The following is a 230,686-nucleotide window of genomic DNA, read 5'->3' as shown; positions in this document are numbered from 1 at the left end:
TATGGTTGAGTAATGTCGTTTTACCAGCACCTAAAAAGCCACTTAATACAGTTACGGGCAATCTTTTTTCTATTTTCATATTCGTTTGAGCCATTTTATAATATTTTCCAAATGTTGTTCCCCATAAAGAGCAATGAACTTTTGAGTTTCAGTATTTTTTCTATCTAAGTAGACGGATAGTCGTTTTGCTGCAAATTCTTTGGTTAAATGAATTTTGCAGTCGTTTTCAATACAGTATTTCCACTGTTCAAAAGATTGAGCGATCATGTTAGAAATTTTGAAGCGTTGTTTATAGGAATACTTCGTTGCTTCTTCAACGGAGTGATGTCATATCAATTCTTAGTAAAAGCCTTTTTTGTTTCTTTTTCTCAATACTTGGGCTTTTGTGTAAGATAGCTTGTGCATTAGGATACAAAGTTCCCTTTAGTACGAGCACATCCCCTGTGTTGGCTTGTTGAATAAGTTCAGGATTTGAAACGATTTGTTCGTTGTCTTTTCCAGAATAATATTCATGTCTATTTTCGGCTTCTATAGGCAACCAAAGCGTGGCGGGACCATGATAAGTGCAGAGTAATCTTAATTTATTCGCATCTGCATGAAATCTACTGCACAAGTCCGTTGTTATCGTAGAAAAGAGCACGCTAAAATGTTTTGTTTTACTCGTTGTTTCAAAAGAATTAAGCAAATTTGAAAAATCATTAAGTAAATGATGCTGAGGCAAACCGTTACTAGCAAAATAATCTCTACATTCTTCAAGTATCTTTTTTGAGTTTCCTTGTGCTTTTAAATGAATACCTTGATTTAAAAAGTGCTGTATTTCTGCTTCAAGGTGCTGTATTTTTCTTTGGTAGATTGCAATATTGACTTCTTGAAAATGAATGTTATTAAGTACCGTCATATCTTCTCCTAATGACGCATTCTTAAAAGAGCTGATTTCTGAGTTTGTGTTCATATAGCTTATATCTGTTTTTTTGAAAACGGTAGGTTTAATATAGGTATAACCAAAAACTGCTTAATGCAACAGTGTTGCAAATATAGAACAAACTTTTTAATAATGCAACAGTGTTGCGTTAGTAAAAAAAGAATAGAGTATCTATAATTATCTTTTGAGAGGAGTTTTACAGAGAATAGGATTACTTTGGAGTTTCATTTTTAATCTAGAAAATAACTCTAGGAGAGAGGCTCTTTGAGTCGAATCTATATTTTAGATCAAATTCTCTTTCATTTAACAATAGTTCGTTGAAAAACTTTAATTATCAGGCTAATATAAATGTTCTTTTTTATCTTTTTGGCAACTAAGCTTGCGATCTCACGAGCGTAGCGAGCTAAAAAAGTAAAAAATCAACGAACTACTAATTTAAATTAATAGCAAACTATAGAACTCGGGACGAGAATCCTATAGCTGCTATGTGCACGAATGGGGCTTGTTGTAATTATCTAGAAATAAGATGGGCGTATTATACTGTTTCGAAGCATTGTACTCTAAGAACTATTGGTTGTTGATTTTTTGCAAATCTTTATCAAATGGAATTTGCGCGGCTAAACTTCCATCATCATGATATTCAAATTTTAAAGCAGCAAACTGACCATTCGGATGGAGCGTAATGTTACCATTCGAATCATAAAACTTTAGCCATTCTACACGCCTTCCATCGGCACTAAATTCTCGTTTAGCATGCAAGAGCAAGTTGCCTTCCAAATCATAATTCTTTACCTCTATTTGGTTGTTAAATTGGTCGTAGGCATTGATTGTACGAGCAACGCCATTGGGCATCGCTTTATTTTTGCCAGCAACATCAAATCCTCGAAGTTCTACTTTATTTCCTCTACAATCGTATAAGTGTTCGCCTATTGCAAATTCAGGCGCATTACCTTCTACTGGCTGTAAGTTTTTATCAAAAACCATCCATCTCGAAAAATTCTCTTCTTGATCATAAACAATTCGATCCATTCCTGCTTTCATCGTATTATTAATAATCTTTCCTTCATCATTTAAGTGGTACATAAAGTCTAGTAAATCATCCGTACCAAATTCTAATCTTACGGTATAAAAAGTAAAATTAGGTCGTATCGTTTTGGGAGCTCCTTTTAGGTCAAACCGTTTCTCAATGACTGTTCCATCCTTCAAATGTTCCCATTGATAAGTATGAATTCCCCAAGCATTTTCGGAAGGTTGATTGTCTTTATTATAGAACTTAACTTCAGTTCGTTTGCCTTTCTTATTGATAAGAAAGACAGCTTTATACATTGCACCGTGTGCCTCAATAGGTTTATTCAGATGATCGTAATAGTGTCGAATTTCTTGATTGGCTTGATATTCTATGGTCATTTTTGGTGAAAACCAAATAAAACTATCCCAGTTTCCATTGTCGGCAATAAGGGCATCTCCCAGTCGATGCGATACTTCAATCAGCCTATCTTGCTCATCATACACAAATAAATAGTGGGCTTCTTTTTGGGCGGTGGCATTATCAATAGGATGGTTTCCTCTAGTGTCAGAATAAGGGGTTTCTCGAAATATCAAGTGGCGGTAGTATTCTTTTTTGATGTTATTTCCTTGTGCATAGGATGTTGTAACAAATGCAAGAACTATCTTTATTAAAATGAAATTTGTCTTATTCATATACATTTTTTTAGATTAAATAAATGTTGAATGGGTAAAGAGAGATGACTTAATGATGCATACACATTATTTTACTTTGTTTTTTATAACATTAGAATGCTTTTTCATCCACGCTATACTTTTGGTTGCAATTTCTGTGTTGAAGTGGGTAACAAATGTATTGATATAGGTGCCGTTCTGCATTACTGTTTGTAGTTGTTCTCTCGAATCAAATTTCAAAAATGCATGTTCGGTTTTAGGAATTAACTGAAATGTAGCGTTTCCATTGTGTTTATTGACATTAGTAGAAATCATTTCACCATACTTAGGATGGATAGCTTGTATGTCATATTCACCATGCAAAACCAATACGGGAGATTTTACGCTAGCCCATGCTTGTGGGACTTGTATATTAGCTAGAGATTGCCAGTAGGTATAATGACGCTGAATATAGTAACCTTCTCTCAAAGTCTCTGAGACACCATCTGCTTTTAATCGATCCGAATAGATAGGATTTTTTAAGAGCTCAGTATTGGTCTGTTGGTGCACCAACATATCTTTTATGAAAGGCAAATAATACTTTTTGTTCTCCTCTATTTCTTGATTGGTTCCGCCCATTATTAGAGGTTGTTCGGTGTATATGTCGATCATATAATCGTACCAATTTTTTCCGACAATGCCATAAACCATAATTCCAGAAGGAGTATGTTTTTTAGCTAACAAAGGAGCAATAATTCCTCCCATAGAGTGACCAAATAAAAAGATATTATTGGCGTCAATAGCTTGATTTTTTTGCAAAGCTTCATACGCTTTGGTAAACGCCATTAGTTCTTGATCAAAATCAATATCCATGCAAGGAATTTTGCTCTTACTGTCTCCCATACCTGGCTTTTCTACAAGAAATACGGCATATCCTTCTTTTATCCAGTAATCTATGAGTTGTTTGGCTGGATTGCTATTTTGCATTTCAATGCTTTGGCAAGTATAACCTTGGATAAAGAAGACAACAGGAGGCTGCTTTTTGTCATTGGGGAGATACAGGATTGACCTCAAAAGGTTGTCTGTATAGTGGACGACCCCATACTGTACAGTTGCATGAGGATGTTCCTCTTTTACTTTGCCAATAGCTGTCCCTTGATAAATTTTTTGCTGACCATTCTCAAAGACAGTAATCTTTAAATCATCTCCTTCTTTAATGCCTAGAAGTGCTGGTCTTAAATCTACTAGAGAAGAGATGGTATTATGGTTTATTTTTTGAAGTATCGTTCCTTTTGGGACTCCCATCTGTCCCAAACTGGCATTAGGAAGAATTTCTGAAAGATAAATGCCCGAATTGGTACCAAGGTCTTCCTCAATTGCAGATAAATCGACTAGCCTAGCGCCTAAGAAAACATTTCTCTTTAGCGTTTTGTTCGTTTGAGTTTGGCAACTTCCCACCATGTAGATAAGGCAGGTAAAACTAAATAAGATTATTTTTTTTAATACGTTTGATTGCATGATATTCTATGGTTATGAATTAATAGAATACAAATCAATCTATTTAAAGGATGAAAAGTGGGGTAAAAATTGCTAATTCTTGTTGGGAGAATATTTTAGGAGTGCTTTTCGTAAATTTCGTTCATCTGAAAAGCCAATCATGTTGCTGATGGCTCTATAAGAATAGTTTTGTGCAATTAACTCTTTTGCTTTTTGAAGTCTAAGCTGCAATAAGTATTGATAAGGAGATAGCTGAAAAAGATCTTTAAAGGTTCTTATTAAATGATATTTAGATAAAAATACCTGTGCGGCTAAATCATCCAAACTGATTTTTTCTGTGTAGTTGTCTGTTAAGTAATTTTTAGCCATAGCAGCTCTTCGATATAACTCTTCTTTGGTGGCTTTTTTGACAGAAGCAAGTTGTTGCAATTGACCTTTTAAGATCAATTGGTCTTCAATAATACATTCCGAAAGCGTTAGGTAAAAATCATCAAAGTTAATGGCTTCTTTATTTTCATGCAATTGAAGAATAGAAGAAACATGTTGGGTCAGGAATTTTCCAGTTCGATTTTCTCCAAAATGAAACAAGTTATGAACAAGCCTTATGGCTTTCTTCTCAAAAGGATTATCTATCATAAACTGCAGAGAGGCCATTTTGTAATTGGCTACCTCATTCAGTAATTCTTTTTCAGGAAAAATGCATATTCCTTTGACATTTTTCTTAGAGTCTATGGAAGTCTTAATCCACTCATTATCATCAACCAAAAGATATTGATTGGCAGCTAAAGAATAATTTCTTCCATTGACACTATATTGCTCTTCTCCAGACAATACCATTTTGATTGACGGAGTTTCTGAATGCATTTCACGCTCAAATTTTTTTAAGCTAGAAATAATGAAATTTCCATGAGGATTATTTTGAGATATGTTTTTTAGTTGACTCAACGGAATGACTCGTTTTGTAGAATGTATTTTTAAATCTAGTTTTTCTTATTAAAAATAGCTAAAAAGCCGCAAAGAAGTAACAGAAATAGCTTGCTTTTCTAAAAATAGGCATATGGGCATTGAGTGTTTGGTATCATTTAAAATGCATTTTCATTCCTTCATGTGATGGCTCAAAGCCTAATTCTTTATAAAACTTAAGAGCTTGAGGTCTTTTTTTATCTGTTGTCAGTTGTAGTAAATGAGTCTTTCGTTTTTTAGCCCGATTAATTGCCCATTCAAACATTATTTTGCCTATTCCAAGTCCTCTTTTATCTTTTCTAATTCTTACGGCTTCTATTTGTGCTCTTATCCCTCCTCGATAAGTAAGATATTGGATGAATGACAATTGTAATGTACCGATAATTTCAGAATTTTCAGCCTCGACTACAATTAGTTCTTGATTGTGATCAGCGGTGATGTTTTCAAAGGCATTAAGATACTCTGTTGGCAAAGGTATTTGAAAATTCTCTCTAGTTTTTCCAAGTTTGTCATCAGCAATCATTGCTACAATTTGGGAGAGATCATTTTTTGTTGCTTGTCTAAATTTCATCTTTAAGTTGCACTTATTTACTAACAATTGTCGTTACGATTTATGTTTTTTGCTACGGCGTAATACTTGTTATTTTTTTTATGATTACTTAAGTGTTTAATAGGGGAACCTGCCCCTTATGCTCACCATACAATATGAGCATCAAATGTATACTTATTGGGCTGCCAAGCATTTTCTTCAATAATTTTGTTTTGTAGAGCTTGAATTTTTTTTGCTGTGCCTTGTACTAAGTATTCCTGATGCTCTTGAGTATAACCCAAGAGTTGAATTTTTAAGGATTGTAAATTAGCTTCGAATGCCACTAAGCCCTTGAAGTCATAGCCGAATTCTAGTAAATCCAAAATTTTATTTTTTGTATCTAGAATCTTTTCATCGACAAACCCATGGGAAGGATGCCTTGTATCGCCAAGTAGTATTCCTGTCAATTCTGCATCAGGGGGAAATAACACGAGAAAATTTTTTAAGGAAGATGCAATAATATGAATGGTGCTTTTGTTCATTTTTATTCTTGTTTGGAGCAATTTTTAGAAGCATAGCTATCTGTCGTTAGCCTACTTGTTAGCCTCTGCATCAGATATATAGCGTAAAAGGTTTAAAATGTGACCCTTAGTATGAGCTTTAAAAATAAACTTAAAGAACCACAAAGCATTTGTTTCACTATTGTTGTGAAACCTGCTTTTTATTTCTAGCAAATCTATGATGATGTCGGACAAGTCATCAATAGCATCACCAAGAGCACTGCTTGGTTTTTCAGATACCCCAAGGGGATTTAGATGAATATGATAATACCCAAATTGAGGGAAATTCATGGATACATGTTCTCGAATTTTATGGTAATTAGCCCTTTGCAAAGTAGGGTATTCTTTTTTGTCAAAGACATCATCTGTTTTTGCAAATTTATTCCATAAAAAGATAAGCGCATTTTCAAGCTTCTTTTCCTTGTTGTTTACATTTTTGATGGGAGAGCAGCCCCATACAGTAATTGAGTCAATTATTTCTATTAGTTCTTTCAAGGCTTGGGTATTGATGGTTTATTAATCGCTAGGAGTATCTAAATATTTATTGATGTCAATGTATTGTACTTTGAGACTATTTTTATAAAACTCTTTTAGTAAAGAACTATGTCCTGCTCCAATTATAACTAAAACTCTATCTGTCTCAGAGATTAAATCATCAATATTCTTCTTAATATAAATATTTCGTTTCCACCAATTCGCTACATAATCAGAAGCTGGAGAATTCCCTAATTCTGTTATATTAAGGATGTTGTCTAAATAAAGAGCTTTATTGAATATCTCTGAATCTTTGTTGTTTAAGAGTATAAGAGTTTCACCAATTGTATGTTTTTTTAGATATTCTGAATGAGTATTTGCCCAACTTTGAGCACTGTTTATTATAGACTGAAATTGATCGATAAGCTGTTCTCTTGACAAATAGTCAACAAGTTCTTCGTCTCCTAGATCTAATTTGTAATCGATTCCATAAATATGAGAGTGATCAAGTTGTCGAGCAATTCTAAAACCTATTTGATACAATTCATTGCTGGGTAAGGTATATTTTTCAGCCTTAAAGGCTGCCAATCTTTGATTAAGCGTATCCGCATAAGTAGGCTCTCTTTCTACCAAAACTTTTGTAGGTTTAAATTTAATCAAACGCGACACGATATCTTCTATTTCTTGTTGCCTTTTTCTAGAATCAAGGCTATCAATTATAATTGCAGAATAATCCGTTGTATTCGAAAAATGAAAGGTTCCCAAAATACTGATTTGAGGTAAATTTGATTGATCCTGATAATCCAAATTGACTTTTGGTTGCTTATCGATAGGGTGCGAACAACCGATTAAGAAGATGAGTACAATTAATTTTGATAATTTCATTATTCGATGATTATTAATAGTTTGACTTAGAGAAGTCTGTGTGTAGTTGCGTTTTTATGAAGCTTGAGGAACTTCATATATTAACTTTTTGTATTTATAATAATACAAAAAACTATCTAAAAAAACGCTTTATTTTCTTCCACAAATTATCCGTTGCTTTAAACTCCTTGGGGTTGGTAATAGCTCCTAAAAATAATATAGCATTGCTATTGTTTTCCCTTATTAAAAAAAGGAAAGGTCTATTTGCAATAAACTCTACTTCAAATATTGGTAGATTTCCTATGTCCATAAGGTGAGTAATCGCGGCAGCTTCTGTTCCTTTCTCATTAACTTTTGCAACAATTTCTTGCTTTATTATGCTTTTTCTATCGAAATACGATTCCCTCTTAAACTCAAATAAATCACTGAGACCATTTTTTTCTAAAATTGGATTCAAATCTATTGTTGAGGATACTTCAAATTTAGGGATTGATAGTAAGTAGTTCGATATTTTTTTAAATTTAGAATTTACTCGTATTAAATTTAGGTTGCCTAACTTTGAGATAAAGTGCTCAAAGCTAACTTCTTTATTAGGTAAATACACTTCCAATTGAATATTGTTTTCTTTATATGGTAAAGCGATAGCTTGAAAGCTTTTTTCTTGAAAAAAAGAAATAGGTTCTTTGCTCTGTTTGGAGAGATAACCTACGTTAATTTTTTGACCATTGGCTAAGTAGAATACCTCTGGATAGCTAGGGGAATCAAATTTATTAATCCAAAGGCTTTTAAAATAAAGAGTAGAGAGAAAAATAGAGTTTATCTGAGTAATAGAATCGGGGGGAGGAATATTTTTTATTAGTTTGTTTGTTTTTTGTTTTATCCAAGAATTAACAAGTTGAAGACTTTTTTTTGATGTAAAATCAACTTCAAATATCTCAAAGTAGGGGAATTTTATATTTTGAGGATTAAAAATCTCATTATGCCAAAAAGAGGCAGCGTAATTTAGCTTAGTTTCAGTACTTTTTAAATTTTGTATAACTTCTAGAAATACTTCTCTTGAATAGTCAAAATCTTTGAGAATAGCATTAATTTTTTCTTCTAAATCGGAATTACAATAACAAGCAATAATATCTAAAAATATTAAAAAGGATAAAGGGGAGCAAGCTTTATTTGACAAAATGCTGTCATCGCTATCAAGCAACAAAAGGTCTTCTAAAATTTCATCTCTAATTTTCATCTCATCATTTTAAATTGCCATTGATTTATCTGGCTTTTTTTAACTCTATTTGATTGGGGGATAATTTGCGCAGTTTTTCGCCATTTGAATTTAATACACACGCTTCATAAAAAACAACTGTCGATGCTTTTTCCCTTTTCGGATTCCTGAAATTTCTGCAACTAGAGAATCTGAATGGATTTTTGTATAGGAAATAAGTTGAGGAAAGTCATGTTTCAAATTTTCGAAAACCAGTTGATTTTTAGAAACTTTTTTAGCTTTAAAACGAATCGGTAAGCCCTCATTTTGATTTTTGACAGTAGGAATGTAATAAAATGCATTCGATTTTTGAAGCAACTGTATGTGTTCAAAAAATGAAGTATCCTTTTCTTGAATAAGATAGCTTTTGCCAGCGAATTCATGCTCATTGATAGCACTCCAAGTTTCATAAATATTCCCTTGAGGCATTTCGTTTTTCCAAGTCCCGAGCAACCATTTTGCTTTTTGTATAGGATTGTCTTTGGTTGAGGTGCAGGCAAAAAAAAGCGTTGAACCAATACCAATAATTGCAGCAAACAGTTTTATTTTTATTTTCATAATGCTAATTGTTAGCAGGAATAGTTGAACGGTTATTTATTTCCTTTTTCAAGATAGCGTTTTATGGATTATTTTACGAGTTGACTAGTTAAAACTGTCTAATGTGTGGTACTTTTATAGTGAATTACTAGCTAAGGTCTGCTTTTGGGATCAGTGTTTTATAACCCAATTAATTTCAGTTTCCAGAAATTTGGTGTTAAGGTTCTCTTTAATGCCAATAAAGCCTGAAATAAATTCCATTTCAAAGCATTGATTTAGATATTTCCAAGTAAATGGAACAATGGATTTCCCAGAAGGAAAAGCATTTAGTGGAATGGGGTTATTTTCTGTATTGGTGATGTTTGGATTTTTGACCCAAGCTTGGTCAGCATTTTTTATAAAAGGAAAAAATTTGCATATCCAACCAGAGACATTAGATGGAGCACCAGATTTGGATTCAAAACTATAAATAGACCTCCAAAATGTTAAGTCAATATCTCCATTCAATGCATCAATAATTTTTGATAAAACTTGATTCACTTCTTCTAGCCACCATTCTAAACCAAACCGACTAAGATACTTTGATTTTTCTTGTATAAGTTGATAATCTTTGATGGTTCCTTTTAGTTCTATCTTAGGAATCCCACAAAGAGTCAATAATTCAAACTCAAAATAAGTTGACATTGAATCCATAAAAGCTATTTCAAAAGCTGTTCTTTCTTTTAAAGAAGTCGTACTAAAGTCTAAAACTAGATTAGAGTATAAATCGTGTTTTAAATAAGTTTGAATACCTTTAGAAAATTCAGGGAAAATTTCTTCCCAAGGGTTCTTTCCTCCTTTAACAAAATCATTTCTTTGAACAGTGATCTTTTTTTGAGTATTAAAGTTTACGAATTGCTCTCTAAAATATTCCGCATTTCTTTTGATATGCTTAGAGAATCCTTGACAAATAAGAAGCCATAGCGCATCAGGTGTTAATGAGATAGTTTTGTGGTCGATAAATGCTCTTTCAAGCATAATTAGAAAATGATTATGAGTGACTTGTTGGTCGTACATCTTTAGGTAGGAAGTTTCGTTTTGTATTGACGATCCCTCTATACCAGTTTTATCTATTGATGCCAAAAGGGCTTGCCCAGAGTATTGATGAAAAGGGCGTTGGCTCTCTGGTAGATCAATAATGTTAATGATAGTATTCTTCATAATTATTCCTTTGAACGATTGCTAATAATTGGGGCAGCAATCTTATTTTGTTTAATAGGAAGCAGTTTTTTATACGTTAAACACCTCCATATCCATTCTAATGGACCAAATTGAAAATAAATAAACCAAAGCCTGCTCCATATTACTTGAATTACAAAAACCAGAATAGCTGTCATCAACGTTTGAAATGGGCTCAAAGTCTCGTAAAGTTGCCATCCAATGGATGAAAATAACACAAGCCCAATAAAACTTTGGAGTAGGTAATTGGTCAATGCCATTCTGCCTACATACTGTAAGGGAGATAAAACTTTTCTCCATGTTGTATGATGCCAAACCCAGCCAAGTAGCCACAAATAAAATAGCCCCATTACTACATCTGATATAACCATTAACTTGACAAAAAACGTTCTTAATAGTTCAATCTGATAGACTTCAAGTTTTGTTAAGATAAATAAAAATAAGATTCTATAGATATTGGTAAGAACTGTTATTAAGAGTATGGGTTTCTTTATTTGTTCTATGAAAGCATCCAACGATTCATAGATCTTGTTTTTACCCAGATAAACCCCAAGTAAGAACATGGATAATGCGATTGGTGCCAAAAAGCCAAACAACATTGGAATGTTAGAAAGATATTCCAATAGTCTTAATTCTACCCCTTGTAGATACGTTCCATTTGTAATTATTTGATGAACACTTGCTCCTGTATAATTACTCAAATATATTTCAGGATGAAAGTTTAAAAGTGTAAAGATCCATTGAAAAAGGTAATCGTAAAAAGGAAAGAAGAGAAAAAAGGCAGATAACGTCAGTATAGACCTGTTGGATTTTCTTATTACTAATGTTGTCAACAGTCCAAGGACAGCATAGAGGTTTAGAACGTCTCCAGACCATAGTAGTAGGATGTGTGCAACCCCAAAAAGGAATAAAATGAACATTCTTCTAGCAAAAAAAGAAAATGAGCGGTTATTTTTTTGAGATAGCTTCAAGGCTTGCATTGAAATTCCCAAACCAAAGAGCAATGAAAAAATAGGAAAGAATTTTGTGTAGAAAAAAAGTTGTAAAATCCTTTCCGATATTTGATCAATATTAGAAGTCCATTGCTTCGCAAATTCGTCTTGATTAAGAAAAGTCGAATTCATTATGACAATATTAACAACAAAAATACCAAGAATCGCAAAACCTCGGTAAACATCCAATAACTCAATGCGCTTTTTGTTTTTGGTTGGTTGTTTATCTAATTTAAACTCTATATTGCTCATGGTGTCTAATATTCCGTATGCAGGTTTGAATAATTGCTGCAATAAGCACTAAAGATAAATTTTCCTGCAAGCAAAGCGAAGTTTTGAGACGATTTTTCTCAAGAGAACCCTTCTATTTCTATACATTATAGATAGATTAAGAGCTAGCCTTTTCTCCCAACAAATCTTGTCACAGAGCCTTTCCCATTATGATAAATCCCTTCGCACAATTCAACTTCTTTTTCTACCAATTCCAGAATTTCATAATTATTAAAATCCGCCCTTAATTCGTCGGTTGAAAATAATGAGTCTATATTAGATGGTCCTCCAACCTTGGGATTTTTGTGTTGGTAGCTGAGGTGATTTTTACCAAAGGCTTCCAATATCAAGATTCCACCAGACTTCAATTTTTGACTGAGTAGTTTGTGATACTCTGATTTAATAGATGGAGGAAAATGAGCATAAATTAGTGCGACAACGTCAAAGTCATTTTTTTGAAAATTTAAATTGGGGAGTTGCCCAATTTGATAATCAATTGAGACATTCTTTTTATTTGCAAGTTCGATGGCTTTATTTTTTCCTTCTATGCTTATGTCAAATGCAAAAACCTCCCAACCAAGTGTTGCGGCATAAACAGCATTTCTGCCTTCGCCTTCTGCTCCAAAAAGGATTTTCCCAGGCTTTAATTTTAAAATCTGTTCTTTAAAATAGCTATTGGGTTCAATGCCATAAGCAAAGGCATCATTTTTAAACCGTTTGTTCCATTTGTTCAACCAAGTATCTGTCATTTTTTCGTTTTATTAAGATTCTGTATGAATTGTTTTTAAAATCAATCAAAAATAAAACATAAGGGATAGAAACAGATAGGACAAAAATGCAGTTGAGAAGTACTTACTTAAAGTTTTTCCTAAATACTTCAGGTGAGATTCCAGTATGCTTTTTGAAAAAACGAATAAAATAAGAACTGTCTTCGTAGCCTAATTCATAGGCAATTTGATTTATTTGATTAAGTGTTCCTAACAAATTCCTCTTTGCTTCAAGCAAAATCTGTTCATTGAGGATTTGAGAGCTTGTTTTGCCAAGAGTTTCCTTGGTTATTTTATTGAGCTGAAAGGTAGAAAGATGCATCATCTCAGCATATTCTGCTATTGATTTGTGAGAAGAAAGATGGGTTTCCACTAATTCCAAAAATTCTTCTAATCTTTCTTGGGAATACAGAGTCTTTTTTGAAACAGTTGACGTATGATGACTTTGCCTGACTATTTCAATAAAGAGAATTTTAAGATTTGCTTTGATAACTTCTTCGTAATGAGCTTGCTTTTGAGAATGCTCCTCATTTATATTGGATAAAATTAAGAGTAGCTTTTGAAATTTTTCAGCGTGGAGTGAGTAATAATTTTTGTGACTTACTTTCTTGAATATAGATTTTGAACTTGCTAGTTGTGGGGAGTAAAAATTTTGATCAAACTGCATAAGATATCCAGCACTCCCTTTTTTGAGTTGAAGCTGATGCACTTGTCCTGGTCGCATAAAGAAAATAGAGTTCTTTTTGACAGGGTATGGTGTGAAGTCAATGATGTGTTCTCCATTGCCATCTTTTAGGAATAAGACAAAGAAAAAAGCATGCCTGTGAAGCTCTTGAATCATATCATTTTCAGAAAGCAAGCTTTCGAGTTTTGTAATATTAAATCTATTTTCTAAAGGACGTTCTTTGATACCTCTTATTGGGATTTTTTGCATTAGCGATTTATCAAGTTTTTGAATATATATTTTAAAGAATCTAGGTTCAAATGCTACGGTTTTATTTTTCTAGCAATTTGCTCAACTGCTCTTTGGCATTCATATTCTCAGGATTTATCTCTAGGCTTTTGGTATAGTTTTTTATTGCCTTACTTACTTGCCCGTCTTTCATATAGGCTTCCCCTAGAGAATCGTAAGCATCATAAGAGTTTGAAAAAAATAAAACTTCGAGCCTAAATAAATCAATCGCTTTTTTATAAAAACCTCTTTTTATCATCTCATAACCTTTTGTATTTAAGCTTCTTTCGGAGAGTTCCAATTTTTTTGATGTTTGTATTGTCGCTTTTGCTTGCTCAATGCCGTTATTTAGACAGATATTGATCACTTTTTGGGTAAAAAAGTAATTGTTTAATCTAGGAGTATCACCCGAAATAGTTTTCTCAATAAAAAAACGAGCATTATAAAAACCTTGATCTAAGTCTTTATTGGTTAAGAGCGCAACAATATAACCTTGTTGTTCAAAAATGCGCCATTCTGCACCTGTGCCAAAATGTCCGCCGCTATGCCCATAAATTCCAGAGCCTTTGGCTCCTGCAAATTGCATTCCGTAGCCATACCAGTGATCGGGCTCTGTTTTCATAAGATTTGTATAACTTTCATTTAGGAGCTTATTATGTTTAAACGCAGTGGCAAATTTATACAAGTCCTCGGCAGTAGAATACCCACCACCAGCAGGTGTACCTTTGATCCCGCTCATGAAAATTGTTTTTTGGAATTGATTCAAGTGAACATCTGATAAGGTATAGTTTTCAGCAACATTGTCAGTGATGTGATCAATGTCAAAATTGCCTGTATTTTGCATATCAGCTATGGAGAAAATATGTTTTTGTATATAGTTATCATAAGGCATTTGGGTAATGGCTTCTATGATTCTGCCAAGTACAATATAGTTGGTGTTGCGATACGCAAATTCTTGACCAGGGGAAAATTCTAAGGGTCTATTTTCGTATAAGTTGGTAAGATCATCTAGTGTTCTGAATTGTTCTTTGGAGGCTTGAGTATATTTTTCATAATGAAAATAATTAGGGAGACCGCTTTTATGCCTTAACAGCAACTCTATGGTAACAGAATCTCGCGCCTTTTGGTTTTGATAGTCAGGAAGGTACTTGCCAATATTATCTTGCAAAGACAATTTACCTTGCTGAATTAAATGAAATATAGCGACAGCAGTGAAGGATTTACCAATAGAAGCATAAGAAAACTTAGTCGCAACATTATTTTTGATTTTGTGTCCCAAATGGGCAAATCCATAAGCTCTTTTGAACAAAATATGATCATCTTTAGCAATTAGAACAACCCCACTAAAGCCTTCTAAAGAGTCTAAATAATTAGCAATTTGTTCGACTTTAGAGTCGGTAGGTTTTGGTGTTTTTTTGCGATTACACGCGCAGCATATTATGACCAATAAAAAAATCAGATGCTTCATTTTTTGGACTGGCAATTTTGGGTTATTTTATGGAGTATTCCATACAGTTGTTTTAGCTCCTCATCTGAAACATTATTTAGTGCGGTATCTCTGTTGTTTTGTATCATTGGTTGCAGCTTTTTTATTGTATTTCTCCCTTTAGCGGTAATTTCTAATTTCGATTTTCGTTTGTCTTGAGCATCTATCGTTTTGACCAAATAGTCTTTTTGAGTCATTAGTTTTACGATTCGTGTCATAGAGGCATAGTCTTTAAAAATCAAATCTGCAATTTCAGTTTGCGTCTTATCATTACCATCTAACATTAATAAAATCAAAGCTTGATCTACCGTAATATCAGGAACAACTTGTGATATATTATGCTGACTTAAGCGGCGATATGCTTTTATGGCTTTCTCTATAGAATAGAGGACGGTGCCAGTAGGAGAGTCAAAATTCATAGTTATTTATTGTGTTAATCAAAGGTGTGAAATTTATTTGATATATCAAATAAATTAACAAAAAAATAAATTTTTAATATTTTTTTCTTCTCTTCTAATAGCACTAGCCATCTGACCGAGCGTATAGCTACAAAGTAGCAGAATAGCGAACTATCGAATCGTATTAGTTAAGATTTGATAAAGCATTTTGGATCTCTTAATAGTAACTTTTCGATAATTTAACTCTTTTCAAAATCAATATTAGCATAAAGTTTAATTTTTGAATATTATATTTATTCTACTCAATTACAATTATTAACCCAATACAATATTTTTAATGTGAATGAATTATCAAAAAAAGAGCTAGCCAAATTGGTGGCTGCTGGAAAGTTATGGGAAATCCACGGCAAGTATTATGATTTTATTCCTTTTATCAAAGAACATCCAGGTGGAAAGCGTTTTTTGTTACAGTGTAGAGGGATGGATGCAACAACCCTTTTGGAAACAACACACCTTTTTGAGTCAATTCCGAGAGGGTATTTAAAGATGTATGAAGTAGGGAAGAAGGAGGATTATCAACCTGATTTTGATTGGGATGGAGATGGTTTTTATCCCACCTTAAAAAAGAGAGTACAGGCGTATTTGCTTGATTCCGCCGAAAAAAGAGGCATAAAAGGGAAGGAGAAGCGGCTAGCACATCATGGAACCTCTAATTTTCTATTTCGACTGGTCGCTTTGTATGTAATTTTTATAATCGTTTCGATTGGGGCAATAGGATATGGCAATATTTTTTGTGCCTTGATCTGGGGACCCTTAGCATTTGCGATTGGGGGATACGGGCATGAAGCGATGCACGGAGGCGTCTTTGCTTCTTCAAAGGCAAATCGAGTATTAGCATTATTTACACTGGATATTATAACTATTTCGTCTTATGTATTTACGGCGGTGCACGTCCCTTTACATCATATTGTTACAAATGTTCCAGATAAAGATCCTGATATTGAAGTGCATTTTCCAATGTTAAGACTAAGACAAGAGCACGAGTATTTTTTTTACCATAAATTTCAACATTTTTATGTTATCTTTTTATACATGATCACTCTCCCTATCCTGTCCTATACTGATGTATCTTCTGTCGTTCGTGGAAACTGGATGGGACCCTATGGAAAAATGTCAAAAATTTACCCTTCAGAATTTTTTTTATTGATCCTGTTTAAAGTTATTTCAACAGGATTGTGGTACGTACTGCCGTTTATTTTTTTGGATGTTTTTACAGCTCTACTTGTTATTGGGTGTATGTTAGGAGGGGCAGGGATTATTGTTCAAGCTACTTTTGGTGCTAGTCATCAGTGTGAATTAGCTATGAATGGAGAGAAAAAACCGAGAAAATACCCACGAGATTGGGGGAGCCTACAAGTTGAATCTACTGTAAACTTTGAACATGGTAACTGGTTTCTGACAATGATGACAGGAGGTTTGGGCTACCAGATCGAACACCACCTATTTCCAACAATTTCTTATAGTAGATTGCACGAAATCGCTCCAATAGTAAAAGAGACTTGCAAAGAGTTTGATTTGCCCTATCATTACTATCCAACATTATTTTCTGTTTACAGAGCCCATTTTAGTTATATCAAGAGTATGAGCAAAAAAGTTGCCACTGTCTAAAATAGATATTTTCGAATAGTCTGCCAATAAATAGAGCACACCCCATTCTCTAGCGGACTATTCGAAAATCAAAAATATAAATTTTATGAAAGCGCAAACTACTTTTGATATTTTGTTACGACTTGATTGATTTTTCCGAAAATAGAATGGCCATTTTTATCTTTCATTTCTATTTCGATTCTATCTCCAAAACTCATAAAAGGGGTAGAGGCTTTTCCGTCTTTAATTACTTCCAAACATCGAACTTCTGCCAAACAACTAGAACCGTTAGGGCTTCCTTGATTGGCAACGGTTCCTGATCCAATGACTGTTCCTGCCATTAGCGAACGAGTTTTCGCAGCATGGGCAACCAATTGTCCAAAATCAAATGTCATATCAACCCCAGCATTGGGAGAACCGATAAGTTGGCCATTTAATGTAGAATATAATGGTAAGTGGAGTTTTCCGTTGTCCCATTCTTCTTTCAATTCATCTAGAGTAACTACTACTGGAGCAAATGTTGTCCAAGGTTTGGATTGGTAAAATCCAAATTGTTTAGATAACTCATTCGGAATAAGATTTCTTAACGAAACATCGTTTATAATAGTCACCAATTTAATGTGTGTCAAAGCTTCTTGGGGGCTAACACCAGCTGGAACATCATCTGTAATAACAGCTACTTCTGATTCAAAATCAATGCCCCAATCTTCGGTTTCAATTTCGATAGCATCGTTTGCCCCAATAAATGCATCAGAAGCTCCCATGTACATTAGAGGATCTGTCCAGAAGGATTCAGGTAGTTGAGCATTTCTAGCTTTTCGAACAAGTTCCACATGTGTCACATAAGCACTTCCATCTGCCCAATGATATGCTCTCGGTATTGGAGCCATTACTTTTACAGTTGAAAAATCAAAAGCAGATTCTAGTTTATTGACATTTAACTGAGCATAAACTTCTTGCAATTGACTTTCTGTTGCTGACCAGTTGTCTATTGCAGCTTGCATAGTTGCAGCAATTTGGGGAACTTTTACAGCTTTAGTTAGTTCTTTGTTGACAACAACCAATTGACCATCTCTTGTTTGGTTGTCGATAGATGCTAATTTCATTGGTGATTTCTATTTTTGTTAATATTATAGTTATTTAGTATTTAGTTGTGCTGCTACTGCGTGGTTTTGACGAAGTAATGATTATTGCAAACGCTAGCGTATATATTATTCAGAATTGCGCAAAGCTATTTAAAATCTACCAGTATGCAGATTTATTGTTCTATTAATTCACCTGTAGGACTTATTTTGTAATAATCGATCCACGATTGGTTGATCTCTTTGTCCTGTTCAAAATAGATACTGTTCCCTTTTTTAAAAATAGTTATTTTATCCCAGTCAACTAGTATCGAAGCACTACGACTGTGTTCTGCTTCAATGCCCATGTCCGAATCATTGCAGTTGCAGCCAAGATTTTTAGAACTTTTTAAATTTCCTTTATAATCGAAAATATGCACTAATAACAATTGATCGTCAATACCAAAGGCACCAGGGGAGTAGTATTCTATGGTGAATAAGTAAATATGATGCTCTGTAAAAAAAGCATCTCCATATAAATAACCCGCTTGATCATCATCGAAATTTTCATAGCCACTTTTTTTTAAGTATTGGGCTGCAATTTTTCGATCTATTTTTTGTGTACGCTCCTCATCTGAATCGGAAATTGCAGCAAAATTAGGGATGATAGAAGTTTTATATCCTTTTACAAAAGTTTTGAAATTCTTATTTTGAATGTCCTCCAGTCGATTGGAGTAGTATTGTTGGACGTAAGCGCGCAACTCACAAAGCTCTATTTCAATGGTGTAGGAGCTCCCTTGATTATTAGTCCATTCTCCAGTGCTGTTTTCCATGTCAAAAATTAGAGTTCCTGTATGCTTGCCTTTTACAAACTCCTTGAGATAAACTTTTGAGCCTTTTAGAATGCCTTCTAATTGTATAGGGGTATTGTATTTAGTGTACAGGTATTCTCCCCATATCTTAGTTTCCTTAGGGTTATAAATATAGGTATTTAGCAAAAAGAATACTCGTTTGTCTTTTCCTAACTTTCCTTCAAAAGCTTTCCACTGTTCGTACTTGTCTTTTTGCCCTTTCATTACATCGCTTTTTAGTTTTGCAATGAATTCTGAATCATACGAGTTTTGAGAAAAACTAAGATGATTAAAGCATATAAAAAATAATAGAACTAATTTAATTTTCATAGTACTCAATTTTATATTGGAGCAGCGATTTTTTTATACCTACATAAAAAACATTAGGATTTCTATCGATTACGAAATCTTCATCTTCAATAGGGGAATATACATTAATCGTTTGCGTTTGGATTAAATTATGGTGTTGGTCATACGAGTAGAGGATAGTTTTATTCTCCATGCCTTTTTTGGTGAATTTGATCAAGTCTTGGTCTTGGTTATATTTAAAATAGTAGTGTGCGTCGTCTCCTAGGAAATAGGATAATAATCCTTCTTCATTGTATCGGTAGAATGTAGCTGTAAATCTATTTTTGGAAAGGGGCTTTTTATAATGTTGATGCTTGACAAGTTGTCCTTCATTGTTATAGTCCAGAATATGACGATGGATGGAGATGCGGGTATGTATTATGCCTTAACCGCTATTTAAACAATTCATACACATCAACGATCGTAAATAATAACCCCAGCCTACCAAAGAAACTAATATTGTTCCCATCTTAATCATAGCCATATAGTCAACCTTAAGCCCCCGATTGTTGAAAATAAATAACAACAACCAAAAGATAGCTATAACATAATAAATGATTCCTATAAACCTCCCATCATAATAATGGCTATTAGCAGATGCTTGAGAGTATAACGCAAGTCCAAAGGATGTTAAATGTAGGATAATAAGGGATGGAATAAATCTTTGAAACATTGTTTTTAGAGATTTTGGATTGGCGAAGTTTGACGAATGGTCGTATTCATTGATAGTAAAATCATTTTTCAAAAGTATTAGATATTATATAAGGTTGCACTAACATATGTTAGTTAATTTTAAACAACTATAAAAGTAAAATACAGCCATACTTGCTTATATATATAAATCAGCAATCTGCTCTAGTTCTTCCTTGTATTCAATTCTTTGAACCCATTCTTGGGAAATAGCTTTAATTCCACAGTAAGCACCACTAAATGCCCCAGTTAAACAAGCTATGGAGTCAGAATCACCAGAAGTAACGACAGCTCTTTTTAGTGCCTTAGCAGGATCGGTAGGATACAATAAAAAACAGAGCAAAGCTGTAGCAAAAGCTTCTTCAGCAACCCATCCTTCGCCACTAATTAAACAAGGATCGACAGTAACGTCATTTTTCTCAACGCCTAATTTTACGTTTAACAGAACGGCAATAATTTGTTCCCAACCAAGTGTCATAAATTCTTTGGGATTTCTGAAAGGAGGTCTATTCCAAATTTCCTTCAAGTAACTTTTATGATAAACTGTTTTTTGGCGCTCGGCATAGACTAATAATTCTTCTAACAACTGACTGTGAGAAACTCCATAGAATAATTTATAAACTGTAATAGCAGTGATTTCAGAAGCAGCTAATGCGGTAGGATGGGCGTGGGTAAGAGCGGATTGAAATTGAGCAATTGCTCCAACCTCTTTTTCAGATAGCCCCTTTACAGCTAGCAAGCCAACAGGAATAACTCTCATATTGGCGCCGCAACCTTTGGAATTTAGGTCGGTTGCTTTTTGCCAATGAATTCCCTTCTCGAGCCTTTCGCAAGATCTGATGCACGTCATTCCTGGTGCTCGGTTATTTAGTGGGTCATTCAGCCATTCAACATAGAACTTCGTGAGGCTCTTTTCTAGAGATTCGGGAGAATAAGCTTCTTTTTCGGCTTCGATAAGTGCTTTAGCCACTGCAATAGCCATTTGAGTGTCGTCTGTGACTAAAATAGGATTACCTTCTGGTTCTTTTGGTCCATTGGGCGGCCATCTTGCTGTAATTTCTTCTATGGTAAGAAATTCTGTAGGGTAGCCATAGCCATCTCCGATAGCCATACCGAATAAGCTACCTCTGATTGAACTAGATTTTTGCATGGGATGTTGGTTTTTTTTAATAAATAGATGGAGGAATGATTTAATCTACTTTGAAAGCGTATTTATTGACTTCGTCAAAGTCAGAACCTATTATTTTATAATAAATTCCTTTTTTATCTTTTATGATGTAATAATAAGTATAAGAAGTTTTGTCAACCACAATCCTATCAATGACTAGGTATTCACTAAATAGAGTAACTGTTTCTTTGGTTATAATATTTGTCAAGTCTATTTTATGAGCAAAAAATGATTGACCAATTTTAGATTTTTCTTTCTCATAAAAACCTAAGGTTAAAAAAGGAAAAGGATTTGGTGCTGTTGGGTTAAATTTAAAATAAACAGTTGCACCTCGTTTTTTGTCCAACAATTTAAAGAAATAAGAAGACTGCCTTTTCACAACATCTTGAACATAGAAATAATGCCCTAACAAGCTATCTTTATTAGAGGAATTGCTAAACTCATAAGGATGAGGAAAGTAGGTTTCTGTAGTTTGTGTTTTGTTCTTTTTTGCTGTTTTTTTAGTTGGCGGATTGATGTTGTTAGAAGGCAATCGTGTTCTTAAATGAATACTAAAATATGTGGGTTGAACTTTGGCCACGAGAAGTGTTTGTCCTTTAAATGACCGAATATTTTTTAAAGTAGGATAGTTGTTGGTCGAATCATAAGGATAGAATGTTGTGTCCTTTACATTGTCTATATTTTCAAAGGCTACTTGGGCTAATACTTGTGCATTTATAAAAAGAAGTAAAACTATACTAGAATAGTATTTCATATGTAATTAGGTTATGAAACTAATGGTTGATTTTGGATTAAATAGAAGAATAGGAGGCATTTTATTTCTTGAAAATCTCTTTTCGATGATGTATTCCCCAGTCAATAATTTCTACTATTAAATTATTTAAGGTCTTTCCATGTTCTGTAATGGCATATTCAACCGTAATAGGTTTGGTATCTTTTACAGTGCGAGAAATTAGTTTGTTCATTTCAAGCTCCTGTAGGTCATTGGATAATTTTTTAGGAGCAATCCCATCCAAAATTCTTTTCAACTGCATAAATCTCAGTGTACCACTGCGTATCAATGCTCCTATGATTTGTATTTTCCATTTGCCTGAAAGTAATTCCATGGTATCCTTAATAGCTTTTAAATCTCGGACACACTCCTGTGATAGATCATCGTGTTGCTTAATTCTCATTATAATATTGATTATTAGTTTCCTAAAGGAAACTAGTAGTTTTTTTTAAGTTAGTATCAAAAGTAAACTATTTGATCTACATTTGAACTATAAATTAAAAAAAAGAATCATGAGCAACAAAACATTTTTGACCATTCATGGAATGGTTTACGCAATTTTTGGATTGGGTTTATTTTGTATTCCTAATTTATTATGGCCTTACTATGGCCTTCAACTGAATGATGAGTATAGCGTTTTCCTATCTCAGCATACAACCATTTTCTTAATGGGAATTGCAGCAATCTCTTTTTTATTTAGGGATGTAGAAGAAAAAAGCGTTTATGCAAAGAAGATCTTAACAGGATTGTTATGGACAAATATTTTAGGAGTCGTAATAACGCTTTATGCTGTGTACATAGGCGTTTTTTATGGACTTGGATGGTCGGACCCTGCATTTTTTAGTTTTTTCTCTATTCTGTGTTTTATCAATCTGAGACGAAATCAACAACCAAACAATTAAAAATTAATACAATGAGTAAACAGAAAATTTGGGATTTACATTTGAAATATAATGGTCCAATAACGGAAGAATTCATAGAAGGCAACAAGCAGTTGGCAGAGAGTATAGCAAAAGAAGAAGGTATTATTTGGAAAATATGGACGCATGAAGAAGGGACAAGTCATTATGGGTCAACTTATTTGTTCAAAAATTTAGATTATTTAACTAAGTACAAAGAGATGCATATCAAAAGATTAAATGCCATTGGTATAACTGATATTACAGAATATACCTTTGATATTTTGGAAGATTTGAGTAAGATCAATCATGCACCGATAGAATGAACAGACCGATAATTACAGTACTTAGTCGCAAATAGCTTTGTAGTAAAAAAGGACTGTATTATGGTTAGAATTAAAACGGTGTTGGGAGTTAGGCTCCTAGCACCTTGTTGTTTTATTTTCGGGTTTTATTTTCTTTTTCTAGATTGAATATGAAGCAAGTATTTCTAGAGTCTAGGGAACATTGCTGAAACAACTGTTAAAAAAAAAGTGGCTCAAGAACAACCTTGAACCACTTTCAATCAATTGATAATTGCCAATTTCTATTCTTTTTCTTTGTTCAAACCGCTAAGTTTGACTTTTGTCGAGTACTTGATTTCTTCTAAAACAATTTGGCTATCAATGTCGCTGATGTTTCGAATAGCTGCAACTTCATTGACTAAAAAATCTCTATACTCTTTAATATTTGCAAACCTCACTTTAGCCAAAAAGTCAAAACTTCCCGATGTGTGATAAAACTCAGATACTTCATCTAGAGATTCCATACTTTTTACGAACTTATCTCGTACTTCTTTATAATGGTCTTTGATAGTGATGTTCATAAAAACAATAATGTTTTTATGAAGCAAATCTGTATTCAGCAAAGCAACATATTGTTTAATATATCCTGCTTTTTCTAATTTCTTGATGCGTTCGTAAACGGGAGTAGTGGTTAAAGACAATTCTGTTGCCATTTCTTTGGCTGTTCTACCAGAATTGCTTTGAAGCATATCAAGAATTTTTAAATCAATCTGATTCATTAATAGTAAAATATTTTCTTTAGATGAACAATCCGTAAAACTTGTCTGAGTTTCAGTAGAAAATCACTATTTAAACTGCAAACGACTATTAAAGGTAATCAAAAAGAAAAAAAATTAGGCAAGTGAGTAGAGAATGTTTTGCAATCTAAAGACAAAATATTTGTTTAAGAAACTAACATACTCGTGTTCTTTTCTTGATGGGTATGGTAAGACATTTTTTTTGTTTCAAAGCAACCTTTTTGTGTATTAAATACTTCGCAAACATCAATCGGGGATACATAGATGTGAAGTGTCATTGCTCGTTGGTTGGCAATGTTTTCTAGAGCATGATATCCCATGCTGTCATTCATATAGGTTAGTTTTTGAGCAGATAATGTCATCTGATGGGTTTCTTTTAATCGTAAATTGAATGCTTGGTATCGAGTTTCTTGTATTGTTCCTTGTATTTGATAGACCCAACAATCTTTCCCACCGTGGTCGTGTATTGGTGTTTTGGCTCCAATATCCCAACACAATAGAATTAACTCATATTTTTTATTTCTAGCCAAACAATTTCGGGTGTAAGATTGATCAGACCATGTTGCACAATGTTCCAATTCAGAGGTATCTATCCTGATTCTTTTCATGATTTTTGAACATTCAGCAGGAGAAGCTTGATCTAAAATTTGGGTTAGTTGTGCAATAGTAGTGATATGATTCATATTAAATTAGTTGTAATTTTTTTGTAGCTGACTAAAAGTTGCATTTCGCCAAAAATAGCAAAAAAAACAGATATTTTTTCTAAATTTGCCAATCTAAAATAATAGTTAAATTGATTTTCACTAAAAAAACTTAATTTTTTAGTGATTTAAACTTTTTTCTGATGAAAAATACACTTGATTTATTTCAAAGAATAACAAATGACCTCTTGAAGGACGAAAAGGAAAATCCTGTCACTCAATATATCCCATCTTCTGAACTATTTAAGACACTTGATTTATCGCTTAAGGATACTCCTTTGGATGAAGATGAATTTGAAAAAATAGTAAAGGAGTTGGTTTTTGCTTCGCCAAGAACGGCAACGAATGGCTTTTTTAATCAATTGTTTGGTGGTAGAAATGACAAAGCTATTTTAGGAGAATTGCTATCTGTGATTTTGAATAACAGCATGTATACTTATAAAGCGGCTGGTCCACAGATTGGGGTAGAAAAGGTTATCTTAAGAGAAGTGTGCGATATGATAGGTTGGGACAAAAATGCAGACGGCACTCTAGTGCCAGGAGGGTCTATGACTAATTTTATGTCTATGTTGATGGCTAGAGATGCAGCCATTGCTACTGTGAAATATCAAGGTGTTCAACAAAAAATGATGGTTTATACCTCAAAAGAATCGCATTATAGCATTCCTAAAAACGCAGCTTTCTGTGGGATAGGTCGAGACAATGTTCGCTATATTCCTACCAACGAAAAAGGAGAACTAGATGTTACTAGCTTGAAAGAACAAATAGAGCAAGATGTGCAAAATGGAGGCATCCCAATTATGGTAAACCTAACTGCTGGTACTACTGTGTTGGGAGCTTTTGACCCAATTCGCCCTGTGAGCGAAATTTGCAAAAAATATAATATGTGGCTTCACGTTGATGGAGCGTACTGCGGCTCTACCTTGTTTAGCAAAAAGTATAGGCATTTGATCGATGGAATCGAATTGGTTGATTCGTTTAGTTTTAATGCACATAAAATGATAGGCACTCCATTGTCTTGCTCCATTATAGTTGCAAAAGATAAAAAGCACCTATACAATTCTTTCTCTAATGATGCTAGTTATTTGTATCAAACAGATCACGATGAATTTAATTTAGGAAAAACGTCTTTACAATGCGGACGAAGAAACGATGCTCTAAAATTCTGGACGCTTTGGAAAAGCGTAGGAACATCAGGTTTAGAGAAAATTGTAGATCATCAGTTTGCCTTGGCAGATACCGCTCGTGAATATGTTCGTAATCATAAAGATTACGAAATGTATAGTTATGACAATTCGATTGCTATTTGTTTTAACTATAAGGGAATTCCTGCGCGTGATATTTGTACGTTATTGTACGAACACTCAGAGTTACTAGTAGGTTATGGTACTTTTCAAGGAGATGAGTTTATACGATTAGTAACAATTAATGCTCAAAATGACCATCAAGATATTTTAAATTTCTTTGAGAAACTAGAGCAATTTGTAGCCGTCAATCACAATTTATTCAGTTTGGAGGCAACAACTTAATTTTAGTGAAATCCTATTAAGCAATTGTTGGAGTATTTAGACAAAAAATAAAATATTTTCAACAATTGCTTTCACCAATAAATAACTCAACTTATGGAAATTTCTAAATTGATAGCCTTAGGGCTTTATGTCATTATTTTATTTCTTATTGGATACTTTGCCTCTCGCAGAGTGAAAAGTATGAGTGATTTTTATGTAGGTGGAAAAAATATGGGATTTTGGGCGGTTGCTTTTTCAGCTAGAGCAACAGGCGAGTCAGGGTGGCTATTGATAGGTTTGACAGGAATGGGAGCTATTTCTGGTTTATCGACTTATTGGGTCGTTGTTGGAGAAGTTTTGGGTGTAGCAATATCTTGGGGTTTGATGGCCAAACGATTTAAAAGGAAAACAGATGCCTATCACGCAATTACAATTCCTGATTATTTGGAGGAACATTTTAAAGCAAAAACAAAAACACTTCGAGTTTTAGCCTCAACAATTCTTTCAATTTTTGTTATCATCTACGTGAGCTCTCAAATAGATGTCACAGGGAAAGCGTTTGAGTCGATGCTCGGTATGAACTATTACACAGGAGCAATTCTTGGTTTCTTTATTGTATTGACTTATATCTTTATTGGAGGATTTGTAGCAGCAGTATGGTCGGATTTATTTCAAGGGCTTTTGATGTTTTTTGGATTGTTATTACTACCGGTAGTCGTTTATTTTTCGATGGATGGGAGCGCAGGAATTATCAATAGCCTAAATAGTATAGATCCTGCTTTGACCAATATATGGGGGACAAGCGATGATGTTTGGATGAACGTTGCTACTATGCTGGGCTTTGCTATGATTGGCTTAGGTTTTTTGGGATCTCCTCAAGTATACGTTCGTTTTATGTCAATTAAGGACGAAGCGGAGATAGATAAGGGAAAATGGGTAGCAATAATTTTCACCTTATTAACAGATGCTGCGGCTGTAACAATTGGAATTTTAGCAAGAATACTATTCACGGAGAGTGGTCAAGATCCTGAACTTGTATTAGGAAATGCAGGGGAAGATGTATTGTCTATTATGACAGAAAACTTTTTGCCTTATGTATTGGTTGCAATTTATGTTGCTGTGGTTCTTTCTGCGATAATGTCCACGATTGATTCTCTGCTAATTATTGCTTCTAGTGCAATTACTAGAGATTTCTACCAAAAAATATTTAATCCTGAAATCCCTGATGAAGCATTGACAAAAATATCAAGGAGAGTAACTTTCTTAATGGCTATTCTTGCTTTGATAATAGCTTTAGTTATTGCTGTTAATTCTCCTAATCGAACTGTTTTTTGGATGGTTATATTTGGATGGTCGGGGATAGCGGCTTCTTTTTGTCCTGTTATTATTTTGTCTCTGTTTTGGAAAGGGTACTCAGAGGCAGGGGCTATTGCTTCAATGATAACGGGCTTCCTCTGTGTACCATTTTTTAAGTTTGTAGTTGCGAATATAGCTGGCATTGGGCCTTATTTTGAGAAACTCGATGTTTTGGCACCTTCATTTTTAATAGCAATGATTGTAGGCTGGTTCTTTTCAAAATTATACCCTAAAAAAGAATTACAAGAGGGGTAATTGTAGTGATAATATTAGGGACGAACCTTGTTGTGTTACTTCGATTTTTTTACCAAGAAGAGCCCAGCAGCCAACAGTAAACCTAGAAGTCCAGTACCCCAATAAAAAGTAAAGTTGTTTTTCTTTTTGATGGATAAAGGGGCGGTATTTCCAATCATAATAAAAGGAGACCAAAAGGAAGGATGGGCTAAAGAACCTTCAACCGAATCCATGTATTGCAATTTAGCTTGTCGAAGTGCTTGGTCTTTGGGTATACCGTTTGCCAAATTTTTATATAAGTTCTTCATAATTTCAGATGTAATGTAATCGTTGACTTGCCAAAGAGAAACAATCAAAGCAGAAGCACCTGCGTACATAAACGCTCTGGCTAGAGAAGCTACACCATTTCCTTTTTCAAACTTTCCATAACCTGTTTGACAAGCAGAAAGTACTACAAGATTGGCATTGAGCTGCATTTTTGATATTTCGTGTGCTTGCCAAAAATTAGACTCTATGCTGTCATTATCTTCTGTAAATGCTAATGAAGAAAGAACAGGTCTTTTGTTATCTAAAATTCCATGAACCGCAAAATGTAGAATGGCATACTCACTTGCTTTTTCCTTGACTATTTTTTCAGAAGCAATGCTATCAAAAGCAAAAAAGCCTCGATATTGTTTTTGTAGTGTTTCTACTTCCTTACGGGCGGAAGGAAGTGGAGGTAGTCCTTTTCTAAGTAATTGATTTGAAGGGAGTCTTGTGTTTGCTGTTTTAGAAGATAGCCGAATGTTATAATTGGCAGCAACAGCTAAAATTTGACCATTATTCATAGGAGTAGGGGCTTCCTTGTTCTCTCTCCAAAGAGCAGCAGAATGGTTGTACGAAATGTTATAATGATTCACCAAATAATCAAGGTTATGATAATCTATAAACGTTTTTGAAGCGGAAGTTTTTAGAAAAACTTCGAATGGTAGATGCCCTAATTCTCCATCACTAACAACGATTAAGTTGCAAATGTTAGGCTTATTTTGTAATACAGGAGCGATAAGGTGTTGATAAAACCAATGTGCGGTTTGGGTGTAGTTTTGGTAAGCATGTTCTTCTTGAGTCATTGGGGTATACGTACTCAAGGAGTTGTGCAAAATGCTGATCTGTTCTTTTAATTTGGAGCGACTAATCAATGATTTTTCCCAACGTACTTCTTGTTTATCTACTAAAAAAATGTGTACCAAAGAGTCGCTAATCACATACTGTAATAAAGCCGTATGTTTATCTAAAAGCGATTGGATGTCGGAGACTTTGGCATCGTTTGGCTGATACTTTAATTTGTGATATTTAGGAAACTTTTCTTCAAGCATTTTTTCAAAATCACTAATTTCTTGGTTAATCTGATTTAATTCGTTTAAAAGGCTATCTTTTTCTTTTGCAGAACGTTTTTCCATTAACTTAGCTTGAAGTTCGCTTTGTTTTCGGAGTATTTCTTTGGATATTCTGATAAGAGATTTGGGTAGTTCACCCAAGTGATAAGCATTTTCTGACCTAGTGGCTTGCAAAAGTAGCACCGATTTGTTTTGGTCGCTAAGATGAAATGCCCTTTCATTATCTTTTGAAGGGGATAGCAAATGCAGGCTTCTTTGTAACCAATCGTCACTTTTTGCGAGCATTCGCAATTTGTCTTTTTCGTTGAAAACTCGATTTCTGGCTTTTGATAATAGAGTAAAAGCTAAATCTGCCACTATAATTTGTTTGGATGTACGATGCTCAATTCTAGTATCTTTTTCCAAGAACCAATAGGCATGCTCTAAAGAAGTAATCATGTTATCAATGTGTTCATTGGAATGAAAAGATGTTGCAATCACATTTTCTGACCACTCTTGACTGAAGGTATGCTTTAGGGAAGTGCCCAAACTAGAATTCATAGCTTGTTGTAGCACCTTCCAAGCCAAATCAAAATTTTCCATTTGGAGATACAAATCCACCAAATTATTAAGAGACATACTAAATCGAGTATGTTTTTTCCCAAGCGTTTTTTGAAAAATATTTTTAGATTGAATAAGGAGTGGTAGTGCCAAATCAAAATTTCCCATACTAGAGTGCAAATTAGCCAGATTATCAAGGGAAAGTGCAAATTTTGAGTGTTCTTTTCCAAGCGTTTTTTGAAAGATATTTGTAGCTTGAACTAAACTAGGCAATGCCAAGTCAAAAATACCTATTTCTGAATATAGATTAGCCAAGTTGTTTAAAAATACAGCAAATTCAGGGTGTTCTTCTCCTAAAGTTTTTTTGAAAATACTTTTAGCTTGAAGCAAAAGAGGCAGAGCTGAATCGACATCTCCTATATTTTGATATAAAAAAGCAAGACCATTGAGGGACATAGCGTACTGAGAGTGTTCTTCTCCTAGGGCTTTTTTGAAAATATCTTTGGCTTGAATTAAGAGCGGTAGCGCTAAGTCAAAATTCCCCATATCAGAATGAAAGAGGGCCAAATTATTGAGTGCATAGGCAAAATCTGGATGATCTGTTCCTCGTGCTTTTGCCCAAATATTCTTAGCTTGAATTAAAAGAGGTAGTGCTAAATCAACGTTTCCCATTTCTGAATATAAAGCAGCTAAATTGTTGAGCGATAAAGCGAACTTAAAATGTTCTTTTCCAAAAATTTTTTCATGAATATTTTTAGCTTGAATGCTAAGCATGAGAGCAGTATCTAGTTGACCGATTTTTGTATAAAGAAGCCCTCCCCATTGAATGTAATTGGCAAACACAGAATCTTGCCGACCAAAATCTTTTTCCGCTTTCTTGATGGCTATTTGTACAATAGGAATTGCTTTTTTGTAAGTGCCTTTGTTGTAATAAGTAGGCAAAAGACTATCCAATTCTATATAGCTCAGTTGCAAAGGTTGCTGAATGGTTTGCGCATGACTAGCATTGACGTGCAGAAATAATGCCACTATAGCGGTGAAAAAATAGTTGAAGGAGTTCATAAATTAAATATTGAGGATTAAAACAATGCTTTCTATTTTTCTTTTTGAGAAACTTAACTGGGGAGTTAAAAGAAGCTAAAAAGCACACTCATTCTAAAAAATAAGTAGCCACTTTCCATTTTTTCATCTCTTGTTCTGTCATCCAGTGAACACCATCAAAAGGAGCTGCTTCAAGGGTATGGAAATAAAAAGCGGGACCATTTCTAGAGCCCATGCACATCGTGAAGTACTCAATTTGATGTTGATGTGCAGGATGTTCTTTGGGAATTTCAATAGCCGTCAAATCGCCTATACAACACCAAGAATGAATGCCTAACTGGGCACCTTTTTCTACAATACGTTCTACGCCAGCGCAAAATAAATCGACAGCTCCAGATGCAATTTTGCTATCGCTCAGCACTTTAGTGTTTAAACCTGCTTCTCGGAGTATCCTTCCCGTGTGCATATTAACGGCATCGTTTACTGAGCCAGAAATATTGCCTAATACAACTGTTTTTAGGTTAGGATGTTCTTGCAGTATACTCTTAAGTTGGTAATAACTACGTGTGCCGAGATCGCCATTGATGTATACTTCGTTGCCTTTAACTTCCATCTTGCTGTTTCCCATCGAACCAAAGTCCTCTGTAGCAGTATAATTTAGTGATTTAATTGCGCTAGACCCTATTTCAGTATAGTTGCCGAATACTTTTATTTTCTCAAAGTCAGCTCCTTGGAATTGAATATTTAAATCTCCTTGCCCAATGCTTATTGCTTTGATTCTTTCTTCTGTTAAGTCTTCATCTGACAACTCTAGCAAATTCCCTCTGATGAAAAGAGCATTAGATACAGCTTTCCCTTTGCGATCTAATTCTTTTTTATTGACAGTTTGGTAGATAGTTATAGTGCCTTTCTCATCTTCAAACATCGTAAGAAAGATATAACTTTTTCCTTGAGGCACAGATTAGATTGATTGCTTACCCCCAATTTCTTCTTCAGCGTTGAGGTAAGAATCTTAAAGCTAATATAATTATTTTTTATCTGATAAAGAACCCCTTAATCACTTTTGCTGAAAAAGGTCATTACTTTTGGGGTAATTAGTAACATATAAATAGCATCAAAAGCATTAGGCTAAATATCAAATGCGAAATCACAAATTGGAGCGGCAATCAGTTAATGTCAGCGTCGGTAATTGTGATTCTACATTCGCAACTTCCAGATTCGCCAGGTTGAACAACTCTGTATTGCCAATTGGGGTGAGTAGGTTCCAAAACAAAATTTAAACTCAAAGAGTCGTGATTACTAATACTCGTACCAGCTGTATCTATACAAATAGAGGGGCAATCTCTAAAATTATTAACAGAACCATTTCGCTCAATAGTACCTTCTAGTATACGATGTGTATTGCTTGGAATTAGAATACTGTCTTGAAAGCAGTTGTTGGGGGGATTTACCCATATGTCATAACTCGAATTGTTTTCAATGATTCGGTCATAAGTAACACTTGGTGGGGTACAATTGAACAACAAGAAGAAAAGGACAAAGAAGCATATAATTTTCATAAAAAGCAGTTTTTTATACTATAAAATTTTCTAAATAGAATAGTCTAATGTGTTTTATTAATAATAGAACTTTTAGTAATTGGTCAATACTTATTATTTTCTTGACACTTACTTAGACATTAAACCGAATGAAAAATAACTTTCCCTACTTTTTGATTGTTTTTTTTACGTTAATTAGATTTTTATGATTGGCACTCATTGAATTTATATTTTTGCTGTAGATGGTATCTTACTTGTTTGTTTTTTATTTTTACTCAGTTAGTAAAATATCCCTATTATTCTATGCTAGAATTAGTAATAATTAACCGACACTCACAACTTCCTTTTTCTCCTTCCTGAAAAACAGTATAAACCCAGTTAGAATCACTAGGATAGAGGTTTATATTTAATCTCAAAGAATCTCTGTTATGAATTCTCGTTTCTAAAGTATCTAAACAAATGAAAGGGCAGTCTGCATGAAAGTCAACGGATCTATTGGTATTGACAACCTCCAAGACATAACTAGTTTTTCTTGCTACAGCAATGCTGTCCAAAACAATTTCTCGACATTCAGTAAAAGTATTAGTACTATCTAATGCTCTGTAATAAGGGTTGATAATCCAAATATCATAATCAGAATCGTTTTGGATGATTCTTTTATAATCTGTCGTTTTTTCACAACTTATAAAGGATGTAATAATCAAAAAAAATATCAATCTATTCATAGAAAAATTTTACTCATTTAATAAAATACTCACACTTTGTTTTTCTGTCAAAAAAGTGCTTTTTATAGGCTTAATTCCTGTTTTTTTTCATTGAAGACGGATTCGTTTAAATTAACGTATGAATTTCCAAACATATGGCTATATTTGCATGAAATTGCGATTCCGTGCAAGAAAACTAGCTTAAAAGAAAGCAAATTACTTGTTTGATAAAATTTAAGGGATTGTTTATGAGTTAATTAAAGTTCTTTAAAAGGAGTCCAGAAATACAAGATGTATTTCTGAGTAAGTTACAAAATATTAAATACAGTATACAAATTAATTAAACAAGCAAACTACTAAAGCAAATCAAAGTGAAAAAAATAGCTATTCTAGGAGGGGGGCAATTAGGGCGCATGCTTATTCGATCTGCCATTGATTTTAATATAGAAGTTGCAATATTGGATCCAAATCCAGAAGCTCCTTGCAAAGAAAATGCAGCGGAATTTGAAGTTGGCGACTTAAATGATTTTGACACAGTTTATAATTTTGGTGCCAAACATGATTTGATTACCATTGAGATTGAGCAGGTGAATACAAAAGCATTGCAAAAATTGAGTGATGAAGGCAAAAAAGTATTTCCTCAGCCTCATATCATTGAAATGATTCAAGACAAGCGCATTCAAAAGCAGTTTTACAAGGACAATGGTATTCCAACAGCAGAGTTCATTTTGACAGAAAACTTGGAAGAAATTGAGGCGAACGCAGATTTTTTGCCTGCGGTTAATAAAATAGGAAAAGGTGGTTACGATGGAAGAGGAGTGCAAGTAATGCGTACCAAAGAAGATATATCTAAAGGATTTGATGCGCCAGGATTATTAGAAAAGCTGATTGATTTTGAAAAAGAAATCTCGGTTATTGTTGCTAGAAATGAAGATGGTGCTATAAAAGCATTTCCGCCTGTAGAGTTGGTTTTTCATCCAGAAGCAAATTTGGTAGAGTATCTCTTGGCGCCAGCTCAAATCAGAGAAGATATAACTGATAAGGCTGTTGAAATTGCTACGAACTTAGCTAAAAAGTTGGAAATCGTAGGTTTGTTGGCTGTTGAAATGTTTGTGACTAAAAATGGAGAGGTTTTGGTTAATGAAATTGCACCAAGAACACATAACAGTGGGCATCAATCTATAGAAAGTAACATGACGTCTCAGTTTGAACAACAATTAAGAGCAATACTCAATTGGCCATTAGGTGATACTTCATTGTTTATATCATCTGCAATGATTAATCTACTAGGAGAGGAGGGACACACTGGAGTTGCTGTTTGTAAAGGTTTTAAAGAAGTCTTGGATATTCCTGGTTGTCACTTGCATTTATACGGAAAAAAAATGACGAGACCTTTCCGAAAAATGGGGCATGTCACGGTTAGAGATAAAGACATGGAACAATTAATTAAAAAAATTGATTTTGTCAAAAAAACTATAAAATTTGTATCCGATGAGCAATAAACCTTTAGTTGGAATTATCATGGGAAGTCAGTCTGATTTGCCTGTTATGAGGGCAGCAGCTGAATTTTTAGAAGAAGCCCAAATACCTTTTGAGTTAACCATTGTTTCTGCGCACCGCACACCACAGCGGATGATCGATTACGCTACTTCGGCAAGAGAACGTGGCCTTAAAGTAATTGTTGCAGGGGCAGGAGGTGCCGCTCATTTGCCAGGAATGGTTGCCTCTTTAACCACACTTCCTGTTATTGGTGTTCCTGTAAAATCAAGTAACTCTATTGATGGATGGGATTCTATTTTATCTATTCTGCAAATGCCAGGTGGAATCCCTGTCGCTACAGTTGCATTAGATGGAGGAAAAAATGCAGGTATTTTAGCTGCTTCAATTGTTAGTACTTTCGATGATAAAGTAGCTCAATTTATGTTAGAATACAAAAAACAATTGACGAATAAAGTACTGAAATCTGTAGATGATGTTGCTGAAAATGGGTGGAAATAGTGCTCTCATTAATTCGTGATTGAGCTAAAAAATCATAGCTCAAAAAAATGCGTTGAGTTGATCTAATGACTTCACGCATTTTTTTGAAATAGATACTTTTTTAGAGTTTAATTTTACTCATACGTTAAAATACCGGAAGTTTTTTTTAAAAATATGTGGTGTTTTTTTTAATATGTTGTGTCTGTAAAAATAACTTTGCCGATAGAGTAGAGGCTTTACAAAAAAAGAGCCTTTTCGAAAATCGAAAAGGCTCTTGTGATAACTGTATAGAACAATATACTGTGCTTTTTTATACAGCAGCTTTAGGCATTTTTAGTTTTGGCAAAGAAATGAACTTTGCTTTAATTTTATATTTACTCATAATATTTTGAGTAAAGCTCTTATTACCATGGGGGGCAAATAGATATAATTTACCGCCTTTTCGTTCTGCTAAAAGGCTTAATAATTTCCATTTTGAAATTAGGTTTTGTTTTATTTTATTTTGAGTGGGTTTCGTTACGATTTCAAAATAATACTTTGAACCAAAACTAGTTGCTGTAATATCAGGAATTATTTCTTCTTCTTCAGAATCTTTTTTTGTAAAGCTACGAGGAGTTTCAAATCCTTCTGTATTAGCCTTAATATTTCTAAAACCTTTATTATTTGCCCAGTTGGTTATTTTTTTATAAAAATCTACTTTTTTCTTTTTCATTTTTTTTCTTTTTGTCTAGGTTGGGAGATAACCTGTTTATAAGGAAGTAATTGATAGTTACCAATTACCATATTGAATGGTGTGCAAGAAGGTCCAAATTTAGATCAAGTGAAGTTTGTTTTGCACATCACTAATTCTACTAGCTAATTGTGCCTGTATTTGTTGTGCTAATTGAGCCGTTGCCAATTGTTTGTTCTTTTCGGCTTGATTTTCTAAATTTCTTGCACTAGATCGAATCGTTTTACTATCATCAATAACCCCTTGCAAGATAGTTCGGAAATCCCTATTAGGAATTTTAAACTTAATATCAGAAGCTCGTTGCCATTTAGCCCAAGATCCTAGAGGCATCCCTCCAAGACTAATAATTTGGTCGATAATAGATTCAATTTGCCGCTCGGCTTCTTCACAATAAATATCTAACTCTTCATTTAGTTCAGGATGTTTAGAGGATTGAATGAGCCATTGATAATTTAAAAGCTTGTGCGCATATATTTTATAAGTTGCTAATAGAACGTTTAGTTTCTTTGTCATAGGGCTTGTTGATATTGTTGCACTACTGATCATTTTAATATTTTTTTAGTTATCAAAAAAGTGATGAGAAGAGGGTAAGGTTTAGGGACTAAAGTGCAAAAACTGGAATGCTTGTATGCAGTTTTGGATTACTAAAAATAGAACTTGTCAAAAATTCCTTTTCAGAAGGGAAAGCCAATGCACAGATGTCTTTTTCCTCTTTTATTTTTTGTATTTCAGTACAGGGATGAGCTGTATTTTCAAAAAATGAAAACTTAATCTTTGAATAATTACTCATTGATTTGATTTCCTGCTGAATTGCTTGAAATGCCTCTTGATCTACTTCATTTTTATCAGAAAAATAAACCACTAAAATACTTGATTCTAATAATCGGGCAATCTTACCCACTAATTTCAAGTGTTGAGGCAAATGATCAATGTGAACTAAAACATAAAGTAAAGTTTTAGTTGGGAAAAAAGGTTTTTCTGATACACGAGCAGCAGAACATGCTTTTTGATTAGAGGTATTCAAAGGTGGTCCTGCATTAAAATTGGTAGGGGGAGAACCGTCCTTGGTCTGTATTTTGCTAAAAGTAGAAGTAACTCACGTATTCAAATATGCTGCACATATTTGATTTTCATCTTTCTTAAAAAGAGGTGGTGTGTGTGTGTTATCTTTCTTTTTTTCTAGCAAATCGTGAATGTTGAGACAATTATTAGATGTGTTTTAAGGACTACTTTAGATAAGGCAGTCTTTTATATAAACAGGAAGAAATAGAAAAAAGTTCACTGGAAGCTATTTTTTTTTAGAAATAGCAAAAAAGTAAGAGCTAAAAAGGTGAGAGAAAACTATTGATGAGTTAGTTGTAATTCAGGTTGTTGTAATTTCAATTGAAACTTCCCATTTAGTTTTTTTATTATAAATGTAAATACCGTATTATAGTTTTTATCAGATAACTTCTTATCTTTTCCTGCTCTCAAAATTGGATCTAAAACAATTGTCGCCTGTTGCAAATCACGAACAGTAGGCGTTAGAGAAGCATTATCAACAAAGACAGCTGCTTTTTTTGCTTTCTCATAGGTGCGATACCATTTACTATCAAATCTAGGAAAACCAATACGCTCAGTAGAAGATTCTCGTTTACTCATAATGTGGATAGATGGAAATTGCCCACTATAATCTGTTTGGACTCGTCCAATTGCATAACCATATTCAAAACCTTGAGTGATTAGCAACCCCAAAGCAAATTGTTTGTTCTCTTTATTTTTAAATCGCTCTTTTACAGCTTCTAATTTCCAAAAAGAAGCATAGACTTGTGTAATACTAGGTGAGAGATCTTCAAGAGAGGTCGAAATAGAAAATGTTTTGATAGAGCTATAATAGTTTGGAGAACTACTAATCCTAATTTTTTTTCCTTTATAAAATTCTTGAATAGCATTTTTTAGTTGATTGCTCAGCCCTTTAGGAATGTCGGCAACTAGTATCGTTTCTCTTATTTTTTGAAGCCGTTTTGCCAATTCCTTTTCTTCCAATACATTGTATTCTTTTTCTAATTTTTGAATTAGTAAATCCGCACCACAATCTTCTATGGTCTTTTGATAAAAATAAACAGGAATGCCAAGTCCTTGATCTGTCCACTTAGGCAAAGCCTGCTGCATGAGCGCATAATTAGCCGCGTTGTGTCCTATAATAGCAGATTTTTGAACAGATGCTGAACCGATTCCAAAATAAGAAATGTATTGAACAGCAAAATCGGGTTTAGCATAACCTGACTGAGCTTGCAATCTTGCTAAAAAGAAGTATACTAAGATGATAGAAAAAAATAAGCGCATAATTAGGATACTTTTAGTTTAAGGAATTAAGCAATAAAAATATACTCTATTGATAACGAACTGTGAATCGCTCAAAAAGCAATGTTAATTTGAGCCTTATAATTTAATCCAATTCCTTGAATGCTCTATATAAATCAGACCATTCTTTTCTTTCTTTGACAACTGTTTCAAGGTATTCTTTCCAAATTTCGCTGTCTTGTGCAGGATCTTTTACTACTGCTCCAATAATACTTGCCGCTAAATCCCTAGCTTTTATCGTTCCGTCACCAAAATGTGCGGCTAGAGCTTGACCACTATTAATAACAGAAATAGCTTCAGCAGTACTAAGGGTAGAGGTAGGCATCTTTAATTTTGTTTTGCCATCAATTGTCTTCCCATCTCTTAATTCCTTAAACATCGTAACCAAGCGTTCAATTTCTTTGATTGGAGCTAATTCAGCAGGTATATCTAGGTTTTTACCCAATTGATCTACACGTGTTTTAACAATGTTAACCTCTTCCTCCAAAGAAGAAGGTAAGGGGAGAACAACTGTATTGAAACGACGTTTTAAAGCGCTAGAAAGTTCATTGACTCCTTTGTCTCTATCATTTGCGGTTGCAATAACATTAAACCCTTTTTGAGCTTGAACCTCTATGTTTAACTCAGGGATAGGAAGTGTTTTTTCAGAGAGTATGGTAATCAAAGTATCTTGAACATCAGAGGGAATTCTAGTTAACTCCTCAACTCTTGCTAACTTTCCTTGTTGCATTGCTAACATAATAGGTGAAGGAACTAAAGCTTCTTCAGAAGGTCCTTTAGCCAAAAGGCTAGCATAATTCCAACTATAGCGAAGGGTGTCTTCATTAATCCCCGCAGTTCCTTGAACTAACAATGTGGAAGTTCCTGAAATAGCTGCTGAAAGATGTTCTGCAACCCAAGTTTTAGCAGTTCCAGGAACTCCCATAAGCAATAACGCACGATCTGTTACCAAGGTAGCGACAGCAATTTCTATAACACGCCTTTTACCAAAATATTTAGGATTGATGATAGTCCCATCTTCTAATTCTCCACCTATAATATACGTAACAACTGCCCATGGAGATAGTTTCCAATTCGCTGGTTTAGGAAACTTATCGTGTTTAGCTAATGCTTCTAATTCTTTTGCGTATTCCTGTTCTGCGTGATATTTTAACAGCGTTTCTGACATTCTTGTATAATTGTGTTTTGTTATTTGTAGAGCAATTTTTTGTGAAAATTAAGCAATACCAAAATTTTTCATACTAAAAAAGACTAGTGTCACAGCTTGATTTTTGGGATCACTTGCTTAATTACTTGGACTGCAAAATAATAATTTTTGATGGATCGAAATACTTTGATCTAAAGTTATCTTTTAATAAAACAAAAAAAGGTGCCAACAAGTTGATGAAACCTTGCTGACACCTAAATAATATTTAAATTACAATTGCTTTTTTCTTATTCTTGATTAATAATGACTTTACGTTGCGAAAAGACATGTTCATTATAAACTATAAATACATAAACTCCAGAAGGAAAATCGTAATTACTAATTTGAATGTCCTTATCCCCAGCATAAACCATCCCTGTCTGATGTTCTACACCATTAATTCCAACTAGTTTCCAGTTGTAATCTTGTTTTAAAGCCTTATCAAAAGAAACATTAAAGTAATCTTTCGCAGGATTTGGATATAGATTCATAGAGTTGATTTCATTTAGTTCTGGTTCAGCAGCAATTTGATCAACACCAACCCAATATCCACTAACATCTCTCGAGGTTGCAGCTTGGAATACTTCTCTGCTAAGTTCTGCTTGGATGAATACAACAGCTTGAAAATGCTCAGGACGATAAACAATTGAAGTTGCGCCATGATTCCAAGTTAAGGTTACTTTTTGTGTATCTCCAACTGCCCAAGAACGAGTTCGTATATTGGCTGCTTCATCATCTTTTCTAACAACAGCATGTACCATGCTATTACTTGCGCCACCATACGTTAGCGAATCTTCGGTAATGACTGTATTAATTCTGTAACGAACAGGATTCGGTAAATCTACCAGAGCTTTTACAGTAGCTTCTATCGTAAAGATGCCTGCATTGTTATGGTGGAAAGTATCAATTTCAATATCAAACTTCGGACTAGCTAACATTTCTTTCTCAAAATCTATATCCTGTAAATACCTAGATCTTGGAACGCCAGTAGTTTTTCCATCAATATAGGCTCGCCCTGCTTCAGGAATTCCATAAAAATAAGTTCTAGCATCTGCTACGATTTCGTTATCCAAATAGAATCGATCATTGGCAACAGGTTCTGCACAATGATATTGTAGCATGATTAAATCCTTATTAATAGGACTGTTATAAATTAATTGATAAACGTGATCATTAATAATATCCATGTTTGGTTCATTGACGTTAGATGTTGTCTCTAACAACACGTTTCTAGTTCTACTGCCTACCCAGAAATTATCAAAGCCAAAACCATCGTAGAAGTTGCCTCCCAAGTTTACAGATGGCGAACCAAAAGCAACACGCAAACGCAAATTGTCGCGATTTCCTAAATGGTCTAATTTGTAACGAGCATCTTTCCAGCCATTGCTTCTCCCTGACCAACCTATAGGCGCTAAATTTTGGTCTCCTGGTTGTCCTATAATAATTGAAGAGTTAAACCAATTAATACCTCTATTCGTTTCCCCTAACGGAACCCAACTACCGTCTTCTTTCTGATATTCCAATACCGCACCATCTGCGGATCTTGTATCAGACCAATAGTCTAATTTAACCATCGGACGGGTAAGACTATCAATGTCAAAACAAGGACTATAAACCCATGCATCTTCACTTTCTGAATACGTACCATTTAGTTGCGTAGACCAGAATCGATTATTTCGATTGCTCGCAATTCCTTGATTGGTACTATCAATTCCCCATTCCCAAAGCAATGGATGGCTAGAATCTCTACTTTCTGCATACCAATTTCCATTAGATGCTTCAAATGACTCGTCATAAGGAAAATGAGAAACTCTAGGCGAGATAACTAAGCGGACAACTTGTGTGTCTGTACAGTAGGTTTGGTTGGTCACTAAGAGCTTTGTATTATAGACACCAGGGTTACTATAAACGTAGCTAATTGTATCAATAGCATTATTTTGATGGTCTCCAAGTATAGCTACATTAGGTTCAAATTCCCAAGTAATGTTTGTAATCGAGTCAATTATTCTATTGTTAAAAATATTATTCAACCCCAAAATAACGTTATCGGGGCAGAAAGTAATACTATCTAATTGACATCCTCCAATTGCCTTAAAATTAATGTTAGGCATTCCGAAAACAGAAAATGTATCAATATATTGGTTTTTACACCCTGTAATAGGATGTTCGTAGTCATAATAAATAGGATGATAGCCTGGACCTGCGATGTCGGGTATAAAAGAAGAGGTTCCAAACAATACTCCATTTCCTGTAAATACCCCTCCATTGATATTGGGAGCTAAGGGAACACTATCCATTCCTAAACAATAAGTATTGTGAGGTGTGTTTCCTGTAAAGTAAATTTGTGGAACAGGATTAATCAAAACGTACTGTGTATCGGTACCATAACAAGCTCCATCCTGAACAGTGTAAACAATTGTATCTAAAACAGGATTAGCGTAATTGTTAACTCCATAATCTGGATTGGGAACAAAATACGGTGGTGCACCACGCAAAGTATCATTATCTCTCAAAAAGATTCCTCCGCTTGGTACTCCGAACAAAATAACAGAGTCTGCCGATTCACAATAAACAGAATCTAAGGCAAAGAAAGGACTTGTATAATCATCAACAATATAAGTGTACTGAATACTATCTTGACAACCAGTGAGGCTATCCATTGCAATATATGTCACAAAATGAGTTCCTTCTACAACCAAAGAAGGGTCAAAATAATAGGTCGTATCTGGATAGTAACGAATAGTTAGCGGGTTATGACTCAAAGTATCCTCGGCTGTGGTTATTGTGTATTGAACACCTCCCGTGTTGCTTTTAAATGTGTTCCAAGTAAAGGGAGTTCCACTAACTAAAATGGTGCTGGTATCTGCACTGCAAAATCTGTAGTTGTTTCCAGGACTAAGAATCGTAGGAACAGGAAGCGGGCTAACTCGCACATTGGTAATTGTATCTACTTGACAAACTAGGGTGTCTGCATTATATAGTAGCGTGTCATTCACAGAGTAAGAAATTGTATGTAAACCTCCACCCGCTTTTGCTGGACTAAAGCCGTTTCCAATAATTCCTTGACCACTGAAAACCCCTCCAATTGGAATACCTGTAATGGGGAACGTGTCCCTAGTTTCACAATAAAAGTTATCTAAACCAATGTAACTAGGTGTCTGAGGTTTATAAACTAAAGTCCTAGATGTAAGGGTATCGGCACAAGTGGTGTTAGGATCGGTATAAATATAAGTGAATACTTTTATCCCCGCCGTATCTTGGTCAGGGTCAAAGAAGATGCTATTTCCACTACTTGTAAATCCAGGTGAACTCGATCCTACCAAAACACCTGAAGGGAAGACGGATATGTTGTCTTCAGGCGCATTAAAGCAATAAGCAGAATCTAAGCCATCAACTACAATTTCAGGGGATGGGTGGATATATATATTAACACTATCTGTATTCGAACAGCCTACCGAATCTATGAATGTATAATAGATTGTTTTTAGACCGGAACTATCCCTGTTAGGAGAAATAATCCCCAAAGCAGTATCTGAAATAATACTTCCTCCGAAATAATAATAAGAACTTCCCACAAGTGGCAGGTTAAAACTTTCTAAAGTATCCTCGGCGGCTGCCGTACAGTATTGAGTTTGGTAACCTCCAAAAAGGGGAGTTGGCAAACCATACACTATTGTAGTGTCATATGCTGTGCTTTGACAAGAATTTCTATCTTCAAAGGTATAAAACACTACTTTTTTGCCAGTACCCGCTTGAGAAGGTGTGAAAACGCCTGTATTAGGGTTAACTCCTGGACCACCGTAGAAAGTACCACTGGTTTGAAAGTTACTATCAGGTAACCCTACAAATTGATCTATAGGATCATCAATACAGTATTTTAGATTTAGCCCCGTTAGAGAAACTTCGGGAACGGAATCTATTCTTACTACTTCAGAAATAGTATTGGTGCAACCATACACATCTGAAAATGTATATTGAACTGTATCAAGATGAAGACTATCGACTAAAATAGTACTAGGATCATAATAGTAAACACCATTGATCAAAACAACTCCATCACCTCTAATCGAACCATTTTCTGCTTGGAAGTTACCAGAAGTATCTCGTACAAAACCTTCAATAGTAAAAGCAGGGTCATTGCCACAGTATCTCTGACCAATTATAGAACTATCTAATCTAAGAACTGGAATTGGTCGAATGGTAAGCGTTACATCATCTCTTCCTTGACAACCAAAACTATCTGTATAAATAACAGAAATAGGTGAGGTTCCTCCATTACTTCCTGGAAAAATAGCACTAGGGTCTAAAGTATTGCCTGTTACCCCTGCACCTAAATAAACAACGGTGTCTGCTGGATTTCCTGATAACAAAATAGTACTCAGAGGTACATTTATTTCATTAGAACAAAAACCTGTTCTATGGGGATTGTCTGCTTGCAACTTGATTTGCGGAGGTACCCTAACAAATAGAGTGTCCGTAAATTCGCTCCGGCAACCAAAATTATCAATCATTTGCAATGTTGCTAAATGATTTCCAGGGCCAGGAACACTTGGGTCAAAAAGTTGTGTTACAGTATCTAATCCTGGCCTAGACAAGAACGTAGCTACGACTGAAAATGGCGTAAAGCTACCAGGAGCAAATGTGGGCAATAATGGGGTTGGGAAATCACTTGTACAATAAGCAGGTTGCGGATAAAAAATAGGTTGAACAGGCGCCACTATTCTTGTATAAGCAGTGTCTTTATCAACACAACCATATCGATCTACAACATAAATTAATTGAACATTTAGATGCCTATCTTTTAACGGAACATGTTTATCATAATGGTAACTAGGATCGAATAAGGTATCTTGTTGCAAGGTGTCTAGTAAGTTATATCCAAAGGCATCATCTCCTCTAAATTCAAAATAGGTTCGTGCATTATATTCAAAGTCAGGCGTAGTTTGTATGGCTACGGTACTCGCATTAGGGCAATAAGTACTGTCTAGGTTTAGAATTTGAGGTACGGGTCTATCTTGCATGTGTATTGTATCAAAAGCTATAAAACTGTAGCTTCTTGTCGTAGGGCTACCAGGTGGGTTTCCTGATCTTGTAACGATAGTTGTTATTGTTGTTGTGTACTCCATTTGCATGGCAACAGTATCTGCACTCAAAGGGATATTGATAGGCGTAAAACGATATCGCTCATTATTAGGAGCTGTCGTAATAGTATCAATGGCATTTTGATAAGCACTTATATCTGTGGTAACTCTAGTAATTTTATTATACTCATAAAACTGTAGTACTGTAATATTAGAAAAACTGTACAAAACTGTATCTCTCCTATAAGCATAATCTGATAAGGTATCTCTTGTAAACTCAAAAGGAGCAGCTTCTGAGCAGACTGTATCGAGTAAACCTATTATTTGCAAAGGAGGATAAACATCTATTGTCCCTGTTGCTTCTCCTATACAACCATTGTTGTTGTAGCGTATCGTTACAGGGTTATTACTGTTGGCTTGGTCTGTAAGAAATTCATATCTATTTGCTGCACTGTCAAAAGTTACATAGGTTCCTGAAAAGGAGACCGGATAATTAAAGTTAGAGTTGGGGTCTAATAAATTGGGGCTGATATTACTAATTGTATTTGAATCTAGCTCTAATACTTTGTTGGGGCTAGGAGGATTCGCAATGATATAATTAAAGACAACTTCGTCTAATCTATTATCTCTGATATTGATCCATTTCTTTTTATTTACGGATTGGAGGCAAGGTGTACCGTTAATGTAAGTAGGTGTATAAGAATAATTAATTAGAATATCTTTAAAATTATCGTTCACATTACTCCACTTTGCAGAATCTCCAATAATAGTATTGTTTACTATTAAATTGGGATAAGACGCAACATTATATAAAGTATCAACAGAAAAAATACCTCCACTGGGAAAACCAATTAAAGGCACTGTGTCGGTAGCACAGATGGGGCTAGTTTGTGGTAAAAAATCCAGTTTAGGATTATGAACCACTAAGTTTCCGTTAAAATTATAAACAACCGTATTGTTAAATAAGAGTCGCACATTACCAGTTCCTGCATTCGTAGGAATTGTTAGGTTAATAGTACCGTTTCGGGTATTTCCAGAACCACTTGTATTTGTTGGGCTCACATTTAAGATCAAAGCAGCACCAGTTGTATCTCTAAATTCAATTCTGTCTGGATGGTCACTCAAGTTAGCATAATTAAATTGAACGTCAGAACCTGGGCAAGCTTCGAAAGTAGTAGGGGCACCAGGGTCCAAATTAATGTATCCTACATTTTCAGAAAAACCTAAAGCAAAATACCTGTCATCAGATAATGAAACATTGGAAAATGTAATTTCATTATTATTAACGGAACCAGTGTATTGGCTTATATTTCCAGCGTTAAAATTTTGATTATCACTCACAATTAATCGAACATCAGACAAACTTTGACCAATCAAAGATGGTGGCACAGGTAAAGTTACCGTTACCAAACCAATTCTGTTATTATAGTTTTGAACTTTCCATCGCTTTTGAGATAATTTATACCCGGATGGTGCACCAGATGAAGTAATATTATCATAAGTTCCGTTATTAGCCCCCCAGATCAAATGACACATATCGTTAGGAAATATCCCCGTGTGTTCAATCACTACTTCCGAAGTTGAACCATTTTGGCTTTTAGATTTCCTCTGATCTAAGTTAAAAGCGTCATCCCGACCTATTCCTCCTATATTTCTGTGATATGTATTGTTTGAGCTTTGATCCCAAGTAGTGGCGAGCGTATTCCCATCATAAATCTTATAATCTCCTGATAAAGTTATCCCATATTTTATAGCCAAATAGGATTCAATCGCATCTCGATCGTTATTGCTAACTCTTTTATTAAAGACAATGGCTTCTGCAAAATCTCCTTCGTATTCTTGGTTTGCCTCGAAACTGCCTATTGTATAACTTAAATCGTCTTGTTCTTGTCCAAAAATTAGTCGACCTCTACTATTAATTACAGTGTTGTTGTGGTAATTCTCACTATCTTGATCGGCATCCACCCGAAGATGATCCTGATTACCATTTCCTCTTATATTCGAAATAATATGAGGAATATTATCCTCTATGTCATAATTATCTTCATGCCCACCACTAAGAGCTCCTGCCTCCACAAAAACTTCAACATCTGAAGGATTATCTATCAACCATTCATTGGCTTGTGATGTACTATTTCCTACAGCATAGGACATCATCGCTTCTGTACTTGTGTTCTGATCGTCTCGCCTCAATACCATAAAAATAGAAGTGCCACTTTCTCCAAAACCAGTAAAATTATCTCTTTCTAAAAAATTGCGATGATTCCCTTGATTGAAGGTGGCATAAGGATGGAAATTGATGGCAGAGTTTGCACTGTTAGGTGTGTATAGAGGAAGATTTCCAGAGAGTGCATGGCTATTCATTGTATTCACTCCTAATACATAATCATAATAACTATTAATTGCGCTTCCTGAAATAGAGTTGTGGGTTGGATCACCCTTCACCCACAAAGCAGCATCCGACCGAGCAATTGTAAAAAAGTCACCATCATTCAGCAGAACATTACTAGCATCAAAGTTTAGCAAAGGATAAGCTCTTAAATTTGAATTGAAAGAAGCATTATCCGATACTAAGAGAAAAATATTATTTGTATTAAATCCACTTGGAAGGCTAATCCCATTGTCAATATTAATGCTGAAATTGTTAAAAGCTCCCGTTTTTTGACACTTCCAAATCTTGTTTATTCTCATCCCTTTTCTCAAGAAACTATTTCCCTCTTGGAAAGTCACAGCACTTCCTGTTGCTCCTCCATTATTACCAACCAATAAAGCTTCTCCGTTGGATGCACTATTAGATATGGTGATTAGAGAACCTACATTTACACTTTTAGATTGTGTTTGATTTAATCCCGAACCGTTATCCCTAGCTATGCCAACAATATCATTATCAAATCCTGTATTCGTTCCTTGATCCCAAAGAACAGTCCCAGTACTGCTCAAATAGTTATGGGCAGTTATAGTTATTCCATATTTAATGGCTAGATAAGAATTGATTTGGTTTCTTTGGGTGGGATTAACAGCTCCTCTATAAACAATAAATTCTGCAACATCCAATACATCCGAACCAGGACCAGAAGTTGTTGCTGTATTATCTGTCTTACCAATAAATATTCCTTGATGTGTAGAATCTGTTCCGCTTGTTGGGGTACTAACAATTGCTCCAGTTGTTGGCAATGTGGCGACACTAGCTCCATTAACAAAGATCAAGGAATTGGAATTATGTATACTATTAATGTGGTTTAAATAAACCCTATTTGTATTATCCGCTCCCGTATAGGGGCTGTCAGTAGTTCCCCCAGTAGTCATGCTACTGCTAGTTGCTTGCCGACCTTTGTTGTTACTACTTTGAGAAGGGATAACCCCATTGCCCCACAAAGGAGTATTTCCGTTGGTTCTAAGTCTATAAACCATAAAAACATTAAGGTCATTAACGTTGATATCTAAAGGACTATCAAACCATTCGTCATTGATATGTAGAGATTTATTGAAGTTGATATCTTCAACTACTTCGTAATGCACGGTATTAGGGTGAAATTGGGCGTCATTAGTCGAGTGGGCATCTTGCCAATTGGCTGTTTGGTTAGCACCTAGGGGGAGACCATCTCCTTTTAACCATAAACCTAAATTGGTAGAAAAACCACCAGGTGCTTGTGCTTGAAGCAAGGAAGCACTAGTTACAATGCTAAAGAGTAAAAAATAGACTCTCTGGCGACCTAAAAATAGAGACATAATTCTGATTATTGGGTGAATAATGGTTGTTCCTAAATTACATTGAATTAGCTAACAAGCTTTAATGATTTGTAGAAGCAAGCCGTAGCTTAGCCAAGTAATTATTTCTAAAATTTCTATAGCACTTAGAGAAAGGAAATTTGCACACGAGTAAACCTAATCGTATCCTAAAATATTAAGTCAATTCAATAGCCCATTTTTATTGACTCAATATTTGTTCTTAATATAAAAAATCCAAAGAAAGGAAGTGTGTATTGGGAGAGTTTAATTTCAGAAATAGAAGGGACTTAGAGCTTTGGTAATTCATAGCACTAAGCCACTTTTTTCTATTGTTTAAGCACCTTAATAGTTTGGTTGCCTTTTTCGGTTTCAATTTGAATAAAATACCAGCCTGGTAGTCCTTGTATGTTTAAGTCAAGGCGGTTTTGGTTAGTATAAGTATTAGTTTGTAAAAGCTGCCCAATCGGATTAGAAATAGTAACTTTAATGGAAGAAAAAGTTGTTCCTAAATCTATCGTCAAGGCATTTTTCATTGGATTAGGATAAAAATGAGCTTGTATCTTGTTTTTTCCTAAAGCTTCAGTAGTGCCTAAATAAAAGCAGTTGGTGCTAAAATATGCGTTGGGATCAATATTAGTCCAATTAGTGGTAGAATAAGTAGAATCATCTACTTCTATACATTGTAATAAAGGGTTTCCATTTACAAGGAAATTAGTCATAGAAGTATTGTTCCCATTTCTTATATCTAAAGCAACTAAAGAACTATCTGATCTGCAATCCAACTCTGTCAAATTGACATTATTGGATAAATCTAGATGCGTGATGTTCGTTCTTTGGCAAGTTAAACTTACTAAATTGATATTATGGGATAAATCTAAAGAAGATATAGGATTATTAGAACAACGCAAATGCGTAAGCATCACATTCGCACTAACATTTAAAGAAGTAATAGGAACATCTTCACAAGACAGAATTTGAATAGAAGTAAATTCTTCCAAGCCTGTTAAATCTGTAATTGCTAATCCTGCTATATTGATAACTCCTGTATAGTTCTGAGCTTCTGATACTTGTATTTCAAAATCTTGATTAGTGTCTACTCCTTTACTAAATAAATAATTCTTAAAAGTCTGATCAGGAATATGAACATTCTGTGCTTTTAAAACAGAAGCTTGAACACATAAAATAAACGCCGCAAGGAAGGAAAAGTACTGTTTCATATAATTGGATGATTTTAATGGGAGATGCCCCACTATGATTGAATAATGGATATAAAGATATGTTATTTTTTTTAATCTCCAATATCTGCGGGGCATACAGTTGTTAAGCATTTTTAATTTTTACATTACATAGATGTTAGTTTGTGCTTTTTAGTTGTACTAAAAGGATTACTCTTGTTTGAGTACCTTAATAGTTTGGTTGCCTTTTTCGGTTTCAATTTGAATAAAATACCATCCTGGTAGCCCTTGTATGTTTAAGTCTAAGGAAGCAATATTTTTGTGATCCTCAGAGCTTACAATTTGCCCAATAGTATTAAAAACCGTAATCTTGGCAGACAAAACAGTCTCCCCCATATCTACAGTCAATGTCTTAGCAGCTGGATTGGGGTATGCTCGAAGTGAAGGTAGTTGACCTACAGTATTAATGCCCGTAAAACAGCTTGTACTAAAAACAACTCCAACATCTATATTCGTCCAGTTGGCTGTTGAATAAGCAACACTATCCACTTCAATACAAGTCAGAGCAGGATTGTCATTGGCAAGGAAGCTAGTGATTGCTGTATTGTTACCATTTCTAATATTAATTCTCGTTAATAAACTATCTTGTCTACAATCCAATTCTACTAAATTGACATTATTAGAGAGGTCTAGTTCTGTTATTTTTAAGACGTAGCATTTTAAATTTGTTAAATTCACATTGTTAGAGAGGTCTAAAGAAGTTAAGTCGTTATTGCCACAATGTAACTCTGTCAACATGACATTAGCGCTTACATCTAAGGATGTTATGTTTGTTACTTCACAGTATAACCTAGTTAATTTTGTAAATTCTTCTAAGCCTGTTAAATCGGAAATTGCAAGACCGTTAATGTTAATTAACCCTGTAAAATTTTGAGCTTCTGATATTTGTATTTCAAAATCTTGATTAGTGTCTACCCCTCCAGTAATCAGATAATTCTTAAAAGTCTGATCAGGAATATGAACGTTCTGTGCTTTTAAAACAGAAGCTTGAACACATAAAATAAACACCGCAAGGAAGGAAAAGTATTGTTTCATATAATTGGATGATTTTAATGGGAGATACCCCACTATGATTGAATAATGGGGTAAATATATTCATTTTTCGCATTAATAGTAGTGGTTCATTGCTTTTTACTATTTCACTCAAAAGACAAAGTTGTTATTATGATATTTCTTTATGCTTTTAGCCGATTTCAACAGGTCCACATAGTTGCACATTCTCATCATATTGAGGTACATTCTACCATAATTTTTATTGGCAAAAGAGATGTCTTTCGCAATACCTACTTTGATACCATTTTTCGTATTTTTGATTTGCAAGCCAAAAGTATAATAATCTGTAAATGTTATATCAGCAGACTTCTCGTGTACCTCCTCATTGCTTGAACCAGAAACAACCGTATACTTTGTTCCATGATAGAAATATTTATAAAATTAGTATTTCATAATGTATCGTAGAGTTGCTGTGCCTTAGCGTAAGAGTATGGTAGACCTGCTGTTTGAAAAGGTAAGATCTGTTTGAATTGATTTTTAGTAACTAGATGCCCGCGACCTGCCCCAAATTCTGTTGGAGTATTTTTTAGAATTTTATTCCCTCGTTTTTGCTTTGCAATCAAACGTTCCAAAGATTCTATTGCTTCGATATAAATAGCGTAAATAAGCTCTGTTTCCCCCTCTTCAAATGCATAAAAATTTCCATGAAAAGTAAGGTTTCTAATTCTCCCTGCATAGTTGAATAATAATTCAATAGAGACACGCAATGCCTTATTTTTTTTTAATAATTGTATCCAGTATTGTTTGTTGTTTGCCCTTTGATTCAACAAAGTAAGCACCATCTTTCGAAGTTGATCTTCATTACATGGAATCCATGCCTTGGTAATGTAACTTTTTGCTTCTTTGTATTTTGCTCCGTTCAACCGCAAAACGGTTAATGCAATATACTTCATATATGTTTCAAAAAATCGGTGCATTTGATCTATCTCCCTAGAAGTTTTGGGCATTCCTATTTGATCTGCTATATAGCGGTTAATGTGTACTTTGGTGTGCATGTCGGTGCATTTTTATTAGATTGTAAGATTAATAATTTGTACAGCATCTTATAAGTGTGTTGTAATGCTTTGTTTTTTAAGAACAATTGCTAAGTTTGTAAACTGACTTAACTATTTTAACCATAAAAAAACATTAGATTGGATACTAAGTTACAACAGCAAATTAGTGCCTTATTTGAATCTTGGGCAAAAGAACCTATTCAAAGTATGCAAATACTTCCACAATCAGGATCAGACAGGCAATATTTTAGATTAAAAGGGGCTCAAAAAACAGCTTTAGCCGCTTTTAATGCTAATTTTGGGGAGAACAAAACCTTTGTTGATTATACAAAACACTTCTTAGAAATGGGAATTCGGGTACCTCAACTATATGCCCAAAATTTAGAAAATAATATCTATCTATTACAAGACTTAGGAGATCAAACATTGTTGCAACATCTAGAGATAGAGCGAAAAGATGGAATTCCTTCCGATAGCACTATAAGCTATTATAAGAAAGCATTGTCAGCTTTAGCAAAAATGCAAATCAAGGGAATTCAAAATTTACCTGTTGAAGTATATCATACTCCTGTTTCTTTTAACGAACAGGCTATGTTGTGGGATTTGAACTATTTTAAATACTGTTTTTTAAAAACAACAAAAATAGAATTTGATGAATATGCACTAGAACAAGACTTTCAACGTTTGACAAATCATCTAGCGCAAGAATCCCAAGCTTTTTTTATGTTTAGAGATTTCCAAGCTAGGAATATAATGCTACACGATCAAACGGTCTATTTTATAGATTACCAAGGAGGAAAAAAGGGGCCATTGCAATATGATGTTGTCTCTCTTTTGTTCCAAGCAAAAGCTAATTTACCAAATAAACTACGCCAAGAGCTATTGGATTATTACATCCAAGAAGCATCAAAGTTAACAAGCATTGATACTCAAAAATTCAAAGGTAATTTTTACCTTTTTGCCTTATTAAGAACATTGCAAGTCTTGGGGGCTTATGGTTTTAAAGGGTTATATCAACAAAAAGAACATTTCATAGCAAGCATCCCATTTGCTTTAGCCAACTTGGATTGGCTAATAGAAAACATTCGTTTCCCTATTGATTTATCTTACCTCAAAGAGGTCTCTAAACAGTTGGTTACCCAACATTCGTTAAGACCAATAATTGCAAAACAAAAAGCAGAACAGTTAACTGTTCAAGTAAAAAGTTTTTCATACAAAAGAGGTATCCCAAAAGACGATTCGGGCAATGGTGGCGGATTTGTTTTTGATTGTCGATTTATCCATAACCCTGGTCGCTATCAGCCATACAAAAAATTAACAGGCAGAGATCAAGCCGTTATCGATTTTTTTGAAAAAGAGAGCACTATTCATGACTTTATTGAGCAAGTCAAAGGGATTATAGATGAAGCAGTAGAAAATTATATAAAACGAGGATTTGCTAATCTTTGCATTAATTTTGGGTGTACAGGCGGGCAACATCGTTCCGTTTTTTCTGCAGATAGTATAGCCAAACATCTGAAAGAGAAATACCCTATAAAAGTAGTTCTCCACCACCGAGAGCAAGAACGCAAAAATTGGCAAAATTAATGCATCTGTGACGTTATAAATATTAAAAATTTGAAAAAGTCCTAACATAAAAATGTTAGGACCAATTAAATTCCCTACTGTTACTATCATGATTTTTTGTTTCAAGTATATAACCTAGTATCATTGGATACTGCATTTAATGCAAATACGTCCTAGATATCCAAAGTACAAATATTAGGGCATTACTATTCGGAACAACAGCCATCGATTTAGCCTTGTTCAACATTTTCGAGCTTATGTATCGTCCTAAAAAAAGTTGACATATCTTGGTTTGCGCATTATTCAGAAAAATGAATAAGTTTTTTTGAAAAAAAAGTTAAAAAGCAGGGATTTCATTTGGATGGAAACTCCTTTTGTAAAAAAGGAGAGGAGTTTTCATCTAAATGGAACATGAGAAGGCTTCTTCCTGATGCACAGCAGCTGGGGTTTGATAAGCTAAACTTAAGTGAGGGCGTCGGTTATTGTATAATCGAATTACCTTATCAATAGCTGCTTGAGCCTCTTCATAGTTAAAGTAAAAATAATAGGATAAAAATTCCTCTTTCAATGTTCTGTGTACTCGTTCTGCTAAAGCATTTTCATAAGGATCTCCATTTTCTGTCATAGAAATCTTGACCTTATTATCTTTTAATTTTTCAATGTAGGCATTACAGCAATATTGCAGCCTTCGATCAGAGTGATGAATTAAGGGTTGAGATTTGCCTTCCGTTCGTTGTTTTAAAGCCTGTGATAGAGCATTTAAAGGACCTGTTGCGCTTAAATTTTCTTGTAACGACCAACCTATGATCTTTCTAGAATAAGCATCTGTAATCAGGATTAGATAAGCAAAGCTAGCCCCTAAAGAAATATAAGTAATATCACTGACCCAGAGCTGATTAGGTCGTACAACTTCCAGTTTTTTAATTATGTTAGGATACTTCCTAAAGTGATGATAAGAAAAGGTCGTTCGCCTTGTTTTTTTGCGCTTTATGAGTAAGTTATGCTCTGATAATAAGACAAATAACTTGTCTCTACCCAATTTAATTTGATGTCGCCTCAAGAAATCGCCTAATAAATAATACAGTTTTCTAACCCCACAATGGGGGAGATCCTTTCGAATTTGTTTTACCTTTTGAACGACTAACAAACCTTGCATTTGTCGCTGCTCTGATCGCTTTATGGCTTTATACCACGCCTGTCTAGTCTTGCCAAACAATCCACTCATTTGCTTCACAGAAGCTCTTGGGCGGCTTTTTTTCACTTCTTGAACTGTTTGGCTCCAAGCTTTTTTCGCAGAGGTATGTCAAAATCCTCTTCTGCAATTTTTATCATTGTTTCATAGGTATAACTCTTTAGTTCTGTCCTATCTAATTGTTTTTTCAAAGCTGCATTTTCTTTTTCTAAAGCTTTGATACGATCTTGCATTGCTTTTTTCTCACTTTTCATTTTTATAGGCTTTTTGAGATGAATTTTTGATGGAGTGTATTGTTTCTCCTTGATTTTACGATACCAACAGTTCAACTGTTGCAACATTTTTTTATCAACTCCATACTCTTGACGAATACGCCGTTCATCTTGGATACCTGAAAGCCAGTATTCTACGACTTTTTTTCGAGTTAAGACACTTAGTTTTCTTTTTAGTTATTTTTACTAGTGTTACACATTTAACTTATTTTCAATACTTTATAAACTAGAAGTCAACCTATTTCAGTACCATTCAATTTTGCCTATAATTTATATTATGATTTTTGATATTTTTTTTCATTTTATTTTCTATCATATTCTTGGGTCATACTTCTACTTATTCTTTACATTGCTTTGATTGAACTAAAGCTTGGTATATGTTATACATTTTTAAAGAATTAAACTCATCTTCAATATCATTTGTACTTATTTTTTGACCAGAAAGGGCGTAACAGATATCAGGTAATCGTTCTTTCAAATCATCAGGTCTCTTAGGGGATCTATCATATCCATCAAAATCATTTCCTGTTATACAGTTATATATATATTTGAATCTATTTTCTGTGAAATCTTTGCTATTAGGAAATTCCATATAAGAATTAAAGTCCTTAGAAAATCCACCACTTGCTATGTAAATTTTATTTAACTCAAAATCTGCAACAAGCCAAACTGATTTTCTGACTTCAACTTTTCTAAACCTGCCATTTCCTGTTGAATGAATGGTTAATTGACTCCATGTTTTTTTTATTTTTTTATTCATCTTTTATTTTTTACCTAATAACTGTTATTATGATTTTTGATGTATCAAATACTTTATTAATTGTAATTAGAAAGAGTTATATCTTTTCGTTTTTTGTTTTTAAATAATTAACAAACGCTGAACAAGAAATTAGCATATAACGAGCATATTCCATTGTTATAGGAGTATCATCTTCTGATAAGCTGTGCCTTGCTCCTCCTTTATTGCTTGCATGACCGTATAATGCAGAAAAGCCTTTTTTTAGGGCAGGGTCTAAATCATAAGTTTTTGCAATTTCTGCCAAAGCGGCACCAAGTCCCCCGCTTTTTTTACCTAAAATTATTTCACACATTGCTTCAACTGCTGATATAGATTCTTTTAAAGAATTTCTATAATCAGGATTTTTGATAGATAAGTATTTAATACTAGTCTCTAGGTGTGTTGTAACAGATGTCCAATTGAGTGAATTTTGAATAGCTGTCTCCACTTCTTCTATTTCTACATCGGAAGTAATTGGTGTTATCTTCTTATTAACAAACCTATAACCAACCTTCTCATCTCTCAATACTATATTGCAGTTCATATCGAACATCCACCCAGGTTCGTATCGACCTGTAAGCTCAACTATATATTCTAGTAAATCATATCTTTTATACCACTCTGCTTTGAAGTACCAATCTTTTATTTCATTATAGATTGTGTCAACATCAACACACTTTAAATCATCATAATATACCCATGGAACTTCGTCTTCTAAATAACCTAGAAATTCTACCCAAAACAGATAAAAAGACTTATCTCTTTCATTACTTTGACCATTTAAAAGAGGCATGAAATAATACCTATATGCTGCATTCCATATTTTATTTCTTAAAATATCATCCATGGATTCTAATTGGAAAGAGTCTTTTACCCTCTTACTTTCAAAACCTTCTCTTTCTGAAAATTTCATCTATCTTTGAATTTATAAAAAAAACACTTATTATTTTTTCAACGCCAACAACAAAAAAGTCAACGCTAAAAGCAACAAAGCAATACCAATCAACCATATATACCACGGCAAAGCAAAAACAGCAGCAATAATAAAAACCGTGGCTGCTCCAATAGAAAGAATGATAGAAGAAACAGAATATAAAGTTTTACTATCCTCTAACTTCTTTTTAATCTTTTTTAAATGCTTTGCTTTTTTGTGCTGTTTTATTTTTTTTCTAGCCTTTTCCTTAACTATTACAGAAGGTTTGGCATACTCAATTGAAAAAGAAAAACCAACAGAACTACCCAACATGAGTAATAATGTAAAAAGTATAAGTTTTGTATAGGAATATGTATAAGTCATTTGGATTTTCATTAGTAAAAACAGAAAAAGGGATTCTATAAAGCTCTGCAAAGCTGCTAAACAAATATTCCTACCAAATAGAACTAATTGTACTTTGCAAAATCATTTATAGAATCCCTTTTTCAAGCGAGATTATATTTTTGTTTTGGTAGGTTTTAATATCCCCATATCTATTTGTTTAGCTCTACTAAAGTATATTTTTTAATTATATGTTGCAAACATAAAGCAAAAAAAGAGCGAAAAGAGGGCATTATTTAGGCAATATTTGAGCATATCAAACATTTATATACAAAAAAAAGACTTTCCCACTCATCGAGTAAGAAAGTCCAAAATACCCCTGTTATTTAATTTCTATTTATCAGATTCATTTGATGTAATTGTTTTTCCTTTTAAGTGTCGTTTGATTCGGTCATAATTTCTCAATTCAGATTCCAATAATTTTAGCCTTATACTTTTATCATTTTCCTCTATTATTTTAATTAATCGTTCTTCAAAATCGAACATAAAAGAGTGGAACTCCAAAAAATTCAAAACAGTTGCTTTTTCCTTCTGTCCTTGACCTTGGAATAAAATAATTACAATCAACAAAGAAAGGAGTACAATAATTAAATAAACTGCTACGATCATAACTCAATAAAAGTTGGTTAATGAATAGTAACAACCAAAACGGGGATTTAGTGCAAAAAAAAAGTCTTGATTAGTTGGTGTTGAATCCATTTAAACTAATCAAGACTTTGAGCGTTAAACGCTGCCTACGGGGTATTGGGACAATGCCGTTAGTCCCTCACGTGCTGTAAATATAATCTAAAAAACAGAAAGATTCAAGTTTTTAAGTAGATAGCTTACGGCATTTTTTAAGGGTAGACTGCGTATAACATCAAACATAGCTGATTACAACAAAGAATAGGCTAAATTTATTTGATCATCAGATAATTGGTATTGTGAGCATTCTAACTCACACATTGGCTTTACAAGTCTCCTAAGTGTTTCCTTATCGGTCAAATCTATAATTTGAGTTCTGCCAAAACCTGAACCATTAGAAACATAATCCATATAATGATATGCTGTTGGTTTATCCCATCGACCTATCAAGCCATCAATAGTATCTATCCCGTGAGCAGTTTTGTATTTCCTCATCAAATATAGTGCAGCTCTTAAACCATAAGCAAATAATTCAAATTGACAAAAAACGCCATCTGTATTATCTGCCCATTTTAGCTCCTTTTGCCAATAACTGTAATTGCTTTTCCAAGCATAAGTTTTAATGTTTAAAGGATTGTTATTAGATATGCCCCTTTGCCCAGACAATGGAACGCCTAAATAAGATTCCGTAATACTTCCCTTTGTACCTTGTGCCACTCCATACCCTGGCCATGCAGAAGCACCGCCGCCGCTTGTTTGAGGTGTTGAACCTCCTGCTCCTGTACTTTGCCCACTAGCAGAATTAAGCCCTATTAATAAAGTGGCTAACGTTAATCCGCCCAAAACTGCAATATTGTTTTTCATAATTAATTAGACTGATAAGTTTTAATAAAATAGTTTTGACCAAATCCATTAATAGAATAAGTTCCTGCGAGAATCTGTTTTAATTGCTTGATAGTTTTTCCTTCTAAATCTGTTTTTGAAAAAGGAAAATTACCATCGTAATTTGGAGATATAGCAACCGTATACTTAAAAATAATATCATCAATCAACTGTTTTTTTTGCTGTGCGATATTATTAATAATGGTAGTTGTTAAGCCCAAACCACTTTGTATAATCGTGCTAACTAAAGCCCAATAATTAGGTGTGTTTTCTTGTGGCAAAGAAGTCATCCCATTAGCTTGCAAAGCAGCAATTAATTCTGATTCTAGCACCCAACGACCATAATAATTTACATAGCCCAAAGCTTTTAATTCTGATTCAGGAACTACATTCCCATTAGGTAGTTTAAAATAATTTTCTTGTGCATTTCCCCCAGTACTCATTGCAGCTCCAACAGCAAGAAGGAGAACACCCCCTATTAATGTTTTATCTTTCATAATAATATAGTGTACGTTTCAAAAAAAATGAGATCTCTTTTCTGCAGGCGTTTTCCTGGATTTTTGAACCACCTTTAAAATGCCTTAAAGGCTGTTTTTGGTTCTCAGTTTTTCAAAAAAAACAAAAAACGTGTGCAATTCAAAATGCTATTTTTGTGCATTCCAAATTCTAGTACCAATAGCAACAGCAGTAATACCGCCTAAAATAGGCAAAGCTGTTTTAAACAAAGTAGAGGTTTCTTTAACACCTTCTGAAATATTAGAAACCGCACTGGATACATTAGAAGTAGTTTGCACTATATCCAATACAACACTACTTACATCACAATAAACATTGGATAATACATTACCTATAGTAATGCCCTTAGAATAAAAATATTCTACAAAATCACAATCATACCTACAACCGTCTGTGTCAGGACACCAAACAGAAGCCAAAATAGCACATTGGTTTTGTGGGTCTTGCCATGCCGCCATCCAAATATCATTAGCTTTATAAGTATCTCCAAAATGTTGTTCTAAAGCTCGATGCCATGCCCTCCAATCTGCACAAGTCCAATAATCACCACAATCCCAAACACAATACAAATCTTCGTATATAGGCGCATCGTTCCATTTAATAGTGTTTGTTCCCGTTCCTATGCTATCTTCTTTACTAATCCCCTTTGTTCTATCAGGAATATAAGTTGCTAGATTAAAGAACAATGCCTTAATATTAGGAAATAAATCAAAGAAAGGACTATTTACCCAATCTTGCCAAATCAAAGCCATTGCTAAACTAATATCCCCACCGTTTTGATTCAGATACAAACTATACTTATTTGCCCAATCTTCCCGTTTAGACACTTTAGGCTCTAAGGCTGCTTTTACATTGGCAATAGACATTGGACTATTACCGTTGTTGTTATCATTTGCCATCGTAAAGTCTCCCTTGTTCGGCTCTGTTTCTTCTGTTGTAATAGTCGTATAATCAGGCTTATCTTCTTTTTTTGAAGCTAATAAAGCCACGCCAACAGCGGTAACGGCTGCGAGTGATAGTATTGTCTTATTCTCCATAATTTATAACGCTGTTTCTAATTTTTATTAAAATGGTATCTCCCTCTTTAAAAAGGCTATAATCAAAAAATATAGTTCCTTTTAAAGGGCAAAGAGGATGGCCAATAAATTTATGTGGTATGGAATTAGGTTCAATTGTTCCACTACCATTAGAAGAAGTATATCGTAAATTTTGAGTTCCTTTATTTTCAATTTCTATCAATAAAGAACAACCTATGGTGTACTGTTTTTTATCCTTGTCCGTATATTCATCAGACATAACTTGTGTACTAGAATTAGGTATTTCCATTGGCTTGTGCATTTTGTTGTGCCATTGCGGCCGCTTGATTAATAGCTTTTCTATGTTCGTGCAAAACATGAGGGTCTAACTTAGCTAAGACAGCAATTTCAGCAAGTAAGGCTGCATAGTGAGGGTAATTTTTAATATTATTGATAATGGGGTCAAATTGACGATTACTAGAACTAGCCTCTTGCTGTGGTTCTTGTTTTTGTGGTTCAATAGATGGTTCGTTAACAGATGCCACTATTTTAGTAGCAAAGGCAGCAAAAAGCCCCGCAATAGGCTCTTTTAGTTCGTTGAATACTTCTCCTATAAAATTGCTTTTAGCACTCTTTAAGCCTGAAATTTCGTCTTTTAATTCCTTGATTTCGTTTTGGTGCTTTAGATTCGTTTCTAAAGCCGCAAACTTAGCATCAAATTTGGATGCTGTGATTTCTTCCTTTTGTTGGTGTATGGTGTTGATTGCTTCTAAATATTGCCCATTCATGCCAATAACATTGGTTGTTGCTCCTATGCCGTTAATACTAGGATTGGCATTCAAACTAATTTCCTTATTCCAAAAAGGATTGACAATGTGGTGCGTTAAATAACTGTTGTCATTCGTTTCACGCATAAAGCGAACACAAACAAAGCGGACGTGCGTTAGTACCTCTAAACTTTGAATAAGCATTTCTATACTATCATCCAAAGAATCTGTATTCAAGTTATAACCAATACAAGGAGTTGACTTCACAGGCTGCGAACTCATAGAGCGCACTTGAAACATTTTCCAATACACGCAAATTTTCCCGTCTTTGCCTTGGTTATTTCCCAACCAACTAATTAAATTTTCTTTTAAAATAGCGTCAACCTCCATAATGATTAATCCTTTTTGGGTTCATAATAAAACACCTGCAATAAAATTGCTGTGTCCTCTTTTAGTGCGCTTTGATCGCTTATAAAAAACTCACTGCTTTGCCAATCAATAGCCCCTGCTAAAAGTGGCTCTATGGGAAAGAATGCCATTTGCATTAAATTAAAAGGGTACAATTGATTAAGGGGGAATTTCTCTAAAACATTTTCCCTGCCTATTTGGAGTGTAAAAAAAGCACTTCCTTTTAATGCGTCACTAGGTTGCGTTTTACTATCAGGAGTTTGATAGTTATATCCTTGAAAACGAAAGCCAAAAATTACATTATTAACATCAATGCCACTTTTACCATCTTGGGTTAGTGGGAATCTAGTTTTATTAGTGCTTAGGTCAATTTGTATGGTATTGTGTTTGTAAGCATAAACACTTAATCCATTGAGGTAAGTTTGAGTTGGTGGTGGTATTTTATACGTAGCATCGGTTTTATACAAAACAATGATTTCTATATCTTCATTCCCTGTTATCAAACTTCTTGCAGTTTCCCCTGCTACTCGAATGTATGTTTTCCCCCAACTGATCAAATCAACGGATATTGGTTCTATGAAAGGTTGATAATTGACATTGTTGTCCTCTGATCTGTAGAAGTTATTCAAATTAGCATCTGCTAAAATAGTAGTGTCTCCACGTCCTTTTAAGTTTAAATAACAAGCTCTTAAAACGCTTATATCAACTAAAGGACGGTTGTTAATAGATTTTTCTGTTGTAGCTCCGTTGTTGGCTCTAATCATAAATCCCAACACCATAGAACCATCAGGAAGCCCCAACCGTTGTTGGTCAGAAAGTCTATATAGTTCCTTATTTTGCTTTGCTTCTAAAGTAATAATCTTAGTGGCCCAACCAAATACATTTACATTTTCAGAAATATTCATATCATTTTTGTTACAACAGAAAAAGGCATTAAAATAAAAAGGCAGCGTTTAACGATTTTCTACTTTACCCAGTAAAAAGCCGTATTTAAGGCACTCAAAGCAGTAGCCAAATCTTTAACCACAAAACCAACGGTATCAAATACACCATAATTTTCTTCACCATCAGCACCCCCTGCATTATTTGTATCGGCATTGTCAGCAGGTCTAAAATCCCAAGTAATGGTTTTATTACCATCTAACAAAGGAGTATTATACAAAGGTGCATATTTACCGTTTTGATAATATGGTGTAATTGCATCGTCCTGTTGTTGCATCTGTGCCACTTTTAACAAACGTTCTCCGTGCAGCTCGCTAATAATAGTCTTTTTGTTAACAGAAAGCTCCCACGTTCCCCAATAGTAAGACAATAGAGCTTGCCACTCAATTACAGAATTAGCATCTGTTTGATCTATAAAAATAGACTTGTCGGGATAAGTAAGAATTTGATTATTAGTAATAGGACTAGCAGCACCATCTAGAACAATAGGTTTAGCTTTTACAAAACCAAAAGCAACATCAAAAGGCATAAAAGCATCAGAATTATCTAAGAATGTTTCTCCGTTTTGTTGGTTTCTGTTTCCTAATTCAAAAGACAAAGAAGGGTTGCCACTAGTGATCTTTTTAAACTTTCTAATAGTTTTCATTTCCACAGGCAAAGACAAAATATCAACATCATTTTTCCCTGAAGCTTTGTATTCTTTTTGCAACCTTGTCAAAAAATTCATCAATCGTTTGTGCATCAAGTCAGCACGATCATTAAAGCTATTTACATTAATAATATCAGTCATAAACTATAAATTAAAAGTGAATAAGTTTTTGATTAAAAAATTAGATTCTTTGGGTTTAGTCAAAGCTTAGTGATTGATTAATACTTTGCTTTCATTGTCAGTTTTAGCAGCCGCTTCATTTTTAAAGACAACACCCGTTAGTCTAGCATCTGAAATTCTAGGATCTTCCATATTGGTCATTAAATGTAAGCTGCGATCCCTTGGAGTTTTGGCAGGCTGCTCTATTCTTAATGTTGTGTTGGGGTTTCCAATAGTAACCGTACTATTAGGATTGCCAATCCCTAGCACAGGCATCATTTTAGCAATTGCTTCTTTGGCTCCATACACTATTGCACCTTTCCCCATATCTTTTACAAAAGGCATTTTTAAAAAAGCATTCGCAAGGAAACCAGCTCCTGCATACGCCCCTGAACGAACATAAGTATTTTGCAAATGCTTCATGTAGCCCGTTTTGTTAGCTGCATAAGCTTTTATTTTTGCATCGACAGCAGACGTTACAACATAACCAGTAGTAACACCTAAAATTTGTTCAAAATTTATAGCTTTAAATCCTTCCATTTCATAGGAATCTATCCCATAAATGCCATAAATTTCAGTTTCACAATCACACATATAAATAAGAATTTATGATTTTAATAATTAGAAATAAGTTCTATTTTAATGATTGGTTCTTGTTATTTTTTCTTGCCGCAATCGGTTGTATAATAGACTACTTTTCCTTTTGGTTTTCTTGTTATAATGCGAGAATTTCTCCCTGCATTATGCAATCTTTTTTGTTCAGCTTCTGCTGCTTTTTTACTTGAATGTTGCTTATTAAGCTTACATCCTTTTGGCGGTTTGGGCTTGTCGCCCGTTTTGCGTTTAGCCATTGGATAAAAATATTTGATTAAAAAATTATTGTTTTTTCTTTTTACTGTTCACCCACAAAAGCCCAGCCCCAGCAGCAACAGCAACAGGCAACACAGGGAACCCCCCTTTATCATTAGTATTATTGTTATTATTGTTATTACTGTTGCTGTTATTGTTATTTTGATTAGGTGGGTTTACTTGAGGTAACCAATCTAAATTGTCAGGCATGACTGAATTAGTCGGACTTTGAAAATTAGCTGTAGTAGCTGCGAAACTATCTATTTTTGAACTTTCTGTTTTTGCTTTTTCGACAGAAGCCATTGCTGCCCCAACAGCCGCAACAATCCCAACTATTGCGGCAGCGATAGCTGCAACAGTTGCCGTTATAGGTTCTTGTATACTTGGGTTGTATATTTTGGTGAGTTTATTAATTGTTACATTGGGTAATTCTCCATTGTCGAAAAGGCAACAATTTTCAGCCAACATTCTAATATTTTGACTAGAAACACCGCTAAATAAATTACAAGAAGCCAAGAACTGATCCTGAAAAACTTTTTTAGTTAAAACGGTTGCAGGTAAGTCGTTTAATGTCATTCCTGAAACACTTACCAAATCATCTATAAAAGGATAAAAAACAGCAGAAGAAACAGTTCCTCCACTCAAAGTACTTTTCTTATCTGCTCTAAAAATTGAATTTACATAATTAGACATAACAGGCATTTCTAATTTCATAAAATCATAGTAAGCGTTTTTACTGCTTTGATTTGGAAAGCTTATATTATCCCAATGCCCTAAATGTTGGATAGCTTCTTGTATTAAGCCGTCATTAATCAAAGTTCTATGAAGGCTTTCAATATCGTTTGCCACCTGACTAAACTTTGCACGAAACATAGAATTTAATCCATAAAAATAAAACATTCTATATTTTTGACTATCCATTGTTGCAATGGACCCAGAAGAAGGAACAAAGGGAGACAAAGCAGTATTTAGGTTATTACCCACAAAATCATTTGGTAAATTGGCATCATATTGATAATTCCAATCATCCCAAATACATTTTTGTTCAGGAAAGGAACCTATACCACCATTTTTTAATTCATTGATTGCCTTTTGGTAAGACACTCTAAATTTTTGAACATTAACACCCTCATTAATTGCTTTTACATTGCCTTGATTTAAGAACTTATTAATCATTAAAGCAAGCCCTTGCAAACTATTGTCTATTGTTCCAGTTGGCACAACTCCTTTGCTAATTGCTTGTTGAATCATCCCCAAACCTTTTTCTACTAATCCCTTTTCATCGCTCATAGCGTTAAGGATAACAAAACGGCGTTCTAATATCTTTAACGCTGCAATTCCCTCTGATAGTTTATTAAATGCTATGGGGGCTTGCTCAGGTACGTATTCCTTTCTTTGCCTTAATTCCTCTAACCGCTTACAGGCATCTATAGGAGTACTATTCTTATGAATACCATGAATACTTCTAATCGTTGTTCCATTCATATTATCAACATCTTTAACTTTTTTATAATATTCTTCTTTATCGAAATAATCATAAACAGAATCTATAATTATTTTTCGCCCATTGAGGAAAGCAACAGTATATACATGAGTATAATTTACATTGTCATAAGAAGAGTATCGAATAAGGTGTGGTACTCCCAAACAACGCAAAACGGCATTGACAAAAATGGTTTTGGATTTACAATCCCCAACACCCAATGCCCAAAGGGAATAAGGGTCTTTTACATCTTGAACCAAAAAAGGGTTTTCAGAATCTGCTCTGTAAGTAATTTTATTGCGTACAAAATCCCACAAGTGATACAACCCTTCATAAGAAATAGCAAATTGCTTGGAGAACTCCTCAAAGCCTTTTCTAATTTCCATTTGGTCAACTTGTTCAATCACATACATAATATCCTCTGTTGTACCATCACCATAAAACCATGTGATTATTTTTCCACTAGGCTCTGGAATCATTTCTGTACGAATCATACTATAAAAAATCTATTATGTTAATAGGTTGGGCTATTGGAAAGCGTACACCGCCCCTTAAATTATCTCCAAATAAATTTAAGTAGCCATAAATCCAAAGCGTTGTAGTAATAGGAACTTGACCATTAGTAGCCAACAAATAAGCATCTTCTAACGTGTCACTTATATCTACCTCGAATTGAAATTTCAAATGCCCTGTTTCCCCTGAATCTATAGCCTGCATTGCAGTAACAAAAACATTGGACAGCTTTAAACCTGAATTAGGAACTACATTCCCTTTATCATCTAAAAGTCGTTGACCATACCAAACTTCTCCTTCTAAAGAATCCATAGAGATAGTAAAAGGATTATTGTTTGTTAACAAAACAGGAAACTCAACCCCCAACTTATCGCTTCCTCCATTAAGTTTAGACCAATCCAGTTTAATTTTAAGGGGGATGATAGAAATGTTATTAATGAATTGTTGTGCAGCCGCAGAAACGAAACCTTTAAAAACAGCAACAGCACCCAAGAAGGCTAATATATTTTTAAACATAATTTTAGAATTTATAAAGTAAAAAGGGAATTAGGCTCCCAAGCCCAACTCCCAAAAAGCCCCTAAATTAGTCCTCTTTTTCTTCTGCTTCTTCTGTTTCGGTCTTATTGCTTTTTTCCTCGATTAAGCAAGCAAAACCAAACTTATAAGCATTTAAAGCCGTGGCACCAAAAGCAAAAACTTTACCTGAAATTTTATCTTTGTATCCCTCTGGATTGGTTCTATGTTCTTTGCCATAACACAGAGAAATAATAGGCGTTTCTTTGGTTGTATTTCCTAGCTGACATTGAAGGTGAACATCACAGTTAGAACTGCCATATTTCACTAAAGAAATAGAAGCAGATTTTAAATATTTACCATCAGGAATATTCACTTCAAAACGCCCTAATTGGTCGCTTAATTTTACAGGTACAACCAAGCTTAAATTATACATATTTCACTCATTGTTTTTTGATAAAATGCAACGCTTTTTACAAGAAATAAAACGTTTATTTTTTTCTTATAAAAAGGTCGTTTGTTTTCAAATATAATACATTTTAAACGTTGCAATCAAGTTTTTGTTAATATTTTATTAGCTTGACTATCAATAAGTAATAAGCAAAAAAGCGGTTTTTGTGCATTTTTTTAAGACACACAAAAACCAGTTAAGTTATTTTATTATCAATTACTTATTCGTTGCATTTTTTGACCTTTTCTAAAGTATTTATTCCTACATTTTGGGTTACAAAAAAGTGCATTTTTTCTTCTGTGTTCTATGGTCTTTTCGCACCATTTGCATTTTCTTGGCTGCTCTTGGTGCGGTTCTGCTTTCCCATGTTTTCATCTTGATTTTGTTCTTTCATTGTTTCGTTTTTTGTGGTATCATTTCCACCATTCGCAACGCTTCCACGAACCAACAAACAAAGTCTTAATTCTAGCACCATTCCTAACAAAGCTAAAAGCCTAAATGAGTTTGTAAAAATGGCATCATCTGTTGACCAATAGACACCTATTTTTTGGCAAACACCCCATTCATAAGCAAGCAAACCAATACTAGCAGATAAGCCTAAAACAAAACTCCATTTTTTTCCCATTCGTATATCTTCTGCGCTACTCAACATGAGTGCAAATCTTACTCCTTCAACAACAAGTGCCATTGATGCACCAATAACCCAAGCAAAATTGTGATCAAACCTCACAGCATAATTTGTATAATAATATTCTGCTTTAATGATAATTAAAATTGAGAAGGAGAGGAGAGCAAAGCACAAAAGAATAATACTTGCGTGTTTTGAAATTGATTCCATTAATTTTTTAGTATTTTCCATCTTTAATTTTGTTTTGTGGATAGCGGTTAGTACTTGGATCGTCTCCGCTATCCATTTTTATTTAAATAAATTGTCTAACTGAATTGATTGGGAGGGGATTCTATTTCTGTCCTATGATTTTGCCACAAAAGAAGTTGCTTAGAACAATCATTTATAGAGTTATTGTGATACTCTCTTTGTTGCTCAAAGCCACCAACATTGACAAACAAATCAACTAAAAATATATAGTCCTTGTCTTCGAGCGTCATTCCCATAAAGCGGTCAAAATCTTCGACATGATCCGTTATGTCAATAAAATCATAACTCATGCCCGTAAGTGCAACAAAATGCAAAATGTGCTGCCTTACTTTTGTGGTGTAGTTCTTCGTTACAGAGTAATTAAACTTTAGGTGAGCCGTTTTCCCTAAGTAGTATTTATAGTTCTTATCATAATATTTCTCTTCGGTTTCAGGTGCTTCATTATCGTATTTAGAACTTTGCCCAAAGAGCTGCATTCCCTTAAAAAAGCCGTTGGCTGTTATTAGATTTTTACCTTTAGTGTGTACTATCCAATTTGCCAAACGTTCTGCATTTTCAGTATCTTTCAAGCGTTTAGGATTTCCAACCTTAACAGTATATTTAAAAGTCTCAGCAATGATTTTTACAAACTTGGGATTGTCGTTCCCGTGCATCGCATCTTCTAAATCTTCTTTTGAAATTTTGCGTTTATCTATCCTAAAACCTTTAGAATCTCCTGTAATTTCTAGCCATTTTTCTTGAAAATCTTTCTCTATATGCTTAAAACTCCTTTTCATAGGAGGGCAACACATTAATATATGGCTGTGTATGTTGTAGCCATTTTCTGTTAAGGTCAATTCATAACTTTGAGCGTACCCGCTTTCAGGTTCATTTTTAGAATAAGGAAAGTAAAACTCCCATAGTTTGGAACGCCTTAATTTTCTCATGTTCTTTTTAAATTCATCCAAATACACCCCAGTTCTGACTGTTGTTGTGTTGTGTTTTAGAGAAAGTGTGAAGAAATAGAAATACTTCCCTTTGAATAAATGTCTGTTTTCAGGGTCTTGATAGGCATTTATAAAGCGAGTTCTATATTTATTAGCCCTAATTCTTGCACAAATAGCGCAAAGCCTTCTTTTACATTTGTGTGATGTTTTGTGTATGGATGCCGTATTATTCCCTTTGTGGACTTCTACAATAGACATTGTGGAACAACATGATAAACCTTTGCACACTTTTTCTATTGCAGGATCATTTGCTAGGGTAGTAGTTTTGAGAGCGGAAACAATATCTAAGTTTTTAATTCTGTAGTTAACTTTTAAGAACCCGTCTCTATTTGCTTTGCTACCATAATAGTCAGGGGAAAAATGGACTGATGTATCTAACTTATCAAGTGCCGAAAGGTTGCCGCCGTCATTTCTTGACGTGGCAACCTCTTTTTTATTGATATTTCGGCTCTTGTTACACATACATCAAGCCTATAAAATTCCTTCGCTTTCTAAGACTTCATGTAATTGGTCTTTTGCTTTGAACATCGTTCTAGCAGGAGAGATAAATAGAGCTTTAGGCTCTTTTAAAAATCGTCCTTCTTTCGACCAAATAGCTAAATAAGCAGCTATATCTTCCTCTTTACCTCTGGCGGGAAAAAGAGTTAATTGATACCTAATGTCATCTTTTTCAATATAAGTCGGTAAATGGTTAAATATATCATCAAAAAAGGCTCTTATCTTCTTATAAACAGGAGTTCCTTTGTATACCAATTCTAAAGCAGCATCAAAAGCGGCATCTATTGTATCAATTATCTTTACAACTTTGTTTGCGCCTTCTTGGATTGCAATAATTATTTTTTGTTCTTCTCCATCATTGTAAACTTTTGCACCAACAACAGTTGATTTTTTTGGTAGTGTTGCCTGAAATTCAGGGCTTAAAATAGCGTATTCCATCGTTTTTAAATTTTGTGATTAATATTGATTGTCAATTACTTATATGTATTTTTAATTGTTTTTTAAATAATTTTCAAGCTTTTATCTATCTGATATTCATTTACTTTTTTAAAGGTGTATCTAGTATTGCCGTTGGTCGCTGCCAAATCGTATTCAATGATTTTTCTAATAGACATATAAGCGAGACTCAATTTGTTGTCATCATCTTTGCCCAAATGGTATTTTCTATTTCGTTTAGGACTTGTGCCAATCCTTAAAAATTGCTTTGTATAGACAGCCATTTCAGGGCTTACAGCTGCAAGTTTTAAATTTTGAAGTTTCCATTCTTTAGGATTCTCTCCAGGAACCCCAACTAAAAAATCGTAATACTTAACTATCATTGAGCGAGTTTTAATTTGACATACTCTAAAGCGTTTGCTCCTATATTTATGTCAAGAACTGTTGTAGGATATAGATATTTACTTGTTTCCATTTTTTGCCTATAATTTATATTATGTTAAATAGAAGTTTCGTTTATTGCACCCAACATCCCCTTTTTCCTTGTTTTCTAATAAAAAGACTGCCCGCAAGACGAGAAGAGTACAATAAAAAAAGCAAACTTGGAGAGTCCAAATTTGCTTTCAGAAATTGAAAATCTTTTCAATTTTATTTTTTCAATTTTTCAACTTTTGCTTTGTATTTAAGGTAATTAGCTTCATCATCCTTGCGGCTATAAACTTCCTTCAGAGCTATAGCAACACCCAAATCATCGGGGTTAATCTCTTCAGCAGTTTGCAAATGTGCTAAGCCTAAATCCAACAACTCATTATAACGAGCTTGATATTCTTTAAATTTAGGGTCCTTCATATTTGTAATTTCGTTCATTGCTTTTGCGAATGAATTTGAGTAATTTACATGAAGTGCTCCTAAGCTATAAGAAGAGTTAAAATGCTTAGGGTCTATTTCTGCTGCTTTTTTATACCAAGAGACAGCTTTGTCAAAGAAATCTTTCGCCATTTCAGCGTCTCCAGCCTCCAATTTTTCTCTAAAAATGCCATCATAAACGTTCCCAAGCACGAAATGCAGCTCAACATTCTCTTTGTCACCTTCAACTGCTTGCTTCAACTTCCCTTCCAATTCTTGTAGTTTTCCTTCAGACAAAGCGATATTGATTTCAGCAATCAGTAAGCTTTGATTGGTAGGATACTCTTTTCTAGCTTTAGACAAAACTTCTTTAGCTTTCTTGTTATCTCCTGCTTTTTGCCAAGCTCCTGCCAACATGCTGTAAGTAGTAGGAATTAATTTTTCGTCAATTTTTTTACCTTCAAGAAGTGGCAATAACAAAAATTCTGCTTCTTTAGGTTTGCCTAGTTGAATAGCAGACATTCCTCCTAACCTAGCAGCTTCTTTTTCCATATCAATTTTGCTAGCAGTAACTAAGCTTACGGGCTTTTTAGCTAATCCCTTAGCAGTTTTAGGGCGAATTGTTAGAATTCCTGTAAAAGATTCGTAAGCCAATTGATAATCTTCTGCGTTATAAGCATCTGCTCCACCATTGTACAAAGCACGGCACGCCCCTTCAAAACCTGATTGAAAATCTGATTTTCCAGGAATTTTAGAAATATCTTTACCTTTAGTTTTTAGCTTTTCTGCTTCAAGATCCCAAGCTTTTGAAAAAGATTCTAATGCTAGAACACCAGCATTTTTGTTGTCCGCCTTTAATTTGGCGTTAAAAGCAATACGATTATAGATTTTTCCTCTGTATCTCCACACTTTAGGATCACCAGCCGTTGTTTCGTGTGCTGCTGCATAATCAATATCTTCTTTCGCCTTTTTCAACTCCTCTATTTTTGTTGGGTCTGTATCATACATTTCCAAACTCATCGAAGCATTTACCATTGACGTTCTGGGATTCTGAGCATTAATAGTTGTGGCACTTGCTATTGCTAGAAAGCCTAAGAAAAATTTCTTCATTATCATATTTTATTTTTATCTAGAAAATAATTTTTATGGCTCTTTTACTTTTGCCATTATATTCTAATGCAAAAATAGGAAAATACCTTGCCATTTTTTTTTTCAATTCATTTTTTTTAACACTTCCCCCCTATTTTGTTCTTTTACTAAAAAAATAAATTAACTTGTTTAAGCCGACAGTAGTCTATAAGTGTTTAATTATCAATTATATAAACTTAAATTTTGTTAATATTATCTTAAAACACAAACCACATTAACAAATAAAAGAGAAGAGTACCAAAACAACTGTAAAAAACTGCGATTAAAGCTTTTTTAGGTGAAATTACAAAACCAAGTAGACCCGTCGCAAATGCATTCACCTACAAGTAATCAAATTCTATAGATGCGGTAAAATCGCACTTTGGCGTATGTCATCTATCAACAAATAATAGATATTGAAAATAAAAAGCAGCTTGAAAAAATCAAGCTGCCCATAGAATTTATTTTACATCGGTATTGCAAAATTAAACTTCTTCCGAGTTGTCATTTTCTGAAGAGTCACTTGCATTCTCATCTGTAGAATTTTCGTTTAACTCTGTTCCTTCTTCATTTTCCTCATCTTCTTGCTCCAATTGCCCATCTATAATCAATCCTACATCAGCGATTGCATCCTTTCTTAAGTCAATTAATTTGACCCCTTGAGTTGCTCTACCAGTAGTTGGAACATTCTTCACAGCCAAGCGAATAGTAATTCCTGATTTATTGATAATTACCATATCGTCGTTATCGGTGGTTGCTTTTATGGCAATCAAGTTACCTGTTTTAGCAGTAACATTAATTGTTTTAACACCTTTTCCTCCTCGAGTCTGTGGGCGATACTCGTCTAAAACCGTACGTTTGCCAATACCATTCTCAGAAACTACCAAGATTGTTTTTTCACCATCTTCAGCTACGCAAACCATCCCAACTACAACATTATCCTTGAATGTACCTAATTTAATACCTTTCACCCCCGTAGCTGTACGCCCCATTTCTCGAACGTCTTGCTCGTGGAATCGAATCGCTTTACCTTCTCGAGTTGCTAGAATAATGTGATTGGTACCATCAGTCAATTTAACCTCAATCAATTCATCATCTTCACGGATCGTCAAAGCATTTACACCATTGGTTCTAGGTCTAGAATAAGCCGTAACGTCCGTTTTTTTAACAATACCTTTCTTCGTTGCAAAGATAAGATTATGAGATTTTAAGAACTCTTCATCTTTCAAATCTTTGATAGGGATGTACGCCTTAATTTTATCATTTGGCTGCAGCTGAAGCAAATTCTGAATTGCTCTACCTTTAGATGCTTTTGCCCCTTTAGGAATTTCAAAGACTCTTAACCAGTGACATCGTCCTTGTGAGGTAAATAACAATAAATAATTATGCGTATCTGTTACAAAGATATGCTCTATAAAATCTTTATCCCTTGTCTTGGCAGCGTTAGCGCCAACTCCACCTCGGCTTTGAGTTCTATATTCAGTTACAGGAGTGCGCTTAATATATCCTAAATGAGAAATTGTTACTACAACTTGCTCATTCTCGATCATATCCTCTATAGAAATTTCGCCTTCGGCATAAGTAATATCCGTGCGGCGAGCATCTCCATATTTATCATTGATTTCCGTCAGTTCTTCTCTGATAATATCATATCGGCGAGGCTCTCTCTCTATAATATCTGTTAAGTCGGCAATTTGAACAATTAATTCGTCAAATTCACCAACCAATTTATCTCTCTCTAGACCTGTTAAACGTTGTAAACGCATATCCAAAATCGCCTTAGCTTGTTCTTCCGAGAGTTTATTCCCTTTTAAAGGATGTTGTCCCAAGAAACTATCCAAAGCATCACCTTTAGGCGTGAAATCGAAAGCCATCAATCCCTCTTTAGCTTCGTCTGCATTCTTAGATGCTCGAATCAAGCTAATAATTTCATCTAAACGATCCAATGCTGCCAAAAGCCCTTGTAAAATATGCGCTCTTTTTTCTGCTTTCTCTTTATCAAATTTAGCACGTCTAAGAATTACTTCTAAGCGAAACTTGACAAATTCTCTAATGATGTCCTTCAAGTTTAGCAATTCTGGGCGACCATCTACCAAACAAATATTATTAACACCATAAGAAGTTTGCAAAGGACTATATTTAAACAACTTACTTAAGACTACATTTGGACTAACATCACGTTTAAGCTCAATAACGATGCGCATTCCTTTTCGATCCGATTCGTCCCTCAGATCAGAAATTCCTTCTATCTTTTTCGAGTTGACCAATTCAGCAATTTTGATGATCAAATTAGCTTTGTTAACTTGAAATGGAATTTCGGTAACAATAATCCGTTCCTTTCCAGTTTTGGTTATCTCTATTTCTGTTTTTGCACGAACGACTACACGACCACGACCAGTTGCCAAGGCTTGATGTACCCCATCAGTACCATAAATTGTCCCTCCTGTAGGGAAATCAGGTCCCTTTACATGTTCAATCAATTCTTCAATAGTAATATCTTGATTATCAACATAAGCAAGGATACCATTAACAACTTCTGTCAGATTATGGGGCAACATATTAGTAGCCATCCCCACGGCAATCCCAGAGGCACCATTGACCAATAGGTTAGGAATCTTAGTTGGTAATACAGTAGGCTCCTTGATCGTATCATCAAAGTTATCTTGAAAATCTACGGTATTTTTACCTAAGTCAGCGAGTAAATCATTACTAATTCGCTCTAGTTTTGCTTCCGTATAACGCATAGCAGCAGGGCTATCACCATCAATAGAACCAAAGTTCCCCTGCCCATTAACTAAAGGATAACGCAAAGACCATGGTTGCGCCATTCTTACCATTGTATCATAAACTGACGAGTCCCCATGTGGGTGGTATTTACCCAAGACCTCCCCGACGATACGAGCTGATTTTTTATGTCCTTTAGAATAGGTTAAGCCTAGTTGAGACATTCCATACAGCACCCTGCGATGAACAGGCTTTAAACCATCTCTAACATCAGGCAATGCTCTAGAAACAATCACCGACATTGAATAATCAATGTATGCGGATTTCATTTCCTCTTCAATATTAATTGGTATTATTTTTTGGGTTGAATCCATACTTTTTTTTGTTTATTTTTTTTGGTACCCCATTCACGATGGGTCTAATTGAAATCAACCTTGCAAAGGTACAAAAACGAGTAGTATTTTCCTAATAAAAAAAAGAAATAAATAACACCTAAAAACTTGAAAAACATCTATTTATATATTTTTTAATAACAAACATGTAAAACTTGTTCTTTCGCTTCATTTTTATGCTTTTTTAGCTCGTCAAAAGCCCCAACAGTGAGCAATTCGCAGATGAAGCAAAATAAACGTTTAAACCATTTATATATCACCTCAAAAACAAGAATTAGGAGCTCCCTTGAGTTTACAAAAATAGAAGAATTCGAATCCTGCAACTTTATAAACTAGACCGTTCTATGCAATATTATTTTTAATTAAATATTAATACCACAAAAAAGGAACCTAGAATTTAACAAAAATCCCTATCTTTCTATAAGCCCCTTTGGCAAGCCTTACCAAGGCTACTCATCTTAATTTGGCACTATGATGTATCTTATTATACTTATCCTATCGCTCAATTCTACAATAGCAACAGCCCAGTTAGATGGAATTGACAACGGCAAAACATTTCAAGCTAAATTTGATCTGCGAGTACGAGGAGGGATATCAATTCCTCTAGGCAAATATCGTCTACTAACCAATATTAGTGATGATCGCTCCGCAGCAGACATCGGAGGACACGTAGAATTGTTAGGTAGTTTTACACCAATGCCATCTTCTCCATGGAGAATCGGCTTAACATTCGGGTACATGCACCACAGCTTTCAGTCTGAAGCATCCCGATTGCATTTTTCTCTTTTCAAGTTGGAAGGAAGTCCTTGGAATTCTCTTTACAGCTTGATTGGCATTCATTTTTCCAGTAAAAAAAAGCTCTATTATAGTATAGGAGCAAGTGCAGGGATACTAGGATATTCTGGAGGAAATATTACTAGTGCAGATATAATACTAGATACATTAGAGGTATTGACTTGGTCTTACGGAATAGATCCCGTGGGGGCTGTGCAAGCGAGTTTCTCTGTCGGTTATCATTTTACACCTAAATTTAGTATGTTTGCTAATGCTGCTATTTTATATGCCGCAGGTTTAAGAAAAGGGGACTTACTGGAAGAACGATTTGCCTTAAACGGTCAAAACATGGTGCAGCAACCTGTTTTGGAACAAAAGAGTTCCGTTGCCCAAAACCAAACTACCATTTTTACATTGAATATTGGAATTGGTTGTCGGTACAAATTTTATGAAGCCCCCGAAGAATTTAATTACAAATTTAATCTAGAAGAAAATCAATGATCACAATTACTCGAATTTTATGTTTACTCTTAGCTTTGTCAACAACTACTTTTGCACAACCTAAGGCGTACAATCTATTTAATAATAAAGGAAAAGAAGTTGCTTATTCTAAAATGATAAAAGACTTAGAACAAGCTGATATTGTTTTTTTCGGAGAGCTGCACAACAATCCTATTTGTCACTGGTTACAATTAGAAGTTACCAGAGATTTATATGCAAAAGAAATTCAAAACCTTGTCTTGGGGGCTGAGATGTTTGAAACAGATAACCAACTACTCCTAAACGAGTACATAGAAAATTTCATTTCTGAAAAAAGCTTTGAAAAAGAAGCGCGACTATGGTCCAATTACCAAACAGATTACAAGGGGCTCGTTTCCTTTGCCAAAGAGAACAGTTTAAGCTTTATTGCTACAAACGTTCCTAGACGTTATGCATCTGCTGTGTTCAGAAATGGCTTGGAACATCTAGAAAAATTGCCTGAATACTCCAAAGTTTTTATTGCTCCCTTACCCATAAAAGAAGACTATGACTTGTCTTGTTACAAAAGCATGTTAGAAATGAACATGCATGGAATGACTGAGAACCCCAAATATTACCCACAAGCGCAGATGATTAAGGACGCAACTATGGCGCATTTCATTTATGGCAATTGGAGTGAGGGGGAGTTGTTTTTACATTTTAATGGTAACTTTCATTCTGATAACAAAGAAGGTATCGTCTGGTACTTACGCCAATTAAAACCAGATTTAAAAATTGTTGTTATTAGTACGGTAGAGCAAGAACGAATAGATAAATTAAATCAAGACCATATCAACAAAGCCGATTATATTTTAGCAGTTCCAGAACGCATGACAAAAACGTATTAGGCAATCATTTGAAGCTCTAGGATGTATTCCTAGAGCTTCAAATTTTATTAGCGTTTTACAATATCATTTTTTGCCATCCAAAGATACATGTCTTCCTTTTTGAGTGCAGCAGCCATCATACTTGGAAACAAATCAGGCGTACAAGCAAAAACAGGAATATTTAAGTTGGCATAACGAGCGGCTACTTGCTTATCGTAGATAGGTGCCCCTTCATCACTCAAAGCCAATAGCGAGATAAAGTTCACGCCTTTTTTTTGTATCTTTTTAGCTTGTTGGAGCATTTTTTCCTCATTTCCACCTTCGTACAAATCTGAAATTAAAATTAGAATAGTATCTTCTGGATTCCGAACCAAAGTCTCCACATAATTCAACGCTTTGTGAATATCTGTTCCCCCACCCAGTTGCGTACCAAACAATAAATCTACAGGATCATCCATATCTTTGGTTAAATCAGCTACAGCAGTATCAAAAACAACCATATGAGTTTTTATAGCTGGCAAAGAAGCCAAAACAGCAGCAAAAATACTAGAATAAACAACAGAACTAGCCATAGAACCACTTTGATCAATGCACAAAATAATTTCTTTTAATGCCTGCCCTTTTTTCCCATAACCAATCAATTGATGTGGGATAATAGTTTTATATTCTGTTTGATAATGTTTTAAATTGGCACGAATGGTTTTGCCCCAGTTTATTTCTTTAAATTTGGGTCTTCTATTACGAACGGCTTGGTTTAAGGCTCCTTTAATAGCTTCTAATAATGGATATTCTAAGCGTTTTTTTAAATCCTCTACAACTTTTCGAACAACCAAACGAGCAGTTTCTTTAGTTTTGCTAGGAATAACGCTATTCAGAGATAAGAGTGTCCCTACTAGATGCACATCGGCATCAACACTTTCTAGCATTTCTGGTTCTAGCAACATTTGTTTTAGCCCTAAATTTTCAAGGGCATCTTTTTGCATTACTTGAACAACTTGAGACGGGAAATATTTTCGTATATCCCCCAGCCAACGATTAACTTTTGGTGCAGAATTTCCTAGACCGCCTTTTTGTCCAGATTCGTACAACGCATCTAAAGCTGCGTCTATTTCCATCCCTTCTGCACTCAAAGCAATTTGATCTTCCTCCTCTGCTTTTTTGCCCAACACTAGCCTCCAGCGTTGCGAACGATTAAAACGAACATCTTCCATTAGGTATATTCTTAATTAAGCTAATGAGTAATTATTGATACAATTTTCATCGCGATAAAACTCCAAACTAAAAAAGGAGCGCATCGCACTCCTTGCATCTTATTTATCAAAATTATATTTGCTTTCAACCTTCTAAGGCATTTCTACCGTCAGTAATTGACCACTAGAGTATTTCTCAGACTTAGTAACAGTACCGTCTTTGTACCAGTATGTCCAATACCCTTGACGGGTTTGGGACCATTGGTGGATACTTAAGGATTGTGGCATATCTGATTTTCCTTGCATTTTAAGTTGACCATTGGACCAGTAACTTTTGATTAAAATCTTCTTTTCGTCCGTCAATTCTATGATTTCCCATAACAACTTTCCTTCTTTGTCCCATTCTCTATACTCCCCACTCATGACATTATTTATAGAAAAAAATTCTCGTTGCTTATTTCCGTTGGAGTACCAAGAACGATAAGAGCCATGCACTCTGGTATTTTTCATCATGACATCCTCTTCTTTTTGCCCATTTTCATACCAACGTTTTACTCGCCCATATTGTTGACCATTTTTATATGGAATTGCAGATTTTTTCTCTCCACTTTCGTACCATTCAATCTCCATTGAACGACCGTTTCCCTCATGAATTGTCTCATATTTTAACCAACCATCTTTTGCCCAAACTTTTTTATTCCCCATTGGTTTGCAATCGACGTACTCTGCTTCCTCCATTTTTTCTCCTGTCTTGTACCACTTTACTAACAATCCTTTGGGGCAACCATCTTCGTAAGAAGCAGTGCCCTTTTTCTTTCCATTACTATAATAAAAGGTCCACTTGCCATTACGAACAGAAGATTTGTCATCTATAGCCGAATTTCGACCTTTTCGAATAACATCAATTGATTTTCCGGCTTCTTTTCCGTTATAATTGCCTTCCGCTTCTAGGTTGCCGTTTTTGTAATAATATTTCCAAACCCCTGTTTTAAACTTTGCCGAAGTGTATGCTCCTTCTGCCTTAGTTCGTCCATCGTCATAGAGTTCTTTTTTTACATCTTGAGCTAGCAATTGGAAAAAAAATAAACTGCAAAAAAATGTTGTAAGTACTTTCATTATATAAGGGAATTTGCTTTTGAATCATTTGTTGGGACTATCAAAGTAAAACAAATTTAACATTTTTTTGAAGAAAAGGAAATAAGATTTTTTTTTACTTCACTCCTTATCATCATTTTATCAAAAAAACAATTAGAAATCCTTTCCGTGCTTATCGAATCTAATTTGCAGACCGAATAATATGAATATATCCTTTAAATGGCTTTATAGCCTCACAGGACATACAATTTTGTTCTACATTACAAGTATAAAAATAAACACCTTCTGGCAAATCCTGTCCCGTATTCTGATCTTTTCCATCCCAATTGATGGCAGGGTCGTTGGTTTCAAACACCACTTGTCCCCAACGATTCGTCACTTGAAATTCTACGCTTCGGACATAACGATAAATCAAACAAGGTTTAAAAAAGTCATTAGAACCATCTCCATTGGGGGTAAACGTATTTGGTAAATCGTAAAATGGGCAGTTGTCTGTTAGGATAACATTACTCGGATCACTTTCATTTCCGCCTCCATTTACTTCTACAGAATCAACAGATGTAATATAATAGCAACCAGCTAGATTCGTGGGAGAAGGAACATGTTGAAAAGAGGTGTCTGTCAACCCTTGAGACTCATAAACCAGTGTATAATTCCCATCACAGTAAGGAGCAAAATAAACTTTAAATTTTGCGACATCACTAGCACAAGGATCTGGGTTATTCGACCAAGTAATTTCATTATACAAGAAATCTGGGTTTGTTATATTTCCTTGGCAGGGTTGTCTATCTGGGTTATTTGAATCGTCTTGTAGTTTGTTACAACTAGAAATAGCAACAATTGCTGAAGGATCAGGCGGACATGGTGCAATGGTATCTAAAGGTACACCACAAGCTTTTTGTGATTTATTAAATAAAGAATCTGGTGTTGTATTGGTATTATAAGAACCAATGCTCATCACTCGATAACAATATTCTTCTCCATTCGTTAACCCCGTGTGCCGATATGCTGGGACTGTTACAGTATCTAATGCTATATAAGTATTTGAACCAAGAGGAGACTCTTGATAAACCACATAAGCTGTGTTTTGCCAAGGAACCATCTCTGTCCATGAAAGGTTATTTTGTTGATTAGTAGATGCAACCTCTAGATAAATAGAAGATGCATTTTTCGTTGTCCCAATGGTGTCTGTTCCTGCAAAGAACATCACATGATAACTGTAAGGTTTGTCTAAGGTATTTAAGCCTGTTGCGGTAAAGAAAGTGTCATTTGCTAAGTAAAATGCACTATAAGAAGGAGACGAATAAATTGGAGTTGTTCCAAAATTGTTCCCTGCCATATCATCCGATTGATACAATTCATAACGGTATGGTGGTACATTGAATAACGTATCTAACTCCTCGGCTATTGGTTTTGTCCAACGCACAAAAATTTCTCCTGCTGTCGGACTAGTACTTTCTACATCGACATTAATAATTGTGGGCAAGTCTTCCCTTGTTTCGATACAAATTTCATCTGATGTTTTGCCTGAAACTGGACTATGATAATTCGTGACCACGCCATTATAATAAATTGGAGTTGCAAATTCCCCCAAGATTCGATAACTATAAGATGTTCCACTTTGTATTGTATTATCAATATAGGTATAACTTCCCCCTGCAGCTCCTGTAACAAAGCCACTATTAATTTGTGTATATCCTTGCCCTCCTAAGCTTATTTGGCAAGAATCGGGTACAAAGTTATCACATCCCGTTTTACGCCATACCGTAAAGCCAAAGAAATTAACTGAATTTTCACAAATATAAGGAGCGTCCCAAGTCAGAGCAGCTTGATTAGTAGTTACGGTAGCTTGCAAGTTTTGGGGAGGGGGAGCTATTATTCTAATTTGAACCACTTTAAACGTAGCCAAAGAAGCGTTGGTACTTCCTTGCATATAATCATCCTTTGCTTTAAAAACAATTTGCCAAGGTTGTTGTTGAATATGCTCGCAAGCTGTTTGCCAACGAAAAGTACTTGTTAAAGGAAAAGCGGCTGGAGCAGTTCCTGAGACATTGGTAAACGTTGCTGGCGATACAATAGAAGGAGACAAAGCTCCACCTGTTGCAGTTAACGTTACAGTTTGAGGAGGCAGGTCTATATCCCAAGCTTTGACATCAAACTCTATCAGGCTTCCCGCTTCTACACAGATATCAGCAATCACTTCCAATTCTGGCGGTCGATTGACCGCTGATTCTATTTTTATTTGAATATCTCGAACGATTCCTCCTAGATATTGCCCATTCCTATACGACTTGACTAGTATCGCAATATTATATTCTCCTGCTTGTTGTGGAGCATTCCAAGTAAACAACCCCGTGGTTACATCAAAAGAAAATTGATTATTTGCACCAGGAGAAATATCCGTCACCAATTGATATCCAGGTACAGCAACACCCCTATCTTGCATTGGGGTAATTAATTCGTAAGCAATGCTATCTCCATCTGGATCAAATCCGTTAGGTGTATGCTGAAATACTTGCCCAACAACACCAAAATCTACGGGCTTCTCTAAAAGAATGGGAGAGCTATTGTAACCAAAAAAAGAAGGGTTAAACAAAAACACCTCCGTTTGTAGGTAAAACTGCACGTTAACAGATGCCCCTCCATTTATATTAAGGATATTGTCATTTCGATTGGGGTCTTGCATAGAAATAACATATGGTTGCCCAGGAATAGGGTTTGCACCAGGGTAAGAATGTCTTCCGATATAAACATTCTCCTGTATGTCATTAAAAATGGAAACAAAGCTAGTTCGCAAAATTTCTTCTTCTGGACTTCCGTCCCCCCAATTAACAGTTAATCGATCTCGGTCTGCTTGAATACTTTGACCACTTGTTTTAGTATATGTTGTAATTGTTAATTCTATGGTGTTTTGACCTATTTGTCGGTAGGTCATTTCTCCTGATCGATTGTGCGTTGCCCATAATGAAAGCGGTAGGGCAATGATTAAAAGTAATAAGCTAAACTGTTTCTTCATGGTAAATATCCCGTTGGTGATTGTCTATTCAAGATAGCTCTGAAATGTAGACTCTGACTAAAAGTTGCTGCAAAAATCGCCCCAAACTAACGATTTTTAAAGATTGATTGGGGCTTTTGCTATAGTATAGTAAACTAATTTTAGCATAAGTTAGTTGGGTAAAACCCCTTAAATTTCAGAAGAAGAACTAAAAATAGGTTATTTATTCTTAAACTTATCCATTTCTCTTCGCTCTCGCTTAGTTGGGCGACCAGCTCCTTTTTGCCTTACCTCTGCGCTTCCTTTGTGAAACAAATACCAATCTTTAAATTTGTTAAGCTCTTCCTCTGGAGTTAGGTTTTCGTAACAAGGCTCTGCTAAAGTTGCAGATACTCTCTTCTCCAACAAATCAACTACTTTATAGGTCATATTATAGCCTTCTTTTTTTACTTGTAGCGTCATGCCTCTTTCTATTGAACTAGAAGGCTTCAATGCCACTCCGTCAATCATTACCTTGTTACTCTTACAAGCATTAGTAGCTAAAGTACGACTTTTAAAAATTCGCACTGCCCATAGCCACTTATCTACTCGTACCTTTTCTAATTTAGATGTCATTTTTTATTATTCAATTTGTATAAGTGCTCTCTAATATTTAAAGAACAATCTTATAGATTGCCTATTACGAGTACTTATTAACTATATTTTTCTAAATAATTATTAAAAAACATAAACTCTTTACACAGATAGCCTTCTGATAATAAAAAAATAAACCTGCTAGAATAGTTGTATACTAGCAGGTTTATAAAAGAGATTAAGATTTTAATTAGTCGCTACTATTGGCAGCAATAACTGCTAATAGACGTAGAATTTCGATATAAATCCATACTAAAGTAATTAAAAGTCCTAATGCAGAAACCCACTCCATGTACTTTGGAGCACCCATTTGAGCACCTCTTTCAATGTTGTCAAAATCAAGAATCAAGTTCAGTGAAGCAATTCCAATGATGAACAAACTAATCCCAATTCCAATAGCTCCACCTTCGTGTAGATAAGGAATAGTAATGCCAAACATTCTCAACACCATACTCAACAGATAAATCATCATGATAGCACCTGTTGCTGTGGTAATAATGGCACGGAATTTTTGAGTTGCTTTAATCAAACCTGTTTTGTAGGCAACCAACATAGATCCCAAACACAGCGCTGTTAACAAAACAGCATTTAACACGATTGAGGGATCAATCATTTCTGCAAAAAGGTATGAAATTGTTCCTACAAAAACTCCCTCGACAACAGCATATAATGGTGCCGTAATTGGAGCTAATGTTGGCTTCATAAAAGAAGCTAAAGATAATCCCAAGCCAACAAACATAGTTCCGTAGAACAAAGGCATGGAAAAGGGCACATAGATGGCTGAAACCATTGCTGTAATAATTAAGATACCTGTTAGTATCAAAGATTTATTTACAGCGCCTTGTACCGTCATCAGCCCATTAGAAGAACTCTTAGTAATTCCCAAATCTTGTTGTGCGCTTTTAGCAAAGGCTTGTTCGCCAACAAAGGGGTTAGAAGAGGACATAAAACGATTCTTTGACATGTTTTTTTTGTTTTTTATTTGAATAAAGGGTTTGTAACGTTTTTATTATTTTTATATTAATACGCTAATATAATAAAAAATCTACCAAAATAGTTTCCTCCTAGGTTCATTTTTAACAAAAAAATAAGCTCGTCCGCAAGCAGTCAATTCAGTTAGAGCTTTTTAGCTACCTTTTGGTATTTTTGACTTTGTTAAGGTTTTGTTTTGATAGAAATTACACTATATTTAAGGCTAGCAAATTTGTGGATTAAATCCACTACATCTACATGACACTAATTATAGACAAACGAAACTTATTGAATAATTGTTTCAGAAGAACGGGTATTAAAAAGCATTTTTTAGCAAGATTTTGAAAAGCATGGGAAATAAAGACCGAAAGGTATTGTTAGAGGTACGGAACTTAAAAACTTATTTCAAGACAGATGATGGGGTTGCAAAAGCAGTTGACGATGTAAGTTTTACCATTTATAGAGGAGAAACTGTGGGAATTGTAGGGGAATCTGGTTCAGGAAAATCAGTTACTTGCTTATCGATCATGCGTTTGATTGCTAGCCCCCCTGGATACATTGCAGGAGGTGAAATTTTGTACCATCGAACCGATGGCACGGTGGTAGATTTGGTGCAAGCTAGCAAAAGAAAAATGCGCTATTTTAGAGGAAATGAAATCTCTATGATTTTCCAAGAGCCAATGACTTCATTAAACCCTGTCTACACTTGTGGAAACCAAGTAACCGAAACGATTTTACTACACCAAGACACAACAAAAACTAAGGCAAAAGAGTTAACGCTAGAACTTTTTAAGAAAGTAAAATTACCGAACCCTACCCGTATTTTTGATGCCTATCCACACCAATTATCAGGAGGGCAAAAACAACGCGTTATGATCGCAATGGCTTTGTCTTGCAATCCTAATATTTTGGTTGCTGACGAGCCTACTACCGCTTTAGATGTTACCGTACAAAAGGCAATTTTGGAATTGATGGATGACTTGAGGAAAGAAATTGAAGCGTCCATTATTTTTATCACGCACGACTTAGGGGTTATTGCTGAAATCGCTGATCGAGTCATTGTTATGTACAAAGGGCATATCGTTGAAGAAGGAAACGTTCTTGATATTTTCCAAGCCCCCAAACATCCATATACCAAAAGTTTGCTTGCTTGCCGCCCCCCTCTAAAATTTAGAATGAAACAGTTGCCTGTTGTCAGTGATTTTATGACCGTGAGTTATAATGAAAACGAAGAACGAATTATCGAAGCAAAAGATGTTTCGGTAAAAGAAGTCGTAGATCAATTTAAAATTACCTCTTCTGTTACAGAACAGCGACTAGATGCCTTGAAAAAAAACACACCGATATTAGAAGTGAAAGGTCTAAAAACCTACTTCCCCACAGCAAAAAACTTCTGGGGCAAAACAACTCACTGGGTCAAGGCTGTTAACGACGTTAGTTTCAAAGTTTATCCTGGCGAAACATTAGGCTTAGTTGGGGAATCTGGTTGTGGCAAAACAACTTTAGGACGAACGATTCTTCGTTTAACCGAGGCAACGGAAGGACAAGTATTGTTTGAGGGGAAAGACATTCTGACAATGACACCCAAAGAGCTAAAAAAGATTCGAAAAGATGTCCAAATAATTTTCCAAGACCCCTACTCTTCTCTCAATCCTAGAATGACCATTGGCAATGCTATTATGGAACCCATGCAAGTCCATGGAATATTAGAAAATGATGAAGCAAGAAAGGCAAAAGTTATCGAATTACTTGAAACGGTTAGTTTGGAGGGCAAACATTTTAATCGTTATCCTCATGAGTTTTCGGGAGGGCAACGACAACGAATTTGTGTAGCACGTGCCTTAGCCTTAGAACCTCGTTTTATCATCTGTGATGAGTCGGTATCCGCCTTAGATGTTTCCGTTCAAGCCCAAGTCCTTAATTTGCTATTGGAGTTGAGACATAAATTTAATTTTACGTATATCTTTATTTCCCACGACCTCTCCGTTGTAAAATTCATGAGCGACCGTATGATTGTTATGAATAAAGGAAAGATAGAAGAAATGAATACAGCGGATAACATCTATTCAAATCCAGAAAAAGAGTATACACAAAAATTAATTGCTGCTATTCCAAAAGGAGAACTAGAAGATATCAAACAACGTATGTCCTATCCGAAATAAATGAAAAAAGAAAGCGGCTAATTTTATGATTTAAAAATTAGTCACTCGCTTTCTCTATCTTTTATACTTTATTATTCTTTGACTACTTTTAGCACTCTAGTTTCATTGGCTGTTTTCACAGCAACAAAATAAATCCCTGTTGGCTCAGGCAACTCTGTCGTAGTAGTTACAGCATTTTCTATTGTTTTGTCTAAAACAACTTGCCCTCTTAAATCTGTTACTTGGATTTGAACCTGCTCATATAACTGACCAAATTCTAATCTGATATTTTGGGAGGTTGGATTGGGATAAGCTCTGATGTTAACACCATTGTTAATTGTTGTTGTACTGTTGTATAGGCTACAGTCTGTGCTGAAGGTAGCTATAGCATCTATATTTAACCAATTATTTGCGGAATAGGTGGAATCGTCTACTTCGATGCATTGTAAGTTTGGGTTGTTCACCGCATTAAAAGAAGTAAAATTTGAATTATTTCCATTTTTCACATCTAAATTACTTAGTTGGTTATTATAACAAAGCAATCGAGTTAAGTTCGTATTACTACTTACATCTAAGCTACTTAGTTGGTTAGTATAGCAATATAATCGAGTTAAGTTCGTATTGCTACTCACATCCAAGCTGCTTAGTTGGTTAGCACTACAAGACAATCCCGTTAAGTTCGTATTGCTACTCACATCCAAACTGCTTAGTTGGTTATTATGACAATGTAATTCAGTTAAGTTCGTATTATTACTCACATCTAAGCTGCTTAGTTGGTTAGCATTACAATATAATTGAGTTAAGTTCGTATTATTACTCACATCCAAGCTGCTTAGTTGGTTAGTATGACAATATAATCGAGTTAAGTTCGTATTATTACTCACATCCAAGCTGCTTAGTTGGTTAGTATGACAATATAATCGAGTTAAGTTCGTATTATTACTCACATCCAAGCTGCCTAGTTGGTTAGCACTACAAGACAATTCCGTTAAGTTCGTATTGCTACTCACATCCAAACTGCTTAGTTGGTTATTATGACAATGTAATTCAGTTAAATTGGTATTACTACTCACATCCAAGCTGCTTAGCTGGTTAGAATAACAATATAATCGAGTTAAGTTGGTATTACTACTCACATCCAAGCTGCTTAGCTGGTTAGAATAACAATGTAATCGAGTTAAGTTGGTATTACTACTCACGTCCAAGCTGCTTAGTTGGTTAGCATTACAAGATAATATAGTTAAGTTGGTATTGCTGCTCACGTCCAAGCTGCTTAGTTGGTTAACATTACAATCTAATCGAGTTAAGTTCGTAAAACTCTCAATTCCTGTCATGTCACTGATACTTCGATTAGAACAAAGTATAGTCCCTGTAAAAGCCGCAGCCTCCGAAACTTGAATTTCACTATCTCCATTGGTGTTAATAGAGGAGTTTCCGACCAAGTAAGCCTTAAAATTAGCATCAGGAATGTTTACATTTTGAGCCATTGTTGTTTCTGCACACAAAGCACAACTAATAGCAAGGAGTGTAGTTAATAGTTTCATTTAAAAATTCTTTATGAGGTTATAAAATTATTCCCACAAAGGTAATCTCTATTTTATAATTAAAAAAGTACGCTTTTTAAATCGAGCAATTTATCTAACGAAAGGTACATTTCAACCGCTGAAAAGTACATATCAAACAACGTATGTCCTATCCGAAATAAACGAAAAACTACTTATCCCATTTCTTTTAATTCTTCTTTCAATTTTTTGGTCAAGCCTTTTACAACCATCTCATAAGAATGATCTATCAATTCTTTCAAAAAAGAGTTTCTTAATCCCGCCTCAAAGTCAACGGTATTCCAATGCTTTTTACTCATATGGTAGCCTGGTTGAATCGCCATGTATTCTTCCCTTAACTCCAAGGCTCGATCTGGGTCACATTTTAGGTTGACAGTAAAGCCTTCTCTACTTAAAGAGGTTAAGGCAAACATTTTTCCCATTACCTTAAACACCAAGGTATCTTGATCAAAGGGAAATCCTTCTTCGGTACCTGGTTTCGATAAACAATATATCCTAAAATCTTCTATGTTCATTGTTCTTTAATTTTATAATTCTCAAAATCATTACTATCAATAATCCAATCGGCTTGTTTTTGAGGGGTACATTCCTCTAAGTACAACTTAGATGCAGCGTGATAACGCTCTATAAATTTTAGTTTAGCAGCTTCTCTACTTCCAAAAATCGTCTGATCTCGAGCGATACCTCGCTGTAGTGCTACTTCAAAATCAGCATATAAGTATATTTTAAAATCCCAATAATCTTTGAAGATGGGTTTAAACAAATAAGCACCATCGGTTATTATAATTGCTTGGTTTGGAATTTGAATTGGGGGCAAATCTAAATAAGCATCACTTTCCAAATCGTGGGTTGCAGCAATATACGTAGGATTATTTTGTTGCGAAGCAACTAAAACCTTAGTTACAAAAGCTTGGTCGTTGTAAGAATCTTCATAATAACCCTTTGCTGAATTTCTACCTTGCCGATATCGGTGAGCTTTATTGTAATGAAAACCATCTATCGACACATGAATTGCCTGCTTTCCGTTGCAATTGAGATAAGCACACAAAGCAATAACAAAACTCGTTTTACCAGTCCCTTCTATCCCACTAACTGCAATTCTTAAAGGTTTTTTTCTTTGATTTTGCAACGCAATAATGTGATTCAATAATTTTCTAAAAAGTACTTCTTGCTGCATTCTTATATTTTCTATGTAGTTTTAGTTGAATACTCTGTTGTTTTTTTAGTTAACCGTTAGTTTTATCACTGCTGCAATTGAGTGTTTAGTTTTTTTATATAAAAATCAAAATGGAAATGAAAAATAGTTATTTTTCTAAAGTTTGGCAAACGAATAAATTACTTTTTGGGGCGTTGTCTTTATTTATCATAGGACAATTCTTTTTTACATACAAAGGTGTAGAAACACTCCCCTTTTTTAACTATGGTATGTACTCTGCGCCTATTCAACAACAAAAAACATACACAGCCATTTCATTATATAATGAAACCGACACCTATGTCAATTTATATACGACCAAAGCACCTCGCTTCTGGCAATATCAACTCGCTTATTATTCCTCTTTTGTGAAGAACAATTATCAAGACCCTACCCTAGTCACTATTTATCAAAGATTTGGAAAAAGCACCTTGAGTGCTCACTTAACCAAACATCTCTGCAATGACAAAAGTTCGGGATTGCATCTCTCAGAATTTTTGATACAAAAAATAAAAATTAAAGAATCAAAAATTTGCCGAGAAAATTTCGAATGGGTAAAATCAAACTTCAAAAAAGTAAACTCCATACAATTGAATTAAATGAATATTTCTGTACAAAAAGATCAGATACAAATAACCCAATTCATTTGGCTGTTTTTTTGCTTGACTTGGTTGCTAAGATGCTATCAAGGTTTGCTGCTATTTCAACTGCATCAATCTCCCTTTATTAGCCCCAAAGCAGATAATTTTTTCTGGCTCTATCACGCTTTACTAATACCTCAAACAGTATTGGAACATTATTTCTTAGCACTATTCTTAGATTTTATGTGGATTATGCTTGGTATTGCAGGACTTTTGGGTATACAAAATCGCTGGTTAAGTACTTTAGCTTACCTTTTGTGTATCAATTATATGGTCACCTACAATTCAGCAAGTACCCACCATGAGCATATTTTGGTGGGATTACTATTTTGTATGCCACTCTTGCTGATTCGAAATCAAACAACATTTGTTTTAAGCTTTGCTGCGATTCGATACTATGCCATTTTTACACTTGCTAGCGCAGGGCTTTGGAAACTCTACCGAGGCAGTTGCTTTGTCCCAAATCAAATGAGTGAATTATTAAAACACCAACATATTGATTACTTAATTAGTTATCCTGACAGCTACTTTAGCTCCTTTATCAGTTACTTAATCAACCATCCTCTTTTGGCAAATCTTTTTTGGTATGGTGGTTGGACTATAGAACTTATCTTTCTTATTGGTTTCTTTACTCGCCGCTTCGATAAGCTATTAGGTGGGTTATTTATCCTATTTTTTGTAATGGATTATTTATTAATGCACCTTTGCTTTGCCGAATTTAGTATCTTTGCCCTCACATTCTACCCTTGGAGAGGTATTTGGAAACATTATGAAACCATATAACGCCATTAAGAATACTAAAAGTTAATTAACTTAATAATGCATATGACAATAGTTCGTTGGAAACTTTATTAGTTTGATAATCAACAAATTATAGTTTCATTGCATTTTATGTTAAAATTTTGGTTATCAAACTAATATAAATGTGCTTTTTTATCTTTTTGGTAAAAAAGTAAAAAATCAACGAACTGCTAATATGAAATACTTTGTTTTATTTATTCTTTTCTTGAGTCAATCCATTTTATGGGCTCAATCACCCAATAAAATCAAAAAAGAAGCTGAAAAGCTTTTCTTAGAAAAGGAATACGAGAAATCTTTAACTGAGTATAATAAAATAAAAGAAAAGTACATAAAGGAGATTGAGTTAAAATACAATATTGGGATTTGCTATTTTCACCTTAACAATATGGATGAAGCCATCGTATATTTAGAGTTTTATAGCAAAAACACCAACAAACCTGCCCCCAAAACGTACTACTACTTAGCCAAAGCACATCATGCTCTAAACAAGTTTAGACAAGCAGCTTTGTATTACAAAAATCACCTTAGAACCTTGGATGCTGATGATCCTCAAAGAGCACAATTCAAACGCTTAATCGTTCAATGCACCAGCGGTCCTAAAATAGAGCAAATTAATTCAGCTGCTATTGTTTCGACATTAGGAGTAGAAATTAACAGCTCTTATGACGACTATAGAATTTGTTTTAATCCTATGGAGCCCAACACTTTATTTTTCTCATCAAATAGAAGAACAGCAACAGGAGGCAAACTAAACAACAACAACCAACCCGATCCTATTAATGGCACCTATCGTTCTGACATTTACAAATCTACTCTTGTACAAGGTACTTGGAAACAAGTAGAGGCACTTCCAAAACGATACAATACCCCCATGAGTGAAGATATTATTAGTTTTTTTGACGGGGGATATCAAATGTTATTTTCCAAAGGGTTTGCAGACGGACACAAAGAAGTAGTAAAAGAAAATTATGATGAGGATACCATTGAAGTTATTCTTCCTTTTGCAATAGAAGCCAGTTCTAACTATTGGGACGGAGATCATTTTTTCATCAATGACTCTGTTATTATTTTCGCAAGTAATCGTCCTGGAGGATATGGAGGGAAAGACATTTATTATGCTGCTCAAAAGGATGGTTTGTGGCAAACTGCTGTAAACTTAGGTCCCAATGTCAATACCGAATATGATGAAATTGCTCCGTTCTTGGCCAAAGATGGTCGAACACTCTATTTTAGTTCTAATAATCCTCTTTCGATGGGGGGCTACGATATTTATAAAGTTGTTTTTAATGACTCTACTCGAATGTGGCAGCGAGCAGAGAACATGGGCGTACCCCTTAACTCTTCGTTGGATGACAAGGATTTTTTCTTAGACGAAAGTGGTTTAAAAGCTTACTTTTGTTCCAATAGAATAGAAGGCTTGGGTGGCTTTGATCTTTACTCTGCTTATTTTCGAAGCCCTAAACAGGAACAACTGCAAAAGAATGTTTCTAATACTTTTGTAGATGCCTTGACCAATATTACCAGTTTGGCAGAAAATAATGCAAGTACAAATGCACTAGAAGAACTAACTCCCGTAAAAAACACCAATACGCCAGTAGAAGATGGAGAAAAAGTAACTTATAGTATTGCTCCTATTTATTATAATGCAGAAACTGGCAAAATAGAAGGTTCTAGAAATACAATTCTAGCCCTTCAAAAGTTGTTAACAAAGCATCCAGAAGCTACGATTCTCCTTTCTGCTCATTCAGACAATAGTGGCAATAAGATTAATGACCTTTACTTGACCATCAAGCAGTCCGAAAACTTGGCAAAGCAGTTCATCGAAAAAGGAGCCAACAATAAGCAAATTTGGATTCGAGGCTGTGGTCAAAATTACCCCATCGCCAATGATCAGAATTTTGATGGCAGCCCCAATCCTATTGCCAATAAAATGAATCGCCGCATTAATGTTGATGTCTACAATATTAATCATTTAAAAAATCAAGTAGCTATTAACATTGTAGAACCTAAAGTAAGTTCTGTTATGCAAAATAGAGCTTATGAGCGCCATCAAAACACCCTAAAAGGATTGAGTTACAAAGTGCAAGTTACTGAAACTGCAACTCTTTTTAACCATCCTATATTCACACAATTTGCAGACGCTACTACTGAAAAGCATCCTAAAGATATTAATGTTAAGTACATGCTTGGATTGGAAAAATCCTTTGACAAAATTAAACGTATTTTAGATCAAGTCATACAACAAGGCTTTTCTGATGCTAAAATTATTCCTTATGTGAATGGCGTCCGTATAACTGAAGATCAAGCCCAAGTTCTATTCACAGAATATCCTGATCTGAAACATTTTCTCGAATTTCGCTCTAATTAGAAACACACAACAATCAATGCAAAAAAACGATCCATACGCAGCACTTCGGTATTCAGAATTTAGATTATTTTTGTTCGTTCGATTTGCTCTGGTATTTGCATGGTCAATGCAATTTGTTATTATAGAATGGGAGGTCTATCGAATAACCCAAGACCCTTTGTCTTTAGGGATTATTGGTTTGATGGAAGTAGTCCCCGCTGTCGGGCTAGCTCTCTTTGCAGGGCACCTTGTAGATCAAAAAGAAAAAAGAAACTTGCTTGCGATTTGCGTTATCGCTTTTTTAGGGCTTAGCATTGGGCTTTTTTATACGACTTCGCCTGCTTTGATAGGACAACCCAATACCTTGTATCTTATTTATAGCTTAGTTTTTTTAGGTGGTATTGTAAGAACATTTATCAATCCAACATTATTTGCATTGATGGCACTTATTGTTCCTAAAGAATTATACCCCAATGCTGCCACATGGAGTAGCTCTATATGGCAAATGAGTGCCGTGCTAGGACCAGCTTTGGCAGGTTTTACAATTTTTTGGATGGGTACACATTATTCTATGTTTCTCATTATTGGATTTATTATTTTTGCTTTAATCCTATTACTACAAATCAAACCAAAAGCTATTTTAAATCCTAAAATTGGGGAACCTGTTTTTCAGAGTTTACGAGAAGGCGTTAAATTCGTTTATCAAACAAAAATTATACTAGGTGCCATTACGCTAGATATGGTTGCGGTTTTGTTTGGTGGAGCAATTGCCTTACTACCTATTTTTGCAACGGATATTTTGGGAGTAGGTTCTGAAGGTTTTGGTATTTTGAGAGCAGCGCCTGCGGTCGGTTCTTTTTTTATTATGTTTGCTGTAGCTTATTTTCCTATTAACAAAAATGCAGGTCTAAAATTGCTTTTCTCTATCTTTGGTTTTGGTCTCTGCATCATCGTATTTGGTCTCTCGACTAGTTTTTGGTTGTCCGTTTTTGCCTTATTTATGAGTGGTGTTACTGATGGGATTTCTATGGTCATTCGACAAACTATTTTACAGCTGTATACTCCCGACAGTATGCGCGGAAGAGTTTCTGCTGTCAACTCAATGTTTGTTGGTTCTTCCAATGAACTAGGAGCTTTTGAAAGTGGTTTCACAGCTAAGCTAATGGGAACTGTAACGGCTGTTGTTTTTGGAGGTAGCATGACCTTAATAACTGTTGTTTTGACAGGATTGTTTTCAAAACAAATGCGTACCCTGGATTTCGAACAAGACTTAAAAAAGGAAACCGAATCAGAAATTACAGATAATAGTGATCATTTAATTGCTTAAAAACTCATACTAAATCACCTATGAAAAAATTACTAATCATTTTGTTCTTGCTAGGCTTATCAAAAAGTCTTTTTTCGCAGCATCACACCTCAGAAAAAACGTTGAAGAATGCTCTAAAAAGCATAAAAAAAAGCGATGGAGGTAGTAGTTTAACATATATTCGTAATATAATCGAACTTTCTCAATTCTACAATCATTCAAAAGATTACCAAAATGCCCTAAAGCAAATTAGTATAGCGGATAAATTAATAAGCAAAAAAATCACTCAACTAAAGTACCAATATAATGCTCGACTCTCAAATCCTCCCACCATCTATACCTTAGGAATAAAAACATTAATCACACAAACCAAAATCTACAACAATATAAATTACAACACCTTAGCTAAACACCTTTTGCATGATGCTGCTTGGATAGATGAGGCTTTGCGTTCAACTGACCTAAAACTTGTTGAAACTATTCTAAGCGAGTTGTTTTTAAATTTTAATCTCGAATTCCAATCCCCATTTTTTCAAAAAAAATGGAATATTGCTTGTGCCTCTCAAGTTGAGGTTCCCAAAGAACTCAGATTTCTCAAGCATATAGAACAAGCCATCCCATCTAACCACCATGAATATTCCAATAAACAAAAAGATATTATTATCAACTTAGCCATTTTTTATAAAAAAAATCAATTCGTAACAGAATTAGATAGCATTCTGCCAGTTGTGGAAGCAATAGCAGCGGACACAATTTCTAAAATCGACATTAATACTGATCGATTGCCTAGATTTCCAGGATGCGAGGTAAAAGAAATGTCTATCCAAGAAAAAAAACGTTGTGCTGATCAAAAATTTTTGAAGTTTATTTATTCTAATATTCAATATCCCGAAAAAGCTTATAAACAAAAGATGAGCGGCATAGTTTTTATTAAGTTCACCGTTACAGCAACAGGAAAAATTATTAATACATCTATTACAAAAGATATTGGGGGGGGGATGTGGAGAAGAGGTCTTAAGAGTTATTAACTTGATGAACGATCTCCCCAATCCTTGGATTGGTGGCACAAAAGACAATCAACCTGTCCAAGTAGAATATGAGCTACCAATTCACTTCGACTATAGTAATATGTATGAATAGTTCAACAATTAATACAACTCCTAAAACTCTACAATAAAAACTACTAATATGAATACGTTACTAACCGTTGCTATTATTTGTCCAAAATGCAACTCAAAAGCCTCTTACTTTTATTCAAAAGCCAACACATATCGTCAGCAAATAGTCCCTCAAGGAAAAGCTATCTGCTCCCATTGTGCTTATATCAATCCTAGTTTCCACTTCTCCAACAATTGCTATTATTATAAAATCCAAGTCAAAAATAGATTTCTCTACGCCCGAAATCGTGAAGGGCTTCAATCTATCATGACCTATTTCGAGCAAGATAAAAGAAGGATCTCAAACCCTGACTTAGATTTCCCTAAATTGTTTTATCAAAACAGGTTGGTAATCATTCAGCAAATAAAAAAATTACTAGATGCAGAACAAATCTAATGTTTACTTAGTATCCAACAAGGCATCTACATCATTTAAGTTTTCCAAAGCAAAATCCGTTGCTAAGTCAGTACACAAACAAGCATAAGCTGAACTTCCGCCTATTTCAAAAGTATTTAGATTCCAAACAGATTCAGTAGAAATGTCAGAGTTGTAAAAGTACGCAGTAGTGGCATCTTTGATGTCTATATTTAATAGTTGTCCTAACCCTGCACCATTTGCTTTTAAGATCGCTTCTTTTTGAGTCCAAAATTGATAAAACGTGTGCATACTTGTATCCCCTTGAATCGAAGCCCATTCTCTATCGTTAAAACAATGACGAAAATGTGCTCTCGCTATCTTTCTTGGATATTCTACATCCAGACCAATTTGTCCTGTTGGCGCAAACGCGCAAGCCACCAAATCTTTTGAATGGGAAATACTAAAAGACATTTCCTTCATCAATGGTTTGCCTTCTTTATTATAAACGATTTCATTCAAGAGCTTTTCAGGCAACCCCAACGCTCCTAAGGCTTTTTTTATCATTAATCGCCCCAACACAAAATTATAAGCATCCTGCGAAAATTGATATCGTAACGCTCGTTCCCTAAAATGCGCTGGCAAATTTATCAATAAATCTTTCAAGGAAATTTGAGTCTCGATTGTAGAAGATATGGCGTGGTAAACTGTAATCATTTCATGAATTTTAAAATATCTCAATTGGAACTTTCAGTAGAAAACATGGATGCTTCCCCAAATTAAGAACTTCGAGCAAGTTGCCCAAACAAGATGCTATATTTTAAAAACCAACATGGATTATAGTGTTGCAGTTGGGCAGCATTTTTTCAAATCCCAATTCTATTTTTTCTTTTAGTACTTCTTCGCTTATTCCAACCTGATTATTTATAGAGAATCGACCTAATTCTAATCTTTTAAGATGTTTTAATTGTTGCAATGGAGCACAAAGCGTAAAAACTCCATCTATATCTTCCGTTTCATTCAAATAATAAACACGATGTACTTCAAGCTCCTCCAATTGAGGCAATTGGTCTATATTGTTAAAGAAAAAGCCCCAGTCCAGTTGTAAATTTCCTAGCCTAAATACTTTCAAATTTGGCAATAATACAGGAATTCTTACTTGATGTTTTTGGTCACTGCCTTTAGCCCTAATCTCTTTCCCAATTACAATACGTTCAATAGAAGGGGTGTATTCTAAAAAATTCCAAAATGTTGTCGAATTAGTTATTTCACTAAATTTCCCCACCCATTCCATTGCTCGAATCGAAAAATCACCCAATTCTGCTGGCAAAACATCCAACGTAATTTTTTTATCAAAAAACAACACTTCGTTTCGAATGTAAAAGGATAAAGCCCTTCTTTTCACTGCTGGCGGAGCATTCTTAAGAATTAGCCCCAAATAAACAGCGTATCGCTCTGAATTAATCCTATCCTTTAACACATAATTGTACACATTTGCTTTATCTTCTTCTGTTCCATGCTCTAGTATAAAACGAATGCCTTCTTTGTTTTGAGCAAACGCACGTCTTGCAATTTCTAAAGGAGTCGTCCTAATAGGATCATCATAAGTTCCTGTTATTCTAGTAATAACTGGCAAATTACCCCATGGACGTTGGCTGTTGCTATCTGTCGGATCTCTAAGTGTCAATTCCAACAGGCAATTTGTTTTGAGATTAAAAAAGCTGCTAGGAATTTCATCCACATTTGCACGATAATCCATCATTCTACCAATAGATAGTTTCTCTAAGTTTGGAATTTGCGTAATAACTGTTGGGAATTTTTTAAAAGAATTATACCCCAAACTCAACTCTTTTAGCCTCGTCAAATTTGCCAACTCGTCAGGCAATACTTCTAATTTATTCCAGGCTAACTCCAACACTTCCAAATGTTCCAGCTTTCCAATATTTTTATGTATTTTTTTGACCTCGTTTGATCTAAGATTTAATTTTCGCAAAGACTTTAAATGATGGATTCCTGTTGGAAGAGACTTTATCTGATTGTAAGATAAGTTTAATTCTTTTAGATATGTTTCTTTTAATAATGCCTTTGGAATCTTCGTAATTGTTTTTCGTGATAATGTCAGTCCCGCTGCTTCTATTTTTGTTTTTAAAATAGGAGTAAGTTCATTTTCTGGTAATTCTGAAAATAAAAACTGAAATCCACTATCGTATTTATTATAAATAGCCAAAGCCATTTTTTTCGCTTCTATCGAAGGGCAAATTTTTGCAAAATTCTTAATATTTTTAGAAGAAGTTCGGCTATCTAAGTAAGCTCTACTTCTCAAAGCTTCCTTCAAACCAACAATGCGTTCGGCTACCGCATCCAGTAATCTCTTGGCTATACGACTATATGTCCGAACATCCATTTTATATATTGCAAATAGTTCAGAAACAAAATATTCAATATAATTTCCCTGCTGAATAAGTTCAAAAGCAATTTCCAGATTGCGTTCGTCAACGCTTAACAATAACTGTGATAGGTTTTGAAGTTCTTCTTTACTTAACATTTTTCTCTTTGGTTATTCCTTCCGTTAGCACTCGCCACAAGTTATCTATTTTTTTAACTAAAAAACAATCTTACAGTTAAATATTAAATTTTATCCCAATTAAAAGTATTTGCATCCATTCCGAAACACTTTTTAGTTCTTAATATCATCAGATAAGCGATGACTCCATTTTAGATACAATGCTCGAATTCGTTGCTGGCTATCAAACTTCATCTCCTCTAAAAGTCCCTTTTTTAATCCGTTATTCTTATACAGAGTAGTTAAAATCTCTTCTCGGCAAACCCCACAGTTTAGGCGGCTATACAACCTCTTCAGAGGTAACATGCATTCTTTGGTTAAATTAATTTTATAAATTGCTCTGTAGTGATAATTCAAATCATGCAATTCGTCCGAGCTCCATTTCTTTTGTAATATCTCATCTAACAACAGATGATCGCCTGATTTATAGTTGTACTTTAACAAAGGTAAATAAACTAAAATATCTTTCTTTTTCTTTAACCTCTCCAAGGCATAAGAACGAATCTGATCCGATTGGAACATAGCAAGTGCTTCTACCGCAGGAGCAATTAGTCGCTTAGGAGATTGTTTTTTTTGTTCCACAAAATCAAATAAAATCTGAGAATCCAGAGGAAATTTTCGTTTAGCAAAGAGTTTCAAATAACGTTCTTGAATTTTAAATTTTGTTTCTTTCATCAATTCCTCTGCTAACTTCTGCCACGTCTTGTCCTTTATTTCATCTACCCATGGTCCTGCCCAAAAGAAAGTAGCCGTTTGTATTTGTTTTTGAATGGCTTTATAGCCCAACTTTTTCTTCGTTCTTTTCCTCTTCTTAGAAGGTTTATTGTTCCGCTGCACACACTCCCAATACGTTTTGATAAAAGGATCTTGTAAACTTGCTCTCCTCAATAATTTACGTCCATTTAGTTTTGGATAAAGTTCATCAAACTCACTAATTAGCCCACCAAACTCTATTTCACTAGGTCGCTTTTTTAGGTACTTCCCTTTTAGTCTCGCCAAGCCTAAAAGGGCTTTTTTGCCAGCAATTCTAAGCAAAGCATTCTCCCCATTCCAATCATCTCCTTCAGCATATTCTTGCTTAAATCGCTCCCAAATAACCTCTCTTGCTCTTTCATTGCCGTCCTCTGTTGCTGCTAATGCTGCAATTTCATACAACTGAGTAAGCACATACCAATCATCTTGTTCCTTTGCCAGTTCTTCCAACACAAATTCAATCAAAGCATCTTTTTGGGGAGTACCACAAATTAGTTGATAATAATAATCCCCCCAAAATCCCTCGCATTGACCATCGTAACACATTCGCTGAAGCACATTTCTTTTTATTCTTTTGCTAAAATCAATATTAGGGTGCTCTAAAATAATTAGATATGCCTTCCCGATTCCGCACCCTATAGCTTTTCTAAACTTTTTATGAACACTCATTTATTATCTCACTCAAATGTAACAAAACCAATATTTTTAAACTCTCTCAAGATATTTTTTTGCTGTTCTGCCGTATATCGGTTTCCTCCCAAACTTAAAAAATTCAGAAATCTCAATGTTTTAAACTCCTCTGGAAAATCTTTTAATTCGTTATTATCCAAAATCAAGCTTTCTAAACTTAAAAGCTTTGGTAATGTTTTGGGAAACTCAACAAACAAATTATCACTCAAATCCACATCCGTTAAATTTTCCAAATCATCAAAATGCTCTGGCAAAATATCTAGCATATTATCCGCAAAATCTACATTTTTTAAAGAGTTCAACTGACAAATTTCTTTTGGTAATTCTGTCAAATCATTATCAAAGCAACTTAATTCTTCAATTACTTTCCAATTTTCTATACTCAATGGTAATTCCAACAGCGCATTGCTGCTCATATACAGCTTTCTGAGGCTTGGCAAATACCCAATACCCGCTGGCAAGGTGCTAATTTGATTATCACTAATATCTAGTTCCCTTAATTTTAGAAGCTGGCTTATATTTTCAGGCAATGCTTTTATCTCATTAAATGAAATATCTAAATACTCTATAGAAGCCAACAAACCTATATTTTTAGGCACTTCTAGTAAGTTATTTGAATTTAAATTCACACTTTTTAAAAGCTTGCACGAAGCAAGTTCATTGAAAAGCAATTCTAAATCAGGCTGTTCTTCTTGATCAACCAACGTCAAATACTCCAATTGCTTTAGATTCGAAAAAGTGCCTTTTTGTATAGGTACTTTCAACTCCGAAACTTCTAAAAAACGCAAAGAAGGCAAAGCTCCTAAATGAGAAAAATTAGATGACTCTCCCATAATGGAATGATAATTAGCAACGATACTTTCTAAGTTCCTTAACTTTTTAAAAGCTTCAGGAAGCAACACTTTATTAAAAGCCGAAAGTTCCAATTCTTGCAAATGAACAAGTTCCCCTATTTCTTGAGGCAGTTCACCTTGGAGACTTTCACTTGCCTCTAAAACTTCCAATTGTTTCAACTGATTAATATGCGTTGGAAAGGCAAATGCTGCATTATTGGCGACATTCAAATATCTCAACGTATTGTTTGTTTTTGATAACTTAGGAAGACTAAGTAATTTGTTCTCTGATAAGTTAAGTCCCCACAGCATTCCTCCAAACAATGTTTCAGGCAATTCTTTTAGTTCATTGGCACTCAAATATAAATACGTTAATTGGGGGTGATTTTCTATTAAAAAACCATCTAGATGCTTTAATTTATTTTCCCCTGCCAACAAAACCCTCAGATTCTTCAATTCTGCCAAATTATTCGGTAACTCAACTGAACCATTCCCTCCTATACTAAGATATTCTAAACTTCTAGGCAACATCAATTTTCCTAATTTAATTTTATTATCATTAAAATAGGCAACCTTAAGCTGATCCAACTTAGTCCAATCGCTTGGTATAGTTTTAATGGCATTAAATTCTATATTCAACAACTCTAGCGCTCTTAAATTACTAATAGAAACGGGGATTTCCTTTAAGCTATTTCCTTGAACATCTAAAAATAAAAGCTGTTGCAACTCTCCAATAGACTCAGGTAAGGTATGAATTTCATTGTATGCTAAATCCAATTTTTTGAGATTTTTTAGCTGACTAATTTCCTTGGGCACCACCTCTAAATCCTCTGATACGATAACCAATTTTTCCAATTTATTAAATTGAAATATCCACGACCAATTCTTCTCCCAATCTAATGTACCAACAAAATCCAGTTCCAATGTTTTTAGGTTTTTATGAGCAACAACGGCCGTTAAACTCGTTTTTAGATCCACCAACTCTAAAGTCTCTAAGGTAGCTACTTCTAAGGCTCGCTCCAAAACTGCCTGCTCATTAGCCAATTCGCTAAGCCTCAACGTTTGCAGCTCCTCCAATTTAGCAAATTCCTTTGGTAAGTTCTCCAAAGGGTTTTCTCGAAGCTCCAACACTTTTAATTTTTTGAGTTTTTTGATGCTTGGAGGCAATGTTTTCAGACGGTTATTACGCAAAGACAGTAATTCTAAGGCACTCAACTCTCCTATCGACTCTGGCAATGCAGTCAATGCCCCTGCATCGACCTGTAAACTCCTAAGTCCTTTAAGGCTTCCTATATTATCAGGGAGCACCCCCAATCTGTTATTACCAAGTATCAATGTTTCTAAATTAGACAATCCTTGCAGGTGCTCTATCGTCAACGACAAATCTACATACGACGTACTTATATTAAGTTTTTTGAGCTTTTTGAGTTCTTTAATATTAGAGGGTAGTACCTCAAACGAGCCTCCTTCCAAATCCAGTGTTTCTAATTCTGCCAATTGAGACAAATACCCCATCGCTTTCTCCCAATCAAACCTTCGATTCGTAATACGAACTATTGAAAGCTCTTTCAGTTGTTTTAATTGGTAAATTTCTTTTAAATTTTCTGGAGATTGCACGTTTTGGATACTCAGTTTTGTCAACATTTTTAGTTCTGACAATACCTCATAAATCTGCTTGTAGTTGGGTTCCTTCCCTAAGCTTAAGTGAAGGGCTGTTAGATTTTTAAACTTCTTGATTGTATTCGGTAGTTCTACAATTTCTTCATTGTACAACGTCAATTCTTCAATCGTCTCTATTGTTGCAATTTTTTCGATGGCACTTCGCCAATCAATCGCATCACTCTTAATACTAATTGACTTCAAGCCATCCAGTTTTTCTAAAAAAAGAGGCACATAATCTCCTAGTATATACGAATCGCAATAGTGCAGCTTTTCACAAACACCTTCCAAATACCCCACTCTCGAACTTCCCCACAATTCTTCATTACTCAATTGTTGCCCACAAAGACTATGACTCATCATTAGCAAAAAAGTAGCAACCCAAAGCTGAAACATCATTTTTATCATGGTTTTAAATGTTTAGTAATTCACCCCAAAATATAGAATACATTTTTTATCTCTCTAATTTAAAATTTTAATTCCTTAGTACACTGCTCATTTTCTAGTTTTTTTTAATAATCAATAAAGACACACTAAAAAGAGTTCGATCAAAACCTCACGCCCAGATGATCCTAGATGTGCTTATCTTACTATAAATAGAAATCATGCCAAGCGTTAATTTTATGTAAAAAACACCATTTAAAATCTTCAAAAATTGGAGATGTAAAAATTCTTTTATTTCTTTGTGGTACTGGCGGAACTAAAAAATTACCACTAGTGTTATAAAAGAAAAAATAAAACATGGTTGCTAGAGAAAAAATAATCGAAGTTGCTTCACTACTATTTGTAGAACATGGTGTTAAAAGCATCACGATAGATCGTATTGTCAAACAACTTCATACATCAAAACGAACCATTTACAAACATTTTGAAGATAAAACGGCTCTCCTTGAAGCTTGCTTAGCCAGTTATCACAAAGAGATACGCAAAGAAAATGATGACATTATCCAAGCCTCTGAAAATGCAATTCAAGCAATGGGGTACTTGCATCAACGCATTGTCTTTAGAGCCAGCCAAACAAATCCTAATTTCTTTAACGACATTCTTCATTACTACCCAGGTCTATTACAAAAGTCCTATCGAAATATGGGCAACTTTGCACATTCCGAACTAGAATACTTGGCTAAATGGGGTATTAAGGATGGTCTATTTAGGGAAGACATGGACATTCAAGTCACTAGCAAAACTGTATTAGCATTATTAGAAATGCTAAAAGATACCAATCGCTTCCCTGTAAGCGAATACAGCAAAGAACGCTTAACATTTGGGATTATGCTTCCCTATTTAAGAGGTGTTTGCACCGAAAAAGGAATACAACAACTAAAAATGCAAGAAGAACTTTTTAAAGTCTTGCTCTAAGTCCAATCCATTCATCTTATAGATATCATACCAAATCAATATAAAAATCAATGAACTTAAATAATTCTCTTAGAAAAACTCCAGTCGCCGTTATCGGTATGTCTTCGTTATTTGCAGATGCAAAAAACATAGAAGACTTCTGGAATAATATTATTCAAGCTAAAGATAGCATCACTGATGTACCTGAAGACCGTTGGCGAATAGAAGATTACTACGATCCAGACCCAACAGCTCCAGACAAAACATACTGTAAACGTGGTGGCTTTTTGCCAGACATTGATTTTAACCCAATGGAATTTGGTTTGCCTCCTAACATTTTAGAGGTAACTGATGCTTCGCAATTATTGGCTTTAATTGCTGCTCGTGATGCCTTTGAACATGCTGGATATGGCAAGAAATCTGCAAAATTCACCGCTGAAGTAAAAAGCAAAACTGGTGTTTTGCTAGGTGTTGGTGGCGGTCAAAAATTGATTACGCCTCTAACTGGACGTTTACAATATCCTATTTGGGAAAAAGCATTGCGTTCTTGTGGTGTTGCCGAAACCGATATTCCACACATTGTAGACAAAATGAAAAAAGCCTATATTGGTTGGAATGAAAACTCCTTCCCTGGTATGTTAGGAAACGTCATTTCAGGGCGAATCACTAATCGATTTGACTTAGGAGGTATCAACTCTGTTGTAGATGCAGCTTGTGCCGCCTCTTTAAGTGCCGTAAAAATGGCTTTAAGCGAATTAGTCGAAGGACGTGCAGACATGATGTTGACGGGTGGTGTTGACACGGATAACTCTCCTTTCATGTATATGTCCTTTTCTAAGACACCTGCTTTTTCCAAATCAAATGTTATCAGTCCATTTAGCGACAAAGCCGATGGTATGTTAATTGGTGAAGGCTTGGGAATGGTCGTATTAAAACGTTTGGAAGATGCCGAACGTGATGGGGATACTATTTATGCCGTTATTAAGGGAGTTGGAACTTCTAGTGATGGACGTTTTAAATCGGTTTATGCTCCTCGCCCATCGGGACAAGCTATGGCGATGAACCGTGCTTATGAAGAGGCAGGTTTTGAACCTAAAACAGTTGGCTTAATCGAAGCACATGGAACAGGAACCAATGCTGGAGATGCTTGTGAAATGACTTCTATGGGAATGGTTTTTACAGCCAACAATCCTGAAAAATCTCACATTGCGCTTGGAACTGTTAAATCTCAAGTTGGTCATACCAAGGCTGCTGCTGGTGCTGCGGGATTACTAAAAGTTATTTTAGCCCTACACCACAAAGTATTACCTCCAACCATCAATGTAGAGCAACCTACTTCCAAAGTAGATTTTAATAACTCTCCTTTATATATTAATACAGAAACTCGTCCTTGGTTGAGCAACAAGCACCCTCGACGTGCGAGTGTTAGTGCCTTTGGTTTTGGTGGTATTAATGTGCATATTGCCTTAGAGGAATATAAACCACAACCAGTTCAGAAAAATTATAGAATTCACGAACCGTATAAAACTGTTTTATTACAAGCTAACTCCGTTACCGAATTAAAAACATTGTGCCAAAGTCACCTAGAAAAACTATCTACGGTAGATGCAGAAATTGCCTTTTGGGAATTGGCTAATGAAAAGACAGATGTAGTGCCTAGTAATGCTGCTCGTTTAGGTTTTATTGTAACAGACTTAGAACAAGCAAAAGAATATTTAAAACTTGCTATTGATAAATTAGCTACTAGCGATCAAGCCTGGGAACATCCCAAAGGTGTTTTCTTCCGTCCGAATGGAATAAACACAACAGGAAAAGTAGTGGCACTCTTTTCGGGACAAGGTTCTCAATATGTTGGAATGGGACGCCAATTAGCAAATGCGTTTCCACAATTGCGCACGGTAATAGAACAACAAGATAAGCTATTTGCAAGCGACAATAAAGCCCCTCTTTCACAAACGATGTATCCTATTCCTGTTTTCAACAAAGAGGATGCTAAAACTCAATTATCAGCTTTAACTCAAACACAAATCGCTCAACCTGCGATTGGAACACTGAGCATGGGCATGTACAAAACGGTTCAAGATGCAGGCTTTAAAGCGGATTTTGTAGCTGGTCATAGCTTTGGTGAATTGACCGCCCTGTGGGCAGCAGGGGTATATAATGATCAAACCTTTTTAGCTTTAGCAAAAGCAAGAGGAGAAGCAATGGCAGCTCAAAGCCCTAATGCAGATGCGGGAACCATGCTGGCTGTAAAAGCAGATTACAACAAAGTTCATGCAGCTATTAAGCCCTTACAAGGAGTCACTATTGCCAATGTAAATTCCAACAATCAAATTATTTTAGGAGGGAGCAAAGCAGTGATTGCCAATGTTCAAGAAGTTCTAAAAAAACAAGGATTTACGGTGATTCCATTACCCGTTTCCGCTGCTTTTCACACAGAATTTGTAGAACACGCACAAAAGCCTTTTGCAGCGTTTGTTAACTTGCAAACTTTCCAAGCACCCAAAGTGCCTGTTTACTCCAATACTACAGCAACGCCTTATCCTAACAATCCTTCAGAGGTAAAAGAAATTTTGAAAGGACAAATTTTAAAACCTGTCTTGTTCAAAAATCAAATCGAAAATATTCACCAAGCGGGTGGACGCATTTTTATTGAATTTGGTCCCAAAGGAGTACTATCAAACTTAGTCAAAGATATTCTTAAAGACAAAGAGCATATTTCTTTGGCTATGAATGCCAATGCAAAAAAAGATAGTGACCTACAATTCCGTCAAGCGGTTCTACAACTAAGAGTTTTAGGTTTAGAACTAAAAGATATTGACCCGTTCAAGGCTCCTAGCACAAAACCAGCCCCCAAAACAAAAATGACTATCAATATGGGGGGGCACAACTATGTTAGTAAACCAACTCAAAAAGCTTACTATGATGCCTTAAATGATGGGTATCAAATTCAAGGTGGCAATGGAAAAGTGGTCGAAAAAATAGTTGAAGTTATAAAAGAAGTTCCCGTCGAAAAAATTGTAGAAAAAATCGTCGAGGTTCCTGTAGACAAAGTAGTTTATTCCAATCCAATTAATCAAGAAGAAGACGAAGAAATGAACAAAGAATTGATTGAAACGCTAAAAGCAACTGTTGAAATGGTAACATCTCAACAAAATAAGTCTTTAGAATTGTTCCAAAACTTTTTAAGTGAACAGAACAAGCAGTCTCAGATGTTATTACAAATGATGACGCAACAAATTAATTTCGCAAACCAGCCTAGTTTGGATGGCAATACACAAACATCTATTGCAGCTCCTAAGGTTGAAAAAATTGCAGCTCCTACGTTTCAATCGAATACTGTAGAGACCAACCAGCCCATCATTACACCTGCGCCAAAGGCAACAGCACCTGCTGCTACTATGCCAACAACAACAGATGTCAGTAGCTTAAGCACTAGCAAATTGGAAGAAATTTTGTTGACTGTTATCAGCGAAAAAACAGGCTATCCTACCGAAATGTTGGAACTAGACATGGATATGGAAGCTGACTTGGGTATTGACTCTATCAAGCGTGTTGAAATTTTTGGGGCGATGACTGAAGATTATCCAGAAGTATCTGGCGTTAATCCGCAAGAACTAACGGAATTGCGTACGCTTGGGCAAATTGTTGACTACTTGGCTGGTAAAGCTGGCGCTACTACTACGCCAACACAAACAACGACAACGTCTACAACAACTACCGTTGCTACTCCTGTTAACAATACGGTTACTACTAATACTAATAACGATGCTGGACTAAGCACTAGCAAATTGGAAGAAATTTTATTGACTGTTATCAGTGAAAAGACGGGCTATCCTACCGAAATGTTGGAACTAGACATGGATATGGAAGCTGACTTGGGTATTGACTCTATCAAGCGTGTTGAGATTTTCGGGGCGATGACTGAAGATTATCCAGAAGTGTCCGGCGTTAATCCGCAAGAACTAACAGAATTGCGTACGCTTGGGCAAATTGTTGATTACCTAGCTGGTAAAGCTGGCGCTACTACTACGCCAACACAAACAACGACAACGTCTACAACAACTACCGTTGCTACTCCTGTTAACAATACAGTTACTACTAATACTAATAACGATGCTGGACTAAGCACTAGCAAATTGGAAGAAATTTTATTGACTGTTATCAGTGAAAAGACGGGCTATCCTACCGAAATGTTGGAACTAGACATGGATATGGAAGCTGACTTGGGTATTGATTCTATCAAGCGTGTTGAAATTTTCGGGGCAATGACTGAAGATTATCCAGAAGTATCCGGCGTTAATCCGCAAGAACTAACGGAATTGCGTACGCTTGGGCAAATTGTTGACTACTTGGCTGGTAAAGCTGGCGCTACTACTACGCCAACACAAACAACGACAACGTCTACAACAACTACCGTTGCTACTCCTGTTAACAATACAGTTACTACTAATACTAATAACGATGCTGGACTAAGCACTAGCAAATTGGAAGAAATTTTGTTGACTGTCATCAGTGAAAAGACGGGCTATCCTACCGAAATGTTGGAACTAGACATGGATATGGAAGCTGACTTGGGTATTGATTCTATCAAGCGTGTTGAAATTTTCGGGGCGATGACTGAAGATTATCCAGAAGTATCCGGCGTTAATCCGCAAGAACTAACGGAATTGCGTACGCTTGGGCAAATTGTCGATTACTTGGCAGAGAAAGCAGGTAAAAAAAAAATCCTAGCCTAGAGGCTACAAAAACAACTGTGAAAGAAGATGTGACTGTAAAAACTTACCCAAAGAATAGTACAAGAACATCTTCCTTTCATGGTGTAGAACGCAACGAAATTGGTTTGAAGTACTTGCCCAAACCTGATTATTTGGAATTTACTTTGCCCGATACGCACGTTGCACTAATCACTAATGATGGTTCAGAACTAACACAACAAGTTATCCTCGCTTTAGAAAAAGAAGGTAATAAAGTAGTTGTTCTGAACCTTCATCAAGTGAAAAATCCTTCTCAACACAATAGTGTTACCCTTTCTTCAAACACTGATGAAGCCATTAAAGCTGCGATTGAAACTATACAACAGCAATATGGTGCTATAGGTACCTTCATTCATCTACACCCTCATTTTGAATTTCAAAATGGCAACTTTACACAGCATTTCGCAGTTGAAAGAGACCTCGTAAAAGCCATTTTCCTTATTGCAAAGCACATTCAACCTTCTCTTAATGAATTAGGGAAAACAAATCGCGCTAGTTTCTTGAGCATTACTCGTCTGGATGGGCAGTCTGGTCTAGGCAAACGTGGCAATACTTCTATTATTGGAGGTGGGTTAAATGGCTTGGTCAAATGTCTAAATCTCGAATGGTCTCAAGTGTATTGTAGAGCTGTTGATATTCAACCAGAATTAAATACAAAAACAATTACAGAACATATTATTAGCGAATTGCACGATCCTAATACTTCTGTTGTAGAAGCAGCAGTGAATGAAAATGGTAGAGCAATGCTTAACGCTGAAAAAGTAACGGTACAAGAACATCAAAAAATCGAAACAACTGTTAATGAAGATTCTGTCTTTCTAGTGAGTGGCGGTGCTCGTGGTGTTACGGCGAATTGTGTCATTGAAATGGCTAAAGCATTTCAAGCCAAATTTATTTTATTAGGGCGTTCTAACTTTGATTTTGAAATACCAGAATATGCTCAAAATGAATCGGATGATGGCACATTGAAGCGCTTGATTATGACCGATATGAAAAATAAAGGTTTGAAACCTAACTTGGCAGAGGTTAAAAAAATCTTTAACAATATTATTGCTAAAAAAGAAATTGATGCTACGATCCAAGCCATCCAAGAAAATGGTGGCAAAGCAGTTTACATAAAAGGTGATGTAACAGATGTTACGACTGTAAAACCTCAATTATTAGCCATCACCAAACGTTGGGGAGCTATTACAGGTGTTATTCACGGTGCAGGACGTTTAGCTGATAAGTACATTCAAGATAAAACGGAACAAGATTTCTTAAATGTTTTGACTGTAAAATTGGATGGTTTGTTGACCTTATTACAATGCGTTAATATTCACAAGCTAGACCACCTTATTTTATTCTCTTCTGTAGCTGGTTTTTATGGTAATGTGGGGCAAACTGACTACGCTATTGCCAATGAAATTTTGAGCAAAGCCGCACATTTATTTAGAACCAATCATCCCAATACACAAGTTTCAGCGATTAACTGGGGCGCTTGGGATGCTGGTATGGTTAGCGATGCCTTGAAGAAAAAATTTGAAGAAATGGGTGTTGTTCTAGTCAATAGCCAAGGCGGTCCTGCTATGATGGTAAATGAGATGAATGTTCAATATGCTAATCAACCTCAAGTTATTATCGGTGGCACTTTGCCTGCTGGCATTTCTTATACCGATGGTTCTTTGGAGACACACCGCATCCGTAGAAACATGACTTTAGCGGAGAATCCTTTTTTGATGCATCATGTTATTCAAGGAAATGCCGTTTTGCCTGTTGTTAATGCTGTTGGTTGGATGACCAATACTTGTGAACAAGTATTCCCTGATTTTAGAGTCCACCTTGTAAAAGATGCAAAGCTATTCAAAGGGATTGTTTTTGATGGTACAGAACCTACTGACTACATTATTGAACTAAAAGAGATTCAAAAAGATACCGATACAATTGTATTAGAAACGACCATCTTGAGTCAAGCTGCAAATGCAAAATTACCAACCTACCATTATAAAGCACAGGTTACTCTAGTTGCCAAGAAAAACAAACTAGAAGCTCCTAAATTTCAGCCTTCGTTAAGTAACACCTATACTCCTACTGATGGAGCTGTTTTATACGAAAATGGAGCGTTGTTTCACGATCAATATTTCCAAGGAATTGAGCAAATTATAGATTGGACAGAACAACAAATTATTCTAAAATGTAAAGCACCTCAAGTTCCCGCAAAGGATCAAGGACAATTTCCAGTAATTGGAGTCAATACCTTCTTTGCAGACATCCAATATCAAGGGATGGTTATTTGGGTACAACGTTATAATAACAATGCTAAATCGTTGCCTCTATCCACCGAATCAGCAACTGTTTATAAAACAGTTCCATTTGGGAAAGAACTTTTTGTGCACATAGAGATTGTTGAAAGCAACGAATTCAAAATGGTAGCCAATTGTACTACTTATGACGATGAAGGAAACGTTTACTTGTTTACAAAAAATGCAGCTGTAACTGTTTCTAAGGAATTGGAATGGTAAAATTGAACTGTTTTGGTGTGGAACACTTTATTCCACACCAAAACGCCCAACATCAAAAAATATATGAAAATAGCAATTATAGGAATGTCAGGTTTATTTCCAGGTTCTTCTACTAACGAAGAGTTTTGGGATAACTTGGTCGGTGAAAAAAATTTAATTGAGTTTGCCAACGAAGAAGACTTTGGAGTTGACCCCGATCATTTTTACCAATCGGGCAAAGGGATTGTTGACAAATGTTATTCTTTGCGAGGTGGCTATATCCGAAATTTTGATTTTGATCCGAATGGATATGAACTCTCAGCCAATTTTGTAGCCCAACAAGATAAGTTGTATCAATGGTCGCTCTATGTTGCCAAAGAAGCTTTGAAAGACAGTGGTTATTATAATAACAAAGCTGTTTTAGAAAAATGTGGTTTGATTCTAGGAAATTTATCGTTTCCTACTGGCTCTTCACATAGATTATTATCAGACGTTTATACCAAAACAACTGAAAAAGCACTTCAAGAGCTGCTGCACGATAAAAATTTCAAAATTCCTGCCAACAACTTCCCGCCTCCCAACAACGAAGTACTCACCTATACCCCATCCGAAATGGTGGTCAAAGGTTTGGGTTTGGGTGGTGGGCATTATGCCTTAGATGCGGCTTGTGCCACTTCTTTGTATGCAATCAAACTAGCTTGTGATGATTTGGTGACAGGTAAAACGGATTTAATGTTGGCTGGGGCTGTTTGTGGTTCTGACCAATTGTTCATCCATATGGGTTTTTCTATCTTTCATGCCTATGCCCCACACGATCAAAAATTTGCACCATTGGACAAAAACTCTGGCGGTTTAGTGTCATCAGAGGGAGCTGGTATTGTTGTTTTAAAACGATTGGAAGATGCTCAAAGAGACGGCGACCAAATTTTGGGCGTTATTGGTGGTATTGGCTTGTCCAATGATGGACGAGGAAAATTTTTGTTAAGTCCTAATCCAAAAGGACAAAATTTAGCCTTTGAACGCGCCTATCTATTGGATGATGTTTTGCCTCAAAATACTAGTTATTTGGAATGTCATGCAACAGGAACGCCACTTGGAGATGTCACAGAAATGAACTCTATTTCCAACTTCTTTAAGCAGCATGATACGCATCCTTTATTGGGTTCTGTCAAATCCAATATGGGGCACTTGCTAACGGCAGCAGGAATGACGGGCTTGTTTAAAGTTTTGCTTTCGATGAAAAAAGGTTTTATCCCTCCTAATGTCAACTTGACACAAGCTGTTCAAGCCGACAACCAATGGATTCAGGATAAGCACATTATTACCGAAACAACGCCTTGGAAAGGCAATCAAGCAGGGATCAATTCCTTTGGTTTTGGTGGCACCAATGCCCATATGGTTATTCAAACCTATGAAGGACAAAAAGAAACTAACTCTAGTCCTATACCCCCCGTTCCTATGTCTATTGTCGGAATGGAAGCCTACTTTGGGGATTGTACCAACCTAGAAGACTTCTATGCTACGATTTATAATGGTAAACAGCATTTTAGAGAACTACCCTCCGAACGTTGGAAAGGATTTGATGCCAACGAGGCATTGCTTAAAGATTACGGTTTTGAAAACGGCAAAGCTCCTAAAGGGGCTTATATCAATGCATTTGAAATAGACCTATTGCGTTATAAAATTCAGCCCAAAGAAGCAGAAACATTAGAGCCTCAACAGGCTTTAATTCTAAGTGTAGCCGATAAGGCTTTGCAAGATGCAGGAATTCAAGAAAGCCAAAATATCGCTGTATTGATTGCCATGGAATCAGAGTTGGCTATTCACCATTACCTTGCTCGTTGGGATAGTACTTGGCAATTAGAACAAGCATTAAAAAATAGCAATATTTCTTTGGATGAGGAAAAGAAAAAACAATTAAAGGAAAGCTGCAAAAATGCTATTTATTTCCGTGAGGGAGGACAAACACCTAGCCAACACACCAGTTTTGTAGGTAATATCATGGCTAGTAGAATTGCGGCATTATGGGACTTTTCTGGTCCAGCCTTTACCGTTTCTTGTGGCGAAAACTCTGTCTTTAAAGCCTTAGAAGTTGCTCAAAATATGCTGTCTTTAGGTGAAGTAGATGCCGTAGTAGTTGGTGGTGTAGATTTTTGTGGTGGCTTAGAGAATGTCTTACTTCGCAACCAAAAATCGCCTGTTAATACAATAGACAAACCGAGCCTTAGTTTTAACCAAGATGATCACGGCTGGCTAGTCGGAGAAGGGGCAGGCGCCATCGTCTTAAAACGCAGTGAAGATGCTCAAGAAGATAAAGTTTACGCTACCATTGATTCTATTGGACAAGCAACAAACAATCTAAATGTAGGCTACCAAGAAGTTGTCGCCAGCGGCATTTCGACACAAGATAATCAAGAAATACTACAACTCTTGCAAACAGAGCAAGCGCAACCTGTTGCCTTGGGGTCTGTTAAAGCTAATATTGGGAATACTTGTGCTGCTTCTGGCATTGCAAGTTTGATAAAAACAGCTTTGTGCCTCCACCACCGCTTTATACCTGGCATTCCTAATTGGAAAGCACCCAAATTTTCAGAAGAGTTTGCTACTACTAATTATTATTTTCCAAGTCAATCTCGACCTTGGCTCTTGAATGATAGCATTGACAAACGCAGAGCTGCTATTAATGGCTTAGATGGCTTACAAATTCAAATGGTGGAAGCCAACAACTATGAAGTAAAAGAAACGCCTTTGACGCACGGGCGCATTGCAAGCGTGGTTATTTTGAAGGGAAATAACGAAACAGAGTTAGAGCATCAAATCACCCATCTCAAAACAACGGTTGAAGACAGTAAAAAAACATTGGTACAAATTGCGGCGCAATTTTATCAAGCTGCAAAGCAGCAAAAAACAACCTATTGTATGGCGGTTGTTGCCAATAATAAAAAGCAATTGTTACAAGAAATAAAGTTCCTTCAAAAAGGCTTAAAAAATGCGATTGCTCAGGGCAAAGAAATTAAAACACCAAAGGGATCTTACTTTACAGGAAATCCTTTGGCTCAAAAAGGAAGTGTTGCCTTTGTCTATCCAGGATCGGCTACTGCTTACCAAGGGTTGGGGCAAGATATTTTTCAACTTTTCCCTCAGTTGCATACTCATTTTGAAGCAAAGGTGCCCAATATGGCTGATTTTGTGGGGACGAAGTACCTGCACCCACAAACGCAAAGCATCACAGACGAAGCACCCAACATTCACAAAGATGCTGTAGGCATGATGTCGGCTGGTGTTTTCTCTTCTGCTATTTATACCTATATACTGCGCTCTTATTTCAAGTTAGAACCCAAAATGGCTTTAGGGTACAGCATGGGAGAATCAGCAAGTATGTGGTATTCTTTGGATGTCTGGAGTCCTGATCGTACGGCTACGTTTAGAAATTCTAATTTATTTTTAACAGAGTTAGCTGGTGATCTCAATCTCATTGCAAAAGTCTGGAACATTAGTCCTGAAGAGGCTCGTCAACGATGGATTAGTTTAATCGTTTTGGCTCCTAGAGAAAAAGTAGAAGGCTTGGTAGCTCGTTATGACAATGCTTATGTTAGTTTTATTAATACCAATAACGAATTAGTTATTTCTGGAGAAAAAAGTGTTTGTTTGTCTATTGTAGAACAATTGTCTTGTCCTTCTGTTGAAGTTCCTTTTCAAAATGTCATTCACCACGATTTTTGCAACTTGGTATACGATGAATTGATAGAAATGCACCGTTTTCCTTTGGATCAACAACCTACTATTGATTTCTACTCTAGTATTGATGCAAAGCCTCTTCCTTTTGACAGTCAAAAAATTGCCGAAAACTCCACACAGGTTTGTTGCCAAGCCGTCGATTTTCCCAAATCAGTCGCAACAATCTACGATAGAGGAGCTCGGATTTTTATAGAATTAGGCGCCAATGCCACTTGTACCAATTGGATCAAAGAGAATTTAAAAGGTCAAGAACATTTGGCACTTAGCATGAACAAAAAAGGCAAATCTGAAGCTCAGAATATTATGGAAGCGATTGCGCAACTACTGAGCCATGGCGTAGAGCTGGATTTGGATATTTTGTACAAACACGTGTCTCTAAAAGCAGAGCCTCGTTCCTTTAAGAAAAAAATTATTACAGGTGGAAAGCGTATTTTTGATGTCTTGCTCAGTGACTCTAACAAAGCTACTTTTGCAAATTTACCATCTCAAAATAAGCGAAAAGAACCTGCCTTAGCCCTCGCAACAGCAGCTACAGAAGCTACTTTTGTCACCTCTAGCGCTACCGTTACGAGTCCAATAGAACAAAAAAATATTTCAATACCTAGTGCTCAGTACACCGCTGAGACAAAAAAATCAGTCGTCGCCTTGGAAACAAAAACAGTTGAAACAACAAACAACAAAACCTCAAATCCAAAAGTTGGTGAAAATGGTTTGTCACTTCAAGATTTTAGCTCTGGAGAACATTTAAAAGGAAAGACTATTGTCTTTTCGCAAGAAGATTTACAAGAATTTGCTACAGGAAAAATTGGAAAAGTATTTGGTCCTGAGTATGATATTATTGACACCTATAGCCGACGCGTGATGCTACCAATGGATCCTTATCTATTGGTCAGTAGAGTAACGGGTTTGAACGCAAAGAAAGGCGAATTTAAGCCTTCTACAATGCAAACCGAGTACGATATTCCTTACAATGCTTGGTTTACAACAGACGGTCAAATTCCTTGGGCTGTTTCTGTTGAATCGGGGCAATGCGATTTATTATTGATTTCTTATTTAGGAATTGATTTTGAGAACAAAGGCAATTTAGTCTATCGTTTGTTGGATTGCACCTTAACCTTCGTCGATGATTTGCCTTTTGAAGGACAAACTCTACGTTATGACATTTCTATCAATTCTTTTGTTAGAAATGGCGACAATCTACTCTTCTTCTTTAGTTACAATTGTTACGTTGAAGATCGTTTGGTTTTAAAAATGCGCAATGGTTGTGCTGGTTTCTTCACAGATGAGCAGCTAGAAGAAGGTTTGGGTGTTGTTTATAGCAAAGAAGAGTTAGAAGCAAAAGTAAATGCTAGAAAACCTAAATTTACGCCATTACTCAACACAACAAAAACAAGTTTTTCGAAAGAAGATTTGCGTCATCTAATCAACGGCGACATTGAAAAATGTTTTGGCAATGTCTCTTATTATGCTAATGGAAGAAATAAATCTCTGTGCTTGCCTCCTGAGGAAATTTTGATGCTAGACCGAATTACTTCTGTAGATTTAGAAGGTGGTGCCTATGGGCTTGGAAGTATTGTGGCAGAAAAAGATTTGAGTCCTACCGATTGGTACTTCCCTTGTCATTTCCGTGATGATGAAGTATTAGCAGGTTCTTTGCAAGCCGAAGGAGGTGGAAATTTATTGCGTTTCTTTATGTTGATGCTTGGATTGCAACGATTAACCAAAGATGCTCGTTATCAACCTATCTTTGATTTGCCACAAAAGGTTCGTTGCCGCAAGCAAGTTGTTCCAGGAAAAGATACCAAATTGATTTACAAATTAGAAGTAAAAGAAATTGGCTTAGTTCCTAATCCTTATGTCATTGCTGACTTAGAGATTATTTCTAATGGTGTTATTACGGTACATTTTGAGAATTTAGGTTTGCAACTGAGAGAAAAAGACAACCCCAAATATTTGGAAAAAGAAGCCGGTGTCCAAATTTCTCCACGTTCCAAAGATGCCCTATTGAATGAATTGGACATTACGACCTTCGCACTAGATAATTTATCCAAAGCCTTTGGTCCTGATTTTGCTTGTTACGATGGTAGAACGGTTTCTCGTCAGCCCAACACAGATTTACAGCTTATTTCTAGAGTTTTAAAAATCGATGGCGAGCGCTTGAATTTCAAAAAACCATCTACTATTTACGCAGAATACGATGTTCCTGTAGATGCATGGTATTATGAGCAGAACTCTACGGCAACGATGCCCTACTCTGTTTTGATGGAAATCGCCTTGCAACCTTGTGGTCTATTGGGAGCTTATTTGGGTTCTACGTTACCTTTTTCTGACAAAAATCTATTCTTCCGTAATTTAGATGGTACAGGAGAAATGTTCGATTTGCCTTTTGGAACAGATTGGAGAGGAAAAACAATTCATAACAAATCGGTATTGGTTTCTTCCGTTGCATTGGGTGGCACTGTCCTACAAAACTACACCTTCGAATTAAGTATTGATGGTCAAGTCTTTTATAAGGGAAAATCATCTTTTGGATTCTTCCCTGGCGAAGCTTTAGCACAACAAGTTGGCTTAGATAATGGCGTAGAAGTTCCTGCTTGGTATGTAAGTCAAAATTTGCAACCTAAAGATTATGTCTCTATCAATTTAGATTCGTTATATGGCAAGATGAAACTATTCAAAGCGCCAGCAGACAAACCTCATTATCGCTTGGCAGGTGATCAATTGTTATTATTAGATAAGCTAAAAATTGTCAAAGACGGCGGAGAATATGGCAAAGGCTATATCCACGCTAGCAAAATTGTTAATACATACGATTGGTTCTTTACCTGTCACTTCTATCAAGATCCTGTTATGCCTGGTTCTCTGGGAGTTGAAGCGATTCTGCAAGCTATGCAAACATTTGCTTTGCAACAAAACTTGGGTAAAGCATTTAAATCTCCTAAATTTGTGCAATTAGATCATCACAAAACTGTCTGGAAATATCGTGGGCAAATTTTGTTAGGCGTAGAAAATATGCATTGTGAGGTACATTTCAAAACCATTGAAAAACGTGGCGACACCCTTGCCATTATTGGCGATGCTTATCTTTGGAATGAGGGTACTCGTATTTATCAAGTGACTGATTTAGCACTAGGTATTAAAGAGGCTTAATGGTATATATTAAACCATCTTACAATAATGCATTCCTTTGTGTTCCTTGTTTGCTTATTGTAAGGTGGTTTTAAAAAATATATTACTGATTATTACAGGTATTCACCTATGAAGATAAAACTATCTGGTATCACCCGTTTTTTTATTTCTTCTCCCAATGCTAATATTGTTACAGGAATTGAATTAAATACTCTGGTTACCAAAGAACAACTAAGCCAAGCCTTGATTCCCATTCTTGAACAGCAACCTGTTCTTCAGATGGTTCCTACTGTTGATCAAAAAAATGATGTTTATCTTGTTTTTAAGCCAACAGCAACCCCCATCATTAAAGTCTATGAAGATGTTTCTTATACCACTTTGGCGCAGGAAAATTTACAAACAGTTCATCGACTTAACGAAAACGTTCTAATACATTTTGTCTTAAATCAACACCGTGGTTATAGTGATTTGATTGTCGTTGCTAATCATGCTATTTGTGATGGGATTTCTTTGAATCATATCTTGCATGACTTAATTGCTGTCTTAAATGGAGATGCACTTGCGCCTCTCCGACCTGTAGGCATTTTAAAAGAGTTGATCCCAGAAACCACAGCCCCAAAGTCGCTAGATTGGGCGATGTCTCTCGTCAATCGCTTGTTAGGCAAAAAAGATTTTTTGCTCACTCAAGATATGATTGATACGATGTATGCCAATTATTGGGAAAATCGAAAAACGAGCTTGTGGATAGAAGAGTTAACAGAAGAAGAAACAACAAAGCTTGTTCAACATTGCAAGCAAAATGCTTATTCTGTCAATACTTTTTTGGCAACATTGTTCTTGTATACAAGGGCTGATCTCCCTAAAAAATACCCTTCGGTTTACAATTATATTGTTACTGTCAATCTTCGAAAAAAGCTAAAAGTAGACCCTGGGCACAATATGGGACTTTACGTGAGTTCTATGAAATTTGACTTGCCTAAAAACACTCAGATCCCCTTCAAAGCTTTTGCAGGAGGACTGCAACAAAAGATAAGTCAATGGTTTGACTCTCCTGATTTGTTTGGGGTTATCAATATGGAAGGCATTAGCCCAAGTTTTATTGATATTGCTAATTTGAACAAATACAATATTCGTAACGATTGGTTCATTCAAAAATTGATCAAAAAACTAGATTTAACTCGGATTAACACCGCTTTTATTCTAACCAATTATGGTCGCTTAAATTCTGATCAGACAAAAAAATATCATGTCAAGCACTATCTTCCGGTTGTGGTATCTTCTGCAATGACAATTGAGCACTATATTAGTGTTTATACTTACAACAATAAGATGCGAATTGGACTGTGCTATGATGGCCATGTATCTTCTAAGAAGGAAGTAGACGCTTATGTTAAAACATTCAAAAAATTATTAAAAAAACACATTCTTTGACACTAGTTGACGAATGCAAATACATACTTAAAATTAAATACAACAAGATGATTAACTTCACAGGAATAAAGCAAAAATTGTATTGGAAAGGCTCTCCTAGAGCAATTTCCTTTGATGCTGCTGGCATGGAGCAAAAGCTAAAAAACACAAGCGACAACTGTTTTGTTGTTTTAGATCATGCAGATAGAATTGGAGTAGCCAATGCAGGGGAATTGACCACCGATGGTAATGGTCTACAAGTTTTAGGTATGGTAGCTCCTATGACTGCTCAACAATTGGGAGATCCTACCTTTAGAAGAGATTACCAACTAAAGTACGCTTATAAAACAGGAGCTATGGCAAATGGGATTGCCTCTGAGGCTTTGGTTATTGCAATGGGCAAGGCTGGATTATTGGGATCTTTTGGGGCAGCAGGCTTGGTTCCTAATCGAGTAGAACAAGCTATTAATACAATACAAGATGCCTTAAAAAAAGAACATTATGCGTTTAACTTAATTCACAGTCCTAATGAGCCTGCTTTGGAAGAAGGTGCTGTTAAGCATTTTTTAGCTAGAGGTGTACAAGTTGTAGAGGCTTCTGCTTTCTTAAACTTAACGATCAATATTGTACACTATCGTGTAGCTGGTTTGACACAAGATGCAGAGGGAAATGTGGTTATCAACAATCGCGTCATCGCCAAAATTTCACGCAAAGAAGTGGCAAAGCACTTTATGCAACCCGCTCCTAAAAAATATCTAGATAAATTGTTGGCAGCTGGAAAAATCACAGCTCTACAAGCAGAATTGGCAGCTAAAGTTCCTATGGCTGATGACATTACCGTTGAAGCAGATTCTGGCGGGCATACCGACAATCGTCCATTGGTTGCTTTGTTGCCTTCTATCATTCGTTTGCGTGATGAATTGCAATTAATCCATCAATTCAAGACAGCCATTCGTGTTGGAGCAGCTGGTGGAATTTCTACTCCTGAATCTGCCTTATCTGCATTTATGATGGGAGCTGCTTATATTGTAACTGGTTCTGTAAATCAAGCTTGTGTAGAAGCTGGAACGTCTGAGCATGTGCGCAAATTATTGGCTAATGTCTCTCAAACGGATGTCATGATGGCTCCTGCTTCTGATATGTTTGAAATGGGGGTTGAACTACAAGTTCTGAAACGTGGTACTTTGTTCGGTCCCAGAGCCAAAAAATTGTATGAATATTATATGAAGTATGAATCTATTGATGATATTCCAGCAGCAGAACGAGAAAAACTAGAAAAACAGACATTTAGAAAGCCTTTGGAAGAGGTTTGGCAAGGTTGTATTGAGTTCTTTCAAGAGCGTGACCCTCATCAAATTGAACGAGCTCAAAACAATCCTAAACGAAAAATGGCTTTAATTTTCCGTTGGTACTTAGGCTTGTCTTCAAACTGGGCAAACGCAGGTATCAAAGAGCGAGTAAGTGATATGCAAATCTGGTGTGGTCCTGCAATGGGTGCTTTTAATGATTGGGCAAAAGGTACTTATTTGGAGGCCTACGAAAATCGTACAGCAGCCGATATTGCTGGGCATATCATGGAAGGCGCTGCTTATCTTTATCGTGTTCAAGCCTTACAAACGCAAGGAATACACTTACCAATCGAGTGGGCAACTTATGTTCCTAACGAAAAACACGTTGCTGCTCTGCTTAGCTAATACTAGTCCAATTATAATATCTTTTAAGCAAAAGGGTTATTTTTTTTGGGAATTCACAGGCTTTAACACCTTGTTATCAAGCCTTTCACAAAAAAAAACAACCCTTTTTATTTTGATAAATTGATTTTTTTGAACTTGCCTATAGAGTAGGATTCGTTTATTATAGTAAGGTAGGTATACTATTCTCTTCAGAATAACATAAATTGAGAGAGCAGGTACCGAGTTTTATCTTCTAATAATTGAAGCATAAAACAGCTACTATTTTACACTGATGCTTCGTGGATTTTTGATTTTTCTCATAAGAATAAAAAAAAACTACAAAGTAATTTCACACCAAACGTCCTGCTTATGCGTATTTTATTTTTAGTCATTTGTGCTTTTAGCTACCCTTTTTTTTCATTTTCTCAAAAAGGTTTAGAGCTAACTATTAACAATAGCATCAATTTTTCATTTATACTCAATCAAAATGATCAACAAGAAGCCTCTATACTTTCTAGAACTAGTATTGGAAACACTAGTTTGGTAACAGTTGGTCATAATTTTAGTAAAACCCTAGGCATTGCAACAGGATTGGGGTTTACTTATTTACAACAAAACTACGTCCAAACGACTACTGCTAAGCAGTTAAAAATATTGCAAGAAACTAGCTTTAGAGCCTTAACTTACATTAGACTTCCTCTCCTGTTTAGAATTAGCAGCTCACCTAATGCTCCTGTTCAGTTTTTCATGCGCTTGGGACCACATTTAGATGCTTTAATAACGGCAAGAGGACGAACTAAATATCCTTTCAATTCAGGGCGTTCGGATAAAAAAATAGATTATAGGGATCAATACGGCAGCACCGAACAGCCCTTAAACATTTTCAATAATTTTGTTTTTGGGGCATCTATTGATTTGGGGGCCAAAATTCAACTTAGTGAGTTGTTTGATTTGCTTATTTTAGCACATTTTGAAAGTTCTTTAACCAATTTAGAAGGCGAAAGTGCCCCTCGGTATTTTCCTTCTGATTTTCGTGCAGTGACACCCAATGATTACATTTTGGTTCGCCGTCACACACACGGTTTAATGGTTGGCTTGAACATTGGTCTAACCTATAGATTACAATCTGATAGTATGTTTTACCAACCTAGAAGTCGCTATCGCAGTCGCTACTGGAGAGCACAATAACGACTGGAAAGTTAATAGTTGTCTAATATTTACGAACGTGTAATATCTCGAATAATTTTTAAGTGATGTTCTGTATGAATTTCCAAGAAACGAAACGCTTGATTTTTATTCAATAGACCAAAATAAGGATGATCAAAATACGCATTAGGAGCCACATTTTGCATCGACCTTAAAGCTTCTTTGCATTCTTTTGTCAAATTCAGCAAAGCTTCCTTAGTCATTTCTTCTTCTTTCGGGCGAACGGTCTTAGGAGACTTTCCCTTTCCTCTTGGTATTTTATTGGTCAAAAAGATAATTGTGCGTGTAAGATTGAACTTTCGCTTATACTTCTTGGGATCGGATTTTTCAACTGTCTTTGCGACTCCATAGATCACTTTTAACATATGTCCTATTTGCCATCCAATAGTAGACTTGGAAATTTTTTCATTAACCAAAGATGCTTTATCTACATAGGATTCCAATTCCTCAATAGCCTTTAATAATTTCATATATCATCTATATTTTTGTATTTTAACGGTTGCAATATATGAAAAAATAAACTACTTCTAAGTAAAATGTCGTTTTATAAAAAAACGCATCAGAGCTCCTAAAGTAATTGATGTAAATGTGAATCCTACGATTAAAAACAACATATAGCTTCCTTCGATGATTAGCTCATACATTCCTGTATAAGCCCAAAATGTAGGAATAAAAGAAAAAGCATATTTATAATCTGGCACAAAAAAGGCTGCTAAGGGCAAACTAACCACTAAATTAAGTCCTTTGAACCAAGTCATACCTTCTATTTTGTTGTTTGCCAATCCCGCTACAGACAAGGCCAGCACAGGAGCCAACAAGCCAAATAAAGCAGCAAATAAAAAAGTTCCCAAAGGATTTAGGCTGTATAAAGGCTGTAGAATTAAAATAATGAATGTTGTAATCGTAGATAATAAATACGGTGCTAATAATCGGGTAAGTAAAAAGCCATTTTTAGAGATGGGTAAGATGCCATACATTTTCGCTACTTCAGTATCCCTTTCATCCAAAAACACAACGCTATATATAAATCCATACATTGTTGATGCTTGGGTGCAAGACATGATGACGATATACACAACATAATCACTTATTTCGGGATACGTTTCTTTCAAATAAGGGCACAAAAAGCAGACAACTAATAAAATTAAAATAGGCATTACTAAGAAAACTCTTAAAGAGGCATCTCTAAATATAAGCCTAAAATCGTTGACTGCGGTGGTTAAAAATTGTCTCATAATCGTTTTGTTTAATAGGCGATTGCCCTTTAATTAAGTCCGAACAGATTTATAAAATACCTTAAATGCTCCCCAGTAAAGAACAACTATCCAAAAAATCGTAGAACCATAAGCGAACAGCAATTCACCAGTCGCCAAGGGGCTTTCATACGAACTTATTAGCAAATCTGTTGCTCCTTGTGTTGGAATCAGCTTGAACCAAGCTATATCGGTTAGATGGTAATAATTTAACAAAGGTAAACTTAACAGCATCATAACAGGAATAGACAACAGCATATAGTTTAAAAACTCACTTGTATAACTAATTAAAAATACACCCGCCAAGCTAAAAATAAAACAAATACCAATTACTCCCATTGAGCAGTGCAACCAGTTAAATGAAAAGCCCAAAGCGGCAACGACCATTCCCAAAGCACAAAACCAACCGATTATTGTTAGAGCAATTGTTCTTGACAATAAATAATGGTGAATACTCATTGGTGTAACCAAAAAAGCAGGCAATACTTGCTGGTTTTTTTCCAAAATAACAGCCAAACCAAAAAATAGTAACCCAATTAAACTAGGGTCGTTATAAACTAGCAATGTTAATGCTTTTTCCATATAAGCAAAATCCTTAAAAATATAGAAAATGATGGCATATAGAACTGTTACACCGACACTTATATTGATCAAATTGTTGCGCTGTAAGATAACAAACTGCCACTTTAACTGCTCCGCCAAATGTTTTAAGTTGTCCATGTCTCTAGATTTTTAAACTGGTACCCGTTACTTTAATAAATACTTCCTCTAGAGTAGCTTCTAAAGTTTCTATTTTCATTAGATCTTCTCTTTTTATCAACTCCAAAAACATTTGATTGTGCCCAATATTTTTCACAGGAAACTCTGTCTTTTCCCAATTATTCATCGTTACTTGAATACATTCTTTACCGTGAATGTGCTTTAAATTAGAAGGCGTATCTGTCAAAACAATTTTTCCATCAACAATAAAGGAGACTCGATCGCACAATTCATCGGCCGTCGTCATATCATGAGTAGTAATAAAAATCGTCTTTCCTTGCGCTTTTAGATTTTTTATTTGCTCTTTAACTTTGTGTGCATTGATGGGGTCTAAACCTGAAGTTGGTTCGTCAAAAAAGATAATATCAGGATTGTGCATAATCGACCGAATAAAATTTAACCGCATTTTCATTCCTTTCGAATAATCCTCTACTCTTTTGTCGATATGTTCTTCCATCCCAACCGCTTCAAATAATGTTTCCAACTTTTGTAGCTTTTCTTCTGGGTAAAAAGAGCCGAACAAGGTTAAGTTCTCTCTAGCGGTCAATTTCATGTAATGATTGGGCAGTTCAAACCCCACACCAATCCTAGTATAATAGTCTTTACCCAAAGTATCCAAAGATACACCATCTATTAAGACCTCTCCTTGATAGTCGGTCAAGATTTTGTACAAAATCTTTTGAGTCGTACTTTTTCCTGCACCAGATGGTCCTAAAAAACCAAATATTTCTCCACTCTCGATGGAAAAATTAAGGTTATCCAAAGCAAAGCTCTTGGCTCCTTTGTAACTATAACTAAGTTTTTCTACTGCTATCATATTCAATTATTTTTAGCGTTTAAAGCCCCTTTTAACAGAGCAATTTGCTCATCTACAGCTTCCATCAAAGCTGCTTTGTCCAAAGCAAAAACAGGTTTTCCATCCTTTATATTTCCATCGAAATCGATGTGGTAACGATCCCTTAATACATCACCAGTCCCCATGCTTACCGACACCAAAAAGTAAGTCATTGCTTCTGCTGAAATATCTTTTCTGAAATGTCCCAAATCAACTTCTGCTTGAATAACATTAATATACGCCTGAATCGCTTGATGCTTCCATTCTTTCATATAATCCTGAAGAGCTTCAGAAGTTTCTTTCTCTCCTATTCTATATAAGAAACGACTCTCTAGTGGATGTTCTAAATCAAATTGAATTCCTGCTTTGTATTGTGCTCTATAATAATCCCAAAATGTAGGATAATCTGCTCGTCTAATTCCCAAGACATAATGCATTTTTGTTTCTTCACAACGAGATTTTAAATAGAGGTACAAATCAAGTTTGTTTTCAAAGTATTGATAAACCGAACCTTTGGCTATATTTAGCTTTTTGACCACAACTGAAACTGACGCTTTGTCGTAATTTTTGGCAGCAAATTCTTCTAAAAATCCTTTTATAAAAGCTTCCCGTTTATCTAAAGGCAATTTTTCAAATGTTGGTTTTGGCATTATTTATACATTTAAATATAAGTGACTATATAGTCACATGACTACATAGTCACAATTATAAGCCATCGAAACTATAAAAGCAAGTTTTGAATAAAAAATTGTCTGTTTTTTATACTGAATAAGTAAGAGGTAGCAAAAAAAGCAATGTCAAAATCATTAATACCTAAGCACTACAATGCGCCATTTTCCTTATGTGCTTTATAGTTTTTGTCTACTTTTGCCCCTACTTTGATCAACTTTAGGGGAAATTTATTAGTAACCTCTGATTTAAAGTTATCTTGTTCCCATTTGCCCAAATCACCATGCCACAACACAACGGCTTTTTTGCTTTTTGTATCAACAATTTTTACCGTAATGTTATCTTCTCGATTAACTAATACTCTGTGCTTAAATTGTTCTTTTAATTCTTTGGCGCCCATTTTTTTTGACAACGTCTCTTCCACCAAAACAGCACCTCCTGCTTCAACGACATAATTCCACGGAAAATCTGTGTTCAAAAGAGTATCTTGAATGATCTTTCGGTCAAACTTACAGGTTGTCAGAGCAACCTCAATCGTTGTGTTAAATAACTCATTAGGAGCCTGCCATTTCCACTCCACTGCATTACTCATGACGATATTCCCCTCCAGATCTGTCACCACTGCATTTAATGACAAACGAGTTCCGCCTACTATATTTCTATGCGAAAAAACGACATAGACACGTCCACTGTCTCTTGTCAATATAAAATCATCTTTTTCGTGTGTCAACATCCCATCCAAAAGAAAAGCTTGAGAAGAAGTTCCATTTTTCTGAATATCAAGTTTTAACTTCGTTTTATTTACAAAAAATGTAGGTACTTCTAGCTTCAGCTCTATGACCTGTCCATAATTCTCCAACCAAAATCGCTCTCCAGCTTTCACCAACTCTAAAGACACGTCTGTTCCTTGAGAACGATTAGACAATGGTTCTGTAAACTTTTGTAAAATATTCATCGCCACGTCAGGGACTAAATCTACTTGAACAGCTATTATTTCATCTGTTAAGCTAGCATAAGGGATAAAGTAAAACAACTTATCTGCTATTCTAGGATTTTCTGTGATATGCTCTTTTTTTATAACTGCTGATAAATCATCCCCCATGATATGATAAACTGGAAAAGTCAAAGCATCGCCATTAGCTTGATAAAACTTCACATACAATGGAGCGTTATCATAGACATTGAGCAATTCATAATATACTTGAAGCTGAATTCCCTTGGCACCTTGATACTTATAATCATGCTCTACTTTCATCCCAGCATCTATCACCCAATCCTCGAACTGAATAGGCTTGTAAAGCGTATGGCGAGCAGCTTGTATTTGCTCTTTATTATCCAATTCAAAATAAAATTCGACATTTTTACAAGCCTCTTTCCATACATAAAAAGGAATAAAATATTTTAACTTACCCTTTACCTTTAAATCTATCTTGGCATCTACAGCGGGTGTTTCTTCTATAGGATACAACACTGGCACATCTAAACGAATCCCATTTTTATCGTAACAATTTAGATGAATGGTTGCTTTTTCACCTTGGTAAGCTTTTGCCAAATCATATTCGATCGTAATGGCAACCCCTTCTTTTTTACTATACAAATAATTGGGATCGCTATAAATTGAAATGGACTGCCGAGCTTGTGCACGTTGCGCATAGTCAAATTCTAAGTTTTTAATATTTCCAAACATTTGTCCGTAAACATTGTCAACGTATTCACCATTAGGATTTAGCTTCGTATAAGTTCCCAATAACAAATCATTACTACCATCTCTATCATAAAAAGACCATGTCAACTGTTCTCCTTCCAAAACATAGAAAGACAGTTTTTTAGGTGCTATTGAATATTGATTATGTTGTACTTCTGAACGATAAACAGGCTCTGAACCTTCATTGGTTGTAAAGGTATAATACACATCTGGGAGCCATTCTTTAGGATTAGAACCCTCATCATAATGCACCAATTGCTCTTTGACAGCAGCACCTTTGAGATTTATCTCTACTTTATACCGAAGCGGTTGCTGTATGCTCAACGTTCCTCCATAGTCTAGCAAATTCTCTAAAGTAATATTTAATTGTAGTCCTTCATGAAAGCCATTGAGTAGATTGATGCCCCGATAAGGAATAAAGACCTGCGCTGTTGACCACACATTATGAGACAGAACCAATATTTTTGTTTCGTTGGCATAAACTTGCATTCCATTTTTTTCTAATGTTACAGTAGGAACAATAGAAGTCAAACGGCTACTAGTGTTTGTATACAAATACTCGAATGTCAGCAACAGACCTTTTGTCCCATAATCAGCACGATAAACATCTTTTTGAAGCTGAGGATTTTTGAACTCAAAATTTGCATTAAGAGACTGTCCCAATATTGACACAAAGGGAAGAGACAATAGTAAAAGGTGTAATAGTTGCTTCATAGTGAAATGATCTTCTAGTGCTTCTCAGTCTACTGCTAAACAATATACTAAATTATTCTATATTTAAAAATTAAGAATATACTTGTTCTACCTCATCCAATAAATCAAATACCATAGCAGCCTCATCTGCTTGTACTAGTTGAGCACGGTAGGCTTTCACTCCTTTTAATCCTCGAAAATAGTTGGTATAGTGTCGGCGCATTTCCAAAATTCCTAATTTTTCTCCTTTCCAAATCACAGACTTTTCCAAGTGCTCTTTAGCTGCCGCAACACGTTCTTGAATTGTTGGTGGTGGCAAATGTTCGCCTGTTTTAAAATAATGTTTAATTTCTCTAAATATCCAAGGATATCCAATAGCAGCACGTCCAATCATAATTCCATCTACCCCATATTTATCTCTATACAAAGCTGCTTTTTCGGGACTGTTGATATCCCCATTTCCAAAAATAGGAATTTTAACCCTTGGATTTCTTTTGATATTGCCAATTTTTGTCCAATCTGCCTCTCCTTTGTACATTTGTTTTCGAGTCCGACCATGAATAGACAAAGCTTGTATGCCGACATCCTGCAAACGCTCTGCAACATCCTCTATAAAAATTGTATTATCATCCCACCCTAGACGTGTTTTCACTGTGACAGGTTTATTCGTTGCTTTCACAACCGCTTCTGTCAATTTAACCATCCTAGGAATATCTTGAAGAATTCCTGCTCCAGCCATTTTACAGACAACTTTTTTGACAGGGCAACCAAAATTGATGTCTATTACTTCGGGATTTGCTTCTTCTACAATTTCTGTTGCGCGAATCATCGAATCCATATTAGATCCAAATATTTGGATTCCTATTGGTCGCTCATAATCAAAGATATCTAATTTTTCAACACTTTTGGTTGCATCTCGAATCAATCCCTCTACTGAGATAAATTCAGAATACATCATATCACAGCCTTGTTTTTTGCACAACGCTCGAAAAGGGGGATCACTAACATCTTCCATTGGGGCCAACAATAGTGGAAAATCTCCTAATTCTATATCTCCAATTTTAACCATTATTCTATATTATTTATATCGTCTATGATTTTTTGTTTAATAAAAGTTCATTTTGTACTTTTTCTAAATGCACAAAGATACAAAGTTTCTAATGCTTTTAAAAATTAGCAATCTGAGCAAATTTATAGTTTTTGTCAAAATAAACATCTCTGATAAAAAAATAAGCTCAACAGGTTGTGTTGAGCTTATTCTTACCTTAATAAAAGGAACATTTTGGGGATTCGTGATTTTATTTTACTCTAACAACGTTGCGGTTGCAGGTTGCGTTGATTGTGTAATGATTCGAGTTAGCAACTCATTCAAATATTCTACTCTATACTCTCCTACTGTTGGCTCAACATGCCCATTTCCAACGCCACTATGATCGGTCATAAATACATAAGAACCATTTGTTGTTAATGAGAAAAAGCGCATCAAAAATTCTGTCTTTTTATCAATTCCACTAGAAGCAATAGGAATTAATTTTATTCCTTTTTCGGCAGCGCTAGTAATGCTTTTTTGAATGCTTTTGAGGCTCTTACTATCATGGTGTGGTGGAGCATCTAACAACAAGAAAACGATACGAGTTCTAGCTGATTTAGACCAATTTTGCATGGAAACAGCTTCTTCCAAAGCTACATCAACTGCCTCCGGATAATCACCGCCACCATCTGCTGACTGACCATTGATAAAATTGATAGTCGCATCAGTATTGGCAGACAAGGCACTAGAGCGAGTTACATACTTGTCGCCTTCATCTCTATAAAAAACGGACCCAATTTGAAGGGCTAAATCAGGTTGTTCTGTTTTCACCTGCGCCACAACATCTTCCAATTCTTTTTTAAGGTATGCAATTTCATCTTCCATTGATCCTGTTGCATCTACAACAAACATGACATCAGCGCGATTTTCAGGCATGGTTGATGTCATTTTCAACTTAATATCATTAATCCCTTCCATGAATGTTTGGGGAGAGTTTAAGGTCTGCTTTTTTCCTTTGTAATCAATAACTATAGTATTCTTTAAATCTTTACCTTCTGAAAATGGTTGCGCCCACAACTCAGCAATTCCCGAATTATTTGTTCTTGCTTCCCATATTTTTCGATTATCTTTTCCTAACAATTCCACCCGACAATCCATTACAGATTGCCCCATATTATCTGTTATTCGAACCGAATAGCGTTGAGAAGGAAAAAATTGCCACTCTTGCTGATATTCTGAAAAATTCTTCTTTTGCATTAATGACTGCCAAAATTTCCAGTTATTCAAATCATTCCATTCTCCTGCCGTCAAAGTGCCAGCTTCCGCATTAATATCATCTCCTGAAATTGAGCCATGATTACCATTATCAACAGCAATATCATCTCCTCCATTGCCTCGAATCGTCAATGCATTTATTTTATAGGGATCAACAACGATATCGGCACTAGAACTTTCTGTATCAAAAGAACAGCTCACTAAAGAAAAAAGAGCGATACCACATGTCAAGTATTGTATTTTTTTCATAAGAAGGTGATGTTTATTTTATGGGATTATACATTCTATTTATTCATAGAATTTTGCTAGAGATGTGTAGAATATAAGAACTAGGGCTCTAAGACTTTAAAACAAAGTCCTATTTCCACAAAAGTATATGACTTGAATGATTCAAATGTTACCTGCAATGTCAAAAAAAGCCAAAAAAAGTTTTTTTCTAAAACTCCATTTTTGCATCTTTTTCGTATTTTCTTGTATGCCTTTTTTAGAAATTTTCTCTTAATTTCATTAAAAAGTTTTTTCAAGAAAAGGTAAAAAACCAGATCATGCCTTAAAAAGCAGACTAAACTTACAAAAAAAAGCAATATAAAATCACTTTATTCATTAATAATCTATTTTTTTTATCTAAAAAAAATTAAGCTTTTGTTCTTTTATCCTCCTTGCTAATTAAGTAATTATACAATCATACCATCTACAAATAAAAATATCTATTGGAATTTAAACATTATCAAATCGTACAAATAAAAACTAGTAACGAAGATCGTGACTTGGAACCCCATCGCCATCTTTATTATGAACTCTTCTTCTTTTTTGCAGGAAGTGGCACCCATCTTATTGACTTTAAAGATTTCGACATCAAACCTCCTAGTATTCAACTAGTTGGTCCTCACCAGCTGCATCAAGTCAAACATTCAAGGGATTCTCAAGGTTATGTTATCAAAATTCAACCAACTCTAATTGCCTCCAATCCCTTTTTGAATAATTTCTTTAATTTCATTCAATACAATCAACATTTTGAGGCTGGTGTCGCTATAAATAAACAAGAAGCTAGGTTATTAAAAGATAGTTATTTGTTTTTAAAATCGTACAATAACAACAATTCTAATGACTCTATTTTTGCTGCCTTGTCGGCACTTAATTTATACATATCCATTCTTAAAAAATATCAAAAATTAAGCAAACAAGCAGAAACAAGTCCCAACAACGAATACTTCAATCAATTCTTGGATTTGGTAGAACAAAATTATCACATTGAAAAAAGCACAGACTTTTACACCCAAGCAATGAACCTCTCTCTCAATAGGCTAAATGGCATTGTAAAGGAAAGAACAGGCATGACCGCTAAAAAATTTCTCATTACTAGAGTTTTGTTGGAAGCCAAACGTTTGATTATTCATAGTGAAAAAACCGTTAAAGAAATTGCTTACCAACTCGACTTTTTAGAACCTGCTCACTTCTCCAATTTTTTTAAAAAACACTTAGGAATGACTCCCAGTACTTTTAGAATAAAGTTTCGATAATACATCAACCAAATGTAATCCCAAATATGTTCTTGTTTAATTCTTTTTTTAAATTTTCCCTTTTGCCAATCATTTTACCTTTTCTATTGGTCTCTTGCAAAGGAGCCTCCTCTTCTAATGATAGTACTTCCTCTACAAAAGAAAGTACCTTCGGGCAAATAACATCCGACTTTGACTACAAGGCAATGCTTATTTTCCAAGATAAACAAGAAAACTATTGGTTTGGAGGTAATGAAAAAGGGCTATACAAATATGATGGTGAAAAGTTGATGCGTTTTACCAAAGAAGATGGCTTATGCAGCCATGCTATCATTGGAATACAAGAAGATCATTTAGGAAATGTATACTTTGATACTCCAGAAGGCGTTTCTAAATTTGATGGTCACCGATTTACTACCTTAACTGTCATAGAAAACGATTCTTCTAAGCACCAATGGAAATTAACCTCTACTGATCTATGGTTTAGGATGGGTTGGTCTAAAAAAGGTCCCTATCGTTACGATGGCAAACATTTATATTATTTAGAATTTCCTCCACCTAAACTTGCAGAAACATTCTATGCTAAACACCCCACTCCTTCTTATTCTCCTTATGGCATTTATTCGATGTATAAGGACCGCAACGGACACCTTTGGTTTGGCACAAGCTCATTAGGACTTTGCCGATTTGACGGTTCAACTCTCCAATGGCTTTATGAAGAACATTTATCCTTAACCCCAGAAGGAGGTGAATTTGGAATCCGAGCAATTATCGAAGATCAAGAAGGCTATTTTTGGTTTTCTAACAATCGTTATCGATATAAAATTTCTCCAACAACATCCAACAGGACAACTCTAGACTATCAGAGAGAAAATGAGATATTACCCAACGATAAAGCTACTATTTATTACATGTCTATCGTTGAAGATAATAATGGCGCTTTATGGATGGCTACTTATGATGATGGTGTTTGGTGCAAACAGCACGACCAACTAACCCATTATCCAATTAAACGTTCTAAGAAAACTCCTTTAATTTTCTCGATTTACCAAGACAAGCAAGGCAAACTTTGGCTTACGACACATGATTCAGGTATTTATTGTTACAATGGAAAACAGTTTGAACCATTTCATTTCTAACAAGCACCTAATCAGATAGATTTTATACAATTTTATGATAACCTATCGTATTTTACTTTTTTTTGCAAGTCTTGTATCATTTTTTGCATCGACTTCCCATCCTTATTCATATACCTTTGTATTGTAATCAAATGATAGATCGAAATAAGCAATTATTGGCAGTTAAATTTTGCTAATCATTTACTTAAACCATCTACTTATTTTAATAACTATAACAATATAATTATATGAAAAAAAGTATCTTATTGGGTTCCATTGGCTTACTACTGACCCTTGTAATTGGTTGCCAAAACAACGAAATTATTAGTCCAACCCCAACTACATCTGCCATAGGCACTTCCAACACCCCTTCAAATACTTCAAATACGATTACCAATCAATCAATTGCACCAGCACTTTCCAATCTCAATACCGCCACTGCAAAACCAAGTGCTTCTGATGGAGACTGCCCAGTAAGACTCCAGGGCACTTGGGTACTTACTGACGTATTGGACCACGAAGGCAACAGCACTAGTTGTGACATGATTTACGCACACCTTCCCGACACGCTAAGTTTTACCTATAATCATAACATTCGCTTAAATTGGATTGATGCGACTGGCTTTCATTTACTAGATTACACCCCCAACATTCCACATGAATGCTATCATGGCATGTATCAAGTAAATTGCACTGATTATTTGTTGGATGTAGCAGCATTGTATTGCTCTGATCCTAGTCCACTAGCCGCTCGATGCGGTCCTCCTCAATATGGGCGTTTCAGAATTTTTAGATTAAGTAATAATGTACTGATCTTAGATAGCTATGAAGTTGGCTGGTCGGCTGTAGATTACTATCCTATTCCTCCAGAATACATACAACGTTATATTTTTGAAAAAGTGTAGAAAGAATTCAGTTGCCCGTTAGCTACACTGTCACTACGTCTATTGAAATTAGATTAAACCACTTGCTACACTCAAACAAACACTTAGCCCGTTCGAGTGTAGCAAGTATTCTTTCTTTGAAATTAAAACAACTCCTTGGGAACAATCTCCATCTTACGCATTAGAAATGTTGCATTCTTATTTTTGGCAATGCCTCTATTTAGTTTGTAATCAAAACTCAATTCATCATTTTCAATAATACTTTCGAAACAAAGATTTTCGACTTGATCCGGTAAATCGTCTTGCATATTTCCTAATTCTAGATCATGTGTAGCAACCATCGCTAAGCAATTAAAGTCTAAAAAGTGTTGCACTAACAATTGAGACCCAAGCAATTTATCTTCAGAGTTCGTTCCTTTCAATATTTCATCTAAAATAATAAATGTAGGCTTCCCTTCTTTTAAGGATTGAATTATATACTGCAAACGCAACAATTCCGCTTGAAAATAAGAAGTCTGCTGGCTGATAGAATCCTGCACCCGCATAGATGTCATAATATCCATTATAGAACACTTAAATGAAGTTGCACAAACGGGTGCACCACATTTTGCTAACAACAAATTTATCGCTACACAACGTAAAAAAGTACTCTTGCCCGCCATGTTTGATCCTGTCACGACAAAAACTTTGTGTTGGCTTCCTAGTTTTGTATCATTACACACCCGTTCTTGCACAGGAATTAAAGGATGCCCTAAGGCTTCTGCATGCACATACAATTTGTCGGATTTTTCTAACTGAGGAAAATTCAATTCAGGATTATTATAATTAAAAGTAGCTAGACTAATCAATCCGTCCAACTCCGCTACACTATCCAACCACTTTGTCAAAAATTGTTTGTGTTTTTTCTTCCAAGCTTCTAAAGCAAACAAGCAATGCACATCGTACAAAATAAGTAGATTTAGCCCTAAACCTACAAATATATTTAACCGTTGATCGAAATAATCCACAATCTTAGTCAATCGACCAAAACCAGACTGTGCGGCTTTAGCCGTTTCTTTAATTTCATTCAATATCGCAGCATCTCCAAAATCTTCTTGATTTGCTAAGTCTAGCAAGGAAACATACATTCTTAAAATTTCTTGGCGCTTCCCTATTTCTGTGTGTTCTTTTCCTACATATTTGCTTTTTACGCCTAATAAGGCAAAGTTCAACGTCCCCATTACCACCAATGGAAGGTGATTAAAAGTTATGATAAAATAAACCAATGCGACAATAGACAACAAAGGCAAGATAATACGAGCAATTCTCCAAGGAATTGATTCTAAAAAAGCAACAGGAGCTTCCGTCCAAGCTTGCAAGTAAGCAATGTCATCCAAAGTATCTTCTGTAATTCTACCATTTGCCATAAAAGCTTGGCGAAAATCAACCTTAGGACTCAACACCTTCACTGCTTCTTGCTGTGTATAAATGGTTTTGGGGTTTTCAAAAGGTTGTTTAAATAAATTTGCCAGCCGTTCTTTTCCTTTTGCGGTTGAAGTTCGATTGACAAAAGCAAATAATCCTGCCGAACCAAACAAATCTAAATCTGAACAATAATCGTGTCTAGGATCATCAAATTCACCTCCTCCTTCAAACTGCGGTCGATTGGTTTCTAATGCCTTAAGCTCTTTCTCATTAATAACAACCAACTCATCAATCCTTCTTTTTTCATCAAAGTGACGTTGATGCAAACGAATGAAAAATATAAAAACAGGCAGCACTCCCAAGAATCCCCACCACCAATACATCGTTTCAAACTCTGAACTAAAAAATTGGACCAAACAATACACCATCAAAACAAACAAAGCAACTCGAATATTTCCAATTTGGAACATCTTACTTGCTTTCTCTTTTTGCTGTTTCAAGAAATCATTTAAACGTTCTTGATATATTTTTTCTAAATTCATTTTTATTTATTATCCTAATAATATCTAATATTACTCCGTTGAAAATCGTATTAGTTTGGTTAAGTATGAAATCACAATCAGTTGATACTTGCTCCAAATTTACCCTAATGTATAGTTAGTTGTATAGCAGTTTCCCCTATTACTATAACAAACTATTGTGCATGCATTCAATTTTAAAAATCCTCAATATCTCAAAACATGCTTATACCTACAAATATTCTTACAGAAACTGTACAAACTCGTCGACACATTCACCAATATCCAGAACTTGGCTCAGAGGTTTATCAAACAGTTGCATTAGTTCGACAAGAATTACTTGCGTTGGGCTTAGAAGTTCATTCCAATATAGGTAAAAATGGTTTATATGCCGATTTAAATGTTCCTAATGCAGGAAAAAGAATTGCATTGAGAGCAGATATGGATGCCCTTCCAATTCAAGAATTAGGAGATAAAAGCTATCAATCTACCATCAAAGGTATTGCACACATGTGTGGGCACGATGCTCATACAGCCATGCTTTTGGGCGCTGCTAAATTAATTGTTCAATACAAAGATCGACTTCAACATAATATCCGCTTTATTTTTCAAGCCGACGAAGAAAACATTCCTGGCGGAGCAATTCCCATGATTGAAGATGGCGTTCTAGAAGGTGTTGATGCTATTTATGGTCAACATGTTTGGCCAACCTTAGAGACAGGAAAAATAGGATTGTGTACTGGTCCTACAATGGGACAGCCTGATATTTTAGAAATAACCATCACAGGCAAAGGCGGGCACGCAGCTTACCCACACGACACTATTGATCCTATCATTATTGCGGCGCAATATATCAATGCAGTTCAAGCAATTGTAGCAAGAAATGTTTCTGCCTTAGATGCCGCTGTTGTTTCTTTTACTATCATCGAAGCAGGAACAGCACATAATATTATTCCTGAAACTATAAAGCTTTCAGCTTCTATTCGTACGCTATCTCTTAGCGTCAAAACAAATCTAAAGAAACGCTTGTATCAATTACTCGAACAAACTTGCTTGGCTCACGATGCTCATTTTGAGTTCAATTACTCCGATGGGCATGCACTGACCTACAATCATCCTGATTTGACCCAAAAATTAGTTCATTTGCTAGATCCAAAAAACTTGATATACCCTCATCCTCCCTCTATGGCAGGGGAAGATTTTGGTTATTATTCTCAGAAAATCCCCGCTTGTTTTATTTTCTTAGGATGCCGAAACGAAGCCAAAGGCATTACCGCTATGCTGCATAGTCCTTACTTTGATTTAGACGAAGATTGTCTCGAAATTGGGATTCAACTATGGTATACTATCGCCATGCAAAGCTAAGCTATTTTTGTTGCGCTTGTTCAATTTTGCCAATCATTACTGGTTAGATTTGCTAGCCGCTTATTTTCCCTATTTTTATTCTTATCTCAAAGACTGTTATCCTTCTTTTGGGGGTATAAAATTTCCCTTTCAAAAAAGTTATCCACATTTTACAACAATACTATTTTCTTTTACAAAAAAAAGTTTCAAAAAATTAATGAATATTTTTGTTTTTACACCCTTTTTTTAGTATGAAACTTTTTAGATCTTTTAGTATGAAAATGGCAAAAAACATAGCGAAATCAAGGTACTAAGTTAGTTATTCACAAAATATCTGTTGATAAGTGTTTTTTGAGCATATCATTTGAAGAATATTTTTATTTAAGTTTTAAATAATTGATAATCAAACCAATAAACTCTTAACATTAAAATAACACCAAAAGCCAATTTGGGCGATTGGAATAAAAACTATAAATTTGATAAGCACAAAAATTAACCCGGACAAGTACCTGTTAAATATTCCTTTTTAACTTATTCACGAGATCATTTCACAGAGACTTATCCACAACAAATTGTTTTAAATCAAATGAATAATAAAGAATTAATTCTTACAGAGAGTGACGATCGTTTTGTTTTGTTTCCAATTCAACATGATGCAGTATGGGAAATGCGAAAAAAAGCCTTGGCTTGTTTTTGGACTACAGACGAAATTGATCTAGAAGCAGACATCGTTGATTGGAATGAAAAGCTAAATGACAATGAGCGCCATTTCATTAAACATGTCTTAGCATTTTTTGCAGCTAGTGATGGCATTGTTAATGAGAATTTAGTTTTAAATTTCTACAAGGACGTGCAAATTGCGGAAGCGCGTTCTTTCTACTCTACCCAGATACAGATTGAAGATATACATGCAGAAACGTATAGCCTTTTAATAGATACCTACATCAGAGATACCGAAGAAAAAAATGGTCTATTCAAAGCCATGAACACCCTTCCTTGTGTTCAGAAAAAAGCTAAATGGGCTTTAAAATGGATTGATGAAGCACCATCTTTTGCTCATCGCTTGATTGCTTTTGCTGCGGTAGAAGGTATTTTCTTTTCAGGTAGCTTCTGTGCTATTTACTGGCTTAAAAAACGTGGTCTAATGCCTGGTTTGACGTTCTCTAATGAGCTTATCAGTAGAGACGAAGGGATGCACTGTGATTTTGCTTGCTTGTTGTACTCTATGTTAGAAAACAAACTAGACAAAAGAGAACTTCAAGATATTATTACTGAAGCGGTTGAATTTGAAAAAGAATTTGTAACCGATGCGCTTCCTGTTTCTTTAATTGGAATGAACTCAGGTCTGATGAACGAATACATCGAATTTGTAGCAGATCGCTTGTTGGTTTCCTTGGGCAACGATAAGGTTTATGGCACGGCAAATCCTTTCTCTTGGATGGACTTAATTTCCTTGCAAGGAAAAACCAATTTCTTCGAAAAACGTGTGGGCGATTATCAAAAAGCTGGCGTAATGGCAGATCGTGAAAAGCAAACGTTCTCTCTAGACGAAGATTTTTAGCAAAATGAATTGGTAAGAAATCATTGTTTTAAACGCTATCTATTTTTTCTTACACAACTTCTCATAGTCTGCCAACTGACTTCACGTAAGCACTAGTTTGTTGGGCAGGCTATAATTATAACAAAAAGAAACAGATCAACTTGTTAAGTGGCTATTGAAGCAGCTGAAAGCTTTCTTTAGAATAGTCACTCGTCCAATCTTTGCCCTATACCAAAGGTTTGATTATTGGGCGTCCCAAAGTATTACTAGTATTCACTACTAGATTGTTCCACCAAAATACATGCGTGAAGAAGCGCATGGACATCAAAACAAAAAAAATGCAAGTACTAAAAAGAAATGGAAAAAAAGAAGATGTCTCTTTTGATAAAATCAAAAAACGCATTGAGTATCTATGTAACGGTCTTGACCTTCGTTATGTAGATTCTATTGAAATTTGCAAAAAGGTTATCCAAGGTTTATACGATGGTGTTAGTACAACTATCTTAGATAATTTGGCTTCTGAGACTGCTGCTACTATGGCTACTCAACATCCTGATTACGCAATTTTGGCAGCCCGTATATCGGTTTCTAACTTACACAAAAACTCTAACAATTCTTTCTCTAAAACAATGAAAGCATTGCATGAGTATATTGATCCTAAAACAGGAGAAAATGCCCAGTTAATATCCAATGAAACATTTGATATTATTTGGAAAAATCGCAAAGTGTTTGATACGGCTATCAAACATGAGAATGATTATGAATTTGACTACTTTGGTTTTAAAACCTTGGAACGCTCTTATTTGTTGCGCATGGATGGTAAAATCGTAGAACGTCCTCAATATATGTTGATGCGTGCTGCCATTGGCATTCATGGACAGGATATTGTTTCTGCAATCCAAACCTATAGTTTGATGTCCGAAAAGTGGTTTATCCATGCTACCCCAACTTTGTTTAATGCTGGAACTCCAAAACCTCAATTGTCTTCTTGCTTTTTGTTGAGTGCTACCGAAGATTCCATTTCTGGTATTTTTGAAACCCTAACACGTTGTGCCAAGATTTCTCAGTCTGCCGGTGGAATTGGATTGAGCATTCACAATGTTCGTGCACAAGGTAGTTATATTAAAGGAACAGGGGGTACTTCCAATGGTATTGTTCCTATGTTGAGAGTATATAATGATACGGCTCGTTATGTTGACCAAGGAGGTGGGAAGCGGAAAGGTGCTTTTGCGGTTTATCTAGAACCTTGGCATGCTGACATTTTTGATTTCTTAGATCTTAAAAAGAATCACGGTAAAGAAGAAAAACGTGCTAGAGATTTATTCTATGCTATGTGGATTTCTGATTTATTCATGCAACGTGTAGAAGAAGATGTAGAATGGACGTTGATGTGTCCTAATGAATGTCCTGACTTGTACAATACGTATGGTGAAGAATTCGAAAAATTATATCAAAAATACGAAGCAGAAGGAAAAGGAAGAAAAACAATCAAAGCGCGTGAATTGTGGACCAAAATTCTTGAGTCTCAAATTGAGACTGGAACGCCTTACATGTTGTACAAGGATCACGCTAACTCAAAGTCAAACCAAAAGAATTTAGGTGTTATTCGTTCTAGTAATCTTTGTACTGAGATTATGGAATATACCTCTAAAGACGAAGTGGCTGTTTGTAACTTAGCTTCTATCTCTTTACCTAAATTTGTGATTAATGGTAAGTTCGATTTTGACAAACTATACGAAATTACTAGAATAGTTACTCGCAACTTGAACAAGGTTATCGACATTAACTATTATCCTGTACAAGAAGCCTACAATTCTAACATGCGCCACCGTCCAATTGGTATTGGTGTGCAAGGTTTGGCAGATGCCTTGATTTTAATGCGCTATCCATTTGATAGTACAGAAGGAAAAATGCTTAATAGAGCTATTTTTGAAACGATGTACTATGCTGCCGTAACAGAATCTGCTGAACTAGCAAAAGAAGAAGGTCCTTACCAATCTTATGAAGGCTCTCCTATTAGTCAAGGAATTTTGCAATTTGATATGTGGGATCAAACTCCTTCCTCAAAATGGGATTGGGATAAACTTCGCGCTAACATCAAAAAATATGGTGTTCGCAACAGTTTATTATTGGCTCCAATGCCAACAGCCTCAACATCTCAGATCTTAGGTAACAACGAATGTTTTGAACCCTATACTTCTAATATCTACACTCGCAGAACACTTTCGGGTGAGTATATTATTGTTAACAAGCATCTGCTGAAAGATTTGATTGAGCTGGGCTTATGGACAGAAGAAATCAAAGAGCAATTGATGGCTGCTAACGGATCTATCCAAAATATCAAAGAAATTCCAGACGATATCAAAGCGCTCTACAAAACAGCGTATGAAATTAAGCAACGTCATATTATTGACATGTCGGCAGATAGAGGGGCATTTATTTGTCAATCGCAAAGCTTGAATTTATTTGTAGAAAATCCAACATTTGCTAAATTAACATCTATGCATTTCTATGCATGGAAAAAAGGATTAAAAACAGGCATGTATTACCTAAGAAGTAAGGCAGCTGTTGATCCTATCAAATTTACATTATCAGCTAAACACCAACAAAAATTTGTTAAGGCGGAAACAGTTGATCCTGCCAATACGGATGAAGGTATTTCTTGTAGCCTAGATAATCCTGACGATTGTCTAATGTGTGGTTCTTAATAAAATGTCTTTTGTTTTGATAGCAAACAAGAATTAAAACGCACCATATAAAGGCGAGCAACTTCTTAGGGTTGTTCGCTTTTTTTTGTTAGTAGCGAGTTATCAAATTTAGCAATTGCCTCAAAATTCTTGGAATAAGAAATCTTTTTTGTTCTATGACAAAAAAGAATTACTTTAGAGTATGCAAGTATACTCAACATTACAATTAGGCGAATTTCATCCTGTTTTTTGTGAAGATTTTTTATACTCAAAACAAATTCATCAAGACTGGTTAGTTGCTGGAGTCATGGATGGATGTTCTTCTGGCAAAGACAGTCATTTTGCGGCGACTCTATTTGGCAAAATATTAAAAAAAATCCTACAAGAATTTCCTTATCTAGCACTTAAGAACGCCAAATGGGAATTGGAACAGCTTTCAATACAGCAACTATCTCATCAAGTACTTTGTCAATTTTTTTCGCTCATTCAAACTGAAAAAAATAATCTTTTTTTGGAAATAGAAGAACTAGTCGCTACTTGTCTTATCTTAGTTTATCATTACCCAACTCAAAAGGCTTTGATAACCGTCAGTGGAGATGGCGTTGTAGCCATCAACGATCAAATTATAGTGATAGAACAAAATGACAAACCTGATTATTTAGCTTATCACTTACATAAAACATTTGATCAGTGGCTGACCAATCATACCACTCAATATAGCTTTGAGCAAGTAACTAACCTAGCCATTTCAACAGATGGTATTCTGAGTTTTGCGAAAAACAATACGGAAACAGTCTACGAAATTGACCCTATTAGGTATTTAATGCTTGATACAGATTTCAGTCAACAAGACAATATGCTTGACCGAAAATGTCTTTATCTAGAACAAGAGTATGGATTAAAACCTAATGACGATGTAGCAATTATTCGGCTATTTTAAATCCAATAAGGCTTTCGGAGGGCTCAAAACTCTAAAAATGATGAAGGCTTGGGAACTTTCTAGAGCAATTCTTCTTTTAAGAAGACGTAAAAAATCATATTAACATCATTTTATTTTCATGTTTCAAGCAACTCTAAAAAACCAGATCAACGAAGACATATCTATTTTAGTGCAACTAGATAACCACTCTTGGAATTACCTTTGTGAATGTGGTGACGCTAGCAATTGGACTGTTAAAGAAGTTCAAAATATCAATGCCGTTTTTATTAGCCACACGCACATTGATCATTTTGTAAATTTTGATATGGTCATTCGACATCAAATTGGAATTCAGCGCAAAGTTGTTATTTGTGGTCCTAAGGATATTGCACAGCAAGTTCAAGCCAAATTAAAAAGCTATACTTGGAATTTAATTGAGTCGGGGGCGGTTGTATATGAAATTCGAGAGCTAATTTCTGAAAATGAAATTAAGGTATTTGAATTGGAACCACCCGTTTGGGAATTAGTAGAAAAAAATCCTCTCTATAGCAATATTATTTTCCAAGAAAAAAATTTTACTGTCACTGGCATTTTACTCGACCACAAAATTCCAACTTTAGCTTATTTGTTCAAAGAAATAGATACCGTCAAAATCGACATTCAAGCCAGTGGGTTTCGTGGTGGCAAATGGGTTCGAGAACTAAAAGAAGCCTTTGAACAAAAGCAAACAGAAAGAATAATTATTGTTGAAGACCATCAATATCAGGCCAAAGACTTATTTCATTTGTTGCATCTACAAAAGGGTGATTCATTGGGAATTATTATGGATCATGCTGCTCATGCAGAAAATCACAGGAAAATTACAAGTCATTTTTCCGACTGCCGCCAAGTTTTTATAGAATGTTTTTACAAAAATGAAGATAAAGCTTTTGCCGAAACAAACTACCACAGTTATGCTGCTATGTCAGGAAAAGTAATGCGAGAAGCAAATGTTTTGCAGCCTGTTCCCGTTCATTTTTCTAGAAAATATGGTCCAGAAGATATCGAGCTATTGATACAAGAATTTAAAGCTGCGTTGTAATATAGTACAACATTAGCTCGTTGGCAATTAACGAGCTAATATTCTAAATTGTTTTAATATTCAAATTCCATATTGGGTTTGGGAAAACCAAACAGGTGCTTTTCTCGAATGTATTTGGCTACTTTTTGAGAAACAAATTTTGTCCATCCTTTCTCGTTCTCTCGCAACATTCTCAAAGCTTTGATGGAGTATATTTGCAATAAATCTTCATTATAACTTTCGATATCAACGACATGCCTATTTTCTACAATATGCTTGTACAAATATCGAATCCCATCAGGAATAGGTAAATTGCGGCACGTCATCAATTCGCTTCCTCCCTCGTTGTAAGCAGGATAAACATAAACCCGAACATTGCGTGTAAAAATTTCTCCATAAGAAGTAATCAACCGACCATCTTTATTTCGATAATATTTGCTATTTACAATATCTAACAAGCCCTTTGCACTAATGACAATCCCCAACTTGGCCACTCTATAATCTGCCAAGTAATTAATCAAACGCTTGTATTCGTTACAGTTTGTAATCATCACACATTTTCCCAGATGATTGAGCAAAGAAGCCCGATCTAAAAAATCCTGTTCCTCTACTTTCCCTGTATCTCGACACAAATCTTTTAACGTAATTTCAGCCAGTATGCTAGTTCCCCTTGTTGACAAATCTGCCTCTGCACTAAATTGTTTTGTAGCCGACTCAAACCGATCTAACGTCCTCAAAGTAGCAGGTCTGAAACTACCTCGAACAACCAAAGCATTGTGCTTATACATAAATTCTGAAGGATGAACAGGCACGCCTTTATTATTAAACATAGCCACATCCGTCATTTTTTGCTTGACCAGCTCCAAAGTAACTAGGCGATTGTCTATGTCTATAAATTGCGGTCCTGTCAACCTCAACATATCTATTTTGACTCGGTTTTGGATTCCCTCTAACAAAGAAGCCATTAATTTGGTATAATCTCCATAATAGTAATAAGACCCATATATCAAATTAACGCCCAGCATTCCCACTGCTTGTTGTTGCAAAGCAATATCATTATCCAACAATTCAATGTGCATTACAATATCATTAGGTTCTGCTTGCGGATGAAGCTGAAAGCGCAACCCAAGCCAACCTTGACCTTTGTTTGTTTTGTGATAATTAATTGTTTCTACGGTATCGGCAAACGCAAACAAACGAGACTCAGGGCGCGTGTTACTCAAACGGTCAAGCATTAAATCATATTCATGGTCTAACATTTTGTACAATCTAGATTCGCAAACATAACGCCCCGATTGCTCTGCTCCATAAATATCATCACTAACTAACTTGTCGTAAGCCGAAATTGTTTTTGCAATTGTTCCTGAGGAAGCCCCTGCCTTGAAAAAATACTGCGCCACTTCTTGCCCTGCACCGATTTCTGCAAAAGAACCATAGGTGTTGCTGTCTAAGTTTATTTCAAGTGCTTTTTGACGGGTTTCAAGAATTTGTACTGCCATAAATAATGTAAAAATTTGATTGATTTGCTTAATATTTTTTAGAGTCTACTAACCTATTTTGCTTCGAAAATAGTAAACCAACTATTAATTTTCGAATATACTAAAATAAAACCGCTTATAAAATTAGTAGTTCGTGGATTTTTTGCTTTACCCTCTCTCTCTTCAAATTACTCAATAAAGTTGATTCCTTTGAGTACTGTTACAAAACCAATATACTTCTTTGCTAATTTGATAGAATTATACGGTAGAACTTATTGTAAACGAGACAATATTACCTATCTTAGTTCTCTTATTTCTAATTTAGATTAACACGCTCATGCCATCCAAATTTTCCCTTGTCCTACTTCTATTTTGGACCATATATACACAAGCTCAAAATAATACTGACAGCCTTGTTCAAGCCTTGCCCAGTATGCCTAATGATAGCAATAAAGTAATTGCTTATCAAACAATTGCACAACAATATTTAACGACTCATTTGGACTCTTCTGTTGTTTACGCTAAGCAGGGGCTTCAGTTGGCAAAAAAACTAGGTCTTTATCAAGGAATTATCCGTTGTTTAAATGTAACAGGCAATTACTACGAACGCAAAACAGATTATCCTACCGCTTTAGATTATTATAACGAAGCACTAGAAATTTGTGAACAACACGACTACACGGCAGGTTTTGCTATTGTACTCAACAATATTGCGATTATACATACCAGAACAGGAGCACACGAAAAGGCATTAGCACTTTATTTTGAAGCATTAAAAGCCGAAGAACAAACCAACAACCCTAAAGGAATTGCTCAAGCATATAACAATATTGGGATTGTTTATTATTATCAAAAAAACATAGATAAAACATTAGAATATTTTGAAAAAGCAATCGCCATTGAAGAACGTCTAGGAGATATTGAAATTTTAACTAAAGGTTATAACAATATTGGAGCATTGTACAACTACCAAAAGAAGTACCAAAAGGCTCTAAGTTACTATAAAAAATCCTATACGCTTAGCCAAAAATTAAAGGACAAACAGGAAATGTCTATTAATCTTAACAATATAGCTGTCGCCCATCATAGTTTAAGAAATTTGGACTCTGCGGTTATTTATCACAATCAATCTATACAATTGCGAGAAAAATTAGGAGACAACAGAGGGGCAGCTTACTCGTACCATAATTTTGCGGCTGTTAGTAAAGATCAAGGCAAACCCAAAGAAGCAGAAAGGTTTTACTTAAAAAGCTTGGCTTTGTCAAAAGAGAAAAGCTTGAGAGAAATTGAAATGGAAACCTATAAAAGCTTAGCCCAATTATGGAGCGAACAGCAGCAATTCCAAAAGGCAAATGAGTATCTTAATTTGCATATTAATGCCAAAGATTCCATGATTAATGAGCAAAGCACCCAAGCTATTGCTGAAGCTGAATCAAAATACCAAGCCGAAAAAAAGGAAAAAGAAATTTTATTGCAACAAGCACAAATTGATCAACAAGCCTTAGAGATTAACCAAAAAAATATCCAGCTGCTTTCCTTGGGGAGTATGGCTGTTATTTTGATCTTGATTGGAGTTTTAATTTTTAACTATTTGAGACAACGCAATCTACAGCTTCAAAAGGAACATCAACTGAAAGAGGCCATGGGAAAAATAGAAACTCAGAAAAAATTAGCCCAACAACGGTATCAAATTTCTAGAGATTTGCACGACAATATTGGAGCTCAATTAACTTTTATTATTTCCTCTATTGACAACCTAAAGTATGCCTTTCAATTAGAAAATTCATTGAGCAAAAAGCTTAAAAAAATTACAACCTTTACCTCAAATACCATTCAAGATTTGCGAGATACCATTTGGGCAATGAACAAAGATGCCATTAGCTTCTATGATTTAAAACAACGCATTAATACTTTCCTAGTCGCTGCTAAGGATGCCACGCAGCATATTGATTTTCGTTTTATCATCAACGATCAACTGCCTGTTAACGGCACTTTGTCTTCGGTTGAAGGAATGAATATTTATAGAATCATCCAAGAGGCCTTGAACAATGCCTTAAAATATGCCGAAGCAGATCAAATAGAAATTAGTATTAATAAAACAAACGGTACGCTCTATTTTAAAATTTGTGATAATGGCAAAGGTTTTGACGTAGCTAATGCCACCTTAAGCAATGGCTTACACAATATGCGCAAACGTGCCCAAGAAATGGGCGCTGATTTAGAAATAAACTCTCAACTGAACGTAGGAACTTTTGTCACTCTAAAACACGTTGTGCATTAAGAAACGGCTTCTTATCTCATTTTGTCAACAGAGCCCCTAGAAGCCACGTAATTTGTTTTTAACCGATAATTATTGACAATGCCCATTCAAATTGCTATCGCAGAAGATAATATCTTCTTGTTACAAAATATTAAAGAAAAATTATCTTTTTTTGATGACTTACAAGTAGTTACCATTGCTACCAATGGCAAAGAATTAATGGAAAAATTGGAGGGCAACTTTCACTTGGATTTGATCTTAATGGATATTGAAATGCCTATTATAAATGGCATTGAAGCAACGGCTAATGTCAAAAAGAAATACCCACAAATTAAGATTGTTATGTTAACGGTTTTAGACGATTATGATAGTATTTTTAAAGCCATACAGGCAGGTGCCAACGGCTATTTGTTAAAAGAAATCAATGCTTCTGATTTGCACAAAAGTATCTTGGAAACCATAGATGGAGGTGCTGCAATGACACCAGTTATTGCTCAAAAAGCTTTGCAACTATTGCGAAACCCCAATCTAAAAAAAGCTAATTTTAATCAAGAAGAGATCAAACTAACCAAGCGAGAAGTTGAAATTTTAGAACAGCTCAGTCATGGTCTTTCTAATACAAAAATTGCTACTAATTTAAATCGTTCTCCCAAAACCGTTCGCAATCACATTGAACGAATCTACAAAAAGCTACAAGTGCATTCTAAACTTGAAGCGGTTCAAAAAGCTAGAAATAATTTTATTATTTAAGATTGCTGTAGAATTATAAATAACCATATAAAAAGATTTCTATAAACTTTAAAAATACTCATGAATTATCTATTTGTTGATAAAAATCCACTTATGATTGAGGCTTGGAAAATAGCCTTTGATTCGTTTAAAAATGTTCAAATACTTGAAGGAGATATTACAACTATAAAATGCGATGCACTAGTAAGCCCTGCAAATTCCTTTGGCTTCATGGACGGAGGAGTTGACTACGCTATTTCAGTCCGTTTAGGGTGGGATTTTCATCGTAGACTTCAAAAGGAAATCCAAGCATTACCTGAAGGAGAACTATTAGTAGGCAAATCCCTTACCTTAAAAACAGGAGATGCTCACATTCCTTATTTGATATCTGCTCCAACAATGCGAGTGCCCATGAGTTTTAATATTGCTACCTCTGTCAATGCGTATTTGGCGATGAAAGCTGCTTTGATTGCAGCTAAGAACCATCCATCCATTAATTCTATTGGTATTCCTGGTTTTTGCACAGGCGTAGGAAGAATGTCTCCTAGTGTTTCTGCCAACCAGATGCTACAAGCCTTTTGTGAAATTGAATTAGGTCAAAAAACAACTATTAATAATTTTGTCGATGCTCAAAAAGCTCATTTCAAAATTAATCCCCAAGGCAAAATATACGATTAGATACAAGGCTACTTGTGCCCAATAATCTCCACAAGTTTTAAAAAATTCGTTTGTAAATATCAAAATGGGGCAAATGCCCTATTTTTTGGTTGTGCATCTTGCTATATCTTTGTAATAACAAATACCAATTACATATTCTTTTAAATAGTTGCTTTTTACAATAGTTAGTTGCGCTGCTACTTCGTGGTCGTTAAAACCACGACACAGTAGCAACGAACCGAGCTATGCGAGCTCACACAAAGCTACCACATAAAGCATGCTATTTACAACCAAAAATTACCTAAAATGAAGAACGTATTTTTTTTCTTGGCAATCAGTGTTCTATTTATCGCCTGTATCAAAGATCCTTTTGCCCCTACTACCAACAACAACAATGGTACACCTGCTACTCCAAATGCTTGTCCTAACGCTGATGGAGCATTGTGGGCTGTAAAATCAGTCACCAAACAACAATCTGTTCCAAATGTTCCAGCCTTTGAAATTACAGTTGGAACAGGCGTTGGTTTTTTCACTTCCAACGGGCTTTCTGCTGCTACTCCCACTCGTGTTTCTATCGGTGACATAAAAGTCAACGGTACCAAAATGGACTATCAAGGAGAAACCTATCTTGCAACAGCAAGTGCCTCCCAAGCAACAGGTATTGACTGGTCTAATGGCGTTTCATGGGAGGCAACTGGAGACAATGGCTATCCAGCCTTTACTCACACGCCAACCAATAACTTTCCTACTGTTACCGAAATTACTAGTGGCGATGTCGTTACCAAATCTTCTGGCTATACACTAACTTGTAACACTGTGTCGGGTGCCGATTCTGTTCTATTTTTAGTTGGTGGAGTACACAAGACAATGGGACCTAACGCTACTTCTTGTACATTCACAGCAAACGAGTTGAGCACCTTAGACAATGGAACCAATCTAGTTCAAATCGTTCCTTACACTTATAGTTCGGCTGTTTTTGGAGGCAAAACCATCTGTTTTGGCAAAGAAATGGTACAACAACTTTCTGTTACTGTTCAGTAATTTTCTAACCTCAGTACTCTCTCCCTAGCCCCATTTGTTCGCTTAACCCTTGTAGTATAACAACCCCAACTTGTTTATTCAAGTGGTTGGAGCTGATCAAAATTTACATGCCATTGTTGTTTTATGTATTTGGTAGCACAACAATGTGCAATAACAGATTCACTCTTATTTAGGGTGAATCTTTTTTATTGTAACGTTTTGAGTAATCTCTCGTAAAAAGAAGTTTTAATCTTTATACAATTCTTTCCAATTAAATGATATGCCTTCTTTAGAAAAAGAACTTGCTAAGACAATTGATGATTTAATTCAACAATCTTATCATGTGTTTGACAAAGAAAATACGACCCCAAGTTTGCAGTTATTAGAAAAAGCTTGGGACTTACTCCCACTCCCCAAAGAAAACTGGCAAGAGAGTTATTATATCGCTCAAAATATCATTCATGCGTATCTCCAAGGTAAAAATATAGAGCAAGCCATAGCCTATTTACCAACCTTCATGCGTTGCGACCAACAAAATAGAAATTATGGCGAGAGCGAATTCTTAGCCGGTAAACTTGCCTTTGATCGTGGTCAAAAAATAGAGGCTTTGGATTATTTTATAATTGCGGGACACAAAGGAGGCAAACGTATTTTTAATGGTGTAGAAAATAAAAAATATAAGAATTTTTACACCAATCATCCTTCTACAGCTGCAAAAATTAAAGCTTATAAAGTCTCCTTAAAGCCGAAACAAACAACTCCTGACATAACAAGCTTAGAGCCAACAGCATATCCTATTTTCAGACAATTAGAACAAACAAACACAGAAAAGATTTGTCGGATTGCTTATAAAGATAAAAGTGTCTGGGTGGAAATTGGAAAGCCGCCAAAGACAAAAATTACAATTAAAACATTTTCTACACCAGCAGAAGCGATTCAGCACTGGAAAAAGAAAGAAGTAGAGTGGCTAAAAAAAGGGTATATTTATAGAAACCCCAATGCTATGGCGGGCATGGCTACCATGCATCGTTTTATTGGAACAGGGTATACTGGGGCACTTTCTTTTGAACCTAGTACAGATGGGATTTACGTTTCCAAAGTTGGTTGGAACAACAAAACTCCAAAAGAATTGATTAAGGACACACTTATTTTGATAAACAGATCTGGCGTTATTAAAGAAGAAATAGATTTGCCAGCTGCGCTTCCTTGGGATATTTGTTACAATGCCTTGCATCATTCCTTGTTTATCTATTTAGACAAACGTATTTATCAATACAATATCCATCAACAAACATTTACGCCATTAAGTGCCGCCAAAGATTGGGAACACAAGCAACTTTCAACGGCTGCTAATTGTCTTGCGTTTAGCACTAAACAACAACTTTTATTGACCAACAATATTTCAAATCTCCATCAGAAAAAATTTGACTTAACCATCCCCAGAAGCAATCCTTCTTTTGCCTTAACTCTTTCTTCCGATGCTCAATTATTAGCCATTCAACGCCGACAAAAAACGCTAGATATCATAGATTGTAATTCCTTACAAACAATTATAACCCTAGACGTCAGCACTAAATCCATCGGTCAAATGGCTTTTACAAAAGATAACAAAATGGTAGTATTCATTGACATGGAAGGCTACTGGAACGTTCGCTTCTTTAGTTTGGAAACACAACAAGAACTGTTTTTTAAAGACATCCAAATTCCACCATATGAATATGCGTTTTATTTTGCCTTCAATTCAGACAATTCAAAATTAGCCATTACTTATAGAAATACAGTCAAAATTTTTGATTTTCAAACCCAACAGTTTTTGCACGAGTTTCAGTTTGAACATTCGATCAAAAAAGCCTCTATTAAGTTTGTTGGTGACTTACTTGGCGTTCGTACTGATTATGGCTTTTTTAGCCTTTATAGAGTTTAGTCATGTTCAATATTTCAACAATTGGCGGCAAGATTAGGCAAATCGAAAGATTATTTTTTTATCGTTGCTTAGAATAGTAGTTAGCATTGTTACTCCCTACGGTCGTGAGCTCGCATAGCTCGGTTCGCTGCTACTTCGTGGTCGTTCGCTTTGTTACTCCCTTTGGTCGTGAGCTCGCTATGCTCGGTTCGCTCATGACCTTGGACTTTTGTGCTATATTGTTAGAACTTTTTCACTGCATTTTCTTTTCCACTAAAAATAAATACCTTTGTCTGTTGTTACTTCACTCATCGTAGTAATGTAACTATGATCCCAAATCCCGATTTTTAATCCTTAAGCAAGTTTACAGATAAAATCATATGGCAAAAAAGAACAAATTTTATGTAGTATGGGAAGGGCATGAAACTGGAATTTTTAAGACTTGGAAAGAATGCCAAAAACACATCAAAGGTTATGCAGGTGCCAAGTACAAATCTTTTGGCAGTTTAAGAGAAGCGGAAGATGCTTTTGCGGGCAGTTACTTTGACGCAATCACTCCTAGTAAAAAGAAAACAATTGACCCTAGTTTGGCAGGAACGCCAATTTGGAAAAGTATTGCCGTTGATGCTGCTTGTAGTGGCAATCCTGGATTGATGGAATATCAAGGTGTTGATACAAGTACTGGCAAACGATTATTCCACGTAGGACCTCTGCAACAGGGAACCAATAATATTGGAGAATTTTTAGCTTTGGTCCATGGGCTTGCCTTCCTAAAACAACACAATAGCAATCTACCGATTTACACCGATTCAAAAATTGCTATGGGATGGATTAAAGCAAAAAAATGCCGCACCAAAGTTGCCAAAACCAAAGCCAATGTTAAAATTTTTGATTTGATTACTCGTGGCGAAAATTGGTTAAAAAACAATAGTTTTGAAACAGAAATTTTAAAGTGGGAAACCAAAGCTTGGGGGGAAATTCCTGCCGATTTTGGTCGAAAATAAGTCCTTCGATTTAGAATTCCGCTAAAGAAAAAAAATTAGAGAAATTTTGAATTCTAAACTAGCTGGTACCAAGCACTGCTTTTCACTTCTTTTTTATTATATTTGAACTTTATTGCCTAAACCAAATTTATAATTTTTATAGCAACCATTACCTTTACTTTCCCTGATGATTTTTTTAAGCATCAACATCTTAGATCGCTTTGCTCTAAATCGTGGATTTCATCCTCCATCATCAAGCAAGTTTAGTAATGCTCGTTGCCTTTTCGATATACAGATACAAGTAATCGTTCAGAAAAATTACCATGTCCTTCTTTGAGGGATAATTTTTGTGACCTTTTATTTGTAAACCGCTAGTTAAAAGAAAGTTGATAGAAGATTTATGATTGCAATACAAATCCAACTAAATGCCAACTTATACCTTAGAGACCCTCAAGAAACAAAGTTAGGCAAAAGAATTATTGAGCATAGCATTATCTTAATTGATAAACTGGGATTTGAGAAATTTACGTTTAAAAAACTAGCTACTCAAATAGAATCTACAGAAGCCTCCATTTATAGATACTTTAAGAACAAACACAAACTCTTAATTTATTTGGTTTCTTGGTATTGGGAATGGATGAAATACCAAATTGACTTTAATACAATGAACATCGAAGATGTTGATAAACGTTTAAAAATAGCTTTGTCTGTTTTGGTTGAATCCTCTCGCAAAAACCCTGCAATTAGTTATGTCGATGAAAATCTATTGCATAATATTGTGGTAGCTGAATCTAGTAAGGCTTACCACACCAAACTTGTGGACAAAGAGAATAAAGAGGGATATTTTACCAATTACAAAGTGCTGTGTGAGAGTATTTCTAAAATTATTTTAGAGAAAAGTCCTTCTTATCCTTATCCCAAAGCCTTGGCTTCTACTCTAATTGAAATGGCAAATAATAATATTTATTTTGCACAGCACTTGCCCGCTCTTACTGATATTAAAATTCCTGATAACGGAGAGTTAGAAGAAGTTCAGCGTTTGTTAGAGCATTTTGCCTTTGCATCTATTGCCGCTGCCGTTTAGATGATCCCTTGCCCTATTCATTGTTGATACAAATAGTAGCTGTTATGAAAATAATATTCATTATTCTTTCTTTCTTGATCTCTTGGGAGACGCTGAACGCTCAAAGTGAAGCCATACGAGTGGCATGGAACCAAGCTAAAGAACTTTGTAATGCCCAAGAATATACCCAAGCCAAACCTTACTTATTAAATGTTTATAAAGAAATGCCTCGCCCCTTGTGTTGCTACTGGTTGGCAATGGCTTATGACCTTGAGGAACAACCAGACTCTGCTATTTTTTATTACAAAACGTGTATCCAAAACAGTCCTAAAAAGCCTCAATTAGCTGCTTGGGATAATCTGATTCGCATACAATTGCGTCAATTAGATTTCGCTGCCGCTTATGCCACTGCTTGGGATGCGTTACAAAAATATCCTGGCAATAAAACATTGATAGAGGAATTTAAAGAAGTCTGCAAATGGTCTTATTTTATTAATCATTTAGATTTTCCCAAAAACTATCTAAGTAGCACTGTTGCCCACAAAGAATATGAGGTTAAAACAATTACAGAACAAGAATTGATTGTTAAAAATATTCGTGATGATAAAGGTCAATTCCTTCATGTTGGCAATCGACAGTACAAAGGGACTTATGAGATATGGAAATGCAGTTATAACAGCTCTAAAACACCTGTAGAAATTAAATTTAATTTAGCAGATCACGATATTGATAGACAGCTCGAATCCCAAGCTACCACAGCAAAAGCTGCTTTTAATGATACCAACAACTCTCTTGATATCCGTCTTGGAGCTTTACTCACATTGCTTCCTCTTTCAGACAAACAGGTACTTGATTTGCTCGCCAATGACCAAGAGGCTATTCGACTTTGTACTTGCACCGAAGTAAAATCTACTAGCTCTAAAAAAGTAAAACGTAGTTGTTTATCCGACAAATCAGAGTTGGTTAGAACTACTTGTGAGCAGCTAGATGCTTTTAAATAAAGTTCTTGTTTATTGCTCTAATAAATAATCGTTCAGAAAAAACTATATAAAAAACAACCTTCTTTTTGCGCTACTCTTCATCGAAACATCTTGCTTTAGCCCGCTACCACGCAGTAGCACCGCAGGTAAATCTGCACTTTTTCTCTTTGACTAGCACTAAAAATAAGTCTATTTTTTTAGCTATATTTTTTTCTGCCCACTTACTTAAATAAAAATACATTATATCCTTCATAGCCTTGCCTCACTAGAGACAGGGCTTTTTTATTTCTGACACACTCCGTAAAAATACCTACTTTTCCAAAACAAGTATTTTTCTCCTACCACATCTCAAATATAAAACAGACCTTCACTGTTCTAACATACTGATAATTAATCGATTAAAAATCGATAACACTTAAAACATAAAACACTAATTATCAACTAAATACAAATAAACTTTCTTGGGTTTTTGCTAAGAGAAGTAAAAAATCAACCAACTACTAATAATAGTATAGTATATTTTTATTATTTTAACAATACATATACTACTTATTAACAACTAGATAACTAAAACCCAACCACCTATTCTTCAACCAACAACCAACTACTATGAACAACATCACAATTAAAATCGGAAGCGCACTATTTTTTCTATTTGTAGCATTAGCCGCTTGCAACGAAACTCCAGAAAAACCCAATAAGGAAACTCCTCCTCCTAAACTAACATTAACTGCCAATGGCTTTGCACCTGTTCCAATGCCAGCAACACTAAGCACAGGTGAGCCATTTCCGACAGATTCTACTACTGTCAACGGTTGGGTTTTAAAATCTGAAGTTGATGGCAATAATTTAGAAACTAATGAAAGTATTATCCAACACGGTTGGGGGCTGTGGCAAGCTTTAACAGAAATAACCTCCGAAATACACGATGGTCAACCATTAAGGCGTTTTGAAACTTGGTACACTCCAGAAGACATTATCAATGCGTATAACTTAAAAAATAAAAATTCGGATGCGCAATTAATCCATGTAAAACGCAATAGAGGTAAACTGACGCATTTCAACCAATTTACACATGGAAGCAACAAAATGGACCCTTCAGATGCTAGTGTGCTTGGTTTTGTAAAATACGATCCCGCAGCCGCAGAACATCTTTACGAAAAGAAGCTGTTTTATAAATCTGTTTTAGAAAGTTATAAAAAAGAAGGTGAGTTGGCTGCTATTCCAGAATTTCCGTTGGGTGGCATTGCCTTAAAACCAGTGTTCTCTACCCTAGATACGATTAATCCTGCTACTGGGAACTATGTTTTGCAAGTCTGGCCTGGTGAAGGTGGTAACAATGAACGCTCTTGGAGACCCTCTGATTGGGGAAACACAGTAGAAGTTACGATTGATGGTCAAACGGATGTTGCCAATCGTATCTATTCGATCAATGACTTTATTCATTTTAGAATAGACTCTACACAAGCTGCTGAAATTAAAAACAATCCTCAATTGCCTGGTGAAAACCCTCAAAAAGGGAACTATGCTATTTTAGTTGGTATGCATGTGACTTCTAAAGAAAACGTTCGTTGGACTTGGCAAACTTTCTGGTGGTCTGAAAATGCAGATCAACCACAGACACCAAGTTCTCCTTTGATTGCAGGGCTTAGAACTAATGCGGGATTAGATGCCGCAGCAAATCATTACGCAATGGCTGTTGCTTATAATATGGTGCAAAAAGCACAGCCAGACACAGGGGGTTCCAATCAAGATGTAACTTCTGTTTATGCTTACAACCCTTATTTAGAAGCTGGTTTTTCTAGTAGCCAATTTACACATGGTAATCAAGTCATCTCAGATACCTATGGTCCAGATTATGCCAAAATTCAAGGTAATTTAAACAACTGGGGTATGCAAACCAACTGCATGAGCTGCCATATACAGGCTACCGTACAAGGTGGTGCGGGCTATGTTGCCGATCAATATGTTGATATGCAAGCTCCTTACTTTAAAAGCACCGTCACCTTAGATTTTGCTTGGAGTATTGAAGGTAATATGATTGACGACCAAGGAAATCCTATTCAATAGAATAGGTGATTTTTACTCTAGGCGATATAACCAACCATAACGTTATATCGCCTAATTTTTTATTGCCATACAAACCAATAGAAATACAATAGTATTAATTGAATGGTAACAATACCATAAATAGGCAATTTAAACGCCCATTTTTGCGTTTTATGCCTCCAAACCTGCATGCCTAACAATACCCCTAGACTTCCTCCAACCGCAGCAGCAATAAAGAAGTGTTTTTCAGAAGTTCGCCATTCTTTTTGATTTGCTTTTTGTTTGTCCCACCCCATTCTTACAAAAGAATACAAAGAGGAGGTTCCAATCCAAATTAAACTCAAGGTAAATAGCGTCATTTGTTTTTAGTCATTTCAATCATTAGCAATATAAAATTTCACATATAGAAATTAAAAACCATTCTGTTCTTAAATATCTAACAACCCTTCTGGTAAATCCATGATGACAACTTTCTCACTTTTATCAACAGAGATAATCCAAGCTGCTCTCAGAGGGACTAAAATTTCTTTTTCACCATCGTGCACAGTTGCCATTTCTTGCTGAGGATACTCATCGACATATTTTATAACTCCAGCTTTCCCAATAGCTTCTAAGTGCAACTCATAGCCTTCTAAGTAGCCAAATTCTAATCCTGTGTCATTAATTTCTTCTTCTGTCAAAGAAATATCGTCTCGACGCAAATATAACGGCTGACTAGTGAATAGGCTTGCCGCTTCTTTGGTATCAATATCTTCAAACTTAAAAATCAGGGTTCCTTTCCCTCTCAAATACTCAATAAAATAAGGTGTTTTTTCGCCCTTAATTTCAACAAAAAACGCCTCTACATCTGCCACATCATTCCAAAAACGCTCGTCAATATCTCCTTTGATTTCACCGTTTAAACCATGTGGTTTTCTAAAACGTCCAATTTCAACGTAATCCATTTTCGCTCTAATAATTTTATAAAACCTTTCTATTTTATTTTTGTTATAATTATGCTTACAAAGATTAAAAATACTTGCGTATCTTTGTATAGTGTCTTGTTTATTTTTTAATAAAAATACTGATTTTCCAATTTATCAAGGCGAAAAAAACGAGCATACTCGTAGGGCTTTGAGTCTTTTTTCAACGCAGAGAAATTGGAAAATGCTATTTTTTAGCCATACAAATTAATTCGTAATAATGTCTAATAAAAGACAGTAGATCCATTCTGATTCAAATCAGAATTTCAATTATTACTAGATACTTTATCGTAGTATTTCGTTGATTAACTTGCTACACTCCTTAGGTGCCAGTACAGTACTATATCAAGAAAATCAGAACTTTTTATCACAGCGTATCGCATTTAAAACCAATAAGTCAATGAAATGGAAAGAGCTTAACAATATCAATGATCTAGAAACTGCTTTAAAAGCCTCTTATGAACAACCTGTTGCCCTATTCAAGCACAGTACACGTTGCTCTGTTAGTTTGATGGCTAAAAAGAGTGTAGAACGTTTTTGGGATTTGGATATTGACGCTTATTACTTGGATTTAATCGCCCACAGAGATGTGTCGAACGCTATTGCAGATCAACTAAATATAGAGCATCAATCGCCTCAAATGATTCTAGTCAAAGAGGGAAAAGCTATTTATAATGCCTCGCATGGTTCTATTGATGTTGATACTATGGGAGATTTGTTATAGCGCTGCTATTTTTTTTAAAATGTTAACGATCCATATATTAGGCAGTTGAAATTGTTTTCGCTGCCTTTTTATATGTTTAGATCCCTCTAAAGAGCCCAGTTGTTAAAATTTTGATTTGGAAAATTCAAAATCTTGTTACATTTACACCTAATATCAAATATTCTTGAATTGAAGGCAAAACAGATTTATTTAAACTCTGAGAATCCTTAAAAAAAATTATCGTTACAATATTCTGTCTATCTTAAATTAGTAGTTCGTTAATTAGCTTCGCCACTACTCCGTGGTTTCAACGAACTATTGCTAAATCTAAACCTATGAAAACTATTTTCCTTGCAGTCTTATGCCTTTTTTCTACATTTCTTCTATCTGCTCAAGATGATGAAGGAACTTGGGATGCTTATATGGCTGCTTACGAAGATGACAACCCCGGTTCTACAATATTGCGAATGGACTTAATAGAAAAAGCTCCATTAAAAGAATACTCTAAGTTATTAATAACAGGCGTTACTTACAAAAGCAATAGAGAAGATGGGTTTCCCGACAAGGAGATGCTTCAAACGCTTTATGAGATAAATGATAAACTAGAAGCTTTATTAAAAAAGCATTTTGAAATTATCTATGTTGGCAGTTTTACATATAATTATGAAAGATTAGGATATTATTATATCAAATCAGATAAGAACTTAGAGAAAAAGCTTCAAAAATTTTATAAAAAAAATTACCCTGGCTTTAAATCGCAGATCACCATTAAAGAGGACATTGAATGGAAGGCTTATACTGAATTTTTATACCCTAGTGAAGAAATATTGGGTTATATGTACAATAAGAAAGTTGTAAAAGCTCTTTACGATGCAGGGGATCTATTAACAGAAAAAAGAAGAATTGATCATTGGCTTTGGTTTCATGATGAAACAAAATTAAAAGAGTGTATATCTGAACTTGAGCAACTAGGTTATACAATCGAAGGCTATAAAAAAGTAGAAGAACGAGAAAATTTATATAGTATCCAAATTTGGAAAAATGGCTTGCCTGATATGGAGAATATTAGTGCTGAAACCTCCAGTTTGCAAGTATTAGCAAAGAAATATGATGGAGAATACGATGGCTGGGAAACAATTGTTGTAAAAAAATAAAGATGCCATTCCGAATCTCTTTAATCACTACAAGCCCGCAGAAAAAAGAAAATCTGGTACATCTGACTTTTGCATCAACACCAAATCACCTATTTCATTTTCATGGATCAAAACCATACCTTCATTGGGACGATTTCTTAGCTCTTTTGCAAAGCTATGTGCTACAAAAACGACTTCTTGATTAACCAATTCTTCTACATCATATAAGCGTCCAATTCGGCTAACTGTTTTATATTCTTGACCATCAGCAAGTACCGTCAAAGCAATAAAACGTTTGGTTCCTTTTATCTCAGTTGCCTCAATAATTTGCCCTTCTTGAAAGCTTACTTCTGCATAATAATCTGCATTAATAGCCCTGCGAATAGGGTAATTCAAACGACGAGTTAACACTTCTTGCTGTAACCATAAATCTTGCAACTGCTCTGTTGGAGTTTTGCTATTGCAAATCACTCGAACAGGAAATCCTTCTGGCACATAAATCTGAGCAATAACTTGATCTGTTAGCACCTCTCCTTTTACCGTAATTCTCTGATCTACTTTGGGCATATAAATCCTCAAAATTTCGTTCTTTCGTCTCCCTCGAACACTATAATGTCCTTTATGTGCCAACTTTCGTAGCAACTCATCGGACATACTAAAAGATTCTATCTGCGTGAATGTCCGCACAATTTTTCGATCCCAATCAATAATTTCATAGGGAATCTGCAAATCAATCAAAATCGTATCGCTATTTCTTAGGGAAAAAGAGCGTACATATTCTTTCAATAATTGCGCCGACATTATCTGGCTAAATAGGAATAAATTAATAAGAACAAGAAAAACTTTCTTCATTGCGGGAATCTGTATTTTGGAGTGTTGCCCAACTTATGTTAAGCAAGAATGACTACTCCAAAAGAGTAATCATTCCTTAACTAAACAGTTAGACTATAAAAAAGTTTACGATATTATCGGACTACACCTCCGTTAATTGCTGCTTCTTGAGGTCCCACAAAAATCAACTTGCCCGCTTCATTTTCTGCCATTAGAATCATTCCTTGCGACTCAATTCCCATCATTTTGCGTGGTGCCAAATTAGCGACTAGAGTCACTTGTTGCCCAATAACCTCTTCAGGTTCATAATGCAACGCGATACCAGACACAACTGTTCTAGTCTCAAACCCTAAATCAACGGTCAGCTTAAGTAACTTCTTAGCTTTTTTAATTTTTTCTGCGGCAGTAATAGTTCCTACTCGGAAATCTATTTTTGTAAAATCATCAAATGCGCACGTTTCTTTTACTTGCTCAGGCTCTTTTTCTGCTTGTGCTTTTAATGCCTCCATTTTCTTTTTTAACACTTCCAATTTTTGTTTTTGCAATTCAATCAACGCTAACCTAGATTTATCTTTTCTATCATTGATTTTAGCAAATAACAATTCGGGTGCATTAATTTTATGTCCTCCAGGAATTAAATGCCCTCCTTGCTTCAAGACTTGTTTCAACACATCAAAATCACCAGACTGTAATGGTTCTAAAGCCAATAAGGTTCTCAATTTAGCTGCTGTAAAAGGCAAAAATGGTTGACTCACAACGCTCAAGACCGTTGCAATCTGTAAGCTTAAATTCATAACGCCTTTCACCAAATCCGAATCTGGCTCTGTTTTCCAAACTTTCCAAGGTTCATTACGCTGCAATAAAATATTAGCATAAGCAGAAATATCCATAAGAGCTTGCACGCCATTTTTAAACTCATAATTCAAAATACAAGTTTCTAAATGCGCTACTTTAGACAACAAAACTTTATAGGCATCCCCTAGTGTTATAGTTTTTTCATCCTCTACATCTTTAATAGATATGGAAGCATCTGCTGCTGGCACCTCTCCTTTATAATAACTATGTGTTAAGTTAATGACTCGGTTGATTAAATTCCCCAAATTAGCCACTAATTCATTATCATGCAATGCCACAAATTCGTCCCACTTAAAATCACCATCTTTGTTTTCTGGCAAAGTACGAATCAAAGCATAACGCAAGGCATCTTCCTTATTTGGGAAAGCTTCAAAATCTTTCAAATATTCATGCTGCTCAATTACCCAGCCCTTAGATTTAGAAAATTTTCGTCCTTCTAAGTTCAAAAATTGATTGGCAGGAACTGCTTTAGGCAATACATAATCTCCATGAGCATGCAACATGGCAGGGAACACAATGCAATGAAAAACAATATTATCTTTCCCAATAAAATGCACTAGCTCTACATCATCTCCTTTCCAATAGGATTCCCAGTCCGTATTATTCTCCAGAGCCCATTGCTTTGTCGCAGAAATATACCCTATTGGAGCATCAAACCAAACATACAGCACCTTCCCCTCTCCTCCTTCTACAGGCACAGGAATCCCCCAACTCAAATCTCTAGTAATCGCTCTAGGCTGCAAGCCTTCCCCATCATTCAACCAAGAATTGCATTGTCCAATTACATGTGACTTCCAAGTTTTGGGATCATGCAATTGCACTCCATCTACCTTTCCTGTTTTAACCCATTCTTTCAACCAATCACCGTGTTTATCCAATCTAAAATACCAATGCTTTGTTTTTCTTAGAACTGGTGTTTTTCCACTCATAGTAGAGCGAGGTTCGATCAAATCGGTTGGTGACAAAGTCGATCCACAGTTTTCGCACTGATCGCCATAAGCTTCTGTGTGATTACACTTAGGACAAGTCCCAATAATATATCGATCGGCTAAGAATTGATCAAAAGCTTCGTCGTAATATTGCTCTGACTCTTTAACATCAAACTCACCTCCCTTTTCAAGCAACTTCTTGAAAAAGTCTTGTGCCGTTTCGTGGTGCAATGGAGCACTAGTACGGTGATACTTATCAAAGGAAATTCCTAAACGCTCAAAAGTCTCCTTATTCAAATTGTGGTAAGTATCTATAATATCTTGTGGTGTTCTCCCTTCTTGTTTGGCACGAATTGTAATCGCAGCACCATGCTCGTCTGAACCACAAATAAACACAACGTCTTTTCCTTGCAACCGTAGAAAGCGTGCATAAATATCTGCTGGCAAATAAGCACCTGCCAAATGTCCTAAATGCAATGCTCCATTTGCATACGGTAGAGCTGCCGTTATCGTGTGTTTTTTGTTGTTCATTCTTATTGTTTTAAATCATAACCCAAGAAATATAGCACTTTACAAGCATTTCTTAAATAGACATACTTCTATAGAAAAGTATTCAGAATGGAATTATTCTTTCTGAGTAATTTTCGATTGAAATTTTAAGTAATTATCCAGAAGCTGACTAAAATATTTTACGGCTTCTTTCGACCCTTTACTTAACAATACAGCGCCATTTTAGTTCCCATAGGGGCAAAAATAAACACTAGCCTTAAAAAAGCTAGTGTTTATTGTATTTTTTATATAAAAATCTTCTGTAAGTTCTTTTCTTCTATCCCATCATTCTCGCATGTACAAAAGAATAACCACTAATGATAGTATATCCTATGAACACTAAGATATGGAATGGCAACATACCTACTATTCCATAAGAAACTGAAACAACAATTGTTGACAAGAATAGCAAAGCTAATAATAATTCTACTTTAGCAATTGGGCTCACTCCTTTAGATAGGTATTTATTAGCTCCCCAACCTTTTTGCTTTTTGTCTTCCAAATTAAATTTAGGCGTACGAACGAAAGGTGTTTTTTTACCAATATATCCTTCAAAGGCTGCCATTGCATTGTGCAATGCCATTCCCATTGATAAGGCTAAAAAGAAAGGAAAACGAATGACAAAAGAGAATAAGTTTTTAATCGAAAATCCACCTCTGGTATGCTCATAAGACAACCAGAAAAATAGAGAAACCATAATCATATTTAACGATCCCAAAGCGGCATATCCCAAGATATCATTATAAATTGAGGTATCTCCTTGATGAACGTGTTGTACCCAAACTAAAGGAATACTGCTCAAAGAAAGTAGCAAAATACAAATAAAGATACCCGTATTCATCAAATGCGAAATAGCGTGCAACTTATCTACAAAGCCTAAATCTTTGGCTTTCATAACTCTAGGCAAATTCTTAACAGCACATTCTGCTGCTCCTTTTGTCCATCTAAACTGTTGACTTTTGAAGGCATTCATTGCCACAGGCAACTCTGCTGGAGTTGTTACATCTCCCAAATACTTGAATACCCAACCTTTTAGCTGAGCACGGTAACTCAAATCCAAATCTTCTGTCAAAGTATCGGAAGACCAACCACCTGCATCTTCAATACAAGCACGTCTCCAAAGACCAGCCGTGCCATTAAAGTTCATGAAGTGTCCTGACATGTTACGTCCCATTTGCTCTACCACAAAATGCGCATCCAATGCCAAAGCTTGCATTTGAGTCAAAAACGAATAGTTTTTATTCATGTGTTCCCAACGCGTTTGAACCACACCAATTTTCTCATTTTTAAAATAAGGAATTGTGCGCTTCAAGAAATCTGCATGAGGAATAAAGTCAGCATCAAATACAGCCACAAATTCACCTTTAGAAATGGTCAAACCATAGGCAAGCGCACCAGCTTTAAAGCCAACTCGCTCTGGGCGGCGAACATGTTGTATGTTCCACCCATAAGGCTCCAACGCTTTGATTTTATTGGCAATAATTTGAACTGTCTCGTCTGTAGAATCGTCCAAGACTTGGATTTCTACTTTTTCTTTAGGGTAGTCTAACAAAACAATAGCATCTAAAAGGCGTTCTACAACGTATAATTCGTTGTAAACAGGTAGCTGAATCGTTACTGTAGGCACAAAATCGTCCGTCATTACGGCATTGTTATTCTCTTTTCGGCGTCTCCACCAAAAGCTAATGGCAAGGTGCAATTGCACACAGCTATAAAGAAAGATAAAAATGAGGGGAAGCACGTACAACGCAATGATAAATATTTCCACGTTTATTTGTATTTGAATATTGTTGTAATAATTTTATAACCTGCTAAAATAGTTCCTTTGATAGTTCCTGAGATTTTAGATTTTCCTACTCGTACTCGATAAGAGACTGGAATTTCAGTAGTTTTAAGTCCTTGTTTTGCTGCCTTTACTTGCATTTCTACTGTCCAACCATAGGTTTCATCACACATATTCAAGTCTATCAGTCTGTCATATTTTATTGCTCTAAAGGGTCCCAAGTCGGTATAAACGACTCCGTAAAACCATTTAATGAGCATTGTTGCTAGCCAATTGCCAAAAACTTGTTGCGGAGTCATCGAACCTTGTTCCTTGTCTCCCAACGCTCTTGAACCAATAACCATCTCTACATCGCTTTTCAAAATTGGTGCCACTATTTGTGGTAGCTCTTCAGGATGATCTGAATAGTCTGCATCCAGAAAAACCACAATATCTGGTTTTTGCTCCATTTTTTTGAGATAATCGATTCCTTTTAGGCAAGCAAAACCGTATCCTTGTTGTTGCTCATGCAGTACTGTTGCACCTGCTGATTTTGCGACTGTTGCCGTCTCATCATTCGAATTATTGTTCACCACAATAACTTCCTGAACAAGATCCATTGGAATATCTTGAATAACACGTCCCACTGAATTTTCTTCGTTGTAAGCAGGAATGATGACCACTATTCTTGCCATACTTCTAATTTAATGTTCTTTTTCCCACGCATTTAAATAGTATTATATTTTTAAATTCATTCTTCAAAATGCACATACAACACTATTTGAATTACTAAAAGTGGCTATCTTCTCGCAAAAATGGTTTAAATGTGCCGCAAAAGTAGTATAAAAAAAACAGTTTGCCATAAAAATTTAAACCTTTTCTATCTATTCTTTAAAATAATCATAGAAGCTTATTTTTTTAAAGTGACATTTTTATCTAAAAAATAACGTCTATAACGTTTTAGGTCTATTTTATTGCTCAAAAAAATCTTTTGAAAAGATTTCTAATCCATTAAGTATTGGAAAGTAAATAGTTTATTCCTAACTTCCAGTATATAATTTTGTAATTTGGGGCTTAAATATGAGGTCTTTTTAGAGCAGAATAGTGTTGTTTTATGCGTAGGCTTTTATTGTGCTCTAAAAATGAAACCATTAACGATTGCCACGAAACGATCATAGAATTTATAAAAAGCGAACTGTTCGATTTTTTAATCATGTTAATAAAAGGAAAAAAGACCGTGTCGCGAACCATACAACTTCATTATAGGTTTATTGTAGGTACTACGTTTTGTAATAATCGTTATTACTCGTACTACTTAATTTAGTAGTTCGTTGATTAGTTCGTGAGCGCTTTGCTTTTAGTTAGCTTCGCTACTACTATGTGGTACTTCGTGGGCGCTGCGCTTTTAGTTAACTGCGCTACTACTTCGTGGTTTCAACGAACTATTGTTAATTATTTTCTTATTATAACTTAAAATAATGTTATCTCATGAGTGGATTACTCCTTCCCTTATTAGCAATTATCACAGGAATGCTGGCCGCTGCATCTGTTGTTGTCAAAAAATCTCCAGACGCAGCCAATCTTATAAAAAAAATCAAACCTTATGAAGCTGGAATTGGGGCTGCATCTCTTATTCTTGGCATTCTGAAACTACTAAATATTGCGCTAGCATTTAGAATAGGTTTGATTTGGGGACTTGTATATATATCTTGTGTTGCCTCTTGTATTGTAATGGGATTTCTTTTAGGTTATCCTGTACTTCAAGATTTATTATTGGATGAACTAAGTGAAGATACAAGAGCTAAAAGTGCAGAAATGTACGAACGACTTACTCCTTACAAAGTAACATCAGGACTTGTTGCAATGGGTACTGGTTTGTATTTATTAGTAATAGGAATTATATTTTAATACTAGTCTAAAAATTTATGCCGAAAACTGTACAGACCATAACACTGTTGCGAGAATTAGAGCGATTGAATCAACGTTTATCTGAAATTGTTGCTAGAGACTTTGCCAATTTGAGCTCGGAACAATTGAATTGGCGAGAGCATGAAGAAAAATGGAGCATCGCAGAATGCTTGCTGCACTTAAACTATGTTGCTGATTATTATTTTCCTGCAACACTCAAAGCTATTAAAAATTCAAAGTCAAAAAAAAGCAAACCACAAGCAAAATTTACTAGAGGATGGCTAGGACATTATTACGCTAGCAAGTTTCGCCTTAACCTTGATAATCAAATGAAAAGCAAAATTGAATCGCCTTCTAAATATAATCCAAGAAGTATTTCATCTAGCCAATTGGAAGGCAAAGCGATTGTTCAAGAATTTTTAGCGAATCAAGATACCCTCTATTCTATGCTTCAAGATGCTCGTTTAATCAATTTGCAAAAAACTCGTGTTTATGCAGCTTTCTTAGGACTAGTAAGCATACAGTTGGGTGATATGCTCAAAATCTTAGTTTATCATACAGAAAGGCATATTGTCCAAGCTCAACGAATTTTGTATCACGACTATTTTCCAGGTAACTTACCTTTAAAAGATTTGCTGTCTCAACGAGATGAGTAAAATATCAAGAAAAAACTTGTTGCAAGTTGAATTTTATTAATTACTTTTGTCTGACGAAGTTGAAAAAATCGATGGAAGCACCATTTCAATAAACATTGTTATGATGCTATCTAATAGAGTTCCAAAAAAAATTAATGGACGATATTAATCAATAAAAGATACGATTTTTATAAAATAATGAAAATTAGACAAGACCGTGTGTTTTAACCAATGGTCTTAGTTAACGGATTTGAATGTTTATGGGTAAATAACTATCCAAATCATCAAATCATCAAACCTTCAAATTAAAATAAGTACTATGAGTTTACGTAATGACTGGACAAGAGAAGAAATCGAAGCCATTTACAACAAGCCAATTTTAGAATTAATCTATGAAGCGGCTACAATTCATCGTGAAAACAACGACCCTAGCGAAGTGCAGGTATCTACTCTTTTGTCAATTAAAACAGGTGGGTGTCCTGAAAACTGTTCCTATTGTCCACAATCGATTCATCATAATACCGACTTGGAACCTGAACGTTTATTAACATTAGACGAAGTAATGACAAAAGCAAGTATTGCGAGTCAAAATGGTTCTACTCGATTCTGCATGGGAGCTGCTTGGAGAAATGTAAAAGACAACAAGCAGTTTGATCGTGTTATTGATATGGTTAAAGGCGTAAATTCTCTAGGTATGGAGGTATGTTGTACTTTAGGTATGTTGACCAAAGAGCAAGCCGAACGCTTAAAAGAAGCTGGCTTACACGCTTACAACCACAACTTAGATACTTCTGAAGGACATTACGCAGAAATCATTACAACTAGAACATATCAAGATCGCTTGGATACCTTAGAACATGTTAGAGAAACAGGGCTAAATGTTTGTAGTGGTGGAATCATTGGGTTGGGAGAAACCGCAGAGGATAGAATTATTATGCTACACACTCTAGCTAACCTTCCTAAACATCCAGAATCTGTTCCTGTCAATGCATTAGTTGCCGTGAAAGGTACGCCTCTTGAAAATCAAGAACGAGTGTCAGTTTGGGACATGGTTCGAATGATTGCTACTGCAAGAATTATCATGCCTAAATCTCAAGTTCGCCTTTCTGCTGGACGCCAAGAGATGCCTATTACAGAACAAGCGTTGTGCTTTATGGCAGGTGCTAGCTCTATATTTGCTGGTGAAAAATTATTAACCACACCAAATCCAGATGTAGACCAAGATAAAATGATGTTTGAATTATTAGGATTAAAACCTATGGCAGCATTTAAAGGTCAAGAAAAAGAATTAGAAGCGACTGAATTCTAAAAATAATTCTATATAAATATCCCAAAGCACTGTTTTTTTTAGAAAGCAGTGCTTTTTATGTTTTACTAACCTCCCTGTTCTTTATTCTCATCAAATAAATTCAGCATTTCATAAAACAATCTCAATAGGCACTCAAACAAGGCTCACTAAAGAGTTTGTGCTCTTGCTACCTTTCAAATACAGCTCTTTTTCAGCACTTTATGTTCACATTTTATAAAAATAGAATTCGCTATTACTATGAAAATTGCTTTTTTTGTTTTAATTTTATATAACTATCAAAAAATCAACGAATTACTAACAAGTTCATAGTATAGTTTCGTATTCCCATTTATCTGATCCCTCAAAATCATTGCTTATGGAGTTCTTTATCACCCCCATTGCCTTGATAGTAGGAACGTTCCTTTTAGGATTTATTATCCTTAGCTTCATTTATTGGATGCGAAAAGGCAACGTAGGTCATTTGCCTCCTAATCAGGCAAGCGCCGATTATCCTTTTACACATTTCAGGCATTTAACACCTGAAAACTTGTAAATACCTAATCGATAGAAGCCAATCCACCCATTGATTGGCTTCTTTTTCACTATCCCCAAAGACCTCCTATTCCTGCTACTATCAGCATGGCAAACAAGCCTAAGAATAGCAAGGCTGTTGCCCTCCACAAATGGCTATTTTGTTCCAACAAATGCTCCATACGGTTAGAGAGGCTTTCTGGTTGATACCATTTTACTTGTCTTGTATATTGAAAGGTTACATAACTCCAGTAAATAAAGAGGCACCCCTGAACAAATGCCATTATTTCTAGCACAATTATGATCGTAGACCAGTCGTCATCTATAAAAATAGAAAGCCCAATCAGGCAAAGTAATGTGCCAATAACAAACCCTAGAGCAGATAATATGCTTAACCAAACTTCGACTCGTTTGATTTCAACAAAACAGCTGCTTTTATGCTCTGACTGAATTGTATTGTCATCTAGTAAATTATTATTCGCCATTTATAAGTAATAATAGCAAGTAAAACAGCCTTCTTTTTGTGCTACTCTTCATCAGAAAAACTTGTCTTAGCTCGTTAAGCCTTCCTTTTTATTCTTTGATTAGCAAAAAAATAATCCCATTTTTTGTTCTTATTTTTTCTGACCTCTTACTTATTAGAAAATTAATGTCTCATTATGCTTAAATAGTTAGCTGCCCTGCTACTAAATCAAATAATTGCAAGGAAAGAAAAAATCATTGAGCCAATTAAAACGACCAGAAAAAACAGCAGCAAAAGGGGACCTACCATCCAAAAATAACGCTGTTTTCTAAAGGCAAGTTCCAAGTCAGCTATATATTCACTTTCTTGATAATTCTTTAACGAACTCCAACTTTTGTATAAGAGATAATTGGTATATGTTGCTAAGGAACAGGCTACGATATAACACAATGTTGATCTGTAGTATGTTTTGATATAGTCATATTGAAAGCCCCAAATGACATCACTAATCACAAGTCCCCAAAATACCAATATTATAAAAGTCAAAATAATTATGGTCTTTTGTTGCCAATATAAAACCTTTGTGACTGCTTGTTTGGTGGATATTCCCATGCGATTAAAATTACTTTTGGTTGCTTCTCCAATTTTTAAATTCCAAGCACCTACTTTTAATCCAAATCTTTTTTAGAAAAACCCAAAGCCTTTAAATACGCCATCATTTCTTTTTTGAAATTAAACGTGGGATGTTTTCGAATCATATCAAAGGCAAAATCAAAGTCTTTGTAACTGTATTGGATGGGGATAGTTTCACCTAAAGTAGACATAACAACAGGCGCATTTGTTGCCGCTAGTACTTTTCTACTTGTATCTAAAAACGGGAAAATATAGTTGCGCACAAATTCTTGATATTTAGGTGGATGCAATTCATAATATTGATCTGCTAAACGAGCATATCGATGCATCGTTTCTCTATATTCCATCACAAAAACGTTGCTCAACTCATTTCTCCTAGATTGAAGCATGGTGACATCTTTAGCTTGCAATTGTGCTTCCATATCTTTGATAATTAACCGCAAACGTTCTTTTTTGAGCTTGTACTCATCTTCTAAAGAAAACAGTTTATCATTTTGTTGCAATTGGATTTGTTGAAGTTGAGCTTGTAACTTAGCAATAGCCTCCATTTGTTGTCCTCGAACATACAACCAAGTTACCAATACAACAACAATAAAAACTAAAATATTCACTACATAAAAAATCCAATCGGCCTGAATTGCTTCTATAAATGTCATCTTTAAAAGTTCTAGGTTATTAATTTTAGTAGTTAGCTTAGTTACTCCCTTCGGTCATGAGCCAGCAAGCTGGGTTTGTTACTCCCTTCGGTCGTGAGCTCGCTATGCTCGGTTCGCTGCTACTTCGTGGTCGTTGGTTACTTCGTGAGCGCTTTGCATTTAGCTAGCTTTGTTACTTGCGCTCGCATAGTTCGGTTCGCTGCTACTGTGTGGTTTCAACAAACTATTGCAATTTTGTAGCAAAAGATAGTAAAATAATATAATTATCACAAACTACTGTACCGAAAACAACAGCAATTCAACAAAAATAATTCACTCAAAAGCCTCCCTTTTTCGCGCAACATTTTTTAAACTTCTTTCCACTTCCACAAGAACAAGGATCATTGCGACCAATTTTTGAAGTTTTAGTATAAATTCGCTTAGGTTCTACCCCTTCCACAAAATACCATTTTCCTTCGACCCTCTTAAACAAAGAATCTTCTGTATGTACTTTCAGGAGATTTTGATATTTGTAATGTGCTTTAAAAACAACACGCCCTACGTCATCTTTTTCTGAGCCCTGTGTTCTTTGAAGAATTTCCAGACCTTTCCAATCGGCTTCTTTAGCCCAACTTTCAATTGTTTTTCGATCGCTGTCTGCTCTTCTATCAGGGTGAACCGTATGGATAATATAATCTATTTCCCCTTTTACATGTGCCGTATACCTTGAACGCATCAACGCTTCTGCTGTTGGTGCATTTTGTCTCCCTTCTAAAAAAGGAGCGCAGCAATTAGAGTAAGTTTGTTGGCTACCACAAGGACATTTTTCCATTGTTGTCATTTTTTACCTTTCAATTGTCTGAATATACAAAGCTTCTACTTTTTTTCTCGCCCAAGGAGTTTTACGCAAAAACTTTAAACTAGATTTGATACTAGGGTCGTGATTAAAACAACGAATATTGATTTTATATCCCAAGTGCTCCCAGCCATAAATTTCAACCAAGTATTCCAAAATGTTCAGTAACGTTTTTCCATGAAGTGGATTATTCGGCTGTTTTTCCATATCAATTTTATTATTTACTGATTACTAAAATGTTACCACAGGAATAAACAAAACCCATTTTACTAATAATCAAGTTAATACAATTTAAAATTACTTCTACTAAGTTCTTTTGATAGACTATTATAGAAGTAAAAGTTTAAAAGTACAGCTTTTCAGAATATGTTAGTATATTTATTGTAATTTTCTGATCCAGTAGTTCGCGACTAGGTACATCAAACCTATAAGTTGACTAATATGCTGTATCATACTAACTACCGACATTAAACAGATATAATTAGCCCCTCAGTATTTAATATGGATACCAAAACCAGAGAGCATGCACAACAGTTAGAAGCTGTTTTTTTTTCGACCTTAGACTCCCTTCGAGGTGTTTGGGATGCCAACAACGCAAGTAGTGTCTTACTTTCTTTAGTATTTTTCAAACGAATTTTAGCCCTCCAAAAAGAGCACGTTTTTGATTTTATTGAAACAGAGCCAGAAGACTATCTTTGGTCAAGTAATTTTAGAAATAAAGTTATTGATGATCCAGAGTTAGCCATGCGCGACCTAATTACTACCCTAACGCAATTTTCCAAGCGAAATACTTCGCTCAAAAATATTTTTGCGCCGTTGGGGCTCGCTTTACAAGAAGAAAATAATCTACAATTACTCATTCAAGTTATTCTAGTGTTGGAGGATTTAGATTTCTCAACCAAAGCCATTTCTATTTCCGAATTTGGCAGTTTCTTTAACGACAGTTTGTATAGAACCGCACTTCGAGCAAGTAATACTGGGATTAAACGAACGACCCCAAAAACAATTAATCAATTATTAGTAGAACTTGCCAATCCCCAAACCAACGAATCTGTCTACGATCCTACTGCTGGTCAAGGTTCTAGTTTGATTGCATTTCTAAACAAAGAGCCCAACTTGCATATTTTTGCTCAAGAACAAAATATTCATATCTGGGCACTCTGTAAAATGAATTTATGGGCAAATGGAGCTTATCAAGCCCAAATCAGTAACGGAAACACCTTAGTAGATGACTTACAAGAAGATTTGAAAGTAGACATTGCCATTGCTCATTTTCCTTTTGGTCAATATACACCAACAGAAAAAATCAAAGAACAGTCCTATACTTCTATTCCTTTTGACGTAAGTACACCACATATTCCTTGCAATAGCCTGTTTATACAACTCATGTTGTCCAAATTAAACACCAAAGGGCGCTTAATTACCATCATGCCAATTAATACGCTAGTAGATGATAAAGAAGATAGAAAACTGAGAGAATTTCTTATTCGTAGAGATTTATTAGAAGCTGTTATCACGTTGCCTTATGGGTTGTTGCATTCTACGGGTATTCCCATCTGTATTTTGGTGATTAATAAAAATAAAACTACTTTGCGAAAAGAGCAAATTTTATTTATAAACGGTGCCAACTTGGATGTCAAAACGCAATCCAAACTAAACCGTGAATTAACTCCCAAACATGTAGAATGTATTCGGGCCGTCTTTCATCACTTAGACACCGACTGCACACCAGAACTGGAGGCTTGCGTTTCTACAATTCCTTTACATCAAGTTATCTTAAACGATTATAATTTAGATGCCAAGCGTTACGCCTCTCCTTTTATTGCACAACTTCGATTGTTAGAAGCGCACGGACAGTTAATTCGGCTCAAAGAAATTTTTAGATCCGAACGCCCAGCATTGTGGTTTGACGAAACACCTTATCAAGATATTCCTTACATACGCCCTCAGAATTTGGGTAAATCCATTACCAACTATCTAATTGACCCTAAAAATATTCCCAACACTGATGAGGTGCAGCAAGTTGCTGGTCAACTGATTAATGAATCTATTTTATTGGTCAACCGATCTGGTCGAAAATTAAGAACAAGTTACTTTGTTTTTCAAGGTACTCCTATATTGGTTAATGAAGACATCATGACCTTTCGAGTGGACGAAGATCGCCTCTTAATTGAATACCTCATTTTGCAACTACACGATGATCTTTTTATACAGCAACTCAATATGTATAAGATGGATTATCAACACAACATGATTACGGAAGAATACTTTGAAGGGCTTCAAATCAATTTACCCCCTTTAGAAGAACAGGCGACAATTATCAAAGAAACAAAAGTTCGTTTGCTTCAAGAAGAGGAAGAAAAAGTAGAGCAATTGCGAAATGATTTAAATTTAGGCAAACAAAGAGCTCAAAATGAACAATATAAAATTATTTCTTCCCTGCAACATGAATTAGGCAATCGATTGCCTGCTGTTCTTACAGAAATTAAAAACTTAAAATATTTTCTAAAAGACAAAGAGGAAGATCAAACACCAATTAATTTTTCAGAACCCATGTTTCCCGTTTTTGAGGACGAAGATATTGATACTGTTGACACCTTAGCCACCACGATAGAACGAATAGAATCCATACTCATTCATTCTATCAATAGCCTTGATTCAACAGGAGATATTATCAAAGCGGATCGAAGTAAACTCAATCTAGAACGAACGAAAATTAAAGATTTTTTAGAAGAAATTCAACAATTTTATACGCAAGAAACAAGTTTTAGAATTCAGATTGAAGTAGAGGAGGATGCCAAAGGCCGAGAAATTCCAATCTATACCCTCATTGATAAAACACAACTTACAACTGTTTTCACCAACCTTATTGACAATGCGAAACGCCATGGTTTTGTGCAAAACAACAAGCAGTATACCATTCAATTTAGAGTTGGCTTATCTTCTGATCAACAAGAGGTGATTATTCTTTATAAAAACGACGGAAAAGAGTTTCCTAATAACTTTTCTTTCGAAGATTTTATTGGTTATGGAAATTATGCAGGGCAAACAGGGCACTCTGGAATCGGGGGCTATCTAATTCACCAAATTATTGACAATCATAACGGAAATATCCATTATAGGAAACGGACAGACCGACGTGATCCCTTCAAAGTACAATTTGAAATTGCCTTGCCTGCTCTATCTACAAAATAGCATTTAAAGTTTTGAAATTAGACCGTCTGTTTTGTACCTTTAATTATTATAAACACCATATACTCTTACAGTAATTCTCTGTAAAAATGAAAGAATTTTACTACTAGAGTACCAAGAAACAACAAGTATGTTAAACAAAAAAACAGCTTTCCTATTTATCGTAATTGTAGTCTATTTTCTGTATTCTTGTGCCAATAACGAACAGGCTCAAAAAACAATAGAATCAGAGACAACTATCGTAGATAAACAACCCGAAACAGGTTACGATAGCTTACTCGCACAACGATTAGGAGCTGATGCCTATGGAATGCGTCAATATGTTATGGCGTTTCTAAAAAAAGGACCGAATAGACCTGAAGACCCTGAAGAAGCTAAACGATTACAAACCAAACATCTCGAAAATATAGGAAAACTAGCAGAGGAAGGGAAACTAGTTGTTGCAGGACCTTTTTTGGACGATGGAGAGCTGCGGGGCATTTATATTTTTAATGTAAAAACTATCGAAGAAGCAGAAATGTTAACCAATACAGATCCGGCCATACAATCAGGTAGCTTGGTAATGGAACTTCACCCTTGGTATGGTTCTGCGGCTTTAGTTGATGTTAATACAATTCATAATAAAATAAAGAAATAATAAATTGAAAGTATCTGTAGGAATTGATATAGGAGGAACCAATACCGTTTGGGGCATCATTGACGAGCAAGGGCAAGTCCAGTTGGAAGGTAATATTCGAACAAAGGACTATACGAATCCGAATGACTTTGTTGCCAAATTAGCGTTAGACATTAAAGAAGATCTTCAACTACACCCCCAGTTTGAATTAGTAGGAATGGGAGTTGGCGCTCCCAATGGAAATTATTTTAACGGCACAATAGAACATGCTCCTAATTTGATATGGAAAGGCATTGTTCCTCTACAAAAAATGTTTCAAACGCATTTTGATTTGCCTGTTTGGATTACCAACGATGCCAATGCTGCCGCTATAGGAGAAATGCTTTTTGGCGCAGCTAAAGGCATGAAAGACTTTGTTGTTGTTACTTTAGGAACTGGTTTGGGAAGTGGTTTTGTTGTTAATGGCGAACTGATCTATGGACACGATGCTTTTGCAGGAGAGTTAGGACATACCATTATAGAACGAGATGGAAGACTTTGTGGCTGTAGTCGAAAAGGTTGCTTAGAAACCTATGCTTCTGCCACGGGAATTGTTCGCACAGCCAAAGAGCGTTTAGAACACTATGAAGGAAAAAGCTTGCTACAAGAACAAGAGCGTATTAGCTCAAGAATCATCGCCGAATGTGCAGAAAAAGGAGATGCATTAGCGTTGGAAATTTTTGATTATACAGCCCAACAATTAGGCTACAGCTTAGCTAATACGGTTGCCATTACGAGTCCAGAAGCCATTATTTTATTCGGAGGTTTAGCCAATTCGGGCGCCTTAATTGCAGCCCCCACCAAACATTATATGGAAGCCTACATGCTCAATATCTTTCAAAACAAAGTAAAACTACTTGTTTCTACTGTTCCTCAACATCACGCTGCTATTTTAGGAGCAGGAGCATTGGCGTGGAAAAATGTCAATGGGGCTTTGTAGATACATCCCTTTATAGAGAACACAAATTCAAAATCTTAGACATGCTATTGTATAGTAAGTCTAAGATTTTGAAACGCAAGCTGCTACCATTCCATCCCAGGATAGGCACGCTGCATCCATTGCATTTCTGCTAAGACAAGCCCCATTTGTTCGGTATGTTTCCCTTGCTTGCCGCCTTTTTGAATCCACCCATCTTTAGGACGTGTTAATGTAGCTTCTTTTAAAATCGCATTTACACGCTCCTCCCAAAGCGGTCGGATGGCTTCCAAATCTACTCCTATTCCCTCTTCAAGCATTTTAGCATCTACCTCATCTGCCACAAACAATTCACCAGCATAATCCCAAATATCGTCTAAAGCCTCTTGCATTTTCTCATGGCTCTCTTCGGTTCCATCTCCCAAGCGGATGACCCATTCAGCACTATATCGGTAATGATATGTTAATTCCTTAATTGATTTTTTGGCGATGGCGACCAATTTTTCATCCTTGCTGTTGCTTAGAGCAGCAAAAAAGTGATAATTAAAGGTATCGAATAAAAATTGACGAGCGATTGTATTGGCAAAATTTCCATTGGGCTGCTCGACCAATAAAACGTTCTTAAAATCACGAATATCACGCAAGAAAGCCAAGTCATCTTCTGACCGTCCTTTTCCTTCGACCTGTGCAGCATATTGCAACAAAACACGAGCATGCCCTACTAAATCCAAGGCAATATTGGTCAACCCAATATCGGTTTCTAAACTAGGACCATGCCCACACCATTCAGAAACACGATGTCCCAAAATTAGCGCATTATCAGCTATACGCAATACATATTCGAATAAAGCTTCTTTATTTTCCACAAGCTATTGTTGTTTAATTATTTTTTATAACTTCCATCCATTCCTCTCTTTAGCTAATTTTATTAAAAATCAACCAACTATACACACAAGTTATCATTTCAGAAATAGACCTATTTTTATCAAAGCCTCCTACATATGTCCGATTTCATCTGGGATTTCATAGAATGTAGGATGGCGATACGGTTTTGTTTTAGCTGCTTCAAACAGCATGTCGCCATCGTCTGGTATAGAAGCTGTAATATGCTTGGATTCTACCACCCAGATACTCACACCTTCTTGTCTACGAGTATAAACATCACGAGCGTTTTCAATTGCCATTTCTTCATCAGCAGCATGCAAACTTCCAGCATGTTTGTGGTGCAACCCCGCTTTACTTCTGATAAACACCTCCCATAGAGGCCAATCTTTCTTAGACATAATGGTTTTATTTTTAGTGGTTCCTAATAGTTAATTATTTTTTCTTCTTTCAGCACGTTTTTCAGCATGAGCCATGGCTGCTTCGCGTACCCAAGCACCCTCTTTATAAGCTTTGTTGCGAGCTTTTAAACGATCCTTGTTACAAGGACCACCGCCTTTTACAACTTGCCAAAATTCTTCCCAATCGATTTCGCCAAAGTCGTAATGCCCACGCTCCTCATTCCATTTTAAATCTTTGTCAGGAATCGTTAAGCCTAAAAATTCTGCTTGAGGCACTGTTGCATCTACAAAAGCTTGACGCAACTCATCGTTAGATTTTCGCTTAATTTTCCAAGCCATAGATTGCGCTGAATGGGTTGAGTCGGCATCGTTAGGACCAAACATCATCAAAGAAGGCCACCACCAACGATTTAGAGCATCTTGTGCCATTTCTTTCTGTTCGGGTGTTCCTTGTGCCAATGCCATTGTTATTTCATAACCTTGACGTTGGTGAAAACTTTCTTCCTTACAAATACGCACCATCGCACGAGCATACGGACCATAAGAGGCACGTGTCAACATTACTTGGTTCATAATCGCTGCTCCATCAACCAACCATCCAACAGCCCCAATATCCGCCCACGTTAATGTCGGATAATTAAAGATGCTAGAATACTTTGCTTTTCCAGAATTTAAGTCTTCAAACATTTGCTCTCTAGATGTTCCTAGAGTTTCGGCAGCACTATATAAGTACAAACCGTGCCCACCTTCGTCTTGAACCTTGGCAAGCAAGCCAATTTTACGACGCAAAGAAGGAGCTCTTGTAATCCAGTTTCCTTCTGGTAGCATTCCGACAATTTCAGAATGTGCATGCTGTGAGATTTGTCGTACCAAAGTTTTGCGATACTTTTCTGGCATCCAATCCTTTGGTTCTATTTTAATTTCAGCATCTATTTTAGCTTGAAATTTTGCCTCTAAATTCTCAATAGTATTTTCCATAATAAGTTATATTTAAAACCGCAAATTATTGTTCAAAAAATAATTTCAAACAATCTTTGGTATCTCTATTTTAGTACAATTATAACGCCAAATTCAACGATAAGTTTAGACTTCGTCAAAGTCTATAACTACCTTATCTGTCGTTGGATAAGCTTGGCAAGTTAAAATAAAACCAGCTTCTACTTCATCCTTTTCCAAAGCATAATTTAGCGCCATATCTACTGTCCCTTCTTTTATTTTTGCTTTGCATGTACAACAAACTCCTCCCTTACAAGCAAAAGGCAAATCAGCACCTTGTTTCAACGCTGCATCAAGTAAATTGTCTGTTCCAAAAGGCAAATCAAACTGAAAAGCCTTTCCATCCAAATTAACAGTTATTTGAGAGGACTTTCCTTTGTTGGTCTCCTTCACCTCAATTTTCTTTTCAACTCCTAATTTACCCAAGGGAGACGTAAATAGTTCAAAGTGAATTTTTGCTTCATCAAAGTCACGTTCTAACAAAGCATCTTTTACAGCAAAAATCATAGACTCAGGACCACAAGAAAAACAATCGTCAATCTCTGATACATCCAACAAAGTATCAAAAATAGCGGTACATTTTTCTTTATCAATACGCCCATTCATCAAGGGAGCATCCAACATTTCTCGACTCAAAAAATAATGCACTACTAGACGCTCCATGTAGCTATTTTTTAAGGCTTCAATTTCCTCTTTAAAGATAATTGAACCTGTATTCTTATTTCCATAAAACAAAGTAAAACGGCTCTTGGGTTCGGTTTCCAAAACTGTTTTCATAATCGAGATAATTGGCGTAATACCACTACCTGCGGCAAAACCAACATAGTGCTTCTCTTGATTTGGGTCCAACTCTGTATAAAAGTTTCCCATTGGTGTCATTACATCCAAAGTATCACCAGCTTTTAGTTGATGATTGGCAAATGTAGAGAATTTACCATTATGCACCTGTTTCACAGCCACTCTCAACTCATCGTCATTCGGACTTGTGCATATGCTGTACGAACGGCGAATATCTTCATTGTTAATATCTTTTTTTAAGGTCAAATACTGCCCTTGCGTAAAATCATAAGCTAGCTTTAACTCTTCAGGAATTTCAAAAGCAATAGAACAGCAATCACGCGTTTCCTTACGAACTTCTTTAACTTTTAAGGTGTGAAATGTTGGTTTCATTTATCTTGTAACTTAGGAAATCTACACCGTATTAATAATAGCATAGATTTTTTTTCTAAATAATAATTTTCAATTGTAAAATCATTGATTCGCAAGTAGTCGCAATTAGCTTGCTATCTTGCTTTTATAATAACAGCCAATAGTCCGCTAATTTTCATACTATTAGCGGACTACAAAGCTTTAAGTTTTTATTTCCAGTAGTCTTCAAAAACTGTATGTTTTTCAAGTAGACTAATGATGATCAGAACACAAAACAGCAATGCTATATTCTTAGACAATTACTTATGAAATGCTAACAATGGTAATTTGGTTTGCATTGTCATTTTTTTAGTAATACTAGCCCCTCCAAAAACTTTTCCCCAAAGACTTTTCTTGTGCGTCAACATCGCCAACACATCTATTTTATTGACTCGACAAAATGTCTCCAAGCCATCTTCTATTTCGTTGGCACTCCACACCGAATAAGTTACAGGCAAACTGGAAAAATTCTTTTGAAAAGAAGTTCTAAACGCAACCTCTTTCTTATCATCATAAGGCGCATCGGCTTGATTGATATGCACACAATGTACTTTTGCTTTGATTGCCGTCGCAATTAAAGTCAATTGCAACAACAATTCAGTGTCTTTATCATCAAAATCTGTAGCATAGGCAATACTACCAACTCCTTTATAATCCGCTCCGATAGGAATCGCCAATACAGGACAAGTTGCGCTTTCAATTACATTAGCTGTGTTTGTTCCCCACACCTTGTCCAATGCTTTCCCTGATCCATGTGTGCCCATCACAATCAAATCAGCCTCATTTTCAGTTGCAATGTCTACAATAGAATTTTCAGAGCCTGACTGAACGATGTAACGTATTGCAACATCATCTTTGTCTCCCAAAGGAGGTCTCGTTGCTGCTTTTAGATGCTTTAGAACCTCTGTTTCTTTCTCGTTAATAATCGTTTGAATCATATCTACTGGGTAAGTTGACTCCACATAAGGAGGCCAGTACAAATGAACGACAACTAGTTCTGATCCTATTTCCTTTGCTATATTATAGGCGTAATAAAAGCCCCAACTTGAAGCCGATGAAAAATCGACTGGTACAATTATTCTATCCATGATGTTCCTATGTTTTTTATATCTTAAAAATCCACTTCCGTATACTACAATATTTTATCCGTGAAACGCTAGCAAAGGTAGTTTATTCCGCATTGCCATTGATTTTGTCACACTATGCTCTCCAAACAACTTGTCCCAAGTAGAACGATTGTGAGTCAACATAGCTAACATATCTATTTGGTTTACCCGACAAAAAATTTCCAAACCATCTTCTACATTATGTGCACTCCAAGCATGAAATACGATTGGCAAATCAGGTAGATTAGCTTGTAGTTTTGTTTCAAAAACTGCTGCCTCCTCGGTCTTTGGAGCCTCGCTAAATAGATTGACATGCACACAGAATAAAGTTGCATTGGTTGCCTCAGCAACACGCCCTAATTGCGTGATTGACTCTATGTCTTTTTCATCAAAATTAGTGGCATACGCTATCGTTTTTACCGACTTAAAACTAGTCCCATTAGGAATCGCCAATACAGGACAGTGTGCATTGTTAATGACAGCACTTGTATTACTTCCCCAAAGCTTATTCAAAACTTTATCATTGCCATCCGTTCCCATCACAATCAAATCCACATCTTGGCGTTTGGCATACAAAGTAATATCATCCTTCAAACCATAGTCAATATCATAAGACACTTTTACAGATTGAGAAGCTGTCGGATACTGCGTTGCTGCTTTTAAATGTTCTAAGATTTCTAGCTTTCTTTTATGTGCGTTGGCTTGCAGTTTTTCTAAGGAATAAGTAGACTCCATAGCAGCCGTATACATATTCACTACAATAATCTCAGCACCAATAGATGCCGCTAATTCATAAGCATAACAAAAGCCCCAACTTGATGAAACTGAAAAATTGAATGGAACGAGTATTTTTTTCATAATGTTATTAGTAATTAAGCATGATTAAATATTTCTTATAATGCAATATTACCTTTATTCTAACTAAGAAAAAAAGACATTTCATAAGTCCTAAAATGATTTAAATCACTAAATTAGCATTCTGTTCATTTCTTTTTATTTCAATATTAAATTGGTTGTTTCTCCAATTTTATTTTAAACCCTTTTGGTTTAAAACCACGCTATAAAAGTCTCCAACTAGTTTTAATCTAATATTCTAACAAGTTGAGAATAGCGTCCTCTACTTTTTGAGTAGACGGCAACATTGTTTTTTCTAAAACTTGGTTTAATGGAATTGCAGGAACGTCAATTGAACCGAGTGTTCGCACAGGAGCATCCAAATATTCAAAGCAATTCTCTTGGATTCTAGCAGCAACACTTTGAGCAAAGGTACAATTAACAGCCTCTTCTGTTACCACCAAACACCTACCATGTTTTTTAACTGCATCAAAAATAGTAGCTGTATCTAATGGATACAATGTCCGTAAATCAATAATTTCAACACGACCATCCAAATTCTTTGCTGCATTCAATGCCCAGTGTACCCCCATACCATACGTAACAACAGCAATAGACTTCCCCTTTTCAACCTGTTCAGCATCTGCTTGTACAGTTATCGCTGCCTGTCCAAATGGAATCATATAGTTTTCATCAGGTAGTACCGTTCGTGCGGTTTCTGTTCCCTTTACTTTAGACCAATAAAGTCCTTTGTGTTCAAAAATAACCACAGGGTTAGGATCATAATAAGCCGCTTTCATCAATCCTTTTAAGTCTGCCCCATTGCTAGGGTAAGCAATTTTGACTCCTTTGATATTAGCGACAACAGATTCTACACTAGAAGAGTGATAAGGTCCACCGCTGCCATAAGCACCAATTGGTACTCTTAAAATCATGCTAACAGGCCATTTTCCATTGGATAAATAACAAGAACGGCTCACCTCTGTAAACAATTGATTTAGACCAGGCCAAATATAATCTGCAAATTGTACCTCAACAATTGGCTTCAAGCCTACTGCGGACATACCCACTGTTGAACCAATAATAAATGCCTCCTGAATAGGGGTATTAAACACTCGGCCATCTCCAAATTTTTGAGCCAGAGTAGCTGCCTCACGAAATACACCGCCCAATCGCCCGCCTACATCTTGACCATATAGCAAACATTCAGGGTGCTTGCGCATCAATTCTTCTACTGCTGTCAAAGCACTATCTACCATTACTGTTGCCTCTGCCCCATCTGGTTGTCTAATTCCAGTCTCCTCCGTAACCGTTGTTGGTGCAAAATCATGCGTCAATAAATCTTCAGGGCGAGGATCTTCAGCCGCTAATGCTCGCTCAAAATCTGCCAAAACAACCTCTTTTACCTCTTCTTCGATCGCTGAGATTTTCTTTTCTGTAAAACCAGCGTCTAGCAGCTGTTGAATCATAATCGGATAAGGATCACGAGTTTTATGTTCCTCTAAATCATCTCTATACCACTCCATTCGAACACCTGATGTGTGGTGGTTTAGCAAGGGTACTTTGGCATGTACCAAAAATGGGCGACGCTCTTTTCTTATTTTTGTAATAACTTCTTTTAATGCCGTATAACATTCTATAAAGTCATTGCCATTAATACTAATAGCCTCTATTCCCTTAAATCCTTGTATAAACTCATAAGCATTCTGCGCACGGATTTCATCGGCACTTGCCGAAATATCCCAATCGTTATCTTGTACCAAATAAAGAATCGGCAATTGTTTTAATGCTGCCATTTGGAACGCCTCAGAAACTTCACCTTCTGTTACTGAAGCATCTCCCAAAGAACAAACAACAATCGGTTTATCCGCATCCTTGGTATCTTCCACTAAATTTTGATTTTCTTTATACTGCACTCCCATTGCTACCCCTGTCGTTGGAATGGCTTGCATCCCTGTAGCAGAAGATTGATGTGGAATTTTAGGCTTATCATCATCTTTCAAACTAGGATGAGAATAATAAGTTCTTCCTCCTGAGAATGGATCATCTCGTTTGGCCAATACCTGTAGCATTAACTCATAAGGAGTCATACCAATTCCCAATAAAATAGAATCGTCTCGATAATAAGGTGCTACAAAATCTTGCGATTTTAATTGCAACCCTAATGCTAATTGAATTGCTTCGTGTCCTCTAGAAGTTGCATGCACGTACTTAGAGGCAACTTTAACATTTGCTTCATAGGTTTCGGCCATTGTTTTAGCAGTAGCCATCAAACGAAACGCTTCTTCTAAAGTTTTTTTAGTCACCTTACTCATTGGTTTTGAAATCGTTTTGGTTCTTTTAGTTGGTGTTTTGGTTTTTGACATAGTACTAGACGATTATTTTGTTTCTCCAAATATACGAACAACTGTTCGCTTTTTTTGTTTTGTAGCGTATTATTTTAAAAAAATACCAAGTATAATATACAGTTATTTAAATACAATAAGCTGCTATTTTTTACTTTTTGAATAAAAAAAAAGGAATAGTGAACAATCCTTAAGAGTTGATAATTCTTTAACAATACAATAATTTCTCTTAAGAAACAGTTATAAATACATTGGCAATGTCTACATCAACAATTGCCCAATCATTCTTAAACCAACCAATTCTCATGCTCAATCTCCCTCCTTAAGTCACTCCCACCCAACCTCCTAATAGTTCTGTTCAATATTTTATCATAAAAACACCATACTATGAGCAGTTTAACATATTTCTGGAAAATAGGTATTGGAATATTCATTCTTCTGTTTTGTTCGTCTTTTGCCTATCGGGTCATTCCTGTCGTTACTTTAAATGGACAAACAAGTGGCTCCATTTTTTCTCATGAATTTTCGAAATACGATGGTTTACATATAGATACTACCAATCATTCCTGTGCCGTATCTCACTATACGTTGTACCACATTTCTCTTACAAAAGACATCGCCATCTACAAAGGCACCTGTGCTACCTTTTCACCTCCGATACAAGCCTCTGTCCAGCAAGCAGAAAAAGGAGATAAATATATTTTTATTAATGTAAAAGTACATTGCCAAGGAGAACGGATTCCTATTCATGTCAACCCGCTTAACTTCAATATCAAATAATCACATCAACGTACGCTGTACAAAGGCTTACAAACTATTTTCATTTAAGCACACCTATCCATTAACTGGATAGGTTAAAGCTTAATTATAATACCTCTTTTCCCTATGATTATGGTATATTTGTTCATCAAAAATCTTAAAAATATCTAAAATCATAGAAATGAAACTATCCAAAACAATTGGCGTTTTTGCCTTGTATTTTACAGTTGCTTATTCCCCCTTGAATGCACAAAATGTCAATATTCCTGATGCCAATTTCAAAGCCTATTTAGTGGCTAATAGTAATATTAACACCAATAATGACACAGAAATACAAGTTAGTGAAGCCAATGCATTTAATGGGAAAATAGATTGCTACAATTTAAATATAACCGATCTAACAGGCATAGAGACCTTTATTAATTTAACAGAGTTAGAATGTTATAGTAACCAACTAAGTGGCTTAGACTTAAGTCAAAATGTTAATCTTACGCATTTAGACTGTGACAACAATCAACTAACGAATATAAATCTTGTTCAAAACACCAATTTGATTGAACTAAAATGTTCTTACAACCAATTGACAAATTTAGACATTAGCCAAAACACCAGTTTAAGTAAATTCAAATGCGATCATAATCAATTGGCAAATCTAGATCTCCACCAAAATACAGCGTTGAGAAGACTTGATTGTGACCACAATCAACTAACAACACTAGATCTAAGTCAGAATGCTGATTTAACAAATTTAAACTGCTACAACAATCAACTCAGTAGTTTGGATATGAGTCAAAATACTGACCTAGTTATTTTAAACTGTTACAACAATCAACTTCTAGATTTGGATGTAAAAAATGGCAACAACACTAACTTCATGCTATTCAATGCAACCAACAATCCAAATCTAACTTGCATTCAAGTAGATGATTCTACTTTTTCTGCCAACAATTGGGCTGATATAGATGCGGGGGCTTATTTTAGTAACGATTGCACCCTTATCAATAGTTTTCAAACTGTTTCAACTATATCAGGGGCAACGATTTCTCCCAATCCTACCTCCAACCTAGTCAACATAAACTTGGGAACAGTCTATCCCAAAGCAGCCATTCAAGTAATGAATTTAGTTGGGCAAGTTCTTTTTGAAAAGAAGTTCAACAATGTTTCAGAAACAGAAATACAACTCGAAGGTCCTAAAGGCGTATATCTCATTAAAATCCAAACAAAGAGCGCTCAACAAACATTTCGAATTATCAAAAACTAACCGAATACCGACGAAAGTTCTATTCATAAGAATAGAAAAGGCTCTTGGAATTTAATCTTCCAAGAGCCCTTTTATTTTACAAAAACAGGTGATATCTGTTATTTATTAGTTATTTTTTATTTACAACCAATCGTTCCGTGATTGACTGCTCACCAATAACAAACTGTACCATGTAAACACCTGTTGTCAAGTCTTTTGTACTCAGCTCAATGCGTCTTGACACTACAGTACCCAATTGTTTCTCTAAAACCGTTTGTCCCATTGTATTCATAACACGAATAGTAACATCAGAGCTTTTTTCTAGGTCTAAGTCAACAAATACATTAGCATTTGCTGGATTAGGATACATACTCAAATTATTCAAATTAGCAATACCTTCAACCCCAACAATAGTTACTGTAACAGTAGTATCACTAGTACAACCATTCGCATCTGTTACCGTTACGCCATATGTTGTGTTATTTGTCAAACCAGTAGCGGTAGCCGTAGTTTGGTTGTTAGCAGCAGCATCCCATTGGTAAGTATACCCACCTACGCCACCTGTAGCAGAAGCCGTAGCAGTACCATCACCATTATCTAAAATAAATGCAACAAGCAGCATTGGTTCTGTTATAGTTCCTCCTGCAACGTCTGTACAACCATTCGCATCTGTAATTGTACCAGAATAAGTACCTGCTGACAATCCTAATAAGTCCGATGTAGTGGCACTATTACTCCATGCATAAATATATGGACTTGTTCCACCTGATACTGAAGTTGTAATAGATCCATCGTTACCACCATTACAAGATACATTTACAGGTGTTCCTATACTCGCAACAAGTACTCCTGGTTCTGTAACAACAACCGTATCAATTGTCAAACAACTCAAAGCATCTGTCGTTGTTACCATGTACATTCCAGCTGACAAACCTGTTGCTGTTGCTGTCGTTTGATTATTGGCATTAGCATCCCATTGGTAAGTATATACTCCTGTACCTCCCGTTGCTGTTACCGTTGCTTCTCCATCAGACAAACCATTACAGCTTATATCCGCTCCATTGTAGTTAGAAGTAACAGAAGCAGATCCAACTGGAGCATTAGGGTTAGAAATAACAACACTACTTGTCGCAGAAATACCGTTGGCATCTGTATAAGTAAACATGTACGTACCAGCTGCTAAACCTGTTGCTGTTGCTGTTGTTTGGTTGCCTGCGTTGGCATCCCACAAGAAAGTATAAGGCGCTGCACCACCAGATGGCACAGAGGTAGCTGTTCCGTCTGTTCCTCCACAACTAGCATCTGTGGTTGTATTTGTTGTTGTCAATTGAACCGTTACACATGGGTTGGCGACAACAATATCATCAATTTCCAAAATAAATTTATCTGAAGAATTGTTACGGAAAGCTACATAAATATCTTGTCCTGCGAATGCTGTCAAACTTACAGTGCGTGAAACAAAAGAAGTATCTTCCGCAGCAATATTAAATACCATTGTACCTCCTGTCGTAAAGTCGCTAATAACAGGGCTCGCTCCTGCTATTGTTGAAGTCACCCATACTTCATAACCATCTGCAAAACTAGGATCTCTTGCTACTGCCTCCCATGACAAATTAGCCCCAGAAACAACACCAGATATTTGTGGCGTAATTAACCAATCATCACTTGTACCTGCAGGATCTAACCAAGAAGTTACGGCAGCAACAGAATCTACTATCGCCCCTGTTTCGGTGCTACCAGAAAGTGTCCATTGATCAAAAGTGGCTACATTAGCATTAGCATTTCCATCATTATCAATAATTGTCAATCCACTTGGCATTACACCTCCTGTACCTTCAAAATCTTCAGAATATATAACAACCCCATCGCTAGCAATAACGACACTGCTCGTATCTGATGCACCATTTGCATCTGTGTAAGTAAACATATAAGTACCTGCCGCTAAACCCGTTGCCGTTGCCGTTGTTTGATTATTGGCATTTGCGTCCCATAAAAAAGAATAAGGCGCTATACCTCCTGAAGGGTTAGAAGTGGCCGTACCATCAGAACCATTACAGCTCGCATTCGTAGTCGTATTCGTTGTACTTAATGTAACAGTAGCATTGTTCTCAATAACAATATCATCAATTTCTAAGATAAACTTATCAAAAGAATTATTGCGAAAACCTACATAGATACTCTGCCCTGCAAAAGAAGATAAACTTATCATATGCGATACAAAAGATGTATCTTCTGCTGCAATGTTAAATACCATTGTACCACCTGTCGTAAAATCGCTAATAACAGGGCTTGCTCCTGCTATTGTTGAAGTTACCCATACTTCATAACCATCTGCAAAATTAGGATCTCTTGCCACTGCTTCCCAAGCCAAACTAGTTGCCGAAGTAATCCCAGATACTTGTGGTGTAATTAACCAATCATCACTTGCACCCGCTGGATCCAACCAAGAAGTTACAGCAGCAACAGAATCTACTACTGCTCCTGTTTCAGTACTGCCAGAAAGTGTCCATTGATCAAAAGTGGCTACATTAGCGTTAGCATTTCCATCATTGTCAATGATTGTCAATCCACTTGGCATTACACCTCCCGTTCCTTCAAAATCTTCGGAGTACAGGACTTGTGCTTGCGAGGATTGAGAAAAAATAGTCATTGAACATATTGCCCAAATAACAAATTGTTGTATTTTATTCATATTGTCTGTTTAATTTAAAATACCAATGACATAGTTTCTTGTAGAGTTCTTTAGAAGGAAGATCCAAAGAGTATTACAAGACACCTAAATTGATACTTTTGTACGTTTAAAATGAGGTTTTTACTTAAAAATAAATCTCAAAATAGTTTTTTTTCGTGTAAAAATCAAGCATTAAACAGACATTAATATATAAAACAGGGTTCTTAAAAAGCACTTTTTATCCTATAAGAACTAAAAAACGCCAAAAACAAGTTTATTAGCCCTTAAGGCTTTTGGTAAAAAAAATCAACAATGTACGTTTCAATCAACAAGTAAATATGTTTTGCCCTTTTCGATTGTACTTCTTTATAAATTAATACATGGCTAGACCATCCTATTAACTATTTTCTCAAATAGCAACGCCGTCTAAAAGCAAATTGGCTATTTGTTTCTTCAACAACTCTGGCTGAATACTTCGAGTTGGTTTGTACCAATAGTGCAACCAACGCACCGAAGTTAATATTGTATATAAAGCTATGTTTGAATTGATATTTTTTAATTCACCAGCTTCAATCCCTTTAATTATTATTTGTTGAAAACGATTTTCATAATCTTTTCGAAGTGTTAAAAAAGTCTTTAAGTTAGAGTCTTTCCCTTCATTTGCCAAATGCTTCCACTCATCATTAAAAACCGTTACAGAAGTAGGATTTTTAACAGCTATATCAACGTGCAAAGCAATCAACGCTTTTATTTTTTCTATTGTAGTGATGGGTTGACATTCAATCTCATTCATCCCTTCAACGAACAACTTAGCATTGTCAAAACAGATCTTTTGTAGCAACTCTTCTTTGGAACCAATATGGCTGTACAAACTAGAGACTTTTAAATCTACTCGCTCGGCTAAATCTCTCATGGATGCAGCTTTGTAGCCTTTTTCTCTAAATAATTGTGCGGCTGCCTCATAAATTGCCTCCTTTTTACGCTTCTTTGGTTTGCTCTTTTCGATCATGCTGTATAGAATAAATAATTGTTAGGCTACAAACTTAACGAAAATTAGGGTGAATAATAAAAAACCATTAGTTTTGGGGCATAAAAACAATCGTTCAAAAATAAACTGTCTGTAGTGGTTTAAATCAAACTCAAACAGATTACAATACTTTTCATACTACTTACAAAAACAAATCAAAATGAAATTTTTTGTTGATACTGCCAACTTAGCGCAAATTCAAGAAGCACATGACTTAGGTATTTTAGATGGTGTTACAACCAATCCATCTCTGATGGCAAAAGAAGGTATTAGTGGTCAAGAAGCTGTATTAGAGCATTACAAAAAAATCTGCGAAATTGTAGATGGAGATGTTAGTGCAGAAGTTATTGCAACCGACTTTGAAGGTATTGTAAAGGAAGGAGAAGCTTTGGCTGCATTACATCCTAATATTGTTGTTAAAGTTCCAATGATTAAAGATGGAATCAAGGCCATCAAGCATTTTTCTAGCAAAGGTATCCGTACCAACTGTACACTTGTTTTCTCTGCTGGACAAGCTATTTTAGCAGCTAAAGCAGGCGCAACTTACCTGTCTCCTTTTATTGGACGTGTGGATGACATTTCTTGGGATGGTATGGACTTAATCGACCAAGTGGTGCATATTTATAACTTTTATGGATTCAAAACAGAAGTTTTAGCTGCTTCTATTCGTAATCCTCTACATATTGTAAAATGTGCAGAGATTGGAGCGGATGTTGTTACTTGTCCATTAAGTGCTATTTTAGCATTATTGAACCATCCTTTGACAGATATTGGTTTGGCTAAATTCTTAGCAGATCACAAAAAGGTAAATGGCTAATCAACCTCTCATTTACATTGAAGCCCTTGAAGAAAGTATCTTCAGGGGCTTTTTTATTATAAATCTAACGGTTCATTCATCGTTCATTATGACACTTCATAAAAAAATCGCAAACTTCCCCGATTTTAAAACAATACTAAGGGAAATTTGCGATCTAAAAGATCCGTTTTTAACCTTTGTGTTGAGCTAAGTACGTTTCTATTTATAATGCCCAATCCATAATCTTTTTAATCCATTTCAAACTTAATTTATAAGGCGCATAGCGAATCGGTTCTTCTATTAAGAAAGAGCGATGCAACACGGCTTTTTGATGCGAAAATAGGTCAAACGAATGTTGCCCATGGTATGCTCCTATTCCACTATCTCCAACTCCTCCAAATGGCAAATGCCCATTTGCAATATGCATCAACGTATCGTTAATAGTTACTCCCCCAGCAGAAGTTTCTTCTAAAATTCGATCAATTTTTTTATCATTTTTAGAAAAAATGTACAATGCTAATGGTTTAGATTTATCATTAACAAAATCAATCGCTTCTCGTAGATTGCCATATTCAATTATTGGCAATATAGGTCCAAAAATTTCATCTTGCATCACCCCAGTTTCTAATCCTACGTTTTCCATCAAGGTAGGGGCTATATACTTATCCGCTCGATCTGTTTGACCTCCCTCGATAACGTCGCCATCATTAAGATAGCTACTCAAGCGATCAAAGTGGTTTTCATTAATAATTCGACCTAAGGCTTCACTCTCTTGAGGATTTTCACCAAAAAACTCATGGATGTAAAACTTCATTTTTGCAATGAGAGCATCCTTAATTTTATGATCTACCAACAAATAATCTGGTGCAATACAGGTCTGCCCCATATTAATGAACTTCCCCCAAACAATTCTTTTGGCAGTATAATCTAAATGAATATCGGTATCTACTATACAAGGGCTTTTTCCTCCCAATTCTAAAGCAACAGGAGTCAAATGCTTTGCAGCTGCTTGATAAACAATTTTACCAACATTAGTACTTCCTGTAAAGAAGATAAAATCAAATTTTTGCTCTAGCAACAACTGTGTTTCAGGGACAGCCCCCTCTATCATTTTAATATATTGTGCATCGAACGTTGAGTTAATCAATTTTGTTAACAAACGAGATGTATGCATGGCATATTCCGAAGGCTTTAAAATTGCTGTATTACCAGCTACAATAGCCCCTACTAAAGGAGCTAATAGCAACTGAACAGGATAATTCCATGGAGCTATTATCAAGACATTGCCATACGGGTCTGCTTTTGTATAGCTACTTGCTATATAATGGAATGGTGGTGTTTTCACCTTTCTTGGTTTAGCCCAAGATTTCATTTTTTTTATAGCCTCATTGATATCTACCAAAACAAATCCGATCTCAGTAGCATAAGCCTCAAACTCGTGTTTTCTTAAATCCTTGTGTAAAGCATCTATGATTGCAGTTTCATTATCTACAATCATTTTCTTTAACTTTTCTAATTGCTCCTTTCTAAACGTTAAATCTTTGGTAGCATTACTAGCAAAAAAATCTCGTTGAGCTTGCAAGATAGTTTGCACTTTTGCAGCTGTTAAATTAGTATTGGTTTCTGTTGTTGTATCCATGATATTGTAATTGATTGATTGTTGATCTTCTTAAATTTGTTGCCTTTGGTGAAAACAACAAGTTCAAAACAGTTTTTCAGCTATTTATTAAACCCTAAAAAAAAGAAATGGTTCTCACAAAAAAGCATTTGTAAGAACCATTAAGATAATATATCTAACTTAGATTAACAAATTGTCCTTCTTAAAAACCGTAGCTAGAACAATCTGTTGTAAATTCGTTGCTGGCAAATTTAGGGTAAGCCGTTATATTTTTATATTCGTATTTTTCAAATAAACCTTTCTCATCATACAACATTTGCACAATCGGCATGTAAGTTTTTTTGTCGATATAAACAATTACCTTTTTTGCATAATTACTCGGTACACTTAAAGTCGTCCCTTTTTTTATTGTTTTAGCATAAGATATCTTGTTTCTCTCTTTGATCAAAAAATCAGAAGCAACAATTCTTCTAGAAAGCTGCATTAGATTTTGATCTCTGTCGGTAGTGTAGGAAATATACTTAAATTCTGTTGGCGGATAAATATACAATTTGTAACAGGTTTTACCATCATAAGTAACCTCTCCTTTGTAAGCATACAAAGCACTTCTAGACTTGCCTGCTTTTCTAGCTGTTGACTCAAATCCATCCAATAGTATATTAACAAATCCCATTCCTGCATCATCAACCGTGTGGTGATTCTCTGCGACCACTTTGGAATCATAAATACTCAAACTCACATTAATCCAAGGAAAACCATTCGGATTGATGTACCCCTTGTTATTATTCCAACCATCAACATACAATAGTTCAACCCCTTTATCCAAATCTTTCATGTATACTTTTCGTGGGCTTTCTTGTATATGAAATTTCATTTTCTTGTAGACATACTTATCTCCAAATCGTTCTTTGGAATGTAATACAAAAGATGATTTATTCATTTTTTTTATAGCAGCACGCATTTTATCAATAATCTCTACAGGATCTTGCGCTACTGCTGAGCCAAGAAAACAAAAAGAGAGCAAAAAGGCAGTTAAGTGTACTTTCATTGGTTGATTAAATATATTGTTTAAACATTTGGTTGATTAAAAAAAAGGCGAAAAACAAACCATCCTAAAAACCTAATCTAGAATGGTTTATTAATTTTATATTTGCAAATACGATACCAATTTCATGGCATCTAGCTTCGTGTTTATTTTTGAAGAACTATCTTTCTAGAAACGACATCACTTCCTACACGCAATTGTAATATATAAACCCCATTAGCTTGTCGGCTCAAATCAATTGGTTGATTAAAAGTTCCTGTAAAGTTTTTCATTTGCTGTGCATAGACCGTTTTTCCTAGTACATCACTAACAACTAAATCTACATCTTTGTTCACTCCATTCAACTGAAACTGAACATTAACAGCCTCTGATGTAGGGTTCGGATAAACTGTCAAAGAACGATCAACCTGCTTGATTTGATCAACGCTTACATTACAATATTGCACCATTACGCTATCCACGTAATTAATTGTATCAATATAATGAGATATGGTTACTTCTATTGTCATTGAACCAGTCGTCAAGGTATGTGTACCTGCTCCAAGAAAAGCGCCTAAGGTAACCGGACCGCTTCCACAAGGATCATCATTATCTAATGGTCCCAAAGCACTGTCATCATCCCAAATTTCCAAACTGTAGGTTTGTCCATTTGCCAATTCAATTGGGCCAGGAAATACCATTGTATCTCTTGGGTATTCATTGTTCTGAGTATTTCCAATTAGAGCAAAGTTAGGGTCTGTATTAACAGTATCACCATTACCTATCATGATGATATACATATCTGGTGCTCCTGAAATAACCAAGGGAGGAAAGCCAACATCATCGTTACAACTATTTCCAGGATCTGAAGCAACAACAATAGATTCTAACAAATAAGGAAATGTATCAATGATAACTTGTTGTGTAATTGCTACAGTAGTATCTCTTGTGATGTTAAAATCATACCATACTGTATCTGGATTCTCCAAAGTAGATGTCATTCCATTTCCAAAGTCCCATGAATAAGAAAACCCAGGGTTCCCATTACTAGGCACTAAGTTATTAATGACTGCTCCAAAAGGAGCACAACCTGCTGCTGTATCTAGTGTAAAAGAAGCGTTTGTATCAGGAAACACGATAAATTCTAATGGAATTGGAGGCGAAGGCACAACAAAGCCAGCGATTCGAATTCCCAAGTTTACATTAACAATAAATGTTCCTGCCGCACCTGGTGTACCACAAAGCGTAATACATCCATCTCTAGTTTGAGGAGGCGCTTCATCATAAACCATTGGAGTTGGGCGATCTCCTACCCATGCCAAACCTGGAGGTAGTCCCGTTACACTAAGGATTGTGAAATCATCAATATTCACACCAAGAGGCACGTTTGTACCAGGAGGAGCCACAGCCGCTAAAGGATCTGTTGTATAAGGCAAACGATAACTCATTGACTCCTCGTAGTAAGCATTTTTATATGCCGCAGGCAATGAATCAACTAAAATTGTATCCGCTGGAATTCCCGCAGGTAAAACAATGGTACAATTTGGACATTGTGCGTTTGCTTCATTCAGCCATCCCAAACACAATAATGACAACAAAGTCAAAAACAAGTTGTTGTTCTTCATTCTTTTGTTTTTTTTTGATAAACGATTGATTAAACCTGTTTTATATTGTTAATTCAGATTTAATTTTTTAAGTATATTTTTTGGTAAGCAAACGAACAGTCAAAAGCATAGAAAAATTGTTTTTTGTACCAATCAAAGAAAAAAACCAACGCCACAATGAGTTAAAACGTTTTTTTTCGATGAGGAGCAATCAAAAAGAATTTCTATTTAAGTTACTATTTTTCTGAACGATTACTGATAAGCACCAACGTAAAAATAAGTTTTTTTTTATTTTTTTACAATCCTTTTAACTATTTGGTCAATTAATCTAGTAATCAGTTGCTTAAGCACTTCGACAAAAGATCTGCCAAATTCATTTCGAATTCTTTGATTATGGCAAGAATAATATCGTACCACTGTCTAAATCTTATTAAAAACTTACTTTTATATACTTTGAATATCATAAAAACCTTAAATTGTTATCTACAAAGTTAGTTACTCACTATCATAGTGAATTAAACTTGCTTCCAAACTTTTTAAGCTACACCATATAAGATGAATATATTTTTCTCTTCCCCTACAAACCATTTGCAATTATAACACTTATTCTAATTTTTACTACCTTATCTATATACCTAAAAGGCTACTAGAAAACAGTTTCCTAGCAGCCTACTCTGATTTTCTTTTATAAAAATTGTAATTACTCAACAATCACCTTAAGTAATTGATTATTTCGTCCGTCTGTCAACTCTACATAGTACATTCCTGACGCAAGATTATGAACTGGAATTGTGGTGTTAAAATCACCCGAAACATTCCCTAATACTTGGCTGTGTACACGTTGTCCCAAAGCATCAAATAGATTAATCGTCAAATCAACTACTTCTTTGGTTGTAAAATAAACATTTAATGCATCAGTATTGGCTGGATTTGGGTATAACATAAACAAAGAGACTTCACTCAACTTTTCCACTACCAAAGGATTATCAACAACATAAGCATATTGCTTTTCCAAGTGAATACCATAAGGAATAAAATTATTACTACCCGTTCCTCCACAATCAGGAGAAATATAGGTTCCATTATTGTTTAGTAACTCAAAAGTAGCTACTAATGAATTCAAAGAAATTTGAGTATTATTCAGTTCTTCAAAAATAGGCAGCAATTCTTCCATATTGTTAAGATCTCCTGCACCTGAAATTCCTAGATTAGCAATGCTATCACAAAAACCTGCTAGATAAGGTTTGTTTGAAGCTGTTGCCAAAAGTGAAAATAAATCACAACAAGGTTGCCCATTTTGCATTCCATTTAAAATAGAATCGACTAGCGTCTGCCAAACACTTAAGTCATAACCAATTGCAGTTATATCAAATGTATCTCCCACTACAAGTGTTACTCCATGACGTGTTTTATCCATGGGCATAAAAATACCATCTTCATCTGCTCCTATAACAACATCTCCACCACCTTGGGTCGTATCTGGTTGCCCTAATGCATCTAATGCTGCCTCATTTCTTTTTGTGATTAAATACTCTACTGTTGGCAAATCTGGCGAAGCATTAACAGCTAGAACTGGGCTAGGTGTATTCTCATTGGTTGCAATAAGTGTTCCGTGTAATCCTGGATTTAGTTCAGGGGCAACGGTTGCACTAGAACAACAGGTATTAGCAAGCACTGTCGTTGTTGCATGATACGTATATCGTTCTCCACCATTCAAGCCATAAGGAACAAAGTCATTACTCGCTGTTCCACCACATTCAGGAGAAATATAGGTTCCATTTCCATTAATTAAGTCAAACACATAAACGATGGCTTCTACAGAAAATTGATCTTCAACAAAAGGACTAAAAACAGTCAATACATCTTCAAAGCTAGTTACATCTGCACCTGAGTAAATTCCTGCATTATTCAATGTATCACAGAAACCTGCTAAAGCTGGCTCACTCAGAACGATAGCCATAAGACTAAACATATTGCAACAAGGTTGCCCATTACCATTACTACCATTTAGTAATGAATCGGTCAATTCTTGGATCAAAGCCAAATCATAGCCGATTGCCATTACATCAAACATATCTCCAGCAGCTAGTGCAATATTGTAACGAGTTTGATTGGCGGGTATAAAAACACCATCCACGTCTGTCCCAATAATAACATCACCACCACCGCCAATGGAACTTGGCTGCCCTTGACTGTCTAAAGCTGCTACTCCTTTCTTCGTAATAATATATTCTACATTTGGTAAATCTGGCGAAGCATTAACAGTCAATGTTGGCGTAACTGTCATTTGGTTCAAATCGATGGAAGTACCTGATGTTGTTGTATTAATTTCAGGTGCTACCGTTGAGATGGAGCAACACTTGTTTTGTGCGATTGCAAAAGTACTCAGGTTTAGGAAAAGTACGAAGGTCTGCAAAAGGTTAATCGTTTTCATATTTTTTTGTTTTAAGATAAAAAAACTACAAACCATGAAAGCATGATTTGTAGTTTTATAATTTATATAATAAACGAACATAATAACAAGCTACTTAAATAGCGAGTTTTTAATGTTAAATTTTTATATCTAGTGCCTTTAAAGCTGTAATAAGTTTTTTACTCTACAACAACTTTAAGTAATTGATTGCTATGACCATCTGTTAATTCAACATAGTACATTCCTGCTGCTAGGTTTTGAACTGGAATTGTTGTATTAAAATCTCCAGAAACATTCCCCAATACTTGGCTGTGTACGCGTTGCCCTAAAGCATCAAATAGGTTGATTGTTAAATCAACTTCTTTCTTAGTTGTGAAGTAAATATTTACAGCATCTTTGTTAGCTGGGTTTGGATATAACATAAACAAAGAAACATCACTCAACTCTTGAACGGCAATCGTTCCTTCTCTGTCATAACCATATTTAGCATTTCTATTGATACCATAAGACAAGAAGTTGTTCGCTCCTGTCCCTCCACAATCTTGAGAAATTTGAGTACCATTGCTATTAATTAAGCCTAATGTAGATACTAAAGTACCTATAGAAGTTTGTCCTTTAGCAAATACATCAAAAATAACTAATACTTCATTCATCCCGTGAATTTGAGTTGAATTGTAAATACCTGCGTTATTAACACTGTCACAGAAACCTGCAATTGCTGGTTCGTTCAAAACAATAGCCATTACACCAAACAAACCACAACAAGGACCTGACCCAGGAGAGTAACCGTTTAATAAAGAATCTGCCAACTCTTTGATTCTTGGCAAATCGTATCCAACAGCTGTCAAATCAAAGGTATCTCCAGGATGCAACGTAACTCCATAACGTCCCATATTATCTGGCATAAAAATACCGTCAGTATCTGCTCCAATAATCACATCACCACCTCCTCCAGTAGTATCTGGGGCACCTGTATCGTCCAAAGCTGGTGTGTTTCTTTTGGTAATGATGTATTCTACAGTAGGTAAGTCTGAAGAAGCATTGGTAGTCAGCGTAGGTGCTGGAGTATTTACATTACCACCAATTTGGCTAGTCGTGTAAAAACCAGTTGTAATTTCAGGAGCAGTAGTTGATGGGGTACAGCAAGTTTGGGCATTAACAGCAGAAACTGTCATCAAACAAGCTGCGAATAATGTAGCTAATTTTTTCATAAAGAAAACTTTAATTTTTTTTTAATAAATAGGTTCGATTTTAGAGATTCTGTCCTCAATCCCAACAAAAATAGTGGTTTATTTGAGAGTTTAAGCATTCTTTAACACTTTTTTTTAACCTTTTGTTTAAAAGCAATCCGCCAACGTTGAGCTTAGAGAAATCGTTATTTTCACCAATATGGAAAAATATTCGAATTAAACTTAAAAATCTTTTTTGTACTCTATAAAGGTTCCATTAACTTCAAAAAATAACAAAAAAAACAAACTCTAAACAACTCGCTTTCAAAACACAGTATATCATTTTTTTTATTTCTTATTGAGTAAACTGCCCCTCTTTTTGTAGCCTTTGTTTCTTCATTTTGGGCTTTCTTTTAAGTAGGATATTTAATTTTTAGCTTGCGAAAAACAAATATTGTACTATTTTTACTTGATTTTAAAGTCAAAAAATTCACGTTTCGCTCCGAAAAAACCAATATTGTATTGACTACGAAACGTACTATTTTTTAATTAATTCAATTATAAAAAAGACTTATGAAAAGACAACTATACTGGCTGCTGAGCATAGTCCTAATAATGATGAGTTCTGCTGTTTTAGGACAAGGAACCATCAAGGGAATTTTGATAGATTCGGTCGAAAATGAACCTATGCTAGGAGCTGAAATTCGCATCAATGATAAAGAGGGCAATTTTGTAACTGGAGGTTCTTCTGATGTTATAGAAGGAGCTTATCAAATATCTGTTCCTGCAGGTACTTACGATTTGACCTGTAGCTATATGGGATATGCTACGTATCAAAAAGAAATCACCATCAAAGATGGTCAGACATTGGAACTAAACATCAATATGACCGAAGAGGTCAATGTATTGAAAGTCGTCACCAAAACTGCCTCTAGATTTGAAACCTCTGTTGGTAAATCATCGATTTCTATTGATGTCGTAAAACCTGATTTGGTAGATAATACAAACGCCACAAAAGTAGATGAAGTCGTAGACAAAGTCCCTGGAGTGTCTGTTGTAGATGGGCAAGCCAATATTCGAGGTGGATCTGGTTTTTCTTATGGTGCAGGAAGTCGTGTTTTGTTGTTAGTTGATGACCTTCCCTTGCTAACAGGAGATGCCGGACAACCCAACTGGCGTGATATTCCAGTTGAAAACATTTCTCAGATTGAAGTTGTTAAAGGAGCTGCTTCTGCCTTGTATGGTTCCTCTGCTTTGAATGGAATTATTAATATCCGTACCGCCTACGCCAAAAACAAACCATTTACCAAAGTTTCGGTATTTCAAACGTCTTTTTTAGATCCTGCTCGTGCTGAAACGGCTTGGTGGAACAGAGATTCCATAGAAGTTTGGGATGCTGGCAGCAATGATCCAAACGATCCTGACACCATTAGCCCTCAACTTTTATCTGGTCGCAATGGTTATAGAAAGCCAATTGAATTGGGTGTGCAATTTGCTCATAGACGCAAATTTGGAAAGTATGACTTAACTTTAGGTGGGAATTATTTTTATCAAGATTCTTATCGTGCAGGATCTTACGAACGAAAGTTTCGTATCAATGCCAATAACAGATATCGTTTTAGCACTAAAGTTAATGCGGGGATCAACTTGAATTTTAACTATGGTCAATCTTCTAGCTTTTTCTTATGGAATAATACTGGAAAATACTTAGCAGGTTTTGCAGGTTCTAATGACGCGGGGCATATTTACGAGCCTTTGGCAGGAAGTATTACGGAATCTACTATTCTGCGATTTAACGTTGATCCATTTTTGACGGCTTATGACAACAAAGACGGTCGCCATAGATTGCAAACTCGTTATTACTATGTCAACAACCAAAATGGTCAAGATCAATCTAACTTATCGCATTTGGCTTATGGGGAGTATCAATATCAACGAAAATTTAAAGTAGAATCTTCTTTCTTTGGGGATTTTAAATTGGTAGCTGGGGCTGTTGGTACTTATACTTTCTCTCGTTCCCAACTATTTGGGAATGCTGATTACAATATTTATAATGCAGGCGCTTACATTCAAGGAGAGCAAGGCTTGATTAAAGGTGAGAATTCAGATAATACCAAACTGAATATCACATTTGGAGTACGTTGGGAAGTATTCAATATCGAAAGCCCTGACTCTATTCAAGTAGATGCTAGAAATGATCAGCTGGTTAAAAATCCAGAGCCAAATTCTATTGATAGCACTGGCGTTCCTAGACCTCGTTTTCGCATAGGTTTAAATTATGAGTTAACTCCCTTTACTTTTCTTAGAGCATCTTGGGGCGAAGGTTATCGTTACCCAACAATTGCAGAGCGATACATTACGACCCAAGTTGGTAGTGGCTCTAACCGTTTAACTATCTTAGCCAATCCTCAATTGCGCCCTGAATCAGGTTGGTCTGCTGAAATTGGAATTAAACAAGGGTTTAAAATTGGCAATTGGAAAGGTTTTGTCGATTTATCAGGATTCTGGACAGAGTATCAAGATATGATGGAATTCACTTTTGGTGGTGGTGATCCTACTGCAACTAGTGCTAGTAATATTTTCTTTCAATCCATCAATGTGGACGATACAAGAATTAGAGGTTTTGAGCTCAGTCTGATGGGAACAGGTAATGTTGGTCCTGTTAGCTTTAATGTATTGGCGGGATATACCTTTATTGCCCCTGAATTCCAAAACTGGGATACGGATACAGTAATCCAAACTCTTTCTACTTCTAATTACAACGTTCTAAAATATCGCAATGTCCACAATGTAAAATTTGATATTGAAGCCTTTTTCTTAAAAGACAAAGCTTTATCAGTTGGTTTTACAATGAACTACAACAGTAGAATGGAAAATATTGACAAGGCATTTGAAGATATTATTTATAATGTCCCTGGCAATGACGATATTTTTGGAATTGCTTATTATAGAGAGAATTTTAACAGTGGAGAGTTTTTGAATTTAGGTGCTCGAATAGGATACCGCTATGCGTTCAAAAACAAGGATGATAAAGAGGTTGCAGCCGTCAAACTTTCTTTGGTAGGCAAAAATCTACTCAATCAAGAATACATGATTCGCCCTGCATTGGTAGATGCACCAGCCAATATTACAGTACGTCTAGACGTCGAATTTTAAATTTAACTACAATAAGTAATTGCATTCTCAAAATAGTCGATAAAATACATTTTTTATTATATATTTTTTAAATCACTTGCTTTATACTGAAAAACACCTTTTGCAAAAAGACAAAAGGTGTTTTTTTTATCCTCTATATTTATAAAAAGACTTTTGTTTGCTTAAGTCCATTTTGTTCATTATTTTTGCCTCTATTAACATTCAGCTTTATCATTACAAAGCTATCATCTCCTATATTTTATATATTAACATTAAACTATAACTAATAATACAAATAGGTAGTGTTATTCACGAATAATTTACAGAAAAAATTCTTTTCTTAAAAGTTATTTCAAAACTGCGTTACCCTACCTTACCTATTTATTCCCCTTATAGAATTTGAGATAGACAGATTAAGACTCGTTTATTCAATCTATAAAAATTCACATATTCAATGAGACTCAAGTTCTTTATCTGTTTTCTTTTTTTGTTGGGCTGTATCTCTAGCTATTCTCAAGATTACGAGTACAAAGAGAGGAAAAAGAAACGGATGCACTACATTCCTCGATACCCCATCGAGCTTGGTTTTCACATTGGTACAAGTCAATTCCTTGGAGATTTGGGAGGGACAGAAGCCATTGGGCAATCTTTTATCATTGATACTGATTTGCCTAGTATTCGTCCTGCTGTTGGCTTTTTTGGGCGTTATAATATGGGAGGACATTTTTCATTTCGACTGGAAATGTCTTATCTTAATTTAAGTGGAAACGATAAATTTGCTGGCAAAGGATTTTCAGCAACGACACACAGCGATAAAGACGGTTGGTTTAGATTTTATCGAAATCTGCATTTTCAAACACACGTATTTGAATTGACGAATAGTTGCCAATTCATTCCCTACAATTTCAAACTAACGGGTAGTCGATATACTAAAACCAAGCAAAATACACTTTCTCCCTATATTGTCCTTGGAGCAGGCTTTTTGGTCTTTAATCCTCAAGCTGAATACAATGGAGACTGGGTTGATTTGCGCCCTTTATCTACAGAAGGACAAGGCTTGGTTGAGGGGCGTCCTACCTACAGCTTGGTTCAATTTATTATTCCTGTGGGATTTGGTGTGCAATGGGAACACAATCACGATTGGATACTTTCTTTAGAAATCAATCATCGGTTTACCTTTACCGATTATATAGATGATGTTTCGACGGATTATGTAGCCCCTGCTGTTTTTGAGAAAAATTTTAATGCTGAAACAGCGCAACTAGCAACTTCATTAGCACGACGTTCAGTAGAACACGATCCCAATAATATCTATGGTTATATTACTGCACCCAATGCCCAAAGAGGCGACCCCAAAGACAATGATGCTTATTATACCATTAATATAAGACTTGCTTTCTACCTCAAAAAGAGCCGTTTCTTAGCTTTGGTAAAAGATTACTAATCATGGTAAATTGTGGTAAAACCAAAGCAAATAATGAAATATTTTTTTTGTTTTATTAATACTTCGTGGCTTTTAAGGGTTTCTAAAAGCCACGAAGTAAAGTTTTTACTTTTAAAGGTAAGCTTAATTGGCGTTGATCACGCTCCCACTTCCTGTTATTTCTGTATTGACTGTAGGTTGCCCTTTATAGCTCACATTACCACTTCCAGAAATATCTACGCTCAAACTATTATTAACCGTAACATCAATATTGCCAGAGCCTGAAACTTTTACATCGCTAACATCTACTGGCATTCCAAAGCCTGCATAATTACCAGAACCAGATATTTTAATATAAGAAGAAGCTGCTACACCACTAACACTTACGTCTCCAGATCCCGAAATATCTGTAATCAATTTGTTTTGCCCCAAATCTAGATTTCCTGTACTAATATTTCCACTGCCAGACACATTTAAAGACAAGTCTCCTAAACCAGAAAAATCATTCACCCAAATATTTCCACTCCCTTTTACCTCTACAAACTCTACAGTAGGAATTGTAATATTAGCAACAATGTCCATATTATTATAAATGCCTGGTTTCATCTTAACAATCAAAGTTGTACCATCAACATAAACTTCTGCTCTATCCAAAAGATGTTCACTTCCTGTCAATTCAACTTTTTGGGTAGCTCCAGAATAAATATTTGCATCACAAGCGCACTGTATTGAGACCTTGTTTATTGTCGACAAACTGTAACCATTAGTGATCGTAGGGCTAGTTTTGTCACACGATGAAAATGCAACTATTAATAAGGCAAAAATGGATAAATTGAATACGGTTTTCATGACTGTAATTTAATTAAAAAATTGGATAATAATTGGTATTTTGTTGCACCAATACGTAATATACCTAAGTATATTGTCATTAGAATTCGTGCAGCTATTCACCGTTATAAAATAAATTTGAATTTCAAAAATTAAGGTATCTATTAGATGGGCAAAAGTAATCGTTTTTTTTATAGAAACTTTTAAAAAAAGGTTAAATCTTCCGCTTCAAAATAGTACATTCGCAAAAAAATAGTTAAACATATCTTTCTCTTGTGGACTTCCAATATCAACAAAAACATTACACCGTCGAGCGTTATCCTTTAACAAAGAAAGGAAATTTACAAGCTTGGAATGCTGCTGACGAGCACTTGCTACAACACTTGGAAAACATTACCTTGGAACAAAAAGAATTGGCCATCCTAAATGATCGTTTTGGTTTTCTTAGTTGTTTGACTCATGCTTATGCTCCCTCAACAATACAAACCAACCACTCGCACGAAAAAGCACTGCGCCAGAATTTACTTTACAACCAAATAAAAGATGCCAATGTTTCTTCTTATACGGTATTTAACATACCAATTCAATCATTCGATGTTGGGCTTTTAAAAATTCCAAAATCATTAGAGCTTTTTCGTCTATATCTACAAGTATTATCCTCTAAATGGAAACAAAATGCCGTCCTATTTTGTGGTTTTATGACCCGACACTTTAGCCCACAGATTTTAACCATAGCTACAACATTTTTTGAGGATGTACAGCAAAGTCGAGCTTGGAAAAAATCAAGGGTTCTTATTTTAAAATCTCCAAGAAAGTTTGAGGATAGAACTATTTTGCACCAAATTCCTTTTCAAGGTCGAACTTATCAGCAGTATTTTGGTGTTTTTTCAGCCAAGCACATTGATTATGCTAGCCAATTCTTAATTGCCAACTTGGATATTGATTTAAATGAAAAAGTCGTCTTAGATTTAGCTTCTGGCAATGGGATACTTGCCGCTACGGTTCGACAAAATAATGCCAACTGTACGTTGCATTTACTAGACGATTCTCATTTAGCAATTGCCTCTTCTAAATTAAACCTAAGCTCTGATAATACTTTTTTTCATTGCAATAATGACTTATCTATTTTTGAGGAGAATTATTTTGATTGTGTCCTCTCTAATCCTCCATTTCATTTTGAATATGAAGTAAGTATAGAGACTAGCGTACAACTTTTCAAAGAGGTTTATAATTGTTTGAAGCCTAATGGTCGTTTTATAATAGTTGCCAACAAACACTTAAACTACAAGACGCATCTTCAGCGATTGCTATTTAAAGTAACTGTTGTCAATGAAAATGAGAAGTTTGTTATTTATGAATGTCGCAAATAATCCCATTTGTAAAATTTATAGCCCGTGCTATTAGCTATATAATACTAGAAATTCACGTTTATTGATTCTAGTAATGCATTCAAACAAAAAATATACTTTTATTATAAACAGATATAATAATAAAAAAATAAAGTATTAATTATTGATAGTGATTATTATTAATTATTTTTGGAATCACCTTTAGTTAGTTAAAATTTGATTTTGAACTACCCCCTCCCTAGTCAAAATAAAAATTACAATTTCCATAAACTCACTTACCTTTATTAAAATACAAGACAAACAACTCAAACAAGAATGGAAGGAAAGAAAATTTTTATTGTTGAAGATGACATGATTATTCAAATGTTCATTGAGCGAATCTTAGGAAATTTAGGATTAGATATTATTGGAGAGGCACGAACAGGTGATGAAACACTCGCATTTTTAGAGTCTCAACGCCCAGATTTTATTTTAATGGATATAGGATTAGCTGGTAATAAGGATGGCATAGAAACCGCTGAAATTATCAATGAAAAATATCAAATACCTATTATTTTTTTGACAGGCAACTCCGATAAACCTACCTTGGCTAGAGCCAAAAAGACAAATCCAATTGGCTTTATTAACAAACCTATTGATGAAGCAAGCCTAAAAAGCGTTATGCAAAAATATTTTAACAATTAGACCGTTCTCTTGGTTGTCATCGTCTAATCTCAATCCAATCAAAGATACTCCTTCTTCATTTTTATCTAAAAATGTACGGGATAAGCTTGTTTGGTTGCAACTCTAGGCATTACTGCCAACCCTACACTAGGAACATAGTTCTGTGTAACAAAATTATATTCTACTCTAGGCTCTATTCGCATGCTTAAATCATCACTAATATCAAATCGCATTAAGTGAGCATCTACAAAAGCATCAATAATCGTCAAGCCATAAAATAATGTCAAACCTATTAAAAACAATTCTGCACTCTCTTGAGCATTGTCTCTATAAATTTTCAAACTCAAAGAATCTGCATCTGGTGCCCGATAACACTTGTCATTGGTTTGATCGTTTTGATCAACAGTATGCAAATAAGCTTTTCGAAAACAAGCATATTCAGAATAGTTGGCTACAGTAAAGTATCCTAATGCCCCTAGCCCACCATACACAATTGGCAATTTCCAATATCGGCGATTGTAAATTTGCCCTGCCCCTGGTATTAATGCTAATAGGGTCGCTGTTTTCGGGTTATGATTTTTAGGGAGTGTACTAAGGAACCTTTCTCGGCGAGCTTCTTTTTTATATTGCCTTTGTCTTGCCCGACTTTCTCGTAAAAACTCGGAATTATCAGTGGTATTGATTTCTTGAACGATTGAATCTTGTTGTGCATAAGTAAGATTGTTTTGACTAATAAATAAAAGTAATACCCAAAGACTATGCCTCCAATAATTACGCTTTTTACAAACCACCCATTGCAAGAAATTGATCCCAAACATAAATATTTACGTCATTTTGATTGTTATAAAACAAGTTTTTATCCCTTGAACTCTAAGTATAGGTAACAAAGAAACGCAAAAGTAAGGATTTATCAACAAGGATTAACACTCTTTAATAGAATATTGATGCGCAGTAACTAATAATAGCATACCTTTAACTTCCCAACAATACAAAACAAAAATTAGTTCTCCTATTTTCTTAGATTACATTATAATGTAATCTAAGAAAATAGTCATTGGAGCAATCAGGTATATATTTTAATTGCTTCCAAGGCTTTTTTCACATGTTCTTTAGCCTTTATATCAGCATGGTATCTAAAAACTAGTTTTCCTTTCGCATCAAAAACATACGTAACACGCCCCGACACCAATCCCAAAACGCCTTTGGGTACTGCAAATAAATTTCGCACTGCATTATTCGAATCACTTAATATATCAAAAGGCAATTGATAGGCTGTTGCAAACTTTTTATGCGACGCCGTATCGTTGTGACTAATCCCAATCACCTTTACATGATACCCTTCAAAATCATCGAACCGATTTCGAAAAGCACAAGCTTGGGCGGTACAAATTCGTGTAAAATCATCTGGATAAAAATAGATAACAACAGGCTGCCCAATCCAATCTCGACTATGCACCAATACTTCATCTTGGTTTTTCAATGAAAAATCAGGCAAATTATCTCCAATTTCTATTTCTTTCATTTCTATATAGTTTTCTAATATTTTTACGCTCATCTAGTTTGTATTTTTTATACAATCCTAATCGAATTTAGTTCAAGTTGATTTACAAAATTAACAAAGAGGCTTCTTATTTTGCTTTTATCCCTCCATTACTCTGTTGAAAACACGCAGAAGTAACACCGTAGCCAAACAAACAAAGTTAGCAATATTACTAGTCTCAATTTCAATAAATTACTATCCACAACTTAAAATCCACAAAATCCATCTTTTCAATAGTTTTTTTGTATTTTCAAAATACTCCTGACTATCCAAGATACGTTATTCATTTTTACAATCGTCCCAAACAACGACTATGCGACAACTTATACTCTTAGCATTTCTTGTCCTAAATTGTCACTCCTTAGCACAATCGCCCATCGACAACTTATTGGTAAAAATAGAGGATGCAAGTTCACAAGATAATCATTCATTAGTGGTAGAACTTTCTCTACAATTACAACATCTCAACCCTCCAGATAGTGTCCTAATGGATGTGCTCTATTATCGAGCTCAACACGCGCAAGCACTAGGAGACTTTAAAACAGCTAACCATAGTTATTTGGCATTATTAGCTCTCATAGAGACGATACATGGAAAAGCCTCTATGCTTTACGTATGGAACTTGGAGGATTATACCATGATGCTGTATCAATCAGGACAACAAGAAAAAGTTGTTACTTGGTATCAAGAAGCATTAACTACAGCTAAAGCCAATCAGCACCATTTAGAGTATGTTTACCTTGGTTATAGTTTGGGGGCTTATTATGAATTGATTGGTGCCATGACGTATGCCATTCGCTCTTACAAAGATGCTCTGCAATTTGTTCCCAAATCAGGAGAAGAAAATGCTACCATCCATATTATGATTTTGCGTAGTTTGGCTCGTGTACTAGAAATTCAGCACCGTTACGACCAAGCAGAATCTCTATATAAAGAAGCCATCCAACTAGCCAAAGATACACTCCAAGAAAGTGACCCTAATCGATATATTTTAGTTAATGATTTTGGTATGCTCTATTTTTTTACTCGTCGATACAAAAAATCATTGCCTCATTTCGAATACCTCAAACAATTAATAGACAGCAAAAAAATTCCCATAGATTTCAACACAAGTTTACTTGCTAACTTAGCAGATTGCTACGCTCATTTGGGACGTTATAAAGAAGCAGAGAATATCTATTTACAAGTTGAAGAAATAGAACGGACAACTATCGAAGACTCTTACTCCAACTACCCCGTTACCATTTCAAGAATGGGAGATTTATATGCTTTTCAGGGGCATTATGAAAAAGCCCGAACATTTCACTTACGTGCCATTGACTTGGCTAAAGAATACTTTTTGCCCCAAAATCTTTACTTATTTTATAACATGGAGCAAGCTTACTTATTTTTTGAAAGCATCAAAGATTGGCAACAAGTTCAAGCAATTGCTTTGGACTGCTTTAGAAGCAATTGCATGGATAGTATTGCTACGCCCAATATTTTGGAGAACATCCAAAAACTGGCTCAAGAACAAACCTTTGCAACGATGCCTTATGCTCTAAAATCATTAAAAATTGCTAGCAAGAGTTATTGGGAACGCTATTTAATAGAAAAAGATATTGATTTGTTACATCATGCTTATAATTTGCAGTTGGCTACTCGACTCATTCTACATCGACTCAAAAATTCATTTTCAACAGAATGGGATAAATTAGAATTACTATCTACTATACAAGAAATATCCGAACTAGGAATTCTAATCTCGCAAGCCTTGTATGAAAAAACAGGGGATCTTGTTTACCAAAATAGTGCTTTTGATTTTCTGGAAAATAATAAATACGTTTTATTGCAAGAGGCATTGCAAAACAAAGAAGCAAAAGTATTTGGGAATTTACCAGATTCTTTGATTCAAAAAGAAGAAGCTCTTGAACAAGGGCTGTTAATTGCTAAAACAAAAAAGATAAATGCGACAACTGCCCGTTCAAAGCAAAAAGCAATAGAGGATTACAATCGCATTTTAACAAAAATTGATCAATTTAAAATTAAACTACAAGAGCAATACCCTGCTTACTATGAGTACAAGTATGTTTCTAAAAAATTTTCTATCTCAGACCTACAAAAACAGCTGGACTCCTCAGAACTGCTTATTGAGTATTTCATTGGCAAAGAACACGTTTATATTTATTCTATAGATCATAAGAATGTTTATTATAACACCTTGCCTATTACTCAACAGATGATCAAAAATCAAGTAAAAAAATTCAGAAAAGTATTGTCTAATTATCAATATATTCTAAAAAATAAAGACGCTGCTTTGCAAGAATACAAAACCTTAGCCTATTGGTTTTATAGTCAATTGGTGGCACCAGCAATAGCCCCCTCTGGCAAGAAAGAACATTTGATTATTATACCTGATGGGTTACTGGGGCACTTGCCTTTTGAAGCTTTTTTAACTGTCGTTCCCAACCAAACTTCGCCACTTGATCAATTAACTTTCTTGCTTCAAAGTCATAAAATTAGCTACGCTTATTCGTCAAATTTACTATCCAAAAATGTTTCCAAGGTTTTTCATAATTCTCAAATATTAGCGATGGGTGCAACCTATACAGCCCTTCCTCCTAAAAATAACTTGAACCGAAGTGTAGAGTTGAGCAAGCTCAGAAAAAATTTGGCTCCATTGGAAGCTATTAGTCACGAGCTAGAAGCACTAAAACCTATTGTACAAGGACGTTATTACTATGGTGCAGCTGCCAACGAAAAAACATTTAAAGCAGAAGCAAGCAACTATGCCATCTTACACTTGGCAATGCACGGTATCTTAAATGAAAAGCACCCGATTTTATCTTCCTTAGCCTTTACTGAAGATGCAGATCCCGATGAAGATAATTTTTTACAAGCTTTTGAAATTTCTCAAATGAAACTAAATGCAGCACTAGTTGTCCTATCTGCTTGTGAAACAGGCTATGGAAAATTCAAACAGGGAGAAGGTATTCTATCTTTAGCCCGTTCTTTTATGTATGCTGGTGTGCCTTCAATGGTGGTCTCTCTTTGGCAAGTCAATGATGGTAGCACCTCTATCATTATGAGTGCGTTTTATAAAAATTTAGCAGAAGGTATGGACAAAGCAGCAGCACTTCAAAAAGCTAAATTGGACTATATTCACCAAGCGCAAGGAGTAACAAAACATCCTGCTTTTTGGGCTCCATTTATTCAGCTTGGAGATGCTAGTCCCATTCCATTACAGGCAAAACGATTTCCATGGTGGTTATTAGGAACCATCGGGGTCTTATTTGCTTTATTCTTTATTTGGCGTATAAAACGAGAACAATAACGCTCAATAGGACAAAATTTAGACAATTGCTTTTTATCATTCCCTTGAAATTGCATAGTAACAACAAACCGAGTTGTGCAAGCCTACGTAACAAAGCTAATGAAGCAAAGCGATCTCACGAAATACCACGCAGTAGCGGCGCAGCTAATCAATAAAGTATTATTTTATAGCGATTAGAAGATATTATTACAAATTGGTTTTATGAATTCTATTAAGTATATTTGAGACCGAAATAATATGAATAGTCCTTGAAACGACTATTATACAAATGACATCACATAATATCCATGAGTATTCTCTAGGACAAAAATAAAGTAAGAACATATGGGAAGAGCGTTTGAATATCGCAAAGCACGCAAAATGAAGCGTTGGGGACAAATGGCAAAAGTATTCACTAAAATTGGTCGCGAAATTGCCTTGGCAGTAAAAGAAAGTGGTCCAGATCCAGACAGTAACCCAAAACTACGTTTGGCTATTCAAAATGCCAAAGTAGCCAATATGCCTAAAAAAAATGTAGATGCTGCGATTCAAAGGGCATCTTCTAAAGACGCAGAGAATTTAGAAGAAGTGGTCTATGAAGGCTATGGTCCTCACGGTATTCCATTTATCGTCGAGTGTTTGACCAACAACACCACTCGTACAGTCGCTAATGTCCGCTTTTATTTCTCCAAAGAAAAAGGCTCTTTGGGAACAAGTGGTTCTGTAAGTTTTATGTTTGATCGCAAAGGTGAATTCATCTTTGACTTAGGAGATCGTGACATGGACGAGTTAGAGCTAGAACTAATTGACGGGGGTGCTGATGAAATTGATATTTCAGATGGAAAAGCTTACGTTTACACCGCTTATGAGGACTTTGGAACCATGCAAATGACGCTAGAAAACTTAGGAATTGAAGTAGAAGAAGCTTCTTTACAACGTTTTCCTCAGGTTACAAAAGAGTTAAGCGAAGAAGAAAAACAAGACATCGAAAGTCTGATTGAACGTTTTGAAGATGATGAGGACGTACAAAAAGTTTTCCACGGAATGGCTTAAGACTTTTTCAATATCTTTTAATATTGACCAATAGCGACAAGGCACTATACTTTGTCGCTATTTGCTTATTTGCCTTACTCTATTTTTATTAATGTCAATCAATAGCAGTCCTCTACGCTCCTGTTATGTGGTCTGAATAAGCAGTAATTTTAACAAAACTTCATAATAAAACAATGCTCAAAGAACTTTTGGACGAAAAAGTGGCTCTTTTTAATTGTCCTAAATTTATTGAAGACGATCCCATCAGCCTTCCTCACCAATTTAGTCAGTTGCAAGACATAGAAATCATTGGTTTTTGGGTAGCTATGTTGGCTTGGGGAAAACGGACTATGATTATCAACAGTGGTCGAAAATTAATCGACCTAATGGATGGTGCTCCTTATGACTTTATAGTCAATCACGAGGAGAAAGATCGAGAAAAGTTTTTAAATTTTAAACACCGTACCTTTCAACCTTTAGATACGCTTTATTTTTTGGAATTCTTACAACAGTTTTATCAAAAAAACACTTCTTTAGAAACGGCTTTTAGTCAACATCTTACCGAAGAAGATACCACCATAGAAAAAGCCTTAATTGGTTTTCACGATCTATTTTTTTCGTTGCCAGATGCACCCCAACGTACTAGAAAACACATCGCAACTCCTAAACGAAAATCTACTTGTAAGCGTTTGTGCATGTTTTTGAGATGGATGGTTCGACAAGATGACAAAGGAGTTGACTTTGGGCTTTGGAAAGAAATTTCTCCCAGTCAATTATTAATGCCTTTAGATGTACATGTTGATCGAATTGGTCGTCGCTACAATCTTATCCAACGCAAGCAAACCGATTGGAAAACAACCTTGGAACTTACGGATAACCTAAGAGTTTTTGATAAGGACGATCCTGTAAAGTATGACTTTGCATTGTTTGGAATTGGAGTCTTAGAAAAAGATACTTTTGGTTAAAATCAATAACATAGTTCGTTGCTATAAACTGTAGTACTTGCTAAACTCATAAAACTCATGACTCAATATAATTTTGTAACAAACAGCCTTTTGGGAGTAGCGATTGGAGATGCTCTAGGTGTTCCTGTTGAATTGGTTTCTAGAAATTTTTTAAAGAAGCATCCCGTTCTAGACATGACTGGTTTTGGCACTCACAAACAACCTAAAGGTACATGGTCTGACGATAGTTCTTTAACCTTTTGCTTAGCAGAAAGCCTTTGCAATGGTTATGACTTACAAAACATAGCCCAATCCTTTATTAAATGGCTTCAAAATGCACACTGGACACCTAACAACCAAGTCTTCGATGTCGGTCATGCTACATCAAAAGCGATTGAAAAACTAATCCAAGGAGTATCTCCTTTAAATGCAGGTAGTACTCAAGAGAATGATAATGGAAATGGTGGCTTAATGCGCATCGTCCCTCTTGCGTTTTATCTTAAAGATTATGATATTAAATATCGATTCAACATTGTAAAAGAGGTAACAGGAATCACTCATGCGCATCTACGTTCCACCTTATGTTCTTTTCTTTATATTGAAATATGCCTTCAGCTCTTAACAACCGAAAATAAGCGAGAAGCCTATTATGAAGCGGTTTATAATGTCAATGAATTTTGTAAAAATAGCTATGAGTTAGAAAAAGAAAGTCTTCATCTAAAAAGAGTTTTAGATTATTTAATCGAAGATATTCCCGAAAACGAAATTTATAGTAGTGGCTATGTAGTTCATTCTTTGGAAGCAGCCATTTGGTGTTGGCTAAAAGAGGATTCCTATTCAGATATTGTATTAAAAGCGGTTAACTTAGGAGATGATTCCGATACAACAGCAGCCATAGCAGGCGGTTTAGCAGGGCTTCACTTAACAGATGGTTTTCCTAATAATTGGCTTCATGCTCTAGCTAAAAAAGATGAAATCATACAATTGGGCAACCAACTATATTCTAAGTATTTTTAAGGTGCATTCCTATTTCTAGAACCCTAATTTTTCTTTCTAAACGCAGAGGGTCTACAACCTTTGTGTTTCTTAAATGTATTACTAAAATGTGCGGCATCTGTAAATCCTAGCTGCTCTGCAATTTCAGATATTGTATAGCTGCTCTGTTGTAATAAGCTTTCTGCCGTCTTGAGTCGGGTTTCTATGATTAGCTGCTTGATCGAAAATTGGGTATGTTTTTTTATAAAAATACTAATATAGTTTTCTGATATAAAAAACTTGTCGGCAATCGCTTTAAGGCTTATTTTTTCTTTTTCCATAATATGCTGTCTTATATGCGACAATATCTTATTTATTTTTTCCTCCTCTTTAAAAACAGCTTGTTCTGATGATGGATTTTTTACATGTAAATTGCGTACAATGATTAACATCATAGACTGAAAAATTCCTCTCAAAATTTGATAGGTATACATTCTTTTGGTAGCATACTCTTCCTTTAGTAAAGCAAGCAGTTGAAATAGCTTTACTCGATCGTTCTCAATACATATAATATCTTGCGGAATTACATTCGGACTATATAAAACTTGCTCAATCGTTTTTTCCCATATTCCTTTTTCCTCTTTGTTCACTTGCTCTAAGAATAACTGTTCTGTAAATTGAATAAATTCAAACGTAGTTTTTTCTACAATTTCAAACAAATGCTCATCCTTTGGAGATAAGAAAAATATATCTCCCTCTTTGTAAGGAAATAGCACACCATTCATAGATTGTTTTCCTTTACCTTTTTTGATAAAGATTAACTCATAAAAATTATGTGTGTGCATGGGGAATTTCCATGCGTCTAACTCAAGAGTAAATATATTTAGTGCATACCTAGTGTAAAATCGCTTTGCCATACTCAAAGATAGTTTTTTACAAAAATAGCATGTTTTTTTACAAAATAAAAAATAATATTTTCGCTGAAATTTGAGCTATTAATACTTAAATCAACTAAAATTACTCTTATGCAGTACCATTGGAAACACTCTTTTATTATAATTCTATTGATAATTATAAATAGCAGTTGTTCAAAAGAAAAAACAAACACGACACCAACAAACACGACAACTCAATACTGGCCCAATCAAGCACAATTAGTTGTTTCTTTTTCGATGCAATTTGAAACAGGAGGACAACCTATGGGAGCCGAAAGCCCATTTTCGGGAAATCCTCTCCCTCCAAACACCGTAGACCTACCTGCCGAAAGTTGGTTTAGATATGGAGCTAAAGAGGGCATCTATCGGATGTTAAAACTTTGGAAAAAACACGATATCAAGGTTACTTCTCACGTAGTTGGGGAGGCAGCTATAAAATATCCTGATGTAGCAAAAGCTATTGCTAATGGTGGGCATGAAATTGCAGCCCATGGCATTGCTTGGGATGATCAATGGAATTTGAGTTATGAAGAAGAACTGGAATTTATAAAAAAAGGAATTGATACCGTAGAGAGCATCACAGGACAAAGGGGAATTGGTTATAACTGCAACTGGCTTAGAAGAAGCCCTAATACCTTAAAGATCTTACAAGAACTTGGTTTTCTATACCATATAGATGATTTAAGCAGAGACGAACCATTTATTACCAATGTACGTGGAGAAAAATTTGTGGTTATGCCTTATACCCTAAGGAATAATGATATTGTCAATATATCGGGTAAAAATTGGAGTCCAGAGCAATTTTTGGCACAACTAAAAGCAGAATTCAACCAATTGTATAAAGAAGGCAAACATCAGCGACGAATGATGAGCATAAGCCTACACGATAGAATTGGAGGAGCTCCCTCCATTGTCAATGTTGTGGATGAATTTATTGAATATGCCAAAACTCATAGTGGTGTCGTATTCATGCGCAAAGATGAAATCGCCCGCATGGTAAAAGAAGACCCTAAAACATTATTAGATGATTCTGAACTAAAATATAATAGATAATGAAGTCAATACGAAAATCTACAGCACTTTTTGAACCATTTGCAATGGGAACTATTCCTCTAACCAATAGATTTGTGATGGCTCCTATGACACGTTCTAGAGCAAACGAAAAAGGGGCTGTTCCCAATGACCTTATGGCTGCTTATTACGAACAAAGAGCATCTGCTGGGCTTATCATTACAGAAGCAACCCAAATATCCAAACAAGGCATGGGCTATGCTCGAACTCCTGGTATTTTTACCAAAGCGCAAATAGAAGGTTGGAAAAAGATTACTCAGAAAGTTCATGCTCAAGGGAGTAAAATTTTCTTACAACTTTGGCATGTTGGCAGAGTATCTAGTGCTCAAGTCAATGGCTTGCAACCCATCGCTCCTTCTCCTATCATTGCAAAAGATACCAATGTTTATATTTTTGATGGAGCACCCAATGGCGATGCTACCTTTATTCCTGTTGAGCAGCCTAAAGCAATGACAACCGATGACATTCAACAAGTTATTCAAGAGTTTAAGTATGGAGCAAAAAATGCTATTGAAGCAGGATTTGATGGGGTTGAAATTCATGGTGCCAATGGCTACTTAATTGATCAATTTCTGAGAAGTAATACCAATCATAGAAACGATCAATATGGAGGTTCTAAAGAGAACCGCCTCCGTTTTTTGATAGAAGTTACTCAAGCTGTTGTTAAAGCAATCGGAGCAGAAAAAACAGGTATTCGCCTTTCTCCATTTATAAAATTTAAAGACATGGATGATCCTGAAATTATGGATACCATTATGCTTGCAGCAAGTGCTTTAAACGATATTGAAGTAGCCTATTTGCATCTGTGTGAAGCAGATTGGGACGATGCGCCCAATATACCGATCGCTTTTAGAGAAGCGTTAAGACAACGGTTCAAACACACCATTATAGCAACAGGAAATAAAACGCCTCAAACTGGCAACGATTTAATTCAACAAAACTTAGTTGATTTGATTGGTTTTGGCAGAGCGTTTATAAGCAATCCCGATTTTCCTGAACGAGTCAAAGTTGGTGCAAGGATGAATCAAATTACGGATACCCACACGCTTTTTGGTGGCGGAGGTGCCAAAGGATATACCGATTATCCCAAACTTCCTTAGTATTTCACTACCCATCTACCTCTAAAGAATCCACACCTATCCAGATATTTTTCTTTAATTCTAAACAATCAGACGAAAGACAAGTGTCTGCTGTTGTCAATGGCAAGCTATCTATTTCCTTTTTGGAAACAGGAATCTGAAAAGGAATGGTAGCTTGTGCAAAAGCAGAAGAAACAGGCTCAATTCTTACAATTCCAATAAAAGGCAAATTTAAATCTATCATGCGACAAGATTCTTTTGCCTTTATGGTAGAATCTACTTGGGCAATGTAGGCTTGCGCGGAGACGGTTTGATTGATACACAAAAGGACAACGAATAGGGCTAAATATTTCATAAGATGTTCTTGGTTATGAATTGCAATAGTTCGTTAAAACCACGCAGTAGTAGCTAAGCGAATCAACGAACTACGATGATTATATACAACAGTCTTATTGAAAATTTCATACCAAAATGAAAATAGCCCTACTATCCTATATTACAAAGACAATAAGAACTTTCTCAATTTTTCGGTAGCACGCCCCCTGTGACTAATTTTACCTTTTTCATCAGAAGACATTTCCGCAAAAGTTCGATCACTTTCTCTTGGTCTAAAAATAGGATCGTAACCAAATCCTCCTGTTCCTTGACGTTCTTTTAGAATATACCCTTCCACAATTCCTTCGAAGGTGTACTCTTTGCCATCCAAAATTAGTGCAATGACAGTTTTAAATTGGGCCGCTCGATTATCTGTATCCCCTAATTCTGTTAGGACTTTATCCATATTATTATTGGCATCTCTCGCAGGACCTGCATAACGAGCAGAATATACCCCTGGTGCGCCATCTAAAGCATGAATTTGCAAGCCAGTATCTTCTGCAAAACAATTCATTCCATATTTTTCGTAGACATAACGTGCTTTTTGGAGTGCATTCCCAACAATAGTGGGTTGTGTTTCGGGAATGTCTTCCGTACAACCAATGTCTTCTAAAGACAGGAAATCATATTGCGCTCCCATTATTTTTTGGATTTCATTAACTTTGTTTTGATTAGCAGTAGCAAACACTAGTTTACTCATTGTTTCTATAAATTTTATGATGAAGTTGTTTAAAATTGCGTCTTTTTGACTGTGAGCATAATTGGGAAGCTTAATCAAAGGCAACAGATTTGAAGAAAAGCATAAGCAGACCTAAGGAACTGCCCTCGCTATAAACTTAAAATCGCAAGTCGTATGTTTTTATTCTTAACATACGGCTCACGATTAAATTTTATGGTAACAATCCAACAGATTGATATTATTGTATGGATTAACTAGATTTTTTCAGAGGGCAATATTAGTTCTTTTTCAAAGCAAGTTCCTTTAATTCATCGGCAACCTCTTTGCCTAGATATTTGTCGATAAGTTTGTGTATTAGATACAACAACGGGATAAAGCAGATCGCAATCGTTACTTTATAAACATAATTGGTCGTTCCTATTGAAAATAGCATATCCATAGACCAATCGGCTCCCAGCACAAATGCAATATACAACACTAAATAACTGTCAATCAATTGAGAAACCATTGTAGAAAGTGTTGCTCTTAACCATATTCTATTCTTGCCCGTCCATACTTTTACTCTTCGAAATACAAGTGCATCAACGATTTGACCAACCAAAAAAGCGATCAAAGACCCTGTTATAATCCATAATCCTTGCCCAAAAACACCAGCAAAGGCAGCTTGCATGTTGGGGATTCCTTTAGCGGTATACCCTTCTACCCACCAGTCGGCAGGCGACAAACTGATTGACGCAAATACCATAATAAAAGCATAGGCAATAAGACTAGCCGCCAAATACGACAAAAACCGCACCCCACTAACTCCAAAATATTCATTAATAACATCTGTCATAATAAATACAATTGGCCATAACAATACTCCTGCCGTAAAATTCAATGGACCTTCTCCTCCCATAGGATCTAAGCCCCAAGGAGACATACCCAAGGTACCTTCTAGAGAAAAAATCTTTACTCCAATAAATTCTGCAATAAAAGCATTGGCTAAAAAGAATCCTCCTAAAATAAAAAACAAACGATTGCTTTTAAACTCTGTGACTCTTTTTCCTCCTTCATCAAGTCCCTCCTGAACTTGATTTTCACCTAAAATTTGTTCGTCTTCTTCTATTTTCATTTACATTTTTATCTTTATACTTAATATACGGTAGTATCGATAATTCAAGAGGGTTCTTACCGTTTACATTCGTAATAATAAGTACTATTTTTTATAACTATTAATAAAGGACAAACATTTTATTGAATTCCTTTTCCAAAAATAAACATTCTCTGATTTTAGATACTTTACAGTAAAAATCTAAACCTTTGATTAAGAAGTACATTTACATTTAGTCCTATTTTTTGGGCGGGAATTATATCAATTTAATAAAAAAAAACTTTTTAATATCATCTTCGGCACTTTTTGTTTTGGTTTTAATAGAAAAAATAATTTAATATGATAAAACTAGGCATTACAGGTGGATTATTTCCACCCAACGAACAACGAACTATCTTTCAAAAAAAGCAACTCTGCTATTTAGAAAAGGAGTTTGCAAACTATTGGGCATCCTTTGGGGTAATGCCTATTTTGATTCCCAATCTATCTCCCCAATTATTGCCATCTTTCTTAGAGCAGTTAGATGCCTTAGCATTATTAGGAGGTACAGACATTAGTCCATTGCAATATGGAGAGCAACCCATAGGAGAATGGCACGGAGATTCTTTGAGAGACGACTATGAGCTTTCTATTTTGGACTGGTTTGTGCAAAAAGAATATCCAGTGTTTGGTATTTGTCGTGGATTCCAGCTTTTAAATGTTTATTTTGGAGGTAGTTTGTACCAAGATTTGCCAAGCCAGTATTCTAAACAAGTCAAGCATCACTGCTCAAAAAAATATGACTTACATACGCATCCTATAAACCTAGTAAAAAATGAATTGTTAGATGAATTGCGCGTAAATAAAAGCGCTCATTTGGTAAATTCTATTCATCACCAAGGAATCAAAAGGCTAGCCAAAGATTTAGTCCCAATTGCTCATGCAGACGACGGCTTAATAGAAGCTTTTTATTATAATAATGCACCTAAAGGAAAAGTAATGGGTGTACAGTGGCATCCAGAGTTTTTCTTTAATGCTGCTGAAAAATTTATTGATGATAAAGTTATTATTGAGCACTTCTTGCAATTCGCTAGCATCAAACCATCTTTAGTAAAATGACAATGAGAAACGCAAATTCATAAGTAAAACTTAATTTTAGATTTACTTTTCGCCATAATCATAATTCTTTCTTATTTTTGATACTTTGGATAAATAGTTTTCCACACTATAATATAAATGTGCTTTTTTATCTTTTTGGTAACTAAACTTGCGATCTCACGAGCGCAGTGAGCTAAAAAAGTAAAAATCAACGAACTACTATTTATTAAGAAGTTGTTTAAAATTGTATCTTTTTTTAAATAGGAATACAACTTTTAGTAATTTCATATTTGCTTATTACTTAAGCAAATTCTAACATTACTTCGTGGAAATAAGTAACCTATATTGTTTTTGCAAACTTTTGAAATAAAAAACTTTGAAGAAATCACATTATACGATAGCACTCGCTTTATTGGTCTTGATTTTGGACCAAACTCTAAAAATTTGGGTAAAATTAAACATGCCCTTGGGCGATTATTTTGAAGTCTTAGGATTAAACTGGTTTCACATCCACTTTATAGAGAACCCTGGAATGGCATTTGGAATTGAATGGGGTGGCGAATATGGTAAATTAGCTTTAAGTTTGTTCCGCATTGTTGCTATTTCTTTTATAGGATATATGCTGTATAAACTGGTCAAGCAAAATGCCTCTTTTATTGTCCTTACTAGTATTACCTTAATTTTTGCTGGAGCTGTTGGCAATATTTTAGACTCTGTTTTCTATGGTCTTGTATTTTCAGAAAGTACTGCCATTGATGTGGCAACATTTATGCCTCCAGAAGGAGGATATACAGATTTTTTACATGGCAAGGTGGTTGATATGTTTTATTTTCCATTAATTGATTCCCATTTTCCAGAATGGTTTCCTATTTGGGGAGGCAAACCCCTGCAATTTTTTGAATTTATTTTCAACATTGCCGATGCCTCTGTTTTTATAGGAACAGCTATTATATTTGTTTTTTACAAACATTTCTTTAACAAAGAGGAAGAAGAAAACGTTACCATCAATAACAACAAGGAGTCTTCGATTAATGAAGAAAATCTTTCTGTTAGTGATTCCTAGATTTTTACCACGTACCGTCTAAGTAAGCGATCGTAACTACCAATATCTAATTTCATTTTAATACACTATAAAAGGGCACAAAGCTTGCTTAACAATTTCCCTTACAGTGTATTTAATATACAAAAGCACTTATAACTTGAAACGCTCACATTTCGTCTTAGGTCTAATTTTTTTCATTCTAATAATTGATCAAGTACTCAAAATTTGGGTAAAACTAAACATGCCTTTGGGCGATTCTTTTAAAGTTTTGGGCTTGGATTGGTTTCGGATTCATTTTACAGAAAACAAAGGAATGGCATTTGGGATGGAGTTTGGTGGAGATTATGGCAAGTTATTTTTAAGCCTTTTTAGAATTGTAGTTGTTGGATTTATTGCCTATTTTTTAAATAAGCTAGTCCGCAAAAAAGCTAGCTTTTTACTATTAGCTTGTATTTCTCTAATTTTTGCAGGTGCTTTGGGCAATATTCTTGACTCTATTTTTTATGGCGTTTGTTTTTCTGACAGCGGTACCTTTCACAATCCACGTTTGGCTACTTTTATGCCTTCTGAAGGAGGATATGCTGGGGTTTTGTATGGCAAAGTAGTAGACATGCTCTACTTTCCAATGTTTGAAGGTTTTTGGCCCAAGTGGATGCCCTTTGTTGGAGGTAAGTATTTCATGTTTTTTCAACCCATCTTTAATATTGCCGATAGTGCTATTAGTCTAGGTGTATTTATTGCTATCGTATTTTACCGCCGTTTTCAAAGAGAATTTGACGAACAACAAAATGTCTCCAATGAACCAAGCATAGCCGTTGATAATTCGGATTCTACTCCTGTTAACAATTCTAAAGATTCCATCGATCAACTTTAAAAAAGAATAGTCCGCCATAAATTAGCGGACTGTCATTGCACAAATTATATATAGTTATTAGATTATTTCGATTCTATTGCAGGTTTATTCGACATCTCAAATAAAAGATGTCCCCCTTTGACTAGGTCATGATGAGATAACATTGTCCCATCAAGTTTTTTTCCATTCAAGTAAACTTCTTTTACATACACATTATCTTTATGCTGATTTTTAGCCTCAATTCTTAGCGTTTTTCCATTTTCCAAATGAATTACAGCATCTCTTACTAAAGGACTTCCTAATGCATAATCCGAAGAACCAGGAGTTACAGGATAAAACCCTAGTGCGCTAAAAACGTACCATGCACTCATTTGCCCTGCATCGTCATTTCCACACAAACCATCAACATTAGGAGCGTACATCGTATCCAAAATCATACGAACACGTGCTTGTGTTTTTTCAGGATGCCCCGTCCAGTTATACAAATAAGGGATGTGATGCCCTGGTTCATTTCCATGCACATAATTTCCAATGATTCCATCACGAGTAATATCTTCATGTTTAGCAATATACTTTTCATCAATATCGACTGTAAATAAAGAATCTAAATGTTTACTGAAATGATCTTTTCCACCCATCATCTCAACCATTTTATCAATATACTGAGGAACATACAATCCGTAGTTCCACGCATTTCCTTCTATAAACCCTTGACCATGTGTGTCCATTGGATCAAAGGATTCTCTAAAAGTTCCATCCGACAGTTTGGGTCTCATAAAACCAATAGAAGGGTCGTAAACATTTTCATAAGATTTAGACCGATCTTCAAATTCTCTTGCAACAGCAGTATTTCCCAATTCCTCTGCCATCTTCATAATACACCAATCATTATAAGCATATTCCAATGTTTTAGATACAGACGAATGCCCTTTATCATCTGGAACATATTTATAATCTATATAAGCACCAAGCTCATCAAAATATCTAACCTTAGCTGTGCTTACTGACGCAGCCAAAGCTTGCTTTTGATTAAAATTTCCTACCTTCTTAACCATTGCATCTGCAAGAACTGAAGTCGCATGATAGCCTATCATACACCAATTTTCATTAGCATAATGACTCCATATAGGTAACATACCATGTACACTTTGCTCATAATGCGCCAACATAGATTTTATCATATCATTATTGCGGCTTGGTTGGGTGATGTTAAACAATGGGTGCAAAGCTCGATAAGTATCCCACAATGAAAAAATAGTATAATTTGTAAATCCTTTGGAAGTATGTATGTTTTGATCTAAGCCTCTATACTGACCATCCACATCTTCATAGAGAATAGGTGAAAGGTTAGTATGATAAATTGCTGTGTAAAAATTCACTTTATCTTCTTCCGTCAAACTAGTCACTTCTATTTTAGAAAGTTCTTCGTTCCACTTCTTTTTTGTCTCTTCTTTTGTTTTTTCAAAATCCCAATGCGGTATTTCAGCTTCTAAGTTTTTCAAAGCTCCCGAAGTACTGACAGAAGACAAAGCAAACTTAACTTTAATTTTTTCAGCGTTTTTTGTATCAAAATTGAAAAATGCTCTAATGTCCTTGCCCGCCATCTCAGGAAAATTATGTTCTTGGTCAAAACGTCGATAAAAGCCATCGTATTTAACAGCGTCATATTTTTTGTGCCCATAGCTTTTGAAAGGCTTAGAGAATTGCATGGCAAAAAACACCTTTTTATCTCTAGCCCATCCCTTAGTTTGTCGGTACCCCGTTACTAAAGAATCATTCTCAACTCGAATAAAAGTCCAAACATTCTTATTATCATGATGATATACATTGTACACCATATCTAAGATAACATGCGCTTCTTCTGACTCTGGAAAGGTGTATTGATGAAAACCAACCCGTTCGCTAGCTGTTAATTCTGCTAAAATTCCATAACTCTCTAAATTAACTTTGTAATACCCAGGAGATGCTTTTTCTTCACTATGCGAAAACGTAGAGTAAAACCCCTTTTTGCCTTCTTGCCTCACCATAGGTTCAAGTACCAATTCTCCAGTCGTGGGCATTACTAAAAAATCCCCCAAATCAGAATGCCCTGTTCCACTAAAGTTCGTATGGGTAAACCCTAGAATAGTTGAATCTCGGTACTGATAACCAGCACAATACTCATACGTTTCTGTATTGTAACTACCGTCCTCATTAAACATCACCTCAAAGTTAGTTTGGGGGCTCAACTGTACCATTCCAAAAGGTGCCGTTGCTCCAGGAAAAACATGCCCCATCTTGCTTGTTCCTACCAAAGGGTCGACAAATTGAGTATAATCAGGCTTTGATTTAGTAGAAACAAGAGTACTTTTTGCTTCTTTTTTGCAAGCATTTAATACAAATAGTATCAACAGAGAAAGCAATATGTTTTTCATTTTACAATTATTTATTCACCAAAAAACAGTTGTAGCATTGGTAAGACAATTTTTACCCGTTCAGGGTCTAAATTTGTATCAAAAGTAGGGCGTTCGATTAATTTACCATCTCGCACCAGTTGTAGCATTTTTTGACGTTCTGCGGGCGCAAAAGCTGCGAAAGTACGGCGTAAAGCAGGCAACATTTGTTGAAATTGCTCGTCTTTTAATCCACTAACCCATTCGTCTACAATTTCCCATAAAATAGGGTTGTGAATTAATAGCAAACCACTTCCATATAAGAAACCATTCAACCAACTACTTGCGACAACAACATCGACACTTTTAGACAAAGCATAACTTAATATCCCTGCTGCCGTTTCGACATTTAACACCTCATTATCCAACAAAATTCGGGTAGCAGCTCCTCTTATTTTTCCATCAATATGTTGATTATCTAATAATCGTTCTAACGTTTCTTCCCAAACCGTTAAATACATTTCCTCATTTAATAATAATAAAGAGCGATTAACAGACAATACTTGGTCAAACATTTCCTCGCTAGCTGATTCATCCAAAGAAGTACATGCATTGGGTAAAGAAATGCAAATTCGAGGCACTATTTTTTGGAGCAACGCATCGACCATACCAATTTCAGTATTTCGAACATCGCCATATCTATAAATTCGAACCAACGGAGGCAAAGCTGTCATCAAATGATTAATATCCTTTGTTATAGCAGCCAAATTTTTTAATTCCTGCACCAATTCATTGATTGCTTCAGGCAAATTAGCATGAATTACTTTTTCTAATAATTGGGTCAACTCTACCAATGTTTGAGCATGAGTTGCTTGGTTGATCACAAAATTGACCGTCGCTTGCTGGATGGTATTTCCCCACATTCCCGCCTCAATAATTTGCAGAGCAAATTCAGGACGCCATTCCATTTTCCAATATTCATTCTTCGTACTCAACTCTCTACCTGTTGCAACATCGGGTATTCCCCATTGTATGGATAGCAAATTTAAACGATGCAAAAATTGGCTTTGCTTTAAATCATGTTCTTGTCTCAAATCTAACCCTCCCTTGGGTTTGTTGGCAGTAGCTTTTAACCACACCACGTCTGCTTTTTTATACTTTTTTAGTTTTAATGCTTTAATGTTCAGTTCTATATCTTGCTGTAAAGGAATAATTGGAATTGTTTCTGGAACATCCCCCATTTTATCCCCAATCACCAACTTGTGTCGAATTAAGTCCAGTTGACTTTGATATCCTCCTGAAAAAATAGTCATTACAGATTCCGTCAGTTCTCCTATTCCAGGTACTTCTAGACCTCTAAGAGCAGCCAAAGTTTCTGCCAAACGTACGCCTTCGATCGCATGAGCTGAACTCGTTTCTAAGTCTTCCTTTTTGAATAACTGAGAAACTTTTGCCATCCAGTTAATTGTGGCATTGTCTCTATTAAAAAACAGCAATTCATACCAAGCAGGTGATACAACTCCTGCCCCATACCCACTAGAAGTAGCGATTCGGTCATATGTCCAAGGGATCCAAGTAGCTTTTGTTTTTACTTTGGGAATCCCTTTTAACAATGCATTATCATCTTTTACTTTATAAGCATTCAAATCATCCAAGGCGGGTGTATGCCAAGCTCCACAGACAACAGCAATGCGCTCGTATTTGTCTTTAATTGCTTTACGCAATTTCTTACGCATATATGCTTCTCGAATCAAGTTATAGGCTTGTCCTTGATTGCCTATCTCTGTCCTTAAAGTTTTCATCAAGTCTAGAATCACTCCGAAAATATCCTCGTTGCCATCTCCTTGTTCAAACATAGCCTCCCACCAACGTTCACTATCTGTGTATCCTGCTAAAGATGCCATATAGCCCAACGGATCCTTTACTATATCCTTTACATCTTCTTGCCCTTCCAGTTTCTTCAATTCAGCTATTTTTTCAGGCACTTCGTCCAATCCTAACCGCAGCGATTGAGGCAAATCCATTTGAACTACAGGGATACCATATTTTTGAGCAAATAAAAACGTTTGCCATTCGGGAGAAAAAACAGTAAATGGGTAATAAACAGCTTGTTGTAAATTCTTAGGATTATAAATCAAAGCAGCAACAGGAGGCACCAATGTTTCGTCTTGCACATAAGGAAGGAGGTTACTCAATTCTTCTGCTCCTTCTATTAAAATTATATCTGGCTGATAGACACTCAATGCCTTTATCAAACTTTTAGAAGAACCAGGACCGTGATGTCTTATTCCAAATAATTTTATCTCCATTCTTTAATCTCTCAATAGTTCGCTAAAATATTATGTTTACAGGGTTGTTAGCAAATCTAACTTAATTGGCACTTTTCCATCTTTCAAATGCAAATAATAAATCTTTTCTTTTTCAAGTTTATTGATACTTTTTATTAATCTCCCCTCTTCGTCTGTTATCATAGAAAAACCTCTCTCTAAAATCGTCTGAGGGTTTAACAAACGAAGTTTTTCTTCTATAGCATCTAGTTCCTGATGTGCGGCTTTTAACTGTTGTGCGGCAACCTGTTTTAATTTCGCTTCTAATAAATCTACTCTATTAGAGGCTTGTTGAATTTTTTGTATTGCTAAATGCTTAATATCCAAAGCAGACTGTACAATAGTAGACTCAAAATTTAGCATTCGATGAATCAAATAATCCGCAACAGCTGTTGGTGTTTTCAAAGTTTGATAAGCGACCAAATCCGCTAAGGTTTCATCAATATCATGCCCTATTCCTGTTATAATGGGCAACTCGCAAGTCGCCAAAGCCACACACAAATCGTAATCATCAAATCCCATTAAATCTAGACGAGCACCACCACCTCGAACAATAACAACACAATCAAATTCATCTTTCCGAGCTTCTATTTTATCAATTTGCAACATGACCTCTTGGGGTACATTCACCCCCTGCACAACAGCCTCAAACAATTCATATTGGAATTTATATTGATGAGGATTTGTTTTGATTTGCTGTAAAAAATCCTGTAGTCCCGCAGCAGTACTAGAAGAAATGATAGCAATTCGCTGCCAAACCAAGTTAGTAGGAACTTGCATATTGAGTTCTGTAAACTGTTCTGCCTCTAATTTTTTTTGTGTTTGTAGACGTTTAAGTTCCAATTGCCCAATGGTTACTGTTGGGTCAATATCTTTAATGGATAGTTTCATTCCGAAATACTCATGAAACTCAACCTGCACACAAAGCAGTACTTGTCGACCTACTTGCAAAATTGACCATAAAGAATCTCCAATTTTTCTAGTAATTTTCTCCAAAGAACGCCCCCATATAACTCCTTCGGCTCTAGCAGATATTTTAAAATCATCCCGTTCTACTAAAGATATATATACATTCCCTTTGCTTGTTCCGACATCTGCAATTTCACAATTAATCCAGATCGTTTCACGCATATTAAAAGCAACCACACGTTTAAGATGCTCATTCAGTTCAAAAAGAGAAAAAGTTGGTTGATTGATTTCTTTAGGCATATTCTCAGAGACTTAATTCAGATAGTAGATTAATAAAATAGTAGGCTTACTATTGTCAACAATAAACATCCAATATTCTTTCCCTCCGCAGGCTCACTAACATTAGATTAAAACAGCCACAAAATATAAGATATTTAAGCCTCATCAAATTCAAATATAAATTTAGAGTTGCGAATTTCTTCTTTAAATAGATGGGGATAATGCGCTTTCATTCTTAAATAAATTTTCTCCAAAGGAACGTCTGCAAACACTCCATGATCTGCAACATACTCCATAAAAGGATTGCCTTCTTTATCTGACTCTTGAAAAACAGCATCTTGCTCACCATCAAAATCTAATGGTTCCACCCCCAATTTGTCACATAATTCTGTATTAAATACAGGCGTAGCTTTGATCCATCTATTATTCAAAAACACTTCTGCGTATCCATGAAACACCAAAACATCTGTTTTTAGGCGCTCCTCTAAATTAGCGGTTCCTAAATGATTTCTTACATCGCCATAAGCCAATCGGCTAGGAATTCCTAACGAACGCACACACGCCACAAATAAATTTGACTTTTCAATGCAATGACCATAATCTTTGGTTAACAAATGACTAGCCTTTAGGGCATAGGGCTTTAAAACAATGTGATAAGGCGAATATTTAAATCCATCTCTAATAGCATAATACAATGCAATGACTTGATCTTTTGCATTCGTTATTCCACTTACTTTCTCTTGTGCATATGCAACAACAGTAGGATGATCACTATTGGTATAAACCCCTGCTTTTAAATAATTCTCGTTTTCGTCCATTCTAATTATAATATTCCAATTTTTTTAGCAAATAACTTGAATTAATAGTCCACTAAATCAGCGATCAAAACAAACTAAATACAATGAACTAACAAGTTGAGGCAAGATAGATAAAATAGTCTTATTCTTAGTCCGAATCAATCATTTTCTATATAGAGTAACACAAAAAGGAAGCTATAAATGTAAACAAAAAAAAACCATCTTAAATAAATTTAAGATGGTTTTTTAAAGAGTATATCAACGTTATTTGGTAACGTTTGCTTCAATATCGTAAATAATCATATCATCAGGAACATTTCCATAGATATTCAAACTTGACGAGTATGCTGGATCAACTTTAGCTTGTGAAGAATCAAATTTGAATTTCACAAACCCTTTTTCTCCTGGTTTGATTGCTCCTCTTGACCAATCAATTGGCTCTGTACAAATACAACCACCTTCTAAGTGAAATACTTTAAAATCATTTTTTCCAGTATTCGTAAATTCAACAGTGTATTCTTCTACATCACCAAATTTCACAGGTCCGATCTTCATAACTGGTTCGTCAAAAGCCAAAGTAGTTCTTGGCTTATCTCCAGGATTATTAGAAGGAGAAGTCGTTGTACTAACTACGGTTGTATTAGCCGTTAGTTTTTTTTTTCAGGGGCTCCGTTGATGCCCAATGTTCCATTCACAATTTTGAATTCTACACGACGGTTAAGTGCACGTCCTTCAGGATTATCAGAACCATCTGTTTTAGTATTATCAGCAGCAGGTTGTTGTTCACCTAAAGCTTTTGGTTGCAAACGGTTTTTGTCAATTCCTTTTTTAACCAAGTAAGCAATTGTCGCATTAGAACGTCTGTCAGACAAGCTGATATTGTATTGATCAGATCCCAAAGCATCTGTATGACCTCTTACTTCAACGATCATTTCAGGATTGTCTTTTAAAGTAGCCAATACCATATCCAAAGTATCAGCAGCACCTTGACGGATATTTGATTTATTGAAAGAGAAATAAACATTGTAGAATACAGGAGGAGGCGTCAAATACATTTTTTGTACCATTCCCAAATCTTTTTGCGCTACAACTCTTGTGTCAGCAATATAACCTTCACGATTTGCAAAAATTTTGTAATCTTTATCTCTTGGCACAACGAAAGCAAATTCATTTCCTGTTCCTTTTGTCAATTGTTTTACTTCTTTACCAGAAGAAGCTTCGTAAATAATTACGGTAACGCCATCTAAAGCAGCATTGGTTTTCTTGTCAAATGCTTGAACCATCAAACCAAGTTCTTTGATTTTAACTTCTTTAGTAATCTCCATTGGTTTAGTAATATCTAGACCTGCAGCAGTCAATGCTTCTTTAGTCGCATCAACACTTTCTTTGCTACCCTCTACGCCATCTTTTTTAGCGACGATATCATACTTTTTCCCCATATCAAGGCTAAACGTATAATCGTTTCCTTCTGTATTACTTTGCTCATCTACAACTTTACCAGTTTCTTTATCAATCAACTGAACAGTTGCACCAATCATTGGCTCTCCTGTTGCTTCATCCATTACCGCAACATCCATAATAATATCACAACGCTCTGGCATAATTACAGAGAAAATATCATCACAACAAGTTTCGCTTTTCATGGACATAGTACCAGGACGGTTAGACAAGATATAAGCATAACAATCATCTTTTCCTACTTTGTTCACTGTAAAACTAAAGTCATCTACATAAGTATTAAAACCAGCACCCATGTTAACAACTTTTCCCATAGAACCATCAGCAGCACGCTCTGTACGGAAAATATCCCATCCACCAAAACCAGGGTGTCCATCTGAACTAAAGTACAATGTATTGTTTCTTTCGTCAAAGAACGGTGTTAAATCATCTCCAATTGTATTAACTGCTTCCAAGTTTAATGGCTCTTTAGTCGTACCATCTTCATTGATCTCAGCATACCAGATATCCATACCACCTTTACCACCTTCCATGTTAGAAGTAAACAACAAGTAATCTTTTCCATCCCATGTTGCAAAAGCAGGATCTTGACAAGAGTAAGAACTAGAGTTAAAATCTAGCAATTTAGGGTTGCTAACAGTACCATCTGCATAATCAGCTACATAGATACGGCTGTTTTCCAATTGATTACCAATCAACTCAGCACGTACAAAATAAAACTTAGTTTGATCATCGTTAAAAGCTGGTTCAACAACATGCAATCCTTCTTTTTGAAGAACATCAGCATTAAATTCTTTTGCTTCTCCCCATTTGCCATCGCCTTCTGATTTAGCGATATAAATTTTAGCATGCTCATAATCCTCACCTTCTTCTTTTACAATAATTGTATCTGCACGCAAAGAAGCATAGATAATTTCATCACGTCCCAATGGGAAAGCCCCACCTTCTGTAGACAAAGAGTTAACGTTAGGACCAGCATTTTCAATAATTAATTCCTCTGTTGGTTCCATGTTATTTTTAGCCCATTTAGCACCATCGATGTGGATTTGAGCCATTTTTTTGTAGTAATCTGCCTTTGGCGCATCTGATGGATACTCTTTGATAAAGGCTTCAAACTCTGGAATACAGTTGTCATAATCTCCTGTCATTTTCATAACAACAGCATGCTCATAACGACTCAATGGAAATTCATCTTTTTTATTTAGAGCAACTAATTTTTGGTACCATTCAGCAGCAGCTTTGTAGTCTCTCAACATTTCATTGGTGGAAGCTATTTTGTAAATAGCAGCACCATCATTGTTATCTGCTTCATAAGCACGTATATACCATTCTAAAGCAGTGTAGGTATTCTTTTTATTGCGTTCTTCATCTCCGATATTTTCCTTCATTTCGGAGGTTAAGTTATTATTTGTTGGTTGAGCAAATGCAGCTTGACCAACAAATAGTAAAGCAATAATTACTAATATATTATTAAGTTTCATTATTCGAAATAAGTTTAGATTAAGTTGTGGATTACTATACTATTTTATAATAAAACAAGATTAGAAATCTTCAAGAGTAGATTTCTAATCTCTTATTGGAGTTATTATTAAAAACGAGGACAGAATAAGATATCATCAATAACAGGTACTTTGTAAATTTTAGCAACATAAGACAATGCTACTTCAAATGCCATACCTCTGTTATTATTACTAAATGCTTGATAGTTCAAACCTTGTGCAGCTGTATTGATATCATATGCAAAACCAAATTTTAGTCCTTTAATATCTAAACCTATACGAGCAACAGCATCACCACTAGCACGGTAACCACCTCCCAAATATAATGTAATATCTTGCATATCGTTGAAGTGAATCCCTAACAATAACTGCCCGTTGAATTCAAATGCGCTCAAACCTTCTCCTTGACCAGTTGTATTGATTGTATTTTGGAAGAAGAACAAAGGTTTCAAGAACAAGTTACCTTTTTTAGTTAATGCAATTCTAAAAATCAAATTAGAAATAGTAGTCATTGGTAATCTTGCTTCACCATCCTCATTTGTTTGAGGTGTCATAAAGCTATAATTAGGATTCGTAAAATGATTCAAAGACACTCCTGCCTCAAAACCAAAACGTCTACCTCTATGGCTCAACATCAAACCACCAGAAAAATCAGGCAATGTTTTAGTAGCATTTCCTAAAGACATGCCCAATGGGTCAGTCGTAGCATTACCACCATTAACCAACTGATCTTCAAATGTAAAATCTCCAGAAAGTCTACGTTGTAAGATACCACCTTTGGCAGCAAAAGATAAGATTGTATTTCCTTTTTTGCCCAAGCCCAAGTGATAAGACAAAGACAAACTAGCAGCTAAGTTAGAAAGGTTTCCTACGGCATCATAATAAAAAGAAATACCAACACCTGCCCAATTTCTAAGTGGCTTGCCTTTTTTATTACGAATAGCAAAAGGAACGTCAATATAAGCAGATGGCGTTTGGAATCCTGAAAAGCTTGAGGAAGTATTATCAATAGATGGAGCTTGAGAAATAGACAATCCTGCCCATTGAGTTCTATATATACCACCTATTCTAAAAGTACCTGCATAATATCCTGTATGTGCAGGATTTAGCTCTAGTGGAGCCATGTCAAA

Annotated in this window: 187 protein-coding genes (2 of these 187 only partly in view); 66 read left to right on the top strand and 121 right to left on the bottom strand. The window is 35.4% G+C overall.

Annotated elements, in window-relative coordinates:
* The 17 genes from QP953_RS16120 to QP953_RS16040 form a co-directional block, all read right to left on the bottom strand.
* Positions 1 to 79, bottom strand: the beginning of a protein-coding gene (locus QP953_RS16120) for a GTP-binding protein (protein ID WP_309551795.1). It extends 1,145 nt beyond the left edge of the window; 79 of the gene's 1,224 nt are visible here — the first part of the coding sequence; the start codon lies at positions 77 to 79; its stop codon lies beyond the left edge, outside the window.
* 234 nt (positions 80 to 313) lie between these two features.
* Positions 314 to 952: a DUF1826 domain-containing protein gene (locus QP953_RS16115; RefSeq protein ID WP_052593342.1), complete on the bottom strand. Its 639-nt coding sequence runs from the start codon at positions 950 to 952 to the stop codon at positions 314 to 316.
* Between the two features lie 537 nt (positions 953 to 1,489).
* Positions 1,490 to 2,623 carry a hypothetical protein gene (locus QP953_RS16110; protein ID WP_309551794.1) on the bottom strand — a complete coding sequence of 378 codons (1,134 nt, stop codon included), beginning with the start codon at positions 2,621 to 2,623 and terminating at the stop codon, positions 1,490 to 1,492.
* A 66-nt stretch (positions 2,624 to 2,689) separates the two neighbouring features.
* Positions 2,690 to 4,099 (bottom strand): alpha/beta fold hydrolase, encoded by a 1,410-nt coding sequence (locus tag QP953_RS16105; RefSeq protein WP_309551793.1) that lies wholly within the window; start codon positions 4,097 to 4,099, stop codon positions 2,690 to 2,692.
* A gap of 72 nt (positions 4,100 to 4,171) precedes the next feature.
* Positions 4,172 to 4,942: an AraC family transcriptional regulator gene (locus QP953_RS16100; protein ID WP_309551791.1), complete on the bottom strand. Its 771-nt coding sequence runs from the start codon at positions 4,940 to 4,942 to the stop codon at positions 4,172 to 4,174.
* Positions 4,943 to 5,156: 214 nt separating this feature from the next.
* Positions 5,157 to 5,612 (bottom strand): GNAT family N-acetyltransferase, encoded by a 456-nt coding sequence (locus QP953_RS16095; RefSeq protein WP_309551790.1) that lies wholly within the window; start codon positions 5,610 to 5,612, stop codon positions 5,157 to 5,159.
* A 122-nt stretch (positions 5,613 to 5,734) separates the two neighbouring features.
* The gene (locus QP953_RS16090) at positions 5,735 to 6,112 is read right to left on the bottom strand and encodes a hypothetical protein (RefSeq protein ID WP_309551788.1); all 378 of its coding nucleotides are present in this window, start codon (positions 6,110 to 6,112) and stop codon (positions 5,735 to 5,737) included.
* A 51-nt stretch (positions 6,113 to 6,163) separates the two neighbouring features.
* Positions 6,164 to 6,625 (bottom strand): hypothetical protein, encoded by a 462-nt coding sequence (locus QP953_RS16085; protein WP_309551786.1) that lies wholly within the window; start codon positions 6,623 to 6,625, stop codon positions 6,164 to 6,166.
* Between the two features lie 21 nt (positions 6,626 to 6,646).
* The gene (locus tag QP953_RS16080) at positions 6,647 to 7,489 is read right to left on the bottom strand and encodes a DUF5694 domain-containing protein (protein ID WP_052593331.1); all 843 of its coding nucleotides are present in this window, start codon (positions 7,487 to 7,489) and stop codon (positions 6,647 to 6,649) included.
* A 112-nt stretch (positions 7,490 to 7,601) separates the two neighbouring features.
* Positions 7,602 to 8,705 carry a serpin family protein gene (locus QP953_RS16075; protein ID WP_309551784.1) on the bottom strand — a complete coding sequence of 368 codons (1,104 nt, stop codon included), beginning with the start codon at positions 8,703 to 8,705 and terminating at the stop codon, positions 7,602 to 7,604.
* Between the two features lie 90 nt (positions 8,706 to 8,795).
* On the bottom strand, positions 8,796 to 9,281 hold the full coding sequence (locus QP953_RS16070; protein WP_052593327.1) for a DUF6265 family protein: 486 nt from the start codon (positions 9,279 to 9,281) through the stop codon (positions 8,796 to 8,798).
* A 150-nt stretch (positions 9,282 to 9,431) separates the two neighbouring features.
* Positions 9,432 to 10,460 carry a DUF4419 domain-containing protein gene (locus QP953_RS16065; RefSeq protein WP_309551782.1) on the bottom strand — a complete coding sequence of 343 codons (1,029 nt, stop codon included), beginning with the start codon at positions 10,458 to 10,460 and terminating at the stop codon, positions 9,432 to 9,434.
* Positions 10,461 to 10,462: 2 nt separating this feature from the next.
* A complete protein-coding gene (locus QP953_RS16060; RefSeq protein ID WP_309551780.1) occupies positions 10,463 to 11,722 on the bottom strand; it encodes a DUF418 domain-containing protein in 1,260 nt (419 codons plus the stop codon).
* 143 nt (positions 11,723 to 11,865) lie between these two features.
* A complete protein-coding gene (locus QP953_RS16055; protein WP_052593323.1) occupies positions 11,866 to 12,489 on the bottom strand; it encodes a bifunctional 2-polyprenyl-6-hydroxyphenol methylase/3-demethylubiquinol 3-O-methyltransferase UbiG in 624 nt (207 codons plus the stop codon).
* A 103-nt stretch (positions 12,490 to 12,592) separates the two neighbouring features.
* On the bottom strand, positions 12,593 to 13,441 hold the full coding sequence (locus QP953_RS16050) for an AraC family transcriptional regulator (RefSeq protein WP_309551779.1): 849 nt from the start codon (positions 13,439 to 13,441) through the stop codon (positions 12,593 to 12,595).
* 61 nt (positions 13,442 to 13,502) lie between these two features.
* The gene (locus QP953_RS16045) at positions 13,503 to 14,927 is read right to left on the bottom strand and encodes a serine hydrolase (RefSeq protein ID WP_309551777.1); all 1,425 of its coding nucleotides are present in this window, start codon (positions 14,925 to 14,927) and stop codon (positions 13,503 to 13,505) included.
* Positions 14,924 to 15,364, bottom strand: a complete 441-nt coding sequence (locus QP953_RS16040) for a MarR family winged helix-turn-helix transcriptional regulator (RefSeq protein WP_052593316.1) — start codon at positions 15,362 to 15,364, stop codon at positions 14,924 to 14,926. Before QP953_RS16040 ends, QP953_RS16045 begins: the two co-directional genes overlap by 4 nt.
* A gap of 318 nt (positions 15,365 to 15,682) precedes the next feature.
* Between QP953_RS16040 and QP953_RS16035 the strand changes: the two genes are divergently transcribed.
* Positions 15,683 to 17,011, top strand: a complete 1,329-nt coding sequence (locus QP953_RS16035; protein WP_052593313.1) for a fatty acid desaturase — start codon at positions 15,683 to 15,685, stop codon at positions 17,009 to 17,011.
* A 98-nt stretch (positions 17,012 to 17,109) separates the two neighbouring features.
* On the opposite strand, the gene QP953_RS16030 is transcribed toward QP953_RS16035, so the two are convergent.
* The 5 genes from QP953_RS16030 to QP953_RS16010 form a co-directional block, all read right to left on the bottom strand.
* Positions 17,110 to 18,096, bottom strand: a complete 987-nt coding sequence (locus QP953_RS16030; RefSeq protein WP_309551775.1) for a fumarylacetoacetate hydrolase family protein — start codon at positions 18,094 to 18,096, stop codon at positions 17,110 to 17,112.
* Positions 18,097 to 18,248: 152 nt separating this feature from the next.
* On the bottom strand, positions 18,249 to 19,232 hold the full coding sequence (locus QP953_RS16025) for a hypothetical protein (protein ID WP_309551774.1): 984 nt from the start codon (positions 19,230 to 19,232) through the stop codon (positions 18,249 to 18,251).
* Between the two features lie 847 nt (positions 19,233 to 20,079).
* Entirely contained in the window at positions 20,080 to 21,090 is a 1,011-nt protein-coding gene (locus QP953_RS16020) for an ADP-ribosylglycohydrolase family protein (RefSeq protein WP_309551773.1), read from the bottom strand.
* Positions 21,091 to 21,130: 40 nt separating this feature from the next.
* The gene (locus QP953_RS16015) at positions 21,131 to 21,862 is read right to left on the bottom strand and encodes a hypothetical protein (protein ID WP_309551772.1); all 732 of its coding nucleotides are present in this window, start codon (positions 21,860 to 21,862) and stop codon (positions 21,131 to 21,133) included.
* Between the two features lie 61 nt (positions 21,863 to 21,923).
* Positions 21,924 to 22,283 (bottom strand): helix-turn-helix domain-containing protein, encoded by a 360-nt coding sequence (locus QP953_RS16010; RefSeq protein ID WP_052593300.1) that lies wholly within the window; start codon positions 22,281 to 22,283, stop codon positions 21,924 to 21,926.
* Between the two features lie 109 nt (positions 22,284 to 22,392).
* Here QP953_RS16010 and QP953_RS16005 point away from each other — a divergent pair, with 109 nt between their 5' ends.
* Positions 22,393 to 22,782, top strand: a complete 390-nt coding sequence (locus tag QP953_RS16005) for a hypothetical protein (RefSeq protein WP_309551770.1) — start codon at positions 22,393 to 22,395, stop codon at positions 22,780 to 22,782.
* A gap of 11 nt (positions 22,783 to 22,793) precedes the next feature.
* Complete coding sequence (locus tag QP953_RS16000) at positions 22,794 to 23,105, top strand: monooxygenase (protein ID WP_309551768.1); 312 nt, start codon at positions 22,794 to 22,796, stop codon at positions 23,103 to 23,105.
* A 260-nt stretch (positions 23,106 to 23,365) separates the two neighbouring features.
* On the opposite strand, the gene QP953_RS15995 is transcribed toward QP953_RS16000, so the two are convergent.
* Positions 23,366 to 23,842: an Lrp/AsnC family transcriptional regulator gene (locus QP953_RS15995; protein ID WP_052593294.1), complete on the bottom strand. Its 477-nt coding sequence runs from the start codon at positions 23,840 to 23,842 to the stop codon at positions 23,366 to 23,368.
* 164 nt (positions 23,843 to 24,006) lie between these two features.
* Positions 24,007 to 24,543: a cysteine dioxygenase family protein gene (locus tag QP953_RS15990; protein ID WP_309551766.1), complete on the bottom strand. Its 537-nt coding sequence runs from the start codon at positions 24,541 to 24,543 to the stop codon at positions 24,007 to 24,009.
* A gap of 161 nt (positions 24,544 to 24,704) precedes the next feature.
* Here QP953_RS15990 and QP953_RS15985 point away from each other — a divergent pair, with 161 nt between their 5' ends.
* Entirely contained in the window at positions 24,705 to 26,090 is a 1,386-nt protein-coding gene (locus QP953_RS15985; RefSeq protein WP_309551764.1) for an aminotransferase class V-fold PLP-dependent enzyme, read from the top strand.
* A gap of 93 nt (positions 26,091 to 26,183) precedes the next feature.
* A complete protein-coding gene (locus QP953_RS15980; protein ID WP_309551762.1) occupies positions 26,184 to 27,680 on the top strand; it encodes a sodium/proline symporter in 1,497 nt (498 codons plus the stop codon).
* Positions 27,681 to 27,715: 35 nt separating this feature from the next.
* Here QP953_RS15980 and QP953_RS15975 read toward each other — a convergent pair whose 3' ends face one another.
* The 4 genes from QP953_RS15975 to QP953_RS15960 form a co-directional block, all read right to left on the bottom strand.
* Complete coding sequence (locus tag QP953_RS15975; protein ID WP_309551760.1) at positions 27,716 to 30,637, bottom strand: CHAT domain-containing protein; 2,922 nt, start codon at positions 30,635 to 30,637, stop codon at positions 27,716 to 27,718.
* Between the two features lie 88 nt (positions 30,638 to 30,725).
* Positions 30,726 to 31,574 carry a hypothetical protein gene (locus tag QP953_RS15970; protein WP_309551759.1) on the bottom strand — a complete coding sequence of 283 codons (849 nt, stop codon included), beginning with the start codon at positions 31,572 to 31,574 and terminating at the stop codon, positions 30,726 to 30,728.
* 208 nt (positions 31,575 to 31,782) lie between these two features.
* The gene (locus tag QP953_RS15965) at positions 31,783 to 32,175 is read right to left on the bottom strand and encodes a hypothetical protein (protein WP_052593281.1); all 393 of its coding nucleotides are present in this window, start codon (positions 32,173 to 32,175) and stop codon (positions 31,783 to 31,785) included.
* A gap of 275 nt (positions 32,176 to 32,450) precedes the next feature.
* Entirely contained in the window at positions 32,451 to 32,879 is a 429-nt protein-coding gene (locus QP953_RS15960) for a hypothetical protein (RefSeq protein ID WP_309551757.1), read from the bottom strand.
* 392 nt (positions 32,880 to 33,271) lie between these two features.
* On the opposite strand from QP953_RS15960, the gene QP953_RS15955 reads away from it, so the two are divergent.
* Positions 33,272 to 34,360 (top strand): 5-(carboxyamino)imidazole ribonucleotide synthase, encoded by a 1,089-nt coding sequence (locus QP953_RS15955; protein WP_052593402.1) that lies wholly within the window; start codon positions 33,272 to 33,274, stop codon positions 34,358 to 34,360.
* Positions 34,350 to 34,856: a 5-(carboxyamino)imidazole ribonucleotide mutase gene (gene purE / locus QP953_RS15950; RefSeq protein ID WP_309551756.1), complete on the top strand. Its 507-nt coding sequence runs from the start codon at positions 34,350 to 34,352 to the stop codon at positions 34,854 to 34,856. Before QP953_RS15955 ends, purE begins: the two co-directional genes overlap by 11 nt.
* A 289-nt stretch (positions 34,857 to 35,145) precedes the next feature.
* Here the strand turns inward: purE and QP953_RS15945 are convergent, their stop codons facing one another.
* The 9 genes from QP953_RS15945 to QP953_RS15905 form a co-directional block, all read right to left on the bottom strand.
* On the bottom strand, positions 35,146 to 35,547 hold the full coding sequence (locus QP953_RS15945; protein ID WP_052593276.1) for a hypothetical protein: 402 nt from the start codon (positions 35,545 to 35,547) through the stop codon (positions 35,146 to 35,148).
* A 99-nt stretch (positions 35,548 to 35,646) separates the two neighbouring features.
* Positions 35,647 to 36,078 (bottom strand): ferritin-like domain-containing protein, encoded by a 432-nt coding sequence (locus QP953_RS15940; protein WP_197043776.1) that lies wholly within the window; start codon positions 36,076 to 36,078, stop codon positions 35,647 to 35,649.
* An 88-nt stretch (positions 36,079 to 36,166) separates the two neighbouring features.
* Complete coding sequence (locus QP953_RS15935) at positions 36,167 to 36,589, bottom strand: hypothetical protein (RefSeq protein WP_309551755.1); 423 nt, start codon at positions 36,587 to 36,589, stop codon at positions 36,167 to 36,169.
* 317 nt (positions 36,590 to 36,906) lie between these two features.
* Positions 36,907 to 37,890, bottom strand: a complete 984-nt coding sequence (locus QP953_RS15930; RefSeq protein ID WP_052593270.1) for a PEP/pyruvate-binding domain-containing protein — start codon at positions 37,888 to 37,890, stop codon at positions 36,907 to 36,909.
* Positions 37,891 to 37,993: 103 nt separating this feature from the next.
* Positions 37,994 to 39,076 carry an AAA family ATPase gene (locus QP953_RS15925; protein ID WP_052593268.1) on the bottom strand — a complete coding sequence of 361 codons (1,083 nt, stop codon included), beginning with the start codon at positions 39,074 to 39,076 and terminating at the stop codon, positions 37,994 to 37,996.
* A gap of 266 nt (positions 39,077 to 39,342) precedes the next feature.
* The gene (locus QP953_RS15920; protein WP_309551753.1) at positions 39,343 to 47,904 is read right to left on the bottom strand and encodes a T9SS type A sorting domain-containing protein; all 8,562 of its coding nucleotides are present in this window, start codon (positions 47,902 to 47,904) and stop codon (positions 39,343 to 39,345) included.
* Positions 47,905 to 48,230: 326 nt separating this feature from the next.
* Positions 48,231 to 49,121 carry a T9SS type A sorting domain-containing protein gene (locus QP953_RS15915; protein ID WP_309551751.1) on the bottom strand — a complete coding sequence of 297 codons (891 nt, stop codon included), beginning with the start codon at positions 49,119 to 49,121 and terminating at the stop codon, positions 48,231 to 48,233.
* Between the two features lie 168 nt (positions 49,122 to 49,289).
* Positions 49,290 to 50,174 carry a T9SS type A sorting domain-containing protein gene (locus QP953_RS15910; RefSeq protein WP_309551749.1) on the bottom strand — a complete coding sequence of 295 codons (885 nt, stop codon included), beginning with the start codon at positions 50,172 to 50,174 and terminating at the stop codon, positions 49,290 to 49,292.
* 407 nt (positions 50,175 to 50,581) lie between these two features.
* Positions 50,582 to 51,187, bottom strand: coding sequence for a hypothetical protein (locus QP953_RS15905; protein WP_309551747.1), 606 nt, complete (start codon positions 51,185 to 51,187; stop codon positions 50,582 to 50,584).
* Positions 51,188 to 51,325: 138 nt separating this feature from the next.
* Here QP953_RS15905 and QP953_RS15900 point away from each other — a divergent pair, with 138 nt between their 5' ends.
* Positions 51,326 to 52,774: a phosphotransferase gene (locus tag QP953_RS15900; RefSeq protein ID WP_309551745.1), complete on the top strand. Its 1,449-nt coding sequence runs from the start codon at positions 51,326 to 51,328 to the stop codon at positions 52,772 to 52,774.
* Between the two features lie 379 nt (positions 52,775 to 53,153).
* On the opposite strand, the gene QP953_RS15895 is transcribed toward QP953_RS15900, so the two are convergent.
* The 24 genes from QP953_RS15895 to gyrA form a co-directional block, all read right to left on the bottom strand.
* The gene (locus QP953_RS15895; RefSeq protein WP_309551744.1) at positions 53,154 to 54,014 is read right to left on the bottom strand and encodes an IS3 family transposase; all 861 of its coding nucleotides are present in this window, start codon (positions 54,012 to 54,014) and stop codon (positions 53,154 to 53,156) included.
* Positions 54,011 to 54,199, bottom strand: coding sequence for a hypothetical protein (locus QP953_RS15890; protein ID WP_309551743.1), 189 nt, complete (start codon positions 54,197 to 54,199; stop codon positions 54,011 to 54,013). The genes QP953_RS15895 and QP953_RS15890 overlap by 4 nt, the downstream gene beginning before the upstream one ends.
* 355 nt (positions 54,200 to 54,554) lie before the next feature.
* Complete coding sequence (locus tag QP953_RS15885) at positions 54,555 to 54,977, bottom strand: hypothetical protein (protein WP_309551742.1); 423 nt, start codon at positions 54,975 to 54,977, stop codon at positions 54,555 to 54,557.
* Positions 54,978 to 55,053: 76 nt separating this feature from the next.
* On the bottom strand, positions 55,054 to 55,908 hold the full coding sequence (locus QP953_RS15880; protein WP_309551740.1) for an AbiJ-NTD4 domain-containing protein: 855 nt from the start codon (positions 55,906 to 55,908) through the stop codon (positions 55,054 to 55,056).
* 30 nt (positions 55,909 to 55,938) lie between these two features.
* The gene (locus tag QP953_RS15875) at positions 55,939 to 56,292 is read right to left on the bottom strand and encodes a hypothetical protein (RefSeq protein WP_309551738.1); all 354 of its coding nucleotides are present in this window, start codon (positions 56,290 to 56,292) and stop codon (positions 55,939 to 55,941) included.
* Between the two features lie 351 nt (positions 56,293 to 56,643).
* Positions 56,644 to 56,919, bottom strand: coding sequence for a hypothetical protein (locus QP953_RS15870; RefSeq protein WP_309551736.1), 276 nt, complete (start codon positions 56,917 to 56,919; stop codon positions 56,644 to 56,646).
* Positions 56,920 to 57,183: 264 nt separating this feature from the next.
* Complete coding sequence (locus tag QP953_RS15865; protein ID WP_309551734.1) at positions 57,184 to 57,798, bottom strand: hypothetical protein; 615 nt, start codon at positions 57,796 to 57,798, stop codon at positions 57,184 to 57,186.
* Between the two features lie 2 nt (positions 57,799 to 57,800).
* On the bottom strand, positions 57,801 to 58,313 hold the full coding sequence (locus QP953_RS15860; RefSeq protein ID WP_309551733.1) for a hypothetical protein: 513 nt from the start codon (positions 58,311 to 58,313) through the stop codon (positions 57,801 to 57,803).
* A 147-nt stretch (positions 58,314 to 58,460) separates the two neighbouring features.
* Positions 58,461 to 59,369 carry a hypothetical protein gene (locus QP953_RS15855; RefSeq protein WP_309551731.1) on the bottom strand — a complete coding sequence of 303 codons (909 nt, stop codon included), beginning with the start codon at positions 59,367 to 59,369 and terminating at the stop codon, positions 58,461 to 58,463.
* On the bottom strand, positions 59,359 to 59,658 hold the full coding sequence (locus tag QP953_RS15850; RefSeq protein WP_309551729.1) for a hypothetical protein: 300 nt from the start codon (positions 59,656 to 59,658) through the stop codon (positions 59,359 to 59,361). The genes QP953_RS15855 and QP953_RS15850 overlap by 11 nt, the downstream gene beginning before the upstream one ends.
* A complete protein-coding gene (locus QP953_RS15845; protein WP_309551728.1) occupies positions 59,645 to 60,505 on the bottom strand; it encodes a hypothetical protein in 861 nt (286 codons plus the stop codon). The genes QP953_RS15850 and QP953_RS15845 overlap by 14 nt, the downstream gene beginning before the upstream one ends.
* Before the next feature lie 5 nt (positions 60,506 to 60,510).
* Positions 60,511 to 61,428 carry a hypothetical protein gene (locus QP953_RS15840; protein WP_309551726.1) on the bottom strand — a complete coding sequence of 306 codons (918 nt, stop codon included), beginning with the start codon at positions 61,426 to 61,428 and terminating at the stop codon, positions 60,511 to 60,513.
* 59 nt (positions 61,429 to 61,487) lie between these two features.
* Positions 61,488 to 62,255: a hypothetical protein gene (locus QP953_RS15835; protein WP_309551724.1), complete on the bottom strand. Its 768-nt coding sequence runs from the start codon at positions 62,253 to 62,255 to the stop codon at positions 61,488 to 61,490.
* A gap of 66 nt (positions 62,256 to 62,321) precedes the next feature.
* Entirely contained in the window at positions 62,322 to 62,867 is a 546-nt protein-coding gene (locus QP953_RS15830) for a hypothetical protein (RefSeq protein ID WP_309551722.1), read from the bottom strand.
* 62 nt (positions 62,868 to 62,929) lie between these two features.
* Positions 62,930 to 63,124 carry a hypothetical protein gene (locus QP953_RS15825; RefSeq protein WP_309551720.1) on the bottom strand — a complete coding sequence of 65 codons (195 nt, stop codon included), beginning with the start codon at positions 63,122 to 63,124 and terminating at the stop codon, positions 62,930 to 62,932.
* 25 nt (positions 63,125 to 63,149) lie between these two features.
* Positions 63,150 to 65,099, bottom strand: a complete 1,950-nt coding sequence (locus tag QP953_RS15820; protein ID WP_309551718.1) for a transglutaminase-like domain-containing protein — start codon at positions 65,097 to 65,099, stop codon at positions 63,150 to 63,152.
* Position 65,100: 1 nt separating this feature from the next.
* On the bottom strand, positions 65,101 to 65,634 hold the full coding sequence (locus tag QP953_RS15815; RefSeq protein ID WP_309551716.1) for a hypothetical protein: 534 nt from the start codon (positions 65,632 to 65,634) through the stop codon (positions 65,101 to 65,103).
* 67 nt (positions 65,635 to 65,701) lie between these two features.
* Complete coding sequence (locus QP953_RS15810; RefSeq protein ID WP_309551714.1) at positions 65,702 to 66,067, bottom strand: hypothetical protein; 366 nt, start codon at positions 66,065 to 66,067, stop codon at positions 65,702 to 65,704.
* Between the two features lie 319 nt (positions 66,068 to 66,386).
* On the bottom strand, positions 66,387 to 66,941 hold the full coding sequence (locus QP953_RS15805; RefSeq protein WP_309551712.1) for a hypothetical protein: 555 nt from the start codon (positions 66,939 to 66,941) through the stop codon (positions 66,387 to 66,389).
* Between the two features lie 74 nt (positions 66,942 to 67,015).
* On the bottom strand, positions 67,016 to 68,407 hold the full coding sequence (locus QP953_RS15800) for a protein rep (RefSeq protein WP_309551710.1): 1,392 nt from the start codon (positions 68,405 to 68,407) through the stop codon (positions 67,016 to 67,018).
* A gap of 9 nt (positions 68,408 to 68,416) precedes the next feature.
* Complete coding sequence (locus QP953_RS15795) at positions 68,417 to 68,881, bottom strand: hypothetical protein (RefSeq protein WP_309551708.1); 465 nt, start codon at positions 68,879 to 68,881, stop codon at positions 68,417 to 68,419.
* Between the two features lie 62 nt (positions 68,882 to 68,943).
* Positions 68,944 to 69,261, bottom strand: a complete 318-nt coding sequence (locus QP953_RS15790) for a hypothetical protein (RefSeq protein WP_309551706.1) — start codon at positions 69,259 to 69,261, stop codon at positions 68,944 to 68,946.
* 265 nt (positions 69,262 to 69,526) lie between these two features.
* The gene (locus tag QP953_RS15785; RefSeq protein ID WP_052593209.1) at positions 69,527 to 70,834 is read right to left on the bottom strand and encodes a lipopolysaccharide assembly protein LapB; all 1,308 of its coding nucleotides are present in this window, start codon (positions 70,832 to 70,834) and stop codon (positions 69,527 to 69,529) included.
* Between the two features lie 503 nt (positions 70,835 to 71,337).
* Positions 71,338 to 73,950: a DNA gyrase subunit A gene (gene gyrA, locus QP953_RS15780; protein ID WP_309551705.1), complete on the bottom strand. Its 2,613-nt coding sequence runs from the start codon at positions 73,948 to 73,950 to the stop codon at positions 71,338 to 71,340.
* A gap of 489 nt (positions 73,951 to 74,439) precedes the next feature.
* Between gyrA and QP953_RS15775 the strand changes: the two genes are divergently transcribed.
* Positions 74,440 to 75,243, top strand: a complete 804-nt coding sequence (locus QP953_RS15775; protein WP_309551703.1) for a hypothetical protein — start codon at positions 74,440 to 74,442, stop codon at positions 75,241 to 75,243.
* Complete coding sequence (locus tag QP953_RS15770) at positions 75,240 to 76,109, top strand: ChaN family lipoprotein (RefSeq protein WP_052593204.1); 870 nt, start codon at positions 75,240 to 75,242, stop codon at positions 76,107 to 76,109. Before QP953_RS15775 ends, QP953_RS15770 begins: the two co-directional genes overlap by 4 nt.
* A 47-nt stretch (positions 76,110 to 76,156) precedes the next feature.
* Here the strand turns inward: QP953_RS15770 and QP953_RS15765 are convergent, their stop codons facing one another.
* The 5 genes from QP953_RS15765 to QP953_RS15745 form a co-directional block, all read right to left on the bottom strand.
* Positions 76,157 to 77,299: a VWA domain-containing protein gene (locus QP953_RS15765; RefSeq protein WP_052593202.1), complete on the bottom strand. Its 1,143-nt coding sequence runs from the start codon at positions 77,297 to 77,299 to the stop codon at positions 76,157 to 76,159.
* 132 nt (positions 77,300 to 77,431) lie between these two features.
* Positions 77,432 to 78,394 (bottom strand): toxin-antitoxin system YwqK family antitoxin, encoded by a 963-nt coding sequence (locus tag QP953_RS15760; RefSeq protein WP_052593200.1) that lies wholly within the window; start codon positions 78,392 to 78,394, stop codon positions 77,432 to 77,434.
* Between the two features lie 160 nt (positions 78,395 to 78,554).
* On the bottom strand, positions 78,555 to 81,389 hold the full coding sequence (locus QP953_RS15755) for a gliding motility-associated C-terminal domain-containing protein (protein WP_309551701.1): 2,835 nt from the start codon (positions 81,387 to 81,389) through the stop codon (positions 78,555 to 78,557).
* A gap of 198 nt (positions 81,390 to 81,587) precedes the next feature.
* On the bottom strand, positions 81,588 to 81,983 hold the full coding sequence (locus QP953_RS15750; protein WP_309551700.1) for a S4 domain-containing protein: 396 nt from the start codon (positions 81,981 to 81,983) through the stop codon (positions 81,588 to 81,590).
* A gap of 208 nt (positions 81,984 to 82,191) precedes the next feature.
* The gene (locus tag QP953_RS15745; protein ID WP_052593194.1) at positions 82,192 to 82,965 is read right to left on the bottom strand and encodes a Bax inhibitor-1/YccA family protein; all 774 of its coding nucleotides are present in this window, start codon (positions 82,963 to 82,965) and stop codon (positions 82,192 to 82,194) included.
* A 358-nt stretch (positions 82,966 to 83,323) separates the two neighbouring features.
* On the opposite strand from QP953_RS15745, the gene QP953_RS15740 reads away from it, so the two are divergent.
* Positions 83,324 to 85,135 (top strand): ABC transporter ATP-binding protein, encoded by a 1,812-nt coding sequence (locus QP953_RS15740; RefSeq protein ID WP_052593193.1) that lies wholly within the window; start codon positions 83,324 to 83,326, stop codon positions 85,133 to 85,135.
* Between the two features lie 71 nt (positions 85,136 to 85,206).
* On the opposite strand, the gene QP953_RS15735 is transcribed toward QP953_RS15740, so the two are convergent.
* The 3 genes from QP953_RS15735 to QP953_RS15725 form a co-directional block, all read right to left on the bottom strand.
* On the bottom strand, positions 85,207 to 86,658 hold the full coding sequence (locus QP953_RS15735) for a leucine-rich repeat domain-containing protein (protein ID WP_309551699.1): 1,452 nt from the start codon (positions 86,656 to 86,658) through the stop codon (positions 85,207 to 85,209).
* 173 nt (positions 86,659 to 86,831) lie between these two features.
* The gene (locus QP953_RS15730; RefSeq protein WP_052593189.1) at positions 86,832 to 87,191 is read right to left on the bottom strand and encodes an MmcQ/YjbR family DNA-binding protein; all 360 of its coding nucleotides are present in this window, start codon (positions 87,189 to 87,191) and stop codon (positions 86,832 to 86,834) included.
* The gene (locus QP953_RS15725; RefSeq protein ID WP_052593187.1) at positions 87,188 to 87,853 is read right to left on the bottom strand and encodes a hypothetical protein; all 666 of its coding nucleotides are present in this window, start codon (positions 87,851 to 87,853) and stop codon (positions 87,188 to 87,190) included. The genes QP953_RS15730 and QP953_RS15725 overlap by 4 nt, the downstream gene beginning before the upstream one ends.
* A 116-nt stretch (positions 87,854 to 87,969) precedes the next feature.
* Between QP953_RS15725 and QP953_RS15720 the strand changes: the two genes are divergently transcribed.
* The 6 genes from QP953_RS15720 (at position 87,970) to QP953_RS15695 (ending at position 94,520) form a co-directional block, all read left to right on the top strand.
* On the top strand, positions 87,970 to 88,470 hold the full coding sequence (locus QP953_RS15720) for a hypothetical protein (protein WP_309551698.1): 501 nt from the start codon (positions 87,970 to 87,972) through the stop codon (positions 88,468 to 88,470).
* Positions 88,471 to 89,295: a hypothetical protein gene (locus QP953_RS15715; RefSeq protein WP_052593183.1), complete on the top strand. Its 825-nt coding sequence runs from the start codon at positions 88,471 to 88,473 to the stop codon at positions 89,293 to 89,295.
* A 193-nt stretch (positions 89,296 to 89,488) separates the two neighbouring features.
* Positions 89,489 to 91,681, top strand: a complete 2,193-nt coding sequence (locus QP953_RS15710; RefSeq protein WP_052593181.1) for a PD40 domain-containing protein — start codon at positions 89,489 to 89,491, stop codon at positions 91,679 to 91,681.
* 16 nt (positions 91,682 to 91,697) lie between these two features.
* Entirely contained in the window at positions 91,698 to 92,987 is a 1,290-nt protein-coding gene (locus QP953_RS15705; protein WP_052593179.1) for an MFS transporter, read from the top strand.
* Between the two features lie 20 nt (positions 92,988 to 93,007).
* Complete coding sequence (locus QP953_RS15700; protein WP_309551697.1) at positions 93,008 to 93,994, top strand: energy transducer TonB; 987 nt, start codon at positions 93,008 to 93,010, stop codon at positions 93,992 to 93,994.
* A 160-nt stretch (positions 93,995 to 94,154) separates the two neighbouring features.
* Positions 94,155 to 94,520: a hypothetical protein gene (locus QP953_RS15695; protein ID WP_309551695.1), complete on the top strand. Its 366-nt coding sequence runs from the start codon at positions 94,155 to 94,157 to the stop codon at positions 94,518 to 94,520.
* A gap of 3 nt (positions 94,521 to 94,523) precedes the next feature.
* Here QP953_RS15695 and QP953_RS15690 read toward each other — a convergent pair whose 3' ends face one another.
* The 4 genes from QP953_RS15690 to QP953_RS15675 form a co-directional block, all read right to left on the bottom strand.
* Positions 94,524 to 95,195 carry a 4'-phosphopantetheinyl transferase superfamily protein gene (locus QP953_RS15690; protein WP_309551693.1) on the bottom strand — a complete coding sequence of 224 codons (672 nt, stop codon included), beginning with the start codon at positions 95,193 to 95,195 and terminating at the stop codon, positions 94,524 to 94,526.
* Positions 95,196 to 95,298: 103 nt separating this feature from the next.
* Positions 95,299 to 97,023 carry a leucine-rich repeat domain-containing protein gene (locus tag QP953_RS15685; protein ID WP_052593171.1) on the bottom strand — a complete coding sequence of 575 codons (1,725 nt, stop codon included), beginning with the start codon at positions 97,021 to 97,023 and terminating at the stop codon, positions 95,299 to 95,301.
* A 132-nt stretch (positions 97,024 to 97,155) separates the two neighbouring features.
* Positions 97,156 to 98,463, bottom strand: a complete 1,308-nt coding sequence (locus QP953_RS15680; protein WP_309551691.1) for a hypothetical protein — start codon at positions 98,461 to 98,463, stop codon at positions 97,156 to 97,158.
* 8 nt (positions 98,464 to 98,471) lie between these two features.
* On the bottom strand, positions 98,472 to 101,375 hold the full coding sequence (locus tag QP953_RS15675; protein WP_309551690.1) for a leucine-rich repeat domain-containing protein: 2,904 nt from the start codon (positions 101,373 to 101,375) through the stop codon (positions 98,472 to 98,474).
* 342 nt (positions 101,376 to 101,717) lie between these two features.
* On the opposite strand from QP953_RS15675, the gene QP953_RS15670 reads away from it, so the two are divergent.
* The 7 genes from QP953_RS15670 to QP953_RS15640 all read left to right on the top strand — a co-directional run bounded on the left by QP953_RS15670 (position 101,718) and on the right by QP953_RS15640 (position 120,689).
* Entirely contained in the window at positions 101,718 to 102,335 is a 618-nt protein-coding gene (locus QP953_RS15670; protein ID WP_052593165.1) for a TetR/AcrR family transcriptional regulator, read from the top strand.
* 50 nt (positions 102,336 to 102,385) lie between these two features.
* Positions 102,386 to 107,053: a polyketide synthase gene (locus QP953_RS15665; protein WP_309551688.1), complete on the top strand. Its 4,668-nt coding sequence runs from the start codon at positions 102,386 to 102,388 to the stop codon at positions 107,051 to 107,053.
* A gap of 17 nt (positions 107,054 to 107,070) precedes the next feature.
* Positions 107,071 to 109,572, top strand: coding sequence for an SDR family NAD(P)-dependent oxidoreductase (locus tag QP953_RS15660; RefSeq protein ID WP_309551687.1), 2,502 nt, complete (start codon positions 107,071 to 107,073; stop codon positions 109,570 to 109,572).
* 63 nt (positions 109,573 to 109,635) lie between these two features.
* The gene (locus tag QP953_RS15655; protein WP_309551686.1) at positions 109,636 to 116,439 is read left to right on the top strand and encodes a PfaB family protein; all 6,804 of its coding nucleotides are present in this window, start codon (positions 109,636 to 109,638) and stop codon (positions 116,437 to 116,439) included.
* A gap of 108 nt (positions 116,440 to 116,547) precedes the next feature.
* On the top strand, positions 116,548 to 117,849 hold the full coding sequence (locus QP953_RS15650; protein WP_309551684.1) for a hypothetical protein: 1,302 nt from the start codon (positions 116,548 to 116,550) through the stop codon (positions 117,847 to 117,849).
* A gap of 47 nt (positions 117,850 to 117,896) precedes the next feature.
* Positions 117,897 to 119,522, top strand: coding sequence for a PfaD family polyunsaturated fatty acid/polyketide biosynthesis protein (locus tag QP953_RS15645; RefSeq protein WP_309551682.1), 1,626 nt, complete (start codon positions 117,897 to 117,899; stop codon positions 119,520 to 119,522).
* A 348-nt stretch (positions 119,523 to 119,870) separates the two neighbouring features.
* The gene (locus QP953_RS15640) at positions 119,871 to 120,689 is read left to right on the top strand and encodes an outer membrane beta-barrel protein (RefSeq protein ID WP_309551680.1); all 819 of its coding nucleotides are present in this window, start codon (positions 119,871 to 119,873) and stop codon (positions 120,687 to 120,689) included.
* A 29-nt stretch (positions 120,690 to 120,718) separates the two neighbouring features.
* Here the strand turns inward: QP953_RS15640 and QP953_RS15635 are convergent, their stop codons facing one another.
* The 8 genes from QP953_RS15635 to QP953_RS15600 form a co-directional block, all read right to left on the bottom strand.
* Entirely contained in the window at positions 120,719 to 121,177 is a 459-nt protein-coding gene (locus QP953_RS15635) for a DinB family protein (protein ID WP_309551679.1), read from the bottom strand.
* 57 nt (positions 121,178 to 121,234) lie between these two features.
* Positions 121,235 to 121,942, bottom strand: coding sequence for a hypothetical protein (locus QP953_RS15630; protein WP_309551677.1), 708 nt, complete (start codon positions 121,940 to 121,942; stop codon positions 121,235 to 121,237).
* A gap of 33 nt (positions 121,943 to 121,975) precedes the next feature.
* Positions 121,976 to 122,680: a hypothetical protein gene (locus QP953_RS15625; RefSeq protein WP_052593147.1), complete on the bottom strand. Its 705-nt coding sequence runs from the start codon at positions 122,678 to 122,680 to the stop codon at positions 121,976 to 121,978.
* Positions 122,681 to 122,684: 4 nt separating this feature from the next.
* The gene (locus QP953_RS15620) at positions 122,685 to 123,536 is read right to left on the bottom strand and encodes an ABC transporter ATP-binding protein (RefSeq protein ID WP_052593145.1); all 852 of its coding nucleotides are present in this window, start codon (positions 123,534 to 123,536) and stop codon (positions 122,685 to 122,687) included.
* Between the two features lie 2 nt (positions 123,537 to 123,538).
* Positions 123,539 to 124,204, bottom strand: a complete 666-nt coding sequence (locus QP953_RS15615) for a TetR/AcrR family transcriptional regulator (protein WP_309551676.1) — start codon at positions 124,202 to 124,204, stop codon at positions 123,539 to 123,541.
* A gap of 170 nt (positions 124,205 to 124,374) precedes the next feature.
* On the bottom strand, positions 124,375 to 126,642 hold the full coding sequence (locus QP953_RS15610) for a hypothetical protein (RefSeq protein ID WP_309551675.1): 2,268 nt from the start codon (positions 126,640 to 126,642) through the stop codon (positions 124,375 to 124,377).
* Positions 126,643 to 126,712: 70 nt separating this feature from the next.
* Complete coding sequence (gene dusB / locus QP953_RS15605; protein WP_052593139.1) at positions 126,713 to 127,690, bottom strand: tRNA dihydrouridine synthase DusB; 978 nt, start codon at positions 127,688 to 127,690, stop codon at positions 126,713 to 126,715.
* A gap of 234 nt (positions 127,691 to 127,924) precedes the next feature.
* Complete coding sequence (locus QP953_RS15600) at positions 127,925 to 129,175, bottom strand: vWA domain-containing protein (protein ID WP_309551674.1); 1,251 nt, start codon at positions 129,173 to 129,175, stop codon at positions 127,925 to 127,927.
* Positions 129,176 to 129,636: 461 nt separating this feature from the next.
* Between QP953_RS15600 and QP953_RS15595 the strand changes: the two genes are divergently transcribed.
* The 3 genes from QP953_RS15595 (at position 129,637) to QP953_RS15585 (ending at position 132,448) form a co-directional block, all read left to right on the top strand.
* Positions 129,637 to 130,446, top strand: coding sequence for a helix-turn-helix transcriptional regulator (locus tag QP953_RS15595; protein ID WP_052593133.1), 810 nt, complete (start codon positions 129,637 to 129,639; stop codon positions 130,444 to 130,446).
* Positions 130,447 to 130,508: 62 nt separating this feature from the next.
* Positions 130,509 to 131,564 (top strand): two-component regulator propeller domain-containing protein, encoded by a 1,056-nt coding sequence (locus QP953_RS15590; protein ID WP_309551673.1) that lies wholly within the window; start codon positions 130,509 to 130,511, stop codon positions 131,562 to 131,564.
* A gap of 227 nt (positions 131,565 to 131,791) precedes the next feature.
* A complete protein-coding gene (locus tag QP953_RS15585; RefSeq protein WP_309551671.1) occupies positions 131,792 to 132,448 on the top strand; it encodes a hypothetical protein in 657 nt (218 codons plus the stop codon).
* Between the two features lie 122 nt (positions 132,449 to 132,570).
* On the opposite strand, the gene QP953_RS15580 is transcribed toward QP953_RS15585, so the two are convergent.
* Positions 132,571 to 134,373 carry a MutS-related protein gene (locus QP953_RS15580; RefSeq protein ID WP_309551669.1) on the bottom strand — a complete coding sequence of 601 codons (1,803 nt, stop codon included), beginning with the start codon at positions 134,371 to 134,373 and terminating at the stop codon, positions 132,571 to 132,573.
* Between the two features lie 198 nt (positions 134,374 to 134,571).
* Here QP953_RS15580 and QP953_RS15575 point away from each other — a divergent pair, with 198 nt between their 5' ends.
* The 5 genes from QP953_RS15575 (at position 134,572) to QP953_RS15555 (ending at position 141,920) form a co-directional block, all read left to right on the top strand.
* The gene (locus tag QP953_RS15575; protein ID WP_309551668.1) at positions 134,572 to 135,714 is read left to right on the top strand and encodes an amidohydrolase; all 1,143 of its coding nucleotides are present in this window, start codon (positions 134,572 to 134,574) and stop codon (positions 135,712 to 135,714) included.
* Between the two features lie 565 nt (positions 135,715 to 136,279).
* Positions 136,280 to 137,254, top strand: a complete 975-nt coding sequence (locus QP953_RS15570) for a ribonucleotide-diphosphate reductase subunit beta (RefSeq protein ID WP_052593121.1) — start codon at positions 136,280 to 136,282, stop codon at positions 137,252 to 137,254.
* A gap of 317 nt (positions 137,255 to 137,571) precedes the next feature.
* Positions 137,572 to 139,941: a ribonucleoside-diphosphate reductase subunit alpha gene (locus tag QP953_RS15565; protein ID WP_052593398.1), complete on the top strand. Its 2,370-nt coding sequence runs from the start codon at positions 137,572 to 137,574 to the stop codon at positions 139,939 to 139,941.
* 181 nt (positions 139,942 to 140,122) lie between these two features.
* On the top strand, positions 140,123 to 140,860 hold the full coding sequence (locus QP953_RS15560) for a protein phosphatase 2C domain-containing protein (protein ID WP_309551666.1): 738 nt from the start codon (positions 140,123 to 140,125) through the stop codon (positions 140,858 to 140,860).
* A gap of 118 nt (positions 140,861 to 140,978) precedes the next feature.
* Positions 140,979 to 141,920, top strand: a complete 942-nt coding sequence (locus QP953_RS15555) for a hypothetical protein (protein WP_309551665.1) — start codon at positions 140,979 to 140,981, stop codon at positions 141,918 to 141,920.
* A 53-nt stretch (positions 141,921 to 141,973) separates the two neighbouring features.
* Here QP953_RS15555 and QP953_RS15550 read toward each other — a convergent pair whose 3' ends face one another.
* Positions 141,974 to 143,398 carry a hypothetical protein gene (locus tag QP953_RS15550; protein ID WP_052593115.1) on the bottom strand — a complete coding sequence of 475 codons (1,425 nt, stop codon included), beginning with the start codon at positions 143,396 to 143,398 and terminating at the stop codon, positions 141,974 to 141,976.
* Positions 143,399 to 143,714: 316 nt separating this feature from the next.
* Here QP953_RS15550 and QP953_RS15545 point away from each other — a divergent pair, with 316 nt between their 5' ends.
* The 9 genes from QP953_RS15545 to QP953_RS15505 all read left to right on the top strand — a co-directional run bounded on the left by QP953_RS15545 (position 143,715) and on the right by QP953_RS15505 (position 155,042).
* Complete coding sequence (locus tag QP953_RS15545; protein WP_309551663.1) at positions 143,715 to 145,658, top strand: tetratricopeptide repeat protein; 1,944 nt, start codon at positions 143,715 to 143,717, stop codon at positions 145,656 to 145,658.
* Positions 145,659 to 145,736: 78 nt separating this feature from the next.
* Positions 145,737 to 146,387: a response regulator transcription factor gene (locus QP953_RS15540; protein WP_309551661.1), complete on the top strand. Its 651-nt coding sequence runs from the start codon at positions 145,737 to 145,739 to the stop codon at positions 146,385 to 146,387.
* 60 nt (positions 146,388 to 146,447) lie between these two features.
* Positions 146,448 to 147,044 carry a macro domain-containing protein gene (locus tag QP953_RS15535; RefSeq protein ID WP_052593109.1) on the top strand — a complete coding sequence of 199 codons (597 nt, stop codon included), beginning with the start codon at positions 146,448 to 146,450 and terminating at the stop codon, positions 147,042 to 147,044.
* Positions 147,045 to 147,329: 285 nt separating this feature from the next.
* Entirely contained in the window at positions 147,330 to 148,064 is a 735-nt protein-coding gene (locus tag QP953_RS15530) for a hypothetical protein (RefSeq protein ID WP_052593107.1), read from the top strand.
* 259 nt (positions 148,065 to 148,323) lie between these two features.
* Positions 148,324 to 149,967, top strand: a complete 1,644-nt coding sequence (locus tag QP953_RS15525; RefSeq protein WP_309551659.1) for a WD40 repeat domain-containing protein — start codon at positions 148,324 to 148,326, stop codon at positions 149,965 to 149,967.
* A 359-nt stretch (positions 149,968 to 150,326) separates the two neighbouring features.
* Positions 150,327 to 150,950 (top strand): viroplasmin family protein, encoded by a 624-nt coding sequence (locus QP953_RS15520; RefSeq protein WP_052593103.1) that lies wholly within the window; start codon positions 150,327 to 150,329, stop codon positions 150,948 to 150,950.
* 379 nt (positions 150,951 to 151,329) lie between these two features.
* On the top strand, positions 151,330 to 152,013 hold the full coding sequence (locus QP953_RS15515) for a TetR/AcrR family transcriptional regulator (RefSeq protein ID WP_052593101.1): 684 nt from the start codon (positions 151,330 to 151,332) through the stop codon (positions 152,011 to 152,013).
* 44 nt (positions 152,014 to 152,057) lie between these two features.
* Positions 152,058 to 152,993, top strand: a complete 936-nt coding sequence (locus QP953_RS15510) for a hypothetical protein (RefSeq protein ID WP_309551657.1) — start codon at positions 152,058 to 152,060, stop codon at positions 152,991 to 152,993.
* Between the two features lie 588 nt (positions 152,994 to 153,581).
* Positions 153,582 to 155,042 carry a hypothetical protein gene (locus QP953_RS15505; protein WP_309551655.1) on the top strand — a complete coding sequence of 487 codons (1,461 nt, stop codon included), beginning with the start codon at positions 153,582 to 153,584 and terminating at the stop codon, positions 155,040 to 155,042.
* Between the two features lie 59 nt (positions 155,043 to 155,101).
* Here the strand turns inward: QP953_RS15505 and QP953_RS15500 are convergent, their stop codons facing one another.
* Together QP953_RS15500 and QP953_RS15495 are read right to left on the bottom strand one after the other, a co-directional pair.
* Positions 155,102 to 155,380, bottom strand: coding sequence for a DUF1294 domain-containing protein (locus QP953_RS15500; protein ID WP_052593095.1), 279 nt, complete (start codon positions 155,378 to 155,380; stop codon positions 155,102 to 155,104).
* A 69-nt stretch (positions 155,381 to 155,449) separates the two neighbouring features.
* Positions 155,450 to 155,965, bottom strand: a complete 516-nt coding sequence (locus QP953_RS15495; RefSeq protein WP_052593093.1) for a ribosome maturation factor RimM — start codon at positions 155,963 to 155,965, stop codon at positions 155,450 to 155,452.
* A gap of 418 nt (positions 155,966 to 156,383) precedes the next feature.
* Here QP953_RS15495 and ytxJ point away from each other — a divergent pair, with 418 nt between their 5' ends.
* Entirely contained in the window at positions 156,384 to 156,707 is a 324-nt protein-coding gene (gene ytxJ, locus QP953_RS15490; RefSeq protein ID WP_052593091.1) for a bacillithiol system redox-active protein YtxJ, read from the top strand.
* Positions 156,708 to 157,021: 314 nt separating this feature from the next.
* A complete protein-coding gene (locus tag QP953_RS15485) occupies positions 157,022 to 157,840 on the top strand; it encodes a DUF695 domain-containing protein (RefSeq protein ID WP_052593089.1) in 819 nt (272 codons plus the stop codon).
* A gap of 27 nt (positions 157,841 to 157,867) precedes the next feature.
* On the opposite strand, the gene QP953_RS15480 is transcribed toward QP953_RS15485, so the two are convergent.
* The 4 genes from QP953_RS15480 to QP953_RS15465 form a co-directional block, all read right to left on the bottom strand.
* Complete coding sequence (locus QP953_RS15480; protein ID WP_081909447.1) at positions 157,868 to 158,671, bottom strand: hypothetical protein; 804 nt, start codon at positions 158,669 to 158,671, stop codon at positions 157,868 to 157,870.
* 113 nt (positions 158,672 to 158,784) lie between these two features.
* Positions 158,785 to 160,965, bottom strand: a complete 2,181-nt coding sequence (gene metG / locus QP953_RS15475) for a methionine--tRNA ligase (RefSeq protein ID WP_052593086.1) — start codon at positions 160,963 to 160,965, stop codon at positions 158,785 to 158,787.
* Positions 160,966 to 161,260: 295 nt separating this feature from the next.
* Positions 161,261 to 162,751, bottom strand: a complete 1,491-nt coding sequence (locus tag QP953_RS15470) for a cellulose synthase family protein (RefSeq protein ID WP_052593083.1) — start codon at positions 162,749 to 162,751, stop codon at positions 161,261 to 161,263.
* A gap of 2 nt (positions 162,752 to 162,753) precedes the next feature.
* Positions 162,754 to 163,440, bottom strand: a complete 687-nt coding sequence (locus tag QP953_RS15465) for a glycosyltransferase family 2 protein (RefSeq protein WP_052593081.1) — start codon at positions 163,438 to 163,440, stop codon at positions 162,754 to 162,756.
* A gap of 793 nt (positions 163,441 to 164,233) precedes the next feature.
* Between QP953_RS15465 and QP953_RS15460 the strand changes: the two genes are divergently transcribed.
* The 4 genes from QP953_RS15460 (at position 164,234) to QP953_RS15445 (ending at position 167,129) form a co-directional block, all read left to right on the top strand.
* The gene (locus QP953_RS15460) at positions 164,234 to 164,653 is read left to right on the top strand and encodes a hypothetical protein (protein WP_309551654.1); all 420 of its coding nucleotides are present in this window, start codon (positions 164,234 to 164,236) and stop codon (positions 164,651 to 164,653) included.
* Positions 164,654 to 164,670: 17 nt separating this feature from the next.
* Positions 164,671 to 165,309 (top strand): DinB family protein, encoded by a 639-nt coding sequence (locus QP953_RS15455; RefSeq protein WP_052593077.1) that lies wholly within the window; start codon positions 164,671 to 164,673, stop codon positions 165,307 to 165,309.
* Between the two features lie 298 nt (positions 165,310 to 165,607).
* Positions 165,608 to 166,597: a biotin synthase BioB gene (gene bioB, locus QP953_RS15450; protein WP_052593075.1), complete on the top strand. Its 990-nt coding sequence runs from the start codon at positions 165,608 to 165,610 to the stop codon at positions 166,595 to 166,597.
* 355 nt (positions 166,598 to 166,952) lie between these two features.
* Entirely contained in the window at positions 166,953 to 167,129 is a 177-nt protein-coding gene (locus QP953_RS15445) for a hypothetical protein (protein WP_309551652.1), read from the top strand.
* Positions 167,130 to 167,178: 49 nt separating this feature from the next.
* Here the strand turns inward: QP953_RS15445 and QP953_RS15440 are convergent, their stop codons facing one another.
* From QP953_RS15440 to QP953_RS15425, 4 genes are all read right to left on the bottom strand, one after another.
* Positions 167,179 to 167,592 carry a hypothetical protein gene (locus QP953_RS15440; protein ID WP_052593072.1) on the bottom strand — a complete coding sequence of 138 codons (414 nt, stop codon included), beginning with the start codon at positions 167,590 to 167,592 and terminating at the stop codon, positions 167,179 to 167,181.
* A 646-nt stretch (positions 167,593 to 168,238) separates the two neighbouring features.
* Positions 168,239 to 168,859, bottom strand: coding sequence for a hypothetical protein (locus tag QP953_RS15435; protein WP_309551651.1), 621 nt, complete (start codon positions 168,857 to 168,859; stop codon positions 168,239 to 168,241).
* Positions 168,860 to 169,175: 316 nt separating this feature from the next.
* Positions 169,176 to 169,679, bottom strand: a complete 504-nt coding sequence (locus tag QP953_RS15430; protein ID WP_309551649.1) for a YchJ family protein — start codon at positions 169,677 to 169,679, stop codon at positions 169,176 to 169,178.
* A 3-nt stretch (positions 169,680 to 169,682) separates the two neighbouring features.
* Entirely contained in the window at positions 169,683 to 169,901 is a 219-nt protein-coding gene (locus tag QP953_RS15425; RefSeq protein WP_052593065.1) for a VF530 family DNA-binding protein, read from the bottom strand.
* A gap of 294 nt (positions 169,902 to 170,195) precedes the next feature.
* On the opposite strand from QP953_RS15425, the gene QP953_RS15420 reads away from it, so the two are divergent.
* The 3 genes from QP953_RS15420 to QP953_RS15410 all read left to right on the top strand — a co-directional run bounded on the left by QP953_RS15420 (position 170,196) and on the right by QP953_RS15410 (position 174,481).
* Positions 170,196 to 172,889 (top strand): N-6 DNA methylase, encoded by a 2,694-nt coding sequence (locus QP953_RS15420; protein WP_309551648.1) that lies wholly within the window; start codon positions 170,196 to 170,198, stop codon positions 172,887 to 172,889.
* 127 nt (positions 172,890 to 173,016) lie between these two features.
* Positions 173,017 to 173,523, top strand: coding sequence for a YciI family protein (locus QP953_RS15415; RefSeq protein ID WP_052593061.1), 507 nt, complete (start codon positions 173,017 to 173,019; stop codon positions 173,521 to 173,523).
* Positions 173,524 to 173,527: 4 nt separating this feature from the next.
* On the top strand, positions 173,528 to 174,481 hold the full coding sequence (locus QP953_RS15410; protein WP_052593059.1) for an ROK family protein: 954 nt from the start codon (positions 173,528 to 173,530) through the stop codon (positions 174,479 to 174,481).
* 83 nt (positions 174,482 to 174,564) lie between these two features.
* Here QP953_RS15410 and paaC read toward each other — a convergent pair whose 3' ends face one another.
* From paaC to QP953_RS15375, 7 genes are all read right to left on the bottom strand, one after another.
* Positions 174,565 to 175,323 carry a 1,2-phenylacetyl-CoA epoxidase subunit PaaC gene (paaC, locus tag QP953_RS15405; RefSeq protein ID WP_309551647.1) on the bottom strand — a complete coding sequence of 253 codons (759 nt, stop codon included), beginning with the start codon at positions 175,321 to 175,323 and terminating at the stop codon, positions 174,565 to 174,567.
* A 129-nt stretch (positions 175,324 to 175,452) separates the two neighbouring features.
* Positions 175,453 to 175,740 carry a 1,2-phenylacetyl-CoA epoxidase subunit PaaB gene (gene paaB / locus QP953_RS15400; RefSeq protein WP_052593056.1) on the bottom strand — a complete coding sequence of 96 codons (288 nt, stop codon included), beginning with the start codon at positions 175,738 to 175,740 and terminating at the stop codon, positions 175,453 to 175,455.
* Between the two features lie 30 nt (positions 175,741 to 175,770).
* The gene (gene paaA / locus QP953_RS15395) at positions 175,771 to 176,718 is read right to left on the bottom strand and encodes a 1,2-phenylacetyl-CoA epoxidase subunit PaaA (RefSeq protein ID WP_052593053.1); all 948 of its coding nucleotides are present in this window, start codon (positions 176,716 to 176,718) and stop codon (positions 175,771 to 175,773) included.
* A gap of 105 nt (positions 176,719 to 176,823) precedes the next feature.
* Entirely contained in the window at positions 176,824 to 177,906 is a 1,083-nt protein-coding gene (paaE, locus tag QP953_RS15390; protein ID WP_309551645.1) for a 1,2-phenylacetyl-CoA epoxidase subunit PaaE, read from the bottom strand.
* Between the two features lie 278 nt (positions 177,907 to 178,184).
* Positions 178,185 to 179,012: a universal stress protein gene (locus QP953_RS15385; protein ID WP_052593049.1), complete on the bottom strand. Its 828-nt coding sequence runs from the start codon at positions 179,010 to 179,012 to the stop codon at positions 178,185 to 178,187.
* Positions 179,013 to 179,066: 54 nt separating this feature from the next.
* The gene (locus QP953_RS15380; protein ID WP_052593047.1) at positions 179,067 to 179,888 is read right to left on the bottom strand and encodes a universal stress protein; all 822 of its coding nucleotides are present in this window, start codon (positions 179,886 to 179,888) and stop codon (positions 179,067 to 179,069) included.
* 227 nt (positions 179,889 to 180,115) lie between these two features.
* A complete protein-coding gene (locus tag QP953_RS15375; protein WP_309551644.1) occupies positions 180,116 to 182,230 on the bottom strand; it encodes a thiamine pyrophosphate-dependent enzyme in 2,115 nt (704 codons plus the stop codon).
* 366 nt (positions 182,231 to 182,596) lie between these two features.
* On the opposite strand from QP953_RS15375, the gene QP953_RS15370 reads away from it, so the two are divergent.
* Complete coding sequence (locus QP953_RS15370; RefSeq protein ID WP_052593045.1) at positions 182,597 to 182,989, top strand: hypothetical protein; 393 nt, start codon at positions 182,597 to 182,599, stop codon at positions 182,987 to 182,989.
* Between the two features lie 160 nt (positions 182,990 to 183,149).
* On the top strand, positions 183,150 to 184,229 hold the full coding sequence (locus tag QP953_RS15365; RefSeq protein WP_309551642.1) for a T9SS type A sorting domain-containing protein: 1,080 nt from the start codon (positions 183,150 to 183,152) through the stop codon (positions 184,227 to 184,229).
* A gap of 109 nt (positions 184,230 to 184,338) precedes the next feature.
* Here QP953_RS15365 and QP953_RS15360 read toward each other — a convergent pair whose 3' ends face one another.
* Positions 184,339 to 186,900, bottom strand: a complete 2,562-nt coding sequence (locus tag QP953_RS15360; RefSeq protein WP_309551641.1) for a T9SS-dependent choice-of-anchor J family protein — start codon at positions 186,898 to 186,900, stop codon at positions 184,339 to 184,341.
* Positions 186,901 to 187,288: 388 nt separating this feature from the next.
* Positions 187,289 to 187,888: a TetR/AcrR family transcriptional regulator gene (locus tag QP953_RS15355; RefSeq protein WP_052593038.1), complete on the bottom strand. Its 600-nt coding sequence runs from the start codon at positions 187,886 to 187,888 to the stop codon at positions 187,289 to 187,291.
* A gap of 178 nt (positions 187,889 to 188,066) precedes the next feature.
* Here QP953_RS15355 and fsa point away from each other — a divergent pair, with 178 nt between their 5' ends.
* The gene (gene fsa, locus QP953_RS15350) at positions 188,067 to 188,723 is read left to right on the top strand and encodes a fructose-6-phosphate aldolase (RefSeq protein WP_052593036.1); all 657 of its coding nucleotides are present in this window, start codon (positions 188,067 to 188,069) and stop codon (positions 188,721 to 188,723) included.
* 202 nt (positions 188,724 to 188,925) lie between these two features.
* Here fsa and QP953_RS15345 read toward each other — a convergent pair whose 3' ends face one another.
* From QP953_RS15345 to QP953_RS15325, 5 genes are all read right to left on the bottom strand, one after another.
* The gene (locus QP953_RS15345) at positions 188,926 to 190,341 is read right to left on the bottom strand and encodes an aldehyde dehydrogenase (RefSeq protein ID WP_052593032.1); all 1,416 of its coding nucleotides are present in this window, start codon (positions 190,339 to 190,341) and stop codon (positions 188,926 to 188,928) included.
* A gap of 181 nt (positions 190,342 to 190,522) precedes the next feature.
* Positions 190,523 to 191,368, bottom strand: a complete 846-nt coding sequence (locus QP953_RS15340; protein ID WP_052593030.1) for a DUF1571 domain-containing protein — start codon at positions 191,366 to 191,368, stop codon at positions 190,523 to 190,525.
* A 143-nt stretch (positions 191,369 to 191,511) separates the two neighbouring features.
* On the bottom strand, positions 191,512 to 192,969 hold the full coding sequence (locus tag QP953_RS15335; protein WP_052593028.1) for a T9SS type A sorting domain-containing protein: 1,458 nt from the start codon (positions 192,967 to 192,969) through the stop codon (positions 191,512 to 191,514).
* 679 nt (positions 192,970 to 193,648) lie between these two features.
* The gene (locus QP953_RS15330; RefSeq protein ID WP_309551639.1) at positions 193,649 to 195,382 is read right to left on the bottom strand and encodes a T9SS type A sorting domain-containing protein; all 1,734 of its coding nucleotides are present in this window, start codon (positions 195,380 to 195,382) and stop codon (positions 193,649 to 193,651) included.
* A gap of 158 nt (positions 195,383 to 195,540) precedes the next feature.
* Complete coding sequence (locus tag QP953_RS15325) at positions 195,541 to 196,572, bottom strand: T9SS type A sorting domain-containing protein (RefSeq protein ID WP_309551637.1); 1,032 nt, start codon at positions 196,570 to 196,572, stop codon at positions 195,541 to 195,543.
* 531 nt (positions 196,573 to 197,103) lie between these two features.
* Between QP953_RS15325 and QP953_RS15320 the strand changes: the two genes are divergently transcribed.
* Positions 197,104 to 199,686 (top strand): TonB-dependent receptor, encoded by a 2,583-nt coding sequence (locus QP953_RS15320; protein ID WP_309551635.1) that lies wholly within the window; start codon positions 197,104 to 197,106, stop codon positions 199,684 to 199,686.
* 433 nt (positions 199,687 to 200,119) lie between these two features.
* Positions 200,120 to 201,109, top strand: coding sequence for a DUF6089 family protein (locus QP953_RS15315; protein ID WP_309551634.1), 990 nt, complete (start codon positions 200,120 to 200,122; stop codon positions 201,107 to 201,109).
* 123 nt (positions 201,110 to 201,232) lie between these two features.
* Here QP953_RS15315 and QP953_RS15310 read toward each other — a convergent pair whose 3' ends face one another.
* On the bottom strand, positions 201,233 to 201,937 hold the full coding sequence (locus tag QP953_RS15310; protein ID WP_309551633.1) for a head GIN domain-containing protein: 705 nt from the start codon (positions 201,935 to 201,937) through the stop codon (positions 201,233 to 201,235).
* 254 nt (positions 201,938 to 202,191) lie between these two features.
* Between QP953_RS15310 and QP953_RS15305 the strand changes: the two genes are divergently transcribed.
* Positions 202,192 to 203,286: a methyltransferase gene (locus QP953_RS15305; protein WP_309551632.1), complete on the top strand. Its 1,095-nt coding sequence runs from the start codon at positions 202,192 to 202,194 to the stop codon at positions 203,284 to 203,286.
* Between the two features lie 294 nt (positions 203,287 to 203,580).
* Entirely contained in the window at positions 203,581 to 203,949 is a 369-nt protein-coding gene (locus tag QP953_RS15300) for a response regulator (RefSeq protein ID WP_052598746.1), read from the top strand.
* 65 nt (positions 203,950 to 204,014) lie between these two features.
* On the opposite strand, the gene QP953_RS15295 is transcribed toward QP953_RS15300, so the two are convergent.
* Positions 204,015 to 204,746, bottom strand: coding sequence for a DUF5683 domain-containing protein (locus QP953_RS15295; RefSeq protein WP_309551631.1), 732 nt, complete (start codon positions 204,744 to 204,746; stop codon positions 204,015 to 204,017).
* A 245-nt stretch (positions 204,747 to 204,991) separates the two neighbouring features.
* Complete coding sequence (locus QP953_RS15290; protein ID WP_197043898.1) at positions 204,992 to 205,483, bottom strand: peroxiredoxin; 492 nt, start codon at positions 205,481 to 205,483, stop codon at positions 204,992 to 204,994.
* A gap of 298 nt (positions 205,484 to 205,781) precedes the next feature.
* On the opposite strand from QP953_RS15290, the gene QP953_RS15285 reads away from it, so the two are divergent.
* The 4 genes from QP953_RS15285 (at position 205,782) to QP953_RS15270 (ending at position 211,753) form a co-directional block, all read left to right on the top strand.
* A complete protein-coding gene (locus QP953_RS15285) occupies positions 205,782 to 208,781 on the top strand; it encodes a CHAT domain-containing protein (protein WP_309551630.1) in 3,000 nt (999 codons plus the stop codon).
* Between the two features lie 324 nt (positions 208,782 to 209,105).
* Positions 209,106 to 209,813 (top strand): YebC/PmpR family DNA-binding transcriptional regulator, encoded by a 708-nt coding sequence (locus QP953_RS15280; protein WP_052598749.1) that lies wholly within the window; start codon positions 209,106 to 209,108, stop codon positions 209,811 to 209,813.
* A 173-nt stretch (positions 209,814 to 209,986) separates the two neighbouring features.
* Entirely contained in the window at positions 209,987 to 210,757 is a 771-nt protein-coding gene (locus tag QP953_RS15275; protein WP_052598750.1) for a TIGR02757 family protein, read from the top strand.
* 57 nt (positions 210,758 to 210,814) lie between these two features.
* Entirely contained in the window at positions 210,815 to 211,753 is a 939-nt protein-coding gene (locus QP953_RS15270) for an ADP-ribosylglycohydrolase family protein (protein WP_052598751.1), read from the top strand.
* Positions 211,754 to 211,776: 23 nt separating this feature from the next.
* On the opposite strand, the gene QP953_RS15265 is transcribed toward QP953_RS15270, so the two are convergent.
* Entirely contained in the window at positions 211,777 to 212,628 is an 852-nt protein-coding gene (locus QP953_RS15265) for an AraC family transcriptional regulator (protein ID WP_309551629.1), read from the bottom strand.
* A gap of 255 nt (positions 212,629 to 212,883) precedes the next feature.
* On the opposite strand from QP953_RS15265, the gene QP953_RS15260 reads away from it, so the two are divergent.
* On the top strand, positions 212,884 to 213,699 hold the full coding sequence (locus tag QP953_RS15260; RefSeq protein WP_408913536.1) for a polysaccharide deacetylase family protein: 816 nt from the start codon (positions 212,884 to 212,886) through the stop codon (positions 213,697 to 213,699).
* Complete coding sequence (locus QP953_RS15255; protein WP_309551627.1) at positions 213,699 to 214,817, top strand: alkene reductase; 1,119 nt, start codon at positions 213,699 to 213,701, stop codon at positions 214,815 to 214,817. Before QP953_RS15260 ends, QP953_RS15255 begins: the two co-directional genes overlap by 1 nt.
* A gap of 7 nt (positions 214,818 to 214,824) precedes the next feature.
* On the opposite strand, the gene QP953_RS15250 is transcribed toward QP953_RS15255, so the two are convergent.
* The 3 genes from QP953_RS15250 to QP953_RS15240 form a co-directional block, all read right to left on the bottom strand.
* Complete coding sequence (locus QP953_RS15250; RefSeq protein ID WP_309551625.1) at positions 214,825 to 215,151, bottom strand: hypothetical protein; 327 nt, start codon at positions 215,149 to 215,151, stop codon at positions 214,825 to 214,827.
* A gap of 141 nt (positions 215,152 to 215,292) precedes the next feature.
* A complete protein-coding gene (locus tag QP953_RS15245; RefSeq protein ID WP_052599041.1) occupies positions 215,293 to 215,871 on the bottom strand; it encodes a non-canonical purine NTP diphosphatase in 579 nt (192 codons plus the stop codon).
* Between the two features lie 256 nt (positions 215,872 to 216,127).
* A complete protein-coding gene (locus QP953_RS15240; protein ID WP_081909615.1) occupies positions 216,128 to 216,964 on the bottom strand; it encodes a queuosine precursor transporter in 837 nt (278 codons plus the stop codon).
* A gap of 318 nt (positions 216,965 to 217,282) precedes the next feature.
* On the opposite strand from QP953_RS15240, the gene QP953_RS15235 reads away from it, so the two are divergent.
* The 3 genes from QP953_RS15235 to QP953_RS15225 all read left to right on the top strand — a co-directional run bounded on the left by QP953_RS15235 (position 217,283) and on the right by QP953_RS15225 (position 219,936).
* Complete coding sequence (locus QP953_RS15235) at positions 217,283 to 218,041, top strand: gamma-glutamyl-gamma-aminobutyrate hydrolase family protein (RefSeq protein WP_309551623.1); 759 nt, start codon at positions 217,283 to 217,285, stop codon at positions 218,039 to 218,041.
* Positions 218,042 to 218,396: 355 nt separating this feature from the next.
* The gene (locus tag QP953_RS15230) at positions 218,397 to 219,083 is read left to right on the top strand and encodes a lipoprotein signal peptidase (RefSeq protein ID WP_052598757.1); all 687 of its coding nucleotides are present in this window, start codon (positions 218,397 to 218,399) and stop codon (positions 219,081 to 219,083) included.
* 136 nt (positions 219,084 to 219,219) lie between these two features.
* Positions 219,220 to 219,936 carry a lipoprotein signal peptidase gene (locus QP953_RS15225; RefSeq protein WP_309551622.1) on the top strand — a complete coding sequence of 239 codons (717 nt, stop codon included), beginning with the start codon at positions 219,220 to 219,222 and terminating at the stop codon, positions 219,934 to 219,936.
* A gap of 62 nt (positions 219,937 to 219,998) precedes the next feature.
* Here QP953_RS15225 and QP953_RS15220 read toward each other — a convergent pair whose 3' ends face one another.
* The 7 genes from QP953_RS15220 to QP953_RS15190 form a co-directional block, all read right to left on the bottom strand.
* Positions 219,999 to 222,329, bottom strand: a complete 2,331-nt coding sequence (locus QP953_RS15220; protein WP_309551620.1) for a GH92 family glycosyl hydrolase — start codon at positions 222,327 to 222,329, stop codon at positions 219,999 to 220,001.
* An 11-nt stretch (positions 222,330 to 222,340) separates the two neighbouring features.
* Positions 222,341 to 224,596: a DUF5682 family protein gene (locus QP953_RS15215; protein WP_309551619.1), complete on the bottom strand. Its 2,256-nt coding sequence runs from the start codon at positions 224,594 to 224,596 to the stop codon at positions 222,341 to 222,343.
* Between the two features lie 36 nt (positions 224,597 to 224,632).
* Positions 224,633 to 225,823, bottom strand: coding sequence for an exodeoxyribonuclease VII large subunit (gene xseA / locus QP953_RS15210; protein WP_052598760.1), 1,191 nt, complete (start codon positions 225,821 to 225,823; stop codon positions 224,633 to 224,635).
* 134 nt (positions 225,824 to 225,957) lie between these two features.
* Positions 225,958 to 226,620: a transglutaminase family protein gene (locus QP953_RS15205; RefSeq protein ID WP_052598761.1), complete on the bottom strand. Its 663-nt coding sequence runs from the start codon at positions 226,618 to 226,620 to the stop codon at positions 225,958 to 225,960.
* 243 nt (positions 226,621 to 226,863) lie between these two features.
* Positions 226,864 to 227,175, bottom strand: coding sequence for a DUF1573 domain-containing protein (locus tag QP953_RS15200; protein WP_255351964.1), 312 nt, complete (start codon positions 227,173 to 227,175; stop codon positions 226,864 to 226,866).
* Positions 227,176 to 227,246: 71 nt separating this feature from the next.
* Positions 227,247 to 229,538 (bottom strand): OmpA family protein, encoded by a 2,292-nt coding sequence (locus QP953_RS15195; RefSeq protein ID WP_052598763.1) that lies wholly within the window; start codon positions 229,536 to 229,538, stop codon positions 227,247 to 227,249.
* 107 nt (positions 229,539 to 229,645) lie between these two features.
* A protein-coding gene (locus tag QP953_RS15190; protein ID WP_052598764.1) for a PorP/SprF family type IX secretion system membrane protein crosses the window boundary here: on the bottom strand, positions 229,646 to 230,686 show its 3' portion. It continues 87 nt past the right edge of the window; 1,041 of the gene's 1,128 nt are visible here — the last part of the coding sequence; its start codon lies off the right edge, out of view; the stop codon is at positions 229,646 to 229,648.

The sequence above is a fragment of the Aureispira sp. CCB-E genome, from assembly GCF_031326345.1.
Classification (GTDB): Bacteria; Bacteroidota; Bacteroidia; order Chitinophagales; family Saprospiraceae; genus Aureispira.
The sequence above is the reverse complement of the archived record's forward strand: the minus strand, read 5'-3'. Positions and strand labels throughout refer to the sequence as shown.

Coding starts and splice junctions, on each gene's coding strand:
- QP953_RS15805 (WP_309551712.1), bottom strand. CDS start 66,941: ATGGAAAATACTAAAAAATTAATGGAATCAATTTCAAAACACGCAAGT.
- QP953_RS15265 (WP_309551629.1), bottom strand. CDS start 212,628: ATGGCAAAGCGATTTTACACTAGGTATGCACTAAATATATTTACTCTT.
- QP953_RS15890 (WP_309551743.1), bottom strand. CDS start 54,199: ATGAAAAGTGAGAAAAAAGCAATGCAAGATCGTATCAAAGCTTTAGAA.
- paaE (WP_309551645.1), bottom strand. CDS start 177,906: ATGAAACCAACATTTCACACCTTAAAAGTTAAAGAAGTTCGTAAGGAA.
- QP953_RS15640 (WP_309551680.1), top strand. CDS start 119,871: ATGCGTATTTTATTTTTAGTCATTTGTGCTTTTAGCTACCCTTTTTTT.
- QP953_RS15380 (WP_052593047.1), bottom strand. CDS start 179,888: ATGAAAAAAATACTCGTTCCATTCAATTTTTCAGTTTCATCAAGTTGG.
- QP953_RS15825 (WP_309551720.1), bottom strand. CDS start 63,124: ATGGCTAAACGCAAAACGGGCGACAAGCCCAAACCGCCAAAAGGATGT.
- QP953_RS15310 (WP_309551633.1), bottom strand. CDS start 201,937: ATGAAAACCGTATTCAATTTATCCATTTTTGCCTTATTAATAGTTGCA.
- QP953_RS15750 (WP_309551700.1), bottom strand. CDS start 81,983: ATGACATCTAAATTAGAAAAGGTACGAGTAGATAAGTGGCTATGGGCA.
- QP953_RS15990 (WP_309551766.1), bottom strand. CDS start 24,543: ATGAATCATATCACTACTATTGCACAACTAACCCAAATTTTAGATCAA.
- ytxJ (WP_052593091.1), top strand. CDS start 156,384: ATGAAATGGAAAGAGCTTAACAATATCAATGATCTAGAAACTGCTTTA.
- QP953_RS15580 (WP_309551669.1), bottom strand. CDS start 134,373: ATGAATTTAGAAAAAATATATCAAGAACGTTTAAATGATTTCTTGAAA.
- QP953_RS15420 (WP_309551648.1), top strand. CDS start 170,196: ATGGATACCAAAACCAGAGAGCATGCACAACAGTTAGAAGCTGTTTTT.
- QP953_RS16115 (WP_052593342.1), bottom strand. CDS start 952: ATGAACACAAACTCAGAAATCAGCTCTTTTAAGAATGCGTCATTAGGA.
- QP953_RS15355 (WP_052593038.1), bottom strand. CDS start 187,888: ATGATCGAAAAGAGCAAACCAAAGAAGCGTAAAAAGGAGGCAATTTAT.
- QP953_RS15600 (WP_309551674.1), bottom strand. CDS start 129,175: ATGAAAAAAATACAATACTTGACATGTGGTATCGCTCTTTTTTCTTTA.
- QP953_RS15555 (WP_309551665.1), top strand. CDS start 140,979: ATGTTTCAAGCAACTCTAAAAAACCAGATCAACGAAGACATATCTATT.
- QP953_RS15245 (WP_052599041.1), bottom strand. CDS start 215,871: ATGAGTAAACTAGTGTTTGCTACTGCTAATCAAAACAAAGTTAATGAA.
- QP953_RS15720 (WP_309551698.1), top strand. CDS start 87,970: ATGAAAAATAGTTATTTTTCTAAAGTTTGGCAAACGAATAAATTACTT.
- QP953_RS15270 (WP_052598751.1), top strand. CDS start 210,815: ATGACTCAATATAATTTTGTAACAAACAGCCTTTTGGGAGTAGCGATT.
- QP953_RS15785 (WP_052593209.1), bottom strand. CDS start 70,834: ATGAAGAAATTTTTCTTAGGCTTTCTAGCAATAGCAAGTGCCACAACT.
- QP953_RS15700 (WP_309551697.1), top strand. CDS start 93,008: ATGAAAAAATTACTAATCATTTTGTTCTTGCTAGGCTTATCAAAAAGT.
- dusB (WP_052593139.1), bottom strand. CDS start 127,690: ATGGTTAAAATTGGAGATATAGAATTAGGAGATTTTCCACTATTGTTG.
- QP953_RS15535 (WP_052593109.1), top strand. CDS start 146,448: ATGAATTATCTATTTGTTGATAAAAATCCACTTATGATTGAGGCTTGG.
- QP953_RS15930 (WP_052593270.1), bottom strand. CDS start 37,890: ATGCGCTTATTTTTTTCTATCATCTTAGTATACTTCTTTTTAGCAAGA.
- QP953_RS15850 (WP_309551729.1), bottom strand. CDS start 59,658: ATGGAAATACCTAATTCTAGTACACAAGTTATGTCTGATGAATATACG.
- QP953_RS15800 (WP_309551710.1), bottom strand. CDS start 68,407: ATGTGTAACAAGAGCCGAAATATCAATAAAAAAGAGGTTGCCACGTCA.
- QP953_RS15945 (WP_052593276.1), bottom strand. CDS start 35,547: ATGAAAAAGAAAAAAGTAGATTTTTATAAAAAAATAACCAACTGGGCA.
- QP953_RS15635 (WP_309551679.1), bottom strand. CDS start 121,177: ATGAAATTATTAAAGGCTATTGAGGAATTGGAATCCTATGTAGATAAA.
- QP953_RS15855 (WP_309551731.1), bottom strand. CDS start 59,369: ATGGAGAATAAGACAATACTATCACTCGCAGCCGTTACCGCTGTTGGC.
- paaB (WP_052593056.1), bottom strand. CDS start 175,740: ATGTCTAAGAAAGATTGGCCTCTATGGGAGGTGTTTATCAGAAGTAAA.
- QP953_RS16020 (WP_309551773.1), bottom strand. CDS start 21,090: ATGCAAAAATCTAGTTCAATCAGAGGTAGCTTATTCGGTATGGCTATC.
- QP953_RS15680 (WP_309551691.1), bottom strand. CDS start 98,463: ATGAGTGTTCATAAAAAGTTTAGAAAAGCTATAGGGTGCGGAATCGGG.
- QP953_RS15325 (WP_309551637.1), bottom strand. CDS start 196,572: ATGAAAAAATTAGCTACATTATTCGCAGCTTGTTTGATGACAGTTTCT.
- QP953_RS15585 (WP_309551671.1), top strand. CDS start 131,792: ATGAAAAAAAGTATCTTATTGGGTTCCATTGGCTTACTACTGACCCTT.
- QP953_RS15515 (WP_052593101.1), top strand. CDS start 151,330: ATGATTGCAATACAAATCCAACTAAATGCCAACTTATACCTTAGAGAC.
- QP953_RS15980 (WP_309551762.1), top strand. CDS start 26,184: ATGGAAATTTCTAAATTGATAGCCTTAGGGCTTTATGTCATTATTTTA.
- QP953_RS15730 (WP_052593189.1), bottom strand. CDS start 87,191: ATGAACATAGAAGATTTTAGGATATATTGTTTATCGAAACCAGGTACC.
- QP953_RS16015 (WP_309551772.1), bottom strand. CDS start 21,862: ATGAAATACTATTCTAGTATAGTTTTACTTCTTTTTATAAATGCACAA.
- QP953_RS15625 (WP_052593147.1), bottom strand. CDS start 122,680: ATGGACAACTTAAAACATTTGGCGGAGCAGTTAAAGTGGCAGTTTGTT.
- QP953_RS15740 (WP_052593193.1), top strand. CDS start 83,324: ATGGGAAATAAAGACCGAAAGGTATTGTTAGAGGTACGGAACTTAAAA.
- QP953_RS15345 (WP_052593032.1), bottom strand. CDS start 190,341: ATGGATACAACAACAGAAACCAATACTAATTTAACAGCTGCAAAAGTG.
- QP953_RS15440 (WP_052593072.1), bottom strand. CDS start 167,592: ATGGCGAATAATAATTTACTAGATGACAATACAATTCAGTCAGAGCAT.
- QP953_RS15295 (WP_309551631.1), bottom strand. CDS start 204,746: ATGTTTGGGATCAATTTCTTGCAATGGGTGGTTTGTAAAAAGCGTAAT.
- QP953_RS15760 (WP_052593200.1), bottom strand. CDS start 78,394: ATGAAAGTACTTACAACATTTTTTTGCAGTTTATTTTTTTTCCAATTG.
- QP953_RS15810 (WP_309551714.1), bottom strand. CDS start 66,067: ATGTATAATTTAAGCTTGGTTGTACCTGTAAAATTAAGCGACCAATTA.
- QP953_RS15280 (WP_052598749.1), top strand. CDS start 209,106: ATGGGAAGAGCGTTTGAATATCGCAAAGCACGCAAAATGAAGCGTTGG.
- QP953_RS15275 (WP_052598750.1), top strand. CDS start 209,987: ATGCTCAAAGAACTTTTGGACGAAAAAGTGGCTCTTTTTAATTGTCCT.
- QP953_RS15620 (WP_052593145.1), bottom strand. CDS start 123,536: ATGATAGCAGTAGAAAAACTTAGTTATAGTTACAAAGGAGCCAAGAGC.
- QP953_RS15205 (WP_052598761.1), bottom strand. CDS start 226,620: ATGGACGAAAACGAGAATTATTTAAAAGCAGGGGTTTATACCAATAGT.
- QP953_RS15550 (WP_052593115.1), bottom strand. CDS start 143,398: ATGGCAGTACAAATTCTTGAAACCCGTCAAAAAGCACTTGAAATAAAC.
- QP953_RS15790 (WP_309551706.1), bottom strand. CDS start 69,261: ATGATAGTTAAGTATTACGATTTTTTAGTTGGGGTTCCTGGAGAGAAT.
- QP953_RS15715 (WP_052593183.1), top strand. CDS start 88,471: ATGAATATTTCTGTACAAAAAGATCAGATACAAATAACCCAATTCATT.
- QP953_RS15630 (WP_309551677.1), bottom strand. CDS start 121,942: ATGAGACAATTTTTAACCACCGCAGTCAACGATTTTAGGCTTATATTT.
- QP953_RS15870 (WP_309551736.1), bottom strand. CDS start 56,919: ATGATCGTAGCAGTTTATTTAATTATTGTACTCCTTTCTTTGTTGATT.
- QP953_RS15195 (WP_052598763.1), bottom strand. CDS start 229,538: ATGAAACTTAATAATATATTAGTAATTATTGCTTTACTATTTGTTGGT.
- QP953_RS15765 (WP_052593202.1), bottom strand. CDS start 77,299: ATGGAAGATGTTCGTTTTAATCGTTCGCAACGCTGGAGGCTAGTGTTG.
- QP953_RS15735 (WP_309551699.1), bottom strand. CDS start 86,658: ATGAAACTATTAACTACACTCCTTGCTATTAGTTGTGCTTTGTGTGCA.
- QP953_RS15385 (WP_052593049.1), bottom strand. CDS start 179,012: ATGGATAGAATAATTGTACCAGTCGATTTTTCATCGGCTTCAAGTTGG.
- purE (WP_309551756.1), top strand. CDS start 34,350: ATGAGCAATAAACCTTTAGTTGGAATTATCATGGGAAGTCAGTCTGAT.
- fsa (WP_052593036.1), top strand. CDS start 188,067: ATGAAATTTTTTGTTGATACTGCCAACTTAGCGCAAATTCAAGAAGCA.
- QP953_RS16000 (WP_309551768.1), top strand. CDS start 22,794: ATGAGTAAACAGAAAATTTGGGATTTACATTTGAAATATAATGGTCCA.
- QP953_RS15690 (WP_309551693.1), bottom strand. CDS start 95,195: ATGATTACAGTTTACCACGCCATATCTTCTACAATCGAGACTCAAATT.
- QP953_RS15290 (WP_197043898.1), bottom strand. CDS start 205,483: ATGAGCGTAAAAATATTAGAAAACTATATAGAAATGAAAGAAATAGAA.
- QP953_RS15820 (WP_309551718.1), bottom strand. CDS start 65,099: ATGATTCGTACAGAAATGATTCCAGAGCCTAGTGGAAAAATAATCACA.
- QP953_RS16065 (WP_309551782.1), bottom strand. CDS start 10,460: ATGAAGAATACTATCATTAACATTATTGATCTACCAGAGAGCCAACGC.
- QP953_RS15240 (WP_081909615.1), bottom strand. CDS start 216,964: ATGAAAATAGAAGAAGACGAACAAATTTTAGGTGAAAATCAAGTTCAG.
- QP953_RS16010 (WP_052593300.1), bottom strand. CDS start 22,283: ATGAGAATTAAGCAACACGATGATCTATCACAGGAGTGTGTCCGAGAT.
- QP953_RS15860 (WP_309551733.1), bottom strand. CDS start 58,313: ATGAAAGATAAAACATTAATAGGGGGTGTTCTCCTTCTTGCTGTTGGA.
- QP953_RS15285 (WP_309551630.1), top strand. CDS start 205,782: ATGCGACAACTTATACTCTTAGCATTTCTTGTCCTAAATTGTCACTCC.
- QP953_RS15485 (WP_052593089.1), top strand. CDS start 157,022: ATGAAAACTATTTTCCTTGCAGTCTTATGCCTTTTTTCTACATTTCTT.
- QP953_RS15885 (WP_309551742.1), bottom strand. CDS start 54,977: ATGAATAAAAAAATAAAAAAAACATGGAGTCAATTAACCATTCATTCA.
- QP953_RS15320 (WP_309551635.1), top strand. CDS start 197,104: ATGAAAAGACAACTATACTGGCTGCTGAGCATAGTCCTAATAATGATG.
- QP953_RS15925 (WP_052593268.1), bottom strand. CDS start 39,076: ATGTCAGAAACGCTGTTAAAATATCACGCAGAACAGGAATACGCAAAA.
- xseA (WP_052598760.1), bottom strand. CDS start 225,823: ATGCCTAAAGAAATCAATCAACCAACTTTTTCTCTTTTTGAACTGAAT.
- bioB (WP_052593075.1), top strand. CDS start 165,608: ATGAGTTTACGTAATGACTGGACAAGAGAAGAAATCGAAGCCATTTAC.
- QP953_RS15705 (WP_052593179.1), top strand. CDS start 91,698: ATGCAAAAAAACGATCCATACGCAGCACTTCGGTATTCAGAATTTAGA.
- QP953_RS15300 (WP_052598746.1), top strand. CDS start 203,581: ATGGAAGGAAAGAAAATTTTTATTGTTGAAGATGACATGATTATTCAA.
- QP953_RS15335 (WP_052593028.1), bottom strand. CDS start 192,969: ATGAAGAACAACAACTTGTTTTTGACTTTGTTGTCATTATTGTGTTTG.
- QP953_RS15365 (WP_309551642.1), top strand. CDS start 183,150: ATGAAACTATCCAAAACAATTGGCGTTTTTGCCTTGTATTTTACAGTT.
- QP953_RS15615 (WP_309551676.1), bottom strand. CDS start 124,204: ATGCCAAAACCAACATTTGAAAAATTGCCTTTAGATAAACGGGAAGCT.
- QP953_RS15220 (WP_309551620.1), bottom strand. CDS start 222,329: ATGAAAAACATATTGCTTTCTCTGTTGATACTATTTGTATTAAATGCT.
- QP953_RS15500 (WP_052593095.1), bottom strand. CDS start 155,380: ATGACGCTATTTACCTTGAGTTTAATTTGGATTGGAACCTCCTCTTTG.
- QP953_RS15570 (WP_052593121.1), top strand. CDS start 136,280: ATGAATAATAAAGAATTAATTCTTACAGAGAGTGACGATCGTTTTGTT.
- QP953_RS16030 (WP_309551775.1), bottom strand. CDS start 18,096: ATGAAATTAGCATCTATCGACAACCAAACAAGAGATGGTCAATTGGTT.
- QP953_RS16045 (WP_309551777.1), bottom strand. CDS start 14,927: ATGAAGCATCTGATTTTTTTATTGGTCATAATATGCTGCGCGTGTAAT.
- QP953_RS15650 (WP_309551684.1), top strand. CDS start 116,548: ATGAAGATAAAACTATCTGGTATCACCCGTTTTTTTATTTCTTCTCCC.
- QP953_RS15610 (WP_309551675.1), bottom strand. CDS start 126,642: ATGAAGCAACTATTACACCTTTTACTATTGTCTCTTCCCTTTGTGTCA.
- QP953_RS15830 (WP_309551722.1), bottom strand. CDS start 62,867: ATGTGTGATTGTGAAACTGAAATTTATGGCATTTATGGGATAGATTCC.
- QP953_RS15695 (WP_309551695.1), top strand. CDS start 94,155: ATGAATACGTTACTAACCGTTGCTATTATTTGTCCAAAATGCAACTCA.
- QP953_RS15645 (WP_309551682.1), top strand. CDS start 117,897: ATGATTAACTTCACAGGAATAAAGCAAAAATTGTATTGGAAAGGCTCT.
- QP953_RS15425 (WP_052593065.1), bottom strand. CDS start 169,901: ATGGAAAAACAGCCGAATAATCCACTTCATGGAAAAACGTTACTGAAC.
- QP953_RS15710 (WP_052593181.1), top strand. CDS start 89,489: ATGAAATACTTTGTTTTATTTATTCTTTTCTTGAGTCAATCCATTTTA.
- QP953_RS15495 (WP_052593093.1), bottom strand. CDS start 155,965: ATGGATTACGTTGAAATTGGACGTTTTAGAAAACCACATGGTTTAAAC.
- QP953_RS15995 (WP_052593294.1), bottom strand. CDS start 23,842: ATGAATCAGATTGATTTAAAAATTCTTGATATGCTTCAAAGCAATTCT.
- QP953_RS15835 (WP_309551724.1), bottom strand. CDS start 62,255: ATGACTGATATTATTAATGTAAATAGCTTTAATGATCGTGCTGACTTG.
- QP953_RS16110 (WP_309551794.1), bottom strand. CDS start 2,623: ATGAATAAGACAAATTTCATTTTAATAAAGATAGTTCTTGCATTTGTT.
- QP953_RS15575 (WP_309551668.1), top strand. CDS start 134,572: ATGCTTATACCTACAAATATTCTTACAGAAACTGTACAAACTCGTCGA.
- QP953_RS15940 (WP_197043776.1), bottom strand. CDS start 36,078: ATGACAAAGAAACTAAACGTTCTATTAGCAACTTATAAAATATATGCG.
- QP953_RS16075 (WP_309551784.1), bottom strand. CDS start 8,705: ATGAAAATTAGAGATGAAATTTTAGAAGACCTTTTGTTGCTTGATAGC.
- QP953_RS15725 (WP_052593187.1), bottom strand. CDS start 87,853: ATGCAGCAAGAAGTACTTTTTAGAAAATTATTGAATCACATTATTGCG.
- QP953_RS15435 (WP_309551651.1), bottom strand. CDS start 168,859: ATGACATTTATAGAAGCAATTCAGGCCGATTGGATTTTTTATGTAGTG.
- QP953_RS15840 (WP_309551726.1), bottom strand. CDS start 61,428: ATGAATATTTCTGAAAATGTAAATGTATTTGGTTGGGCCACTAAGATT.
- QP953_RS15250 (WP_309551625.1), bottom strand. CDS start 215,151: ATGAAATATTTAGCCCTATTCGTTGTCCTTTTGTGTATCAATCAAACC.
- QP953_RS15775 (WP_309551703.1), top strand. CDS start 74,440: ATGATGTATCTTATTATACTTATCCTATCGCTCAATTCTACAATAGCA.
- QP953_RS15360 (WP_309551641.1), bottom strand. CDS start 186,900: ATGAATAAAATACAACAATTTGTTATTTGGGCAATATGTTCAATGACT.
- QP953_RS15330 (WP_309551639.1), bottom strand. CDS start 195,382: ATGAAAACGATTAACCTTTTGCAGACCTTCGTACTTTTCCTAAACCTG.
- QP953_RS15875 (WP_309551738.1), bottom strand. CDS start 56,292: ATGACTTATACATATTCCTATACAAAACTTATACTTTTTACATTATTA.
- QP953_RS15255 (WP_309551627.1), top strand. CDS start 213,699: ATGAAGTCAATACGAAAATCTACAGCACTTTTTGAACCATTTGCAATG.
- QP953_RS15985 (WP_309551764.1), top strand. CDS start 24,705: ATGAAAAATACACTTGATTTATTTCAAAGAATAACAAATGACCTCTTG.
- QP953_RS16060 (WP_309551780.1), bottom strand. CDS start 11,722: ATGAGCAATATAGAGTTTAAATTAGATAAACAACCAACCAAAAACAAA.
- QP953_RS15865 (WP_309551734.1), bottom strand. CDS start 57,798: ATGAAAAACAATATTGCAGTTTTGGGCGGATTAACGTTAGCCACTTTA.
- QP953_RS16095 (WP_309551790.1), bottom strand. CDS start 5,612: ATGAAATTTAGACAAGCAACAAAAAATGATCTCTCCCAAATTGTAGCA.
- QP953_RS15965 (WP_052593281.1), bottom strand. CDS start 32,175: ATGAAAATTATATGCTTCTTTGTCCTTTTCTTCTTGTTGTTCAATTGT.
- QP953_RS15370 (WP_052593045.1), top strand. CDS start 182,597: ATGAGCAGTTTAACATATTTCTGGAAAATAGGTATTGGAATATTCATT.
- QP953_RS15545 (WP_309551663.1), top strand. CDS start 143,715: ATGCCATCCAAATTTTCCCTTGTCCTACTTCTATTTTGGACCATATAT.
- QP953_RS15415 (WP_052593061.1), top strand. CDS start 173,017: ATGTTAAACAAAAAAACAGCTTTCCTATTTATCGTAATTGTAGTCTAT.
- QP953_RS15915 (WP_309551751.1), bottom strand. CDS start 49,121: ATGAAACAGTACTTTTCCTTCCTTGCGGCGTTTATTTTATGTGTTCAA.
- QP953_RS15815 (WP_309551716.1), bottom strand. CDS start 65,634: ATGTTTAAAAATATATTAGCCTTCTTGGGTGCTGTTGCTGTTTTTAAA.
- QP953_RS15375 (WP_309551644.1), bottom strand. CDS start 182,230: ATGTCAAAAACCAAAACACCAACTAAAAGAACCAAAACGATTTCAAAA.
- QP953_RS15520 (WP_052593103.1), top strand. CDS start 150,327: ATGGCAAAAAAGAACAAATTTTATGTAGTATGGGAAGGGCATGAAACT.
- QP953_RS15215 (WP_309551619.1), bottom strand. CDS start 224,596: ATGGAGATAAAATTATTTGGAATAAGACATCACGGTCCTGGTTCTTCT.
- QP953_RS15795 (WP_309551708.1), bottom strand. CDS start 68,881: ATGGAATACGCTATTTTAAGCCCTGAATTTCAGGCAACACTACCAAAA.
- QP953_RS15770 (WP_052593204.1), top strand. CDS start 75,240: ATGATCACAATTACTCGAATTTTATGTTTACTCTTAGCTTTGTCAACA.
- QP953_RS16105 (WP_309551793.1), bottom strand. CDS start 4,099: ATGCAATCAAACGTATTAAAAAAAATAATCTTATTTAGTTTTACCTGC.
- QP953_RS15910 (WP_309551749.1), bottom strand. CDS start 50,174: ATGAAACAATACTTTTCCTTCCTTGCGGTGTTTATTTTATGTGTTCAA.
- QP953_RS15505 (WP_309551655.1), top strand. CDS start 153,582: ATGAACAACATCACAATTAAAATCGGAAGCGCACTATTTTTTCTATTT.
- QP953_RS16050 (WP_309551779.1), bottom strand. CDS start 13,441: ATGCAAAAAATCCCAATAAGAGGTATCAAAGAACGTCCTTTAGAAAAT.
- QP953_RS15845 (WP_309551728.1), bottom strand. CDS start 60,505: ATGGAGGTTGACGCTATTTTAAAAGAAAATTTAATTAGTTGGTTGGGA.
- QP953_RS15315 (WP_309551634.1), top strand. CDS start 200,120: ATGAGACTCAAGTTCTTTATCTGTTTTCTTTTTTTGTTGGGCTGTATC.
- QP953_RS15235 (WP_309551623.1), top strand. CDS start 217,283: ATGATAAAACTAGGCATTACAGGTGGATTATTTCCACCCAACGAACAA.
- QP953_RS16090 (WP_309551788.1), bottom strand. CDS start 6,112: ATGAACAAAAGCACCATTCATATTATTGCATCTTCCTTAAAAAATTTT.
- metG (WP_052593086.1), bottom strand. CDS start 160,965: ATGAACAACAAAAAACACACGATAACGGCAGCTCTACCGTATGCAAAT.
- QP953_RS15670 (WP_052593165.1), top strand. CDS start 101,718: ATGGTTGCTAGAGAAAAAATAATCGAAGTTGCTTCACTACTATTTGTA.
- QP953_RS15920 (WP_309551753.1), bottom strand. CDS start 47,904: ATGTCTCTATTTTTAGGTCGCCAGAGAGTCTATTTTTTACTCTTTAGC.
- QP953_RS15975 (WP_309551760.1), bottom strand. CDS start 30,637: ATGAACTCCTTCAACTATTTTTTCACCGCTATAGTGGCATTATTTCTG.
- gyrA (WP_309551705.1), bottom strand. CDS start 73,950: ATGGATTCAACCCAAAAAATAATACCAATTAATATTGAAGAGGAAATG.
- QP953_RS15430 (WP_309551649.1), bottom strand. CDS start 169,679: ATGACAACAATGGAAAAATGTCCTTGTGGTAGCCAACAAACTTACTCT.
- QP953_RS15445 (WP_309551652.1), top strand. CDS start 166,953: ATGGAGTTCTTTATCACCCCCATTGCCTTGATAGTAGGAACGTTCCTT.
- QP953_RS15560 (WP_309551666.1), top strand. CDS start 140,123: ATGCAAGTATACTCAACATTACAATTAGGCGAATTTCATCCTGTTTTT.
- QP953_RS15755 (WP_309551701.1), bottom strand. CDS start 81,389: ATGAAGAAACAGTTTAGCTTATTACTTTTAATCATTGCCCTACCGCTT.
- QP953_RS15955 (WP_052593402.1), top strand. CDS start 33,272: ATGCTTATTCGATCTGCCATTGATTTTAATATAGAAGTTGCAATATTG.
- QP953_RS15665 (WP_309551688.1), top strand. CDS start 102,386: ATGAACTTAAATAATTCTCTTAGAAAAACTCCAGTCGCCGTTATCGGT.
- QP953_RS15480 (WP_081909447.1), bottom strand. CDS start 158,671: ATGAAGAAAGTTTTTCTTGTTCTTATTAATTTATTCCTATTTAGCCAG.
- QP953_RS15675 (WP_309551690.1), bottom strand. CDS start 101,375: ATGATGTTTCAGCTTTGGGTTGCTACTTTTTTGCTAATGATGAGTCAT.
- QP953_RS15655 (WP_309551686.1), top strand. CDS start 109,636: ATGAAAATAGCAATTATAGGAATGTCAGGTTTATTTCCAGGTTCTTCT.
- QP953_RS16040 (WP_052593316.1), bottom strand. CDS start 15,364: ATGAATTTTGACTCTCCTACTGGCACCGTCCTCTATTCTATAGAGAAA.
- QP953_RS16080 (WP_052593331.1), bottom strand. CDS start 7,489: ATGAAATTATCAAAATTAATTGTACTCATCTTCTTAATCGGTTGTTCG.
- QP953_RS15745 (WP_052593194.1), bottom strand. CDS start 82,965: ATGTCAAAGAATCGTTTTATGTCCTCTTCTAACCCCTTTGTTGGCGAA.
- QP953_RS15465 (WP_052593081.1), bottom strand. CDS start 163,440: ATGGCAAGAATAGTGGTCATCATTCCTGCTTACAACGAAGAAAATTCA.
- QP953_RS15530 (WP_052593107.1), top strand. CDS start 147,330: ATGAAGAACGTATTTTTTTTCTTGGCAATCAGTGTTCTATTTATCGCC.
- QP953_RS15510 (WP_309551657.1), top strand. CDS start 152,058: ATGAAAATAATATTCATTATTCTTTCTTTCTTGATCTCTTGGGAGACG.
- QP953_RS16100 (WP_309551791.1), bottom strand. CDS start 4,942: ATGCATTCAGAAACTCCGTCAATCAAAATGGTATTGTCTGGAGAAGAG.
- QP953_RS15455 (WP_052593077.1), top strand. CDS start 164,671: ATGCCGAAAACTGTACAGACCATAACACTGTTGCGAGAATTAGAGCGA.
- QP953_RS15340 (WP_052593030.1), bottom strand. CDS start 191,368: ATGAAAGTACACTTAACTGCCTTTTTGCTCTCTTTTTGTTTTCTTGGC.
- QP953_RS15685 (WP_052593171.1), bottom strand. CDS start 97,023: ATGTTAAGTAAAGAAGAACTTCAAAACCTATCACAGTTATTGTTAAGC.
- QP953_RS16055 (WP_052593323.1), bottom strand. CDS start 12,489: ATGACAGATACTTGGTTGAACAAATGGAACAAACGGTTTAAAAATGAT.
- QP953_RS15540 (WP_309551661.1), top strand. CDS start 145,737: ATGCCCATTCAAATTGCTATCGCAGAAGATAATATCTTCTTGTTACAA.
- QP953_RS15880 (WP_309551740.1), bottom strand. CDS start 55,908: ATGAAATTTTCAGAAAGAGAAGGTTTTGAAAGTAAGAGGGTAAAAGAC.
- QP953_RS15460 (WP_309551654.1), top strand. CDS start 164,234: ATGAGTGGATTACTCCTTCCCTTATTAGCAATTATCACAGGAATGCTG.
- QP953_RS15525 (WP_309551659.1), top strand. CDS start 148,324: ATGCCTTCTTTAGAAAAAGAACTTGCTAAGACAATTGATGATTTAATT.
- QP953_RS15565 (WP_052593398.1), top strand. CDS start 137,572: ATGCAAGTACTAAAAAGAAATGGAAAAAAAGAAGATGTCTCTTTTGAT.
- QP953_RS16025 (WP_309551774.1), bottom strand. CDS start 19,232: ATGAAAATTAAATTAGTTCTATTATTTTTTATATGCTTTAATCATCTT.
- QP953_RS15905 (WP_309551747.1), bottom strand. CDS start 51,187: ATGCACACCAAAGTACACATTAACCGCTATATAGCAGATCAAATAGGA.
- paaA (WP_052593053.1), bottom strand. CDS start 176,718: ATGGAAAATACTATTGAGAATTTAGAGGCAAAATTTCAAGCTAAAATA.
- QP953_RS16005 (WP_309551770.1), top strand. CDS start 22,393: ATGAGCAACAAAACATTTTTGACCATTCATGGAATGGTTTACGCAATT.
- QP953_RS16070 (WP_052593327.1), bottom strand. CDS start 9,281: ATGAAAATAAAAATAAAACTGTTTGCTGCAATTATTGGTATTGGTTCA.
- QP953_RS15960 (WP_309551757.1), bottom strand. CDS start 32,879: ATGAATAGATTGATATTTTTTTTGATTATTACATCCTTTATAAGTTGT.
- QP953_RS15260 (WP_408913536.1), top strand. CDS start 212,884: ATGCAATTTGAAACAGGAGGACAACCTATGGGAGCCGAAAGCCCATTT.